Consider the following 222328-nt stretch of genomic DNA (forward strand, 5'->3'; position numbering starts at 1 on the left):
GGCACGCCATGCATACCAAATAACGTGGTGTGCAGTGACTGGTAGCCGTTGGCCTTGGGAATCGCGATGTAATCCTTGAAACGGCCTGGCAGGGGTTTGTACAAATTATGTACAGCGCCCAGCACGCGGTAGCAGGTGTCGACCTTGTCGACGATGATCCGGAACGCGTACACGTCCATGATCTCGTTGAAAGCCCGGCGCTTGCCGCGCATCTTTTTATAGATGCCGTAGATATGCTTTTGCCGACCGCTGACTTCGCCTTCAATCTCGTCGATCGCCAGGCAATGGCTCAGCGACTCTTCGATCTTGTTGACGATTTCCTTGCGGTTGCCCCGGGCACGCTTGACCGCCTGATAGATGCGCGCCGAACGCATCGGGTGCATGGCCTTGAAGCCAAGGTCTTCGAACTCGATACGAATGGCGTGCATGCCCAGCCGGTTGGCGATGGGCGCGTAGATTTCCAGGGTTTCCTTGGCGATGCGCCGGCGTTTTTCGCCGGACAGCACTTCCAGCGTGCGCATGTTGTGCAGCCGGTCGGCCAGCTTGACCAGGATCACCCGGATGTCGCGGGCCATGGCCATGGCCATCTTCTGGAAGTTTTCCGCCTGGGCTTCGGCCTTGGTTTCGAAGTTCATCTGGGTCAGTTTGCTGACCCCGTCGACCAGTTCGGCCACGGTTTCGCCAAATTGCGCGCTGAGCGCTTCCTTGGCGATGCCGGTGTCTTCGATCACGTCATGCAGCATCGCGGCCATCAGGCTCTGATGGTCCATGTGCATGTCGGCCAGAATGTTTGCCACGGCAAGAGGGTGCGTGACATACGCCTCGCCACTGCGGCGGCGTTGGCCGTCGTGGGCTTGTTCGGCGTAGAAATACGCTCGGCGGACCAGGTTGACCTGGTCTGGGCCGAGGTAGGCCGATAAGCGATCGGCGAGGGCGTCTATGCTCGGCAAAGTGTGAACTCCTGCCGTTGGCTGTGACCCCGCGCCGTGCTACGTCGACCAGGCATAGGCTTAGACGGCCTCGTTGGACTCGTCCTCGAACGCTGCAAACAGCGGTTCGTCTTCAACGATTTCGGCGTTGGCGATGAACTCGTAGCTCATCAGGCCTTCAGCGATTTCACGCAGGGCCACTACGGTAGGCTTGTCGTTTTCCCACTGGACCAGGGGCTCTTTGCCGCCAGTGGCCAGTTGACGGGCACGCTTGGTAGAGAGCATGACCAGCTCAAAGCGGTTATCCACGTGTTCTAGGCAGTCTTCAACGGTTACGCGGGCCATGGTATTCCTCGGAGCGAATGCAAGATGCGCGCTGCCCGGTTGGGCGAGCGGACTGAACAGTTTAAAAAATCACCAGCGTTTAGGGAAGCGCTGATTTTTCGCAAGCCTTCGTAAAACCGCTGCACGTGCCAATGTAAAGCCCTTGCAGCGGTTTTGGGAAGCGCCAATCAGCCGAGCAATTCAGCGAGCAATTTGCCGAAACGCTGCTGTTGACGCTTTTGCTGGAGCTGATTGGTGCGGAAAATCGCCTTCAAATCATCCAGTGCGTGGGCAAAATCGTCGTTGATGATCAGGTAGTCGTAGTCGACGTAGTGGCTCATTTCGCTGACGGCCTCACGCATGCGGCCTTCGATGATCTCGTCACTGTCCTGGCCACGGTTGGTCAGGCGCTGGTGCAAGGCTTGCAGCGACGGCGGCAGGATGAAGATCGAACGCGCCTTTGGCATCAACTGGCGCACTTGCTCGGCGCCCTGCCAGTCGATTTCCAGGATCAAGTCGTGGCCTTCGTCCAGGGTCTGCTGCAAGTGGCTCTGCGAGGTGCCGTAAAGGTTGCCGAACACTTCGGCGCGCTCCAGGAAGTCACCGTGCTCGATCATCTTGACGAACTCGGTGCGCTCGACGAAGTGATAGTGCACGCCGTTCACCTCGCCCGGGCGCATGGCGCGTGTGGTGTGGGAGACCGAGATGCGGATCTGCTCGTCAGCGTCGGTCAAGGCCTTGACCAGGCTGCTCTTGCCCGCGCCCGAGGGGGCGGAAATGATGTAAAGGGTGCCGGTGCTGTGGGTCATGGAGGTTGCCTTACTCAATATTCTGTACTTGTTCGCGCATCTGCTCAATCAACACTTTGAGGTTGACCGCAGCCTGGGTGCTGCGCGGGTCAAACGCCTTGGAGCCCAGTGTATTGGCTTCGCGGTTGAGTTCCTGCATCAGGAAGTCCAGGCGCCGACCGGCGGCACCGGCGGATTTGAGCACCCGGCGCACTTCAAGAATGTGGGTGCTCAGGCGGTCGAGCTCTTCGGCCACGTCGCTTTTCTGGGCGAGCAGGACCATTTCCTGCTCCAGGCGCGTCGGGTCGAGGTCGGCCTTCATGTCGGCGAAGCGGTCGAGGACCTTCTGGCGCTGGGTGGCGAGCATCTGGGGCACCAGTTCACGCAGGGTGACCACGTCCTCTTCAATCGAGGTCAGGCGCTCGCTGATCAGGCGGGCCAGCTCGGCGCCTTCACGTTCGCGGCCGGCCTTGAGCTCCTTCAAGCCCTGGTTGAACAGGGCAAGGGCTTCGGCGTTGAGGGCTTGCGGGTCAGTGGCGTCGGCGACCAGTACGCCGGGCCAGGCCAGCACTTCCAACGGGTTCAGCGCGGCGGGCTGCTTGATCAGGCCGGCGATGGTTTCGGCGGCTGCGACCAGTTGCGCGGCGCGGTCACGGTCAACCTGCAGCGGTTTGCCGGTGGTTTCTTCGGTAAAGCGCAGGGTGCATTCCAGCTTGCCTCGGGAAATGCCCTGGCGCAGCGCTTCACGCACGGCGCCTTCGAGGTCGCGAAAGGATTCCGGCAGGCGCAGGTGCGGCTCCAGGTAGCGGCTGTTGACCGAGCGCAGTTCCCAGCTCAGGGTGCCCTGGACGCCGGCTTTTTCGACGCGGGCGAAGGCGGTCATGCTGTGCACCATGGAAGTACCTCGCGATGCAGTCCCGCAAATACGGGTGGGTGGTTAAATTGAAGCCGACAGGCTGCGAAGGCGCAGGAGTGTAGCGCAGTGGGGCGGGCGCGCCCAAACAATGGGCGATGGGCAGGCCTTTCGTAACCGAATTTTTAGAAGTGCCCCGAAACGGTTCGCGGCTCTATAATGTCGGCAGTTTTTCGTCCTCCGTACAGGTACCCCCTATGAAACGTCCAAGTGGTCGCGCTGCCGATCAGCTCCGCTCGATCCGCATCACCCGCAACTACACCAAACACGCCGAGGGATCTGTACTGGTCGAGTTTGGCGATACCAAGGTGATCTGCACCGTCAGCGTCGAAAACGGCGTTCCGCGTTTCCTCAAAGGTCAGGGCCAGGGCTGGTTGACCGCCGAATACGGCATGCTGCCGCGCGCCACCGGCGAGCGTAACCAGCGTGAAGCCAGCCGTGGCAAGCAAGGCGGCCGCACCCTGGAAATCCAGCGTTTGATCGGTCGTTCCCTGCGCGCAGCCCTGGACATGTCCAAGCTGGGCGACGTGACGTTGTACGTCGACTGCGACGTGATCCAGGCCGACGGCGGCACCCGCACCGCGTCCATCACCGGTGCCATGGTGGCCCTGGTCGACGCACTGAAAGTGATCAAGAAGCGCGGCGGCCTGAAAGGCGGCGACCCGCTCAAGCAAATGATTGCTGCCGTGTCGGTGGGCATGTACCAGGGCGAGCCTGTACTGGACCTGGACTACCTGGAAGACTCGGCCGCCGAAACCGACCTGAACGTGGTGATGACCAGCACCGGCGGTTTCATTGAAGTACAGGGCACCGCCGAAGGCGCGCCGTTCCAGCCTGCTGACCTGAATGCCATGCTCGCGCTGGCTCAGAAAGGCATGACCGAGATCTTCGAACTGCAAAACGCCGCGCTCGCTGACTGAGCCGGTCGACCTCAAGGAGAAACGCCATGAATGACAGTCAACTGCCGGAACCCACGCTTTCCTACGAAGTGCGTCAAAGTGCAATGTTGTGTCATCTCGCGGCGTTTCTGGGGTTTGTGTTCCCCTTCGGCAGTGTCGTGGGGCCGCTGATCCTGTGGCAGATGAAGAAGGAAGTCAGCCCGTTCATCGATGATCAGGGCAAGGAAGCGCTGAATTTCCAGATCACCGTGGCCATCGCCTGGATCGTGTGCATCGTGCTGGCCTTTGCGGTCATCGGGTTCTTCCTGATGACGGCCCTGGCCATCGCCAGCGTGGTGCTGACGATTATTGGGTCGATCAAGGCCAATAAGGGGATCGCCTATCGCTACCCCTTGACCTGGCGACTGGTCAAATAATGAACGCCCACAAAAAAACCGACAGCGATGTCGGTTTTTTTGTGCCTGGAAAAAGACTTCAGATGGTCAGTGTCCAGTCGTAGTCCACGATCAGCGGCGCGTGCTGCGAGAAGCGTGGCTGGCGCGGCAAGCGTGCACTGCGCACGAAGCGGCGCAGGCCCGGAGTCAGCAACTGGTAGTCGAAACGCCAACCCAGGTTAAGCATCTCGGCCTGTTCGTTATCCGGCCACCAGCTGTACTGGTCGCCTTCACGGCTGACTTCGCGCAGGGCATCCACATAGCCCATGTTGCCGACAATCTCGTCCATCCAGGCACGTTCCGGTGCCAAGAAGCCCGGGGATTGCTGGCTGTCGCGCCAGTTCTTGATATCCAGCTTCTGTTGCGCCACGTACAGCGAGCCACAGTAAATGTACTCGCGACGTTTACGCCGCTGTTTATCCAGGTAACGGGCGAAATCGTCCATTAGCTTGAACTTCTGGTTCAAGTCTTCATCGCCGTTCTGCCCCGAAGGGAGCAGCAAGGTCGCGATGCTGACCTTGTCGAAATCGGCTTGCAGGTAGCGCCCGTAGCGGTCGGCTGTCTCGAAGCCGAGGCCGCTGATGACCGCCTTGGGTTGCAACCGCGAATACAAAGCCACGCCACCTTGGGTGGGCACTTCGGCATCGCAGGCATAAAGGAAGTAGCCATCCAGTTGGAAGGCTGGGTCGTCCAGTTCAAAGGCGGAGGCGCGGGTGTCCTGCAGGCAGATGACGTCGGCATTCTGTGCTTGCAGCCAACTGAGCAAACCACGCTCGACTGCAGCCTGAATACCATTGACGTTCACACTGATGATCCGCATAAATGGCCCCAAAAATCGCGTGCGTGTATGATACACGCCGTCTACCTAATTAGCTAAATCCGTGGTATCTGAGGCTTTTTTCATGCAGGCGTATCAACGCGATTTCATTCGTTTTGCCATCGATCGCGGCGTTTTGCGCTTCGGTGAGTTCACTTTGAAGTCCGGGCGCACCAGCCCGTACTTCTTCAATGCGGGCCTGTTCAACTCGGGTTCGGCCCTGGCTCAGCTGGGTCGTTTCTATGCGGCGGCCATCGTTGAAAGCGGTATTTCCTTCGACGTGCTGTTTGGTCCGGCCTACAAAGGTATTCCTTTGGCAGCGGCGACCGCCGTAGCGCTGGCTGAACATCACGGGCAGGACCTGCCATGGTGCTTCAACCGCAAAGAAGCCAAGGCGCATGGCGAAGGCGGCAGCCTGGTTGGGGCTCCGCTCAAAGGCGACGTGCTGATCATCGACGACGTAATCACCGCTGGCACCGCTATCCGCGAAGTGATGCAGATCATCGCTTCCCAGGACGGCGCCAAGGCGGCCGGCGTGCTGATCGCGCTGAACCGCCAGGAGCGCGGCAACGGTGAGTTGTCGGCGATCCAGGAAGTGGAGCGCGATTTCGGTATTCCGGTAGTGAGCATTGTGTCGTTGAACCAGGTGTTGCAGTTCCTGGAAGATGATGCGCAGCTCAAGCAGCACTTGCCGGCTGTTCGCGCATACCGCGAGCAATTTGGCGTCTGACGCAGTAAGTCCTGTGAAGTGGGTTTGTGTGGGAGCGGGCTTGCTCGCGAATACGGTGTTTCAGAAACATATCCGGTGACTGACACGCCGCTTTCGCGGGCAAGCCCGCTCCCACAGGGGATCTCCACTGTACTGCAGAATCAGATCGCAAATAAAAAAGCCCCCGCTCAATTCAATTGAGCGGGGGCTTTTTGGTTTTCAGCGATTAAGAGCGCTTGCGGTTACTGATCAGCGTGCCCATGCCGGTATCGGTAAAGATCTCCAGCAGCACCGCATTCGGTACGCGGCCGTCGATGATCAACGAACTGCCCACGCCGCCCTGCACTGCTTCCAGTGCGCAACGGATCTTCGGCAGCATGCCGCCGTAAATGGTGCCGTCAGCGATCAACTCGTCCACTTGTTGAGTGGTCAAGCCGGTCAGTACCTTGCCTTCCTTGTCCATCAGGCCGGCGATGTTGGTCAGCAACATCAGCTTTTCAGCCTTCAGCGCCTCGGCGACTTTGCCGGCCACCAGGTCGGCGTTGATGTTGTAGGACTCACCATTGGCGCCTACGCCGATTGGCGCGATTACCGGGATGAAATCACCTTTGACCAGCAGGTTCAGCAGGTCGGTGTTCACGCCGACTACTTCGCCCACCTGGCCGATGTCGATGATTTCCGGCTGAGTCATTTCCGGCGTCTGACGGGTTACGGTCAGTTTTTTCGCACGGATCAGCTCTGCGTCCTTGCCGGTCAGGCCGATGGCGCTGCCGCCATGACGGTTGATCAGGTTGACGATGTCCTTGTTGACCTGGCCGCCGAGGACCATTTCCACCACGTCCATGGTTTGCGCGTCAGTGACGCGCATGCCGTCGATGAAGTGACTCTCGATCGACAAGCGCTTGAGCAGATCACCGATTTGCGGGCCACCACCGTGCACTACCACCGGGTTGATCCCCACGGCTTTCATCAGCACGATGTCGCGGGCAAAGCCGGTTTTCAGCTCGTCGCTTTCCATGGCATTGCCACCGTACTTGATCACCAGCGTCTTGCCGACGTAGCGTCGGATGTACGGCAACGCTTCGGAAAGGACCTTGGCAGTGTTGGCAGCGGCTTCGCGTTCGAGGGTCATTCAGGGCTCCGGTAAAAAATCAGAACGGTAATTGGAGATCAGGGGCAACACGTTTCAACTGGGCGTGGAACACGTCCTTGATGCGCTGCAACTCAGCCTCGGTATCCGCCTCGAAACGCAGGACCAGCACCGGTGTGGTGTTGGACGCGCGAACCAGGCCCCAGCCTTTGGCGTAATCGACTCGCACACCATCAATGGAGGTCAGGTTGGCGCCTTCACCCCATTGCGCATCGTGCAGTGCGTCAATGATGCTGAATTTGCTCTCTTCGGTCACATGGATATTGATCTCTGGCGTAGAAATATCATTCGGGAACGTCTGAAACAGCTCCTGAGCGGTCGATTTTTCCTTGCTGAGGATCTCCAGCAGACGAGCGGCGCTGTAAATGCCGTCGTCAAAGCCGAACCAGCGTTCCTTGAAGAACACGTGGCCGCTCATTTCGCCGGCCAACAGTGCGCCGGTTTCCTTCATTTTCTTTTTGATCAACGAGTGGCCGGTCTTCCACATTAGCGGGCGGCCGCCGTATTCCTTGATCAGGGGGGTGAGGCGGCGGGTGCACTTCACGTCGAAGATGATTTCGGCATTGGGGTTGCGCGCCACCACGTCACGGGCGAAAAGCATCAGCAGGCGGTCAGCAAACACGTTTTCGCCGGTGTCTGTCACCACGCCGACGCGGTCACCATCACCATCGAAGGCCAGGCCGACGTCCGCCCCGGTTTCCTTGACCTTGGCGATCAGGTCCACCAGGTTTTCAGGCTTGCCCGGGTCCGGGTGGTGATTGGGGAAGTTGCCGTCGACGTCGCAGAACAACGGGATCACTTCGCAGTTCAGCGCTTCGAGCAATTGTGGGGCGATCACGCCGGCCGCACCGTTGCCACAGTCCACCACCACTTTCAGGCGGCGCGCGAGTTTGACGTCGCCGGTGATTTGATCCGAGTAGCGCTGAAGAATGTCGACCTTGGTGATGCTGCCTTCACCGCTGGTCAGGTCGTTGGTCTTCAGGCGTGTGTGCAGGGCCTGGATCTGTTCGTTGGCCAGCGTGTCACCGGCGATGACGATCTTGAAGCCGTTGTAGTCCGACGGGTTGTGGCTGCCGGTCAACATCACCCCGGATTTGCCAGCCAGCACGTTGGCGGCGTAGTAGAGCGCAGGCGTTGGCACCAGGCCAACATCACTGACATGGCAGCCGCTGTCGGCCAGGCCCTGGATCAGTTGCTCCACCAACTCCGGGCCGGACAGGCGACCGTCACGGCCTACCGATACGTTCGGCTCGCCCTGGGCCAGGCTTTGGGCGCCGATGGCGCGGCCAATCCAGTAGGCGGTTTCGGCGGTCAGGGTCTTGGGCACTACGCCGCGGATGTCGTAGGCGCGGAAGATGCTGTCGGGAAATGTCGGGGCGACTCGGGCTGCGGTACTCATCGCGGGGGGAAACTCCATCTGAAAGGGGCAAAGCTGGCCTGAATGTGGCTGACCGGCGGGCTCAAACTGAAGGGTATGACGGCGTTTTCGGCAGAGAGTTCGTGGTGCAAAAAGGCCATCGGCGTGGTGGCTTTGTCTTTGAGATTGCGTAATGCATTGATTTCAATGGGGAAATCTCGCTGATTAAGTCCGCGCATTCTTCATCCTGAAAAGCCATGCGGTGGCATCTGGCCGGACAAGGGCGCCCGGCCAATTTCAGCTTAGTCAGTGGCTGCCGGAATGGCCAAAACCGCCTGCGCCGCGTTGTGTTTCAACAAATTCCTCAACCAGCTCGAAGTGCGCCTGCACCACCGGTACCAGCACCAGCTGGGCGATGCGCTCGCCGACGACGATGTTGAACGCGGTCTGGCCACGGTTCCAGCACGACACCATCAGTTCGCCCTGGTAATCGGAGTCGATCAGGCCAACGAGGTTGCCCAGCACGATGCCGTGTTTGTGGCCCAGGCCGGAGCGCGGCAGGATCAGCGCCGCCAGGCCCGGGTCGCCCACGTAGATCGACAGGCCGGTCGGAATCAGAAGGGTCTGGCCCGGCTCAAGGACGGTGTCTTGCTTGAGCATGGCGCGCAGGTCCAGGCCTGCGGAGCCCGGAGTGGCGTAGGCCGGCAGCGGGAAATCGGTACCGATGCGGGGGTCGAGGATCTTGGCTTGCAAAGCGTGCATGGACATTAAACCTGGTTCAGCCGTTGGGCGATAAAAGAGATCAGTTGGCGGGCAATCTTGCCCTTGCTGGTCTGGGCGAAAAGGGTGGCGTGCAGGTCGCGGTCGATCACGCTGCAGGCGTTTTCCTCGCTGTTGAAGCCGATGCTCGGGTTGGCGACATCATTGGCAACGATCAAGTCGAGGTTTTTGTCTTTCAATTTGCGCGCGGCGTAGTCCAGCAAATGCTCGGTTTCGGCAGCAAAGCCGACACTGAACGGGCGGTCCGGACGGGTGGCGATGGTCGCCAGAATGTCCGGGTTGCGCACCATTTGCAGGAGCAGGCCGTCGCCGCTCGTAGGGTCTTTCTTCAGTTTTTGCGGGGCTACGACTTCCGGGCGGTAATCCGCAACCGCTGCCGAAGCGATAAACAGGTCGCAGGGAATGGCTGCCTCACAGGCCGCCAGCATGTCGCGGGCGCTGACTACGTCGATTCGGGTGACGCGATCAGGGGTCGGCAAGTGCACCGGCCCGGTGATCAGAGTGACACGTGCGCCTGCCTCGACCGCTGCTTCCGCCAAGGCAAAGCCCATTTTTCCTGAGCTATGGTTGGTGATGTAGCGCACCGGGTCGATGTTTTCCTGGGTTGGGCCGGCGGTAATCAGCACGTGTTTGCCGGTCAGGGCCAGGTGCTGGAAGCAATCTGCGGCGCATTGTGCGAGATCGGTGGCTTCGAGCATGCGGCCCATACCGACGTCGCCGCAGGCCTGGCTGCCGGATGCCGGGCCAAACACCTTGAGGCCACGGCTTTGCAGGAGTTGGGTGTTGGCCTGGGTGGCCGGGTCGCGCCACATGGCCTGGTTCATGGCCGGGGCGATGGCGACGGTGGCGTCGGTGGCCAGTACCAGGGTGGTCAGCAGGTCATCGGCAATGCCTTGGGCGAGGCGGGCGATCAGGTCGGCGGTGGCCGGGGCGATCAGTACCAGGTCGGCCCATTTGGCCAGCTCGATATGGCCCATGGCGGCTTCGGCCGCCGGGTCCAGCAGGTCCAGATGAACCGGGTGGCCGGACAAGGCCTGCATGGTCAGTGGTGTGATGAATTCACTGCCACCGCGGGTCATGACCACGCGCACTTCGGCGCCTTGGTCCAGGAGCCTGCGAACCAGCTCTGCGCTCTTGTAGGCGGCAATGCCGCCGCCGACGCCGAGAACGATGCGTTTCCGATACAGACGCTGCATTGGTTTGCCTTTCCAGTTCAGTGATGCCAGTTCAGTGACGCCTGCGATGCCCCCTCCCCAGGGGAAATCGCACGCAAAAAAGAGGGCTTACGATAACACAGCGACCGCAAGGCAACAGCGGCGTACGTGCGCATGGAGGTGGGATGAGTATTCGCGATTGGCCTGTGGCGGAGCGGCCACGAGAGAAGCTTTTGGAGTGGGGCGCGGCGAGTCTGTCTGACGCCGAGTTGTTGGCGATCTTCCTGCGCACAGGGGTTTCGGGCAGAAGTGCGGTCGATTTGGCACGCCATCTGTTGGCGCAATTTGGTGGCCTTCGCCCGCTGCTGGAGGCCAGCCAGACGCTATTCAGTCAGCATTTGGGCTTGGGCCCGGCGAAGTTTGCGCAGTTGCAGGCCGTGCTGGAAATGTCGCGGCGGCATATGGCTGAACGTTTGCGTGCGGACTCGGTGCTGGAGAGCCCGTTGGCGGTGCGCGAGTACCTCAAGGCGCTGTTGCGTCATGAGCCCCACGAGATTTTTGGCTGCCTGTTTCTTGACTCAAAGCACCGGGTGCTGGGCTTTGAGGCTTTGTTTCAGGGCACCGTCGACACGGCCATCGTTTACCCCCGGCAAGTGGTCAAGCGTGCCCTCGCTTACAACGCGGCGGCATTGATCCTGTGTCACAACCACCCTTCCGGAAGCGTTGAGCCGAGTGCGGCTGATCGAAAGTTAACCAAAATACTGCAAAAGGCTTTGGAGTCGGTGGATGTGCGGGTGCTGGATCACATCATCGTGGGTGATGGCGACCCGCTGTCGATGGCGGAATACGGGTGGATATAACCCCGCCCGGCAAGGGCGGGGTTAAGGCTCAGGGCTTGACGCTGACTTTCGAGAAATCCTGGCGCCCGAACGGGCTGACCTGATACCCCTCGACGCTCTTGCGTGCCAGGGCAAAGGCGGTCGGGTGTGCCAGCGGCAACCACAGGGCCTGTTGCTGGATTTGTGCCTGAGCCTGCTGATACAGCTTGCTGCGCACGCCTTGCTCGCTGGTGGTCTTGCCGGCGCTGATCAGCTTGTCCAGGGCCGGGTCGCAGTAGCGGGCGAAGTTAGTACCGGACTTGACGGCTGCGCAGGAGAACTGCGGCGTCAGGAAGTTATCCGGGTCGCCGTTGTCACCGGCCCAGCCCATGAACAGCAGGTCATGCTCACCGGCCTTGGCGCGGCGGATCAGCTCGCCCCACTCAATCACGCGGATCTCGGCCTGGATGCCCACTTTGGCCAGGTCAGCCTGCAACAATTGGGCGCCGAGGTTTGGGTTGGGGTTCAGCAAGCTGCCCGTCGGGCGGGTCCAGATTGTGGTTTTGAAGCCGTCCTTGAGCCCGGCGCGGTCCAGCAGGGTTTTGGCCTTGGCGAGGTCCTGTGGATAACCCGGCAAGTCCTTGGCGTAGCTCCAGGTATTGGGCGGGTAAATCCCGTTGGCGGCTTCGGCGGTGCCTTCAAACACGGCCTTGAGGTAGCTGGCCTTGTCGAACGCGAGGTTGATCGCCTGGCGCACTTCCGGCTTGTCCAGCGGCGGATGCTGGCTGTTAATGGCGACAAACGCGGTCATGAAGGCGGCCGTTTTTTCGACCTTGAGCGCTGGGTCTTTTTCGGCTTCGCCAACATCCAGGGGCTTGGGCGACAGAGCGATCTGGCATTCATCACGATGCAGTTTCTGCAGGCGCACATTGGCGTCCGGGGTGATGGCGAAGATCAGGTTATCCACAGCTGGTTTGCCGGCGAAGTAATCCGGGTTGGCTTTGTAGCGCACCACGGCATCTTTCTGGAAACGCACGAACACGAAGGGCCCGGTGCCGATTGGCTGGCTGTTGAGTTTCTCCGGGGTGCCGGCCTTGAGCAGTTTGTCGGCATATTCGGCCGGATAGATCGAGGCGAAGCCCATGCTCAGGGCGGCGAGGAAGGTTGAGTCGGCGTGGTCCAGGGTGAAGCGCACGGTCAACGGGTCGAGGGCGTCGATCTTCTTGACCAGCGTCGGCAATTGCAGGGATTGCGCGTGTGGGAAGCCGCTCTGGGCGATCTTGTGCCAAGGGTTCGCCGGGTCGAGCATGCGCTCGAAGCTGAAGCGCACGTCTTCGGCGGTCAGGGTGCGGCTTGGGGTGAAGTATTCGGTACGGTGGAATTTCACGTCCGGGTGCAGCTTGAAGGTGTAGGTCAGGCCGTCCGGCGAGACTTCCCAGCTGTCCGCCAGGCTCGGCACCAGCTTGCCGCTGTTGGCGTCGTAATCCACCAGGCGGTTCATCAGCACGTCGGCCGAGGCGTTGGTGGTGGTCAGCGAGTTGTATTGCACCACATCAAACCCTTCAGGGCTGGCCTCGGTGCAGACGCTCAAGTTGGTGGCGGCAAAGGCCGCCGGAGCGAAAAATAGAGGGGCAAGCAAGAGCGGTAGGGCAGCGAGGCGCATAGTCGGTTTCCTTTGCAGATCGAAGGCCCATCTGCGAGTGCAGTCTGGAAAAGTCCTACCGTAGTGGTCTGATTGATAAATGACTAGCCCATTTTTGCCTGTGCTTTTGCCGAAAATGCTGTTTTGATGGCGCCTCGGCGCGTTTCGTCGCGCACTTCCCAGTGCGTGCGGGCGCTGTAAATCATTCTGTGCGACGAGTGGTCGGCTGTAGCAGCGGCCCCTTACAGCAACGGTTCAGGCGTCTGGCGCCAGGATTTACTTCGGTAAAAACTCACGGGTTGTTGTTGCACCGGGGTCTTTCTGGTATAAAGCAGCGCTCTTTTCTAGGGGCCCGGTTCCTTCGCTTGTAGGTGTAGCCGGTAAGACCCTAAAGAAACGCGGCGCCTGGCGCCAAATGACTGAGAGATTAAGCGGCCAACCCATGCCGGGTTGGGCATGTGGTTTTAGAGGGCTGAGGCATGTCGAGAGTATGTCAAGTTACCGGTAAGGGTCCGGTGACTGGGAATAACATTTCCCACGCAAATAACAAAACCCGTCGTCGTTTCCTGCCAAACCTGCAGCATCACCGCTTCTGGGTTGAAGAAGAGAAACGTTTTGTTCGTCTGCGCGTATCTGCCAAAGGCATGCGCATCATCGACAAGCGTGGCATCACTGTCGTGCTGGCCGAAATCCGTGCCGCTGGCAAGATCTAAGGAGCTCTATCATGCGTGAATTGATTCGAATGATCTCTAGCGCCGGTACTGGTCACTTCTACACTACCGACAAGAACAAGCGTACTACCCCGGACAAGCTCGAAAAGAAAATGTTCGACCCGCGCGTTCGTAAGCACGTGATCTACAAAGAAGGCAAAATCAAGTAATTGATTTTCCTCCTTGTGAAAAAAAGCCCGTCTCTCACGAGTCGGGCTTTTTTTTGCCTGTGATTTGCTGATCAGGCTTTCTGCTCGAACACCACGTAGATCTTGCGGCACGCCTCCAGCACTTCCCAGGTGCCGCTGAAACCCGCCGGAATCACAAAGCGGTCGCCGGCGCGCAAGGTCTTGGCGTTGCCATCGGCATCACGCAGAACGGACACCCCCTGCACAATCTCGCAGTACTCGTGCTCGGTATAGCTGACCTTCCATTGCCCGACTTCACCTTCCCACACGCCGGCGCTCATCTGGCCGCACGGGCTGTTGTAGTGGTTGTAAAGGGTTTGCTCGGGGTCGCCCTTGAGGATTTTTTCGGCGGCGGGGCGGTAGCGGTCTGGGGCGGTGTTGGCTTGGCTGAAGTCGACGATGTCCTGGATGCTCATGTGCGTGTCCCGTCTGGCCTGCGGTTGGAGAGCCCAAAGTCTATGTTTATTAAAATGAACATCGCAAGGGCGTTTGCCGCTGTTATGTCAAATATATTGAAACACCCCCGGCGGCTGGTTTAGGGTGGCAGCTGCCTTGAGCCGAACAGCAGGCTGGCCGGGCAAGAATTCTTTGAGGCTGCCGGGGGACATCACCTGGCCCTTGTATTCAATAAGAGGAGGACACTCGCATGACCACCCTGACCCGTGCCGATTGGGAGCAACGCGCCAAGGATCTGAAGATCGAGGGCCGCGCTTACATCAATGGCGAATACACCGCCGCAGCTTCCGGCGACACCTTTGAATGCATCAGCCCGGTCGACGGGCGCTTGCTGGCCACGGTTGCCAGTTGTGACGTCGCCGACGCCCAGCGCGCTGTGGAAAACGCCCGCGCCACCTTCAACTCCGGTGTGTGGTCGCGCCTGGCGCCGGCCAAGCGCAAGTCCGCCATGCTCCGTTTCGCCGCGCTGCTCAACGCCAACGCCGAAGAGCTGGCCCTGCTTGAAACCCTGGACATGGGCAAGCCGATCACCGACTCCCTGGAAATTGACGTACCTGGCGCCGCGCAAGCCCTGAGCTGGAGCGGCGAGGCCATCGACAAGATTTACGACGAAGTGGCCGCCACCCCGCACAACCAGTTGGGTCTGGTGACCCGCGAGCCGGTCGGTGTCGTGGGCGCCATCGTGCCGTGGAACTTCCCGCTGATGATGGCCTGCTGGAAACTGGGTCCGGCGCTGTCCACCGGTAACTCGGTGATCCTCAAACCGTCTGAAAAATCCCCACTGACCGCCATCCGTATCGCTGCGCTGGCCGTTGAAGCCGGCATTCCAAAAGGCGTGCTGAACGTGCTGCCGGGCTATGGCCACACCGTGGGCAACGCGCTGGCGGTGCACATGGATGTCGACACGCTGGTGTTCACCGGCTCTACCAAAATCGCCAAGCAACTGTTGATCCGCTCCGGCGAGTCGAACATGAAGCGCGTGTGGCTGGAAGCGGGCGGCAAGAGCCCGAACATCGTGTTCGCCGATGCTCCGGACCTGCAGGCCGCGGCTGAATCCGCTGCGGGCGCCATCGCCTTTAACCAGGGCGAAGTGTGCACCGCCGGTTCGCGCCTGCTGGTCGAGCGTTCGATCAAAGACACATTCCTGCCACTGGTGATCGAGGCCCTCAAAGGCTGGAAGCCAGGCAATCCTCTGGACCCGGCGACCAATGTTGGCGCACTGGTGGACACTCAGCAGATGAACACTGTGCTGTCGTACATCGAAGCCGGTCACGCCGATGGCGCCAAGCTGGTCGCTGGCGGCAAGCGTACGCTGGAAGAAACTGGTGGCACTTATGTGGAACCGACGATTTTCGACGGCGTGACCAATGCCATGAAGATCGCCCAGGAAGAAATCTTTGGCCCGGTACTGTCGGTGATCACGTTCGACAGCGCCGAAGAAGCGGTCAAGATCGCCAACGACACTGTCTACGGCCTGGCCGCAGCCGTGTGGACAGCCGATATCTCCAAGGCGCACCTGACCGCCAAGGCCCTGCGTGCCGGCAGCGTGTGGGTCAACCAATACGATGGCGGCGACATGACCGCACCGTTTGGTGGCTTCAAGCAGTCGGGTAACGGCCGCGACAAGTCGCTGCACGCGTTCGACAAGTACACCGAGCTGAAGGCAACCTGGATCAAGTTGTAACTTCCAGGGTTCACCGCAGTTCAAAAAATGTGGGAGCGGGCTTGCTGTGGCGAGGGAGCTTGCTCCCGCTCGACTGCGCAGCAGTCGCCTGCCGTTAGGGGCGCTTCGCACCCCAGCGCAAGCAAGCTTGCTCGCCACAGCAAGCCCGCTCCCACACTGGTTTGTGTGTTCTCAAAAGATATCCACAGGAGCGTGGAAATGCGTTGGGCGACTTACTTCGCCGTCCTGGCCTCGGTACTCAGTGTCGGCCTGGCGCTGGGCGTCAGCATGCCATTGGTGTCCCTGCGCCTCGAGGGGTGGGGCTACGGCAGTTTCGCCATCGGCGTGATGGCGGCGATGCCGGCGTTTGGCGTGTTGCTGGGGGCCAAAGTGTCCAGCCGGTTGGCCTCTTGGCTGGGTACCGCCAACCTGATGCGCCTGTGCTTGTGGGCGGGTGCCGTCTCCATCGGCTTGCTCGCAATCCTGCCTAGCTATCCGGTATGGCTGGTGCTGCGGTTGATGATCGGCGTGATTCTGACCATCGTGTTTATCCTCGGCGAAAGCTGGATCAACCAGTTGGTGGTAGAGCAATGGCGCGGTCGGCTGGTGGCGCTGTATGGCTGCAGTTATGCCTTGAGCCAGTTGTCGGGGCCGCTGCTTTTGGGTGTGCTGGGCACTGATCACGACTATGGCTTCTGGGTCGGCGTGGGCTTGTTGATGGTCGCGCCGCTGCTGTTGCTGGGGCGCTCCGGTGCGCCAACGGCCGAATCCTTCAGTGTCACCTTCGGCGACCTGTGGCGCTTCTGCCTGAGCCTGCCGGCGATCGCCTGGGCCGTGGCGCTGTTCGCCGCCTTCGAAGCAATGATTCTGACGCTGCTGCCGGTGTATTGCCTGCAACAGGGCTTCACCGCCGAGATTGCTCTGGCGATGGTCAGCACGGTGGTAGTCGGCGATGCGTTGCTGCAACTGCCCATTGGCGCACTGGCGGACTACCTGCCACGGCGCACGCTGTTCATGGGGTGTGCGGTCTTGTTGCTGGCGTCGAGCCTGGCCATTCCGCTGTTGATGCACACGCTGTTGATCTGGCCGGTGTGGGTGTTGTTCGGGGCCAGCGCCGGCGGGTTGTTTACGCTGTCGTTGATTTTGATCGGTGAGCGCTATCGCGACGATGCGCTGGTGCGCGCCAATGCCCATGTGGCGCAACTGTGGGGCATCGGCTGCCTGATCGGGCCGTTGGTGGCGGGGGCGGGCAGCCAGTGGATCAGCGGGCATGCGTTGCCGTTGTTGATGGCAGCGGGTGCGCTGGGATTAGTGATGCTCCTGCTGCGCCAAGGCGCATTCGGCGCCGCGCAACCGGCCTGACCTTGAAATACATTCACCTGTGGGAGCTGGCTTGCCTGCGATAGCGTTGTATCAGTCACACATTTATTGACTGACACTCCGCTATCGCGGGCAAGCCCGGCTCCCACAGTTGATCTCCTCTAGTTTTAGAGCATGCGTTCCAGGCCGACTGAGGTAGCGAACCAGGCATTGATCCGCCGCCACCAACTGCCCGGCTCACGGGTCAGTGTGTGTATTTGGCCGTTGTCTTCAGTCACCCACACCACCTTACCGTCCTGCAATTTCGCCTCATAGCTCAACGCAGGCGCCATGCCCTGCAGCGCCAGGTTGCGTACGTGTTCGGCCAGCTCCGGGCTGTCCACCAGCACGCCGACTTCGGTGTTCCACAGCACCGAGCGCGGATCGAAGTTAAACGAGCCGATAAACGACTTTTCCCGGTCAAAGATCATTGCCTTGCTGTGCAGGCTGGAATCCGAGCCATGGAAGCTGCCCCGGCGAAACAGGTGCGGGCCACTGCCGCCACTCGGGTCGCCCGGTTGGCGGCGCAGCTCGTAGAGTTTCACGCCGTGCTCCAGCAGCGCCTTGCGATAGGGTGCGTAGCCACCGTGTACCGCGGGTACGTCAGTGGCCTCAAGCGAGTTGGTCAGCAGGCTCACCGTCACGCCCGCGTCGGCGCGGCCGGTCAGGTATACCAGCCCCGGCTGGCCCGGCACAAAGTACGCCGAGATCATCATCAGTTCGTGGTTGACGCCTTCCAGCTCCGGCGCCAGTTGCGTGGTCAGCAGCAGGCGAGGGTCGGGTTCGGCCGTGGCCAGTACTTTGCTCGGCGCATCCCATAGCGCCTGGTTCCAGGCCCAGATCAGTTCGCGGCGCCAGATGTCCATGCGCGGTTGGGTTTTATAGGTGCGCAAGCGGTTGTACAGCGCGTGGTTCTGCTGGCGCGACTCGGCCAGCGAGGCTTCCAGGCGGACTCGGGCGGCGGCCAGGTCGCCCTTGGACGGAGTGCTGGAGACGAAATCATCAATGGGTTTGCTCAGCGCGCTGTTCCAGTACTGGTCGAAACTGTGGCCCAGTTGCTCGGCCACCGGGCCGACACTGAGCATGTCGATATCGGTGAAATTCAGGTTGGGCTCGGCGTCGAAATACTCGTCGCCCAAATTGCGCCCGCCGACGATGGCCACGCTGTTATCCGCCAGCCACAGCTTGTTGTGCATGCGCCGGTGTTGCAGCGACAGGTTGAACAGGCGGCCCATGGCCCGCGTCACGCCCGTGCTGCGCCCCAGATGCAGCGGGTTGAACAGGCGAATCTCGATTTTCGGGTGGGCGGCGAGGGTCGCGATGACTTGGTCGAGGCCGTCGCTGGTGGTGTCGTCCAGCAGGATGCGGATGCGCACGCCACGGTCGGCGGCCTTGAGCAGCTCATCCACCAACATACGAGTGCTGATGCCATCGTGGACGATGTAGTACTGCAGGTCGAGGCTGGTCTGTGCGTTGCGGATCAGCTCGGCGCGAGCCATGAAGGCTTCGCTGCTGTTGGGCAGCAAGCGAAAGCCGGAGCGGCCTTGATGTGGCGCGGCCTGAGCCTGGATCGAGCGGCCGAAGGAAGATTGCGCGGCGGGCAGGGCATCGCTAGGAATGCGCGGCGTATCGACGGTCGCGCAGCCGCCCAGGGTCAGGGTGCCCAGCAGGAAAAACGGTAAAAGCCGTCGAATCATCAAAGGCGCTGCTTCCAGGTCAGGGCGGTTGTGGGCATATGACGACTATTTCCGGTGAAAGGTCAGTCCTGCGCTTCGGCCAGCATTTTGATGGCAGCGGCGCCGACTTTACGCACGGCTTCTTCAATCTGCGGGGTCGGCTTGGCAGCGTAGTTCATGCGCAGGCAATTCCGGTATTTGCCCGAAGCAGAAAAGATGCTGCCGACGGCGACTTGTACGCCTTGCTCCACCAACTGGCGATTGAGCTTGAGGGTGTCGAAGCCTTCCGGCAGCTCCACCCACAGCATAAAGCTGCCCTGCGGCCGGCTCGCGCGGGTGCCGGCCGGAAAATAGCGGCTGACCCAGTCGAGCATCAAGTCGCGATTACGCTGGTATTGGGTGCGCATCCGCCGCAAATGCGGTTCGAAGTGGCCGCCTTTGAGGAATTCGGCGATGGCAATCTGCGGCTGCGTCGCCGTGGAGCCGGTGCTGATGTATTTCATGTGCAGCACCCGCTCCAGATAGCGGCCCGGTGCAACCCAACCAATGCGCAGCCCCGGCGCCAGGGTTTTCGAGAAGGAGCTGCACAGCAGTACTCGGCCATCTTCGTCGAAGGATTTGATCGTGCGCGGGCGCGGGTAGCTGTAGGCCAATTCGCCATACACATCGTCTTCGATGATCGCCACGTCAAAGCGCTGGGCCAGGGTCAGCAGCGCCTTTTTGCGTGCCTCCGGCATGATGTAGCCCAACGGGTTGTTGCAGTTGGGGGTCAGCTGGATGACCTTGATCGGCCACTGTTCCAGCGCCAGTTCCAGGGCTTCCAGGCTGATGCCGGTGATGGGGTCGGTGGGGATTTCCAAGGCCTTCATGCCCAGGCCTTTAAGGGTTTGCATGGCGCCGTGGAAGCTCGGCGAGTCGACCGCGACGATATCCCCAGGCTCACAAATGGCGTGGATGCTGGCGGACAGCGCCTCATGGCAGCCGGTGGTGATCACAATGTCTTCGGCGGTGAGCTGGCAGCCGGAGTCCAGCGATAGTCGGGCGATTTGCTCACGCAATTCCATACAGCCGAGGATATTGTCGTAATACAGCCCGGGCAGGTCCTGGCGGCGGCTCACGCGCGCCAGGCTGCGCAGCAAGGGTTTCATGGTCGGCGACAATACATCCGGCATGCCGCGGCCCATCTGTATGACGCCTTTGCGCGGCACCGCGCGAATCAGCTCCAGCACCTGGTCCCACTGCGAAATTTCCACCGGGCGCTGAGCCGGGCGGCCCACTTCCGGCAGGGCCGGCAGCTCACGGCCCACGGGTACAAAATAGCCGGATTTGGGCTTGGGCATCGCCAAGCCATTGTCTTCCAGCAAGCGGTAGGCCTGTTGCACGGTACTCAGGCTGACCCCGTGTTCCACACTCAACGCCCGTACGGATGGCAAGCGATCACCGGGGCGGTAGAAGCCCTGCTCGATGCGCGTGCCGAGCAATTCGGCGAGGTTGACGTAGAGGGTCATGGCGGTCGCTCCTGCAGGACCAATACAGATAGGCGGAAAATACAGGATTCAGCCGTCTATAGGCAGTGTCTGTATGGATTTAATAAGTTCAGGTTGAATCTGTAATGGTTTTCCTCACGCGCGCACGCTAGTCACTCATGGCAACAAGCAAATGAGGGGCAACAAAATGAGCGGCATGAGCGATGTGCGGTTGGCGTTACACGGTCAGGAATTGGAAGCGGAGCAGGAGCGTGCGACAGCGCCACGTAATATCAACCGCTGGCGTCTTTTCTGGCAGCGCCGCCATACCCGCAAGGCCTTGCTGCATTTGACCGGCGAACAGTTGCGCGATGTCGGGCTGAGCGCTGAGCAGGCGCGCCAGGAAGGCCTGAAACCCTTCTGGCGCAGTTGATTCACACCAGCTCTTTAAGGCGGTGCCACAGCATGCCCAGGGCCAAGAGTGGCGAGCGCAGGTGCTTACCGCCGGGGAAGGTGATGTGTGGCACCTGGGCAAACAGATCGAAGCGCCCCTGTTGCTGGCCACTGATGGCTTCGGCCAACAGTTTGCCGGCCAGGTGCGTGGCGTTGAGGCCGTGGCCCGCATAGGCCTGGGCGTAATACACGTTGGGCTGGTCCGCCAGCCGTCCGATCTGCGGCAAGCGGTTGGCGCCGATGCCGATCATGCCGCCCCATTGGTAGTCGATTTTCACGTCGGCCAGCTGAGGAAACACCTTGAGCATTTTGGGGCGCATATAGGCGCCGATATCCTGGGGATCACGCCCCGAATAGTGGCAAGCCCCGCCAAACAGCAAGCGGCGGTCGGCTGACAGCCGGAAATAGTCCACCGCTACGCGCTGATCACACACGGCCATATTTTGCGGCAGCAGGTTGGCAGCCTGGGCTTCACTCAACGGCTCGGTGGCGATGATGTAGCTGCCCGCCGGCAGTACTTTGCCACTCAGTTGGGCATTGAGGCCGTTCAGGTAGGCATTGCAAGCCAGCACGAGGGTCTTGGCGCGCACATTGCCAAGGGCGGTGTGCACGTTGACTTCGGGGCCGTAGTCAATGCGCGTCACTTCAGACTGCTCGAACAGCTTCACGCCCAGTTGTTGGGCGACGGCAGCTTCGCCGAGTGCCAGGTTCAACGGGTGCAAGTGGCCGGAGCCCATGTCGATCATGCCACCCACGTAGCGCTCGGAGCCGATCACGCCGCTCATTTCATGGGCTTGCAGCAAACGCACTTCATGGCGATAGCCCAGACCACGCAACTCTTCGGCGTCTTCGGCCAGGCCTTCGAGGTCACGGGGCTTGTTGGCGAGGTCGCAGTAACCCCAAGTCAGGTCGCAGGGGATTTGGTAGCGCTCGACGCGCTCGCGCACGATTTCCACGGCCTCCAGCCCCATCAGTTTCATCTGGCGCACGCCGTCGGCGCCGATCACGTTGGTGAACTGATCAAGGCCGTGGCCGACCCCGCGAATCAACTGGCCGCCGTTGCGTCCGCTGGCGCCCCAGCCGATCTTGCGCGCTTCCAGCAACACCACGCTGAAACCGCGCTTGGCCAGTTCCAGCGCGGTGTTCAGCCCCGAATAACCGCCGCCAATCACGCACACGTCGGCCCGCACTTCGCCGGCCAGCGCGGGGTAATCAGGCTGTGGGACGCTGCTGGCGGCGTAGTAGGAAGCGGTGTGCCGGGCGCTGGCGGTCATGGGGAGCATCCCTGTTTGGAAAATTTGACGCAGGATACAGCGGTCGGACGAAGCTGTCTGCGCGAGGCTTTTTGCGGCAGAATTCACACCTATTCGCGGTTCGGTAAGTGTTTTGATGAGTTGTAACAGTCAGAAAATCAGCGCGCTGCGCCGTCAGATTCCTTCGTTCGAGTGCGTCCCCGGTTGCCACGATTGCTGTGGGCCGGTGACGACTTCGCCGGAGGAAATGTCGCGCCTGCCCCGCAAGACTGCTGCCGAGCAGGACGCTGCCATGGACGAGCTGAACTGCGTGCACCTTGGGCCCAACGGTTGCACGGTGTATGACGAGCGGCCGCTGATTTGTCGGCTGTTCGGCACCACCAAGACCCTGCCATGCCCGAATGGGCGGCGGCCGGTGGAGCTGATTCATCCGCGGGTGGAAAAGCAGATCCACGAATACATGGCGAGCACCCGGCAAGTGCTGGTCTAACTCGGTCAATGTGGGAGCTGGCTTGCCTGCGATAGCGGTGGATCAGTCAGTACATATTTCGCCTGACAGACCGCCATCGCAGGCAAGCCAGCTCCCACATTTTTTGACCGAGTTGGTCCGGTCAGTCGGGGATCGGCAGGTTCAGGCTCTCTTTCACCTCTTCCATCACGATATAGCTCTTGGACTCGCGAACATGCGGCAGCTTGAGCAAGATATCGCCGAGCAATTTGCGGTACGAGGCCATCTCGGAAATCCGCGCCTTCACCAGGTAGTCGAAGTCGCCTGAAACCAAGTGACACTCCAGCACGTGGGGCAGTTTGAGCACGGCGCGGCGGAACTCTTCAAAGGTGTCGCCGGACTTGTAATCCAGGCTGATCTCGACAAATACCAGCAAACTCCCTTTCAAATGCTGCGGGTTGAGCCGCGCGTTGTAGCCCATGATGATGCCTTCGCGCTCCAGTCGGCGTACCCGCTCAGTGCACGGTGTGGTCGACAACCCGACCTTTTCCCCAAGCTCGGTGAACGAAATTCGCCCGTCGGTTTGCAGGATGCGCAGGATATTGCGGTCGATCTTGTCCAGCTCCCGCTTGGTCTGGGTGTTGGTACGCATAGGGGATACGCCTCTGTGAAAAGGGTTTTTGCCGAGAATTGTCGCCAAATATAGGTGCTTATATAGTGAAATGCACTGGCAATAGTTTTTTACACTGCGCTCATCATTGCTCGAATAACACACGTCAGCGGCTAAGCCCGTGATGAGGATATAAAAATGCGCGTTCTGGTCTTGGGTAGCGGCGTCATTGGGGTGACCAGTGCCTACTATTTGGCGCGGGCCGGCTTTGAAGTCGTGGTTGTCGACCGCCAGCCTGCCGCTGCCATGGAAACCAGTTTCGCCAACGCCGGCCAGGTGTCTCCAGGCTATGCGTCGCCTTGGGCCGCGCCGGGCGTACCGCTCAAGGCCATCAAATGGCTGCTGCAACGCCATGCGCCGCTGGCGATCAAGGCCACCGCCGATATCGACCAATACCTGTGGATGGCGCAGATGCTGCGCAACTGCACCGCCAGCCGTTATGCGGTGAACAAGGAGCGCATGGTGCGTCTGTCCGAGTACAGCCGTGACTGCCTCGACGAACTGCGCGCCGAAACCGGCATCTCCTACGAAGGCCGTAGCCTGGGTACTACCCAACTGTTTCGCACCCAGGCCCAACTTGATGGCGCCGCCAAAGACATCGCCGTACTGAAAGAGTCCGGCGTGCCGTTTGAGCTGCTGGACCGCGCCGGTATTGCACGCGTTGAGCCTGCGCTGGCCAGCGTCACCGACATCCTCGCCGGCGCCTTGCGCCTGCCGAACGACCAGACCGGCGACTGCCAGATGTTCACTACGCGCCTGGTCGAGATGTGCAAACAGCTGGGCGTGGAGTTTCGTTTCGAACAAGACATTCAGCGCCTCGACTACGCCGGTGACCGCATCAACGGCGTGTTGATCGACGGCAAGCTGGAAACCGCCGACCGCTACGTGCTGGCCCTCGGCAGCTACTCGCCAAAACTGCTCAAGCCGCTGGGTATCAAGGCGCCGGTGTACCCGCTCAAGGGCTACTCGCTGACCGTGCCGATCACCAACCCGGCGATGGCCCCGACCTCGACCATTCTCGACGAGACCTACAAGGTCGCGATCACCCGTTTCGACAACCGCATTCGCGTCGGTGGCATGGCTGAAATAGCCGGTTTTGACCTGTCGCTTAACCCGCGTCGGCGTGAAACCCTGGAGATGATCGTCAACGACCTTTATCCTCAGGGCGGCGATTTGAGCGAGGCCAGTTTCTGGACCGGCCTGCGCCCGACCACACCCGACGGCACGCCGATTGTCGGTGCCACCCCGTTCAAGAACCTGTTCCTGAATACCGGCCACGGCACGCTCGGCTGGACCATGGCCTGTGGTTCCGGCCGTTTGCTGGCTGACCTGATGGCGAAGAAAACCCCACAGATCAGCGCCGCAGGCCTCGATATTTCCCGTTACGGTAACCACCAGGAGTCCGCACAACATGTCAATCCAGCGCCAGCTCACCAATGAGCGCATGAGCCAGATCGTTGTCCACAGCGGTACCGTGTATCTGGCAGGGCAAGTCGGCGACGACATGAGTGCCGGGATTGAAAAGCAGACCCGTGAAACCCTGGCCAATATCGAGCGATTGCTGGATCTGGCAGGCACCGACAAGAGCAAATTGCTCTCGGTGACGATCTACCTGAAGGACATCGACGCCGATTTCGCCGGCATGAACGCGGTGTGGGACAAGTGGCTGCCCAAAGGCGTCGCGCCGGCCCGTGCCACGGTTGAAGCCAAGCTGTGCGAGCCGGACATTCTGGTAGAGCTGTCCGTGGTGGCCGCGCTGCCTTAACGCAACATCCCTCTCCCGGTGCCGGCGTTATCGGTCGGTACCGGTTTTTTTACCGCTGCCTAGAAGCCTGCCGCCATGCGTCCTGCCCGTGCCCTGATCGATCTCCAAGCCCTGCGTCACAACTACCAATTGGCCCGCGAAGTCACGGGGGCCAAAGCGCTTGCCGTGGTCAAGGCGGATGCCTACGGCCACGGTGCCGTGCGTGTGGCCCAAGCGTTGGAGGCCGAGGCGGACGGGTTTGCGGTGGCGTGCATCGAGGAAGCCTTGGAGCTGCGCGCGGCGGGCATTCGTGCGCCAGTGTTGCTGCTGGAAGGTTTTTTTGAAGCCGACGAGCTGCCGCTGATCATCGAACATGATTTCTGGTGCGTGGTGCATTCGCTGTGGCAGCTGGAGGCGATCGAGCAAGCCAGGCTGAGCAAGCCGCTCACCGTGTGGCTCAAGCTGGACTCGGGCATGCACCGCGTGGGCCTGCACCCCAAGGATTACCACGAGGCGTATCAGCGCCTTTTGGCCAGTGGCAAGGTCGCGAAGATAGTCTTGATGAGCCACTTCGCCCGCGCTGATGAGCTGGATTGCGTGCGCAGCACTGAACAAGTGGCCGTTTTCGAGGCGGCGCGCCAGGGGTTGTCGGCTGAAGTGAGCCTGCGCAATTCGCCGTCGGTGATGGGCTGGCCGAGTGTGGCCAGCGACTGGGTGCGCCCGGGCATCATGCTCTACGGCGCCACGCCCTTCGGCGAGGACCAGGCCATCGCTGCGCGCTTGCAGCCGGTAATGACCCTCGAATCGAAAGTCATCAGCGTGCGCGAACTGCCGGCCGGAGAGCCGGTGGGCTACGGTGCCAAGTTCATTACGCCCAAGCCGATGCGTATCGGCGTGGTCGCCATGGGGTATGCCGATGGGTACCCGCGCCACGCGCCCACCGGCACGCCGGTGTTGGTGGCGGGGCAACGCAGCCAGTTGCTGGGGCGCGTATCGATGGACATGCTGTGCATCGACCTCACCGACGTGCCACAGGCTGGCCTTGGCTCCACCGTGGAGCTGTGGGGCAAAAACATCCTCGCCAGCGACGTTGCGGCGGCGGCCGAGACCATTCCCTACCAGATTTTCTGCAACCTGCGCCGCGTGCCAAGGCTCTATTCCGGCGCTTGAGGTAAGACGACGAGCCAGGTCGCCCGGGATTTAGGTCCAAGTGTTGTAAATACTGAACGCTGTCGCCATGATAACGCTCAATTACAACAACGCCTGAATCCTAGGAGGCTCCTGCATTGGACGTCGGCGAACGACTGCAATCCATCCGTAAACTCAAAGGTCTTTCCCAGCGTGAGCTCGCCAAGCGCGCGGGTGTCACCAACAGCACCATTTCGATGATCGAAAAAAACAGTGTCAGCCCCTCGATCAGCTCCTTGCGCAAGGTGCTGGGCGGCATCCCCATGTCCATGGTCGAGTTCTTTTCCGAGGAGATCCTCCAGGAAATACCGACGCAGATCGTCTATAAAGCCAATGAGCTGATCGACATCTCTGACGGCGCCGTCACCATGAAACTGGTGGGCCGGGCGCACCCGACACGGGCGATTGCGTTTCTTAACGAAATCTACCCACCGGGCGCCGACACGGGCGAAGAAATGCTCACCCACGAAGGCGAGGAAACCGGGATTCTGGTGGAAGGTCGTCTGGAATTGGTGGTCGGTCTTGAAACTTTTGTGCTCGAAGCCGGCGATAGCTACTACTTTGAAAGCACCAAGCCCCATCGTTTTCGTAACCCGTTCGACGTGCCGGCGCGACTAATCAGCGCAGCCACACCCGCGAACTTTTGACACAAGAGGCGTGCTGCCAGCGTTGCAGACACGCCCGTCGCTGTAACCGCTCGGCTGAATCTCCCTTTATTTAATAGGGTTGTTTCGGCCTGGCGGGCTAACCGTTATACTTTCGCCGCCTGCGAAACCGTGGCCGCAGGCGTGAATAGCCACCATTGAGGGTGAACGCGTGAACCTAATTATGAAAATGCTGGCTGCACCAGCAACCGTACTGGCCCTATGGGCTGTCAGCGCTCAAGCTGCGACCAATGATGAAATTGCCAAGCGCCTGGAGCCTGTCGGCCAAGTCTGTGTCCAGGGCCAGGAATGTAAAGGGATGGAAGTGGCGGTGGCAGCCGGTGGCGGCGGTGGTGCAAAGACACCGGATGACGTGATCGCCAAGCATTGCAACGCGTGCCACGGCACTGGCCTGCTGGGCGCGCCGAAAATCGGTGACGCTGCCGACTGGGGCAAGCGCGCGAAGGAGCAAGGCGGGGTAGACGGTCTGCTCGCCAAGGCGATTACGGGCATCAACGCCATGCCGCCCAAAGGCACCTGCAGCGATTGCTCGGATGACGAGCTCAAGGGTGCGATCGAGAAGATGTCGGGCTTGAAGTAAACCGATCTTCGCCAAAAAGCCGCTTTCGAGCGGCTTTTTTGTGCCTGCCATTTGTGTTTCGGTGCTGTTCATTGCAGCAAAGACCCGGCAAGCTCGGTCCAACCCCTAATCATGGAATGTTCAGGAGGGTCGGATGGTGCAGTTGTGTTCAATCGAGCAAGCAGTTGACGACGTACTGGCACGCTTGCCGGCGCATATCCACATGGGCATGCCCCTTGGGCTGGGCAAGCCCAACCTGTTCGTCAACGCGCTGTACCGGCGTATTGCCAAGTTGCCCGAGCGGGCGCTGACGATCTACACCGCGCTGAGCCTGGGCCGCCCGCCCTTCGGCGATGGGTTGCAGAAGCGCTTTCTCGAACCCTTCATCGAGCGCGTGTTTGGCGATTACCCCGAACTGGACTTCCTCGCCGACCTGCACAAGGACAAGCTGCCGGCCAACATCCGCGTGCAGCAGTTTTTCATGCAACCCGGCAGCCTGCTTCACAGCGCATCGGCCCAGCAGGACTACGTCAGCAGCAACTACAGCCATGCCGCCCGCGACATCAACGCCGCCGGCCTGAACCTGGTGGCGCAATTGGTGGCCAGCAGTAACGAACACCCCGACCGCCTGAGCCTGAGCTGCAACCCGGACATCACCCTCGACCTGCTGCCGATGATTGAAAAACGCCGTGACGCGGGCGAAACCATTCTGGTGGTCGGCCAGGTTCACAGCGATTTGCCCTACATGCCCGGCGACTCTGAGCTGGGCATGGACGCCTTCGACTACCTGATCGACGCCAAGGACAGCACCACGCTGTTCTCCACGCCGAACATGCCGGTGGGGTTTCAGGACCACTTTATCGGCCTGCATGCCAGCACCCTCGTGCGCGATGGCGGCACCCTGCAGATCGGGATTGGCTCCATGGGTGACGCGCTGACTGCCGCCCTGCTGGCGCGCCAGGCCGATAACGAGGCCTACCGGCTGTTGTTGACTGACTTGGACGTGTACCAGTGGGCGCCGTTGATCAGCCGCGAAGGCGGCGTTGATCCCTTCGCCCGTGGCCTCTATGGCTGTAGCGAAATGTTCGTCAACGGCCTGCTGGTGCTGGCAGATGCCGGGATTATCCGGCGCAAGGTCTACCCGGATGTGGCGACCCAGGAACAAGCCAACGCGGGCACACTGGATGATGCCGCCCAGCCTGACGGCGTGTCGGTCCACGGAGGTTTCTTCCTCGGACCACGCAGTTTTTACCAGCGCCTGCAGGAAATGACCCACGCCAAGCGCCTCGAATTCAACATGACCCGCATCAGCTACATCAACGAGCTGTACGGCGAGGAACAACTCAAACGCCTGCAGCGCCTGGATGCACGGTTTATCAACAGCGCGATCATGGTGACCTTGCTCGGCGCGGGTGTGGCCGACCAGTTGGAAGATGGCCGCGTGCTCAGCGGCGTCGGTGGGCAGTACAACTTTGTTGCGCAAGGCCATGCACTGGAAGGCGCGCGCTCGATCCTGATTTTGCGCAGCTGGCGCGAGTCGGCGGGGGAGGTCAGTTCCAATATCGTGTGGGAATACGGCCACTGCACGATTCCCCGGCATCTGCGCGATATCGTGATTACCGAGTACGGAATTGCGGACTTGCGAGGTCAGACGGATGCCAAGGTGATCGAGGCTTTGCTCAACATCACCGACTCACGCTTCCAGGATGAGCTGATCGAGCAGGCGCAGAAGGCTGGCAAGTTGGCAGAGGATTTCCAGCTGGATCCACGCTTTGCCGACAACACACCGGAGCGCTTGAAAGCCATTCAGGGCAAACATCGGCGGCTGTTCCCGGAGTATCCGTTGGGCAGTGATTTCACCGACGAAGAGCGGGATTTGTTGCGGGCGCTGAATTGGCTCAAGAGTAAATTCAAGCTGACGGAGATTCTGGAACTCGGCAAGGCAGCGCTGGATGCGCCGGAGCCGGAGGCGTTTCCCGAGCATTTGAAGCGGATGCGGTTGGATCAGCCCGAAGGACTGAAAGAAGACCTCTACCAGCGCCTGCTACTCGCCGGCCTACAGGCCACCGCGCACTAACAAACAATGCAAATCAAATGTGGGAGCGGGCTTGCTCGCGAAAGCGGAGTGTCAGCCTCTGAATTTATTGGCTGACCCACCGCATTCGCGAGCAAGCCCGCTCCCACATTTTGATCCGTGTTCACCGGACATTTGCTGTGTGGCAAATTACTCGATGAAGGTGACGACGCCACCCGCCAGCGACTTGACCCGCGCCAGTGATTCCACCCGGTAACCCTGCGCATCCAGCTCCGCACGGCCGCCCTGGAACGACTTCTCGATCACAATCCCCAAGCCCGCGACAGTCGCACCGGCTTGCTTGATGATGGAAATCAGCGCCTGGGACGCTTTGCCGTTGGCCAAAAAGTCATCGATCACCAGCACACGGTCGCTGCTGGTCAGGTGGCGCGGGGAAATCGCCACGGTGCTTTCGACTTTCTTGGTGAAGGAATACACCGTCGCCGACAGCAGGTTTTCGGTCAGGGTCAGGGACTGTTGCTTGCGGGCGAAGATCACTGGCACGCCGAGGTTCAGCCCGGTCATGATCGCCGGGGCGATGCCCGAGGCTTCGATGGTGACGATCTTGGTGATGCCCGAGTCCTTGAACAGCGCGGCGAATTCGTCGCCGATCAGTTTCATCAGCGCCGGGTCGATCTGGTGGTTCAGAAAGGCGTCGACCTTGAGTACCTGATCGGAAAGCACGATGCCTTCTTCGCGAATTTTCTTGTGCAGTGCTTCCACGGAAAGCTTCCTCTAATGGCGCGGTGTGCGCCGAAAGTAGATTGAAAAGTAGTCGATTCTAGCGCTTTAACATCGCGCGTATATCCGCCAGGGCGGTGTTGCCGCGAACGGCTTTCACTTCGGTCGGTGTGTCGTCGTTGCCTTCCCAGGCGAGGTCGTCCGGCGGCAGTTCATCCAGGAACCGACTGGGGGCACAATCGATGATTTCGCCGTATTGCTTGCGCTTGGCGGCAAAGGTGAAGGCCAACGTCTGACGCGCGCGGGTAATGCCCACGTAGGCCAGCCGGCGTTCTTCCTCGATGGTGTCGGCTTCGATGCTGGAGCGGTGCGGGAGGATTTCCTCTTCCATGCCCATGATGAACACGTAGGGAAACTCCAGGCCCTTGGAGGCGTGCAAGGTCATCATTTGCACACCTTCGGCGCCGTCTTCCTCTTCCTGCTGACGCTCGAGCATGTCGCGCAGCACCAGCTTGCCGATGGCGTCTTCGACGGTCATCTCGCCTTCTTCGTCCTTCTCCAGCGTGTTTTTCAACGCTTCGATCAGGAACCAGACGTTGCCCATGCGGTAGTCCGCGGCCTTGTCGCTGGAGCTGTTGGTGCGCAGCCAGTTTTCATAGTCGATGTCCATGACCATGCTGCGCAACGCGCTGATCGGGTCTTCGCCGGCGCACTGCTCGCGCACCTTGTCCATGAAGCGCTTGAAGCGCGCCAGGCGGTCGGTGAAACGGGTGTCCAGGTGCTCGCCCAGGCCGATTTCGTCGGTGGCGGCGTACATCGAGATCTTGCGTTCGGTGGCGTAGTTGCCGAGCTTTTCCAGGGTGGTGGAACCGATTTCCCGGCGCGGTACGTTGATCACGCGCAGGAAGGCGTTGTCGTCGTCTGGGTTCACGATCAGCCGGAAGTAGGCCATCAGGTCTTTCACTTCCTGGCGTCCGAAAAAGCTGTTGCCGCCCGACAGACGATACGGAATCTGGTGGTGCTGCAGCTTCAGCTCGATCAGCTTGGCCTGGTAGTTGCCGCGATAGAGGATTGCGAAATCGCTGTAAGGCCGGTCGGTGCGCAGGTGCAAGGTCAGCAGTTCGACGGCCACGCGCTCGGCTTCGGCGTCTTCGTTGCGGCAACGGATCACGCGGATTTCATCGCCGTGGCCCATCTCGCTCCACAGCTGTTTTTCGAACTCGTGGGGGTTGTTCGAGATCAGCACGTTGGCGCAACGCAGAATGCGGCTGGTGGAGCGGTAGTTCTGCTCCAGCATCACCACTTTCAGGGACGGGTAGTCGTCCTTGAGCAGCATCAGGTTTTCCGGGCGGGCGCCGCGCCAGGCGTAGATCGACTGGTCGTCGTCGCCCACCACGGTGAACTGGTTACGCTTGCCGATCAGCATCTTCACCAGCAAATACTGGCTGGCGTTGGTGTCCTGGTATTCGTCCACCAGCAGGTAGCGCACCTTGTTCTGCCATTTTTCGAGGACGTCGGCGTGTTCTTCGAACAGCTTCACGGGCTGCAGGATCAGGTCGTCGAAGTCCACCGCGTTGAACGCCTTGAGCGTGCGCTGGTAGTGGGTGTAAACGATGGCGGCGGTCTGTTCCTTGGGGTTGCGCGCGTTTTCCAGGGCCTGGGCGGGCAGGACCAGGTCGTTTTTCCAGGCGCCGATCATGTTCTTGATCTCATCCACGCCGTCGTCGCCTGCGTATTCCTTCTGCATGATGTCGGTCATCAGCGACTTCACGTCGGTCTCGTCAAAGATCGAGAAGCCCGGCTTGTAGCCCAGCCGCGCGTGCTCCTTGCGGATGATGTTCAGGCCCAGGTTGTGGAAGGTACACACCGTAAGGCCACGGCCTTCGCCACCCTTGAGCAAGGTGCCGACACGCTCCTTCATTTCCCGCGCGGCCTTGTTGGTAAAGGTCATGGCGACGATGTACTGAGCGCGGATGCCGCACTGCTGGATCAGGTGCGCGATCTTGCGGGTGATCACGCTGGTCTTGCCGGAACCGGCACCGGCGAGCACCAATAGAGGGCCGCCGACGTAGTTCACGGCTTCTTGCTGCCGGGGATTGAGTCGGGACATACAGAATTCAGGGAGTCGTTGAACAAAAGGGCGGGCATTTTAACAGGCTCGCAGGATTCTGCTCTCACAGAACGACAGTGTGACGTACCACTCGATCTAAATTTGCCGGTTTTGATACTTTGCCGCAGGATGTGGTGGGCTTTTTTCGGCTAAGGTTGCGATTAACGTCTGTAGTCTGCGTATTTGATAATTCCTATCATTGGTGATTGTCAGGCCGCACGTCATAATGCCCGCCGCCAACGAAATCTTGCAGAGTCTAGGGAGCTAGCTTGTCTACGCCTGTCGAACCCTTGCGTTTGCTGCTACTGGCCGATGAGCCAGCGTGGGCAGCGTTGTTGCGCGAGTGCCTGGTGCCGATGGGCGATGGGGCTGTGCTGATCAGTGCACCCAACTGGGACTCGGTGAGTCGTCTGTTCGATGACGACCACGGTGCTGTGCTATTGACTACGCCAGGCCTGCAACCCGGCCCGGGCCGATGCAGCTTGCCGTGTGTGTTGCTGCTGGAACAGGAGCCGCTGGTTTCGCCGCTGGGCGTCAGTGACTGGCTGATCCGTGATGTATTGGATGCTGATACATTGCGCCGCTGCCTGCGCCACGTCCGCGAGCGCGGCGTACTGGAAAATACCCTGCAACGCCTGGCCGAACAGGACCCGCTCACCGGCATCGCCAATCGCCAGGGTTTCCAGACCCTGCTGGCGGCGCGCCTGGCGGAAAACGAAGGCCGCGGCCTGGCCCTCGGCCATCTGGACCTCGACAATTTTCGCCATGCCAACGATGCCCTCGGTCATCAGGCCGGTGACCGGTTGATCCTGCAAGTGGTGTCGCGCCTCAAGAGCCAGCTCGAGGCCGGGGACCAGTTGGCTCGTTTGGGCAGTGACGAATTTGCGTTGCTGATTGACACCCGTCGCGCGCCCCAGCGCGCCGAGTGGATGGCCGAACGCATCACCGAAGTCATGGCCGAGCCCTACTGGGTGGATGGCGAAAGCCTGTTGATCGGCTGCAGCCTGGGTGTGGCCCACGCCCGTGCGCGTGCCGGCGCCGACCCCTTGATGTGGCACGCGCACATCGCCATGCAACAGGCCAAAAGCACCCAGGGCTGCACCTTTCATATCTTCAACGAACGTATCAACCGCAACGCGCGCAGCCTGGCCGACTTGGAAAGCGAACTGCGCCGCGCCCTGCGCCGCGACGAACTGGAGCTGCATTACCAGCCGCGCCTGGATCTGGACGACGGGCATATCGTCGGCCTGGAAGCGTTGGTGCGCTGGCGTCATGGCGAGCGCGGGCTGTTGCCGCCGAGCGAATTCGTGCCCTTGGCCGAGCAAAGCGGGCTGATCGTGCCGCTGGGCTACTGGGTGATTTCCCGTGCACTGCGTGACATGCAAGACCTGCGCGAGCGCGGCCTGCCGCCGCTGCACATGGCGGTGAACCTGTCGTTCCGCCAGTTTCAAGACAGCCAGTTGCTGTCGACCTTGAGCCGGTTGATTGCCGAGCGTGGTGTTGAAGCTCAGTGGCTGGAATTCGAACTGACTGAAACCGCCGTGATGCGCCGCAGCGATCTGGTCAAGCAGACCATGGACGCCCTCGGCCGCCTGGGTGTGCGGTTTTCCCTGGATGACTTCGGCACGGGCTTCTCGTCATTCGTGCACCTCAACAGCCTGCCGATTGCCCTGTTGAAGATCGACAAGAGCTTCGTCGGCGGCATGGAAGAGCGCGAAGAGAACCGCAAGCTGGTGCACGCGATGATCAACCTGGCTCACAACCTGAATCTGGAAGTGGTGGCGGAAGGTGTGGAAACGCCTGAGCAGTTGGCGTTGCTGCGTTTGTTTGGTTGCGACCAGGCTCAGGGTTACTTGATCAGCAAGCCACTGCCGTTGCAGGAACTGGTGGAGTATTTGACGTTCGGCAAGAGCCAGCAGGCGCTACTGGGCTAGGCGATTGCGCTTTGTGAACCCAATCAAAACTGTGGGAGCGGGCTTGCTCGCGAATGCGCAGTGTCAGTCGCCAAATTTGTTGGCTGATCCACCGCATTCGCGAGCAAGCCCGCTCCCACATTATTGACTGAGTACATCCCATCAGTCGGGTTGCATGGCCTGGAATTCAGCGCGAACTTCAGGCTCCCGCCGAATCATCCGCTTCATCTTCACCTCAAACGCCCAGGTCAAGCTCACTGCCGCGCACGCCAGGCCCAACGCCAGGCCCCACCACACGCCCGTCGGCCCCCAGCCCAGGGTGAATGCCATCAACCATGCGGACGGCGCGCCGATCAGCCAGTAACAACCCAAACCCACCAGAAACGTCGTCTTGGCGTCCTTCAGCCCGCGAATGCAGCCCATGGCAATGGTCTGCACGCCGTCGAACAGTTCAAACCAGGCCGCGACAGCCAGCAAGCTGACGGCCAATACGATGACGTCATGGAAGGCGGGGTCGTTATGGTCCAGGAACAGTCCTATTAACGGGTCGGAAAACAGCCACAGCACAGCGGCGAACCCCAACATCACCGCCGCACCAAAGCCGATGCCGACACGCCCGGCCAGACGTGCATGCACCAACTGCCCGGCGCCGTAATGCTGGCCGATGCGCATGGTGATCGCGTAGGACATCCCCGCCGGCACCATGAAGGCCACCGAGACGATCTGCAGGGCAATCTGATGCGCCGCCAACTGCGTGCTGCCCATGGTGCCCATGCACAGCGCCGCGAAGGCAAACAGCCCGACTTCCACCGCGTAGGTGCCGCCAATCGGCAGGCCCAGGCGCCACAGCTCGCGCAAATACTGGGTGTTGAGGTGCAGCAGACCCTTGCCGAGCGGGTAGGCTGCGTAAGCCCGGTGAATGCGGATGTACCACCACAGCGCCAGTGCCATGCAGTTGGCGACAATGGCGGTCACCAGGCCGATGCCCATCAGCCCCAGTTTCGGCAGGCCGAACATGCCCTCGATCAACGCATGGTTGAGCAGGTAGTTGAGCACCGTGCCGCACAGGCTGATCACCATCACCGGGGTCGCTTTGCCGATGGCGCTGGTAAAGCCGCGCAAGGCCATGAAGCTCAGGTAGCCGGGGAGGGCGAAGGGCAGGATTGTCAGAAATTGCCCCGCCGCGTGCACGTTGGTTTCGGTCTGGCCGAACATCAGCAGTACTGGCTTGAGGTTCCACATCAGCAACGCCGCCGCCAGCGCCATCAACCACGCCAGCCAAAGCCCGGCCTGGGTCAGGCGGGTTGCGCCTTCGATATCGCCCGCGCCGTGGCGGATGGCCACAAGGGTGCCCACCGCCGCAATCACCCCGATGCAGAAAATCGCCACAAACGAATAGCTCGCTGCGCCCAGCCCGCCGCCGGCCAAGGCCTCGGGGCTCAGACGAGCCATCATCAGGGTGTCAGTCAGCACCATCAGCATGTGCGCCAACTGTGAGGCAATCAACGGCCCCGACAGCCGCAGAATGGCCCAGAGTTCGGTACGTGCCGGATGTTGCATGATCATCACGCTCGGAAAGTCAGAGGGTTGAGGGAGGGTTGATTCTCGGCGCTTCGGGCGCCTTCCACAAAAGGATAAAAGCGATCATCCGCATGACTAAAACTCATGTATAGCGATTCTGGTAGGGTGAGGCATTGCGCTGTAGGATCTTTCCTTATGACCCGTCGTCTTCCCCCGCTTTATGCCCTGCGCGCCTTTGAGGCAGCCTCCCGCCACAACTCATTCACTCGGGCGGCGGACGAGTTGTCGATCACTCAAAGTGCCGTCAGCCGGCATATCCGCACCCTTGAAGAACATTTTGCCTGCCGCCTGTTCCAGCGCAGCGGGCGCAGCCTGCAACTCACTGAAGCGGCGCGTCTGCTATTGCCCGGCGTGCGCGAAGGTTTCGCGGCGTTGGAACGCGCCTGTCATACCCTGAATGCCGAAGACGACATCTTGCGCATGAAGGCACCGTCCACCCTGACCATGCGCTGGCTGCTGGCGCGGATCAGCCGCTTCCGCGCCTTGCAGCCGGGTAATGAGGTGCAACTGACCAGCGCGTGGATGAGCGTGGATGAAGTCGACTTCAACCAGGAACCTTTCGACTGCGCGGTGCTGTTGAGCTACGGGCATTTTCCGGCAGATTGGGAGGCGTGCTACCTATTCCCCGAGCTGCTGATTCCGGTGGGCGCGCCGAACCTGCTCAATGATGGCCCGTGGGACGTGAACCGTCTGGCGGCTGCCGAGCTGCTGCACCCCACGCCCGACCGCCGCGACTGGCGCAACTGGCTGGAGCGCATGGGGCTGTCGTCCCAGGTTTCCCTCAAGGGCGGGCAGGTGTTCGACACGCTGGAGTTGGGCATGATCGCCGCCGCGCGGGGGTATGGTGTGTCGATGGGGGACCTGCTGATGGTGGCCGAAGACGTCGCCCAGGGGCGGTTGAGCCTGCCTTGGCCGACGGCAGTGGCGAGCCGGGAAAACTACTACCTGGTGTGGCCGAAAACCCGCCCCGGCGGCGAGCGCTTGCGCCGCCTGGCGGAGTTTCTTCAGGGTGAAGTCAACGCCATGGAACTGCCTCGGGTTGAACGCCTGGATTGATCGCTCGTGCAATCGTTTGCGCGATACCCCTGTGAATCGCTCAAGTATTGGCCGTGCCCGCCGAAGAAGGTGTGTTGGAACCCCCCGCGTTTCAACGTTTCCAACCCGATAATTTGCCGAGCAACGCTAAGAGATCAGGATGATCCTGGCCTCGGCCAGGAGCTTCTATGTCTCAACCTCGCGCTCGGATCGCGTCCCAGTTAGGCCTTGCCTTGGCCGTGATTCTGGCTGTCGTCATCAGCGGCAGCACTGTCTTCGCCCTGCGTTCTCTCGACTCCGCCAACCTCGACACCCGCGAGGAGCACCTGGCCAGCGAAGCACGCCTGCTCGCCGACCAACTCAACACCTTCCACAGCACCTTGCGCGAAAGTACCCAGCGTTTGAGCGGGCTGTTTGAAAAGCGCTTCGGCGCCGGCTTGAGCGTGCACGCGGACCAGCCAGTGACCGTGGCCGGTGTACAGACCCCGAGCCTTTACCTGGGCGAGCAGGTGCTGAACAACAACTTCGATGAAGTGGACGAGTTCAAGCAAATGTCCGGCGGCGTGGCCACGGTGTTCGTGCGCAGCGGCGAAGATTTCATCCGCATCAGCACCTCGCTGACCAAGCAAGACGGCAACCGCGCTATCGGCACCGTGCTCGACCACCAGCACCCGGCCTACCAGCGCTTGCTGGCCGGCCAGAGTTATGTGGGCCGCGCGGTATTGTTCGACCGTTCCTACATGACCCAATACAGCCCGGTGCGCGATGCCGGCGGCAAAGTCATTGCCGTGTTGTTTATCGGTTTTGATTACACCGACGAGCAGAAGGCCCAGTTCGATAACCTCAAGCGCTTCCGTATCGGCCAGACCGGCTCCCTGGCGTTGCTGGATGAACAGAAGCACTGGCTGGTGCCACCGGCGGGCGTGCAGGCGCTGGATCAGGCGGTTCCGGTGATGCTCGACCTCGCGAAAAAGCCGGGCGAAGGCCGCTTCTGGAGCGACAAGAACGAAGATTTCTACAGCGTCTCGGTGCCGTTTGAAGGTGGCCCGTGGGCAGTGGTGGCGAGCATGCCGAAATCGGAAATCCGCGCCGTGACCTGGGCCGTCGGTATTCGCCTGGTGATTGGCAGCGTGCTGGCGATGTTATTGGCAGTGGGCGCAGCGGTCTGGCTACTGCGCAGTAAATTGCAGCCCCTGAGTGATCTGGTGCGTCAGGCCGAAGCCTTGGGCGCGGGGGATTTGAGCGCGCGCTTGAACGTGTCCAGCCACGACGAAATCGGCCAGTTGGCGGGCAGCTTCAACCAGATGGGCGAAGCGCTGTCGACCATGGTTTCGCACATTCGCAAGGCGGCCGAAGAGGTCAACAGCCGCGCGCAGGCGCTGTCCGGTTTATCCGGGGGCGCCTATGAAGGCATGGAGCAGCAGTCCGGCGAGATCACCAGCATGGCGGGCGCAGTGGAAGAGTTCAGCGCCACGTCGCTGAACATCGCCGACAACATGGGCAACACCGAACGGCTTGCACAGGAAAATGCGCAGCAGACGCGCATCGGCCGCACCTCGATGCAAGAGGCGTCGTCGTCCCTGGAGCATATCGCCACTGCGCTGAACAGCACGGCTACAGTGATCAACACCCTGGGTCAGCGTTCCCAGGAAATCGGCGGGATTGTCGGGGTGATCACCTCGATTGCCGAGCAGACCAACCTGTTGGCGCTCAACGCCGCCATCGAGGCTGCCCGCGCCGGTGAGCAGGGGCGTGGGTTTGCCGTGGTGGCCGACGAAGTGCGCAACCTGGCATCACGCACCCGTCAGGCCACCGATGAAATTTCAGTGATGATCCAGAGCATCCAGCAGGAAACCGGCAACGCCATCAGCACCATGGAACACGGTAACGTGCTGATGCAGGAAGGCCTGTCGCGCAACGCCGACGTGGCCTCGGCCCTGGCGCGCATCGACGAGCAAAGCCGCTCCGCCGGCCAGCAGTTTGCCGCGATTACCACCGCCACGCAGGAGCAGAGCAGCACGGCGAACGTACTCAGCAGCAACCTGCAAAGCATTGCGCTGGCCAACAGCGAGCAGCGCGAAGTGGTCTCGAACCTGGCGATCACCGCCAAGGAACTGGAAACCCTGGCGGCGGGCCTGCGCCATGAAGTGGACCGCTTCCGCTAAGGCTTGGCGTCGCCCAGGCCGGGGTCCACGCGCTTGCCGATATCTTTGAGACGCGCCAGTTGATCCACCATGCCTGGCGCTTCGTCGAGGCTGCTGACGAAGGTCCACAGGTACGTCATGACCGCGTAAACGTGGCCGGCTTTCACGGCGGGCGACAGTGCCAACTGGCTGATCGCGACCACAAACAGCAGGGCTGCCAGCGTACCGATAAACAGGAACGCGGCGGCCTCGCGGTCTGACAGCCAGATGCGCAGGCGTGACAGCACCTGGTAATGACGCTGCAAGGTCTGGGCGCCGACCTTTTCCACTAGGCCGATTTCTTTTTCCAGGCGGTCGTTCAAGCGCTCGTGCAACTGCTGGTTGCGCCGCGCAAAGCGTGGCAGCAACGTGGTGCACAGCAGCAAGGCGCTCAGGCAGGCGAGGCCGATCCACGGCTCGATCACCAGCAGCATCACGGCCGCGCCGACGATGGACACCAGTGCCGTGGCGATGATCGGCACATGTTTTTCGAAGAAATCCACAAAGTCCCGCGCCAGCACCACCCGCGCCGCCGCGCGCGAAGTGCTGTGGTTTTGCAGGCGTTGATTGAGGATTACCGGCACCGCGAGGTCGGCGTAGATGCGCGTAAAGGTGCGCGTGTCCAGCGCACGGCGTGCCGCCCCGACGACCCAGAACGCCAGAACCACGGCGGCGTAAAACAGTGCGCTACCCGCGTCGCCCCGGATAATCGAGTCCACCGCGAACCCGGCAAACAGCGGGTATGCCAGTAGAAGCGCGTTCTCCAGCGCAACCAGCGACAGCGTGCAAAACAACTTGCCGGGGTAGGCCCTGGCGATCGCCTTGAGGGTTTGGCTGGCGGACTGTTGGCCGATTTTCTTGCTTTCTTCGATAAGAATTTGCGGTGTGACGGATGACATGGGTGCACCAAAGGAGTGTTAGACGCTATTATTGAGCGACTGCTCAAGTATCCTTGAGCGACCGCTCAAAAAGCAAGCGCCGCTCATCTACCGGTGCCTGAAGGAATTGCCCATGTCGCGTACCGACCGTAAAGACCAGATCATCGCCGCTGCCCTGGAGCTGTTTCGCAGCAAGGGGTTCGCCGATGTGTCCACCCGTGATCTGGCCGAACATGCCGGGCTGTCTCGCAGCCATGTCTATCACTACTTCAGCGACTGGAATGAGCTGCGCCGCGAAGCCTTTGTGCGGTTTGCCAATGAGCAACTGGACGAAGTCCGCGCGCCGCTGGTCGGCTTGCCGCCGCAGGAGGCGTTGATGAGGTTCCTGCGTGATTGCCTGCCGTGTACAGCTGACGCCGGCTGGGCGCTGTGGCTGGATGCCTGGGATGAGGCGATGCATGACCCGCAAATGGCCGAGGCCTATCTGGTGATCAACGCCCAGTGGCAAGGCATGCTCGCCGAGGTGATTGAGCAAGGCGTGGTTGCCGAAGTATTTCGCTGTGATTCGCCAACGCGCGCCGCCCGGCAGATTTTTGCCGTGGCCATGGGGTATGCCGATGACCTGATGCTCAAGCCCTCCAGCGAATCTGCCGAGGCGGCGCTGGATGAGGTGATGGAAGTGGCGCGGTTGCTGCTGGGGTTCACCGCGAAGGGCTGCCGCACAGAGGGCTAGTTCAATGCCGCTGGGCGATATTGCAGCGCCTCGGCCAAATGATGCCGGGCAATGTTCTCCACCTGTTCAAGGTCAGCCAGGGTGCGCGCGACCTTGAGCAGTCGATGGGCCGCGCGCAGCGATAACGTCAGCCGCTCGCAGGCGCTTTCCAGCCAGCCCTCGTCGGCTTTCGCCAGCTGGCAGTGCGCGCGTAATCCCGGCAGATCAAGAAACGCATTGGCACAGCCCTGGCGCTTTTGTTGGCGCTCCCGGGCTTCGGCGACTTCTGCTGAGGCTTTTGCCGTGCTGTCGCCGGGCTGTTGGGTCGGATTGAGCGCGGTGGTTTCCCGGGCGACGGTGAGGTGCAAGTCGATCCGGTCCAGCAACGGCCCGGAGAGCTTGTTGCGGTAGCGCTGAATTTGCTCCGGCGTGCAACGGCAACGCCCGCTGGGTTCGCTCATATAGCCGCAGGGGCAGGGGTTCATGGCCGCCACCAGTTGGAAACGGGCCGGGAAACTCACGCGGTCACGGGCGCGGGAAATCACGATATGCCCCGACTCCAATGGCTCGCGCAGTACTTCCAGCACCTTGCGATCAAACTCGGGCAGTTCATCCAGAAACAGCACGCCGTGATGGGCGAGGGTGATTTCTCCAGGCTGCGGCTTCGACCCACCGCCTACCAATGCGGGCCCTGACGCAGAATGGTGCGGCTGGCGAAAAGGCCTGTGCGGCCAGTGGCTCAAGGGTGCGAGGCTGACAACTGACTGAATCGCAGCGACCTCCAGGGCTTCCTGCTCACTCAGTGGTGGCAGCAGGCCGGGAAGGCGGCTGGCGAGTAATGTCTTGCCTGTGCCGGGTGGCCCGCTGAACAGCAGGTTATGCGCGCCTGCTGCGGCAATCAGCAAAGCGCGTTTGGCCGCCAATTGGCCTTGCACCTCACTCAAGTCCGGGTAGGGTTTGTTCAAGTACAGCAAGCCGTCGGACTTGTAGGGCTCAATCGGCACCTGCCCATTCAGGTGCGCGACCACCTGCAGCAGGTGGTCCACAGCAATCACTTTCAACCCTGACGCCAGGCACGCTTCCTCGGCATTCGCCCGCGGCACTATCACGGTGCGCCCGGCCTTGCGTGCCGCCAGTGCTGCCGGCAACACGCCTTTCACCGCACGCACCTCGCCGGACAACGCCAATTCCCCCAAGCATTCCACGTCGTCGAGCATCAATGACGGCACTTGCACACTGGCTGCCAGAATCCCCAGGGCAATCGCCAAATCAAAACGCCCGCCGTCCTTGGGCAGGTCGGCGGGCGCGAGGTTGAGGGTAATGCGCCGCGCAGGGTATTGCAGCGCGCAGTTGAGGATGGCGCTGCGCACGCGGTCCTTGCTTTCCTTCACGGCGGTTTCCGGCAGGCCGACCAGCGTCAGGGATGGCAGCCCATTGGCCATGTGCACTTCGACGGTGACGGCGGGGGCTTCGACGCCGATTTGGGCGCGGCTGTGGACGATGGCGAGGGACATGCTCGTTCCTTGAAAGGGAGGCCGCTTCCTGCGGGTTTTTCAAGGGTAGACGAGGTGGGGAAGGGGGAGGCGGGGGAGGTTTTACAGAACGTATCCAAAGCAGCCCGCAGCGCTTTAGGTGGGAGCTGGCTTGCCTGCGATGGCGGTCTATCAGTTAGCCCTGAGATACCTGGCCCACCGCTATTGCAGGCAAGCCAGCTCCCACAGAGTCCGAGTTTATTCAGCGGAGGGCGGCGTTAACTTGGCTTCCAGCTCGGCCACCTTCGCTTCCAGGCTCTCCAGCCGCGCCCGCGTGCGCGCCAGCACCACCATCTGGCTATCAAATTCCTCCCGGCTCACCAGGTCGAGTTTGCTGAAGCCACTTTGCAGCAATGCCTTGAATTGGCTTTCGATTTCGTTGCGGGGCAGCGGGGTGTCGCCGCTGAACAAGCGAGAGGCGTGGCCGCTCAGGGCGTCGAGGAGGTCTTTGGGCGCGAGCATGGGAAATATTCCGGAAAACTGTTGGCCGGCAGTGTATCACGCAGCGTCTATAGTCTTTTTCGCAGGCCTGGGCGCACGCTTTTCGCGCAGTGGGCCGGGCGCTCGCGCACCGTTTAAGTGCGCAATGGCGCCTCCAAAAAGCCCCGCAGGTGGGCATAAGTGGGCAAAGGACTGATTTCAGTGATTTTTACGGAGCTGGCAAGGTTTCTGCTTAGACGATCATGACCCATGCACTGATGCAGTCGCTGTGACGAATGCAGTGCGCCGACGGATCAGGGGTACAGGTTTCGTCACCAGTGGTTCGCTGGCGTCGCAACGGTAAATGCCGAGGCGACGACGCGTTACAAAGCCAGGCACTGCGCTTAGACTTGAGACGGGTTTGTTTTCCTGGGGCAAGTCCACCAATTCGGGAGAGAGTTTTCATGAAGCTAGTCACTGCCATCATCAAGCCGTTCAAGTTGGACGATGTACGCGAGTCGTTGTCCGAGATCGGCGTGCAGGGCATTACCGTTACTGAGGTCAAAGGCTTCGGTCGGCAGAAGGGTCACACCGAGCTGTATCGCGGCGCGGAATACGTGGTCGATTTCCTGCCAAAGGTGAAGATTGATGTCGCCATTGACGACAAGGATCTTGACCGGGTTATCGAGGCGATAACCAAGGCGGCCAACACCGGCAAGATCGGTGACGGCAAGATCTTCGTGGTCAATCTGGAACAGGCTATTCGCATCCGTACCGGCGAAACCGATACCGACGCAATCTAAGCCGCCAAACCCCCAACGCCCCAGGAGAAAACAATATGACTCTGCGTAAATTCGCAGGGCTAGGAGCCCTGTTGTCCCTCGTAATGCCGGCCCTGGCATTGGCGGCGGACCCAGCCCCCGCTCCAGTCCTCAATTCCGGCGACACGGCGTGGATGCTCACATCCACCGCGCTGGTACTGTTCATGACCATTCCGGGCCTGGCGCTGTTCTACGGCGGCATGGTTCGCTCCAAAAACATTCTGTCGGTGATGATGCAGTGCTTCGCCATCACTGGCCTGATCTCCATCTTGTGGTTCGTGTACGGCTACAGCCTGGCGTTCGACACCACGGGTATGGAAGCAGGCGTGGTCAACCTCAACTCGTTTGTGGGTGGCCTGTCCAAACTGTTTCTCTCGGGCGTGACCCCGGCCAGCATCACCGGCCCGGCGGCGTTGTTCCCTGAGTCGGTGTTCGTCACCTTCCAGATGACGTTTGCCATCATTACGCCTGCGCTGATCGTGGGTGCTTTCGCCGAGCGTATGAAGTTCTCTGCGATGCTGATCTTCATGGGCATCTGGTTCACCCTGGTTTACGCGCCGATTGCTCACATGGTGTGGGGCGGTCCGGGTTCTTTGCTGGGCGACTGGGGCGTGCTGGATTTCGCAGGCGGCACCGTGGTGCACATCAACGCCGGTGTGGCTGGCCTGGTGGCGTGCCTGGTACTCGGCAAGCGCAAAGGCTTCCCGACCACCCCGATGGCCCCGCACAACCTGGGTTACACCCTGGTCGGCGCGGCGATGCTGTGGGTTGGCTGGTTTGGCTTCAACGCCGGCTCCGCCGCTGCGGCCAACGGCACTGCCGGCATGGCAATGCTGGTTACCCAGATCGCTACCGCTGCTGCGGCGCTGGGCTGGATGTTCGCCGAGTGGGTCACCCACGGTAAGCCAAGCGCTCTGGGCATCGCCTCGGGTGTGGTTGCGGGCCTGGTGGCAATCACCCCGGCTGCCGGCACAGTGGGCCCGATGGGCGCCCTGGTCATCGGCCTGGCGGCTGGCGTGGTGTGCTTCTTCTGTGCGACCACTCTGAAACGCAAACTGGGCTACGACGACTCCCTGGACGCCTTCGGCGTACACGGTATCGGCGGTATCCTCGGCGCGATCCTGACCGGCGTGTTTGCTGCACCGGCGATGGGCGGCTTCAACGCCACCACTACTGACATCGCGGCGCAAGTCTGGGTCCAGTGCAAAGGCGTCGGCTTCACCGTGATCTACACGGCCATCGTGACCTTCATCATCCTCAAGGTGCTGGATGCGGTCATGGGCCTGCGGGTTACCGACGAAGAAGAGGCCGTGGGCCTCGACCTGGCGCAACACAACGAACGCGGCTACAACTTGTAAGTACGTGTAAAAAAGATGCCCGGCTTGCCGGGCATTTTTTTGTCTGGCGTTTGTCTTTGGCTAAAGGTGTATGGGTTTTTTATCGACTTTGTGATGGGATCCACACGGCACTTTTGAGGGTGCGGATGTCTTACAGGCATGTAGGCGTATTCGACACTTTGTTTTTTCCCAGAGCGCGCTAGAATGCGCGCCGATGGGCGGAGAACTGTATGTGGCAACAGACCCTGATAACCCTGCGGGCCAAGCCCCGGGGCTTTCATTTGGTGACGGATGAGTTGCTCGCCGGCCTGCCTGAACTGAAGGCGTGTCGCGTGGGCCTGTTGCATCTGTGGCTGCAGCACACTTCGGCCTCGTTGACGGTCAACGAGAATGCCGACCCGGCGGTTCGCCGTGACTTCGAGCGTTTTTTCAACTCGCTGGTGCCGCAAGGGCGTGCAGGGTTCGAACATGACGACGAAGGTCCGGATGATCTGCCGGCGCACTTCAAGGCCAGTCTCCTGGGCTGCCAGCTGAGTTTGCCGGTCAAGGCCGGCCGCTTGGCGATAGGAACCTGGCAAGGTGTTTATCTGGGCGAGCACCGTGATCATGGCGGTGCTCGTAAAGTCCTCGCCACGTTGCATGGTGATGAGGCATAAGCCACTGGTTAACCAGTGGATGTTGATTTTTTTCCGGCGCCCTCGACAGGGGGTGAAGCTGGGCTATAACTAATCTGCTTTTCGCAAGTCATGAGGTAGAACATGAGCGACGATGATCTGGAAAACGACGAACTCGAAGTAGGTGACGACGACGAGACCGAGGAAGGTCTTGAAGCGGCCGTCGAAGACGTTGCTGACGAGGGCGATGACGGCGGCGATGACGCACCTGCCAAAGCAGCCAAAGGCAAAGCCAAGGCCGCTGTTTCGGTAGACGAGTTGCCGAGTGTTGAAGCCAAGAACAAAGAGCGCGATGCGCTGGCCCGCGCGATGGAAGAGTTCCTCGCTAAAGGCGGCAAAGTGCAGGAAGTCGAGGCCAACGTGGTGGCTGATCCACCGAAGAAGCCTGATAACAAGTACGGCAGCCGACCTATCTGAGGTCAGTTATCGCTTGTAAGAAAAAGCCCGCCGTCGCTGCGGGCTTTTTCATGCCTGGGGAAAATTGCAGGTCTGCTGAAATACCCTGTGGGAGCTGGCTTGCCTGCGATAGCGGTGGGCCAGGCATCACAGGGTTAACTGATAGACCGCCATCGCAGGCAAGCCGGCTCCCACAGGGTTTAGTGCTGATTCCAGCTGCGCAGCAACGGCGGCAACTCGGTCAGGCTGCGAATCTGCGCATCCGGCTTCTTGTCCGCTTCCCAGGCCTTGCCCGTCGGGTTGAACCACACCGCTCGCAGCCCCGCCTGCTGCGCCCCGGCAATGTCATCGCCCGGATGATCACCAATATGCACCGTTTGGCTCGCATCCACGCCACCGCGCTGCAACGCTTCCTGAAACAACCGCGCATCCGGCTTGGCGATGCCGATGTCTTCGGCGCGCAAGGCGAAGTGGAAATAGTCCGCCAGGCCCACGCGTTGCACGTCAGCGTTGCCATTGGTGATCACGCCCAGCAGGAAGTGCTGGCGCAGGGCTTGCAGCATCGGCTCGGCTTCCGGGAACGGCGTGAGCTGGTGCCGCGCGTGAATGAACGCCTCGTAGCACACATCTGCCATTTCCGTGGCCTGCGGCTGTGGATAACCGGCTTCTTCAAAGGCGTGCATCAACACGCGGTGGCGCAGGATGCTGATGCGGTATTTCAGCTCGGGATGGCGCTCCAGCACGGTCTGGCGCAGCTTGGCAAAATGCTCCAGCGGCAAGTCGCCCACTTTGGAGGCGTTCACCGCCAGCCATTCACGCATTGAAGCTTCGGCGCTGATGATGACGGGTACGTTATCCCAGAGCGTGTCGTCCAGGTCGAAGGTGATCAGCTTGATACTCATGAGTCGCTGCCCTTGATGCGTTTGGCCCGTGGGTGGGCGCTGTCGTACACCGTTGCCAGGTGTTGGAAGTCGAGGTGGGTGTAAATCTGTGTGGTCTTGATGTCGGAATGGCCGAGTAACTCTTGAACCGCGCGCAGGTCCTGTGACGATTCCAGCATATGGCTGGCAAACGAGTGCCGCAGCATGTGTGGATGCAGGTTCTGCCCCAGCTCGCGCTCACCGGCGGCTTTTACCCGCACTTGAATCGCCCGCGGCCCGAGGCGTCGGCCTTGTTGGCTGACAAATACCGCGTCATCTGCCGGGTTGGTCAGCAGGCGCAGTGGCAGCCACAGCTGCAAGGCTTCCCGGGCCTTGCGGCCCACTGGCAGCACGCGGGTCTTGCTGCCCTTGCCGAGCACCTGCACCAGGCCGTCCGCCAGGTCCAGTTGATCCAGGTTCAGGCCGGTCAGCTCTGACAGGCGCAGGCCTGAGGAATAAAACAGTTCAAGAATCGCTTGATCACGATGGGCGAGGAAGTCGTCCTCGACCGCGCCGTCGAGCAGTTGCAAGGCGCGGTCTGTATCCAGCGTCTTGGGCAGGCGCCGTTCGCCCTTGGGCGGGGACAGGCCGTTGGCCGGGTCGTGGTCGCACAAACCTTCACGATTGAGATAGTGGTAGAGCCCGCGCACCGCCGAGAGCAGGCGTGACAGGCTGCGGGACGACTGACCGGCCTGGTGCAAGCGCGCGATCAGGCTGCGCAGGCTTTGGATATCCAGGGCCTTCCAGCTGCTGATCTGTTGTTTCTCGCAGTACGCCAGGACTTTGTTCAAGTCGCGCCGGTAGGCTTCCAGCGTGTGGGGCGACACCTGGCGCTCGTTGCGCAGGTGAGCGCAGTAAGCGTCCAGTTGCCGTTCCATGGCTAGCGCACCGCGCGCAGGGCGGTGGTAAAGCGCGGCAGCACGCGGCCCAGCACTTGCGCGATATAGGTCAAAAACAGCGTGCCCACCGAGCTTTTATAGTGCGCTGGATCGCGGCTGGCGATGGCCAGTACCCCGTGCAGCCCTTGATGGCTGAGGGCGACCACGGCGGTGGAGCCGATCTGCACGCGCTGCTCGGCGCCAAACAGGAAGTCCAGCTCGTGCTCGCGCAAGGTGCCGCTGATGGTCTTGCCTTCGGATAGCAGCCCGCCAATCGCGGTTTGCGCTTCGCCACCGCTGACCCAGCGACCCACCGGCATCGGGTTGTCGCTGAACAGGATCAGGCTGACAAAGGGCACCTGGAAGTCCTGGCGCAGGCTGTCTTCCACGGCGATCACCGTTTCTTCCAGGCTGGTGGCGTCCATCAGGGTAAGGATCAGGCGGCGGGTTTTCTCGAACAGACGGTCGTTGTCGCGGGCGACGTCCATCAAGTGCGAGAGCTTGTGGCGCATTTCGATATTGCGCTCGCGCAGGATCTTCATCTGCCGCTCCACCAGCGACACGGTGTCACCGCGCTGGTGGGGAATGCGCAAGGCCGGCAGCAGCTCTTCGTGTTCGACGAAGAAATCCGGATTAGCCTCAAGGTACGCCGCGACTGCTGCGGCCTCCAGACTGTCGCTTGGGGTTGCTTGGGCGGGTACTTGAGGCTTATCGGTCATTGGCTTGGCTCACTCATAGACGGACCTGTCCTTCGTATACACGCGAGGCCGGCCCGGTCATCAACACCGGGTGGCCAGGGCCTGCCCATTCGATGGACAAGCGCCCACCAGGCAGGTCGATCAACAGGGGCGAATCCATCCACCCCTGGCTGATCGCGGCCACGGCAGCGGCGCAAGCACCGGTGCCGCAGGCCTGGGTTTCGCCGGCGCCGCGTTCCCACACACGCAATTGTGCACGGGAACGGTCGATCACCTGCAGGAAGCCCACGTTCACCCGTGCCGGAAAGCGCGGGTGATGCTCGATCTTCGGCCCCAGTTCATGCACCGGGGCGTTGTTGATGTCGTTGACCCGCAGTACTGCATGGGGGTTGCCCATCGAGACGGCCGCGATGTCGACGGTCTTGCCATCAACCTCCAGCGGATAGCTCACAGCCTGCTCGGTGGCCTGAAACGGAATGTCCGCCGGCACCAGGCGTGGCGCGCCCATATTGACGCTGATCTGGCCGTCGCTGCGGATGTCCAGCTCGATCACACCGCTCTTGGTCTCGACGCGAATCTGCCGCTTGGCGGTCAGGCGCTTGTCCAGCACAAAGCGGGCGAAGCAGCGCGCGCCGTTGCCGCACTGTTCCACTTCGGAGCCGTCGGAATTGAAGATCCGGTAACGGAAATCCACCTCCGGGTTGCTCGGCGCCTCGACGATCAGCAGTTGGTCAAAACCAATACCGGTATGGCGGTCGCCCCATTGTTTAGCGTGTTTGGGCAGGATATGCGCGTGCTGGCTGACAAGGTCCAGGACCATAAAGTCATTGCCCAGCCCGTGCATCTTGGTAAAACGCAGCAGCATGGCTTACTCCGGCAGCAGGCTTTCGCCAGCATACAACTCGGCTACCGTCTCGCGGCGACGCACTTCAAATGCTTTATCACCGTCCACCAACACCTCGGCGGCACGGCCGCGGGTGTTGTAGTTGGAACTCATGACAAACCCGTAGGCACCGGCCGAGTGAATGGCCAGCAGGTCGCCTTCTTCCAGGGCCAACTGACGGTCCTTGGCCAGGAAGTCGCCGGTCTCGCAGATCGGGCCGACGATGTCATAAGCGCGCGCTTCGCTGTTGCGAGGCGTCACGGCGGTGACATTCATCCAGGCTTGGTACAGCGCCGGGCGGATCAGGTCGTTCATCGCCGCGTCGACGATGGCGAAATCCTTGTGCTCGGTGTGCTTGAGGTACTCGACCTGGGTCAGCAGCACGCCGCCGTTGGCAACGATGTAACGGCCTGGCTCGAACATCAGGGTCAGGTCGCGGCCTTCAATGCGCTCGCGTACGGCCTTGATGTAGTCGGCGATCAGCGGCGGCTCTTCGTCGCGATAGCGCACGCCCACACCGCCACCGAGGTCGATGTGGTGCAGGTAGATGCCGCATTCGCCGAGGCGATCGATCAACGCCAACAGGCGGTCGAGGGCGTCGAGGAACGGTGGCAACGTCGTCAGTTGCGAGCCGATATGGCAGTCCACGCCCAGCACTTCCAGGTTCGGCAGTTGGGCGGCGCGGATGTACACGTCCTCGGCGTCGGCAATGGCGATGCCGAACTTGTTCTCTTTGAGACCGGTGGAGATGTAGGGGTGCGTACCGGCATCGACGTCCGGGTTGACGCGCAGGGAAATCGGCGCGCGAACGCCCATCTCGGCGGCCACAACCTGCAGGCGCTCCAGCTCGTCGGTGGATTCGATGTTGAAGCAATGCACGCCGACTTCCAGGGCACGGCGCATGTCTTCGCGGGTCTTGCCGACGCCGGAGAACACGATCTTGTCAGCCTTGCCGCCAGCAGCCAGTACACGCTCCAGCTCGCCACGGGAGACGATGTCGAAACCGGCGCCCAGGCGCGCCAGGACACTCAGTACACCCAGGTTGGAGTTGGCCTTGACCGCATAGCACACCAAGTGCGGCACGCCGTCCAGCGAGTCGGTGAAAGAACGGTATTGGGCTTCGATATGCGCACGGGAGTACACATAGGTCGGGGTGCCAAAGCGCTCGGCAATCGCGGACAACGCCACGCCTTCCGCGAACAGCTCGCCGTCCCGGTAGTTAAAAGCGTCCATGGTTTTCCCTTAGTAGGTGTCGTGCTTATGCGCTTTGGATGGCTTTTGCGACGATTGCGCCTGGTCATTCGGATCTTTGCTGTCATCTGGCAGGTACAGCGGGCCTTTTTGACCACAGGCACTAACGAGGCAAGCGACCGCGACGAGCGCAGCAAGGGAAGAGATCAGGCGCTTCATGGCGAAATCCTTGAATATGCATTAATTGCGCCCGAGTATACCGACCACCCGCCAGCTTGCCTATGCGCTGGAATACCCGTCCGGCGGGGGTTTGCCGAGATAGTAGGGAAGCAGGCTACGATGGCTGAGGAATTTTCATGCAGCCCGTGCAGATGAAATCGGTATCCTTTGCAATCGGCGAAGCGCGTCCGTATCGTGCGGCGCTTGAGCAAAACCAGACACTTTTGAGGTTGCCACAATGAGTTTGACCGAAGCCCGTTTTCACGACCTGGTGGATTCGACCCAGCAGGCACTGGAAGATATTTTCGATGACAGCGGCCTGGACGTGGACCTGGAAAACTCGGCCGGCGTACTGACCGTCAAGTTCGACAACGGCACCCAATTGATCTTCAGTCGCCAGGAGCCTTTGCGTCAGCTGTGGCTGGCTGCACGTTCCGGTGGCATTCACTTCGATTTCGACGAAGAAAGCAGCAAATGGCAATGCGACAAGAGCGAAGAGTTGTTGGGTGAAATCCTTGCGCGCCTCGTCAAGGAACAAGCCGACGCCGAGCTGGACTTCGACGAGATTTGACCGTGACCCAGCCCGCCCCGGTACGCCCGCCCAAGCCGTTGTTCAGCAATGTCAGCCCGGCGGTGCCGTCACCTTGTATCAGTTTGTGTCGCCTGGACGAGCAAAAAGTCTGCCTCGGCTGTTTCCGTCACGTGGAAGACATCCGTGAGTGGCGCTCTGCCGACGATGCCCGGCGCCGGGTGATCTGTGCCGAGGCCGAGCAGCGCAGGGAGCGCGCCTGAGGTCGTCTTGTTTATTTGTGACGCTGTGGTAGTGTCCGGTGACGCCTCAACTCATCGAGGCCCGTGAGAACCCCGCCTTTTTCTGGCGGGGTTTTGCTTTTTTGTGCAGAAAAAAGGAGTCTGCCTGGATCATGAGCACCGCACCTTCCATCATCCTCACCCGTCTTGACGTGCAACGCCTGGAGCAACTGATCGACCGTTTGGGCGACGAGTTTCCTGGCGTCGAAGCGTTGCAAGCCGAACTCGACCGTGCTGAAGACGTGGTCGGCCACGATGAAGTGCCCGGGGGTGTCGTGACCATGAACTCCAGCGTGCACTGCCGTGAACAAGGCAGTGGCAAGGACTACCACCTGACCCTGGTCTACCCGAAAGACGCGAACGCCGACGAAGGCAGGATTTCAATTCTGGCACCGGTAGGCAGCGCCTTGCTTGGCCTGCAAGTGGGCCAGCACATTGACTGGCCGGCACCGGGCGGCAAGACGCTCAAGCTGGAATTGCTCAGTGTTGAAGGGCAGCCCAAAGACGGTGGTGCATTTTTCTTGTAAAAAGCGCCGCTCTAAATCTGGCTCAGCGCTTCATTGAGCGAAAGTTCCAGTTCAGCCTTGTAGCGCAAATACAGATTGCTCGGGCTTTGCACATCACCGAGCAGGCCGGACAGGTCCAGGTCGGTGATGTAGCAGCGGTAGCGCTCGGTTTCCCGGCGTTGCCCGACGATTTCCCGGGCGACCACGGCAAACAGCTGGTCGCCAAACTCCAGCTCGGAAAACTCTCGCTGATTGCAGTACAGGGTAATGCCCACCTGGCCCGGTGCGGCCTTGCCGATAATCGCCTGCACATCATAAAACGCCTTGTTGGCGGGGTTCTGCGGTGCTGGCCGCGGTTCGATGCCGCGCGCGCGCAAGCTGCCTGACGGCAACAGTTGGTAATACAGAATTTGCACTTCGCCCAAAGGTTGCTGTGAATCCAGAGGCGACAACGCTTCCCGGCGGTAGAGGATCGACTGCAGGAAGCGCTGCAGGGGGGCAAGCAGGCTCTGCTCATCATGGAAAGGCAAGCGCTGTTGCCAGAGTGCGTTGAACTCATCCAGCACGTAGAGTTCGGCGACGCCTTCGTTGACCCGATAGAACACCTGCACACAGTCGGCCAGGCCCATGGGCAACAGCAGCGCCAGGTCGTGGTCTTCCAGCGCCCTGGCATCCAGGTGCAGCGGGCTATAGGCCGCCAATTCCTCGCTGAGGTAGGCGATCAGCGCGTCCTGGGTCGGCAATGACACGTGGTTGGCCTGGCCCGGTATCAGTTCCATCACGTGGTAATGCTGCTGAACCTGGAGCAGATAGCGATGATTACTCTGGCCGATGAGCAGGTTTTGCGCGGTATCGAAAACTTCCTCCACGCGTTGTGCAATGAACTGCGCACGGTTGTGACAGAAGCAGCGCACTCGCAGCCGGGGCAAATGATCCGACGGCAGTTGGTTGAGGTAGTCGCGCAGGCAATCGAGCAGCGCGTGGGGGCCGTCGTAGCGGCTGACCATCACCTCGTTCCAGCTGTTGAGCGTGACCTGATCCAGCGTCAGCACCAGGTTATCGCGCACCCCGGCATAACTCAGGGAGTCGGTGCGCTCGGTGGTCATCAGGATATTCAGATCGCGATGATGCTTGAGCGGGTCGACGCCGACGTTGATCAGCAACAACACCTCTTCCGGTACCGCCGAGCGCAGCAGGCGGTCTTCATCGACACTGGCCAGGGGCAGGGTGATGGTCTGTTGCAAGCTGCCCAGCAGGTTGAACAGCTCGAATTCGGTCATGTCGCTGACGCCCGGGTGCAGCGCCAGGCGCGTGCTGCTGTCGATCACGCCGTTGCGGTGGCACCAGGTGAGCATTTCCAGCAGGTCGCGGCTGCGTTTTATTGGCGCGAAGTGCTCCCACTCCAACGCCGTTAGGCTGCCGTTGTACAGGCCCCAGTGGTGCTGGCCTGGCTCCTTGCGGTTGGGCGATTGCACCAGGGTCAGGGTGTCTTCGGCCAAATCAGGCGCGATGCCGGGGTTGATGAACTCGACCTTGCCGGCCTTGCGTTCGAAGGCTGCATACAGGCGACGGCCCAATACATTCAGGTCGCGCTTGTTGATCAGGCTGACGGTCTGCTCGGTGCGGGCGAACTGGGTCAAAAACCGATAGCTGTAGTTCAGCTCATTGACCAGCGCGCGGCGCTCGGAGGCGACCTGGCGCACTTTCCACTGGCTGCGACTGTCCAGCAAGGCCAGTTGGCGCTGGTCCCAGCCCCACTCATGGGCCAGGCGTTCGAGCAGCAACCGCTGCCAACTGGTGGTGCGCTGGCCTGCACTGAGCTTGCGGTTGACCTTCAAATACAGGCTGCGGCGCACCAGTTCCAGGCGTTCCGGCTCGTTGCGTGCCTTGAGGTATTCCTCGATTCGGCGGTAGACCACGATGTACGGGTCCAACTCATCCAGGTCCATCTGATTGGCGAACACCGCGCGCTTGAAGCGCAGGCTCAGGCAATGCACGTTCGGGTGCTCGCTGGCGTAGACCTCGGTCAGCAGCAGCTTGAGCACGGATTTGTAGGGCGATTCAATGCCTTTGAACAACTGCCACAGCCCGGCGCCTATGAATTCCCCCGGCGGGATATGGGCCAAGTGGCCAAGGTCGAGGGTTTCATCGGCGCGGATAAAACGCTTGGAGATCAGCGCGTGGGTGAACTCGGCGTAGCGGGTCTCTTCATAGACCGGCACCAGCCACCAGATCGGCGTGCGCCCGGCCAGCCAGATGGCGGTGCGGTAGAACTCGTCCAGCAACAGGTAGTGCTGAGTGGTGCCGCAATCGTCGGAGCTTAGTTGTGTGTCGCGTTCGCCCAACACAAAGCGCGTTGGCTCGATCAGGAAAAAGTGCGCCTCGGCGCCCATGGTCTGGGCCCAGACTTCCAGCAACTGGCATTTCTTGCGCAGCTCGGCCAGTTCTGTCTCGCTCAGGTCCGGCGCGTGGCACACCCATACGTCCATGTCGCTTTGGTCCGCCTGGGCGAGGGTGCCGAGGCTACCCATCAAAAACAGGCCATGGATCGGCCGGGGCGGGTTGCCATGACGCGGCTTGTAGGAAAACGAACGGGTCAGGCGCTGAGCTTCGGTCAGGGCTTGGACGTCGGGTTCGAAATTCGATAGCCCGGCCGGTGTGCTGCCCGATACATAGCCAGGCAACAGCGGATGGTTGACGTGAAAAAACAGCGGCAACAGGGTCAACACGCTTTGCTGGCGCGGCGTAAGCCCCTCGACAGCCCGAGCCATGCGCCCCTCGTTGAGGGCCATGAAGCGCGCGCGCAGCTGGGCCAGCACCTTGCGGTCGATGCCTTCGTCCAGGTCGGGGCGGATTTCATGGGTGCGGGTCATGTCGAACTCGGTGGCTCGCAGGGCCCGACGTGGGCGGCCGTGTAGGAGTTTACAGACACTAGCGTAGGAGGTTTAGAGGGAAATGGTTTTTGGCGTCAGAATTTTGGGCAATGCACAGCAACGCCCTCGGAATCCGCAAGAGGCGGACTCCATGGGCGGTATCAGATCTCAGGCAGCTTCTTTGGTGGTGGCAGTGGTCAAGATGGTCAGCAGGGTTTGGGCCTGCTCTGCAGCGTCACGACCGAGGCTGGTCAGATAGCCTCCGTCCGGCTGGTCGATAAGTCCTTTCGCGTGGAGGCGTTTGGCGGCGGCGATGGCAGTAGGAGCGGCGGTCTGGTGGACTTTCAGACCTTCTTTGGTGCTGTCCAAGGGGAAGAGTACAAGGATTTCCAGTTCGGCAACCAACTCAGGGGTATACGACATAAGGACTCCAGACTTTCTAAGAATTTATTAGAGGCTAGCAGGGCATAAGGTGAACGCACTTTGCCGAACTGTCCAGCCGGTTGTGGGCGCTGACTTGCCTGCGATGCTGGCGACTCGGTTTAACGGATGCACAAAGGTGATGCCATCGCAGGCAAGCCAGCTCCCACAGGGATCAGCACCCGCCTGGAATTTTGGGTGTTATTGATTCTCTGGTGGCAATTCGGGCAGGGCCCGCAGCGCTGTTTCGTACCATTGGGTATCGAATGCGCGGTCTTCTTCGAGCATTTTGTCGATTTCGACGGCTAATACATGCGCCATGAGGTTCAGGATGTCTTCGCGCTCGTAGCCCACCAGGGTCAGCTTGTTGAACGTGGCCTTGGCCGCTGGCGGATTGTCGCTTTCGATCTGGTTTTCGATAGCTTGGGTCAGCGTGCTTTCGGTGAATTCTTCTTCGTCGTTGTCGATATCGGTTGGCTCGCTCATGGCAGGCTCCTCAAGGAAAGGGCGCCAGTCTACGCCCATTCAGGCGGGTGATGCTGCTGGTCAGGCAGGGCCTTCGGGTCTATAACCCTTGCAGCCAACCCCACACCCGGCCTGGAGGCATTTGCCATGCTCAAGCTTTACGGATTTTCGGTCAGCAACTACTACAACATGGTCAAACTGGCGCTGCTGGAGAAAGGGCTGCCGTTTGAAGAAGTGCCGTTTTATGCAGGCCAAACCCCTGAAGCGCTTGCCGTGAGCCCTCGGGGCAAGGTGCCGGTGTTGGGTGTGAAACAGGGGTTTATCAACGAAACCAGCGTGATCCTCGAATACCTTGAGCAAACCCAGGAAGGTCCTGCGTTGCTGCCGGCCGAGCCGTTCCAGCGCGCCCAGGTGCTGGCGTTGTGCAGGGAAATTGAGCTGTACATCGAACTGCCTGCCCGCGCGTGTTTCGCCGAGGCGTTTTTCGGCATGCCGGTGCCGGAGGCGATCAAGGAGAAATCCAGAGCGGAGTTGCTGCTGGGGGTCGGTTCTTTAGGCAGGCACGGCAAGTTCGCGCCCTATGTGGCGGGAGAGAGCTTCACGATTGCGGATGTGTACTTTATGTACAGCGTGAACCTGGCCTGTGCGGTGGGCGAGAAGCTGTTTGGGCTGGATTTGCTGGCAGAGCTGCCGGCGGCGAAGGCCTTGCTGGAAAAATTGCAGGCCATGCCCAACGCGCAGAAGGTAGCGGCAGACAGGGAGGTGGCGATGCCGGCGTTTATGGCGATGATAGCGGCGAAGAAGTAGTCAGTCGTACACAAATCAAATGTGGGAGCGGGCTTGCTCGCGAAGGCGTTGAATCAGTCGACACATTGGTGACTGATAGACCGCTTTCGCGAGCAAGCCCGCTCCCACATTTTTGACCGAGTTGTGACGGGGAGCTCGGGTTAACGGCTGGCGAGCAATGCCTGGCCGCGTACAACGGCTGCCTTCACCTGCGCCGGCGCAGTCCCGCCGATGTGGTTACGGGCATTCACCGAACCTTCCAGGGTCAGCACGGCAAACACGTCCTGCTCGATCTGGTCGCTGAACTGGCGCAGTTCTTCCAAGCTCATTTCCGCCAGGTCTTTGCCGGTGTCCACGCCGTATTTCACCGCGTGGCCAACGATCTCGTGGCAGTCACGGAACGGCAAGCCACGGCGCACCAGGTAGTCCGCCAGGTCAGTCGCGGTGGAGAACCCGCGCAGCGCCGCTTCACGCATGATCGCGTGCTTGGGCTTGATCGCCGGGATCATGTCGGCAAACGCGCGCAGCGAGTCGCGCAGGGTGTCGGCGGCGTCGAACAGCGGCTCCTTGTCTTCCTGGTTGTCCTTGTTGTAGGCCAGAGGCTGGCCTTTCATCAGGGTCAGCAGGCCCATCAGCGCGCCGAATACACGGCCGCTTTTGCCACGAACCAGTTCCGGTACGTCGGGATTTTTCTTTTGCGGCATGATTGAGCTGCCGGTGCAGAAGCGGTCCGGCAGGTCGATGAACTGGAATTGCGCGCTGGTCCACAGCACCAGCTCTTCGGAGAAGCGCGACAGGTGCATCATCGCGATGCTGGCGGCGGCGCAGAATTCGATGGCGAAGTCACGGTCCGACACGCCGTCCAGGGAGTTGCCGCCCACGGCGTCAAAGCCCAGCAATTGCGCGGTGTATTCGCGGTCGATCGGGTAGGTGGTGCCGGCCAGCGCGGCACTGCCCAGCGGCATGCGGTTGGCGCGCTTGCGGCAATCCACCAGGCGCTCGTAGTCACGGCTGAGCATTTCGAACCAGGCCAGCAGGTGGTGGCCAAACGTCACAGGCTGCGCGGTTTGCAGGTGGGTGAAGCCGGGCATGATCGTGCCGGACTCACGCTCTGCCTGTTCCAGCAGGCCTTTTTGCAGGCGGGTGATTTCGCCCAGGATCAGGTCGATTTCATCGCGCAGCCACAGGCGGATATCGGTGGCCACCTGGTCGTTACGGCTGCGGCCGGTGTGCAGCTTCTTACCGGTCACGCCGATACGGTCGGTGAGACGAGCCTCGATATTCATGTGCACGTCTTCCAGATCGACGCGCCAGTCGAAGGTGCCGGCTTCGATCTCGCCACGGATGGTGGTCAGACCGTCGATGATGCTGTCGCGCTCGGCGTCAGTCAGTACGCCGACTTTCGCCAGCATCGTGGCGTGGGCGATGGAGCCCATGATGTCGTGGCGGTACAGGCGCTGGTCGAAGGTGACGGAGGCGGTGAAGCGGGCGACGAAGGCGTCGACGGGTTCACTGAAGCGGCCGCCCCAGGACTGGTTGGTCTTGTCGGTGCTCATGGATTCGCTCGTGATCTGCTTAAAAGAGGCGTGGAGGTGTGCCGCCGATAATAACAGGGTTGCCCGTGGAGGCGGTGCTGCGGGTGGTCGGCATTTTTATTTGCGCAAAGGATGGCTAAGTGCCTTGCCGCCGACCGCGTCCGGGACGAGACTGCAATCAGAGGCTTATTGATGCGATATTTTACGAATGAGCAATATCGTCTCGCCGAGCGTCTACAGTTGGACTGATAGTGTGTGAATGCACCAAAGTCGGGTGATGCGGTCATAGCCCAGACTATCCATTAAAAAAGGGGGGTATTCGGATTGTGTATCAGCAAACCCTACGACGATGCGCGAAGGCTGCAGGTCTTGGGCGTTATTGAACAGGTCCGGGTAAATTTGGGTGCCGCTCTCGGGGCACTTTTTGCCGCTCGCGCTAGTCTTAGCGTGGATCGCTGTGACGTAAGTCACCGCACCTGTCTACGCTATCCTTGTGCGAGACTCACGCAGGAATCCAGCGCAATATGAATGTCCTGATCGTTGATGACGAACCCCAAGCCCGCGAGCGACTGAGCCGTTTGGTCAGTGAGCTTGAGGGCTACAAAGTCCTTGAACCGAGCGCCACCACGGGCGAAGAGGCGTTGACGCTGATCGACAGCCTCAAGCCGGATGTGGTGTTGCTTGATATTCGCCTGCCGGGCCTGGATGGCCTGCAAGTTGCTGCCCGCCTGAGCGAGCGCGAATCACCACCTGCCGTGGTGTTATGCGCCGCAACGGATGAGTTTCCCGAGCAGACGCTGCAAGACAGCGGCGTTGCCTACCTGCTCAAGCCCGCGACGGGTGAGGCATTGCTCAAGGCCCTGAAAAAGGCCGAACGCCCCAACCGCGTCCAACTCGCCGCCCTGACCCAGCCCGCCGCCCAAAGTGGCAACGGGCCGCGCAGCCATATCAGCGCGCGAACCCGCAAAGGCATTGAGCTGATCCCGCTGAGCCAGGTGGTCTACTTTATTGCCGACCACAAATACGTGACCCTGCGCCACGAGGCCGGCGAAGTGCTGCTCGATGAGCCGCTCAAGGCTCTGGAAGATGAGTTTGGTGACCGTTTCGTGCGGATCCACCGCAACGCGCTGGTGGCCCGTGAGCGAATAGAACGCCTGCAACGCACGCCCCTGGGGCACTTTCAGCTATTTTTGAAAGGGCTTAACGGCGACGCATTGATCGTCAGCCGGCGTCATGTCGCCGGCGTGCGCAAGATGATGCAGCAGCTTTAGCCCGAGGGCTGTGGCGTGGCGTGTATCCCAATCCCGGTGCGACGTGGCCAGGGAGGCCCCGCACTTGCTGATTCAAATCAAAGCGTGTTTGCCTGAGCTGTTATTATCTGCCGTATCTATTCAGTACGGATTGATCCATGTCCTCTCGCGAAATCCGCATCGCCACCCGTAAAAGCGCCCTGGCCTTGTGGCAGGCCGAATACGTCAAAGCACGCCTCGAGCAGGCCCATCCGGGCCTCAAGGTTTCCCTGGTGCCCATGGTCAGTCGCGGCGACAAGCTGCTCGACTCGCCACTGTCGAAGATCGGCGGCAAGGGTTTGTTCGTCAAGGAACTGGAAACCGCGCTGCTGGAAAACGAAGCCGACATCGCCGTGCATTCGATGAAAGACGTGCCAATGGACTTCCCGCAGGGCCTGGGCCTGTATTGCATCTGTGAGCGCGAAGACCCGCGCGACGCCTTTGTTTCCAACACCTTTGCATCCCTGGATGAATTGCCTCTGGGCAGCATCGTCGGCACGTCCAGCCTGCGCCGCCAGGCGCAGCTGCTGACTCGACGCCCGGACCTGCAGATTCGTTTTCTGCGCGGCAACGTCAATACCCGTCTGGCCAAGCTGGATGCCGGCGAATATGACGCGATCATTCTCGCGGCGGCTGGCTTGATTCGCCTGGGCTTTGAAGGCCGTATCACCTCGGCGATCAGCGTCGAAGATAGCTTGCCCGCAGGCGGGCAGGGCGCAGTCGGCATTGAATGCCGCACCGCCGACAGCGAAATCCACGCCTTGCTCAAGCCTCTGGACCATGCCGACACCGAAGTCCGCGTCACGGCCGAGCGTGCCCTGAACAAACACCTCAACGGTGGCTGCCAGGTGCCGATTGCCTGCTATGCCGTGCTCGAAGGCGAAAACCTTTGGCTGCGTGGCCTGGTGGGTGATCCTGAAGGCGGCACGTTGCTCACTGCCGAGGTTCGCGGGCCACAGCGTGACGCCACGGCCCTGGGCATACAGGTAGCGGAAGAACTGCTGGAAAAAGGCGCCGGTGCCATCCTGCAGAAAGTCTATGGCGAGACGGGGCCGCAGTGACCCCATGGCGCGTGCTGCTGACGCGGCCTGCCGAGGAGTCGATGGCCCTGGCGGCGTCGTTGGCCGAGGCGGGGATCTTCAGCAGCAGCCTGCCTTTGCTGGACATCGAGCCGCTTCCCGTTACGCCTGAACAGCAGGCCATCTTTCATGACCTGGGCCGTTACTGTGCGGTGATCGTCGTCAGCAAACCTGCGGCGCGCCTTGCCGTGGCGCAGCTCGAGCGAGCATGGCCGCAGTTGTCGTGGTTCAGTGTCGGCGCAGCCACTGCGCAGGTGCTGGCCGAACATGGCCTGAAGGTTAAGAATCCCCCTACTGGCGACGACAGCGAGGCCTTGCTTCAATTGCCTGCGTTGCGCGAGGCTATCGCCCGCCCGGATGCCCGGGTATTGATCCTGCGTGGCGAGGGCGGTCGGGAACTGCTGGCGGAGCGCTTGCGTGAACAAGGTGCTAGTGTCGACTATCTGGAGTTGTATCGCCGTTTCCTGCCGGCTTACGCCGCCGGGGTGCTGATGGCGCGCATCCAGTTGGAACGCTTGAATGGCCTGGTGGTCAGCAGTGGGCAGGGTTTTTTAAACCTGCAGGCCCTGGCGGGTGCCGATTGGCCGCAAGTGGCGCAGCTGCCGTTGTTCGTGCCCAGCCCGCGCGTGTATGAAATGGCACGCGCTGCTGGCGCAGAAAAAGTTGTGGATTGTCGCGGCGCGAGTGCCGCGGCTTTGTTAGTGGCGTTGCGCAGTTCTGCCGTGTAAGGCAGGCCGCCCCCACTCTCTGATACGCAAAGGACGGATACGTGAGCGAAACAGCCTTGCCTAAAGATGAAACCCAACCCGCACTTGATGCGCCGGTTGAGTCACAGGTAGCAGCGCCACGTCGTGGCAATGGCCTGGCAATCGTCGCCCTGTTGCTCGGCGCCGCAGGCGTTGCTGCCGGCGGCTGGGGGATTTGGCAGGTCCGCGCCCTGCAAGCCAGCAGCCAGCAGCAGCTGGGGCAGGTGCAGACCCTCGATGACCAATCTCAAGCCCTCAAGCAGAGCCAGCAACAGTTGGCGGCGCGCCTGGCGCAGTTGCCCGCAGCTGATGAGCTGGAGGAGCGTCGCCGTTTGGTTGCCCAGTTGCAGGGCGATCAGCAACGCCTGAGCCAGCGCCTGGAAACGGTGTTGGGCGCCAGCCGCCAGGATTGGCGCCTGGCTGAGGCTGAACATTTGATCCGCCTGGCCAGCTTGCGGTTGTCTGCCTTGCAGGACATCAACAGCGCGCAGTCACTGGTCCAGGGCGCCGATGAAATTCTTCGCGAGCAAAGTGATCCAGGTGCCTACGCCGCCCGCGAACAATTGGCCAAGAGCCTCGCCGCGCTGCGTAGCACCGAGCAACCGGACCGTACCGGGCTGTATCTGCAATTGGCGGCCTTGCGTGACCAGGTCGTGCAGCTTGCCGCCATTGCGCCGGAATACCAGCTCACCGAGCCGGGTTCCCAAGGGCGCCCGACCACCGACACGGAAAGCCGCTGGAGCCAGTGGTGGGAGCAGATTTCCCGCTACTTCCGCATCGACTTCAACCCTGACGACAACATTCGTCCGTTGCTCGCCGGGCAAGGCCTGAACCAGGTGCGCCTGGCCCTCAGCCTGGCCCTGGAGCAGGCACAATGGGCGGCGCTCAATGGTGAAACGGCGGTATACAGCCGCTCACTGGGTGAAGCGCGCAGCGTGTTGCAAGACAACTTCAACGGGGACAACCCGCAGAGCAAGGCCATGCTGGCGCGTATCGCCGAGCTTGAGCCCAAGGCGGTTTCTGTGGTCACGCCAGACCTCGCCGCCAGCCTGGCGGCGGTGCAGGCCTACCTTGAGCGCCGTCATCTGTCTGCCGATGAAGCCAAGGCGTCGGCGAGCAAGCCGGCAGCCCAGGAGTAGAGCTGATGAAGCGTTTCTATGTGATCCTGGTGCTGGCAATTGCAATCGCCCTGGCGCTGGCCGTGGGTGTTTCCAAACATACCGGCTACGTGCTGATTACTTATCCTCACCTGCTGCATTACGAGTCGAGCCTGTGGGCCACGCTGGTGGCGATATTTGCCGTTGGCCTGTCGGTCTACCTGATTCGTGTGCTGCTGAGCCTGGTCACCACGTCCGGTGGCGTGGTCAACCCGTGGTCGCGACGCAACCGCAGCCGTCGTGTGCAAATTGCTATTGAGCAGGGCCAGATGGACCTCGCCGAAGGTCGCTGGGCCAGTGCCGAGCGCCACTTGCATCGCGCCGCTGAGGCGGAGCGCCAGCCCTTGCTGTACTACCTTGGCGCGGCCCGCGCAGCCAACGAGCAAGGCCGCTATGAAGAGTCGGACGGTCTGTTGGAGCGCGCTTTGGAGCGCCAGCCCCAGGCGGAACTTGCCGTCGCTTTGAGTCACGCGCAACTGCAGACGGACCGGGGCGACACAGAAGGTGCCCTGGTTACCTTGCAGGCCATGCACGAGCGTCATCCGCATAATCCGCAGGTCTTGCGCCAGTTGCAGCGCCTGCACCAGCAGCGCGGTGATTGGCCGTCGGTGATTCGCCTGTTGCCTGAGTTGCGTAAAGACAAGGTGCTTCCTGCTACGGAGCTTGCCGAGCTGGAGCGCCGTGCATGGGGCGAAAACCTGGGCCTGGCCGCTCAACGCGAAGAGCAGGGCGAAGCGGGGTTGCAGTCTCTTGAGCGAGCGTGGGAGCAACTGACTTCCGCGCAGCGTCAGGAGCCACAACTGGTGTTGGCGTATGCGGAGCAGTTGCGCCGGTTGGGCGCGGATGCCAAGGCAGAGGAAGTGCTGCGTGGCGCTATCAAACGTGGCTACGACAGCCATCTGATCCGGCTTTATGGTTTGTTGCGCGGTAGCGACCCAGCCCGGCAGTTGAAATTTGCCGAAGGCTGGCTCAAGGAGCATTCGGCTGACGCCAGCCTGCTGCTGACCCTTGGCCGCCTTTGCCTGCAAAACAGTTTGTGGGGTAAAGCGCGGGATTACCTGGAAAGCAGCCTGCAGGTACAGCGCAACCCTGAGGCCTGTGCCGAGTTGGCGCGCCTGCTGGCCCAGTTGGGTGACACCGAGCGCAGCAATCAGTTGTTCCAGGAAGGTCTGGGCCTGCTGGACAGCCGCTTGCTGGCTTCGCCGTTACCCGTGCCTGCGCGGGTTTGATGTAGGAAAAAGAAGCAAGTTGGCCCGGGCATTTCTGAGGGCCAACCCTTCATCACGCACTGAATGCCGGGGTCTAAAGCGCCAGGCAGCAAATTCCTACCCTTGGATGCTCTAAGTCATCCAGGTTCTGACGGTATATCTCTATGCTCTCGCGGAATTGTCCGCGTCGGTGCGTATTGAAAGGGGTCGGCCCTTTCCTCTACCGTAACGGCCTGTCTCTTGCGGTACGGATAAAAATGTCTTTGGCCCCTTCACGTTCCCTGTTTCTCCTGGCGTTCATGGCTGGTGCGCTGACGTTGGGTGCCTCTTTTTATCTTGAATATGCGGCGCTGCTGCGCCCCTGTTTTCTGTGCCAGGTACAACGCGTCTATTTGACGGTGTTCTCGTTGATCAACCTGATCGCGGCGATTCATGGCACGAAGCGCGCCGTGGCCTACGTCTACGGGTTGGCGAGCATGGGGTGTGCATTGCTCGGCGCCATCACTGCAGTGCGCCAGGTGCTGCTACAAAATGCCACGCCGGAACAGGCCACGAACTGCTGGCCAAGCCTGCAGTACATGGTTGAAAACCTGTCGCTTTGGCAAGCGCTGCAATCGACCGTCAAAGGCACCGTCGATTGCGTTGAAATCAACTGGACCCTATTTGATTTGAGCCTTCCAGAGTGGAGCCTGCTGTTCTTTCTGGGGATGTTGATCCTGGGCATCATGCAGTTTTCACAGTCATTATCGCGCCACCGATTCCAGCTCGTGGAGCGCTGAAAACACGTCATGGTTTGTAGGACGGGATTAAACACTTGTATGAACTTTCTCTCCTGCGTACCTTGAAGCCATAGTCATGCGGGCATAATCTGGCCCGCACGCGTTATTGAAACCGTTTGCCAGATGCGGCTTTGTCCGCCTGCCGTTTTACCCCTGAAGTATCAAGCGGGCACAGGGCGGCAGCGCCCCTATAGGGAAGAGAGATCATCATGCTGGAAAGTTGTCAGAATGCTCAGGAACGCTGGGGTGGGGTGCACAAGCTGATAGACAGCTGGCTCAAAGCACGTCACGAACTGGTTCGGGCCTTTGATGCTCTCGGCGCCAAGCCCGAGGCATTGGCTCAGAATCGCGAACCGTTGCAGGACTTCTGTGGCGTGTTGGTGGACTACCTGTCTGCCGGCCATTTCGGTGTCTACGAGCAGTTGACCAAAGAGGCGCAAGCCTTTGACGATCAGCGTGGTCTGGACTTGGCCGAAACCATTTACCCGCGCATTGATGTCATCACTGAAAAGCTGCTGGCGTTCACTGACCTGTGTGATGCCGGAAACTGTGTTGCAGAAAAATTCAAGGAATTGGGTGCACTGCTTCACGAACGCTTCGAACTGGAAGACTGCTTGATCGAAGTGCTGCACAACGCCCACAAGGAAGAGTCCGCCACCCAGGCGTGACGCTTGCCTGTGAGATAAAAAAACGGTGCGCATGGCGCACCGTTTTTTATTGGCTTATTGGCGAACACCGAGCAATTCGATCTCGAAGACCAGCGGCGTATACGGCGGGATCAGTTCGCCCGCGCCGTCAGCGCCATAGGCTTGGGCCGATGGAATCACCAAGCGCCATTTCGCGCCTGTCGGCATTTGTTGCAGTGCGCTGCTCCAGCCACTGATCACGCTGTCGAGGCGAAACCACTGCGGTTGGGTGCTTTTGTCGAAGACGGTCCCGTCGGGCAAGCGCCCCACGTATTTGACCTGCACTTCGTCACTGGCCAACGGCTTGCTGCCAGTGCCGGGCGACAGCTCGGTGAGCAGGATGCCATCGGCTAATTCGCGCACGCCGCTCGTGGCTTTTTCCTTGTTCAAGAACTGCTGTTCGGCAGCCAATGCTTTTTCGCTTCGCGGGGCTTGGGCGTCCGACGCGCTCTGTGCTTCATGCTGTGCAAGAATTTGCTCGATGCGCGCGTTGTCCAGTGCCAGTGGCTTGCCTTGATAGGCTTGCTTGAGGCCGTCGAGCAGCGCCTGGATCTGCAGGTCGGGGACTTCCTGATGCAAGCGTTCACCCAGGCTTGCCCCCAGGCTGTAGGCGAGGTCGTGCTGCTCTTGCTCAGTGGTTTTGGAGGGCGCTTGCTCGTCCGCATTGGCCACTGAAATTGCCAGGCCAAGCACAAAAAAAAGATAACGCGACATGGACATTCTCCCGGCGAAAGTGCGACGGATTATGCCAGCGTGAGTGCTGAAAAAGTGGCATGGTTTTTCGTTATATCGATAAGAATTTTCTCACGGTGCAACGCAAGGCAAACGATACTGTCAACATGCCCTAGCGGCGGTAAGAGCAGAGGGCTAGTATGAGCCGCACCCACGTCAGCCAGGAGGTAAACCATGTCGGCCAAACAGAAGCCTGTTAATACCCCGTTGCATTTACTCCAACAACTTTCGGGCAGCTTGCTCGAACATCTGGAAAGCGCTTGTTCCCAAGCCCTGGCCGATGCAGAAAAGCTGCTCGCCAAGCTGGAAAAACAGCGCGGTAAAGCGCAAGAAAAGCTGCACAAATCCCGCACCAAACTGCAAGACGCCGCCACTGCCGGCAAGGCCAAGGCTCAAGCCAAAGCCAAAGACGCAGTCAAAGAACTTGAGGACCTGCTGGACGCCCTCAAGGATCGCCAAGCTGAAACTCGCACCTACATTTCCCAACTCAAAAAAGATGCTCAAGAAAGCCTGAAACTGGCCCAGGGCGTTGGTCGTGTGAAGGAAGCCGTCGCTAAAGTGCTGGGCACTCGTGCTCCGGCAAAAGCGGCTGCAGCGAGCGCGGCGAAAAAGCCGGCGAGCAAAGCTGTTGCTGCCAAGGCACCTGCTAAAGCTGCTGCCAAGCCAGCCGCTAAAACCGCTGCTGCAAAACCAGCCGCGAAGCCAGCTGCCAAAACTGCTGCTGCAAAACCGGCTGCGAAGCCAGCCGCTAAAACCGCTGCTGCAAAACCAGCTGCCAAACCAGCCGCTAAAACTGCTGCTGTGAAACCAGCCGCAAAGCCAGCCGCTAAAACCGCTGCTGCAAAACCAGCCGCCAAGCCAGCCGCCAAGCCAGCCGCTAAAACTGCTGCTGCGAAACCAGCTGCCAAGCCAGCCGCTAAAGCTGTTGCTGCGAAACCAGCCGCGAAGCCAGCTGCCAAACCTGCTGCTGCGAAACCAGCTGCCAAGCCAGCCGCTAAAACCGCTGCTGCAAAACCTGCCGCGAAGCCAGCTGCCAAAACTGCTGCTGCGAAACCAGCTGCCAAGCCAGCTGCCAAACCTGCTGCTGCGAAACCCGCTGCCAAGCCAGCCGCCAAACCTGCTGCTGCGAAACCCGCTGCCAAGCCAGCCGCTAAACCTGCTGCTGCGAAACCCGCTGCCAAGCCGGCCGCTAAACCTGCTGCTGCGAAGCCAGCTGCCAAGCCGGCCGCTAAACCTGCTGCTGCGAAGCCAGCTGCCAAGCCAGCCGCTAAACCAGCTGCTGCCAAGCCAGCCACCCCGGCAGCACCGGCCGCTACCCCGGCAGCGTCCACCGCTCCAACCGCATCGGCAAGCAGCACGCCTGCACCGGTAGCGCCAAGCACCACCCCAACCAGCGCTTCCTAAGTGCCGGTGGCCACGACGCGCAGCAGTTGCAGCGTGTCGTGGTCGAGGTTGGCGGCTCCGGCCGCCAAGCCTTCAAGCCATCTGTGTTGACCCGCCTGCGTCGGCCAGGCCTGTGCCAGCGTCTCCAGACGCTTCAGCAAGGCTCGCTCGGCTTCCAGCTCCAGGGCTTTGACGCGCTCGCGTAACCCTGCCAATTGCTCATCCTGTTTCGCCATGCCCCGCCATTGCACGCGCACTTGCCGCAAGGGTTCGATCACCTGTGCTTGCCACGGCTCGGCAATTTGCTTGAGCGCCTGCACTCGCTCGTCTGTCAGCGCCACGCCACGCTGTTCCAGCCAGGCCCCGCAGAGCAACAGGCACACATCCGCGCCTTGTTCCTGCAAGTGCAAGCAAGCGGCTTCAACGCCCGGGCGGGCGTAAGTCGAAAGGGCAAAGCTCCACAGGTCAGCGCACATATTCACACCCAAGCCAGCGGCCAACGAAGCTGGTAGACTCCGCCGCCATTATGATCCGACTTCAAAGCCTAACATTACAGCGTGGCCCGCAACGTCTTCTTGAAGACGCCGAGCTGACCCTGCACGCCGGTCACAAAGCCGGCCTGATCGGTGCCAATGGCGCCGGCAAATCCACGTTGTTCGCCTTGTTGCTGGGTGAGCTGACTCCGGATTCCGGGGACTGCTTGCTGCCGGCCGACTGGCGCATCGCCCATATGCGCCAGGAGATCGACACCCTGGACCGCATTGCGATCGACTACGTGCTCGATGGCGACCTGCGCCTGCGCCAGGTGCAACACGACCTTGCCGAGGCCGAGAAAGCCCAGGATGGCGCCGCCCAGGCCCGCCTGCACTCGGAACTCGACAGTGCCGACGGCTACACCGCCGACGCCCGCGCCCGCAAGATGCTCGCCGGCCTTGGCTTCACCAACGAGCAGATGGACCGCCCGGTCGCCGACTTCTCCGGCGGCTGGCGCATGCGCCTGAACCTGGCCCAGGCGCTGATGTGCCCGTCGGACCTGTTGCTGCTCGACGAACCGACCAACCACCTGGACCTCGATGCGATCCTGTGGCTGGAAGATTTCCTCAAGAGCTACCCGGGCACTTTGCTGCTGATCTCCCACGACCGGGATTTCCTCGACGCCGTGGTCGACAACATTGCCCACGTCGAACAGAAAAAAATCACGCTCTACCGTGGCGGCTACACCGCGTTCGAACGCGCCCGCGCCGAGCGGTTGGCCCAACAGCAACAGGCGTTCGAGAAGCAGCAGGCGCAGCGTGCGCACATGGAAAGCTACATCGCCCGCTTCAAGGCCCAGGCCACCAAGGCCCGCCAGGCCCAGAGCCGGATCAAGGCGCTGGAGCGCATGGAAGAGTTGTCGGCGGCCCACGTCGATTCGCCGTTCGATTTTGTGTTCCGCGAGTCGGTGAAGATTTCCAGCCCGTTGCTCGACCTCTCGGATGCCCGCCTGGGTTATGGCGAGAAAACCATCCTGGAGAAGGTCAAGCTGCAACTCACGCCGGGCGCGCGTATCGGTTTGCTCGGCCCCAATGGTGCGGGCAAGTCGACGCTGATCAAGAACCTGTCGGGTGAATTGCAACCATTGGCCGGCCGCCTGACCCGTGGCGAGAACCTGGTGGTGGGCTACTTTGCCCAGCATCAGTTGGACTCGCTCGACGCCAAGGCCAGCCCGTTGCTGCACCTGCAACGCCTTGCGCCGACCGAGCGCGAGCAGACCTTGCGCGATTTCCTGGGTGGTTTTGACTTCCGTGGTGCGCGCATTGATGAGCCGGTGTTGAACTTCTCCGGTGGCGAAAAAGCCCGCCTGGCCCTGGCGTTGATCGCCTGGGACCGCCCGAACCTGTTGCTGCTCGACGAACCGACCAACCACCTGGACCTGGAAATGCGCCTGGCGCTGACCATGGCGCTGCAGGAGTTCAGCGGCGCGGTGTTGGTGGTGTCTCACGATCGCCACTTGCTCAAAAGCACCACCGACAACTTCCTGCTGGTGGCCGACGGCAAAGTCGAAGAGTTCGACGGCGACCTCGACGACTACGCGCGCTGGCTGACCGAATACCGCCTGCGCAATGCGCCGGCCAGCAACACGCCGCTCAACCCGGACAAGACCGACAAGAAGGCCCAGCGTCAGGCCGCTGCCGCGCTGCGCCAACAGTTGGCGCCGCATAAACGCGAAGCCGACAAGCTGGAAGCCGAGCTGGGCAAGGTGCACGAGCGCCTGGCCAAGATCGAAGCCAGCCTGGGTGACAGCGCGGTGTATGAGGCGGCGCGCAAGGATGAGCTACGCGACCTGCTGGCCGAACAGGCCAAACTCAAGGTGCGTGAAGGGCAGTTGGAGGAAACCTGGATGGAGGCCCTCGAACTGCTCGAAACCCTGCAAGCGGAGCTGGAGGCGCTGTCCTGATGGAAGCGCTGCAACTGCCGCTGCCGGCGCAATGGATTGAGCCTGTGTGGATCGGCGTGCAAATCCTGCTGATCCTGCTGGCCGGCTACCTCGCCCAGCGCTTCGTCGCCAAAGGGCTGACCCGCCTGGGCGAACGCTACCCGTTTCCGCCGCAACTGCTGATGCCGCTGCGCGGTGGCCTGCGCTGGCTGATCATGGGCAGTGCATTGATCTTCGTGCTTGGCCGCCTGGGCGTGTCCGCCACCGTGTTGTGGACGGCGCTGTCGGGGTTTGTCGCCGTGGCCGCCGTGGCGTTCTTTGCCATGTGGTCAGTGCTGTCGAACCTGCTGTGTGCGATTTTGATCTTTACGGTCGGGCCGTTTCGCCTGGGTGACATCGTTGAATTGGTGGATACCGTCGACAAACCGGGTGTGAAAGGGCGGGTTGTTGCGATCAACTTGCTGTACACCACGCTGATCGAAGTGGCAGAAGCCGGCACTGACAGCGCCATGGTGCAGGTGCCCAACAGTCTGTTCTTCCAGCGCTCGGTGCGGCGTTGGCCGGGTACTCACGTCTTCCCGGGCGACCGCTAGCATCCACCTCGCGTAAAAATCTGTAGCCAGCCTTTAGCCGGCGGAGTTAGCTTTAGCCACAACCGCTAACTTTCCCCTGAGGTGTGTAATGGCACTCGATACGTGGCTGGCCTTTTTCGTGGCCAGTTGGATCATCTCCCTTTCCCCCGGCGCCGGCGCCATCGCTTCGATGTCCAGCGGCCTGCAATACGGTTTCCTGCGCGGTTACTGGAACGCCATTGGCCTGCAACTAGGCCTGGCGATGCAGATTGCCGTGGTGGCGGGCGGGCTGGGTGCCATTCTGGCGGCGTCGTCTACCGCGTTTTATGCGATCAAATGGTTCGGCGTGGCCTACCTGGTGTACCTGGCCATCAAGCAATGGCGGGCCTTGCCGATGGACATGGCCGATGACGCGGCGGTGCGCCCGATCGGCAAACCGCTGGCGATGATGTTCCGCGGCTTTCTGGTCAACGCCAGCAACCCCAAGGCGTTGGTGTTCATGCTCGCGGTGTTGCCGCAGTTCGTGGACCCGCACGCGCCGTTGCTGGCTCAGTATCTGATTCTGGGTGCGACAATGATCAGTGTGGATATGATCGTGATGGCGGGGTATACGGGGCTGGCGTCGAAGGTGTTGCGTTTGTTGCGTACGCCGAAACAGCAGAAACGTATGAACCGCACGTTTGCCGGGTTGTTCGTCGGGGCCGCCGGCTTCCTTGCCAGCCTGCACCGCGCGACGGCGTAACTGGATAAACCGGGCTAAAAATGTGGGAGCTGGCTTGCCTGCGATAGCGGTGTATCAGGTACACCGCTATCGCAGGCAAGCCAGCTCCCACATTGGTTTTGTGTTGTGTGTGAGAAGTAAGCTCAGCGCAAGATCTTCGGCGCTTCATCTCTTGGCAAGTTATTGCGCAACGCAGGCTTGCCTGGGTCTTGATACCCGCCACCCAACTGTTCCGCCAACTGCCGGGCCACATCTTCACCCAAGGCTTTCGACACTTCCTTCACCACACGCGGCCGGTTCAGGCTCACGCGTACATCGCGGTTGTTCACCAGTTTGGTGTCCTGGCCTTCACCCATCGCGGTAAATGCCGAGGTGATTTCGAAGGTGCGGGTGTTGATCAGGCTGAAATCCGCCACCAGCGTCAGGCCCAGCACGGCCGAGTAGCTGTTGGTGTGGTCCAGGGCGTTGACGTCCTGGGTGAAGTCGATGTCCGACAGCGTGCCGAACAGCACATAGTCCGCACCCTTGAAGTTACCGGCCTTGATGCGTTTGATCACGTCGTAGACGTCACCCTTGGCGTCGGCGGTGTAAGGCGTGCCCTGCACCAACTGGAACTGGTGCGACTTGAGGATCTCGCCTTTGATATCACCGCTGAATTTACGCAGCTCGGTCTGTTCGATGTAGCTGGTGCGGCTCTCGTACTCGCTGTAGCTCGACGCACCGCTGGCCTGATAAGCACTGGCCTGGAAGCTATTGCTGGCCGACACCGCGTGGATGTATTCCTCGACCCGCGCCTCATAGGCGAGGTCGGTCACCGCGATTTTCGGGGCGGCCGAGGCGCCAAAGGCGCACAGCAGGCCGATCATGCCGATCCATGCACGCATTGTTCAGCGCTCCGTGGTCTTGCGGATTTCTTTTTCGTCCATCCATTCGGCCACGCCGCTTTCGACGTCGATCAGTTGCAGGCTGAATTTGTAGAACACGTCCTTGTAGTCCGAGCTGCGCTTGACGATGGAGCTGATGGAGCCTTCCAGGCGGTACTTGGCGGCGACCATGTTGCCGGTCTTGCTCACGGTGGATTTCTTGTACAGGCCGCTCTGGTTCTGCAGTTTGAGCTGGTCGACCTGGCTTTGCATGTCGGTGTTGTCGCTGGCAAAGCGCGCGGTACCGGTCTTCATCAGCTGAGTCTTGATCGACGTGGTGATCTCACGGGTGTCGATGTACTCGCTGGTCTTGTTCTTCACGTCATACACCTGCACCACCGGGCGGCCCTGCAAGATGCCGGACTGGGCCAGGGAGCGGGTCATGCTTTCGGCAATCATCTGCAGGTCGGTGGAACCGAACTCGTTGGTCACCGTTTCCACGGCCTTGGTATCGCCGTAGCTGATGTTCTTGCTGCCCAGTACGGGCGAGGTGTTGGAGCAGCCGCTGGCCAGCAGGGCCACGACGGCGAGAATCGAGAAGCGTGCAAACATGGGGAAATCTCTCAGCAGCAAAAAGGGTGAACGGCTTAAGGGGTCTTAACTTCAAGGCGGAAGTCGGCAGCCTGGGGCAGGTTGGCGATGGCAGGCAGGAACGTCGCCTGGTTGGCATACAGGTTCAGCACTTTCCAGGTGTCTTCATCGCCCACTGGGAAGCCATCGGCGCCCAGCCAGGCGAAGCGGTAGTACATCGTCTGGTTGCTGCTGGTGATGTTGCTCAATTGCACCTTGGCGGTGAGGAAGCCATTCTCCCGGGCAACGCGAATGGCGCCGACGGCAATGCCCTTGAACTTGCCCATCACCACGATTTTGCTGGCCGCGCTGCCAGGCTCCGGCGGTGGCGGGGTGGCGCAACCGGCGAGCAGGACGAGCGCCAGGGCGCCGAAGATGAAATGACGCATAGCGTGCTCCTTAAGGTTGTTTGAGGGCGATGGCCTGGCTCGCGGCGCTCGGCGCCACATGGGCGGCAAGGCCGCCGGCGAAGACCTGGTTGCCGACCACGCGCAGCGTGATCACTTGGTAGCGCTGGTCGGCCTTGACCGTCACCAGCGTGCCGCCCAGTGCGTTGGGCAGGCTGACCTGATGGTCCCCATGCTTGAGGCGCAGACGAGTCACTTGGGTCATGTCCGGCAGGGTGCGCCAGGTGCGAGTGTCGGCGCCTTCAGTCACGGCCGAAGCGATGCCCAGCACTAGGCCGGCCATGGGGTTGGTCTTGTTCAGGTTGTTTTGCGTGATGCCACGGCTGACGGCACGTACGGTAGTGCGCAGGATGATCCCTGGCATGTCGTCACGCAGGGCGCGCCGGGACATGGCGGTGGTGCTGTTGAGCGCGGTGAGGTTCTGCTGCTTCCCGTCGACGCCGATCTGCGCGAAAGGCGCGGTAGAGTTGTCGGCTTTAATCACCGGGAACGACAGCGGGGTGATCACCAGGTGCCCGTCGATCGGAATCGGCAGCGGCAGGCGAATCGAATCGCGCGCCGGCGCCAGGCCACTTTGCACCACGATCAGCACGTCGGTTTCATCGGCGCCGACCCGGGATTTGTCCAGGTCCAGCAGGGCTTGTTCCAGCAGCGGCGTGTTGGGGCGTAACTCGGCAGCCTTGCGGTAGCCAGGTGCTGCCAGGTCTTTTTCACCCAGGGCCTCGTAGACGAAGCCTGCCAGGTAATGGCTGAACGCACTCTGGTAGCTGTTTTTCAGGCCGACCACTTCCGGCGCATCCAACGCTTCTATCGGATAGCCGCGCAGGTCTTTGATCTGGGTGGTGACGCCTTGGCGCTCGGCTTCGTTCTCGCGCTTGAGGTATTCCTTGTCGCGCAGGTCGGCGATCACCGCTTCGCGTTCGTGGGTCTTTTTGATCTCGGTGCGCGCGCCGTCGAAGTCATTCAGGGCCAGCAGGTTCAAGGCCATTTGGGTGGTCAGCATGACTTTTTCGTAGTCATAGCCTTCGTAGCGACGCACTTTGTCGTTGACCAGGAAGCTGCCGAATTGGGAGAGGTACTTTTCGCTGTCGAACTTGACCGATTCCTCCCACTTGAACACTTGCAGGTCGGCGCTGCGCCACGCGGTCTGGCTGCCGGTGAGGTCACCTTTGGCGCGCAGCAATTCACCTTTTTCGAAGAAATACAGCAGGTCTTTGTCTTCGCCGGTGTTGTTCTTTTCCAGCAGCGTCAGGGCGCCGTCGACATTGCCGGTTGCCAGCTGCTGGTTGGTGGCCTGCAACTCGGTGTCGTAGCTGCGAAACATCGAGCAACCGGAAAGCAAGGTAACCGCCACGAGCGCGAGCGGAGGTAAGGCGTTAAATGCCATGCAGACTTCTTCCCTGAAAGTATCCAACTGATGTGTTTAATCCTCATAAAAACGAGGATTTAAATTCCCTTTCGCACTAACAGGGCGCGGCATTATAAGCGCCATTGCTGGCAAAACAATGGCTTTGTGCCTCGACGTAGTCGACAAAAGCGCCATCACCCCGCTTGTAAAAATGCCCTCATCTGCTGAACACCAAATCACTAACGCCTTGAGTCAAACCCTTTAAGGTTTGACAATGTGTTACTTCGTATTTCCCTTTGAGATTCATTCATGATTGCGCCTTTCCGTTTTCTCGCTTGGCTGATGTTGCCGGCGCTGATGTCGTGCAGTTTCAATCTGCTGGCCGCGACGGCCGAGGGCGCCCCCCAGGCCCTGCATTTGCTGGACTACATTGGTGCTGACTACCCTTCCACAGTGGAAGCGGGCGCGGTTGTCGACGAGTCCGAATACCGCGAACAAGTGGAGTTTCTCGGGGTATTGCGCGGCTTGGTGGCAGACCTGCCGCAAAGGGCGGAGCACGCCGAGTTGGTCAAGGGCGTCGACGAATTGTCAGCCGCCGTAAACGCGCGTCAGGACGGCACCGCCGTCGCCCGTCAGGCGCGGCAGTTGGGCGCCAAGCTGGCGGTGGCGTATGAGGTCAGCCAAGCCCCGACGATCACGCCTGACCCCACCCGCGGCGCGCCGCTTTACGTCCAGCAGTGCTCGGTGTGCCACGGCGCCACCGGTGCCGGCGATGGCCCGGCGAGTGTGGGCATGACGCCGCCGCCGGCCAACCTGCGCGACGCCACGCGGCTTGACCGCCTGAGCCTCTACGCGATCTACAACACCCTCGGTCTGGGCGTTGAAGGCACCGACATGCCGTCCTTTGCCGACCAACTGGACGACCGCCAGCGCTGGGACCTGGCGACCTACATTGCCGGTTTCACTGCCGACCCCGCTGCCGCCAAAAGCGAGCAGCCGTTCAACCTCGCCGATCTGGCGCGCCAAACCCCGAATGAAGTACTGGCCGCCAGCGGCCCGGCGGCGGCTGCCACGTTCCGCGCTCAACGCGCGCAGCCGCCGCAGGTCAAGCGCGGCCCGGCGCAGTTGCTCGACTACACCGCCACCACGCTGGACAAGAGCTTGGCCGCCTTCCGCAACGGCGACCACGAACAGGCCTATGACCTGTCGGTGGCCGCGTACCTGGAAGGCTTCGAGTTGGTGGAAAGCTCCCTGGATAACGTCGACGCCAACGTGCGCAAAGACACCGAAAAAGCCCTGATGGCGTACCGGCAGTCGTTGCAGGATGGTTTGCCGATCGAGCAGGTACAGCAACGCCTGGACGTGGCCAAGGGCAAGCTCACCGAATCCGCCGGCTTGCTGGGCAGCGACGGCTTGAGCTGGTCGCTGAGCTATATCTCGGGTTTGCTGATTCTGCTGCGCGAAGGCCTGGAAGCCATTCTGGTACTGGCGGCGATCCTCGCTTTCCTGCGTAACACCGGCCAACAATCGGCGGTGCGCAGCGTGAACGTCGGCTGGGGCCTGGCACTGCTGGCCGGCTTGGGTACGTGGGCCTTGGCGGCCTATGTGATTGACGTCAGCGGCGCCCAGCGTGAATTGCTGGAAGGCTGCACGGCGCTGTTCGCCAGCGTGATGGTGCTGTGGCTGGGCGTGTGGATGCATGACCGCCGCCACGCGGCAGCCTGGCAGGATTACATCAAGAGCAGCCTGGTGGGCGGCGGCGGGCGGTTCGGTTTTGCGATGCTGGCGTTCTTCTCGGTCTACCGCGAGCTGTTCGAGGTAATCCTGTTTTACGAAACCCTGTGGCTGCAAGCCGGCCCGGCCGGGCACAACGCGGTGCTGGCAGGGGGCGCCACGGCGCTGGTGCTGCTGGTGGGGTTGGCCTGGGTGATTCTGCGCGGTTCGGCGAAACTGCCGCTGGCGTTGTTCTTCGGTATCAACGCGGCGCTGCTGTGCGCGCTGTCGGTGGTGTTCGCCGGGCATGGTGTGAAAGCACTGCAGGAAGCCGGTATTTTCGGCACACGGCCGGTGGCGTTCTTTGACTTTGACTGGCTGGGCATCCACGCCGATGCCTACTCGCTGAGTGCGCAGGCCGTGGCGATCCTGGCGATTGTGGTGCTGTATGGCCGCAGCCGGCTGGCCGAGAAGCGCCGCATTGCCGCTTGAACGAACGCGGTCAGAAAGTGTGGGAGCGGGCTTGCTCGCGAATACGGAGTGTCAGTCGATGCATTCATCAACTGATAGACCGCTTTCGCGAGCAAGCCCGCTCCCACATTGGATCTATGTTGTTGATGAGAGGGTGGATGTATGCGCGTGTGGATTGATGCCGACGCCTGCCCGCGGGCGGCCAAGGATCAGGTGGTGAAGTTCGCGCTCAAGCGCCAGTTCGAGGTGGTGCTGGTAGCCGGCCAAAGCCAGATCAAGCCGAGCTTCGCCTGCGTAAAGCTGATCGTGGTACCCAGCGGCCCGGACGCGGCCGATGATTATCTGGTCGAGCATGCCGTACCCGGTGAGTTGGTGATCTGCAGCGACGTACCCTTGGCCGACCGGCTGGTGAAGAAGGGCGTGACGGCCCTGGACCCGCGCGGCAAAGAGTTCAGCCCGGCGAACATGAGCGAGCGGCTGGCGGTGCGTAACCTGTTCACGGATCTGCGCGAGCAAGGCCAGATGGGCGGCGGCCCGCCGCCCCATGGGGAAAAGGACAAGCAGGCGTTTGCCAATGCCCTGGACCGGATCCTCACCCGGTTGATGCGCCAAGCCTGACCCGTGCCCGCTCACTACAGGTCGTTTTCGTGGGTCAGCTCCAGCACACGATCCACCAGCTTGTTGATGCCTGACGCCACCTCGCTGATGCGCTTGCCCACCATGTAGGCAGGTGTGCTCACCAGCTTGCGTGCCTTGTCCTCGACGATCTCTTCCACCGTGCATTCATGGTGGGTGGCGCCCATCTTGTCCAGGGCTGCCGCCGTGTCGGGGCAGTTGCCGATGGTGCAGGTCACGCCCGGGCCATAGATCTTCGCGGCCAGCGCCGGCGAGATGCAGATCAGCCCGACTGGCTTGCCCGCTTCGGCAAAGGCTTCGGCCAGTTCCAGAACCTGCGGGTTAACCGTACAGCCGGCGCCTTTCACGGCAAAGTTCGACAGGTTCTTCGCCGCGCCAAACCCGCCGGGCACGATCAGCGCGTCGAACTCGTCGGCATTGGCTTCACGAATGTCTTTGACCTCACCCCGGGCGATACGCGCCGATTCCACCAGTACATTGCGTGACTCGGGCATTTCTTCGCCGGTGAGGTGGTTGATCACATGCAGTTGCCCAATGTCGGGGGCAAAACACTGGACCTGAGCGCCGCGCTGGTCCAGGCGCAGCAAGGTGATCACGCTTTCGTGGATTTCTGCGCCGTCGTACACGCCACAGCCGGAAAGGATCACTGCAATTTTTTTGCTCATGGGCATTTCTCCTGGGGTCTTGGCGTTAAATGTCTACTAATTTGTCACCTGTTGCCAATGGGCTCCGGCGCCGCTACACCTAATCTTGATGTAACAAAAACAAGCCGGACTAGCCCATGGACTTCGTGCCTTACGCGGTACCGTTTTTCATCGCCCTCATCGTGGTGGAGCTGCTCGCCGACCGCTGGCGTGGCGCGAGCAACTACCGGGTGGCGGATGCCATCAACAGCCTCAGCACGGGCGTGTTGTCGACGACAACCGGCTTGCTGACCAAAGGCGTAGGGTTGCTGACCTACGCGTTCGCCCTCAAACACCTGGCGTTGATCGAGCTGTCCGCCCAAAGCCTGTGGACCTGGGTGTTCGCTTTCGTGTTCTACGACTTCTGCTATTACTGGCTGCATCGCATGGGCCATGAGCGCAACATCCTCTGGGCCGCGCACTCAGTGCACCACCAAAGCGAGGACTACAACCTCACCACCGCCCTGCGCCAGACCAGCACCGGCTTTCTGCTGAGCTGGGTTTTCTACCTGCCCCTGGCCGTGCTCGGCGTGCCGCTGGTGGTGTTTATCAGTGTGGCCTCGCTCAACCTGCTGTACCAATTCTGGGTGCACACGCGCCATGTGCCCAAGCTCGGCTGGTTCGAGTGGTTTTTCGTCACGCCGTCCAATCATCGGGCGCACCACGCACAGAACGCTCTCTACATGGATCGCAACTACGGCGGTGTGTTCATTATTTGGGACCGGCTGTTCGGTTCCTTCCAGGAAGAAGACGAAAACGAACCGGTGATCTTTGGCGTGACCACGCCGTTAGCCAGTTGGAACCCGCTGTGGGCCAACCTGCAGTTTTATGCACAGCTGTGGAGTGATGCGCGACGCACCGAGCGCTGGTGGGACAAGCTGCGCATCTGGTTCATGCGCACCGGCTGGCGCCCGGCGGACGTGAAGGCAAAGTACCCGCTGGCCAAACACGACCTGAGCCAGTTCCGCAAATTCGAAGTGCCATTGGACGCGCGCCAGCAACTCTACATCGCCCTGCAATTTGCGGCGTACGTGGGGTTTGGCAGTTATTTGATGAATTTCGGCGAAGGGCTGCCCACGGCGGCGCTGGTGCTGGGCTGGGGCGCGATGGCGCTGGGGCTGTTTACGCTGGGCGTGGCCCTGGAGAATCGCCCCTGGGCGCTCAAGGCCGAACTGACACGGCTGGGGCTGAATGTGCCGCTGGTATGGCTGGCGCCGCTAGCGGGGTTGTGGCCTGCCAGCAACCTGGGCTGGCTGGGCCTGGTGAGTTACAGCCTGCTCAGTGTGATTGGTCTCTACTGTTGCAGAGGCCGGCTTACTCGACTGGCGTCTTAGGCGTCTGCACCGGCGCCGGCTCGGCGGCGAGCCGGGCCTTGGCGTCTGCACAGGCCTGGCGGGCGATGCGGGCGTTCTTGAAGCGCCGGCGCAGCCACAAGCCGAAGCCCAACAACAGCAAGGCCCCCAATACCCACAGTTCGTATTTCTTGACGCTGCCCAGCATGCCTTCCAGCACCGCGCCGAAGTGGTAGGCCGCAGCACCCAGCGCCGCTGCCCATATGGCCGCGCCGATCCCGTTGAGAATCAGGTAGCGCACCGGCGGGTAGCCCGACAAACCGATCGCCACCGGCATGACCGTGCGCAAGCCGTACACGAAGCGAAAGCTCAGCACCCAGATGTCCGGATGTTTGCGGATATGTTCCAGCGCCTTGTCACCCATCAATTGCCAGCGCGGCTTGCGTGCCAACAGCTTGCGGCCGTGCTTGCGCCCCAGGAAGTACCACAACTGGTCGCCGGCGTAGCTGCCACAGAAGGCAACGATGACCACCAGGTTGATATCCATGTAACCACGGAACGCCAGGAAGCCTGCGAGCACCAAGATGGTCTCGCCTTCGAAGAAGGTGCCGAGGAAGAGGGCAAAGTAGCCGAAGTCATGCAGAAATTGTTGAAGCATGGTCTAGGGTGCTGGCGAAATGAACGCGCAGCCTACGCCTTCGTGAAGATTCATGAAAGTATCGAGATGTGTCATGAAGTGAACAATTCCTACGTAAATAGCGAATGCGACTACAGGTCGCATCGTTAAGCACAACTGTCATTCCTTCGTCATAATGGCCGCTTATAACTGCAACGCTCGCCCGTAAACGCGGGCTCAGGAGTCTGTCGTGAGCTTTACCCCTGCCAATCGCCTGTTCCCCGCCACCCGTCTGCGCCGTAATCGCCGTGATGATTTTTCTCGCCGTCTGGTTCGTGAAAACGTACTGACAACGAATGATCTGATCCTGCCGGTGTTTGTGCTGGACGGCGAAAATCGTCGGGAAGCCGTGGCGTCGATGCCGGGTGTGGAGCGTCTGACCATTGATCAGTTGCTGATCGAGGCGGCGAATTGGGTTGAGCTGGGGATTCCAGCGTTGGCGCTGTTCCCTGTCACGCCAACTGAACTCAAAACCCTGGATGCCGCCGAAGCCTGGAACCCTGAAGGTATCGCCCAGCGCGCCACCCGTGCCCTGCGCGAGCGTTTCCCGGAGTTGGGCGTGATCACTGACGTGGCGCTGGACCCGTTCACCACCCACGGCCAGGATGGCATTCTCGATGAAGACGGCTATGTTGAAAACGACATCACCGTCGATGCGCTGGTCAAGCAAGCCTTGTCCCACGCAGCGGCTGGCGCCCAGGTGGTCGCGCCGTCGGACATGATGGACGGCCGCATCCAGGCGATTCGCGAAGCCCTGGAACTGGCCGGCCACGTCAATGTGCGGATCATGGCCTACTCGGCCAAATACGCCAGCGCCTATTACGGCCCGTTCCGCGATGCGGTGGGCTCGGCCCTGAACCTGGGCAAGGCCAACAAGGCCTCGTACCAGATGGACCCGGCCAACAGCCAGGAAGCCCTGCACGAAGTGGCGGCCGACCTGGCCGAAGGCGCCGACATGGTGATGGTCAAGCCCGGGATGCCGTACCTGGACATCCTTTACCGGGTCAAAGAGGAATTCAAGGTGCCGACCTTTGTCTATCAGGTCAGCGGTGAATACGCCATGCACATGGCCGCGATCCAGAACGGATGGTTGAGTGAAGGGGTGATCCTCGAATCCCTGACTGCCTTTAAACGTGCGGGGGCTGATGGCATTCTGACCTACTTTGCCGCCCGCGCTGCCCAATTGCTTAGAGAGCAACAATAGCCCTCACAGGAACACTCGATGAATACCGAAGGACTCTCCGAAGTTGCCGTAAAAGACGCTCACCCGGTGGTGGAACAAGTCACCGAGACCCCGCCGGAGCTGGAGCCAGCCGCGCCTGCCGTGGTGGCCGAACCGCCCGTGCAGGCCCCGGTGGCGGCGGTGACCAACCTGGATGACAGCAGCCTGTACATCCACCGCGAGCTGTCACAACTGCAATTCAACATCCGCGTGCTGGAGCAGGCGCTGGATGAGTCTTACCCGTTGCTTGAGCGGCTGAAATTCCTGCTGATTTTCTCCAGCAACCTGGACGAGTTCTTCGAAATCCGCGTCGCCGGCCTCAAGAAGCAAATCACCTTCGCCCGCGAGCAAGCCGGTGCCGACGGTTTGCAACCGCATCAGGCCCTGGCACGCATCAGTGAGTTGGTGCACGGCCATGTGGACCGCCAATACGCGATCCTCAACGACATCCTGTTGCCGGAACTGGAAAAACACCAAGTCCGCTTCATCCGTCGCCGTCACTGGACCACCAAGATCAAAACCTGGGTGCGCCGTTATTTTCGTGACGAGATTTCGCCGATCATCACCCCGATCGGCCTCGACCCGACGCACCCGTTCCCGTTGCTGGTGAACAAGAGCCTCAACTTCATCGTTGAGCTGGAAGGTATCGACGCCTTTGGCCGCGACTCGGGCCTGGCGATCATTCCGGCACCGCGCCTGTTGCCACGCATCATCAAGGTACCGGAAGAGGTGGGGGGGGCTGGCGATAACTATGTATTCCTCTCGTCGATGATCCACGCGCACGCCGATGACCTGTTCCAGGGCATGAAGGTCAAGGGCTGCTACCAGTTCCGCCTGACCCGTAACGCCGACTTGGCGCTGGACTCCGAAGACGTCGAAGACTTGGCCCGTGCCCTGCGCGGCGAGCTGTTCTCGCGGCGCTACGGCGATGCGGTGCGCCTGGAGGTAGCCGACACCTGCCCGAAACACCTGTCGGACTACCTGCTCAAGCAGTTCAACCTGGCGGAGTCCGAGTTGTACCAGGTCAACGGCCCGGTGAACCTGACGCGCCTGTTCAGCATCACCGGCCTGGACAGCCACCCGGAGCTGCAATACAAGCCGTTCACCCCGCAAATTCCAAAGCTGCTGCAAAACAGCGAGAACATTTTCAGCGTGATCAGCAAGCAGGACATCCTGCTGCTGCACCCGTTCGAGTCGTTCACGCCGGTGGTCGACCTGCTGCGTCAAGCGGCAAAGGACCCGCATGTGTTGGCCGTACGCCAGACCCTGTACCGTTCCGGCGCCAACTCGGAAATCGTCGATGCCCTGGTAGACGCCGCGCGCAACGGCAAGGAAGTCACCGCCGTCATCGAATTGCGTGCGCGCTTCGATGAAGAGTCGAACCTGCAACTGGCCAGCCGCCTGCAAGCGGCGGGCGCGGTGGTGATCTACGGCGTGGTCGGCTTCAAGACCCACGCCAAGATGATGCTGATCCTGCGCCGTGAAGCCGGTGAGATCGTGCGTTACGCCCACTTGGGTACCGGTAACTACCACGCCGGCAACGCCAAGCTTTACACCGACTACAGCCTGCTGACCTCTGACGACGCCTTGTGTGAAGACGTCGGCAAGTTGTTCAGCCAGTTGATCGGCATGGGCAAGACCTTGCGCATGAAGAAGCTGCTGCACGCGCCGTTCACGCTCAAGAAGGGCATGCTCGACATGATTGCCCGCGAAACCCAGTTCGCTCTCGACGGCAAGCCGGCGCACATCATCGCCAAGTTCAACTCGCTGACCGATCCGAAGATCATCCGCGCGCTGTACAAGGCCAGCCAGTCCGGCGTGCGCATCGACCTGGTGGTGCGTGGCATGTGTTGCCTGCGCCCGGGCATTGTCGGGGTTTCGCACAACATTCACGTGCGCTCGATCATCGGCCGCTTCCTGGAACACACCCGAGTGTTCTACTTCCTCAACGGCGGCGAAGAGCAGATGTTCCTCTCCAGCGCCGACTGGATGGAGCGCAACCTCGACAAGCGTGTGGAGACCTGCTTCCCGGTGGAAGGCAAGAAACTGATCATGCGGGTCAAGAAGGAGCTGGAAAGCTACCTCACCGACAACACCCACAGCTGGAGCCTGCAGTCGGATGGCCGCTACGTGCGCAACACGCCAACCGGCAACCAGAACCCGCGCAGCGCACAGGCGACGTTGCTGGAGAAGCTGGGTAGCCCGATTCTTGCGGTGAATTAAAACCCGACACAAACCTAATGTGGGAGCGGCGGTGCGACGATTCGACTTGCCCGCGATAGCGGTAGCTCAGTCAGCGATGCATTGACTGATACTCCGCCATCGCGGGCAAGTCGAATCGTCGCACCGCCGCTCCCACATTTGTTTGTCTGTGTGCTCTAGAACCGGTCAGCGCAGGTTCAGGCTGAACCCCACCCGCGTCAGCCACTCCGCTTCCTGGGCGAAGTCGGCCTGGGTCAGCTGGTTTTCATCCAGCCAGCCTTTGGGGAAGACCACGTCGAGGCTGTCGCCATTGGCGCGCAGGGTGACCTGGGGCATTTCCTGGGTGCCACGGATGTGGTGGAACAGGATCGCGAAGCGCAGCAGCACGCACAGGCGAATCAGCTTGATGCCTTCGTCGCCGAATTCGGCAAATTTGTCTTTGGGAATGTTGCGGCGATGGCCGCGCACCAGCAATGCCAGCATCTGTTGGTCTTCGCGGGAGAAACCGGCGAGGTCGGAGTGCTCGATCAGGTAGGCGCCGTGCTTGTGGTAATGGTAGTGGGCGATGTCCAGGCCCACTTCATGCACCTTGGCCGCCCAACCCAGCAGTTCGCGCCAGACACCATCTTCCAGGTCCCAATCCTCGGCCACTTGGTCGAAGGCGTGCAGGGCTTTGCGCTCCACGCGGGCGGCTTGTTCCAGGTCGACGTGGTAACGCTCCATCAACGAGGTGAGGGTACGCTCACGCACGTCTTCGTGATGATGGCGACCCAGCAGGTCGTAGAGCACGCCTTCGCGCAGGGCGCCGTCGCAGTGGTCCATGCGTTGCAGCTCAAGGGCGTCGAAAATCGCTTCGAGAATCGCCAGGCCTGCCGGGAAAATGGTGCGACGGTCGGGCTTGATGCCGTCGAAGTCGATTTTCTCTGCATCGCCCAGCTTGAACAGCTTGCGCTTGAGCCACGCCAGGCCTTCGGCGTTGACCTCGCCAGTGCCATGGCCGCCAGCTTTGAGCGCCAGGCCGATGGCGCGAATGGTGCCGGACGAGCCGATGGCTTCATCCCAGGTGAGGCGGTGCAGGGCGTGTTCGATGCTCATGATTTCCAGGCGCGCTGCCGTGTAGGCCTGGGCGTAGCGCGCCGGGGTGATCTTGCCGTCCTTGAAATAACGCTGGGTGTAGCTGACGCAGCCCATTTGCAGGCTTTCGCGCAGCAGCGGTTCAAAGCGTTGGCCGATGATGAATTCGGTACTGCCGCCACCGATGTCGGCCACCAGGCGTTTGCCGGGTGTATCGGCCAGGGTGTGGGATACGCCTAGATAAATAAGACGGGCTTCTTCACGACCGGAGATGACTTCCACCGGGTGCCCGAGGATCTCCTCGGCGCGGCGGATGAATTCGCCACGGTTGCGCGCTTCACGCAGGGCGTTGGTGCCGACGATTCGCACGGCGCCCAGGGGCATGCCGTTGATCAGTTGGGCAAAGCGCTTGAGGCAATCGAGCCCGCGCTGCATGGATTCTTCATTGAGCTGGCGCTCATCGTCGATCCCGGCAGCCAACTGTACTTTTTCGCCGAGCCGCTCAAGGATGCGGATTTCGCCGTTCTGGGCCTTGGCCACGACCATGTGAAAGCTGTTGGAGCCCAGGTCGATGGCGGCGATCAGGGACAGATTCTTGGCTTGGGATTGCGGCATGGTTTGGGGGTCTCGGTCGATAACCCAGCCATCGTGCCACGATCGACCGCTGACGCCAACGCGTTGTGCTTCAGTAATTTTTTTGATGCTGTCTGTGGGAGATTCTTGCGGGAAATGTAGGGCGAGTTGCACGCACGCATTGAAAAAGTTGGTTGATGTTGTAGGGCGTCTCAACCGCCCAGCCCTTCAGGCGCGCGACCAAGCGCACCTGAAGGGCTGGGCGGTTCCGAGCGGATCAGTCCGGTTGTTCCACCGAGCCAATGAAGTTGGCGAATTCCGGCGTTCTGGGGTTGGCGAACAAGGTTTTGGGGTCGCCCACTTCATGCACTTTGCCTTGGTGCATGAACACCAGCTTGTCGCCGACCTCCCGGGCGAAGCGCATTTCGTGGGTCACCATGATCAACGTCATGCCGTCTTTGGCGAGTTGGCGCACCACGCTGAGCACTTCATTGACCAGTTCCGGGTCCAGGGCCGAGGTGATTTCGTCGCACAGCAACACTTTGGGCGACATGGCCAGGGCGCGGGCAATGGCCACGCGCTGTTGCTGGCCGCCAGACAAGCGATCAGGGAAGGCATCGAATTTCTCACCCAGCCCGACCCGTTCCAGCATTTGCTTTGCCAACTGAGCAGCCTTGGCCTTGGGCACTTTTTGCACCACCTGCGGCGCGAGCATCACGTTCTCGCCCACCGTCAGGTGCGGGAACAGGTTGAATTGCTGGAACACCATGCCGACTTTCTGCCGCAGGGTGCGCAGGTCGGCGCGGGCGGCGTCGAGGTATTCGCCATCGACTTCGATCACGCCGTCGTTGATCGATTCCAGGCCGTTGAGGGTACGCAGCAAGGTGGATTTTCCCGAGCCGCTACGGCCGATAATCGCCACCACCTGGCCTTCTTCCACCGTCAGGTCGATGCCTTTGAGTACGTGGTGATCGCCGTAATACTTATGCAGGGCGGAAATTCTAAGCAGAGGCATGCAGTCTCCTTTCCAGGTAGCGCGCACTGAGGGACAAGGGGTAGCAGAGTAAAAAGTAACCAAGCGCCACCAGGCCGTAGACCATGAAGGGCTCGAAGGTGGCGTTGGCGAGCATGCCGCCGGTTTTGGTCAGTTCGGTAAAGCCGATGATCGAGGTGACCGCGGTGCCTTTGACCACTTGCACCGAGAAGCCCACGGTGGGCGCCACGGCAATGCGCAGCGCTTGGGGCAGGATTACGTAGCGCAGTTGTTCAAGCGGGTTGAGCGCCAGGCTGGCCGAGGCTTCCCACTGCCCATGGGCGATGGACTCGACGCAGCCACGCCAGATTTCGGCGAGGTAGGCGCTGGTAAACAAGGTCAGGGCAATCGCCGCCGCCAGCCAAGGCGAAATGTCGATGCCGAGCAGGGCAATGCCGAAAAACACCAGGAACAACTGCATCAGCAGCGGCGTGCCTTGAAACAGTTCGATATAGGTGCGGGCAATGTTGCGCGGGAAGGCCTTGCGGCTGATGCGCATCGTCATCACCAGCAAGCCGATCACACCGCCGCCGACAAACGCCACCAGCGACAGCAAAAGCGTCCACTGCAGGCCGGTGGCCAGGTTGCGCACGATGTCCCAGAAGGAAAAATCACTCATCGGCTGTTCCTCATCACGTAACGACGGCCGATCCAGTTGAGCAGCTGGCGAATCATCAATGCCATGCACAGGTACACCAGGGTGGTCAGTGCGTAGGTTTCAAAGGCGCGGAAGTTGCGCGACTGGATAAAGTTGGCGGCAAAGCTCAGTTCTTCGGTGGCGATCTGTGAACAGACCGCCGAGCCGAGCATCACGATGATGATTTGGCTGCTCAGGGCCGGCCACACCTTGCCCAGCGCGGGCAGCAGCACCACGTGGCGGAACGCTTCGAAACGCGTCATCGCCAGCGCGGCTGCGGCCTCCAGCTGACCTCGAGGGATGGCCTGGATGCCGGCGCGGATGATTTCGGTGGAGTAGGCGCCCAGGTTGATCACCATCGCCAGTACGGCGGCTTGCCATTCGGTGATCTTCAGCCCCAGGGACGGCAGGCCGAAGAATATGAAAAACAACTGCACCAGAAACGGCGTGTTGCGGATCAACTCGACATACACACCGAAGAACCAGGCGAATGGCTGGATCTTCCAAGCCCGGACCACGGCGCCGACGGTACCCAAGGCCACGCCGAGGATCGCGCCGATAGCCGTCAGCTCAAGCGTGAACAAGGCGCCGCGCAACAGCAGGTCGGTATTGGCCAGCACCGGCATAAAGTCAAATTGATACGCCATCAATCAGCTCCGTCGCTTCACAGGTCAGCGGGCAACGGCTCTTTGAGCCATTGCATTGCATTCTTTTCCAGGCTGCCGTCGGCCTTGGCCGCGACCAGGATCTGGTTGACCTTCTCCAGCAGTGCCGGCTCGTTCTTGTTCACGCCCACGTACACCGGCGAGTCCTTGAGTTTTACTTTCAGCGCCGGTACGCGCTTGGGGTTGCGCTCGCTGATCGCCACCATCACCACGTTGCCGCTGGCAATCAGGTCAACCTGGCCGGCCAGGTAGGCGGCAATGGTCGAGTTGTTGTCTTCGAAGCGCTTGATGGTGGCTTCCTTCGGCGCCACGGCGGTCAGCTCGATGTCTTCGATGGCGCCACGGGTCACGCTGATGGTTTTGCCCTTGAGGTCGTCGGTGGTGCTGATCGGCGCGTCAGGCGGGCCGAACACGGCCAGGTAGAAGGGGGCGTAGGCCTTGGAGAAGTCGATGACCTTTTCGCGCTCGGCGTTTTTGCCCAGGCTGGAGATCACCAGATCAACCTTGCCGGTGGTGAGGAACGGAATACGGTTGGTGCTGTTGACCGGTGTCAGCTCCAGCTTGACCTTGAGCTGGTCGGCCAACAGCTTGGCGGTGTCGATGTCCAGGCCACGGGGTTTCATGTCCGGGCCGACCGAGCCGAACGGCGGGAAGTCCTGGGGCACGGCGACCTTGAGGGTGCCACGGGCAACGATATCGTCCAGACCGTTGGCCTGGGCGGGTGCGTGGCTCAGCATCAGGCTGGCGAACACGGCAGTGAGCAGGGCGCTGTAGCGCTTGGTCATGGCAACTCTCCGGGAAGGGCGAAGGGATTTTCTGTGTTGGGGCAGTGCACAGCCCATGCCATCACCGTGCGGATCGCCTGTAACGCCGGTGTTTGTTGAGGTCAGGTGGTCTTACTGGTCTGAACAGTGCTCGGGCTTTTCGCACCTTTTTCGAGCGCCGCCAAAACCCCGCGAGCCCCTTTGGGGCGCGGCTTGCCGCCAGCCGAGAATAGCTTTACAACTAGCCGCTCAGTTGACTGGAACCCTGAGTTTTCTATGAATTCCATCGCCCAAGCCGTACCGGAAGCGGCCCTGCAAGCCATCCGCAAACTGATCAAGGAACAGGGGTTTTGCGCGGGTGATGCGTTGCCGTCCCAGCGCGACCTGGCGGTGCAATTGGGCGTCAGCCGTGCGTCGTTGCGCGAAGCGTTGTCGTCCCTGAGTGCCCTGGGAGTGGTCAGTGTGCAGCCGGGCAAGGGCGTATTCGTGCAGGCGGTCGAGGAGTCGCCGGGGTTCGCCTGGCCCTTTGCGGCGCAGGCTACGCCGCTGGATATCTTCCAGTTACGCTATGCCCTTGAAGGTTTTGCGGCGGGGCTGGCGGCGGTGACGTTGACGATCGATGAGCTGGACAGCCTGGAGGATAACGTCGAGGCAATGCGCAAAGTGCTCAAGGCCGGCGACTTCGAAGCCGCCGCCCGGCTGGACTTCGAATTCCACCAGCGCATCCTGCTGGCCAGTGGTAATCAGGCCATGGTGAGTATTCTGAGCGCGAGTGCCGAGGTCTTTCTGGAGAGCCAGAAACTACCGTTCATCAGGCCGGAGCGGGCGATGGAGACCTGGCAGGAGCACCGCAAGATCCTGCGTGCCCTGGCCCGGCGCGCCAGTGCGCCCGCGCAGAAAACCATGCAGGAACACGTGCGCAACGCGGCATTGCGCACCGGCATTGCCTTCGTGACCCCCGTGACGCCGTGAGCCGGGCGATACCCAAACTCATGCGGCACCATAGCAAGACTCAATCAGAGGCGGCTTCCTGAACGGGGGAAGGGCGGCTATGATGGGCCACGTTTTTTTTGCTTACAATCCGGAGACATCCATGAGCAACGATCTTATCAAGCACGTCACCGACGCGACCTTTGAGGCCGAAGTACTCAAGGCTGCTGGCCCGGTACTGGTTGACTACTGGGCTGAATGGTGTGGCCCTTGCAAAATGATCGCCCCTGTTCTGGACGATATTGCGACCACCTACGAAGGCAAACTGACCATTGCCAAGCTGAACATCGACGACAACCAGGAAACCCCGGCCAAGCATGGCGTGCGTGGTATCCCGACGCTGATGCTGTTCAAGAACGGCAACGTCGAAGCCACTAAAGTGGGCGCGCTGTCGAAGTCTCAGCTGCAAGCTTTCCTCGACGCGAACATCTAAGCGTCGTCAAAAAAGCCCCGCAAATCGCGGGGCTTTTTCGTGAAACAGGGCTAGACGCTCCGAAATTCAGGTGTTACATTCGGCCCCGCACTGGTTTCTCCACTGCCCCCTGCAAGCCGTCGCCGACGCATTCCTTTTCGATTAGTACGCGATCCTGTCGCCTTCTCTGCGGCGCGGCCTCATTAAGCCAAAAGCTTAATTTCCCCCCTCCATAAATGATTACGTCATTCCTATATGAATCTGACTGAACTCAAGCAAAAGCCGATTACCGACCTGCTTCAATTGGCCGAAGAAATGGGCATAGAAAATATGGCCCGTTCGCGCAAGCAGGACGTGATTTTCTCCCTGCTCAAAAAGCACGCGAAAAGCGGCGAGGAAATCTCCGGTGATGGCGTGCTGGAGATTCTCCAGGACGGCTTCGGCTTCCTCCGCTCTGCAGACGCTTCCTATCTTGCCGGCCCAGACGATATCTACGTCTCGCCGAGCCAGATCCGTCGCTTCAACTTGCGCACCGGTGACACCATCGTTGGCAAGATCCGCCCTCCGAAGGAAGGCGAGCGTTATTTCGCCCTGCTCAAGGTCGATACGATCAACTTCGATCGTCCCGAGAACGCGAAAAACAAGATTCTCTTCGAGAACCTGACCCCGCTGTTCCCGACCGTGCGCATGAAGATGGAAGCCGGTAACGGTTCCACTGAAGACTTGACCGGTCGTGTGATCGACCTGTGCGCTCCGATCGGCAAAGGCCAGCGCGGCCTGATCGTTGCACCGCCGAAAGCCGGTAAAACCATCATGCTGCAGAACATTGCAGCGAACATCGCACGTAACAATCCTGAAGTTCATCTGATCGTTCTGCTGATCGATGAGCGCCCGGAAGAAGTGACCGAAATGCAGCGCACCGTGCGCGGCGAAGTGGTTGCCTCGACGTTCGATGAACCGCCAACCCGCCACGTGCAGGTTGCCGAAATGGTGATCGAGAAGGCCAAGCGCCTGGTCGAACACAAAAAGGACGTGGTGATCCTGCTTGACTCCATCACCCGTCTGGCCCGTGCCTACAACACCGTGATCCCGAGCTCCGGCAAGGTGCTGACCGGTGGTGTCGATGCCCACGCCCTGGAGAAGCCGAAACGTTTCTTCGGCGCCGCGCGAAACATCGAAGAAGGCGGCTCGCTGACCATTATCGCCACCGCGCTGGTTGAAACCGGCTCGAAAATGGACGAAGTGATCTACGAAGAGTTCAAGGGTACCGGCAACATGGAGCTGCCTCTGGACCGTCGTATCGCGGAAAAACGCGTGTTCCCGGCCATCAACATCAACCGTTCCGGCACTCGCCGCGAAGAGTTGCTGACGGCTGACGACGAACTGCAGCGCATGTGGATTCTGCGCAAGCTGCTGCACCCGATGGACGAAGTTGCCGCCATCGAGTTCCTGATAGACAAGCTGAAAACCACCAAGACCAACGACGAGTTCTTCCTGTCGATGAAGCGTAAATAATACGACGTTTCAAATCTGAGAAAATGGTGCCCTTGTGGGTGCCATTTTTTTTGCGCAAAACAGGGAGGTTTGTGTGCAGAGAGTGTCAGTACAGAAACAAAAAAGGCGAGTACGCCTACGCTCTCTTCCATTTGTATCAGGCTGATTAAGATTTATGACAGCACTTGCTTACCGAAGAGACATTGATGGCTTGCGTGCCATTGCTGTCCTCGCTGTGGTTTTGTTCCATTTTGGGGTTCCCGGGCTCACTGGGGGCTTTGTTGGCGTAGACGTATTCTTCGTTATCTCGGGTTTCCTGATCACCTCGATCATCTGGCGCGAGCGTGAGGCAGGGCACTTCAGCTTTCTGAATTTCTGGGCGCGACGTGCCAGGCGGATCCTTCCGGCATTGCTCGTGATGATGTTTGTGTCGTTGGTGGCCGGCTGGTTTTTGATGGCGCCCAAGGACTATTCGGAGCTGGGCCGCTCGATTCACAACCAGGTTATCTTCATCTCCAACCTGTTCTTCATGCGTCAGGACGGCTATTTCGAGACAGCCTCCGACATGAAGCCCATGCTGCATACCTGGTCGCTGTCGGTTGAAGAGCAGTTCTATATCGCGTTTCCGCTGGTATTGGTGGTGTTGTCGAGCCGCCTGAAGCAGTGGCGGGGCGCTTTGTTTATATTGATGCTGGCGTCATTTGCCGCCAGCGTGTGGGCGGTGTCCAGTGCGCCCGAAAAAGCCTTTTTCCTGTTACCGATGCGCGCATGGGAGCTGCTGGCAGGCTCCATGCTGGCCGTCATGCCGGCAAGGGCTCAACGTATAAGCCCGTTGTGGGCGCAACTCGTCAGCGCTGCCAGCCTCGGTTTGATCCTGGTGGCGGTGGTCGGCTATGACGCCAGTACCGCTTTCCCGGGGGCTGCGGCGCTGTTGCCGGTGTTGGGCGTGGTGGGACTGATCTGGGCCAACGGCCAGCAAACCACGCTGGTGGGGCGGTTGCTCGGCAGCCGGCTGCTGGTGGGCATCGGGCTGATTTCCTATTCGTGGTACCTGTGGCACTGGCCGGTACTGGTGTTTGGCAAGTACGCGAGTATTTTTGGCCTGGCGCCATGGGAAGTGGCCGCGCTGTTCCTGTTGAGCCTTTTGCTGGGCTATGTGTCTTGGCGGTTTGTCGAGGGGCCCTTCCGCGAGCGCCGCTTGTTGGCGGGCAACCGTGCCGTTCTGGCGGCAGGTTTGATTGGGCTCGCCGGTCTGGGGTTGATCGGCAAAGGTCTGGTTTGGTCGGATGGCTTTACCTGGCGCTTGTCGCCCCAGGCGCTGCAATTTGCCAAAGCCTACACTTGGGCGCCTGACCTGATGAACTGTCTGTCGGATGACAAGAAAAACAATCACCGTGAGCTCTGCCATTTTGGCCCGCAAGCCGGAGCGTCGCGCGCGCTGGTTTGGGGCGACAGTCACGCTTCGGCGTTGATCCCGGCGATGAAAGATGCTGCCGGCAAGTATGGTTTCAGTATTACGCAGGCCGGTTATTCCGGTTGTGTACCCTTTTCCCGAAAAGAAAATACGCCCGGCTGCAACGCATACAACGAACGTGTCACACAGCTGCTGAACCGCGATTCATTCAGTGACGTGATGCTGGTCGCGCGCTGGAGCCTGTATGTCTACGGCGAGCGAAACGGTGACACTGGCGCCGCCATTCATGACCCGGTAACGGGGAAATATGACCGTGGCACCGCTGAGCACCTGTTTGCCGAGGGCGTGGCTGCGCTCGTACAGCAACTGCGCGCCAGCGGCCATCGGGTATGGCTGGTCAAGGAAGTGCCGTTGCAGGCGTTCAACGTACCTTATCGGCTAAGCCGCCTGGCAATGCAGGGGCGCCCTACTGACCAGGAAGGCCTGCCGCTGGCTGAACACCTTGAACGCCAGGCGTATATAAGCGCCGTTTTTGCCCGGATTACGGCGGCTGACCCGGGGGTTCAAATGTTGGATCCGGCGCCGAAGCTGTGTGATGCAAACGGTTGGTGCCGCGCCGAGCTTGGCGGGCAGTCGCTGTATACCGATGACAACCATCTTTCCAAGGTCGGCACGCGCTACGTGGAAGGCTTCCTTGATCCCTTCTTCAACACCTTGCGCCAGGTAACCCTTGAGTCGGGTGTGAGTCGTAATGACGCGCAATAAGCTGCCAGCGATCTGAAGAGCAGGTAGGATGTACGCCTATTTTACGGGTGGCATGGTTAATGAAATTCAAGGATCTTCGGGATTTCGTGCAGCAACTTGAGCAGCGCGGAGAGTTGAAACGTATCCAGATGCCGATTTCCCCGGTGCTGGAAATGACTGAGATTTGCGACCGCACCCTGCGTAACAAGGGGCCGGCGCTGCTGTTCGAGAACCCGACCGGCTTTGACATTCCGGTGCTCGGCAACCTGTTCGGTACGCCCGAGCGCGTGGCCTTCGGTATGGGCGCCGAGTCGGTCAGCGAGCTGCGCGAGATCGGCAAGCTGCTGGCGTTCCTCAAGGAGCCTGAGCCGCCGAAGGGGTTGAAGGACGCGTGGTCGAAGCTGCCGATCTTCCGCAAGATCATTGCCATGGCCCCCAAAGTGGTCAAGGACGCGGTGTGCCAGGAAGTGGTCATCGAGGGTGATGACGTCGACCTGGGTATGCTCCCGGTGCAAACCTGCTGGCCCGGCGACGTCGGCCCCTTGATCACCTGGGGGCTGACCGTCACCAAAGGCCCGAACAAGGACCGCCAGAACCTCGGCATTTATCGCCAGCAAGTGATCGGCCGTAACAAAGTGATCATGCGTTGGCTGAGCCACCGTGGTGGCGCACTGGACTTCCGTGAGTGGTGCGAAAAACATCCGGGCAAGCCGTTCCCGGTTTCGGTGGCCCTGGGCGCTGACCCGGCGACCATTCTCGGCGCTGTCACCCCTGTGCCTGACAGCCTCTCCGAATACGCTTTCGCCGGCCTGCTGCGTGGCAACCGCACCGAGCTGGTGAAGTGCCGCGGCAACGACCTGCAAGTGCCGGCCACCGCCGAAATCATTCTCGAAGGCGTCATTCATCCAGGCGAAATGGCCGATGAAGGCCCCTACGGCGACCACACCGGCTACTACAACGAAGTCGACAGTTTCCCGGTGTTCACCGTGGAGCGCATCACCCACCGCATCAAGCCGATCTACCACAGCACCTACACCGGCCGGCCGCCGGATGAACCGGCCATTCTCGGCGTGGCGCTGAACGAAGTGTTCGTGCCGATCCTGCAGAAGCAGTTCCCGGAGATCACCGACTTCTACCTGCCGCCCGAAGGCTGCTCGTACCGCATGGCCATCGTGACCATGAAGAAGTCGTACCCGGGCCACGCCAAGCGGGTAATGCTTGGTGTGTGGTCGTTTTTGCGACAGTTCATGTACACCAAGTTCGTTATTGTCACCGACGACGACATCAATGCTCGCGACTGGAACGACGTGATCTGGGCCATCACCACGCGCATGGACCCCAAGCGCGATACGGTGATGATCGACAACACGCCGATCGACTACCTCGATTTCGCTTCGCCGGTATCGGGCCTGGGCTCGAAAATGGGCCTGGATGCCACCCACAAGTGGCCGGGTGAAACCACCCGCGAGTGGGGCCGGGTGATCGTCAAGGATGAAGCGGTGACTGCGCGCGTCGATGCAATGTGGAAAGAATTGGGAATAGATTGATGCGTGTAACCCTGCAACCTTCCGGCGCCATATTGGAGCTGGTCCCCGGCGAGCGAATCCTTGAGGGCGCGCGCCGCCTGGGCTACGACTGCCCGCAAGCGTGTCGCAACGGCGTATGCCATGTGTGCGCCGCACTGCTGGTGGAAGGCCGGGTGCAGCAGGCCAGCGAGGTGCGTGATCATGGTGAGTTCTACACCTGCATTGCCGAGCCGCTGGAAGATTGCATTGTGTTGTGGGATGGCGTGCTGGCGCCGGGAGAGTTGCCGTTGCGCAAGTTGTCGTGCCAATTGAGTGAGTGCGTGGAAGTCGGTGGCGATGTATGGCGCGTGCGCCTGCGTGCACCGGCGGGTAAAGCGGTGCGCTACCACGCCGGGCAATACCTGATGATTGAGCGGGAAAATGGCGAGAAATCCGCGTTTTCCCTGGCTTCAGCGCCCCATGCCGGGCGGGAGCTGGAGTTGCACGTGCTCGTCCGTGAGGACAGCGCCCGTTCCCTGCTCGAACAGTTGCAGCGTAATCAGATAGCGCGGGTTGAGCTGCCCTTTGGCGACACGCACCTGGCTGAATTGCCTGACGGGCCGCTGGTGTTGATCGCCGCCGGCACCGGCATGGCGCAGATGCACAGCTTGATCGAGCATTGCCGCGCTTCAGGCTTCAAGCACCCGGTGCACCTGTACTGGGGCGTGCGCCGCCCGGAAGATTTCTACGAAATCGAACACTGGGACCAATGGCTGCAACTGCCCAACCTTCACCTGCACAAAGTCGTCAGCGACCTGTGCGGTTGGGAAGGGCGCTGCGGGCTGCTGCATGAGGCGGTGTGTGAAGACATCAGCGACCTCAAGGCCGTGCACGTTTATGCCAGTGGTTCGCCGGCGATGATTTACGGCACGCTGGATGCGCTGGTCGAAGCCGGCATGGATGCGCACCAGATGCGCGCGGATGTGTTTGCTTACGCTCCACGGCCGTGACTTGATCACACCCTTAACGGCATACGCCGATCAAAAATGTGGGAGCGGGCTTGCTCGCGAAGACGGTCTGTCAGTAGACATATTTGCAAACTGACACACCGCTTTCGCGAGCAAGCCCGCTCCCACATTTTTGATCAGTGTTTGCCAGTGTCAGAACCGCACGCCCGTCGTGATCATCGCCGCATTGAACCCCAGTAACACCACTTCCGCCGCCACCGGCCCGAAATGCGTGCCCACCGACGGAATGATCACCGGCGCAACGCCGAATCGATTCAACGGAATCTTGTCGCGGTATTTGCCGCGATAGCCCTGGATCACCCCGCCCGTCAGTTTCAAATACACCGGATAGTCGGTGATGTCGTAGCGTTTTCCCGCGTAGGCGTAGTACGAGCGTTGGCTGAACGAATTGCGAAACGTCGCCCCGCCATACACAAAGCCTGAAGCTTCATTGCGCTCCAGGTTGATCAAATCCTGGTTGTTGTTGTGCTTGGGGTCGGGTGAAAAGTGCCGGGTGTACACACTGGTTTGCGCGTACCAGAAGCCTTTGTCGTCATCGGCCGGCGGCACTTCAGCGGCCAGTGCCGTGGTGGCCTGGGCCAGGAACAGCAGACCCGGCAGTCGAAATTTCTTCATGGGTGCGACCTCGGTAGTCGGTTTGATGGGCGGCTAGGTGGGTCGTGATGTGCGCGCTATTTTGACGGCTCTGCACGCGCCCAGGCTGAACCGGGGCTGAAAGTACCGGGATTGCGGGGCCTAATCCTGATGAAAGGGCCGCAGGGCTTATGCATTCGCATATTCCTTAAAGGTATTTAATTTGTTACAGAAATATCTTTAAGCTATATCCCAACGGACTACCGAATTCTTCCAATAACAGATAACTGACCGCCACCGCCCGCCAGCCGGATCGATCGTACGAACTCAGAGCATTGACGTTCTGATTTTTGATTCAAAGGGGAGCGGTATGGGGAGTTACAAGAAACACGCGCTGTACTCAGCAGTTTTGTCGGCCAATTTGCTGACCGCTGTGGGCTTCAACCCGGTATCGGCTGCAGAAACAGCCACCGCCGATGCACCCAAACTCGACACCGTTATCGTCACCGGTACCCGCGCCCAAGAGCGCACCGCCAGTGCTTCGCTGTCGCCTATCGATGTGATTTCCGGCGACACGCTGCGCAGCACCGGCTCCGATGAGCTGGGGGCCGTGTTGGCACGCCTGATTCCGTCGATCAACTTCCCGCGCCCAAGCCTGGTGGACGGCGCCGAGCTGGTGCGGCCTGCGCAGCTGCGCGGCCTGTCGCCGGACCAAGTGCTGGTGCTGGTCAACGGCAAGCGCCGCCACACCAGTGCTTTCGTCAATCTGGGGGGCGCCGTGGGCCGGGGTTCGGCACCTGCGGATTTGAATGCGATCCCGCTGTCGGCGGTGGACCATATCGAAGTGCTGCGTGATGGCGCGTCTGCCCGTTACGGCTCCGACGCGATTGCCGGGGTGATCAACGTGATCCTCAAGCACGACGATCACGGCGGCTCGGTATCCAGCAAGTTCGGCGAGTATAAAAAGGGCGACGGCATTCAGCGCAATGTCAGCGGGAATACCGGCTTTGCGTTGGGCGATAACGGTTTCATCAACGTTTCCGGCGAAGGCGCCGACAACGATTACACCAACCGCGCCGGGGACGATTTCCGGCCGGGCAGCGTAGGGTCTACCACCTACGGCCAGCGTGTTTTCCGCCAGGGCGAGCCGGCCACCAATGAAGGCAAGTTCCAGTTCAACTCTGAATATTCCTTCAATGATGCGGCCGAGTTCTACTCTTTCGGCGGCTACAGCAAGCGGCGCGGCGAGACGGCAGCGTTTTACCGGGCGAGCAATGCGTCCAACAACATTCCCGCACTCAACCCCAACGGTTACTTGCCGCTGATCAAGGGCAACCTCGAAGACACCTCGCTGGTGGTAGGGCTGCGCGGCTTGCTGGCCTACGACTGGCACTACGACCTGTCGGCCAACTACGGCAAGAACCAGTACGAGTTGAGCACCGAAACCATCAACACATCCCTGGGTCTGGCGACACCGCGCAAATTCAACAACGGTACGCTGAGCAATGACCAGAAACAGGTCAGCCTGGATCTGTCCCGCGAATTCGATGTGGGCTTCCTTCCGTATCCGGTGTCGGTGGCCTTCGGCGGCGAATACCTGCATCAGGGCTATGAAATCGAGGCGGGTGACCCGGCGTCCTACTACCAGACCGGCAGCTCGGGCCTTGGCGGCTTCCGGGATGCCGACGCCGGCAGCAGCTCGCGGCACAATTGGGCTCAGTACCTGGACCTGGAAACCAACTTCACTGAAAAACTCAGTGCCTCGGCTGCCGTGCGCCACGAGGACTACAGTGACTTCGGCTCCAACGTCAGCGGTTCGCTGTCGGCCCGTTATGACTTCACCCCGCAAGTGGCCTTGCGTGGCAGTATTTCCAACGGTTTCCGCGCGCCGTCCCTGGCTCAGCAGAACTTTGCCTACACCTCCTCGCAGTTGATCGGCAGCACCATCCAGGAAGCCGGTACCTTCCCAGCCAACAGCCAGGTGGCGCGCCTGCTGGGCGCCGAAGACCTGAAAGCCGAGAAGTCGCGCAACTACAGCCTCGGCCTGGTGCTGGAACCGGCGGATGACCTGACCGTGACCCTCGATGTCTACCGCATCGACATTCGCGACCGCATCAGCCTGTCGTCCAACCTCAATCTCAACCCGGCGACCATTGCCTACCTGCAAGCCAACGGCGTCGGCAATATCAACTACACCACGGCCCGCTACTTCACCAACGCCACGGACACCAGCACCGACGGCGTCGATCTGGTGGCCAACTACCGCTACCAGTTCGATAACGGCATTCGCTGGAACAGCACCGTGGGTTACAACTACAACCACACCAAAGTGACCGACGTGAAGCCCAACCCGGCCGTCCTCGGCAGCCTGGGCGCCAACCTGCTACGGGTAGACCGCCGCGAGCAGATCGGTTTGTTGGGCGACACCACACCCCAGCACAAACTGACCCTGGGCAACGATTTCACCTACGGCAACTGGGCGCTGCACAGCAACCTGGTGCGCTATGGTGAGTTCACCAGTTACCAGACGGACAAGGTCAACGATCAGACTTTCAACGCGACCTGGATACTTGATCTGTCGGCCGACTATAAGCTGAAGAACTGGACCTTCACCCTGGGCGGCGACAACATCACCGACAAATACCCGGAGAAGGTCAATGCGTTCGCCAGCAGCGGCGGCAACCTCGCCTACAGCACTTTTTCGCCGTACGGTTACAGCGGCGCGTTCTATTACGGTAAAGTTGCCTATAACTGGTAATACGCAGGAGACCTAAGCGATTCGCCATGACCGTTATTGAATCCGATCTTATGCAATTGGCTTACCCTCCGCGGCTCGATCTGGGGCCGCAACTCACTCACGAACAGTTGATGAGCTCAATGCAGGCCACCATGGCCCGGCATAAGGGTGGGCCGGTCTGGTTATTCGCTTACGGTTCGCTGATCTGGCGTCCTGAATGCTCATCAACCGAGCGCGTGCGGGCACGGGTCCACGGTTATCACCGGGGCCTGTATTTGTGGTCGCATGAGCATCGGGGCACGCCGGAGTTGCCGGGGCTGGTGTTCGGGCTGGATCGTGGTGGCTCTTGCAGCGGGTTTGCCTACCGCTTGCCGGAAGATCAGTTGGAAGCCTCGCTTTACGCCTTGTGGCAGCGCGAGATGCCTTACCCCTCCTACCGGCCGCACTGGCTCAACTGCCGTCTTGAGGATGGCAGCCAGGTACAGGCGCTGGGGTTTGTATTGGAGCGGCACTTGCCAAGCTATGCCGGCAACTTGCCTGACATCGTGCTCAACCACGTGCTGCAAAGCGCTTGCGGGCGTTACGGCACGACTCGCGATTATGTCGAGCAGACCGTCAACGCCCTGCGTAGCCACGCCATGCCGGATAAAAACCTGGAGGCGCGGCTCAAGCGTTGTGCAAAGGGTTGCTCAGGCGATTAACGCGTAGAGCTGACGCTGTTGGTGTGCCACAGCGTTGGAATCAGGAACGCAATCGCCAACAGGCACGCGCCCACCAGCAGGACAAAACCACCGTCCCAGCCGAAATGGTCAACCGTGTAGCCCATGGCCGCACTGGCCGCGACTGAACCGCCCAGGTAACCGAACAAGCCAGTGAAGCCCGCAGCAGTGCCGGCGGCTTTCTTCGGTGCCAGTTCCAGCGCCTGCAGGCCGATCAGCATCACCGGGCCGTAGATCAGGAAGCCGATGGAGAACAGCGCAATCATGTCGACCATCGGGTTGCCCGGCGGGTTGAGCCAGTAAACCAGGGTCGCCACGGTCACCAGGGCCATGAATACCACGCCGGTCAGGCCGCGGTTGCCACGGAAGATCTTGTCCGACATCCAGCCACACAGCAGCGTGCCGGGAATGCCCGCCCACTCGTAGAAGAAGTACGCCCACGAGGTTTTATCCACGTCGAAGTGCTTGGCTTCCTTGAGGTAGGTCGGCGCCCAGTCCAGTACGCCGTAGCGCAGCAGGTAGACGAAGACGTTGGCGAAGGCGATGTACCAGAGCATTTTGTTGCGCAGCACGTATTTGACGAAGATTTCCTTGGCGCTGAATTCTTCTTCGTGGCTGGCGTTATAGCCTTCCGGGTAATCGTTCTTGTATTCCTCAATCGGCGGCAGGCCCACCGATTGCGGGGTGTCGCGCATGGTGATGAAGGCAAACGCCGCCACCAGCAGCGCCACGGTCGCCGGCACGTAGAACGCCGCGTGCCAGTCGTTGAACCAGGCCATGCCAAGCAGGAACAGCGGGCCGATCAGGCCGCCGCCGACGTTATGCGCCACGTTCCACACCGACACCACACCGCCGCGTTCTTTCTGCGACCACCAGTGCACCATCGTCCGCCCACTTGGCGGCCAGCCCATGCCTTGGGCCCAACCGTTGATGAACAGCAAAATGAACATCATGGTTACGCTGGACGTCGCCCAAGGTGCGAAACCGAAAATGAACATCACCCCAGCCGATACCAGCAGGCCGAAGGTCAGGAAGTAACGCGGGTTGGAGCGGTCGGACACCAGGCCCATCAAAAACTTGGACAAGCCGTAGGCAATCGCGATCGCCGACATCGCCAGGCCCAGTTCACCACGGGTATAACCCTCGTCGATCAGGTAGGGCATGGCCAGGGAGAAGTTTTTGCGCAGCAGGTAGTACCCGGCGTAACCGAAGAAAATACCGGCGAAGATCTGCCAGCGCAGCCGTCGGTAGGTACTGTCTATTTTTTCTTCAGGCAGGCGTGCCTGGTGTGCGGCAGGTCGAAAGAAAGCAAACATTCAAGAGCTCCAAATTTCTTGTTTTGACTGCGGATGCGAATGTTACAGTTTCGTTACCGAAAATAGCATCGCCACTTATCTGCAAACACAGGAAATGGGAGCAATTGCATGTTCTTTTATGAACATGTCGCAAATGGATAAGTGTGGGTCGTGATGGGTACTCAAGGACACTGAAGGCCCCATGTGGGAGCTGGCTTGCCTGCGATAGCGGTCTGTCAGTTAACACATCTGTAACTGAAAGAGCGCTATCGCAGGCAAGCCAGCTCCCACATGGGTTGTATTTCAAATCAATTAGCGGGTCTGGACCACGACCTTGCCCACAGCCTTGCGCTGCCCCAAGTCATTGATCGCCTGAGCGGCCTGCTCCAGTGGATACACTTGCGACACCAGCGGCTTCAACTTGCCCTCGGCGTACCAGGCAAACAGTTGCTGGAAGTTCGCCGCATTATCCTGCGGCTGGCGCTGGGCAAATGAGCCCCAGAACACGCCGACCACGGACGCGCCCTTGAGCAGCGCCAGGTTCACCGGCAGTTCGGGAATGCGCCCACTGGCAAAACCCACCACCAACAGGCGGCCATTCCAGGCGATGGAGCGCACGGCCAGGTCAAACAGGTCACCGCCCACCGGGTCGTAGATCACATCTACACCGTTGCCGTCGGTGAGGCGTTTGATTTCGTCCTTGAGGCTGGTCTCGCTGTAATTGATCAGCTCATCGGCGCCCGCCGCCTTGGCCACGGCGAGTTTGTCGGCACTGCTGGCGGCGGCAATCACCCGGGCGCCCATGGCTTTGCCGATTTCCACCGCGGCCAGCCCCACGCCACCGGAGGCGCCGAGCACCAGCAGGGTTTCGCCGGGTTGCAGGTTGGCGCGTTGTTTCAGCGCGTGCATCGACGTGCCGTAGGTCATGCTGAAGGCGGCGGCGGTGTTGAAGTCCATGCTCGGCGGGATCGGCAGCACGTTGTAGCCCGGTACCGCGACCTGCTCGGCAAAACTGCCCCAGCCGGTCAGCGCCATGACGCGGTCGCCGACTTTCAGGTGGCTGACCTTTTCGCCCACTTCACTGACCACACCCGCCGCTTCGCCGCCCGGTGAAAACGGGAAGGGCGGCTTGAACTGGTATTTGCCCTCGATGATCAAGGTGTCCGGGAAGTTGACCCCGGCCGCGTGCACGTCCAGCAGGATTTCGTTCTTTTTGATCGCAGGGCTTTCGATCTCTTCCAGCACCAGGGTTTCGGCGGGGCCGAAGGCTTTGCACAGCACAGCTTTCATCGGACTATTCCTTTTGGCATCGTGGCCGATAAGTGTAGGAGGGTACGCCCGTGGGTCAACGAGCATGCCCTGGCCTGATAAGCCGCCATAAGCTTGTGCTCAGCCTTGCTAGCGTTATGCTACCCGGCAACCGAATTCGAGGAATGAACTGTGAAAGCGTGGATCCTGTTGATGCTGGCCCTGACCTTGCCGATGGCAGCCCAGGCCGAAGAAGCCAAAGAGGGCGAGGCGCCGAAGGTCAGCTATATCAGCCTGACCCCACCGTTCGTGGGCAACTATGGCCTGGACGGTACGGCCAAGCTCAAGGTGTTCAAGGCCGACATCGCCCTGCGTGTCACCGGCCCTGAAGCCGCCGCCGCCGTCAAAGCCAACGACCCGCTGATCCGCAACCAGTTGGTGGCGCTGTTCACCCAGCAAACCAACGAAGCGATGAGCACGGTGGAGGGCAAGGAAAAGCTGCGCCAGGAAGCGCTGAAGCAGACCCAGCAGGTGATGAACGACGAGACCGGCAAGCCGGTGGTGGAAGACCTGTTGTTTAACAACCTGATCATCCAGTAACCGTTCAGCGCAACGCGATAATGGCCGCCCATTGCTCGGCGGTCACCGGCATCACGGAAAGCCGGCTGCCTTTCTGTACCAGCGGCAGTTCGGCGAGGGCGGTTTGCTGTTTCAGGTAGCCAAGGCCCAGCACCTTTGGAAAAGTTTTGACGTGGGCCACATTGATGGCACTCCACGGGTTTTTCTCGGGCGTGGCTTTGGCGTCGAAGTAGTGGCTTTGCGGCTCCAGCGCAGTCGGGTCCGGGTACGCCGCCTCGACAATCTTGCCGATCCCGGCAATGCCCGGCTCGGGGCAACTGGAGTGGTAGAAGAAAAACTCGTCACCCACCGCCATGGCTCGCAGGAAGTTACGCGCCTGGTAGTTTCGAACCCCGTCCCAGCGGGCTTCGCCGAGCTTTTCCAGGCCTTTGATCGAGAGTTCGTCGGGCTCGGATTTCATCAGCCAGTAGGCCATTTTTGGGCTCCTGAAAAAGGCATTGGGCAAGTTGTCAGGCAATTCCATGACAAACCGACAGTCGGTTGGCGCCAAGGTTTGCGTGTTGGTTCACGTTACCGCAGAATGCCCGCTTTTAAGCTTGACGCAGCTGCAACGGACTACTTTGGAACGTTGTTGTCATCGTGTACGAGGTGCCTGCAGGGGGGCAATCGATGCAACGTAAACCGGATTTACTATGGATTTTGGTTATTTTGTTTGGTCTGGGCGTCGTGACCACCGGGTATGCGCAGAGCAAGTGGTCGAACAAGGCCGATGCGCCCGTTGAGCTGGCTCAGCAGCAGCCGCAACCGTTCAAGCGTTAACACCCTTCTTCAAGGCGCCGCTGTTTCCAGCGGCGTTTTTGCAACATACCAGCGTTTATCAGTGACAGTGCCCGCCAACGGTACGTCCCAGCTGGCCTGCGCCAATCGTTCAACCTTCTGACATTCATGGGCCAGGCCCAGCAGCGTCGGTTTACGCCAGCTTTTGCGTCGTGACAGATAAGCGAGGCTGCGATCATAAAAGCCGCCGCCCATGCCAAGGCGTCCGCCACCTTCATCGAACCCCACCAGTGGCAGCAGCACCAGGTCCAGTGCCCAGACGTGGCGCTGGCGACTGGCATTTACCTGTGGCTCGAGAATTCGAAAGCGGTTGGGCAACAACTTATCCCCAGGCCGCACGCGCTGAAATACCATTTTGGTTCGTGGCCAGGCACTGAGCACCGGCAGATAGGTGGCCTTGCCCCTGCGCTGAGCGGCACGCAGCAGCAAGCGCGGATCGATTTCACCGTCCGTCGGTAGATATAAAGAGAGGTGCCTGGCCCGGCGAAACAGCGGGTGCTGTGCCAGTTGCCGATACAGGCCTTGCGCGGCCTTGCGCTGCTCGCTCGGCGACAGTTCGCGGCGGGCTTTACGCAACATGCGTCGAAGTTGCGGACGGGAAAGCGGCGCAGGTTCGGTCATGGTGTTCGGCTCATAAAACAATGCCAGTCCGAGGACTGGCATTGAGTTTGGAAATTCAGGCTCCCCGACAGAGCCGCTGTCGACTTAGCCCTTGAACCCGAAAGTTCAAGGTGGAAGATGCAGTAGGCTTTAAGGCTTTCCGTCTAGCGGACATGCACACCAGCCCAACGTGCAACTTCCAGGGTAGTGCGAATCGGCTCAGGGACATCGCCGACTGGCAAACACGCCAGGGAGTGGGGCGAGTATACCTTAAACAGTCACGGCAATCAGCCCTTGGGTGGCTCTGGATCGGTAGAAAGTACCAGATCCACGCGCTCCAGCAGGTCACGCACTTGCTCGCGCGTCGAGCCGCTGGCCTGCACGTCAGGCCGTTCCTGCTTATGCAGCAAATCGTGGGTAATGTTCAGCGCGGCCATCACCGCGATACGGTCGGCGCCGATGACTTTGCCGCTGCTGCGGATTTCACGCATCTTGCCATCCAGGTAACGGGCGGCGCTCACCAGGTTGTTGCGCTCTTCCTGGGGGCAGATGATCGAATATTCTTTGTCGAGGATCTGCACGGTTACGCTATTGCTTGAACTCATGAGTCTTGCTCCAGGGCCTTCAGGCGCGAAATCATCGATTCGACCTTACGCCGGGCGATTTCGTTTTTTTCAATGAGGTGAGCGCGTTCCTCGCGCCAGGTCTTTTCCTGAGCTAATAGGAGTCCGTTTTGACTCTTAAGTTGCTCGACCCGATCAATTAGCAGTTCGAGTCTGGCCATCAGCGCTTGCAGGTCGGTGTCTTCCATTGGGTTCCACTGGATTTGTCTGATGAATGGCAACTTCAGGATAAACGATCTGACGCCCTTGATAGTCTTGGTACGTCTGCCGGTGCTAGGATACAGCGCTCCATTCTAGACATTGCGCCGTCTGGCGCCTAGCTCACCATGCCTATTCAGAACTCCCCGTACGACGCTTTTTCGAAACTGCTGAGCACCAGCGGTCACCCTTGCTCGCCCGCTGAACTGCACGGCGTGTTGCTGGGCCGCAGTTGCACCGGCGTTGGCTTTGATGCCGACAACTGGCTGGCCGACGTGGCCGAGCTGCTGGAAACCGAACCGACCGAAAATGTGCGAAATGCGCTGATCGGCCTGCAGGAAATGGTCAAGGGCGAGCTCACCGGTGATGACGTCACCGTGGTTCTGCTGCTGCCGACCGACGACGCACCGTTGACCGAACGCGCCGCCGCGTTGGGCCAATGGTGCCAGGGTTTCCTCCACGGGTTCGGCGTCAATGCCGGCGGCCTGGAGCTGAGCACTGACGCGAAGGAAGTGTTGCAGGATTTGGCAGCCATCTCTCAGGTGCAAGATGCCCTGGAAGAGTCCGAAGATGGCGAAGGCGATTACATGGAAGTGATGGAATACCTGCGCGTCGCGCCGCTGCTGCTGTTCACCGAGACCAAGAAGTCTGCTGAACCTGCTTCGCCCAAGCCGTCACTGCACTAAGAAGGGAAGCCCATCTGCCCATGATCCATATCCCCAAAGCGGAATACACGCGGCGCCGCAAGGCGCTCATGGCGCAGATGGAACCCAACAGCATCGCGATTTTGCCGGCCGCCGCCGTGGCGATCCGCAACCGTGATGTGGAACATGTCTACCGCCAGGACAGTGACTTCCAGTACCTCAGTGGCTTCCCCGAACCGGAAGCGGTGATCGTGCTGATGCCCGGTCGCCAGCATGGCGAGTACGTGCTGTTCTGCCGCGAACGCAACGCCGAACGCGAACTCTGGGACGGCCTGCGCGCCGGCACCGAAGGCGCCATTCGCGACTTTGGCGCGGATGACGCATTTCCCATCACCGATATCGACGACATCCTGCCCGGCCTGATCGAAGGCCGCGACCGGGTGTATTCGGCCATGGGCAGCAATGCGGAATTCGACCGCCACGTGATGGAGTGGATCAATGTGATCCGCTCCAAAGCACACCTCGGCGCCCAGCCCCCGAACGAATTTGTTGCCCTGGATCATCTGCTGCACGACATGCGCCTGTATAAATCGGCGGCAGAAGTGAAGGTGATGCGTGAGGCCGCGCGAATTTCCTGCGCCGCCCACGTCAAGGCGATGCAGGCCAGCCGCGCCGGGCTGCATGAATTCAGCCTGGAAGCCGAGCTGGATTACGAATTCCGCAAGGGCGGCGCGAAGATGCCGGCCTATGGTTCCATCGTCGCCGCCGGGCGCAACAGCTGCATCCTGCATTACCAGCAGAATGACGCCGTGCTGAAGGATGGCGATTTGGTGCTGATCGACGCCGGTTGCGAGATCGACTGCTACGCCAGCGACATCACCCGCACCTGGCCGGTCAACGGCAAGTTTTCGCCTGAACAAAAGGCGATCTACGAAATTGTGCTGGCCTCCCAGGAAGCCGCCTTTGCCCAGATCGCACCGGACAAGCATTGGAACCAGGCCCACGAGGCCACCGTGCAAGTCATCACCGCCGGGCTGGTCAAGCTGGGGCTGTTGCAAGGTGACGTCGACGAGTTGATTGCCAGCGAAGCCTACCGCGCCTTTTACATGCACCGCGCCGGCCACTGGCTGGGCATGGACGTGCACGATGTGGGCGAATACAAAGTCGGCGGTGAGTGGCGGGTGCTGGAGGTCGGCATGGCATTGACCGTGGAACCGGGCATCTACATTTCGCCCGACAACCAGAATGTGGCAAAGAAATGGCGTGGCATTGGCGTACGCATCGAGGACGACGTGGTAGTGACCAAGAAAGGCTGTGAAATCCTGACCGGCGGCGTGCCCAAGACCGTTGCCGACATCGAAGCGTTGATGGCGGCCGCCCGATGAGCCGGGTCAACCTGGCGATTATCGGCGGTGGCCTCGTGGGTGCCAGCCTTGCGCTGGCCTTGCAAGCCGGGGCCAAGGCCCGTGGCTGGAAAATCGTGCTGATCGAGCCGTTCGCGCCGGGTGACAGCTATCAGCCGAGTTATGACGCGCGCTCTTCGGCGCTGTCGTTTGGCGCACGCCAGATTTACCAGCGTTTGGGCCTGTGGCAGGAAATTTCCCGCCGCGCCGAACCGATCAAGCAGATTCACGTGTCGGACCGTGGGCGTTTCTCCACCGCGCGGTTGTCGGCGATGGAAGAGGGCGTGCCCGCGCTGGGTTATGTGGTGGAAAACGCCTGGCTTGGCCAGTGCCTGTGGAAAGGCCTGGATAAAGACGTGGTCAGTTGGCGCTGCCCGGCTGAAGTCACGCGCATGGAACCGCTGCCTGACGGTTACCGCCTGACGCTCAATGATGAAACCGTGCTGGAATGCGATCTGGCGGTATTGGCCGACGGCGGCCGCTCGGGTTTGCGCGAGCAGCTGGGCATCGGTGTGAAAACCCGGCCGTACAACCAGAGTGCGCTGATCGCCAACATCACCCCGAGTGAATCCCACAACGGCGAGGCGTTCGAGCGTTTCACCGATGAAGGCCCGATGGCTTTGTTGCCGCTGCCGGACAACCGCTGCGCGCTGGTCTGGACACGCATTGGCATGGACGCTCAGCGCCTGGCCAATCTTGATGAACGCAGCTTTCTCAGCGAATTGCAGGGCGTGTTCGGCTACCGCCTGGGCACCCTGAAACAAGTCGGCGCGCGCCACTTGTATCCGCTGACGCTGGTGGAAGCCGAAGAGCAAGTGCGCTCGCACCTGGCTGTCCTCGGCAACGCCGCCCACAGCCTGCACCCGATTGCCGGGCAGGGCTTCAACCTGTCTTTGCGTGACGCGAATGCTTTGGCCGAAGCCTTGCTGGCCGGGCCGCAAGTGCCGGGCGATTTGGCCACCTTGCAGAGCTATCGCGAGCGTCAGCGTCTGGATCAGAAACTCACCGTGGGTTTCTCCGACCAAGTGACGCGCCTGTTTGGCAGCGCTCAACCCTTGGTCGCGCTGGGCCGCAACATGGGCCTGCTGGGTCTGGACCTTTTGCCGCCAGCCAAACGCTGGTTCGCCCGTCAGGCCATGGGCCTGGGCACGCGCCCCGATGCGTAACTGGCTGACCCGGCGCCTGGGCAAGGCGCGATTGTTGCGCTGGTTTCTGAACCTCTACCCGCCCTATCTCGGCGCGGGTGTGCGCGTGCAGGCACTGAGCGCGGATTTTCGCCACGTCAAAGTGCGTATGGGCCTGGGCTGGTACAACCGCAACTACGTCGGCACCCAGTTTGGCGGCAGCCTTTATTCGATGGTCGACCCGTTCTACATGCTGCTGTTGATGGAAAACCTGGGGCGCGACTACATCGTGTGGGACAAGGCCGCGAGCATCGACTTCATCTCGCCGGGCAAAGGCCCGGTGTACGCCGAGTTTTCCATTGACGAGGCCTTGCTGGACGAGGTCCGCAGGCAAACCGCAGGCGGCGAGAAGTATCTGCCTCACCTCAAGGTTGAGATTCATGACGGCTCCGGCACTTTGGTGGCGCGCGTCGACAAAACCCTTTACGTGCGGCGCAAGCCGCCAGCAAAGCAGGCTTAAAGCATGGACATGCGCGCAGATGTGCTGATTGTCGGGGCCGGAATGGTCGGAAGCGCCCTGGCGCTGGCGTTGCAGGGCAGTGGCCTGCAAGTAGTGTTGCTGGACGGCAGCCCGTTGAGCGTCAAACCGTTCGACCGTGACTCGGCTTTCGAGCCCCGCGTGAGTGCCTTGTCGGCCGCCAGCCAGCGCATCCTTGAACGCCTTGGCGTGTGGGACGGCATCATCGAACGGCGCGCCAGCCCTTACGGCGAAATGCAGGTGTGGGACGGCAGCGGCACCGGGCAGATTCACTTCTCGGCCGCCAGCGTGCATGCCGAAGTGCTTGGGCATATCGTCGAGAACCGCGTGGTTCAGGACGCCTTGCTCGACCGCCTGCACGACTGTGATTTGGGCTTGTTGGCCAATGCGCGGCTGGAACAGATGCGCCGCTCCGGCGATGACTGGCTGCTGACGCTTGCGGATGGCCGCACATTGCGCGCGCCGTTGGTGGTGGCTGCCGATGGCGCCAACTCCGCCGTGCGCCGCCTGACCGGCACCGCGACCCGCGAATGGGATTACCTGCACAACGCCATCGTCACCAGCGTGCGCAGCAGCCAAGCGCACCAGCGCACAGCGTGGCAGCGCTTTACCGACACCGGCCCGCTGGCGTTTTTGCCGCTGGCGCGGGACGGGCAAGAGGATTGGTGTTCGATCGTATGGTCAACCACGCCGGCTGAATCTGAACGCTTGATGGCGCTGGACGATGAAAACTTCTGCCGTGAGCTGGAGCGCGCCTTTGAAGGGCGGCTGGGTAAGCTGGTGAGTGCTGACCCGCGCGTCTGCGTGCCTCTGCGCCAGCGCCACGCCAAACGCTACGTGGCCGAAGGCCTGGCGTTGATCGGCGATGCGGCGCATGTGATCCACCCGCTGGCGGGGCAGGGCGTGAACCTGGGTTTTCTCGACGCGGCGACATTGGCTGAAGTGCTGTTGGCGGCCACTGAACGCGGCGAACGCCTGGCGGATGTGAAAGTGCTGAGCCGCTACGAGCGTCGCCGCATGCCGCACAACCTCGCCTTGATGGCGGCCATGGAAGGGTTTGAGCGCTTGTTCCAGGCCGACCAACTGCCGCTGCGCTGGCTACGCAACGCCGGCTTGAAGATCGTCGACCAGATGCCCGAAGCCAAGGCTGTATTCGTACGCCAAGCCCTCGGCCTGACCGGCGACCTCCCGGACCTCGCCAAACCCTGAACTGTGGGAGCGGGCTTGCTCGCGAAGGCGGAGTGTCAGTCAATACATGAGTGACTGATAGATCGCTTTCGCGAGCAAGCCCGCTCCCACAGGGGAAATTTTTTGCCTGACACGCTGATGTGCAACATCTCGTAACGCCTCCACCAAGCGCCACCAAATGTGAGTCCTTATCATTTGCGCTCCTTCGTTCACGAGAGACCGCACCCATGTCGGCACCCAAGCGCCTTCTGACTGCCCTGGCACTCACCCTCATCGGCAGCACCACCGCACAGGCAGCCGACGAAGTGGTGGTCTACTCCTCGCGCATCGACGAACTGATCAAGCCGGTGTTCGACGCCTACACTCAAAAGACCGGCGTGCAGGTGAAGTTCATCACCGACAAGGAAGCCCCGCTGATGCAACGCATCAAGGCCGAGGGCGAAAATGCTACTGCCGACCTGTTGCTGACCGTCGACGCCGGCAACCTCTGGCAGGCTGAGCAGATGGGCATCCTGCAACCGTTCACCTCTGACGTGATCGACAAGAACATTCCCCTGCAATACCGCTCCTCAAAGCACGCCTGGACGGGCCTGAGCCTGCGCGCACGAACCATCGCCTATTCCACCGCGCGGGTAAAACCGGGCGACCTGACCACCTATGAAGCCCTGGCCGACAAGCAGTGGGAAGGCCGCCTGTGCCTGCGCACGGCGAAAAAGGTCTACAACCAGTCGTTGACCGCCACCCTGATCGAAACCCATGGCGCGGCCAAGACCGAAGAAATCGTCAAGGGTTGGGTCAACAACCTGTCCACTGACGTGTTCTCCGATGACGTGGCCGTGCTTGAAGCCATCAACGCCGGGCAGTGCGACGTGGGCATCGTCAACACGTACTACTACGGCCGCCTGCACAAGCAGAAGCCGGACCTGGCAGTGAAGCTGTTCTGGCCGAACCAGGGCGACCGTGGTGTGCACGTGAACCTTTCGGGCATCGGCCTGACCAAAAACGCGCCGCACCCGCAAGCCGCCAAGGCCCTGGTGGAGTGGATGACCACGCCTGAGGCGCAGAAGATCTTTGCCGATGTGAACCAGGAATTCCCGGCCAACCCGGCGGTTCCACCGTCGGCGGAAGTGGCGACTTGGGGCAAGTTCGTGGCCGATACCTTGCCGGTGGAAGTGGCGGGCAAGCGCCAGGCTGAGGCGATTCGGTTGATGGATCGCGCTGGCTGGAACTGAAAACGCCACAGTTCCAAATATGTGAACTGGCTTGTGTGGGAGCTGGCTTGCCTGCGATAGCATCACCTGAGTATCACTGATACTCCGAGGTGTCTGCATCGCAGCGGTGCGGCGACCCGACAAGCCAGCTCCCACATTGGTTTGTGGTGACTTCAAGATAACCTTTCACGAGAACACTCCCTTGGCCCACCCCGCCCAACGCCGCTGGTACCTGCCGGTGTTCACCGTCGCCGCCCTGGTGCTGCTGCCGCTGAGCGTGCTGTTGCTGTCGTGGCAAAGCATTGATGCACAAATCTGGTCCCACCTCTGGGAAACCCAGATGCCGCGCTTGCTGGGGAACACCCTGACCTTGGTGCTGGGCGTTGGCGTGGGTGTGACCGTGTTGGGCGTCAGCCTGGCCTGGCTTACCAGCCTCTGCGAATTCCCCGGCAGGCGCTGGCTCGATTGGGCACTGATGCTGCCCTTCGCCATCCCGGCCTACGTACTGGCCTTTGTATTTGTCGGCTTGCTGGACTTCTCCGGCCCCGCGCAAACCCTGCTGCGTGAATGGTTCGGCACGGGGTTGCGCTTGCCGCGTGTGCGCTCCACCAGCGGCGTGATCATCGTGTTGGTGTTGGTGTTCTATCCCTACGTTTACTTGCTGGCGCGCACTGCGTTTCTGGCCCAAGGCAAAGGCTTGATGGAGGCGGCTCGCGTGCTGGGTCAATCGCCCTGGCAAGCGTTCTGGCGCGTGGCGCTGCCGATGGCACGGCCTGCGATTGGCGCCGGGGTGGCCTTGGCCTTGATGGAGACGCTGGCAGATTTCGGCGCGGTCTCGGTGTTCAACTTCGACACCTTTACCACCGCGATCTACAAGACCTGGTACGGTTTTTTCAGCTTGTCGAGTGCGGCGCAGTTGGCCAGCCTGTTGCTGCTGGTGGTGATGCTGGTGCTGTACGGCGAACGACGCGCCCGGGGAGCCAGCCGGCCGAGCAACGAGCGTCCACGGGGCAAAGCGCTGTATCACTTACGTGGGTTTAAAGCAGCGGCAGCCAGTAGTTGGTGTGGCTTGGTGTTCGCCTGCGCCTTTGTCATTCCAATGTTGCAACTGGTCGCGTGGTTCTGGCAGCGAGGTCGTTTCGACTGGGATGAGCGTTATTCAGGCCTGATCGTCCATACCCTCTACCTGGGCGGCATTGCGGCGCTGATCACGGTCAGCGTGGCGCTGATATTGGCCTTTGCCAATCGCTTGGCCCCGACCCGGGTAATCCGCTCCGGTATCAGCCTGGCCAATGTGGGCTACGCGCTACCGGGCTCGGTGTTGGCGGTGTCGATCATGTTGGCGTTCAGCTATCTGGACCGTGAACTGGTGGTGCCTCTGTCGGGCTGGCTGGGAGGCGCGGGCAAGCCACTGTTGCTGGGCAGCTTGTCGGCGTTGGTGCTGGCCTATCTGGTGCGTTTTCTGGCGGTCGCCTACGGGCCGTTGGAAAACAGCCTGGCGCGAATCCGGCCTTCATTACCGGAAGCGGCGCGCAGCCTCGGGGTGAGCGGGCCGCGACTGTTTTGCAAAGTGTATCTGCCACTATTGTTGCCCGGAACGCTGAGCGCGGCGTTGCTGGTGTTCGTTGATGTGCTCAAGGAAATGCCCGCAACCCTGCTGATGCGCCCGTTTGGCTGGGACACCCTGGCGGTACGCATCTTCGAAATGACCAGTGAGGGTGAATGGGCGCGGGCCTCGTTGCCGGCTCTGACCCTCGTGCTGGTCGGCCTGCTGCCGGTGATCGGCCTGATCCGGCGCTCTGCACGGCAAATCGGTTAGGTGCCAGTCCTACGGCTTGCGGCTACAATGCGCGGCATTCGGTGCGCTTCGTCTTTCGGAGCGGGTCGCTAAACGTGGCTGCAAGCCTTGTAATTCAAGGCTTGAGCGCGAACAGCAGCTCCGCGCACCTTCGCCAAGCCCGGAAGGAGAAACCCATGGGACAGCGTACGCCTCTGTATGACCTGCATCTCGCCCTAGGCGCGAAAATGGTCGATTTTGGCGGTTGGGATATGCCTCTGCACTACGGCTCGCAAGTTGAAGAGCACCATCAGGTGCGACGCGACTGCGGGGTGTTTGATGTATCCCATATGACCGTGATCGATGTCACAGGCCTTCAGGCCAAGGAATGGCTCCAGCACCTGCTGGCCAATGATGTGGATCGTTTGCACGGCTGCGGCCGTGCGCTTTACAGCGCCATGCTCAACGAGCAGGGCGGCGTGGTGGACGACATGATCGTCTACCGCACAGAAAGCGGTTACCGGTTGGTGGTTAACGCCTCTACCCGTGACCAGGATATGGCTTGGATGCAGGCGCAACTCGGCAGTTACTCGGTGCAGCTGCATGAGCGGCCCGAGTTGGCCATGCTTGCCATTCAGGGCCCCCACGCCCGGCAAAAAATCGCCGAACTGGTCACGCAATCGCGCGGCACCCTGATCCATCAGCTCAAGCCCTTCGAGGGCCAGGCCGACGGCGACTGGTTTATCGCCCGCACGGGTTACACCGGTGAAGACGGCCTGGAAATCGTGCTGCCTGCCGATCAGGCGCCGGGCTTTTTCAACGACCTGGTGGGTGCCGGTATTTCACCTATCGGCCTCGGTGCCCGCGATACCTTGCGTCTCGAAGCCGGCATGAACCTCTATGGCCAGGACATCCATCAGGATGTTTCGCCGCTCGCGGCCAATATGGCCTGGAGCATTGCCTGGGAGCCCGCAGAGCGCAATTTCATCGGCCGCACCGCGCTGGAAGCGGAAAAAGCCGCGGGTGTGCAGTTCAAACTGGTCGGGCTGGTACTGGAGGAACGTGGGGTTTTACGCGCTCACCAGGTGGTTCGTATCGCCAATGTTGGCGAAGGGGAGATCACCAGTGGTAGTTTCTCTCCTACGCTGAGCAAATCCATTGCCCTGGCACGCGTACCGACGGCCACCGCCGATCGGGCCGAAGTGGAAATTCGCGGCAAGTGGTACCCGGTTCGAGTGGTCAAACCGACCTTCGTGCGCCATGGCAAAACGTTGATCTAACCTATTTCCGGCAGGCCAAAGGCCGCTGACATTTTTTCTTGAGGACACAGACTATGAGCGATATCCCTGCCGACCTGCGTTTTGCCGAGAGTCACGAATGGGCCCGTCTGGAAGCTGACGGCACCGTGACCGTCGGTATCTCCGACCATGCCCAGGAAGCCTTGGGTGATGTGGTGTTTGTTGAGTTGACTGAAGTCGGTAACGTGTTTGCTGCTGCCGATCAGGCGGGTGTGGTTGAGTCGGTGAAAGCTGCGTCGGATATCTACTCGCCGATTGCTGGCGAAGTGATCGCGGTGAACGAGGCCCTGAGCGGCGAGCCTGAGCTGTTGAACTCCGACCCGTACGGCGCCTGGATCTTCAAGCTCAAGCCAAGCAACCCGGCTGACCTGGAAAAACTGCTGGATGCCGCCGGCTACAAAGCCGCCATCGGCGAATAAGCGCAGATAGCTGAAACAGCACAAACCAATGTGGGAGCAGGCAAGCCAGCTCCCACAATTGATTGGGGTTTACTCCGGTTTCAGCACGGCTTTTACGGCTGCTACCGACCGCTCCACATCGGCCTCCGTCATCGCCGTGAACATCGGCAAAGACACGATCAAACGCCCAACTTTCTCCGCCACCGGGAACATGCCTTCCTTGAACCCTTGCGCCTTATACAGGCTCAGCAGGTGGATTGGGGGGTAGTGATAGCCAATGCCCACGCCGTGGGCTTGCATCTGCTCCATGAACGTGGCGCGAGCCTGCAGACCATCCTGACGCTCCGGCAGCACCAGCTGGAACAGGTGCCAGTTGCTGTTTTCGAAGTCCGCCGGTGGTAGTTGTGCACCGTATTGCTCTTCAAAGTCACTGCCGAAGCATTTGAAGTAGTGGCGTGCCAGGTTCTGACGGTGTGCGGTGATCTTCTCGATATGAGCGAACTGGCCCAAACCTATGGCTGCGGCGATATCGGTCATGTTGAACTTGCCGCCCAACACATCCACATCCAGCCCGTCGAAACCGGTGCGGGTAACGCCCTGCAGGCGATATTTTTCGGCCAGGCGTGCTTCTTCGGCGTTGTTCAACACCAGGCAACCGCCCTCGGACGATGTAATGTTCTTGTTGGCCTGGAAGCTGAACGACACGAAGTCACCGGTAGCGCCAATGCGCTCGCCGTCCCAGCTGGAGCCCAGTGCCTGGGCGGCGTCCTCGACGATGCGCAGGTTGTACTTGTTGGCCAGTGCGTACAGCATCGGCATATCCAGAGGCAGGCCTGCCAGGTAAACCGGGATGATCGCCTTGGTGCGTGGCGTGATGGCAGCTTCCACCTGGGCCAGGTCGATATTGCGGGTGACAGGGTCGATATCGGCAAACACCGGAGTGGCGCCCACTTCCAGAATTACGTTGGCCGTGGCGACCCAGGAAATCGGCGTGGTGATGACTTCATCGCCAGGCCCGATACCGGCGATGCGCAGTGCGATCTCCATGGTGCAGGTGCCGGAGTTGAAGGTACGCACCGGACGGCCGCCAAAGTACTCCGACAACTGTGCTTCAAATGCCTGCACTTTCGGCCCGCTGGTGATCCAGCCCGAGCGCAATACATCGCCGACCGCCGAGATGGTGGCCTCATCAATGGTAGGTTTGGAAAACGGCAGAAAGGGCAGTTGGCTCATGACGACGAAGGCATCCGTTTCAGATAGGCGATGAGTGTTAAATGTATCAGTACCGCATGGTTGCACGGTTCGACTGAATATAGCCTGTCATGCGTGAACGAATCGTCGTGTTGCTGGCAAAAAAATGCCGCTTTATCAGCGGCACTGTTTGCGGTGTGTCAGAAGGCAAGGCGTGCTTCAAGAAATACGTTCTGCTCCTTGAGTTTGCCTTTGAGCTGCTCGTCACGGGCGTTTATCCGGTTGGCGAAAGTGTTATAGCCGGTTTCGACTTTGCCCATGTCCACATAGCGCCAGCCGGTCCCCAGTGTGAGTTTCTCGCTGACTTTGGCATCCAGCCCCAAGCCAACGCTGTAGGCGAAGTTGTACTGGGTATTGCCGGCGAACTGGCGAGCAGGATTGCCCTGATAACCCTCGGCATCAATTTTCGCTACGCCCAGCCCGGCCATGCCGTAAAACGACAACCAATCGTTGATCGGGATATTTTTGTAACCGTTGAGCATCAAGCGCTGGCTGTCGACTTCAAGGCGATTGACGTTGGCATTGAAGGGTGCCCAGCGAGAGTCGAACGTCGAGCTGCTGCGCGTGGTGTATTCACCCTCCAGGCGCCAGCCATCGGTAAAGGCGTACCCCAAGGCAAATGAACCCGTGAAGGTTTTGCTGCTGTCAGGAGCCTCCACTTGCTGGGTGACACGAGGGCTGGTCAGCAAGGCGCTGGACAGATTTTGGCGAGCGCTGTTGAGTTTCGCCGACCCGTACCAGCCTTCTGCCTGGGCACTGGAAATGGTGAAGGCCGAGAGGAACAGCGTGTATGCAAGCTTTTGCATGAGGGCTGATTCGCTTTATGAAAAAGGAATCTTTAGCTTGTGGCCTGGTACTTGGGGTGCTCGACAGGACTTATCCGCAAACGGCTGGATAAAGCGGGAAATTGATCAAGCGAATGTCGACGAGGGTTGTAGGAAAGGCGTAAAAAAGCCGCTGTAAAAGCGGCTTTTCATGCTGTTGTTATTCAGCAACAGCATTTTTCGCGAGGATTGCGTTGGCCAGCTCCATGTCCGTGGCTTGCAGGCCAGGGTTGTCGGCGCGGACTTTCTGCATGGCAGCTTCCAGGTAAGGGCCGCGGATGCCGCCGTCGCTGGCAACAAAGCTGCCGGCGTCGTCTTGTGCGGCGACCACAAGCTTATGGTCCTTGAAAGTCAGGTACGTCGAGCCGGTAGTGGCGCCCGACGAGATGACATTGCGCCAGAAGCTGTCGGCCATGGCTGAACCGACAGGTAGGGAAAGCACAGCGAGGGTTGCGACAGCATATTTGAGACGCATGATGGGTGACTCCGGGTGGGTTATCTGTACTTTATGATTGTAGTTACCCCAATCGAGTTCAATCCTGACTAAACAGTTTCAACCTGCAAAATCACCCCGTTTTGCCCAATTACCCGCACTTGAGCGCCTACGGGGCTCTCCGGGCCGGTCACCATCCATACGCCATCACCGACCTTTATTTTCCCTCGACCTTCGACAATGGCCTGATGCACCACAAAGGTGCGCCCGATCAGCTCTGAGCCACGCATGTTCAGCCCGGGCTGGTCGCTGACCTTCGCGCTGCTGCGCTGGCGCTTCCACCAGTACACCGCCGTCAGGATCGACAACACCGCGAACAGCAGCAGTTGCCATTCCAGCCCGAGCGGGGGTACCAGAAACTTGATGACGCCCACGGCGGCTGCGGCGATCCCCATCCACAACAGATAACCACCGGCGCCAAATACCTCAAGAATCAGCAGCACCGTACCCAGTGCCAGCCAGTCCCAGAACGACAGATGCTGCAGGAATTCCCACATGGCGACTGCCTCAGCCTTTCTTGCTGTCGAAGGTTGCCTTGACGATCTCACCGATCCCGCCGACGGCACCAATCACCTGGCTGGCTTCCAGCGGCATCAGGATGACTTTGCTGTTGTTGGCCGACGCCAGCTTGCCCAGGGCATCAATGTATTTTTGTGCGACGAAGTAATTCACCGCCTGTACGTTACCCGACGCAATCGCCTCGGAAACCACCTGCGTGGCGCGCGCTTCTGCTTCAGCTTGACGCTCACGGGCTTCCGATTCGAGGAAAGCCGCCTGACGGCTGCCTTCGGCTTCAAGAATCTGTGCCTGCTTCTTGCCTTCGGCGGTCAGGATTGCCGACGCCCGCAGGCCTTCGGCTTCAAGGATTTGTGCACGCTTGATCCGCTCGGCCTTCATCTGGCCGGACATGGCCGCCATCAGGTCGGCGGGCGGGCTGATGTCCTTGATCTCGATACGGGTGATCTTGATGCCCCACGGCGCCGTGGCTTCATCCACGGTCTTCAACAGTTTTTCATTGATGCCGTCGCGCTGGCTCAACATGGCATCCAGCTCCATCGAGCCCAGCACGGTACGAATATTGGTTTGCAGCAGGTTGCGGATGGCGTGCTCGAGGTTGTTCACCTCATAGGCCGCCTGGGCCGTGTTGACCACCTGGAAAAAGCACACGGCGTCGATCTGCACGGTCGCGTTGTCGGCGGTGATCACTTCCTGGGGCGGAATATCCAGAACGCTTTCCATCACGTTGATCTTGCGACCGATGCGGTCCATGACCGGAATGATGATATTGAGGCCGGGCTTGAGGGTGTTGGTGTAGCGGCCGAAACGCTCGACAGTCCACTGGTAGCCCTGCGGCACCACCTTGAAGCCCATGAACAGGATGGCCACGGCCAAGCCCACGAAAAGAAGCAGTACGGTTCCGATCTGCATTGCGATTCCCTATCTGATGATGTCAGTGAAACGACGTTCGGCCGATTGTAGCGGCCTGGTCACCGATAAGAACGGTTTCATGGCCCAACAATCAAAGGATTTGTTTCTGAATCCCCGGGAGTCATCCGTAATACCTCTGTCAGGGTCGTCAGCCCGGCGTTCACTTTGTGCATACCGGCCATTCTCAGGCTGCACATGCCTTGATTCAGCGCAGCCCGACGCAGCGGCTGGATATCTGTGCCGGGAATGATCAGAGCCTTGAGCGCCTCGTCCATCACCATGATTTCGTAGAGCCCTGCGCGGCCTCGGTAGCCACTGTCGCGACATTCAATACAGCCAGCGGCTTCGTACACGTTCACGTGCTCACCCGTTGCACGTTTGCAGTGGGGGCACAACAGGCGTACCAAGCGCTGAGCCATCACCCCTATCAGCGTAGCTTTGATCAAATAATGAGCAATCCCAAACTCCTGCAAGCGGCTGATCGCCCCGGGGGCGTCGTTTGTGTGCAAGGTCGACAGCACCAGGTGCCCGGTCAGCGCGGCCTGGATCGCCATTTCTGCGGTTTGCTGGTCGCGGATCTCGCCGATCATGATGATGTCCGGGTCCTGGCGCAGCAATGCGCGGATGCCGCTTGCGAAGGTCAGGTCGATGTTGTGCTGCACTTGCATCTGGTTGAACGCAGGCTCGACCATTTCGATGGGGTCTTCGACTGTGCACAGGTTCACCTCCCGGGTCGCCAGTTGCTTGAGCGTGGTGTAAAGGGTGCTGGTTTTGCCGGAGCCGGTAGGGCCGGTGACAAGAATGATGCCGTTGGCCTGACGGGTCATGGCTTGCCAGCGTTGCTGGTCGTCGGGGGACAAACCAAGCTGCTCGAAATCCTTGAGCAGCACCTGCGGGTCGAAAATCCGCATCACCAGTTTCTCGCCAAACGCCGTCGGCAGGGTTGAAAGGCGTAGCTCCACTTCGGCGCCCGCAGGGCTTTTGGTCTTCACCCGGCCGTCCTGGGGTTTGCGTTTTTCCGCCACGTTCATGCGGCCGAGGCTTTTCAGGCGGCTGACCACTGCCAGCGTAACCTGAGGCGGAAACTGGTAGACATCGTGCAGCAGCCCGTCGATGCGAAAACGCACTCGGCCTTGATCGCGACAGGGTTCGATATGGATATCGCTGGCCCGTTGGTCGAAGGCGTACTGCAGCAACCAATCAACGATGTTGATGATGTGAGCGTCATCGGCATCCGGCTCCTTGTCGCCGGAGCCGAGGTTGAGCAGATCGGAATGGCCGGGCGCGGCACCCTTCTGGTCTGCGCCGCTGACTGACTTGGCCAGCCGGTAGAACTCATCGATACAGCGCCGGATGTCCAGTGGGTTGGCGACGACCCGTTTGATAGAGCGCTTGAGCACCTGCGCCAGGCCCGCCTCCCAGCCTGTGACGTAGGGCTGCGCACTGGCGATGGTGACGGTCTGTGAATCCACGGCGACCGCCAGGATGGCGTGGCGATGTGCGAACGCGTGGGACATAAGGGGCACAACCGTCGCCACGTCGATCTTCAAAGGGTCGATCCGCAAATAAGGTTGCCCCGCATGCCGGGCGAGCCATTGAGTCAGCGTTTCCAGGCAAACACCTTCAGCCGCAATGCATTCCAGAGGATGTTGAGTGGAGGGAGCCGCCGATAACCTTTGCGCCACACCTGCCGGAATCAGCCCTTGCGTGACGAGCGTGGGCAGCAATTGCTGCAGGTTCAATGGATGATCTTTCAAGGCGGCGGACATGACTGTTTTCCGGGAAAAAATAGGGCGTAACCCCAAGCTAGCCAGCCCTTCAGATTCTTCCTCCCGGCGTGTATTGCAGGCTTTTACCGAGAGGCCGCCATCACCGGCTCAGGCCGCGCAGATTCAGCCGGCCACAGGTCCAGCGAGCAGACGCTGATCAGGTTTCGAATCTTTTCACCGATCACTTGGGCGCGATGCCAGCTCAGGCCGGCCATCACGATTTCGATGGTCAGCAGGTCATCGTCGCGCATCACACTGACCTGCTGTGGCGTCAAAAACTGCAATGCGAAAAAGTTGAGCACCCGGCACAGCACGTCCGGCTCCGCTTCGGCGACGATCCGGTAATGCGCCTGGCAATGGGCGCTGGTGACGGCCCACGCATCGACGCGGGTGACGGGCAAGGTGGTTTCGACGGCGTGCATGCGGGCTCTCCAGATTTGACTGGAGAAATTTTTACATCTTGCATGGGAGATTTCTTTTCTGAATTGACGTTAACTGGCCAGTAATTTAGAAAATCAATTCAAGATAATCACTCTAAAAGGTAATTCTATGCACGGCGAGTTGGACACTTATGATCGCCGAATCCTGGCCTTGTTGCAGGAAGACGCTTCGCTCTCCAGCGCACAGATCGCAGAGCAGGTTGGCCTGTCACAGTCGCCCTGCTGGCGGCGTATCCAGCGGCTCAAGGAGGAGGGTGTGATCCGCGGGCAGGTCACCTTGCTGGATCGCAAAAAGATCGGCCTCAACACGCAGATTTTCGCCGAGGTGAAACTCAACGCCCACGGGCGTTCCAACTTCACCGAGTTCACCGACGCGATTCGCGGTTTTCCGGAAGTGCTGGAATGTTATGTGCTGATGGGCGCGGTGGACTTTTTGCTGCGTATCGTGACTTCGGATATCGAGGCGTACGAGCGGTTTTTCTTTGAGAAGTTGTCGATGGTGCCGGGGATTCAGGAAGTGAACTCGATTGTGGCCTTGTCGGAGATCAAGTCCACCACCAGCCTGCCGGTGTTGCGCTGACAGGGATGGCCTCATCGCGGCGGTGCGACGATTCGACAAGCCCGGCCCCCACATTTGACTGCATTCCAGAGTTGGAACTCGGTCAAAGTGGGAGCGGGCTTGTCGAATCGTCGCACCGCCGCGATAGCGTCCTTACAGACGCAGCAAAGTCTTCCACGCGCGGTTCTGGTACACCGCAATCGCCTGATGCATGCGCGCATCCAGCGACTCATCGGTGATCAGTTGGTTGGCCAATTGCGCCAACTTGTTCAGCTCGCCGTACAAACGGTCCATCTCCGCAATGTCCACGACGTGGCGGGCATGGTGCAGCCAAGCCTGAATGCGCTCAATGCGCGGCAGTTGCTCAGCCAGATCTTCCGGCTGTTGCTGGTAGCGCGGCAGTTGCAAGGCGACGGCATCGTCGGCCAGCAGGCGTGGCAGCCAGTTGGTGATCTGGGCGGCGCCCTGGCGGTTGCCGCGCACATTGCGCTCGGCAGTCCAGCTGCGGGCCAACAACCAACGCGAAGCGTTCAGTGAGAACAGGCCCCAACGCACGTCGTCCAATTCTTCGATGAACTGCTCCGGCGCCGCTTTGCGGATGTCTTCATCGTCATCACCGGCCTGCACCAGCGGGCGCCAGTCTTCCAGCAGGGCATCCAGAGCGCTGCGCAGTTCGCTGGTGGATTGACGCGGTGCGGCCTGGCCGAGGCTGCCGATCAGGGCGCGCAATTCGCCGAGGTTGTCGACCCAGTCCTGCAGCAGGCGCCAGTGGCCATTGAACCGGTACTGTTCGGCCAGGCGCTGGCTGCTGCCGAGCAGGTGCCACATGATCGCGGCGAAGGCGTCGTCCAGCGGCATTTCGGCGTGAATCTGCGGTGCCGGCAGGCTCAGCGAGTAGCTGCTGGCGTCATACAGGCGGTAGCCGCGCTCGGCCTTGCTGATATCGCACGGCATCAGCGCGAGGGTCGCGGCCAGTTCGGCAGCCAGTTCCAGCAGAGCCGCCGGTTCGCCTTCGCGCAGTTCCAGTTCCAGCTCGCAGATTTCTTCTTTCTGCTTGCCGACCACCACATGGCCCAGGTCCAGCGCGGCTTCGATGACCACTTTGGCTTTGCCACGGCCCCAGGCGATTTCGGCGCGTTCACGCACGAAGTCGGTGGTGAAAATCGGCTTCAGGGTCTTTTTGTCCAGTTCGGCCAGTTGCTCGGGCCAGCATTCGCCGTCGAGTTTCTTCACGTCGAGCTTGGCTTTGGGCAGGTCCCAGTTGTATTCGTTGCGTTCCGACAAGCCGGCGACGCTTTGGCCACGGGTCTTGAGGGTCTGGATGATGTCGTCACCGTCCTTGCGCAGGCGCAGGGCAACTTTGGCCTGGGCCAGGTCGCGCTCGGGGGTGTCGAAATACTGGTTCATCAACTCACGGCGTTCCCAGCCACTTTTGTTGCGTTTTTTCAGGAGCGGGTGCTCACGCAGCGCGGCGAGGGTCTCGCGGCTGACGCGGAGCTTGATTTCGGTTTCTTTTTGCATGGCCGGAACATCCAGGATCGGGAGTGCAGCCGGGGAAAAGAGTGGCTGCCAAGGTCGTGCAGTGTACAGGACTGAGCCCGGCAACGTGCCGCAACGGTTTATTGTGTCGTGCAGATGGCTCTATAGTGGGGCTCATCCGGGAAGTTGAGAGACCGCGCATGCCGTTACCGTCCATGAAAGAGCAGTTCGCCGCGCTGATTGCCGCGCCTTCGGTCAGTTGCACCCAAGCGTCTCTCGACCAGACCAACCGCCCGGTGATCGATCTGCTCGCCAGTTGGCTGGGTGATTTGGGTTTTGCCATCGACATTCAGCAAGTCAGCCCCGGCAAATTCAACTTGCTGGCGAGTTTCGGCAGCGGCCCCGGCGGGCTGGTGCTGGCGGGCCATAGCGATACCGTTCCGTATGACGCCGCGTTGTGGAAGACCGATCCGCTCAAGTTGACGGAAGTCGACGGCCGCTGGGTAGGATTGGGCAGCTGTGACATGAAAGGTTTTTTCGCCCTGGCGATTGAGGCGGTATTGCCGCTGCTGGATCAACCGTTCAAGCAGCCCTTGCTGATTCTTGCCACTTGCGATGAAGAAAGCTCGATGTCCGGCGCGCGCGCGCTCGCCGAGGCAGGTCGCCCATTGGGCCGCGCTGCGGTGATTGGTGAGCCGACCGGCCTGAAGCCGATTCGCCTGCACAAAGGCGTGATGATGGAGCGCATCGACATTCTCGGCCAAAGCGGCCATTCGTCGGATCCAAGCCTGGGGCACAGTGCCCTCGAAGCCATGCACGATGCTATCGGCGAGCTGCGCGGCCTGCGCCTGGCCTGGCAGCGCGAATACCGCAACCCGCAATTCAGCGTGCCGCAGCCGACCATGAACTTCGGCTGCATCCATGGCGGCGATAACCCCAACCGTATCTGCGGCCAGTGTTCCCTGGAGTTCGACCTGCGCCCGCTGCCGGGCATGGACCCGCAGGTACTGCGCGACGCCATTCGCCAGAAGCTCGAGCCCCTGGCCGAACGGCATAAAGTGAGGATTGATTACGCGCCGCTGTTCCCCGAAGTGCCGCCGTTCGAACAGCCCGAAGACGCCGAGCTGGTGCTAGTTGCGGAACGTTTGACCGGTCATCGTGCCGAAGCAGTGGCGTTTGGCACTGAAGCGCCTTATCTTCAGCGCCTTGGTTGCGAAACCCTGGTATTGGGCCCTGGCGACATCGCCTGCGCCCATCAGCCGGGCGAGTACCTTGAAATGTCACGCTTGGCGCCTACAGTGCGTCTATTGCGTGAACTGATCGAGCACTACTGCCTGAAACCTGCATAAATTAACCCCTGCCCATTCGTACATAGAAGGAGAGCGAGCGTGTCGCCAAGCCTGTTCCGACGATAACCATCAGCCCGTTGTGCGCTTTCACGATTCATCCTTTTTCGGCTGCTTTTTATTACAGGCCCAGGTTTTATGCCCGAATACGTTAATTGGCTTCGTCACGCTTCGCCCTACATCAATGCTCACCGGGACTGCACCTTTGTGGTCATGCTGCCCGGCGACGGTGTGGAACACCCGAACTTCGGCAATATCGTCCACGACCTGGTGCTGCTGCACAGCCTCGGCGTGCGGCTGGTGCTGGTTCACGGTTCGCGGCCACAGATCGAAACCCGCCTTGAAGCACGCGGCCTGACCCCGGCTTACCACGAAGGCTTGCGCATCACCGATGCCGCGACGCTGGAGTGTGTGATCGACGCGGTTGGCCACTTGCGTATCGCCATTGAAGCGCGCCTGTCGATGGACATGGCGTCCTCACCGATGCAGGGCTCGCGCCTGCGTGTGGCCAGCGGCAACCTGGTGACCGCGCGGCCGATCGGCGTGCTCGAAGGCGTGGACTATCACCACACCGGCGAGGTGCGCCGCGTTGACCGCAAGGGCATTAACCGCCTGCTCGACGAGCGCTCCATCGTGCTGCTGTCGCCGCTGGGCTATTCGCCGACCGGTGAAATCTTCAACCTGGCTTGCGAAGACGTCGCGACCCGCGCGGCCATCGACCTGGGTGCCGACAAACTGCTGTTGTTTGGTGCCGACCTCGGCCTGATCGATGAACACGGTCGTCTGGTGCGCGAATTGCGCCCGCAACAAGTACCCGCGCACTTGCAGCGCCTGGGCAGCAACTACCAGGCCGAACTGCTCGATGCTGCCGCCGAGGCTTGCCGTGGTGGGGTAGGGCGCAGCCATATCGTCAGCTACGCCGAAGACGGCGCCTTGCTCACCGAGCTGTTCACCCGGGACGGTGGCGGTACGCTGGTGGCCCAGGAGCAATTCGAACTGGTGCGCGAAGCGGCGATTGAAGACGTCGGCGGTTTGCTCGACCTGATCAGCCCGCTGGAAGAGCAGGGCATTCTGGTGCGGCGTTCGCGGGAGGTGCTGGAGCGTGAGATCGAGCAATTCAGCGTGGTCGAACGTGAAGGCATGATCATCGCCTGTGCGGCGTTGTATCAGATCGCCGACTCGGATGCGGGTGAGCTGGCGTGCCTGGCAGTGAACCCGGAATACCGCCATGGCGGGCGCGGTGATGAGTTGTTGGAGCGCATCGAAACCCGCGCTCGCGCGCAGGGGTTGAAGACGTTGTTCGTGCTGACGACCCGTACGGCTCACTGGTTCCGCGAGCGCGGTTTTGAACCGAGCAGCGTGGACCGCCTGCCGTCGGCGCGGGCGTCGCTGTACAACTATCAGCGTAATTCGAAGATTTTCGAGAAGGCGCTATAAGCCATATTTTGAAAACGAAGCAGGTCAAAATGTGGGAGCGAGCTTGCTCGCGAAAGCGGAGTGCCAGTCAATACATCTTTAACTGACCCACCGCATTCGCGGGCAAGTCGAATCGTCGCACCGCCGCTCCCACATTGGACTGTGTTCAATCCTTAATGAATCTGTCGGTCACGAAGGCCGAATAGTCCGGCAGCACCGTTTCAACCTTCCCTTGTTCCTTCAAGAACTTCGCCGTTTCCCCAATCGCCTTCGCCGTACCGCCTTTGAGCAGCGCCTCGGTTTGCTGTGCCTTGGCGTCGGGAAAAGTAGTGCCGGCCAATAGTTCAGGAATGTCGGTCGCATTTGATCCTGTCAATTTTGCGATTTTTTGCACCGGCTCGGAATCTACCGTCCAACCGTCTTTATGGGCGGCGTAGTCGGCGAAGGAGTCGAGGGTGACCTTGGCAAACCTGGCCACTACGTCAGGATGTTTTTCCGCAAAATCCTTGCGTGCTACCCACACCTCAAAGGTCGGCGCGCCCCACTGACCCACCTGGGCCGCGTCTGTCAGGGTTTTTCCGGTTTTACGGATCTCTCCGAGGGCTGGCGACCACACAAATGCACCGTCTATATCGCCACGTTTCCACGCGGCAGCAATTTCGGCGGGTTGCAGGTTCACCACTTTGACTTGTTTGGTGTCCAGCCCCCAGTGCTTGAGCGCGCCGAGCAGGCTGTAATGAGAGGTTGAGACGAAAGGCGTGGCGATGGTTTTGCCCACCAGGTCCTGCGGTTTGTCGATGCCGCTGCCGTTGCGCACCACCAGGGCTTCAGAAGCATTGATCTGCGCCGATACGATAAACGCCACAATGGGTAGGTTGCGTGAAGCCGCTGCTGCAAGGGGGCTGGAGCCCAGATTGCCGATTTGCACGTCGCCGGACGCGATGGCCGTGACGACTTCCGGCCCGCTGTTGAAGCGGCGCCAGGCGATCTTTTCGCCAATGGCTTTTTCGTAGAGGCCGTCGGCCTGGGGGACTTTGCTGGGATCGATACCGGTTTGGTAGCCGATGGTTAAGTCGGCCGCTTGGACACCAAAAGAAAGTATTAGTGACACAAAAACTGTAACAAATTGACGGGAGGATGTGCGTTTGGCCATGATGGCGTCGCCTTTTTGATCGTGGGTGACGTATGCAACAGTACGGCCACACTAATCGATCTAAAAAAGCGCTGGTAAATACCATTTTGGCATTAGCTTATGGAGCGGCTGGTCTACGCTGACGGGCTCGTTTTATAACAACCCTTATGCCTGAATCGTATGAAAAAGAATGAAAACATTCTTTTTGGGTGTATGAAAAACTCATTACCCTGCAGGGACCAAATCAACTGCGGTTAGACGAAGGTAGTAGACACACAAAGTTACGATTGACTTGGTAGTCACTATCCGGCGCTAATCGCGCATCTGTGGATCGAGGGCGTCAGACCCGAGACCTTAGAAATACAAAAATTAGAAATGAGAGGAGCGGTACATGAAGAAGTCAACATTGGCGTTGGCTGTGACCCTGGGCGCAATCGCTCAGCAAGCAGGCGCTGCCGGTTTCATCGATGACAGCAAAGTAACACTGGGTCTGCGTAACTTTTACATCAATACCGACAACCGTGACTCGGCCGCTGGCACTGCAGCCAACAAGCGCGCCGGTGTTCAGAGCAAGAACGAAGAATGGGGCCAAGGCTTCGATCTGCGCTTCATCTCCGGTTTCACCCAAGGCACCGTAGGCTTCGGTCTTGATGCTATCGGCCTGTTGGGCGTTCGCCTGGACTCCGGTGGCGGCACCAACGGCGCTACTGCTTCTTCCTACGGCGGCACCGTGTTTCCGAGCAAGTCCAATGGCGAAGCCGTTGATAACTTCTCGAGCCTGGGCCTGACGGCTAAAGCCAAGATCTCTCAGACCGAACTGAAGCTGGGTACGCTGATGCCTAAGCTGCCGGTTATCGTGTCCAACGATGGCCGCCTGCTGCCGCAAACCTTCCAGGGTGGCCAGATCACGTCCAACGATATCAAGGACTTGACACTGGTTGCCGGCCAGATTGAAAAGGCCAAGGGCCGTAACTCCAGCAACGTCGACAACCTGTCGATCGCGGGTGCCAACAGCCGTGGCGTCAACTGGCGTGACAGCAACAAGTTCTACTTCGCCGGTGGTGACTACAAGATCACCAAGGACCTGACTGCCCAGTACTACTACGGCAACCTGGAAGACTTCTACAAGCAGCACTTCCTGGGTCTGACCCACAACTGGGCTATTGGCCCGGGCGTTCTGAAATCCGATCTGCGTTACTTCAACAGCTCTGATGACGGTAAAAACAGCCACGAATCTGCTTACTACTCTTCGGGCAACTACAACGGTTTCGCTTCGGGTCGTGGCAAGGTCGACAACAACCTGTATAGCGGCCTGTTCCTGTACACCGTTGCCGGTCACACCTTTGGTGGTGGTTACCAGGTCAGCAATGGCAGCAGTGACTTCCCTTGGTTGAACCAGGGCGACGGTTCGTCTGCTTACATCACCACTGACATGCAGATCGCCAAGTTTGCCCGCGCTGGCGAACGTACCTGGCAAGCTCGCTACGCATTCGACTTCGCCAAAGTTGGCGTTCCTGGCCTGACTGCTGGTGTTGTGTACCTCAAGGGTACAAACATCGACACCGTCAACGCCGCTCGTGCCGAGTTCACCGGTCAGTCCGAGTGGGAACGTGACATCACCGTTGCTTACGTGATTCCAGAAGGCCCACTGAAAAATCTTGGTGTCGCCTGGAAAAACGCTATGTGGCGCAACGATGTTGCTTCCGCGCGCGATCAAGACGAAAACCGTGTAATCGTCAGCTACTCGTACGCATTCAAGTAACTGCTTAAAGCCTTGCCCGGCGCAACGCCGGGCAAGGTATGTTGCTTTCAAGTCGGGCTCAACCCCCGCAAGCCCTTCCTGAATCCCCTCTTTGTACAGCGTCTCAAGGCCTTCTCGAACCTTGGAATCAATGGTGCTCCTCGGCCGTTGCGGCGTCCAATGAACAGATTTTTAATATTCCTTTATGATCTAAATAAATCGATATTTATTCTTTTTAAATAATCCCTAACCCATGCACAGTGGGCTCCATAAGCACCCATCAGGAGCCACACCATGAGCCTAAGACTGGGCGACATCGCCCCCGACTTCGAGCAGGATTCCAGCGCCGGCAAGATTCGTTTCCACGAATGGCTGGGCGACAGCTGGGGCGTGTTGTTTTCCCATCCGGCTGACTTCACCCCGGTGTGCACCACCGAGCTGGGCTTCACCGCCAAGCTCAAAGATGAATTCGCCAAGCGTGGCGTCAAGGCCATCGCGCTGTCGGTCGACCCGGTGGACTCGCACCACAAGTGGATCGAAGACATCAACGAAACCCAGAACACCGTCGTCAACTTCCCGATCCTGGCGGATGCCGACCGCAAAGTGTCGGACCTCTACGACCTGATCCACCCGAACGCCAGTGACACCCTCACCGTGCGCTCCTTGTTCGTGATCGACCCGAACAAGAAGATTCGCCTGACCATCACCTACCCGGCCAGCACCGGCCGCAACTTCCACGAAATCCTGCGGGTCATTGATTCGTTGCAGCTGACCGACAACCACAAAGTCGCCACCCCCGCCAACTGGCAGGACGGTGATGAAGTGGTGATCGTGCCGTCGCTCAAGGATGAGGAGGAGATCAAGAAGCGCTTTCCGAAGGGGTATCGCGCGGTGAAGCCGTACCTGCGTCTTACCCCACAACCGAATCGCTGAAGCTGAAATCGTTATCGCGGGCAAGCCCGGCTCCCACAGGTGACCGCATTCCCCTGTGGGAGCCGGGCTTGCCCGCGATGGCGGCGGAACATGCAACACAAGTTCCGAATTGAAACCGAATCACATAGCAGGGGTTTTCAGGCCGTTTCGACGGCCTTTTTTTTCGCCCGAAGCTTTATAGGGCTCATATTCATTTTAAGAATAAACAAATGAAAAAATGAGATTTATAGATATATAAATATGCTGATAGGGTCTCTCCATCTTGGCGACATCGCCACACAGCGAACCGCCGACACTTGCTCAAGGAATACCTGCATGCTGGTCGTAACACTTGGAGGCAGCCCCAGCCAGCGTTCCCGCTCCGGGGTCTTGCTGGATAAAACCCGTCAGTGGCTGCAGCAAAAAGGCGTGGAAGTGGTGAGTTATCAGATACGGGACTTCCCGGCCGAAGACTTGCTGCACGCCCGCTTCGACAGCCCCAAGGTCATCGACCTGCTGCAACAAGTGGCCAACGCCGATGGTTTGGTCATCGCCACGCCGGTATACAAGGCTTCTTTTTCCGGCGCACTGAAAACCGTGCTCGACCTGCTGCCCGAACGCGCCCTGGCCCACAAGATCGTCTTGCCGATGGCCACCGGCGGCAGCATCGCCCACATGCTGGCGGTGGACTACGCCTTGAAGCCCGTGCTGTCGGCCTTGAAAGCTCAGGAATTGCTCCACGGCATTTTTGCCGAAGACAGCCAGATCGCTTACGGCGAAGGCAGTGCCCAGGCGCAACTGGTGCCGGTGCTCGAACACCGTTTGCACGAGGCCCTGGAGACCTTCTACAGCGCCATGGCCCGTCGCCCCAAACCGCTTGACCCCCATGTGTTGAATGAACGTTTGTTGAGTGCTCGCTGGAGCATTTAAGCCTCACCGGTTTTTTGTAGTACTCACCTTACTCAGCCGCCAACGGCCAAGCAGGTGCAGCCAACCCCCTCATCGCATTATTTGGAGAGAGCGCCATGCGCACTGTCATCTTGCGTCGTGGTCTGGTCGCACTGTTTGCTGCGGCTGTGTCCTTCGGCGCCATTGTTCAAGCCCAAGCCGCTGAAACCCTGTGGATCGGCTATCAGAAATACGGCACGCTGGTGCTGCTCAAGGCCAAGGGCTCGCTGGAAAAGCGCCTGGCCGCCCAAGGCGTGCAGGTGCAGTGGACTGAATTCCCTGGCGGCCCGCAATTGCTCGAAGGCCTGAACGTCGGCTCCATCGACTTCGGCGTCACCGGCGAGACCCCACCGGTCTTCGCTCAGGCTGCCGGCGCCGACCTGCTTTACGTTGCCTACGAACCGCCCGCGCCGACCAGTGAAGCGATCCTGGTGCCGAAAGATTCCACGATCAAATCCGTCGCCGAGCTCAAGGGCAAGAAAATCGTCCTGAACAAAGGCTCTAACGTGCACTACTTGCTGGTGCGCGCCCTGGAAGATGCCGGCCTCAAATACACCGACGTGCAAACCGTGTTCCTGCCGCCTGCCGACGCCCGTGCCGCCTTCGAGCGTGGCAGCGTGGACGCCTGGGTGATCTGGGACCCGTACCAGGCTGCCGCCGAGAAACAACTGCAAGCGCGCACCCTGCGTGACGGTACCGGCATCGCCGACAACCACCAGTTCTACCTGGCCACCAAGCCTTACGCCACGCAGCACCCTGAAGTGATCAAGGCGTTGGTGGAAGAAGTGCGCGCGGTGGGCGAATGGTCCAAGGCCAACCCGCAGGAGGTGACCGAACAAGTCGCACCGCTGCTCGGCCTGCCGGCTGATATCACCCTGACCTCGGTGAAACGCCAAGGCTACGGCGCGCTGTTCCTGACCCCGGAAGTGGTCGCCGCCCAACAGAAAATCGCTGACAGCTTTTACCAACTCAAATTGATCCCCAAGCCCTTGAACATCAAGGACGTGATCTGGACGCCACCCGCCGCCGTCGCCAAAGCGCCGTAATCCGACTTCTTCAGGAGACAACTCCATGAGCCTCAATATTTTCTGGTTCCTGCCTACCCACGGCGACGGCCATTACCTTGGCACCGCCGAAGGCGCTCGCGCCGTCGACCACGGTTATTTGCAGCAAGTGGCCCAGGCGGCTGACCGCCTGGGTTTCGGCGGGGTGCTGATCCCCACCGGCCGCTCCTGCGAAGACTCGTGGCTGGTGGCCGCCTCGCTGATCCCGGTGACCCAGCGTCTGAAATTCCTCGTCGCATTGCGCCCCGGGATCATTTCCCCGACGGTGGCCGCGCGTCAGGCCGCGACCCTCGACCGCTTGTCCGGTGGCCGCGCGCTGTTCAACCTGGTCACCGGCGGTGATCCGGATGAATTGGCCGGCGATGGCTTGTTCCTCACCCACGAGGAGCGCTATCAGGCCTCCGTGGAATTCACCCGTATCTGGCGCCGCGTGCTGGAAGGCGAAACTGTGGATTACGACGGCCAGCACATCAGCGTCAAAGGCGCCAAGCTGCTTTACCCGCCGATCCAGCAGCCGCGTCCGCCGCTGTACTTCGGCGGTTCTTCCGAAGCGGCCCAGGACCTGGCAGCCGAACAGGTGGAAATGGTGCTGACCTGGGGCGAGCCGCCAGCAGCCGTCGCGGAAAAAATCGCGCAGGTGCGTGCCAAGGCCGCGAAACTTGGGCGCACTGTGCGTTTCGGCATCCGCCTGCATGTGATCGTGCGTGAAACCAACGCCGAAGCCTGGCAGGCCGCCGACAAACTGATCTCCCACGTGGACGATGAAACCATCGCCCGCGCCCAGGCGTCGCTGTCGCGCTTTGACTCGGTGGGCCAGCAACGCATGGCCGCGTTGCATGGCGGCAGCCGCGACAACCTGGAAGTCAGCCCCAACCTGTGGGCCGGTGTCGGCCTGGTGCGCGGCGGTGCCGGTACTGCGCTGGTGGGCGATGGCCCAACCGTTGCGGCGCGGGTCAATGAATACGCGGCGCTGGGCATCGATACCTTTATCTTCTCCGGTTATCCACACCTGGAAGAGTCGTATCGGGTTGCCGAACTGTTGTTCCCGCACCTGGATATCGAACGTCCCGAGCTGCCCAAAGGCGCCGGCTACGTCAGCCCGTTCGGCGAAATGGTCGCCAACGACATCCTTCCCAAAGCTGCGTCACAGAGCTGAGGCGCCGCCATGAACCTTGAAAAACTGAGCCATCGCGTGGCGCCCTGGGTGCTGCCGATTCTATTGCTGGCGGTGTGGCAGTTGTCCGTGTCGGCGGGTTGGTTGTCGACGCGCATTCTGCCGGCGCCCAGCGCGGTGATCGAAGCCGGGGTCAACCTGGTGCGCACCGGCGAGATCTGGAAACACCTGGCCATCAGTGGCTGGCGTGCCGGGCTGGGCTTCGTAATCGGCGGCAGTATCGGCCTGATTCTGGGCTTTATCACTGGCCTGTCGAAGTGGGGCGAGCGCCTGCTGGACAGTTCGGTGCAGATGATCCGCAACGTGCCCCATCTGGCGCTGATTCCGCTGGTGATCCTGTGGTTCGGCATCGACGAGACCGCGAAGATTTTTCTGGTCGCCCTCGGCACGCTGTTCCCGATTTACCTGAACACCTACCACGGCATCCGCAACGTCGACCCGGCGCTGGTGGAAATGTCGCGCAGTTATGGCTTGTCCGGGTTCAGCCTGTTCCGTCAGGTGATCCTGCCGGGCGCGCTGCCATCGATTCTGGTCGGCGTGCGCTTTGCGCTGGGCTTTATGTGGCTGACGCTGATCGTGGCGGAAACCATCTCGGCCAGTTCCGGTATCGGCTACCTGGCGATGAACGCCCGCGAGTTTTTGCAAACCGACGTGGTGGTATTGGCCATCGTCATGTACGCGATCCTCGGCAAACTCGCCGACCTGGCCGCCCGTGGCCTGGAGCGTGTGTGGCTGCGCTGGCACCCGGCTTACCAAGTGAATAAAGGAGGTGCGGCATGACCGCTCAACAACCTCCGCGCCTGCTTAAAGGCATCCCGCTGGCGGTGCGCAAACTGCGCAAGGCCTTTGGTGCGCGGGAAGTGCTCAAAGAGATTGATCTGCATATTCCGGCGGGCCAGTTCGTGGCCGTGGTCGGTCGCAGTGGTTGCGGCAAAAGTACTTTGCTGCGCCTGCTCGCCGGTCTGGATAAAGCCAGCGGCGGCGAGCTGCTGGCCGGCTCTGCACCGCTGAGCGAGGCGATTGAAGACACGCGGTTGATGTTCCAGGAAGCGCGCTTGCTGCCGTGGAAAAAGATCATCGACAACGTGGGCCTTGGCCTCAAAGGCAACTGGCGCCCCAAGGCGCTGGAGGCCCTAGAAGCGGTCGGCCTGGCCGAGCGCGCCAATGAGTGGCCGGCGGCCTTGTCCGGTGGCCAGAAGCAACGCGTGGCCCTGGCACGTGCGTTGATTCACCAGCCACGCCTGCTGTTGCTCGACGAGCCGTTGGGCGCACTGGATGCCCTGACCCGCATCGAGATGCAGCAACTGATCGAAAACCTCTGGCAGAAGCACGGTTTCACCGTGTTGCTGGTCACCCACGACGTCAGCGAAGCCGTAGCAATTGCCGACCGGGTGATCCTGATCGAAGACGGTGAAATCGGCCTGGACCTGATCGTTGACCTGCCGCGCCCACGCGCCCGAGGCTCACATCGCCTGGCTGCGCTGGAAGCTGAAGTGCTCAACCGTGTGCTGTCGTTACCCGGCTCGCCGCCGGAACCCGAACCTGTTTCACCGCTGCCTACGCAATTGCGTTGGGCTCAATAACTCACTTGTCCCCTGAAGGAAGAAGACCATGACTATTAAAGCCATCAACGTGCGTAACCAGTTCAAAGGCACCATCAAGGAAATCGTCGAAGGCGACGTGTTGTCGGAAATCGACGTGCAGACGGCGTCCGGCATCGTGACTTCGGTGATCACCACCCGTTCGGTGAAAGAGCTGGAGCTGGTAATTGGCAGTGAAGTGATTGCGTTTGTGAAGTCCACTGAGGTGTCGATCGCCAAGTTGTGATCAAAGTCTGCGGTGGTTTTGATGCCGCCTTCGCGAGCAAGCCCGCTCCCACACTTGAATGCATTCCAACGTTGGAACTCGGTCGAATGTGGGAGCGGGCTTGCTCGCGAAGAGGCCTGCCCAGCCACCACAATACTCAACGCTTGGGCAAATACGCCGGCAAGTAGAGCCCCACATACGCATCAAACACCCGCATGCCTTCTTCAGCCATGCGCGCTGTGATCTGCCCGTGCTGGTGTATCGAGCGCGCATATACGCGGTCGCTCAGTTCCAGCGCCAGGGCAAACACATCCACATCACTTGGCAACGTCGGCACTTCAAAGTGGTGGCTGAACACCGCCAACATCAACTCGCCCAATTCCAAGTCATGCTGACGGTCCGCCTGGGTTACTTCGGTCAGGCCATGTTGCGCCAGGATCAACTGCCGCGCGGCCGCGTCGTGTTCGTAGATCGCGAGCATGCGCTGTTCGACGATGCACGACAGGTCACGCCAGTGCTTGAGTGAGTCATGGTCGATGGGCGCCTGAATCGCCGCGCGAAACGCTGCGTGCACATCCGCCGTCAACGCCTCCAGCAACGCCGGTACGCTGGCGAAAAAGTGATACACCGATGACGGTGGAATCTGCGCACGTTCGGCCACGCTGTAGATCGACAAACTCGCCACGCCTTCGGCGGCCAGCAAGGTGCGGGCAGCGTCGAGGATCGCGTCGATCCGGGCCTGGCTGCGGGCGCGGGGTTTGCGAGGGGCGGCGGGGCGGGTGGTCATGGAAGTCTCCTACAAGGCAGCGGGCATTGTATGAGCAGGAAGGTGTGTTGTCTGCCAGGCCGCCATCGCGGGCAAGCCCGCTCCCACATTTTGGTCTGTGGATGCAGTCAGATGTGGGAGCTGGCTTGCCTGCGATGAGGCCACTTCGGTCTCCCAGAAGAAACCCATAAAAAACGCCACAGACCAAAAGCCTGTGGCGTTTTTTATTGCAGCCGCCGCTTAGACGGTATGCAGGTACCAGTTGTACTCAAGGTCGGAGATGGAGTGTTCAAACTCTTCCAGCTCACTTTCCTTACAGGCAACGAAGATATCGATGTATTTAGGATCGATGTACTTGGCCATCACCTCGCTGTCGTCCAACTCGCGCAATGCATCACGCAGGTTGTTCGGCAGGCTCTGTTCGTTCTGCTCGTAGCTGTTGCCTTCCACCGGTGCGCCAGGCTCGATCTTGTTGGTCAGGCCGTGGTGCACGCCTGCCAGTACCGAAGCCATCAGCAGGTAAGGGTTGGCGTCGGCGCCGGCTACGCGGTGTTCGATACGTACGGCGTCGGACGAGCCGGTCGGTACGCGAATCGCCACGGTGCGGTTGTCCAGGCCCCAGCACGGCGAGTTCGGCACGTAGAACTGTGCGCCGAAACGACGGTAGGAGTTGACGTTGGGGCACAGGAACGCCATTTGGGCGGGCAGGGTCTCCAGCACACCGCCGATTGCGTGACGCAATGCGGCGTTCTGCTCGGGATCCTCGCTGGCAAAAATGTTTTTGCCGTCCTTGTCCAGAATGGAGATGTGTACGTGCAAACCATTGCCTGCCTGGCCTGGGTAAGGCTTGGCCATGAAGGTGGTGTCCATCTCATGGTCGTAGGCGATGTTCTTGATCAGGCGCTTGAGCAGTACCGCGTAGTCGCACGCCTTGATCGGGTCGGCCACGTGGTGCAGGTTCACTTCGAACTGCGCCGGGGCACTTTCCTTGACGATGGCGTCGGCCGGGATGCCTTGCTCTTTGGCACCTTCCAGAATGTCCTGGAGGCAGTCGACGTATTCGTCGAGGTCGTCGATCAGGTAGACCTGTGTCGAGTGCGGGCGTTTGCCGGAGATCGGCGAGCGGGGCGGTTGTGGGCGGCCGTTCACGTTCTCCTGGTCGATCAGGTAGAACTCAAGCTCGAAGGCGGCGCAGATGGTCAGACCGAGGTCGTCAAATTTGCTTACAACTTGGCGGAGCACTTCGCGAGGATCGGCGAAGAAAGGTTCACCTTCCAGTTCGTGCATGGTCATCAGCAGTTGCGCGGTAGGGCGCTTTTGCCAGGGTTCATTGCACAGGGTATCGGGGATCGGATAACAGATTCGGTCAGCATCACCGATGTCCAGACCCAGGCCGGTGCTTTCCACCGTCGAGCCGTTGATATCCAGGGCAAATAAAGAGGCAGGCAGGTTAATGCCCTTCTCGTAAACCTTGTGGAGGCTGGTGCGTTCGATGCGCTTGCCGCGCACCACACCATTCATATCCGCAATTAGAAGGTCTACGTACAGAACCTCAGGATGATCCTTAAGGAACGCGTTCGCTTCGTTAAGCTGAACGGCACGCGGGGGTACCGACATGATGCAACACCTTTGTTGTTAAAAATATCAATCATTGATCTTTTCTGGTTTCAGTCAACCCGAACGGCTTGCCGAAGTCAAGCGAGGCCTTTTTTGCCCTAAAAAAGCGCCTTGAAGGCTTTTTTGGGGCTTTTTGGGGCGGTTTTTTGGGTTTGGGCGGCTTGGGACTAGCAGGCTTGAGCGGGCCGTGTTGTATTTTTTACGGGGGTGTTGTGTAAAAAAATGAACAAGGCTAAGCTCGATTCAAACCCATAACAGCAATAATACCGGGGTGCTTCATGTCTCGCCTGCCGTTAATCGGCGTCACCGCCTGCTCCAAACAGGTCGGTCTGCATGCTTATCACATCAGTGGCGACAAATACGTCCGTGCAGTGGCTACCGCTGCCAAGGGCCTGCCATTGATCATTCCGTCCCTTGGCGATCTGCTCGACCCGGCCAATATTCTTGACGGCCTGGACGGCATCCTGTTTACCGGCTCTCCTTCCAATATCGAACCCTTTCACTACGACGGTCCGGCCAGCGCGCCCGGGACTGCTCATGATTCTGCACGCGACCAGACCACCCTGCCATTGCTGCGTGCCGCCATTGCGGCAGGCGTTCCGGTGCTGGGTATCTGCCGTGGCTTTCAGGAAATGAACGTGGCGTTTGGCGGCAGCCTGCACCAGAAGGTTCATGAAGTGCCGGGCATGATGGATCACCGCGAAGACGACACCCAGCCGCTGGACGTCCAGTACGGCCCGGCCCACGCCGTGGCGATCTCCCCGAATGGGGTATTGGCAAGCCTGGGGTTGCCGCAGACGATTCAGGTCAACTCGATCCACGGCCAGGGCGTTGACCGCCTCGCGCCGGGTTTGCAGGTTGAAGCGACCGCTACCGATGGGTTGATCGAAGCTTTTTCTTACACGTCGGGCAAGGCTTTTGCTTTAGGAGTGCAATGGCACCCCGAATGGCAGGTAAGCTCTAACCCGCACTACCTCGCGATCTTCCAGGCCTTTGGCACGGCTTGTCGAAAGCGGGCGATGCAACGCGACGCGGATGCTGCGTCAACTTACGCCTGACCTTTAATGGATGTCAGGAAACACAGCCCAGAGGCATTTATGAGTAACAACCTCGACCAGCTCACCGATTGGTTGAAAGACCACAAGATCACAGAAGTCGAATGCATGATTGGCGACCTAACGGGCATCACCCGGGGCAAGATCTCGCCGACCAACAAGTTCATCGCCGAAAAAGGCATGCGCCTGCCCGAGAGCGTTCTGTTGCAGACCGTGACCGGCGACTATGTCGAAGACGACATCTATTACGAACTGCTCGACCCGGCCGACATCGACATGATCTGCCGCCCCGACCAGAATGCCGTGTACCTGGTGCCCTGGGCCATCGAGCCGACCGCCCAGGTGATCCACGACACCTACGACAAGCAAGGCAACCCGATCGAGCTGTCGCCGCGTAACGTGCTCAAGAAAGTCCTCAAGCTCTACGCCGACAGAGGCTGGCAGCCGATCGTGGCGCCAGAGATGGAGTTCTACCTGACCAAGCGCTGCGAAGACCCGGACTTCCCGCTGCAACCGCCAATCGGCCGTTCCGGGCGCCCGGAGACCGGTCGTCAGTCCTTCTCTATAGAAGCGGCCAACGAATTCGACCCGTTGTTCGAAGACGTCTACGACTGGTGCGAGCTGCAGGAACTGGACCTCGACACGTTGATCCACGAGGACGGCACCGCGCAGATGGAAATCAACTTCCGTCACGGCGATGCCTTGTCCCTGGCTGACCAGATCCTGGTGTTCAAGCGCACCATGCGTGAGGCCGCGCTCAAGCACAACGTGGCCGCCACCTTCATGGCCAAGCCAATGACCGGCGAGCCTGGCAGCGCGATGCACCTGCACCAGAGCATCATCGACATCGCCACCGGCAAGAACGTCTTCTCCAATGAAGACGGGACCATGAGCCAGCTGTTCCTCAACCACATTGGCGGCCTGCAGAAATTCATCCCTGAATTGCTGCCGCTGTTTGCCCCCAACGTGAACTCGTTCCGCCGCTTCCTGCCAGACACCTCGGCGCCGGTGAACGTGGAGTGGGGCGAAGAAAACCGCACCGTCGGCCTGCGCGTACCGGATGCCGGCCCGCAGAACCGTCGCGTGGAAAACCGCCTGCCGGGCGCCGACGCCAACCCGTACCTGGCGATTGCCGCCAGCCTACTGTGCGGCTATATCGGCATGGTCGAAGGCCATAACCCGAGCGCGCCGGTGGTCGGCCGTGGCTACGAGCGCCGTAACCTGCGCCTGCCGTTGACCATCGAAGACGCCCTGGAGCGCATGGAAAACAGCAAGACCATCGAGAAGTACCTGGGTCAGAAATTCATCACCGGCTACGTCGCGGTCAAGCGGGCCGAGCATGAAAACTTCAAGCGTGTGATCAGTTCGTGGGAGCGGGAATTCCTGCTTTTCGCCGTCTGATGCGCCGGGCGCGCCGAGGAAAAGGCGCGCCCTCACCTGAAACATCTAGGAGATTGGTATGTCCAGCAACAACCCGCAAACCCGTGAATGGCAAGCCTTGAGCAGCGATCATCACTTGGCGCCGTTCAGCGATTTCAAGCAATTGAAAGAGAAGGGCCCACGGATCATCACCAAAGCCCACGGCGTTTACCTGTGGGACAGCGAAGGCAACAAGATCCTCGATGGCATGGCTGGCCTGTGGTGCGTGGCGATCGGTTACGGTCGCGATGAACTGGCTGATGCCGCCGCCAAGCAGATGAAAGAACTGCCGTACTACAACCTGTTCTTCCAGACCGCACACCCGCCGGTGCTGGAGTTGGCAAAAGTGATTTCCGACGTAGCGCCAGCGGGCATGAACCACGTGTTCTTCACCGGTTCCGGCTCCGAAGGCAACGACACCATGTTGCGTATGGTCCGCCACTACTGGGCGATCAAGGGCCAGCCAAACAAGAAAACCATCATCAGCCGCAAGAATGGCTACCACGGCTCCACCGTGGCCGGCGCCAGCCTCGGCGGCATGACCTATATGCATGAACAGGGCGACTTGCCGATCCCGGGCATCACCCACATCGCCCAGCCGTACTGGTACGGCGAAGGCGGCGACATGAGCCCGGAAGAGTTCGGGATTTGGGCCGCCAACCAGCTGGAAGAGAAAATTCTGGAAGTCGGCGTGGACAACGTCGGTGCCTTCATTGCCGAGCCGATCCAGGGCGCCGGTGGCGTGATCGTGCCGCCAGACACCTACTGGCCGCGCATCAAGGAAATCCTCGCCAAGTACGACATTCTGTTTGTCGCCGACGAAGTGATCTGCGGTTTCGGCCGTACCGGTGAGTGGTTCGGCAGCGACTTCTACGGCCTCAAGCCGCACATGATGACCATCGCCAAGGGCCTGACTTCCGGCTACATCCCGATGGGTGGCCTGATCGTGCACGACGACGTGGTGGCCGTGCTCAATGAAGGCGGTGATTTCAACCACGGCTTCACCTATTCCGGGCACCCGGTGGCGGCGGCGGTGGCGCTGGAAAACATCCGCATCATGCGCGATGAAAAAATCATCAGCCGGGTTCACGAAGAAACGGCACCGTATTTGCAGAAACGTCTGAGGGAACTGGCTGATCACCCGCTGGTGGGTGAAGTGCGCGGTGTGGGCATGCTCGGGGCGATTGAGCTGGTGCAGGACAAGGCCACGCGCAAACGTTACGAAGGCAAAGGTGTGGGCATGATCTGCCGCACGTTCTGCTTCGAGAACGGCCTGATCATGCGCGCCGTGGGCGACACCATGATCATTTCGCCGTCGCTGGTGATCAGCAAAGCTGAAATCGACGAGCTGGTGACCAAGGCTCGCCACTGCCTGGACCTGACTTTGGCGGCATTGCAGGGCTAAGTGCTAGGCTCAGTGCGCAGCGGCTTTCGGGTGCTGCGTGCTGAGCAGTTTTAAATGAGGCTTTGGTTGAAAGCCGGCCTCTGAACTTGCCAGACTGTCGCCCTGTTTTGTTGCCCTTAGACGGGCCGCTTAACGATGAAGAACGTGGCCCAAAAAAGAAAAATTGGAGCATCACCAAATGAAGGCATTAGGTTTGAAGAACGCTGGCAAGACCCTCCTCGCCTTGTCCCTGATGGGCGCAATGGCGGGCGCGGCCCAGGCAGACGATAAAGTGCTGCACGTCTACAACTGGTCCGACTACATTGCACCGGACACCATCGCCAACTTTGAAAAAGAGTCGGGCATCAAAGTGGTGTACGACGTTTTCGACAGCAACGAAACCCTGGAAGCCAAGTTGCTGGCAGGCAAGTCCGGTTACGACATCGTCGTACCGTCGAACAACTTCCTCGCCAAGCAGATCAAGGCCGGCGTTTACCAGGAGCTGGACAAGTCCAAGCTGTCCAACTACGACAACCTGAACAAATCCCTGCTTAAAGCCGTGTCGGTCAGCGACCCGGACAACAAGCACGCTTTCCCGTACATGTGGGGCTCGATCGGCATCGGCTACAACCCGGAGAAGGTCAAGGCTGCGCTGGGCGTGGACAAGATCGATTCGTGGGACGTGCTGCTCAAGCCTGAAAACATTGCCAAGCTGAAAAGCTGCGGCGTGAGCTTCCTGGACTCGCCGACCGAAATGCTGCCGGTGGCGCTGCATTACCTGGGCCTGCCCACCGATACCCAGAAAAAAGCCGACCTGAAACAGGCCGAAGACCTGTTCCTCAAACTGCGCCCTTCGATTGGCTACTTCCACTCGTCCAAGTACATCTCGGACCTGGCCAACGGCAACATCTGCGTAGCCGTGGGTTATTCGGGTGACATCCAGCAGGCCAAGTCCCGTGCGGCTGAGGCCGGCGGCAAGGTGAAAGTGGCCTACGACATTCCGAAAGAGGGCGCCGGCAGCTTCTTCGACATGGTCGCCATCCCTAAAGATGCCGAAAACGTCGACGCGGCCTACAAGTTCATGAACTACCTGCTCAAGCCGGAAGTCATGGCCTCGATCACCAACAGCGTGCGTTTCCCGAACGGTAACGAGAAAGCCACCGCACTGGTCGACAAAGACATCACCAGCGACCCGGGCATCTACCCGCCAGCGGACGTGCAAGCCAAGCTCTACGCGATTGCCGACTTGCCGGCTGCAACCCAGCGTGAAATGACACGCAGCTGGACCAAGATCAAATCGGGCAAGTAAGCCTTAAAACAGTAGGAGGGGCAGGTTGACTGCCCTTCTTACACATTAAATGACAGAAAGTTTTGCCGGATCGGTTTATCGAGGGTAAGTTGCGCGCCGGTTTTGTTGCCGGGCAACAACTTAAGGCCCAACTAGTTAAGAGGACCTCCACTTGCCAATTTCTTTTTTCCGCCAAGCCATGCTGGTGGGTGCTGGTATCACGCTGGCGTTGAGCGTGCAGGCTGCGCCGACTGTGCATATTTATAACTGGTCGGACTACATTGGCCCGGACACCCTGGCCAACTTCGAAAAGGCCACCGGCATCAAGCCTGTATATGACGTGTTTGACTCCAACGAAACCCTGGAAGGCAAGTTGCTGGCCGGGCGTACCGGTTATGACGTGGTCGTGCCGTCCAACCACTTCCTCGGCAAGCAGATCAAGGCCGGGGCGTTTCAAAAGCTCGACAAATCATTGCTGACTAACTATTCCAACCTCGACCCGGTGCTGCTCAAGCGCCTGGAAAAGAACGACCCGGGTAACCAGTATTCCGTGCCGTACCTGTGGGGCACCAATGGCATTGGTTACAACGTCGATAAAGTGAAGGAAGTGCTGGGCGTCGACCATATCGACTCCTGGGCCGTGCTGTTCGAGCCGGAGAACATGAAGAAGCTGGCCAGTTGCGGCGTGTCGTTCATGGACTCGGCGGATGAAATGCTGCCGGCGGTGCTCAACTACATGGGCCTGAACCCCAACAGCACCAACCCTGAGGATTACAAGAAGGCCGAAGAGAAGCTGCTCAAAGTGCGGCCCTACGTGACCTACTTCCATTCGTCCAAATACATCTCGGACCTGGCCAACGGCAACATCTGCGTGGCGGCAGGTTTCTCCGGCGATGTGTTCCAGGCCAAGGCCCGTGCGGCTGAAGCGGGCAAAGGCGTGAACATCGCCTACACGATTCCGAAAGAAGGCGGCAACCTGTGGTTTGACGTGCTGGCGATCCCGGCGGACGCCGCGAACGTCAAAGAGGCCCACGCCTTCATCAACTATTTGCTGAAGCCTGAGGTGATCGCTCAGGTCAGTGATCAAGTCGGTTACGCCAACCCTAACCCAGGGGCGGACAAACTGATGGAGCAATCGATACGCACCGACGCAGCGGTTTACCCACCGCAGGCGGTTCTCGACCGGACATTCGTCAACTTCGAGCTACCCCCGAAAGTGCAACGTTTAATGACCCGTAGCTGGACCAAAGTCAAGACGGGCAAGTAAGGCTCAACTTATCCAGGGTTCGCCCGTTTGGGGCGAACTGTACTGTTTTTTTCTGGGAGTTTCGTAAATGGCAGTTGCCTCCGGCGCCTATAAGAAAGCCCTCGAGGGCGACCAGACACCGAAAAAGGTGTTGGTCAAAATCGACCGGGTCACGAAGAAGTTCGACGAGACGATTGCCGTGGACGACGTGTCCCTGGAAATCAAGAAAGGCGAGATTTTCGCCTTGCTCGGCGGTTCGGGTTCGGGCAAATCCACCTTGCTGCGCATGCTCGCAGGCTTCGAGCGTCCGACCGAGGGCCGCATCTACCTCGACGGCGAAGACATCACCGACATGCCGCCCTACGAGCGGCCGATCAACATGATGTTCCAGTCCTACGCCTTGTTTCCGCACATGACCGTAGCGCAGAACATCGCCTTCGGCCTGCAACAGGACAAGATCCCCAAGGCCGAGATCGACGCCCGCGTGGCCGAAATGCTCAAGCTGGTGCAGATGAGCCAGTACGCCAAGCGCAAGCCGCACCAGTTGTCCGGCGGCCAGCGTCAGCGTGTGGCATTGGCTCGTTCCCTGGCCAAGCGCCCGAAACTGCTGCTGCTCGATGAGCCGATGGGCGCACTCGACAAGAAGCTGCGTTCGCAAATGCAGCTTGAACTTGTCGAGATCATCGAGCGCGTCGGCGTGACCTGCGTGATGGTGACCCACGACCAGGAAGAGGCCATGACCATGGCCGAGCGCATCGCGATCATGCACCTGGGCTGGATCGCCCAGATCGGCAGCCCGATCGACATCTACGAAACCCCGACCAGCCGCCTGGTGTGCGAGTTCATCGGCAACGTGAACATCTTCGACACCCAGGTGGTGGATGACGCCGAAGGCCACGCAGTGCTCAAGTGCGCCGACCTGGACCGCGACATCTACGTGGGCTACGGCATCGCCACCTCGGTGGAAGACAAGTCGGTGACCTACGCCATTCGCCCGGAAAAACTGTTGGTCACCACCGAAATGCCGACCTGCGAGCACAACTGGTCCAGCGGCAAGGTGCACGACATCGCCTACCTCGGCGGGCATTCGGTGTTCTACGTGGAACTGCCGAGCGGCAAGCTGGTGCAGTCCTTTGTGGCCAACGCCGAGCGCCGTGGCCAGCGGCCAACCTGGGGTGACCAGGTTTACGTGTGGTGGGAAGACGACAGCGGCGTGGTACTTCGCTCATGAACATGAAGAAGCTCAAACGTCGCCTGCAACGAATAACGCCCGGTGGCCGGCATGTGGTCATCGGAATCCCGTTTCTCTGGCTGTTCCTGTTTTTTGCCCTGCCGTTTTTCATCGTATTGAAAATCAGCTTTGCCGAAGCCGACGTGGCGATCCCGCCGTACACCGAGATCTACACCTTCGTTGAGCAGAAGCTGCAACTGGTGCTGAACCTGGGCAACTACGCGATGCTCGGCGACGATGAGCTCTACATCGCCGCGTACCTGGGCTCGCTGAAGATGGCGTTTTTCAGCACGCTGCTGTGCCTGCTGATCGGCTACCCGATGGCCTACGCCATCGCCAGCGCACGCAAAGAGATGCAGACCGTGCTGGTGCTGCTGATCATGATGCCGACCTGGACCGCGATCCTGATCCGTGTGTATGCGTGGATGGGCATTCTCAGCAACAACGGGTTGCTCAACGGCTTCCTGATGTCCATGGGGCTGATCAACGAACCGCTGCAGATCCTCAACACCAACATCGCGGTGTATATCGGCGTGGTCTATTCGTACCTGCCGTTCATGATCCTGCCGCTGTACGCCAACCTGGTCAAACACGACCAGAGCCTGCTGGAAGCTGCATCCGACCTGGGGTCGAGCACCTTCAACAGCTTCTGGAAAATCACCGTGCCGCTGTCCAAGAACGGCATCATCGCCGGCTGCATGCTGGTGTTTATCCCGGTGGTGGGCGAGTTCGTGATTCCGGAACTGCTCGGCGGCCCGGAAACCCTGATGATCGGTAAAGTGCTGTGGCAAGAATTCTTCAACAACCGTGACTGGCCTGTGGCGTCTGCCCTGGCAGTGGTGATGCTGGCGATCCTGATCGTGCCGATCATCCTGTTCAACCGCAGCCAAGCCAAAGAGATGGAGGGCAAGATATGAAGCGTTTCAGTTTCTCAAGCTTCATGCTGGTAGCGGGCTTGTTGTTCATCTACCTGCCGATGCTGATCCTGGTGATCTACTCGTTCAACGAATCCAAACTGGTGACGGTGTGGGGCGGTTGGTCGGTGAAGTGGTACGTGGGCCTGTTGGACAACACCCAGTTGATGGGCTCGGTGGCGCGCTCGCTGGAAATTGCCTGCTACACCGCCGTTGCGGCCGTGGCGCTAGGCACCCTGGCAGCCTTCGTGCTGACGCGCATCAGCCACTTCAAGGGCCGCACGCTGTTCGGCGGCCTGGTGACGGCGCCGTTGGTCATGCCCGAAGTGATCACCGGTCTGTCGCTGTTGCTGCTGTTCGTGGCCATGGCGCAGATGATCGGCTGGCCGCAGGAACGTGGCATCGTGACCATCTGGATTGCCCACACCACCTTCTGCGCGGCATACGTGGCGGTGGTGGTGTCGGCGCGCTTGCGTGAGCTGGACCTGTCGATCGAAGAAGCGGCAATGGACCTGGGCGCGCGGCCGTGGAAGGTGTTCTTCCTGATCACCATCCCGATGATCGCGCCATCGTTGGCGGCGGGCGGCATGATGTCGTTCGCGCTGTCGCTGGATGACCTGGTACTGGCCAGCTTCGTGTCGGGCCCGGGTTCAACCACTTTGCCGATGGAAGTGTTCTCGGCCGTGCGCCTTGGGGTTAAACCCGAGATCAACGCCGTGGCCAGTTTGATTCTGTTGGCGGTGTCGTTGGTGACCTTCCTGGTGTGGTTCTTCAGCCGGCGTGCCGAAGAGATGCGCAAGAAGGCCATCCAGCAAGCCATCGAAGAAGCGGCGGCGGATGGCTGGCAACAGCCCGACAAGCGCCGCGCGCCTGCACCGGCCTGATTGGGTTTATCTGAACAAACCGGCTCAAAATGTGGGAGCGGGCTTGCTCGCGAATGCGGTGGACCAGTCGAGACATCTGGTGACTGACACTCAGCATTCGCGAGCAAGCCCGCTCCCACATTGGATTGCATTTCAGGTCGATTACGCAGTCCACGGCGATTTGCGAATGACTTCCACAAAATTCATCGGCTTGAACCCTGGCTCCTGATCCACCAGCACATCCGTCTTCACGTTGCCAAACGTGGTCTGCGGACGATGGCGCAAGCCGTCGGCAAACGCGCAGATGATGCACTCCTTGAACCCTTCACCGCGTGGGTGCGCATGCACCACGGCTTCGCGCTGCACGGTGGAAAACGCCGCGTAGTCCATGCCCAAAACATCCATTTCCACACCCGCGGTGACCAAGGCCACGGTGGGGCGCAAATGCTGCGGCACGCCCGGCGTGGTGTGCAGGGCGATGGACAGCCATACTTGCTCGATATCGTCATCGCTCAGGCCGTAAGGCTTGAGGAAGGCCGCGGCTGCGTTGGCACCGTCGACTTCAAAGCGCTCGTCGTCACTGCGATGACCTTCCACCAGGCCCAGGTCATGGAACATCGCGCCGACGTACAGCAGCTCCGGGTTGTAGGCCAGTTGCTTGCGCTCGCCGCTCAACGCGCCGAACAGGAAAACACGGCGGGAGTGGTGGTACAGCAGGTCGGATTCGACGTCACGGATGTATTCGGTGGTGGCCTTGGCCAGGGCGCTGTCCGGGATCTGGATGCCGGCGATGGTGGTGCTCATGGTCGTTCTCCTCAACAAAGCGCCGGGGGTGGCGCCGATGAGTTCAGTCTGGTCGCGCGCCCGTGAAGGGGCTATCGGCACGAGGGCGCGATGTCGGCCAACCTGCCTTCATATCGCGCCATGGGTGTTTCTGGATGCACTCAATCAAATGTGGGAGCTGGCTTGCCTGCGATGCAGGCAACTCGGTCAGTCAGTTAGACTGAGGTGATGCAATCGCAGGCAAGCCAGCTCCCACAGGGGATTTGTGTTTATCCAGCTAGATAAGGTGTGTTGTTCATGGGCAAAACCGTTGCCATCCTGATCTTCCCCGGCGTCCAGTCACTGGACGTGACCGGCCCCATGGATGTGTTCTGCGAGGCCAACCGTTTCCTGCCGCCCGAAGATCATTACCAGCTTGAAGTGCTTGGCCTGGGCCACGGCAGCATGGCCGCCTCCAACGGCCTGTCATTGCAAGCCCACCGGCATTACCGCGAAGCCCTGCAAGCTTACGACCTGCTGCTGGTGGCCGGCGGCCCGCAATTGCCCTTCGAGGATTTCGGTGCCGAGTTCGATGACTGGCTGCGCGGTGCCACTCAAAGAGCGCAACGCTTCGGCTCCATCTGCAACGGCGCCTTCATGCTCGCGCGCGCCGGGTTGTTGGACGGCAAAACCGTCACCACCCACTGGAACGACGCCGCTGACCTGGCGCGCCTGTGCCCCACGGCCCAGGTCGAGGCCGACCGCCTTTATGTGCAGGACGGCAACCTCTACACCTCGGCGGGGGTCACGGCGGGTATCGATTTGTCGCTGTATTTGCTGGCCCAGGACCACGGGCCGGAAGTCGCGCTGAGCGTGGCCAAACGCCTGGTGGTGTTCACCCAGCGTTCGGGCGGGCAGTCGCAGTTCAGCCCGTTTCTCACGCCCCACGCCGAAACCACCTCGGCGGTGGCGCTGGTGCAACTCTATGTGCTGGCGAACCTGACCGGCGATCTGACCATTGCCGACCTGGCCAAGGCGGCCAATATGAGCGCGCGCAACTTCTCCCGGGTGTTCGCCCGGGAAGCGCGGATAACCCCGGCCGAGTTCGTCGAGCGGGCGAGGGTGGACGCGGCGCGGGTGATGCTCGAAAGCAGCCCCGCGCCCCTGAAAACCGTGGCCTACCAATGCGGTTTTCGCGACGCCCAGCACATGCGCGGTGTGTTCAACCGCCGGTTGGGCGTCACGCCGCAACAGTTCCGGCTTAACTTTGCGGCGCCGGTTTGAGCGTGTCGTAGGCTTCCAGCGCGCGCAGCGAGTAGATGTACGCAGCGCCGGCATTCAGCGAGATCGCGGTGGCCAGGGTCGCGGCGACTTCTTCGCGGGTGGCGCCGGCCTTGATCGCCGCGTCGGCATGCACGCCGATGCAACCGTCGCAACGGGTGGTGATGGCTACGGCGATGGAAATCAGTTCACGGGTCTTGGCATCCAGGACGTTGTTTTCCTCGGCAGCTTCGCCCAGCGCCATGTAGGCTTTGACCATTTTCGGGTTGCTCTTGCCCAGCGCGCCAAAGGCTTTCTTCACGGTAGGCAGCAAGTCGGACCAGTTATTGAACATTGCGGTAACTCCTGAACAGGTTGGGTGTGGAGCCAGTCTCTTCCGTTCGGGGGTGGCGGTATTGTTCAATCCGCTCATCTTTTTGACCGATGCTCGCAAATGAATTCGATCGACACGCTTATCGCGCTGGCCAACCTGCGCGGCAGTCTGGATCTACGTTGCCAGTTCCAGGGCGACTGGGCCCTTGATCATGCCCCCGAGAACCTCGGCGTGGCGCCGTATCACATCGTGCTCAGCGGCACCTGCCGCGCCGAACTCACGGGCGGGCAGCACGTGACGCTGAAGGAGGGCGACATTCTGCTGATGCCCGGCGGCGCCACTCATCTGCTGCGCAGCCAGGGCGCGCGCATCCGGCCGATGCAGCCGAAGGTGATCGACGGCGGCTTGCTCCCGGTGCATCGCCTGGGTGGCGACCAGCCGGAACTGGACATGCTCTGCGGCAGCTTTCACTACAACCGCCAGTCGTTGCTGTTCGGTGCGTTGCCGGAATTTCTGGTGGTGTCCAGCCGCCAGTGGCAGGCCGATGGGCAGTTGGCAGCGCTGATCGCCTTGCTGCGCAGCGAAGCGGATGGCCAACAGCTGGGCGCACGGACCTTTATCGACGCACTGTCCTCAGCGCTGTTCACCCTGATTTTGCGGGCCTGGTTGAGCCGCCAGGCGCCGGTGGCGGGCACCTTCGCGTTGCTCGCCGACAAGCGCCTGAGCAAAGCCTGGCAGGCGATGCTGGCCGAGCCGGGGCATGAATGGACCATCGACACGCTGGCGGGCGCCGCGAGCATGTCACGGGCGACCTTTATGCGGGCGTTTGTGAAGGTGGCGGGGGTGTCGCCGTGGGTGTTGCTGACCCAGTTGCGCATGGAGCTGGCGTTTAACCTGCTGCGCCAGTCGCGGTTGAGCTTGCTGGATATCGCCGCTCAGGTGGGTTACCAGTCCCAGGCGGCGTTCAGCAAGAAGTTCAAGGAGACCTATGGCGAGGCGCCGGGGCGATTCCGCGCACGATAGTCGCTACAACACAAATCAAATGTGGGAGCGGGCTTGCTGTGGCGAGGGAGCTTGCTCCCGCTGGGTCGCGCAGCGGCCCCAAAATCATGGGAGCGCTTCGCACTCCAGCGGGAGCAAGCTCCCTCGCCACAGCAAGCCAGCTCCCACATTAATCGGGTTTACAGTCGGCTACCGTGCTGGCAGCAGCTTCAGTGTTCCGCGCGTATTCGCCGTCACTTCCTCATCACTGAAATGCGCCTGCTCATAGCCGCCCTCAATGTAGGTTTCCGCCTGGTCGCCATAGTGCGAATCAAACGGCACACCGCTTTGCCCCACCGGGTTGATGGTCAGGGCGTGGGCCGGGTCGGCAAAGTCGATCAGGCGGCGTGTTGATGGGCCATAGGTCACCGGCCAGGGCGCGGGGCCAATCGCGGCGGATTGGTTGTTCGGCACCTCGTGGCTGCCGGGGGCGGGGAAGGGGCCGACGTTGAAGATCACGTCCAACGGCTTTTGCATGCCCAGCGGGTGGCCGTGGGTCAGGGTGTGGGCCTTACCCCACTGCCATTGGCTCGGGTCATCGCCGAAGGTGGCCTTGAGGTGGGCCAGGCTGTTGTCCCAGGCGAGCTTCACGGTCTCGGCGCGCTTGCCGTCCCACCAGGGTGAGTCCGGCGAAGCGGCCAGGCGCGGCAGCGCGGCGTCGATCACGCGGGTGCCGAGCAGGGTTTTGAACATATTGTCGCCCAGCTTGGGGTGGAAGGCCGCGTCGGTGAGGTTGAACAGGAACTGGTTGAACAGCGTGGCGGCTGTGGAATCCAGCGGGTAGTCACCTTTCCATGCCGCCAACTGATCGACCAGCTTCAACTGCGCCGGATCCTTGACCACTTCACGCAGCACCGGCAGTAACGGCGCGAGCAAGCGTGGGCCATAGGCGGTGGTGGTGCCCAGTTGCAAGGCCTGGCTGTTGTTCACGTCCCATTTCACGCTTTTGTCGCTCAACTGCGCATTCAGCTGCTGGCCACGGTCGGCGAGGTTGTAATAGCCCGGAATCTCCATGCCGGTGGGCGACACTGGCTGGGCATTGGCGGACACCACGTAACCCCGCGCCGGGTTTTCTTCCTGGGGGTTGGCGCTGAAAGGGTAGAAACCCAGCTTGTCGGCCTGGGCGGAGCTGCCGTCGAGGATAAAACCCGGGTTGACTCCGGCCGGGCGGATCGGCAACTGCGCCGCCGCCCACCAGCCGATATCGCCCTTGGCATTTGCCCACACGATGTTCAGCCCCGGCGCCGAGACCTTGGCCGCTGCCGCGCGGGCCTTGGCCAGGGTGTCGGCACGGTTGAGCTGGTAGAACCCTTCGAGAATCGGGTTTTGCGTGTCGAGAAATGCCCACCACATGGCAATCGGCGTCTGGCCGGCGTTTTCGCCGAGCACGTCATTGATGATCGGGCCGTGGGGTGACTGGCGCAGGGTGAGCGTCACCGGTGCCTGGCCCTTCACCGCAATCTGTTGCTCGCTGAGGGTCATGTCGACCCATTGATCGTGGTACCAGACCTGGTTGGGATTGTCCGGGTTGACCTTTTCGGCGATCAGGTCGAGGTCGTCGTTCTGGAACATGGTCAGGCTCCAGCCGAAATCCAGGTTGTGCCCCAGGAACGCCACGGGCACCAGCGCGTTGTGATAGCCATACAGCTCAAAGCCTGGCGCCGACAGCTGCGCCTCGTACCACACCGACGGCACCGAGAAACGGATATGCGGGTCACCCGCCAGTAACGGCTTGCCGCTCTTGGTGCGGCTGCCGCTGATCGCCCAGGCGTTGCTGCCTTCGAACTGCGGCAAGCCGTTGTCGGCCAGGGCCTGATCGCTCAAGGCGGCGAGGGCGCCGAGGCTGCTCCAGTCGCTGGCGGCCAGGTTCAGCGCGCCTTTGGGTTGCCAGTCGAGGTCGAAGACTTTCAGGTAGTCGCCACCCAACTGGTCGCGGATGTAGGTCAGCAAGGGTTCTGTACGAAACGCGGCGGCAAAGCTGTAGGCCAGGTAACCGGCGACGCTGATGGTGTCTTCGGCGGTAAAGCGGCGCTTGGGAATGCCCAGCACGTCGAATTCCATCGGGCTGGCGTGGCTGTCCTGATACTGGTTGATCCCGTCCAGGTAGGCTTGCAGCGCCTTCCACGCCGGCGAGTCGTGTTCCATGTGTTCCACGTAACTCAAGGCGCGCTCGCGAATGCGCAGGCTGCGAAACAGCTTGTCGGTCTCCAGCACCTTGGGCCCCAGCACTTCGGCGAGTTCGCCACGGGCCAGGCGGCGCATGATCTCCATCTGGAACAGCCGATCCTGGGCGTGCACGTAGCCGAGTGCGCGGTACAGGTCGGTCTCGTTCTCGGCACGGATGTGCGGCACGCCACGGTCGTCATAACGCACCGTGACCGCACCTTGCAGGCCTGCCAGGGTTTCAGTGCCCTGGCGGGTCGGTTGCTTGCTGTAGACATACCAGCCGGCACCGGCCATCAAGGCGGCAATCAGCAGGGCGAGCACGGTCAGGCTGCGTTTCATGGACGGTCCTTGAGTCAGTCACCTTGAAGGTCAACGGAGTCTAATGGGTTTGGCGAAGGCTTGGGGAATTGCTGCTGTGACAGCCGAGGTTCAAGTGGAGAACACCCCGAAGCGGCTATTATTCCACCTGTCATCTTTGAGCTTTTTGCCATGACCTGCGCCCAGCAACCCCCTTCAGACTCTAACCGCCCCGAGCCCGCCTATGCGTGCTGCCTGGAAGCGCCGTCGCTGATCGGCCGCTTTTTGCAGCACCCGCCGGTGGGTTTTGATGCGCGGCTGTCCGAACAGGGCCTGCCGTATTTCTTTACGCCGTTCGATTTGCTGACCACCGCCGACGATGAGTTCATCGCGCGGGTGCGCGGCTGGCCGGGGTATGGCCTGTGGAGTGCGTGGCTGCGTATCGACAGCTGTTTCGTCGGCACCACGGTCAGCGAATACGCGCCGTTCCCCCAGGCTGTCTCGCCCCAGGACCTCGCGCAGTGGCTGCAAGAGGCGTGCGCGCCGCAGCGCAAGCTCACCGTGATCAAGGACGTGCCGTGCGACTCGCCGCTGCTCAGCGATGCGGACAACCGCTACGCCCGAACCTTGATCGAAGAGTGCAGCCGGCGCGGCTTTATCAGCCTGGAAGGTCAGGCGCTGGCATATGTGCCGATAGACTTCACCACGATTGATGAGTATTTGGCGCGCTTGTCCCACAGCCGCCGTCGCAATATCCGACGCAAATTGCGCAGCCGCGAGGCCATGCGCGTGGAAATCCTCGAAACCGGCGACGCGCGTTTCAACGATGACGCGTGGCTGACGCAGTTGTATGGGCTCTACAAGGCGGTGTACGACCAGAGCGAAATTCACTTCGACCTGCTGACCCCGGCGTTTTTCAGCGGCTTGCTCAGGGACGCAGGCAGTAACGGCCGCGTGTTCTGTTACTGGCACTGCGACGAACTGATCGGTTTCAACCTGTGCTACGTGCAGGGCGACAAGCTGCTCGACAAGTACATCGGCCTGAATTACCCGCTGGCGCTGGAGTTCAACCTGTACTTCGTCAGCTGGTTTGTGAACCTTGAGTACGCAGTGGCCAGCGGCCTGAAGTTTTACGTGGCAGGCTGGACCGACCCGCAGGTCAAGGCCAGCCTGGGCGCCGACTTCACCTTTACGCGGCACCTGGTGTGGATCCGCAACCCGTTGCTGCGCAAGCTGGGCAACCGTTTTCGCCACCACTTTGAAAGCGACAACCAGTGGCACCAGGAGCAGACCGCATGAGCTTGACCCGCACGCCCCTGATCCTGGATTTCGACGGCGCCGTGACGGACATCCCCGGCGCGGTCACCTTGCCCCTGCAAGCCTGGCAGGAAAAAATCCGCTTCGGCTGCCGCTGGGCGCAGTTCAAAGAACTGGAAACGGCCCTGCATACGCAGATGCCCAGTGATTACGGCTGCGTGTTCACCGGCAGCGGCGACTACCACCACCTCAGCCAACTGTTGCTGAACCGCCTGCCTGCGCAACAGAAATACCAACTGATCATTTGCGACAACCACCCTGACAACATGCGTTACCCCTTCGGCATTCACTGCGGTTCGTGGGTTTACTGGGCCAGCCGGTTGCCGCAGGTCGAGCATGTACATGTGTTGGGCATCGGCTCCCAGGACATTGGCCTGGGCCACGCCTGGGAGAATCACTGGTCGCCGTTGCTCAAGGGCAAGCTGACCTACTGGAACGTCAACGTTGATACGCGCTGGATGAACTGGGTCGGCGCCGGGCGCGGCAACCGTGCTTTCAGCAACCCCGATGAGTTGATGCGCGCGTTTCTGGCGCAGTTTGATCGCTCGTTGCCGGTTTACCTGTCCATCGACAAAGACGTGCTGAGCCCGGAGGTGGTGAACACCAACTGGGACCAGGGCGAGTTCCTGGAGCAGCATTTGAATGACTTGATCAGCGCCTGCGAGGGCCAGATCATCGGCGCGGACATCACCGGTGATGTGTCGGCCTACAGCTATGAAAGCAAGTTCAAGCGCTGGCTGAGTGCGTCCGATGGCCAGGAGGAATTGCCGGCGGCGCAAGTGCAGATCTGGCAAGCGCAGCAGAATGCACTGAACAGCCGCTTGGTGGCGCGCATCAATCAGGGCTGGCGACAATCGCCTTGAGCTGGCTGAGGATCTGTTCGAAGTGGTCGTCGGTGAGCCAATGGCTGTTGCTGATCGACAGCGTGCGGCGGGCGAAGGCCTCGGCTTGGGCGATTTGGCCGCCGGGCTGCAACAGCGGGGCCACGGCCGGGTAGCCGGGCAAGGTGTGGATAAACAGGCGCGTCACGCCGAGCCCCGAGGTCCACAGCTGCGCCATCGCCGCATCGCGGGTGCGCGCTGACGGCATCACCACCATCAGAAAGGGCCAGGTGCCTTGCTGCCCCGGGCGGTCCATGACCACCGAGACGCCGGGCAAGGCATTCAGGCGTGCTGCGCGATGCAGGGCCCGATGGCGGCCTTGCTGCAAGTAGCCGGGCAAACGCACCAACGCGGCGGCGCCGACCTTGCGCCGATAACTGCCGAGGCGATGCAGCGGGATGTCGTCGACCGAGAAGTCGTCGCCCACCGCGGCCACTTCATCACCCTGTGCCAGCGCGGCGCGCAGGCCCTTGCCGTACGCGTAGTACAAACCACGCGGCTGATAAACCAGCGCATACCCCCACAGCTCTGCGCTGCGTTGCAGTTCCCAGCGCAGGCTGAAGGGCAGGTCGTTGCGGCATTGGCGGTGCAAAGCCTGGTGCAGCACAGGATCGCGGCTGAACAACACGCCGCCTTCTGCGGTCGTCAGGCCTTTGCCCAGCGCCATGCTGAAAAAGCCCACGTCGCCTTTGAGCCCGACAGATTGGCCATCGTCCAGCGCGCCCATGGCTTGGGCGGCGTCTTCGATGACCGCAGCGCCGACGCGGCTGGCAATACGTTTGGCGGCGTCCACATCGGCCACGCGCCCGGCCAAATGGGTGACCACCACCGCCAGCGTGCTTTCGTCGCACAACTGCGTCAGCTGCGCTTCGTCCAGGTCGATGCTGCCCGGTTGCAAATCACAGGGCACCACTTGCAGCGGCGGGCAGTGGTGGGCTGCCAACGCTACCAAGGGGCAGGTGTAGGCGGGCACGATAAGCCGGGTGCGGCCAGGCATGCGCCGCTGCAACACGCGCAGGGCGATGATCAGCGCGGCTGTGCCGGAGCAGGGCAGTGCGGGCAGTGGAATCGAGAGTTGGCGGGCCAGCGCGGGCGCCAGCTCGCCCGAGAGGCCGAGCAAATCCCGCCAACGCAGAGGCAGCCCTGCGGTGGGCGGAATTTCCCGGGGCATCATTACGCGAGCGCGTCCGAACGCTCGGTGTCGACGGCCTTTTCGGCTTCGTCTTCACTGCGCGCCAGGCACAGAATGCCCGCGATAATCAGCGCGCCGCCGATGATTTTGGGCCAGGTCAGGCTGTCATCGAACAACCAGACGGAAATCAGCGTGACGCTGATCAACTCCAGGTGCGAAGCCGCAAATGCAGGGCCCACAGGCGCGTACTTGAGCAAGGTCATCCAGGTGAAGAAGGCGCCGATGTAACCCACAAACGCGCCGTAGATCCAGGGCGCCCCAAACACGCGAATCAGCCAGGCGGCGTCCATCGCCAAGGGCTCGGCGTGCACCGAGGCGAACTTGAAGCTGACCTGCGCCAAGGTGTCGAAAATGATCAGCGCGAGAAAACCCAGGATATAGAAGCGTTTCATCATTCAAACCCTACAACGGTCACGCCACAGGCGATCAGCATGATGCCGATCAACCGCCACTTGCTCAGGCTCTCCTTGAACAGGAAACGCCCGGCAATCATGATCACCACGATATTGATCGAGCCGAGCATCACGCCCACCGACAGCGGCACCAGCGACAGGAACGCCAGCCACAATACGAATTCGAAGACATAGCAGATCACGCCGAGCCAGATCCACGGGCGCTTGAGCATGTGCTTCCAGTGGGCGAGGCCGTCGTGTTCGGCGCTGGCTGAGGCGGCGGCTTTGAATGCCAGTTGGCCGGATGTATCAACGATGACGTTGAGTATCCAGAGGATGATGGTTAACTGGCTCATGTATTTCCGTCGTCTGCTTACAATCGCGCTGAGACCGTACGATACAGCAGGCTGCCGGAGGGGGGATTGGAGTTTGCCGGTCAAACAGCTTGTGTTCAGTTTGACGCATTGCCCCATTGGCAATAGCAGCCCACCGCCAGGGTGTGAGTGGCATCGACTTCGCGCCCGGCGTCCAGGGCCTTGAGGATCGGCTCGATAAAACTGTTGCTGGAATTACACGTCAGCCCTTCGCTGTAGGGGCCGAAATACGCCAGTTTACCGGTGCGATCCCAAATGCCCACGGCAGGTGTGGCCGGTACCTGGTCAGCACCGGAGAGGGCCGTGAGGGTTTTCATTTTGCGCAGGTTGTCGGGCAGTTTGCCGTGGCTGCCGGCTTTTTGCAGGGCATAGAACTCAACGCCTTGAGGTGCGTAGTGCTCGATCAGCTCGCCCAAATGTTGCTGGTTGCCGACATTGCACGGGCACGCCGGGTCCCAGAAGTGCACGAGGCGGATCGGGCCGGGGCCTGACAGCTCGGCGGGCAGGCGCAAGGTGTCGCCGGAGAAGACCGCCGTGTGTTCGCTGAACGCGCGCAGGTAGCGCCCCTGAAACCAGTCATACGCCGCCCACAGCACTCCGGCGCAGATAACCAGGAGCAGGCTGGCGAACAAGGCGGAACGGTAGGGCTGTCGCATTCAGATCAATCCTCGAAGGTCGCGTAGCTTGCCATGCTTGCCCTGACAGATGAATATCGCAGCTCGATATTCATCTTCACCGCGAGTCTGGAACCCTTTATGCCTGTCAGCTTTGACCCCGATCATCTGCGCGAAAGCTTGCGACCCCTGGTGGATGCGCAACCGCTCAGCGCCGAAGCGCGGGTTTACCAGCGCTTCTACGGGCTGGACCTGCCGGCGCGCAAAGAGCCTGTGGTGAGCCGCCTGGGGCGCTTTGAGGTGGGTGGGTATCAAGTGGTGGCGCAGGTGTGGTGGCCGGCGGTGCCGGTGGCGACGATGTTCATGTTTCACGGTTTCTACGATCACATGGGGCTGTACCGCCATGTGGTGGACTGGGCGCTGGACCAGGGTTTTGTGGTGATTGCCTGTGATTTGCCGGGCCATGGGCTGTCCAGCGGCGCGCGTGCCAGCATTGATGACTTTTCGGTCTACCAGGACGTGGTGCAGGCGCTGTTCGCCCAAGCGCACATGCTGCAATTGCCGCAACCCTGGCACCTGTTCGGGCAAAGCACCGGCGGCGCGGTGGTGGTGGACCATTTGCTCAATCATGGCGCGGGCAGCCCGGCCCAGGGCAAGACGTTCCTGTTGTCACCCTTGGTGCGGCCGCGTGCCTGGGGCTGGTCGCAGGTCAGCTATTACTTGTTGCGGCCCTTCGTCAAAGGCATTGCACGGCGGTTCAGCGAGAACACCAACGACCCGAAATTCAAACCCTTCCTCGAAGCCGACCCCTTGCAGCCGCGCCAACTGCCGACCGCCTGGGTCGGCGCTTTGGCGCGCTGGATCAAACGCATCGAAGCCGCACCGCGCAGCCTGAGGCGGCCGGTGATTGTGCAAGGTGAGGAAGATATGACGGTGGACTGGCAGCACAACTTGCAGGTGCTGCAGGGCAAGTTCGACAGGCCCGAGGTGTTGATGATTGCCCGTGGTCGGCATCACCTGGCGAATGAGATTCCAGAGATTCGTGATGAGTACTTCAAGTACCTCACGAACCACCTGAAGTAACCCGGTCGACATGTGGGAGCTGGCTTGCCTGCGATGCAGACACCTCGGTGCATCAGGTACACCGGGTTGATCCCATCGCAGGCAAGCCAGCTCCCACACAAGCCTGTTTCCACATGGGTTACTGCGACAGGCTTGAGGTGCTTTGGCCGACCGCCAGGCCTGCACGAATCGCCGCCAGCGCCGCCTGGTAATACGCCTTGCCCTCCGGCGACTCCGCAAACGTCGCGAATTCTTCCAGCTCCGGGTCAGACAAATCCCGGTAAACGTAGAGCAACGTGTTGTTCAAATCATTGCCGATCTGCTGCATCAAGCGCTCACGCTGACCATTCAACATGCCTTGCGCCTGACCACCGCCCAACAGGCCGGGGATCATCTGGCTCAAACTGTCGGCGGCCACGCCGGCAATCGCCAGGCTGACTTCCGCCCCCGCCTCACGCGCCGGCAGGGCCTGAGCGAGGTGGCCGATGATCAGGCTGCGGGTGGCGTCGGCTTGCATATGCGGCAAGCCTTGGGCGTTTTTGGCCAATTGGTCGCGGCGGGTGGCGAGCAGCTCGGCGGCGACGATTTTGCGGCCCAGCGGCGACTGGAAAAACGCGAGGGCGGGTTTCGGGTCGGTGAGGTTTTTGCGCAGTTGCGCTTCGGCGCGCTGGTCCACCGCCTGGGCGGCAAAGCGTTTATTACTGTTGTCCACCAGCGCCTGGTACACCGCCGGCGGCAGGCTGTTGCGGTAGCGTTGCTGGGCCGCACTGAGGGCGTCGTTGAAATGCGCACGTTGTTCGGCCCAGCCGGCGACCTTGTACAACTGGTCGTGGCCGTCTGCCCAAGCGGGCAAAACGCAGAACATTAGAAGGGAAAAAAACAAACGACGCATAGGGACTCCTGTCAGTCGGCCACTATTGTCCGTGTCGGGCGTAGGATTTGTCGAGAAATCCTATCGGCTACATGACTAAAGTGTGTTCAGACGCTCGGCGGCTCTGTCGGATTCACAGGCGTATGGATACTATGCGCGCCATGCAAACACCCCTTGAACACCCACTGCTGCAACGCATCGTCGACGACCTGGCCGAGAAAGGCTGGTCGCAGCAGAACGGCTTCCTGCCCCAGGCTCTGACCCTGGAACTGGCGGCTGAGTGCCGTAAACGTGCGGCCGAGGGTGAGCTGGCCCCGGCGGCGGTGGGGCGTGGGCCGGCCCAGGAGATCCGCGAGGGCATTCGCGGTGATCGTATCCAGTGGCTGGAAGAGGGTGATGCGGCTGTCTGCGAGGCTTACATGGGCGTGATGGATGGCCTGCGCCAGGCGATGAATCGCGGGCTGTTCATGGGCCTGGAAGATTTCGAAAGCCATTTTGCGATGTACCCGCCCGGCGCGTTTTACCTCAAGCATGTGGACCGTTTTCGCGACGACGACCGGCGCATGGTCTCGGCGGTGGTTTACTTGAATGACGAATGGCTGCCCGCCCATGGCGGCCAGCTGCGCATGTACCTCAAGGACGGCCTCGAACACGATGTGGTGCCCACCGGCGGTTGCCTGGTGGTGTTCCTGTCGGGCGAGGTGCCCCACGAAGTCCTTCCCGCCACGCGTGAACGCCTGTCCCTCACCGGCTGGTTTCGCCGCCGCGGCAACGAGCCGTTTTAAGCATGGAAAAGATTCTGGTCAGCCGCTGCCTGCTCGGGCACAAGGTGCGCTACGACGGCGCAGGCAGCGGGCCGTTTGATCAATTGGCGGTGTGGCAGGCCGAAGGTCGCGTGGTGGCGATTTGCCCGGAAGTGTCGGGCGGTTTGCCGACGCCCAGGCCGCCTGCCGAGATTCCCGGCGGGCAGGGCATTGATGTGTGGGAAGGCCGTGCCCAAGTGCTGACGGCTGAGGGTGAAGACTTCACCGCCGCCTTCCTCGACGGCGCCCGCCAGGCGTTGGCGCTGGTGCAGCAGCACAACATCCGTATCGCCATTCTCAAGGCCAACAGCCCGTCGTGTGGCAACCTGCTGACCTATGACGGCACCTTCAGTGGTGTGAAGGTCAGCGGTGAGGGCGTGACGGCGGCGCTGCTCAAGCGTCATGGGGTGCTGGTGTTCAGTGAGCTCCAGTTGCCCGAAGCAGCTGCCGCCTTGGCCCAAATATCAAGTCTTGCCTAGATCCAAATGTGGGAGCGGGCTTGCTCGCGAAAGCGGTGGATCAGTCGATGTATAAGGTGGCTGACAGACCGGATTCGCGAGCAAGCCCGCTCCCTCATTTAATTTATTGCGCCTTTGCTATCGGCGTATCCCCATCGCCCTCAAACCACTTCTGCGTCATCGCCTTCAAGCGCCCATCGGCCTTGATGTGCTGCAACGCCTTGTCCAGGCTGCTTTTGAAGGCCGGATTACCTTTTTGGAATGGAATGGCCAGCTCAGGTGTTTCCTTGTAGACCTCGCTGAAATCGAACCGATCCTGCAGCTCGGCAGTCATAGCGATATGGTTGATGGCCACGTCGTATTTGCCGGTTTCAACGCCCGGCAGCAGGTCGGTGTCATCGGTGGTGATGAACGAGGGGCGTACGTCCATTTCCTTGGCCAGTTGTTCGCCCAGCTCTACTTCAAAGCCGGTGAGTTTATCGCCGTCCTTGAAGTTGAAAGGCGGGGTGTTGGCTTCGAGGGCGATACGCAGTTCGCCACGGTCGAACACATCGTCGATCAGTTCAGCGTGAGCCAAGGGGCTCAAGAGGGGCAGTAAAAGTACAAGGCCAGGCGAAAAGCGCATGGTCGCTCCTAAGGAATTCAGCTGTGCGAGGCGCCAGTCAGCATCGCTTTGCTATGGTGATGAGTGCCTTGGACAGCAATTTGTCGCGAAGTTGTCATAACCCAACAGATTTCATGCAGAAACTGGAGAAGTGAATGAACGCTCTATTTGCCCGTGCAACGATTGCCAGCCTGCTGCTGGGCGCCTCTATGTTGGCCACTGCCGCCGACGGCATCCCGCGCAGCGCGCCGCCTGAAGGCGCCAAAGTCTTCATCGTGTCGCCCAAAGACGGTGCCACCGTCGACAAGACCTTCACCGTCAAATTCGGCATGGAAGGCTTGAAACTGGCCCCGGCCACAGACCAGACCCCAGGCACCGGCCACCACCACCTGCTGGTCGACCAGAAAGAACTGCCGGACGCCAGCGTACCGATCCCGGCTACCGACACTGTGATTCACTACGGCAAGGCGCAAACCGAGACCGAGCTGACCCTTACCCCGGGCAAGCACACCTTGCAGCTGGTGGCCGGCGACAAGCTGCACATGCAGTTCAACCCGACTGTAGCGTCCAAAGTGATCACGGTTAACGTTAAGTAAGATTTGTTCAGATGAAAAAAAGGGAGCCCTTCGGGGCTCCCTTTTTTGTGGTGCAGGTGAAACCTTAGAACAACACGCGGCTACGAATCGTGCCGTTGATGTGCTGCAGCTTCTCTTGCGCCAGGTCCGAGTACTCGGCGTCGACGTCGATCACCACGTAGCCGACCTTCTCGTTGGTCTGCAGGAACTGGCCGGAGATGTTGATGCCGTTTTCCGCGAAGACCTTGTTGATCTCCATCATCACGCCAGGGATGTTCTGGTGGATGTGCAGCAGACGGTGCTTGCCAGGGTGAGCCGGCAGGGCCACTTCCGGGAAGTTCACGGACGATACCGAGGTACCGTTGTCGCTGTACTTGACCAGTTTTTCCGACACTTCCAGGCCGATGTTGGCTTGGGCTTCAGCGGTGGAGCCGCCGATGTGCGGGGTCAGGATCACGTTGTCCAGGCCACGCAGCGGGCTTTCGAAGATGTCGTCGTTGGAGCGTGGCTCCACCGGGAACACGTCGATCGCGGCGCCGATCAGGTGCTTGTCCTTGATTGCGTCGGCCAGGGCGTCCAGCTCGACCACGGTGCCACGGGCAGCGTTGATCAGGATGCCGCCTTTCTTGATGGCGCGGATTTCCTTCTCGCCGATCATCCACTGGGTCTCAGCGGTTTCCGGCACGTGCAGGGTCACGATATCGGACATGCCCAGCAGCTCGGTCAGGCTCGCCACTTGAGTGGCGTTGCCCAATGGCAGTTTGGTCAGGGTGTCATAGAAGAACACCTGCATGCCCAAGCCTTCAGCCAGTACCGACAACTGAGTGCCGATCGAGCCGTAACCGACGATACCCAGCTTCTTGCCACGGATTTCGAAGGAATTGGCCGCGCTCTTGATCCAGCCGCCACGGTGGCAGGAAGCGTTTTTCTCAGGGATGCCGCGCAGCAGCAGGATGGCCTCGGCCAGCACCAGCTCCGCAACGGAACGGGTGTTGGAGTACGGTGCGTTGAACACCGCGATGCCGCGCTCGCGCGCTGCGTTGAGGTCAACCTGGTTGGTGCCGATGCAGAAACAGCCGACCGCCACGAGTTTCTTGGCGTGATCGAAGATCTCTTCGGTCAACTGAGTGCGGGAGCGAATGCCGATAAAGTGCGCGTCGGCGATCTTTTCCTTTAGCTGGGCTTCCGGCAGAGAACTGGTGATGTACTCAATGCTGGTGTACCCGGCGGCCTTCAGGACGTCGACGGCCGATGGGTGGACGCCTTCCAGAAGAAGGAACTTGATCTTGCTCTTATCGAGAGAAGTCTTGCTCATCTGCGTAAACCTGTATCCCGGAGAAAAATGGCAGGGAATCGGATCACGTAAGCTGACCCGGACGGCAGGAAAGCCGTCACCGCAGAAACGCCCTTGGGCTCTGTCCTGCGGGGGCGGTATGCTAGCATACGCGCCCCGCTAAACACCTATTCCTGCGACGTGAAGCGTTCTCAGGATGACCATGAATTGTTCGAGAGTTCTGTCGATGACCCATCCTGCCCTGATTGATGAGCTAAAGACCCTGGTTGAGCCCGGTAAAGTGCTGACCGATGCAGACTCCCTGGAGGCTTACGGCAAGGATTGGACCAAGCACTTCGCACCCGCACCGGTCGCCATCGTGTTCCCCAAGACCACCGAGCAGGTGCAAGCCATTGTGCGTTGGGCCAATGAACACAAGGTGGCGCTGGTGCCATCGGGCGGGCGTACCGGCCTGTCGGCAGCGGCGGTCGCGGCGAATGGCGAAGTGGTGGTGTCGTTCGACTACATGAACCAGATTCTCGACGTGAACCTCACCGACCGCACCGCCGTGTGCCAGCCGGGTGTGGTCACCAAGCAATTGCAGAACGTCGCCGAAGAAAAAGGCCTGTACTACCCGGTGGACTTCGCCTCGTCGGGTTCGAGCCAGATTGGCGGCAACATCGGCACCAATGCCGGCGGGATCAAGGTGATTCGCTACGGCATGACCCGCAACTGGGTCGCCGGCATGAAAGTCGTCACCGGCAAAGGCGATGTGCTGGAACTGAACCGTGACCTGATCAAGAACGCCACCGGCTACGACATGCGTCAACTGTTCATCGGCGCCGAAGGCACCCTGGGCTTTGTGGTTGAAGCCACCATGCGCCTGGACCGTGCGCCGAAAAACCTCACCGCCATGGTGCTCGGCACCACCGACTTCGACTCGATCATGCCGGTATTGCACGCGTTCCAGAGCAAACTCGACCTGACTGCCTTCGAATTCTTCTCCGACAAGGCCCTGGCCAAGGTCATGGGCCGTGGTGACGTGCCGGCGCCGTTCGAAACCGAGTGCCCGTTCTACGCGCTGCTGGAATTCGAAGCCACCACCGAAGAAGTTGCCAACCACGCGCTGGAAACCTTCGAACACTGCGTGGAGCAGGGCTGGGTGCTGGACGGCGTGATGAGCCAGAGCGAAACCCAACTGCACAACCTGTGGAAACTGCGCGAGTACATCTCCGAGACCATTTCCCACTGGACCCCGTACAAGAACGATATTTCGGTGACTGTCTCCAAAGTGCCGGCGTTCTTGAAGGAAATCGACGCGATCGTCGGCGAACACTATCCTGACTTCGAAATCGTCTGGTTCGGCCACATCGGCGACGGCAACCTGCACCTGAACATCCTCAAGCCGGAAAACCTGAGCAAAGACGAGTTTTTCGCCAAGTGCGCCACCGTGAACAAGTGGGTATTTGAAACCGTCGAGAAGTACAACGGTTCGATCTCCGCCGAACACGGCGTGGGCATGACCAAGCGCGATTACCTGACCTACAGCCGTTCCCCGGTTGAAATCGAATACATGAAAGCAGTGAAAGCGGTGTTCGACCCGAACGGGATCATGAACCCTGGCAAGATCTTCGCTGTTTAACCGCCCCTGAAGGAGTCGTTCCATGAGCTACCAGCACAAGTATGTCGACGGCACCAACATCCACTTCCCTCTGGGCAAGGTGGTGTGCATCGGGCGTAACTACGCCGAACATGCCAAGGAACTGGACAACCCGGTCCCGACCGAGCCGCTGCTGTTCATCAAGCCTGGCAGCTGTGTGGTCGCGCTGGAAGGCGGTTTCGCCATTCCGACCGAGCGCGGTTCGGTGCATTACGAGGCGGAAATCGCCGTGTTGATCGGCAAACCCTTGTCGACCAAGCCCAGCCGCGAAGAAGTGCTGGACGCTATCTCCGGCTTCGCCCCGGCGCTGGACCTGACCTTGCGCGACAAGCAGGCCGAACTGAAGGCCAAGGGCCTGCCCTGGGAAATCGCCAAGTCCTTCGACGGCGCGGCCGTGATTGCGCCGTTCGTGGTTGGCAGCACCTTCCCGGACGTGACCGACATCGGCATTCGCCTGACCATCAATGGCCAAGTGCGCCAGGACGGCAACAGTTCGCAGATGCTCAACCCGATCATCCCTATGATCCAGCACATGGCCGGCTGCTTCTCGCTGCAGGCGGGCGATGTAATCCTCACCGGTACCCCGGTGGGCGTGGGCCCGCTGAATGTGGGCGATGAGCTGGTGCTGGAGCTGGTGGGCGCCAGCCGCTTCGAAAGCAGCGTTCGCTAAAGCCCTGGCAAAACGCGGTCAAAAATGTGGGAGCGGGCTTGCTCGCGAATGCGGTATGTCAGTCACAAATATGCTGACTGATCCACCGCATTCGCGAGCAAGCCCGCTCCCACATTTGATTTGTGTACTGCTTTGAAATCGAACATTTTGCATTTTTTTCACACCGCATCCGGATAATTCCCAGCTTCCTGCGCGCGGGCCGTTTGCTCCTGTGCTATCACCTAAAGCTGACTCCCCGGAAAAGCGCCCCATGGCCGTGCCCCTGCCCACGATTAGCTCCAAGCCCCGCTCCCGTTTTGCCCTGCGCTGGTATTCCTGGCTGTTCCTGGCCGGCGTGGTGGTGTACGGCGTTTCGTGGGCCATGCACTGGGATGATCGCGGCGCGTTATGGGTCGCTGAGCGCTTTGAAACGCCGGCTGAACAGCAGGCCAGTGTCTGGCTGCCGGACTATCACGCCGTCATCGACGGCAAGTTGCTGCCGGGTATGGAAAAGGACGAGGCTTCGGACGTTTCCTATAACCCGCAGACCAAAACCCTGTTTTCCGTCATGGGCAAAAACCCTTTCCTTGCGGAGTTGAGCCTGCAAGGCGACGTGCTGCGCAAAATGCCGCTCAATGGATGGAACAACCCGGAAGGCGTGACCGTGATGGAGAACGGCCTGATGGCCATCGTCGATGAACGCATGCACACCCTGACCGTGGTCAAGGTCGATGCCAGCACTCAGCAACTGAACATCGCCGACTTCAAGACCTACGACCTGGGCCCGTCCAAAGACCAGAACAAAGCCTTTGAGGGCATCACCTGGGACAAGCGCAACGGGCAGATCGTACTCGGCGAAGAGCGCCCGCCTGCATTGTTCACCTGGAAAAGCGACGGCGCCACGCTGACCGGCGACAAGCAAAAAGTTGCCAGCAAAGAGTTGGACATGCGCAACCTCTCGGCCCTGGCCGTTGACCCGCGCACCGGGCACTTGCTGGTACTGTCGGCCGACTCCCACCTGTTGCTGGAGCTGGATGAGAAGGGCAAGCAAGTCAGCTTCATGACCTTGCTCGGCGGTTTCAACGGCCTCAAGCACACCATTCCCCGGGCCGAAGGCGTGACCATGGACGAGAACGGCACGCTGTACATGGTCAGTGAGCCAAACCTGTTCTACCGTTTCGAAAAGCAAAAATAACCCACGATTACGTCGGATATTGCTCCAGGAACGGCATTCGCCAGACATCGGGCAGCGTTTAAGTTTAAATTCAGACGGGCGTGATATTCATTCGCCACTTTTGATCTTGAGCCCTGCCGATGCGCCGATTTGCACGCCCCAAACCCGCGTTTCTCATTCTGTTGTTGATCGCCCTGGCTACGGCCGGGGTGGTCGCGCAGCAGTTTCGTTTGTTCGAACGCGCGTGGTTCAACTGGCAGGCCTGGCACCAACCTGCGGATGAGCGCTCCATCGGCCTGGCCGATTACCGGGTGGTGGTCGAGGGCCAAGTGATTGAAGGCCTCAACGATGACGTCTCGGCACTGACCTACGACCCGGTACGCAAAAGCCTGTTTACCGTCACCAACAAAAACGCCGAGCTGATCGAGCTGTCCCTGGAGGGCAAGATCCTGCGGCGCATTCCCCTGGTGGGCTTTGGTGATGCCGAGGCCGTGGAATTCATCAGCGACAATATCTACGTGATCAGCGATGAAGCCCAGCAGCGGCTGATCAAGGTGCATGTGAACGACGACACCCAATTTCTCGACGCTGCCGACGCGGAGCAAATGACCCTCGGCGTGCACATCGGTGGCAACAAGGGCTTTGAAGGCCTGGCCTACGACTCGGTGGGCAAGCGCCTGTTCGTGGCCAAGGAGCGCGACCCGATGCTGATCTACGAGGTCCACGGGTTTCCCCACTTCAAACCGGAAAAAACCTACTCGGTGCACGTGATCAACAACCCCAAGCGCGATGCCGGGCTGTTTGTACGTGACCTGTCGAGTTTGCAATACGACGAGCGCAGCGGCCATTTGCTGGCGCTGTCGGATGAGTCGTTTCTGGTGTTGGAGCTGGATATCGACGGTCGGCCGTTGAGCAGTCTGTCTTTGCTCAACGGGCGCCATGGCCTGAAAAAACGGGTGCCCCAGGCCGAAGGGATCGCCATGGATGACGAAGGCAGCTTGTACCTGGTCAGCGAGCCGAACCTGTTCTACGTGTTCAAGAAACCCAGCCCCTGAAAACGCTGAATCACCCTGTGGGAGCGGGCCCGTTCCCACATTAGATTTTGTGTCAGGCCTTGAGGGTTTTCACGCCTTCAGGGGTGCCAAGCAGCAACACATCCGCCGGGCGCGCCGCAAACAAACCATTGGTCACCACGCCGACGATGGCGTTGATTTGCGTCTCAAGCTCCACCGGGTCTGTGATCTGCATATTGAATACGTCAAGGATGATGTTGCCGTTGTCAGTCAACACGCCTTCGCGGTACACCGGGTCGCCGCCCAGCTTCACCAGCTCACGGGCCACATGGCTGCGGGCCATCGGGATCACTTCCACCGGCAGCGGGAACGCGCCGAGTACCGGCACCAGCTTGCTGCCGTCAGCGATGCAGATGAAGGTCTTGGCCACGGCCGCGACGATCTTCTCGCGGGTCAGGGCTGCGCCGCCGCCCTTGATCAGGTTCAGGTGCGCGTCGCTTTCATCGGCGCCGTCGACGTAGAACTCCAAATCGCTCACGGTGTTGAGCTCGTACACCGGAATGCCGTAGCCTTTCAGGCGCGCGGCGGTGGCTTCGGAGCTGGCCACGGCGCCGTCGAATGCGCCCTTGTGCTGGGCCAGTGCATCAATAAAGCAGTTGGCGGTGGAGCCGGTGCCGACACCGACGACGCTCTTGTCGTCGAGTTTGGGAAGGATTAAATCGACGGCGGCCTGGGCCACTGCCTGTTTGAGTTGATCCTGGGTCATGCGGGCTCCGGAACGGGCGGGGACTAAAGAGGGGCGCGAGTATAACCCAACAAAACCTCGGGATTCGTGTGGTCGCCCGGCCAAAAGCCGGGTTAGACTCCTTGGCCCTGCCAAACCGTGAAAGTAGAAGCCCGCCGATGCTTGAACAGTACGTCAAAAAGATCCTCACCTCGCGCGTTTACGACGTTGCCGTAGAAACCCCGCTGCAGACCGCCCGCCAGCTCTCCGAGCGCCTGGGCAACACGGTCTGGCTCAAGCGTGAAGACTTGCAGCCGGTGTTCTCGTTCAAGATTCGCGGCGCCTATAACAAGCTGACTCAGCTGACCGCCGAAGAGCGTGCGCGCGGCGTGGTCACCGCGTCTGCCGGCAACCACGCCCAGGGCCTGGCCCTGGCGGCCAAGGTGCTGGGGGTCAAGGCCACTATCGTGATGCCCAAGACCACCCCCGAAATCAAGGTCGAAGGCGTGCGCTCCCGTGGTGGCAAAGTGGTGCTGCACGGCGATTCCTTCCCGGAGGCCCTGGCGTACTCGCTGAAACTGGTCGACGAAAAAGGCTACGTCTACATTCATCCCTACGATGATCCGCACACCATTGCCGGGCAGGGCACCGTGGCAATGGAGATTCTGCGTCAGCACCCTGGGCCGCTGGACGCGATTTTCGTACCGGTGGGCGGCGGCGGGCTGATCGCCGGTATTGCGGCCTACGTGAAATACCTGCGCCCCGACATCAAGATCATCGGCGTCGAGCCGGACGACTCCAACTGCCTGCAAGCCGCCATGGCTGCGGGTGAGCGCGTGGTGCTGCCGACCGTCGGGATCTTTGCCGACGGCGTGGCGGTGGCGCAGATCGGCCAGCATACCTTTGACATCTGCAAAGACTATGTGGATGAAGTGATCACCGTCAGCACCGACGAAATCTGTGCGGCCATCAAGGACATCTACGACGACACCCGTTCCATCACCGAGCCTGCGGGCGCTCTGGGTGTGGCGGGCATCAAGAAGTACGTGGAAACCCGCGGCGTCACCGGGCAAACCCTGGTCGCCATCGACTCCGGCGCCAACGTCAACTTCGACCGCCTGCGTCATGTGGCCGAGCGCGCCGAGCTGGGAGAAGGCCGCGAAGCCATCATCGCCGTGACCATTCCGGAAAAACCGGGCAGCTTCAAGGCATTCTGCGAGGCCGTGGGCAAGCGCCAGATCACCGAATTCAACTACCGTTACCACACCGGCCGCGAGGCGCACATCTTCGTTGGCGTGCAGACTCACCCCGAAAACGACCCGCGCAGCGCGCTGATCGCCAGCCTGACGAGCCAGGGTTTCCCGGTGCTGGACCTGACCGAGAACGAACTGGCCAAGTTGCACATCCGGCATATGGTGGGTGGGCACGCAGCGAAAGTCAGCGACGAGTTGGTGTTCCGCTTCGAATTCCCGGAGCGTCCGGGCGCACTGTTCAACTTTCTTAACAAATTAGGCGGGCGCTGGAACATCTCGATGTTCCACTATCGCAACCACGGCGCGGCCGACGGCCGTGTAGTCGCCGGCCTGCAAGTGCCGGCGGACGAGCGTCACCTGGTGCCGGCCGCCCTGGCGGAAATCGGCTACCCGTATTGGGATGAAAGCGAAAACCCGGCCTACCAACTGTTCCTCGGTTGAGCGACTACGCTGACTGAGCGGCCCTTAAGGAATAGAGACCATGGAAACGCTGACCACCCTCAAGGTTATCCACATCACTGCCACCGTGTTGCTGCTGCTCAGCGGCCTTGGCCTGGCGGTGCTGGCCTGGCGCAAACGCAGCGCCGGCCCGGCAGTGACCGTGCAACGCCCGTGGGCGTTTGTGTGGCTGCTGATGGGAGTTTGCGTGGTCAGCATGCCGTTTACCGGCTGGTGGCTGGCGCATCTGATCGGCTGGCCGCTGGGGCAAACCTGGATTTTGGGCTCCAGCATCCTCTACACCGTGGCGGCGCTGGCCTGGTTTTGGCTGGTGGCGCGGCTTAACCGCCTGCGCAAGGGGGAGGGCGGCAGCCTGAATTTCACGCTGGTGCTGGCGGTGGTCAGCCTGGTGGGGTTTGTGGCGATTGCGGGGTTGATGGGGGCCAAGCCGGTTTAGGGCTGTTGTGGCGAGCGGGCTTGCCCCGCGTTGGGCTGCGAAGCAGCCCTTAGACCGGCGAATCAGTTTTATCAGGATAAGCGCAGTGGCTGTATTGGGGCTGCTTCGCAACCCAACGCGGGGCAAGCCCGCTCGCCACTGGTCATCAGCCGCGCAGCGAAATCACCGGCCACCCACGCTTCTCAGCCTCAGCCCGTAAATTCGGGTCCGGATCCACCGCCACCGCATGCGTCACCTGCTCCAGCAGCGGCAAGTCATTCATCGAATCGCTATAGAAGTAGCTGTCTTGCAGGCTATAGCCGGTCTCTTCCAGCCAGCGATTCAAGCGCGTCACCTTGCCTTCACGGAAGCACGGCACGTCAGTGCTGCGCCCGGTGTAGCGGCCATTTTCCATCTCGCACTCGGTGGCGATCAGGGTTTCAACGCCCAAGCGTGCTGCGATTGGCGCGGTGACGAAACGGTTGGTGGCGGTGATGATCACCAGTTTGTCGCCGGCGGCGCGGTGTTTGGCCAGCAGTTCTACGGCCAGCGGCAGCATCAGCGGTTCAATGCAGTCGCGCATGAAGTCGTTGTGCCATTCGTCCAACTGGGCCATCTCGGTGCGGCCGAGGATTTCCAGGCTGAAGTTCAGGTAGGCGGCGTTGTCGAGCTTGCCGGCCAGGTAATCCTGGTAAAACTCATCGTTGCGGGCCTTGTAGGCGATAGGGTCGAGAATCCTGCGTTCACAGAGGTAATCGCCCCACGCGTGATCGCTGTCACCGCCGAGAAGGGTGTTGTCCAAGTCGAATAAAGCCAGGCGCATTGCAGTTACTCGCTGAAAAGTCTGTAAAAAGGCGTCCAGAATACGGTCTTTTCACAAGAGTGCACATAAGGTAAGAAGCCTCGTTGCCGCTTGATGAACCTTTGTGGAACAATGCGGCGACATGCGTTTGCGAGGTTGTTGCCGTGATCGACCCCGATGGTTTCCGTCCTAATGTCGGGATTATTCTTACGAATGATGCCGGACAGGTGCTATGGGCTCGCCGAATCAACCAAGATGCCTGGCAGTTTCCTCAAGGCGGAATCAACCCCGACGAAACCCCTGAAGACGCCTTGTACCGTGAGTTGAATGAAGAAGTCGGCCTTGAGCGCGAAGATGTGCAAATTCTGGCCTGTACCCGTGGCTGGTTGCGCTATCGTTTGCCGCAACGCCTGGTGCGTACCCACAGCCAACCGCTGTGCATCGGCCAGAAGCAGAAATGGTTTCTCCTGCGCCTGATCTCCAACGAGCAGCGGGTGCGGATGGATTTGACCGGTAAACCGGAGTTCGATGGCTGGCGCTGGGTCAGCTATTGGTACCCGTTGGGCCAGGTGGTGACATTCAAGCGCGAAGTTTATCGTCGCGCTCTCAAAGAGCTTGCCCCGCGCCTTTTAGCGCGCGACTGACGACGGAGTTCGACCCCGAGCCATGCTCAATACGCTGCGCAAGATCGTCCAGGAAGTTAACTCCGCCAAGGATCTCAAGGCGGCGTTGGGGATTATTGTGTTGCGCGTCAAGGAAGCCATGGGCAGCCAGGTCTGCTCGGTTTACCTGCTGGACCCCGAGACCAACCGTTTTGTGCTGATGGCCACCGAGGGCCTGAACAAGCGCTCCATCGGCAAGGTCAGCATGGCGCCCAATGAAGGTCTGGTGGGCCTGGTGGGGACGCGTGAAGAACCCCTGAACCTCGAAAACGCGGCCGATCACCCGCGTTACCGCTACTTTGCCGAAACCGGTGAAGAGCGCTACGCCTCGTTCCTCGGCGCACCGATCATTCACCACCGCCGCGTCGTCGGCGTGTTGGTCATCCAGCAAAAAGAGCGCCGCCAGTTCGACGAAGGTGAAGAAGCCTTCCTTGTGACCATGAGCGCGCAGCTCGCAGGCGTAATTGCCCACGCCGAAGCCACGGGCTCGATTCGCGGCCTGGGCCGTGAAGGCAAGGGCATCCAGGAAGCCAAGTTCGTCGGCGTGCCGGGTTCGCCGGGCGCGGCGGTCGGTACGGCGGTGGTCATGCTGCCGCCGGCGGATCTGGATGTAGTGCCGGACAAGACCGTCAAAGACATCGACGCCGAAATCAAACTGTTCAAGACCGCCCTGGAAGGCGTGCGCGCCGACATGCGCAACCTGTCGAACAAGCTGGCCACCCAGCTGCGCCCGGAAGAGCGCGCGCTGTTCGACGTGTACCAGATGATGCTCGACGACGCGTCCCTCGGGAACGAAGTCAAAACCGTGATCAAGACTGGCCAATGGGCCCAGGGCGCATTGCGCCAGGTGGTCACCGATCACGTCAACCGTTTTGAAATGATGGACGACGCTTACCTGCGCGAGCGGGCCTCGGATGTGCGCGACCTCGGTCGCCGTCTGCTGGCCTACCTGCAGGAAGACCGTAGCACCAACATGGTTTTCCCCGACAACACCATTCTGGTCAGTGAAGAGCTGACTGCCACCCAGCTCGGCGAAGTGCCGGAAGGCAAGCTGGTGGGGTTGGTGTCGGTACTCGGTTCGGGTAACTCCCACGTCGCGATCCTGGCCAGGGCCATGGGCATTCCGACGGTGATGGGCCTGGTGGACCTGCCGTATTCCAAGGTCGACGGCATCGACATGATCGTCGATGGCCATCGTGGTGAAGTGTTCACCAACCCCAGCGAAGTGCTGCGCAAGCAATACGCTGAAGTGGTTGAAGAAGAGAAACAACTGGCGCTGGGCCTCGATTCGTTGCGCGAGTTGCCGTGCGTGACCACCGACGGCCACCGCGTGCCGCTGCTGGTGAACACCGGCCTGCTCGCCGATGTGGCCCGTGCGCAACAGCGCGGCGCCGAAGGGGTAGGGCTGTACCGCACCGAAGTGCCGTTCATGATCAACCAGCGTTTCCCGAGCGAGAAGGAGCAGCTGGCGATTTATCGCGAGCAACTGCAAGCCTTCCACCCGTTGCCGGTGACCATGCGCAGCCTGGACATCGGCGGCGACAAGTCGCTGTCGTATTTCCCGATCAAGGAAGACAACCCCTTCCTCGGCTGGCGCGGTATCCGCGTGACCCTCGACCATCCGGAAATTTTCCTGGTGCAGACCCGCGCCATGCTCAAGGCCAGCGAAGGCCTGAACAACCTGCGCATCCTGCTGCCGATGATTTCCGGCACCCATGAGCTGGAAGAAGCGTTGCATTTGATCCACCGCGCCTGGGGCGAGGTGCGCGACGAAGGCGCCGACGTGCCGATGCCGCCGATTGGCGTGATGATTGAAATTCCGGCAGCGGTCTACCAGGCCAAAGAGCTGGCGCGGCAGGTGGACTTCCTGTCGGTGGGCTCCAACGACCTGACCCAATACCTGCTGGCCGTGGACCGTAATAACCCACGGGTCGCCGACCTCTACGACTACCTGCACCCGGCAGTGCTGCAAGCCCTGCAACACGTGGTGCGCGACGCCCATGCCGAAGGCAAACCGGTGAGCATCTGCGGTGAAATGGCTGGCGACCCGGCGGCGGCGGTGCTGTTGATGGCGATGGGCTTTGACAGCCTGTCGATGAACGCCACCAACTTGCCGAAGGTGAAGTGGATGCTGCGCCAGGTTGAGCTGAGCATGGCCAAGGAACTGCTGGCCGAGCTGATGACTATCGACAACCCGCAAGTTATCCACAGTTCGCTGCAGTTGGCGCTGAAGAACCTGGGGCTGACGCGGATGATCAACCCGGCTTCGGCCAAAACCTTGTAGCCGACAAAGATCAAAATGTGGGAGCGAGCAAGCCCGCTCCCACATTGGTTTTGTGGCGTGCTAGATATTGAGCTCGATCTCACCCAAGCGCCCACCGTGCGGCCCAAAACTGCGCTCCACCATCCGCCGCGACCCATCGGCATTCACAATCAACACGGTGCTCGCCCGCGTCCCGTAACTCGGGCTGGCAATAAACACGCTGGACAGCAGGCTCTCCGTCGCCAACCCCACGCCGGTATCCGGCAAATCCGCAAACGGCGCGGTCTGCGGGTCGCTCAAAATGTCCAGCAAGGCCTCGGGCTGTGGATTCTCCAGCAGCCCGCCCAGCGCCGCCCTGGCCTTGAGCAACTTCGGCCACGGCGTATTCAGCCCGGCATTGGATAATCCGTACACCCCGGCCTCTAACCGTGTCGGCTCGGTGTCATTGGCGTTGTAATGCCACAGCTCTTCCCGCGTGCCCACCAGCAGGTTAAACCCGGAATATTCAATCGAACGGCCGTTAACGTCGGCCAAATACTCTTCAATCGGCTGAGAACCCGCAAGAAACCGCGCCACCAATTCCCCACGGGACTTGCGTGCCGGCGGCTGGTGCGGGTCTCGAATATTGGTCAGCGCAGCAAAACGCCCGTCGGCGTTGACCCCAAGCCAAGTGCCGCCGGCTTCCTGATCGCGCCCGGCGTAGATATGCGGCGCATCGGGCCACTGGGCCAGCGCCAGGCTGGGGCGGGCGTAGAACTCATCACGGTTGGCCGCGACGATCAGCGGTTGGGCATGGCCCGGCCGCCAGGCGAAAACAATCAGGCACATCAGGTGATCCCTTTTGTGTTTTTCCTCACTCTACCGACACAACGGCAGGCGTTCCATCGTATCGAAGTTGGGCCGCACGCCTTCCATCCGTTAACATGCCAGCCTATTTGGCGTGTGCGAACTTCTTAATTTGATATAGCGGCTGTAACGCAGGCTTAATCGCACACCGGCATGGTCCGGTGCGCCATGACTAATGATTTAACGAGGAGTCGCAATGCTGCCTTACCCGCAGATCAACCCGGTGGCCGTGGCCATCGGTCCGCTGCAAATCCACTGGTACGGGTTGATGTACCTGATCGGCATCGGCGGTGCCTGGCTGCTGGCTTCCCGGCGCCTGAACCGCTTCGACCCGACCTGGACCAAGGAGAAGCTCTCCGACATGGTGTTCTGGATGTCGATGGGTGTCATCGTCGGCGGGCGCCTGGGGTATGTGCTGTTTTATGATCTGCCGGCCTACATCGCCAACCCGACGCTGATCTTTGAAGTGTGGAAGGGCGGCATGGCGTTCCACGGCGGTTTCGTCGGCGTGATGATCGCCGCTTGGTGGTTCGGCCGCCGTAACGGCAAGTCGTTCTTCCAGTTGATGGACTTTGTGGCACCGTTCGTGCCGATCGGGCTGGGCGCGGGGCGTATCGGTAACTTCATCAATGCCGAATTGTGGGGCAAACCGAGTGACGTGCCGTGGGCCATGGTGTTCCCGCCATTCAGTGACCCCGCGCAACTGTCGCGCCACCCGTCGCAGCTCTACCAGTTCGCGTTGGAAGGCGTGGCGCTGTTCCTGATCCTCTATATCTTCTCGCGCAAGCCGCGCCCGACCATGGCCGTGTCCGGCATGTTCGCGCTGTTCTACGGGATCTTCCGCTTTATCGTCGAGTTCGTCCGCGTGCCCGATGCACAGCTGGGCTACCTGGCGTGGGGCTGGGTGACCATGGGTCAGATTCTCAGCCTGCCGATGATCATCGCTGGCCTGGGCCTGCTGTGGTGGGCTTACAATCGTCCGCAGCCGATCAAGAACGCCGCGCTTTAAACTCGAACGCCGGGGCTTGCGAGCCCCGGCTTCTTTGATACAGGTACACACATGAAGCAATATCTCGAACTACTGAACGACGTCGTGACCAATGGATTGACCAAGGGCGATCGCACCGGCACCGGCACCAAAGCCGTGTTTGCCCGTCAGTATCGGCATAACCTGGCCGACGGCTTCCCGCTGCTGACCACGAAAAAGCTTCATTTCAAAAGCATCGCCAATGAATTGATCTGGATGTTGAGCGGCAATACCAACATCAAGTGGCTCAATGAAAACGGCGTGAAAATCTGGGACGAATGGGCCACCGAAGACGGCGACCTGGGCCCGGTCTACGGCGAGCAATGGACCGCCTGGCCGACCAAGGACGGCGGCACGATCAACCAGATCGACTACATGGTCGACACGTTGAAGAACAACCCCAACAGCCGCCGCATCCTGTTCCACGGCTGGAACGTCGAATACCTGCCGGACGAAACCAAGAGCCCGCAGCAAAACGCGCGCGACGGCAAGCAAGCCCTGCCGCCATGCCACCTGCTGTACCAGGCGTTCGTGCACGACGGCCACCTGTCGATGCAGCTGTATATCCGCAGCTCCGACGTGTTCCTCGGCCTGCCGTACAACACCGCCGCCCTGGCGCTGCTGACCCATATGCTGGCCCAACAGTGCGACCTGATCCCTCACGAGATCATCGTCACCACCGGCGACACCCACGCCTACAGCAACCACATGGAACAGATCCGCACCCAACTGGCGCGCACGCCGAAAAAGTTGCCGGAACTGGTGATCAAGCGCAAACCGGCGTCGATCTACGACTACAAGTTCGAAGACTTCGAAATCGTCGGCTACGACGCCGACCCCAGCATCAAGGCCGACGTCGCCATCTGACGCCTAGATGCAGGTGTAGCCCGCATCCGCATTGATGATCGAGCCTGTGAGCAGGCTCGACGCATCGGAAGCGAGAAACTGCACCAGCGACGCCACTTCATGGGGCTGGCCCATGCGCCCGGCGGGGGTCATGTCCAGCCAGCGCTGAATCAACCCCGGCTGGCTTTCCAGGCCATGCAGCAAGGGCGTTTCGATATAGGTCGGCGCCACTGCATTCACCCGCACCCCACGTTTTGCCCACTCCACCGCCAATGACTTGGTCAATTGGTGCACGCCCGCCTTTGACGCGTTGTAGTGGCATTGCGGCTGCGGCACATTCACCACCTGCCCCGACATCGACCCGATATTGATCACCGACCCGCGCCCGGCTTCCAGCATGCGCCGGCCAAACCCCCGGCAGGTGCGGAACACGCCGGTGAGGTTGACGGTGATGACCTTGTCCCATTCCTCGTCGGTCATTTCCTCAGCCGGGGTGTTGGTGACGATACCGGCGTTGCACACCAGAATATCCAGCGGCGGCAGCGACGTCGCCAGGGCGTTGATCGCGGCGCTGTTCGTCACATCCAAGGCTTCGGCGCGGGCGGCATAGCCTTTCTCGATCAACTGCTGTGCGGTAGTCATCGCCCGGGCGTGCAGGATATCGGTGCAGATCACCTCAGCCCCGGTCGCCGCCAGCGCTTCAGCAATCGCCGCCCCAATGCCCTGACCGGCGCCGGTCACCAGCGCCAGCTTGCCGTTCAGCGCCTGTTTTTCCGAATAATTCATTGATCGTCCCTCAACACACAAATGGAAAAGCAGTTGCGCGCACTGCCCTTGTGGCGAGCGGGCTTGCCCCGCGTTGGGTTGCGCAGCGACCCCAAAAATGGGACTGCTGCGCAGTCCAACGCGGGGCAAGCCCGCTCGCCACAGAGGCCTATGTTCAGGTCAGCGCACAGCGCAATGCCTCACCGCGCAGCCCGCGCAAGGCTTCCTCACTGGCCAACCGCTGCAACGCATCCACCGACGCATCGGAAAAAAACGCTGCATGGGGTGACACCAACAAATGCGGGGCCTTACGCAACGGCGAATCCGCCGGCAATGGCTCTTTCTCGAACACATCCAGCCCCGCCCCCGACAACTGCCCGCTGACCAGTGCCTGAGCCAGCGCCGTCTCGTCGATCAAACCACCCCGGGAACAGTTGATGAGAATAGCGCCCCTGGGCATCCGCGCGATGGCCTCGGCATCAATCACGTGGCGCGTTTCCGGCGTGAGCGGCACATGCAGCGACAGCACGTTGGCGCAGGCAATCACTTCGGCCCGCGACATTGGCTCAATTCCGGATTCTCGCGCCTGCTGGTTGGTGACGTAAGGGTCGTAACCCACAATCGTGCAACCAAATGCCGCCATGCGTGACGCAAACGCACGGGCAATACGGCCCAGGCCGATCAGGCCGACGGTGGTGTCGCGCAGGGAGCGCACGCCATCGACCATCTGCGCGATCTTCCACTCGCCATTGCGAATGCCGCTGCCGTAATGATCGAGCTTGCGCGCCAGCGCCAGGGTCATCGCGGCGGCGTGGTCGGCCACCTCTTCAACGCCATAATCCGGCACGTTGCACACCCGAATCCCCAGCTCTTTGGCCGCCGCGAGGTCGACGTTATCCACGCCGACGCCATAGCGCACCACCACCGCACCCGGAGCCATGGCCGCCATCACGCGATGGGTCATTGGCGCGAAGTTGTTGATCACCGCATGGGCGCCGCGCACGGCTTCCAGGGTCTCGTCTTCGCTGCGGCACTGGTGCTCGAAGAACTGTGCGCCGACGAGTGCAGCGGCGGCCTGTTCATGGCGCGTGTTGCCGAACGCCTGGTCGGTCACTACAAACTTCTGGCTCATAGCAGCCCCCGTTTTGCCAGGTTGCGCATCAACGCGCGGGTGCCGTAGGTCCAGGGCGCGGCTTCGTCGGAGTACACGACGGTATTGCGCAAGGTGCCCAGCAGTGGCGAGGAAATTTCCACCAGATCACCGGCCTTGTGGGTAAAGCCCGAACCCTTTTTCTCGCGGTCCTGGGTCGGCGCAAACATGGTGCCCAGAAACAGCATGAAACCGTCCGGGTATTGGTGGGATTTGTTGCGGGTCTGCTCGACCAGGTTCGCCGGCTTGCGGCTGATCTCGGCCATGTTCGAACCGCCGGACATTTCAAAGCCGTCGAGGCCGCTGACCGACAGGGTCAGGGTGGCGTTTTCAATGTCGGTCAGGGTGAAGTGCTCATCGAACAGGCGAATAAACGGTCCGATGGAGCACGAGGCATTGTTGTCCTTGGCCTTGCCCAGCAGCAGCGCGGAACGGCCTTCCACGTCCCGCAGGTTCACGTCATTGCCGAGGGTGGCGCCGCGAATGTTGCCTTGGCTGTCGACCGCCAGCACCACTTCGGGCTCGGGGTTGTTCCACTCGGAAATACGGTTGATGCCCACCTGCGCGCCGTAACCGACCGCCGCCATGGGCTGGGATTTGGTGAACACCTCGGCGTCCGGGCCGATACCCACTTCCAGATACTGCGACCACAAGCCTTCGGCAATCAGCGCGGCCTTGATCTCGGCCGCCTTGGCGGAACCGGCCTGCACATTCGACAGGCTGTCGCCGATCAACGAGCCGATCAGCGCGCGCAGTTCATTGGCGCGGCCAGGGTCGCCCGCCGTGCGTTCATCGATTACGCGTTCGACCATACTTCTGGCAAAGGTCACGCCGCAGGCCTTCAGCGCCTGGAAGTCGCAGGGCGCGAGCAGGCAAGGGCGGTCCGAGTGATAGCCCATCTCGGAGGGTTCAAGGATCAAGTCTGCGAGGTCGCCCACCGGCTCACCGGCCAGGGTGTCGAAGCGTTCGGCAGGGTTGTTGTCGAGGAAATCGGCCATGGACACCACCGACGGCGTGACGTCGATCAGCACGTTTTCGCGCAGGATCACCACACAAGGCCCCTTGCCGGGAAGCCAGACCCGACCGACCAATTTGGCGTGTTTAAGTGAGATGGGCAGCATGAGGGTGGTCCTTTATTGTTTGATATCTAGTAATGCTACGTTTCGATTTTGAGAGCGGTCAAGCGATCCTGCATGAAAGAAACTGCATTTTTCGCGATAAAAACCACGTTTTAAGACTAATTTGCTGAAAAATAAGGCGAATATTAAGTGTTTCAGGCGCTGGCGCACATTTATGGTGCAAAAGCTGTGTGGATGAATTTTCACCGGACTATTGCAAAAAGCTAGCAATACTATATTTTCGAATTAAGCGAGTGGTTCAACCGCCCAGACAGGTGACGGAGCAGTTCGATGCATAACAATAAGATTCACGGTGACACGATTGCCGCGCTGCAAGGCGCCTTGTTTATCGATGGTCAGCTGCGCAAAGGCGCTGGCGCCCAGTTGCCGGTCGAGAACCCCGCAACGGGTGAGGTGCTGGGGCATATCGCTGCTGCCACGCCGCAAGAGATCAACGAGACCGTGGCGGCTGCACGCCGTGCCTTTCTACTGTGGTCCCGCGAACTGCCCAAAACCCGCGCCAGTGCCTTGCATCGTTTGGGCGACCTGATCGCCGCCGATGCGCAGACCCTGGCACAGGTGATGACCGCCGAGCAGGGCAAGCCCGTCAATGAAGCCCGTGGCGAAGTGCTCAAGCTCGCCGAGGCTTGCCACTTCTATGCAGAAGAAGCCACCCGCGTGCACGGCGAGATCGTACCCAACGACCAACCGGGTTTCCAAAGCCTGGTGGTGCGCGAGCCGATTGGGGTAGTCGCTGCGATTACGCCATGGAACTACCCGGCAGAGCTGGTCGGCTGGAAGCTCTGCGCGAGCCTGGCCGCCGGTTGCACCATCGTCATCAAACCCGCCGAACTGACCCCGTTCACCGCGCTGGCCATTGCGCAAAAATGCATCGACGCCGGGATTCCCGCAGGCGTGGTCAATGTGCTGACCGGCAAGGGCTCGGTGGTCGGCCAGGCGCTGGTCGAACACCCGGATGTCAGCAAAGTCGCGTTCACCGGCTCCAGTGCCGTGGGCCTGCACATCCAGCGCAGTTGCCCGCAGGTCAAGCGCCTGTCCCTGGAACTGGGCGGCAACTGCCCGATGGTGGTCACCGCCAGCGCCGATGTCGCCGCCGCCGTCAAAGGTGCCACCCGCCGCAGCTTCCGCAATTGCGGGCAGATCTGCATCGCGATCAACCGCATTTATGTGCACCGTTCAATTTACGAAGATTTCGTCACCCAACTGGGCGCCGCCGCCGAGGCGCTGACCGTGCGCAACGGTCTGGAAAACCCCGGCGCCGATTTGGGCGCAATGGCCTCCGCTGAACCCTTGAACAAAACCCGCGCCCACCTCGAAGACGCGCTGGCCAAAGGCGCGCGCCTGGTCACTGGCGGCAAGGCACCTGAAGGTGAGGAGTTCGCCCACGGGCATTTCTTCCGTCCTACAGTCGTCGCCGATTGCACTCACGAGATGCTGGTGATGAGCGAAGAAACCTTCGGCCCGCTGGTGGGTGTCGCGCCGTTCGATGACCTCGCCGAAGCCGTGCACCTGGCCAACGACACGCCTTATGGGCTGGCCTCCTATGTGTACGCCCGTGACCTGGTGGACATCCACACCCTGTCGGCGCAGCTCGATTACGGCAACGTGGCGATCAATAACGTCGACGCCGGGATCATGAATGCGCCCTACGGTGGCCGCAAACAAAGTGGCGTGGGTTACGAACACGGGCGCGAAGGGCTGCTGGAGTACTTCAACTTCAAGCATGTTCGCCTGCACCACGGCGTCGGGAATTGAGCCATGCAGGCCCTTATTGGTATCGACATCGGCACCTCCGGGTGCAAGGCGTTGCTGCTGGACGCCCATGGCGCGGTGATTGCCGCTGACACGGCGACCTATCCGCTGTCCCAACCCCGGCCCGGCTGGACCGAGCAAGACCCTGAACTGTGGATCGACGGCGCCCGCCGTGCGATTGCCGGGGTACTGGCCAAGGCGCCCGGTGTGGAGTTGCTGGCGGTGGGTTTGTCCGGCCAGATGCACGGGCTGGTGCCGCTCGACGCCGCGCAACAAGTCCTGCGCCCGGCGATCCTGTGGAACGACCAGCGCAATGCCGCCGAATGCGAGTGGATCACCCAGACGGCCGGTGGCCTTGAAGGCCTGCTGGCCGCCACCGACAACCGCATGCTGGTGGGCTACACCGGCGGCAAGATTGTGTGGATGCAACGTCATGAACCCGAGTTGTTCGCGCGGCTGACCACGGTGCTCAACCCCAAGGATTATTTGCGCCTGCGCCTGACCGGTGAAATCGCCAGTGAAGTGTCGGATGCATCGGGCACCGGCCTGTTCAATGTACGTTCGCGGCAGTGGGCGACGGGGCTGGTGGAGACGTTGGGGATTGATCCCGCGTTGCTGCCACCGGTGTTTGAATCCCAAGTGATTTCCGGCCGGGTCAGCGCCCAAGGCGCCCAGCTGTTTGGCCTGCCGGTGGGCACGCCAGTGGCCGGTGGCGGCGGCGATTCAGTGATCCAGACCCTCGGCTCCGGTGTGATCGCGCCGGGCGAATTGCAAACCACCATCGGCACTGCCGGCATACTCGCCGCTGCGCTGGACACCCCCCAGGACAACCCCGACGGCCGCCTGCAGATCTTCTGCAACGTCGCCGCCGACAAGTGGCATTGCATGGGCGTGTCGCTGAACGCTGGCGGTTCGATGAACTGGTTTCGCGACACCTTCTGCGCTGGCGTGCCTTTCGAGCAGATCGCTGCCGAAGCTGCCGACAGCCCGCCCGGCGCCCATGGCCTGCTGTTTTTGCCTTACCTCAATGGCGAGCGCTGCCCCTATCCCGACCCGGTTCTGCGGGCCGCCTTTATCGGCCTCACTGGCCGCCATCAACGCGGTGATATGGCCCGCGCCGTGATGGAAGGCTCGGTCTACGCCCTTGCCGACATGTACGCGCTGATGCGCCCGCTGGGCATTGCCGGGCAGGTGATCAAGGCGTCCGGTGGCGGTGCGCGTTCGGTGCTGTGGCGCCAGTTGCAGGCGGACATTTTCGGCTGCGACGTGGTGACCACCGAGGGTGCGGCCGAGGGCGCTGCGTTCGGCGCGGCGCTGGTGGCCGGGCTGGCAGTGAATGTATGGCCCGACGCGGCAAGTGCCGCCGCCAGTTGCCGTGCGATGACCCGCCAGGCGCCCAATGGCGCCACGGCCGAGGTTCACGCTCAGGCCCACCGCATCTATCGCCATTTGTACCCGACGCTCAGGGAAACCTTTGTTGAGCTCGGCGCCCCTCTTTTCGATTAGGAGTCTTTTTCATGGCCGTCTATAACGCGCTGATTTTTGATCTCGACGGGACGCTGATCGACAGTGCCTGCGATATCGCGAAGGCCCTGAATGTCGGCTTCATGCTGAACGGCTGGCCGGAACTGGACCCGGATCACGTGGAAGCCTTCCTCGGCAACGGCCCGCGGCGCTTGATCGTCGACATCCTCGAAGACCTGGATATTCCCTACACCGAGGCCCAGGTGCAGCGCGCGTTTGAAGGCTACTTGCAGGCCTATATGGACGACCCGGCCGGGCGCACGCGGTTCTATCCCCATGTGCGCGAAGACCTGATGGCGCTGCGCGAAGCCGGGATTCGCCTGGGCATTTGCACCAACAAAAACCACGCCGTCACCGGCAAGGTCCTGCAGCAACTGGGCCTGGCGGATTTGTTCGACGCGGCGATCGGTGCCGACGCCGTGCCCGCCTGCAAACCCGACCCCGGCCACTTGCTCGCGGTCGCCGACGCCATGGCGCTGGCCGATGGCACGTGGGCTTATGTGGGTGACACCCGCGTCGACCAACAAACCGCGCGCGCTGCCGGTGTCGCCTTTTTTGTGGTGCCGTGGGGCGGTGGCCCGCTGGTGGAGATTTCTGCGGCGCAGCGCTTGAACCGTTTGGCTGATCTGTTACAACGCAGCCCACCCATCGCCAAGGAGCGCATATGAGCGACAGTTTGCTGCAACGCATCATTGATGAAAGCAAGAACATGCACCGCGCCGAGCGCCGGGTGGCCAATTTCGTCTCCACCTCGCCGTCCAAAGTGCTGCAGATGAGCATGGCCAAATTGTCGGAAACCTGTTCGGTCAGCGACCCGACCGTGATGCGGTTCTGCCGGCGTTTCGGTTTCGAGAGCTATCAGGCCTTGAAGCTGCACCTGGTGCAGAGCCTGGTGCCGTCGGCGCCGTTTGCCTACGAGCAGATCATCCCGGATGACAGCATCGACAACATTGTGCGCAAGACCTGCCGCAATTCGCTGAACGCGATCCAGCGTCTGGAAGAAGACCTGGAGCCGGAAAAGGTCGCCGAAGCCGCGCAGTTGTTGCAAGCCGCGAGCTGGGTAGGCATCTACGCCACCGGCATTTCGGTGGTCAACGCGCTGGACGCCGAGCACAAGTTCCAGCGCCTGGGCATGCGCTGCCAGGCCTTGCTGGGTGGCAAGCGCCAGGAAATGCACGCCGAAGGCGCGCGCAGCGGTGAAGTCGCGCTGATCTTTTCGCAATCGGGGCACACCCGGCAGATGGTCGACATGGCCATTGCCGCGCGCAAGGCCGGGGCCAAAGTGGTGTCGATTGCCGCCGATGACAGCCCGCTGGCGAAAGTCTCTGACGTGCTGATCGCCGTGAAACCCTACGAACACACCGAACTGATGACGCCCTTGGCATCACGGCTCAACCACCATTTGGTCACCAACATGTTGGTGGCGGCCATTGCCATCGCCAGCGGCAGTCAGTTCCCCGATCAACTGACCGCCCTCGATTCCTGGCGTACCGACAAAATTTAAACCCCGATCCGTGGAGCAGGTAATGAGCAATCAACAGAACGAAGCCAAGAAGGTCGCCGCCCGCCGGGTGATCGAGGAATTTGTGCGCGATGGCATGAAGCTGGGCCTGGGCTCCGGGACCACCTCGCATTTCTTCGTTCGCGAGCTGGGCAAGCACGTGGCCAACGGCTTGAAACTGACCTGCACCACCACCTCGCGATCCACTAATGACGTGGCGCGGGAAGTCGGCATCGAAATTACCGACCCCAACGACATCGGCGAGCTGGACCTGACCGTCGACGGCCCTGACGAAATCGACCGCCAGTTCAACATGATCAAGGGCGGCGGCGCCTGCCTGCTGTGGGAAAAGATCATCGCCCACGCCTCCAAACGCATGATCTGCGTGACCGACGAAACCAAGATCGTCGATAACCTGGGCGCCTTCCCGCTGCCGGTGGAAGTGGTGCAATTCGGCTGGAAGCAGACCGAGCGCCTGGTCCAGCGCGTGCTGGCCGAACACGGCATCCGCGACGTGCAGATCATCCGCCGCGAACGCAATGGCGAGACCGTGGTGACTGACAGCGGCAACTTCATCCTCGACTGCCATTGCGGCCCGGTGATCACCGACCCGGCGCCCCTGGAAATCGAGCTGAACCGAATCCCTGGCGTGGTGGAAAACGGCCTGTTCACCCGCGAGGCGGTGGGCATGGTAGTGGGCTGTTTTGACGGCACGTCCTACGTACAGATGCGCTGATTTCCCGATTTGTCTGGAGCTATACCGCACGACGCGTGAAGAAAGGAAAGACGTACTCAACCAACAATAATAAGTCGGAGTCACTTCCATGAAAAAAGTCGATTTTTCGAGCGTGAGCCGCCGCAGTGTCCTGGCAGGCGGTGTGGTACTGGGGTTGGGTTCGATGCTGGGGCGCACGGCCATGGCGCAGGCCCCGCTGTCGGTGGCCTATTCCAACAAGAGCCTGGATTACTACTTCTTCGTGATCCAGGAAGAGTCGGTCAAGCGCGCGGTGCAGGCGCAGGCCGGCAAGTTCCAGGCGACCAACGCCAGCTTCGACACCACCACCCAGCTCGGCCAATGGCAGAGCCTGATGCTGTCCCAGCCGTCGGCGATCATCTCCGACCCCATCGACAGCCAGGCCATCGTTTCGGCGATCAAGCGCTACAACCAACGCAAGATCCCGGTGGGCATCATCGACACCCCGGCCGACGGCGGCGACGTGGCGATCACCGTAAGCTTCGACAACTTCAAGGGCGGCGTGATGGCCGCTGAAGAAATCGTCAAACGCCTGGTGGCCAAATACGGCAGCCCCAAAGGCACCGTGCTCAACTGCTTCGGCGCCCTGGCGTCGGTGGCATGGCGCCTGCGCAAAGAGGGCATGGACTCGGTATTCGCCAAATACCCCGAGATCAAATACCTCGCACGGCCCACCGAAGGTCAGTTGGACAAGATGCAGTCGGTCACGCTCTCCACCCTCTCGGAATTCCCTGACCTGGACGCCGTGCACGCGCCGTCGGATTCGCCGTCACGCGGTATCGCCGCCGCGCTGAAGCAGAAAGACCGCTGGAAAAAAGTCGGCGAAAAAGGCCACGTCATCTTTATCAACATCGACGGCGAGCCGGTGGCGTTGGACTGGATCAAGGACGGCTACATGGACGGCTGCGTGTCCCAGGACCCGGTTGCCTACGGCCAGATCGCCGTGGAAATGATCACCAAGTACGCCCTCAACGGCCAGGCCGTGCCGCTGGGCACTTACCAGAACAAGGATTACTTCTGGGAAACCGGCGAGATCGTGCAGGGCAAAACCGGCCCGGCGCTGGTGATTCCGGCGTTCATGATCACCCCTGAAAACGCCGACGATAAACGCCACTGGGGCTACGTCGCGGAGAAGGTATGGGGCGTGGCTTCCAAGTGATGGGCCGTCGCGCGGCGTGAGCAACGGCTGGCGCGATGTTTATCCGACAAGGTGATGGTGAGAACAACAAAATGACCTTACACCCAACGCCCGACGACACGATCCTGAGCATCGAGAATGTCGCCAAAAGCTATGGCCCGGTCCGCGCCTTGCGCGGGGTGAGCACGCAAATCCGTCGCGGTTCGATCCACGGGCTGCTGGGGGAAAACGGCGCGGGCAAATCCACGCTGGTGGGGATTATTTCCGGGCAGGTCATTCCGACGTCCGGGCAGATCCTCATGAACGGGCAGCCGCTCAAGCAGGTGGACGTCAAGGTGATGGAGCAGGCCGGGGTATTCCTGGTGACCCAGGAGCCGATGATCATTGGCAACCTCACCGCCGCGGAAAACCTGATGCTCGGCATCTGGCCGACGCGCAATGGGCTGGTCGACTGGAAACAGTTGAACGCGGACGCGGCGCGCATGCTCGACGGTTCCGGCATCGACCCCAAAGCGCTCGCCGGGCAACTCGACGCCGTGGCGCGGCGCAAGCTGAACATCCTGCGGGCGATGTTTTCCGGGGGCAAGGTCATCATCCTCGATGAGCCGACCGCGTCACTGACTGTGGTCGACCGGCGCCAGTTGTTCGACTTCATGCTGCGCCTGAAAGGCGAGGGCGTGACCTTCATCTTCATTTCCCACTACAACGACGAAATCCTCGAAATCTGCGACGCGGTCACCGTGCTGCGCGACGGCGCCCTGGCGGGTACGCGTTCGGACATCACCGGGCTGACCTCCGAGCAGCTCACCGAGCTGGTGATCGGCCACGGCGTGCAGCTGTTCCAGCGCAAGCGCCGCGACCACAGCGGCAAGGCGCCGGCGATTTCCCTGCGCGGTGTGCGTGGCAAGTGGCTGGCGCTCGACAGCCTGGACATCGCGCCCGGCGAGGTGGTCGGTTTTACCGGGTTGCCCGGTGCAGGTGCGAAGGAAATGGCCCGGGCGATCTTCGGCCTGCACCCGGCCATCGGCACGCTGGCAATGAACGGCGAAGACGTGCGCCCACTGCCACGCTCCCCCAATGCGGCGTTCGAGGCGGGCATTGCCTACCTCTCCGACGACCGCCGCAAGGACGGCGCCGTGGGGCAGATGTCGATTGGCAGCAACATCGCCATGTCGTCCCTCGCCACGCGCAGCCGATTGGGCTTTATCGACGCCGATGCCGAGGCGTCGGTGATCAATCACTACTTTGCGGCGATGGGCGTCAAATCGCCCAATCCGGATTACTCGGTGAACACCCTCAGCGGCGGCAACCAGCAAAAGGTCTGCCTGGGCCGGGTGCTCGCGACCCAGCCACGCCTGTTGATGGTGGACGAGCCGACCCGTGGCATCGACATGGGCGTGAAGCAGGACGTGTTGCGCATCATCGACGAACTCAGTGATGCCGGCGTGGCGGTGATCATCGTGTCCAGCGACACCGATGAACTGGTGCGTGCGGTGGACCGGGTGTGCATCTTCGATCAGGGCACGATCAAGGAAACATTGACCGGAGAGGACATCTGCGTCGAGCGCATCCGCGCATCCGTACAAGGATCCAGCCGTTGAATAAGAAAAAGAGTGGAGACACGGGTATGAGTACTTTAGTGAAACCCGGCAACGGGGTAGCGCCTGCCGCAACCAAAATCAACGGCCCGGCCGTGCTGGGCTGGGTGCTGCACAACGTGGTGTGGATCTGGCTGATCGCGCTGGTGGCGGGCTTCGGCCTGTTCAACGAATTCTTCTTCACCCTGTTCAACCTGCAGAACGTGATGGTGCAAGCCACGGTGCTCGGCATGTTGGGGCTGGCGGTGGCGCTGCCGTTGCTCGTGGCGGAGATCGATTTGTCGATCCCGGCCAACGCCGGGTTCTCCTCGGCGGTGGGCGCACTGGCCTACTCCAGCTGGGGTTTGCCGTGGTACCTGGCGGTGATCATCGGCTTGCTGGTGGGCACCGCGATCGGCTTTTTCAACGGGCTGTGCATCACCCGGCTGAAAATGGTCTCGCTGATCGAAACCCTGGCGATGATGATCATCCTGCAAGGCGCGCTGCTGGCGCTGACCCAGGGCACCACGCTGACCAACATGGCGGACGGTTATATCTGGATCGGCCAGGTGACGATTGATGGCTGGCCGCTGATGCCCGTGGTGTTTCTGCTCGCGCTGGTGGTGATGGGCGTGGTGCTGCGCCGCACGGTGCTGGGCCGCTCGATCTATGCGGTGGGCGGCAACCCGATTGCGTCGAACTCGGCGGGCATCCGCGTGGACCGGGTGAAGATCATCACCTATACCATTTCGGGTTTTCTCGCGGCGGCGGCGGGCTTTCTGCTGGCGTCCTGGCAGATGGCGATTACCTCCAGCCAGGGTTCCAGCTACCTCTTGTATGCGATTGCGGCGCCGATCATCGGGGGCGTCAGTGTGTTCGGCGGGCGCGGTAACGTGAAAGGTGTACTGGGCGGCGTATTGTTGCTGACAGTGATCCAGGTCGGCCTGGCGATTGTGAATGTGCCGTCGTTTTATGTCGGCATGATCGGCGGCGTGATGATCTTTATCGCCGTGGCCATCGACGCCATTCGCGTGCGCTATTTCGGTTAAACCATTTCAACTTCGGGAAACGCCCATGTCTTTTACACCCCACGGCAAGCACCTGATCGCAGGCGTTTGGGTCGCCGGCGACAGCACCTTTTCCAATGCTCCGACTCAAGGCCCGGCCCAATCATTTTCGGCAGGCAGCATCGAGCTGGTGAACCGCGCCTGTGAGGCGGCGGAAGCGGCGTTCTGGAGCTTCGGTTATTCGAGCCGCGAGGCGCGTGCCGAATTGTTGAACGCCATCGCCGATGAGATCGAAGCGCGTGCGGCGATCATCACCACCGTTGGTTCGCTGGAAACCGGCCTGCCGGAAGGGCGCCTGCAGGGTGAACGGGGGCGCACTGTGGGGCAGTTGCGTTTGTTCGCCTCGCATATCCTCGCGGGGGACTACCTCGACCGTCGTCACGATGTGCCATTGCCGGATCGCCAGCCGCTGCCGCGCCCGGACATTCGCTTGATCCAGCGCCCGATCGGGCCAGTGGCGGTGTTTGGTGCGTCGAACTTTCCGCTGGCGTTTTCCACGGCCGGCGGTGACGTGGCGTCGGCACTGGCTGCGGGTTGCCCGGTGGTGGTGAAGGGGCATGAGGCGCATCCCGGCACCAGCGAAATCGTGGCTGAGGCGATTCATGCGGCGATCAAGAAATGCGATGTGCACCCCGGCGTCTTCAGCCTGGTGCACGGCGGCTCGCGGGCAGTGGGGCAACGGCTGGTGCAGCATCCGCTGATCAAGGCGGTGGGCTTTACCGGTTCGTTGGGCGCGGGCAGGGCGCTGTTTGATCTGTGCGCCAAGCGGTTTGAGCCGATTCCGTTTTTTGGCGAGCTGGGTTCGGTCAACCCCATGTTCCTGATGCCCCACGCGGTGGCCGCGCGCGGTTTGGACATTGCCAAGGGCTGGGCGGGTTCATTGACGATGGGCGCTGGCCAGTTCTGCACCAACCCCGGCGTGGCCGTGCTGGTTGAAGGCGAAGCGGCCAATGCGTTTATCGAGGCGGCGGTCAGCGCGCTGGCACCGGTTGGCGCCCAGGTGATGCTGACCGAAGGCATTGCCGCTGCTTATCGTGATGGCCGTGACCGCGTGGCGAATGCGGTAGGCGTGCGTGAAGTGTTATCCACAAGCTGTGAGTTGCGCCAGGCCATGCCGTATCTGTTCGCCACCACGGGCCGCGAATGGCTGGCCAATGCTTCGTTGGGCCATGAAGTGTTCGGGCCTTTGGGGTTGGTGGTGACAGTGAAGGATGGCGACGAATTGCTGGAGGTCGCGCGGTCGCTGGAAGGGCAACTGACATGCACGGTTCATATGGATAAGGAGGACAGCGCCGAGGTCAGCCGCCTGCTGCCGATTCTGGAGCGCAAGGCCGGGCGTATCCTCGCCAATGGCTTCCCGACCGGTGTGGAAGTGAGTGAGGCGATGGTGCACGGCGGGCCGTATCCGGCGTCGACCAACTTCGGCGCTACCTCGGTGGGCACCATGGCCATCCGCCGGTTCCTGCGGCCGGTGAGCTACCAGAACATCCCCGAGGCGTTGTTACCCGAGGACCTGCAACAACAGTAAATGACTGTGGGAGCTGGCTTGCCTGCGATGGCGGTGGGCCCAGGCAACCCTCTATCGACTGTGCTGCCGTCTTCGCAGGCAAGCCAGCTCCCACATTGGTTCTTCATCGCTGGCGATAAAGCGCCCGGCAAGCTGGCCCTGCTGATAGAGATCTTCCCAACACAGCAAGTCTCCTGTGGGAGCTGGCTTGCCTGCGATGGCAGTAGGGCAGGCAGCCCCTCTATCGCCTGTGCCGCCGTTTTCGCAGGCAAGCCAGCTCCCACATTGGTTCTTCATTGCTGGCGAGAAAGCGCCCGGCAAGCTGGCCCTGCTGATAGAGATCTTCCCAACACAGCAAGTCTCCTGTGGGAGCTGTCGAGCTTTAGCGAGGCTGCGAAGGCGGACTGCGGGGCGCCATCAATCTGGCTTAGTGCCCATGACTGCGGCCCACATGGGAGTGTTCGGCCTCGCTGGCCTGTACTCCACCACTGACTTCCAGCCGCTGCAAAATCCCGCACTGCTCCCCGCCGCCGCAACGCTGGCGCAGGTCGAGTAACTGTTCCTGCAAGGCCAGCAACCCGTCGATCCGCGCCTTGACATGGTGGATGTGCTCGTCGATCAACGCATTCACGCTTTCGCACTGGTCCTGCGGGCTGTCGCGCAGGCCCAGCAGGCTGCGAATTTCTTCGAGGGTCATGTCCAGGCTGCGGCAGTTGCGGATAAAGATCAGCCGCTCGGTGTGCGCCTGGGTGTACACGCGGTAGTTGGCGTCCGTGCGGGCCGGGGGTGGCAGCAGGCCTTCTTTCTCGTAATACCGGATGGTTTCCACCTGACAGTCGGTCAGTTTGGCCAATTCGCCGATCTTCATCGCAGCAATCTCCAAATGGGTGCTTGACCCTATAGTGGCTACAGGGTCTTTACTTGGCAACAGGCACCTTTACGGACGCGACAGAATGAGCGATTCCCTCCACACCCCGCATAAGCACGATCATGATCACGATCATGCCCCGAAGAAACTCACGCCTGTGCATGACCACGGTCACGGCGGTTCTTGCTGCTCCAGCAAGGTGGCACCTGCCGTAGTGACGCTGAGCGAGGCGCCCACCGCCGGCTCGCGCCTGAGCACCTTCCGCATCGAAGCCATGGACTGCCCCACCGAGCAGACGCTGATCCAGAACAAGCTGGGCAAGCTCGCTGGCGTGCAGCAGTTGGAATTCAACCTGATCAACCGCATCCTCGGCGTCACCCACGACCTGCCGAGCACCGCGCCGATCGTTGACGCGATCAAATCCCTCGGCATGCAAGCCGACCCCATCGAAGACGGCACGCCCGCCGCTGAACCACCGGCCAAGAAACACTGGTGGCCGCTGGCGGTGTCCGGCGTGGGCGCGTTGGGCGCCGAAGTGCTGCACTTCACCAGTGCCGCACCGACTTGGGTGATTGCATTGGTTGCGCTGGTCTCGATCCTCAGCGGCGGCCTCACCACCTACAAAAAGGGCTGGATTGCCCTGAAAAACCTCAACCTGAACATCAATGCCTTGATGAGCATCGCCGTCACTGGTGCGGTGTTGATCGGCCAGTGGCCGGAAGCAGCCATGGTGATGTTCCTGTTTACCGTGGCCGAGCTGATCGAAGCCAAGTCCCTGGACCGTGCGCGCAACGCCATCAGCGGCTTGATGCAGATGACGCCCGAACAGGCCACGGTGCAGCAAGCCGACGGTTCGTGGGCTGAACAGGAAGCCAAAAGCATCGATCTTGGCGCTATCGTGCGGGTAAAACCTGGCGAACGCATCGGCCTGGACGGTGAAGTCACCGCCGGCCAGTCCACCATCGACCAGGCGCCGATTACCGGCGAAAGCCTGCCGATTGAAAAGACCGTGGGCGATAAAGTCTTTGCGGGCACCATCAACCAGGCGGGTTCGCTGGAATATAAAGTCACCGCAGCGGCCAACAACTCGACACTGGCGCGGATCATCCACGCTGTGGAACAAGCCCAGGGCGCGCGGGCCCCGACCCAGCGCTTTGTCGACAGCTTTTCGAAGATCTATACCCCGGCGGTGTTCCTGTTTGCCCTCGGCGTGGCGGTGATTCCGCCGCTGTTCATGGCTGGCGCGTGGTTTGACTGGATCTACCGCGCGCTGGTGCTGCTGGTGGTCGCGTGCCCTTGCGCACTGGTGATTTCCACCCCGGTGACCATCGTCAGCGGCCTCGCGGCGGCGGCGCGCAAAGGCATCCTGATCAAGGGTGGCGTATACCTGGAGGGCGGTTACAAGCTCGACTACCTGGCCCTCGACAAGACCGGCACCATCACCCATGGCAAACCGGTGCAAACCGATTACCTGGCGCTGTTCCCGAACATCGAAGACAGCGCACCTGCCTTGGCTGCGAGTTTGGCCGGGCGTTCCGATCACCCGGTTTCTCTCGCCATCGCCAACGCGGCTGTGGATAAAAACCTGCCCGCCCACGTTGTGGATAACTTCGAGGCCCTGGCCGGTCGCGGTGTGCGCGGCGACATCAACGGCGAAACCTACCACTTGGGCAACCACCGGCTGGTGGAAGACCTCGGCCTGTGCTCGCCGGCCCTGGAAGAAAAACTCTTCGCCCTGGAAAAACAAGGCAAGTCCGTGGTGCTGTTGCTCGACAAGTCCGGCCCGCTGGCGCTGTTCGCCGTGGCCGACACCGTCAAGGACAGCAGCCGCGAAGCCATCCAGCAACTGCACGAGCTGGGCATCAAAACCCTGATGCTCACCGGCGACAATACCCACACCGCCCAGGCGATTGCGGCTCAGGTTGGCATCGACCAGGCCCAGGGCGACCTGCTGCCCACCGACAAACTGCAAGCCATCGAAAGCCTCTACGGCAAAGGCCGCCGCGTGGGCATGGTCGGCGACGGCATCAACGACGCCCCGGCCCTGGCCCGCGCTGAAATCGGTTTTGCCATGGCCGCAGCGGGCACCGACACCGCCATCGAGACCGCCGACGTGGCGTTGATGGACGATGATTTGCGCAAGATTCCGGCTTTCATTCGGCTCTCCAGGCAAACGTCGAGTATCCTCAAGCAGAACATCGCCCTGGCGCTGGTGATCAAGGCGATCTTCCTCGCGGTCACGTTCCTGGGCATGGCGACCATGTGGATGGCGGTGTTCGCCGACATGGGCGTGAGCCTGCTGGTGGTGTTCAATGGCCTGCGCCTGTTGCGCAAATAAACGATGAGAGGGTGGTGTGCTGAGTGCCGAGCTGAAGGCTTTTTTCATGGTCGCCCGCCTGGGCAGCATCACCCAGGCGGCGAAAAAACTCGGCCTGAGCCAGCCCACGGTCACCACCCAGATTCGCAATCTGGAAAGCCAATACGGCGTCGAGCTGTTCTATCGGGGCGGGCGCCGCCTCACCGTCAGTGACGACGGCGCGCGGCTGCTGCCGATGGTCAAGGCGTTGTTGCAGCAGGAAGCGGATATCGAATTTTTCCTGCGCAACACCGGTCAAGTCCAGGGCGCATTGCGGATTGCCGCGACGGCGCCTTATTACATCCTCGATCTGGTCAAAGCCTTTCGCGAGCGCTTGCCGCAGGTGGAAGTGTCGGTAGAAATCGGCAACTCCCAGCAAGTGCTTGAAGCGCTGGATGATTACCGCGTAGACGTCGCCGCGTCCTCGCAACTGCTTGAAGACCCGCGCTTGATCCGCCGCGTGCTCGGCACTGATCCGCTGGTGCTGGCGGTGCATCGTAATCACCCGCTGGCCAAGCTCGACCATGTGCCGTTAAGTGCCCTGGCCGGGCATACGTTATTGATGCGCGAAGCCGGCTCTACCACACGGCGGCTGACCGAAGACATGCTGCAGGGCGCGGGCGTCAGCTACGGCCCGCTGCTGGAAATCGGCAGCCGCGAATCGATCCGCGAGGCGGTGCTGCGCAATATCGGCATCAGCATCATTGCCCGGCAGGAAGTTCCCCATGACCCGCAGCTGCGGGTACTGACTATCGAGAATGCGCCGCAGATTCCGGAGTATTTGTACTGCCTGAAGGAGCGCAAAGGCGCACGGTTGCCGGCGGCGTTTCTGGGGTTGGCGCAGGAAATGTCGCCGATCTGAGGTTGATAGTGGCTTTGAGGGCCTCTTCGCGAGCAAGCCCGCTCCCACATTTTGACTGCACTCTCATGTTGGAGCTCGGTCAAGTGTGGGAGCGGGCTTGCTCGCGAATGCGGCAGACCAGGCAACCCATCTCCCTGATTCCTACACAAATCCACCAATACCACTATCGCCCCATTTTGCCTTCCTGCCACATCAGGGACGCATTGCCCGCCTAGCATGGCCTTCATCAGTTTGATGAGGTGCCTAGCATGAACACAGCCCTGACCCACCCCGGCGCGCCGATGACGGTGCGCGGTATCCAGAAGCGCTTCGGCGCCTTCTCCGCGTTGGACAACGTGTCCCTGGACGTCGCCGCCGGCGAACTGGTGTGCCTGCTTGGCCCGTCCGGCTGTGGCAAGACCACCTTGCTGCGTTGCATCGCTGGCCTGGAGCGCCAGGACAGCGGCGAGCTGCGCCTGGGCAACCGCGACGTGTCCCTGCTGCCGCCGCAGGCGCGGGACTACGGCATTTTGTTTCAGTCCTACGCGCTGTTTCCCAACCTCACCGTCGAAGCGAATATCGGCTACGGCCTCACCGGCAGCGGCCGCGATGAAGTGCGCAAGCGTGTCGGGCAGATGCTCGAGCTGGTGGGGCTGGTGGGCAGTGAAAAGAAATACCCCGGCCAGCTCTCGGGCGGTCAGCAACAGCGTGTCGCCCTGGCCCGAGCCTTGGCGCCGGCGCCTTCATTGTTGCTGCTGGACGAGCCGATGTCGGCCCTCGACGCCCGCGTGCGTGAGCATTTGTGTACCGAGCTGCGTCAATTGCAGCGCCGCCTGGGCATCACCACGCTGATGGTCACCCACAACCAGGACGAGGCCATGTTGATGGCCGACCGCATTGCCGTGATGAACAACGGCAAGGTTGAGCAGTACGCCACACCGCAGGAAATCTACGACCGCCCGGCCACGCCGTTTGTGGCGGAGTTTGTCGGCCAGGGCAACTGGCTGCCCTTCAGCCGTAACAGCGCCAGCCATGCCCAGGTCGGCGGGATGAATATGCGACTGGCCGAGGATGCTGGTGTGGCCAAGTCCGGGCGCCTGTTCTGCCGCCCGGAAGCCATCAGCGTCAACCCGCCGGTGCATGAAGAGAACCTGTTCCCGGCCAAGGTTCGCGAGATCACCTTCCTCGGCAACCGCTGCCGCATGAGCTTTGAGCTGGAACAACTGCCGGGCCATCCACTGCTGGCTGAACTGGCCCCGGAAGCCATGCCGCGCCTGGGTGCGCAGGACATCTGGGTGGCCTTGCCGCCGCGCAGCCTGCAGGTGTTTGCCTGAGATGGTCACTGTCATGACGCTGCCACGACAGGTGTCCCGTGCCGAAACCGGTGACCGTATTTTCGTGGTCGGCGGCAAGCTGCTGTGGCTGTTGTTGCTGGGCGTCGCCGTGTTGCTGCCGTTGCTGGCGATCTTCTGGCGCGGTTTCAGCAGTGAAGCCGGGCAGGGCGGTGGCCTGGTCGCCGCGCGGGAACTGGTCACCAGCGACAACTTCCACTGGTTGCTGGGCAATAGCCTGAAAGTCTCCCTCAGCGTAGCGGCGATTGTCGTACCGCTGGCCTACCTGTTTGCCTACGCCCTGCAACGCACGTTGATTCCCGGCAAGGCGATCTGGCGCGGTATGTCGCTGCTGCCGTTAATGGCGCCGTCGATGTTGCCGGGCATTGCGTTGGTGTACCTGTTCGGCAACCAGGGCCTGTTGCGCGGCCTGCTCTCGGACAATATCTACGGCTTCTGGGGGATAGTGCTGGGTGAGGTGATCTACACCTTCCCACACGCGCTGATGATTCTGCTGTCGGCGCTTTCTCTGGCGGATGCGCGACTGTTTGATGCGGCGTCGAGCATGGGCGCCAGCCCGGCCCGGGCGTTTCGCAGCATTACTTGGCCGGCCACGCGTCAGGCGGTGTTCGCGGCGTTCTGCCTGGTGTTCACCCTGACCATCACCGATTTCGGTGTGCCCGTTGTCGTCGGCGGGGACTATCAGGTACTGGCGCTGGAGGCCTACAAGGCGGTTGTTGGCCAGCAACAATTTGGTCGCGGCGCCTTGATCGGCATGGTGCTGTTGTTACCGGCGCTGTTCAGCTTCGGCGTGGATGCGTGGTTGCGCCGTCGTCATGGCGACTCCATGAGTGGCCGTGCCCAAGTGTTCCAGCCTGCGCCGTCGCGGCTGCGCGACGGTTGCTACCTGGCGATCGTGTTGCTGATCTGCGCCGTGTTGCTGCTGGTGTTCGGCATGGCGGTGTATTCGTCGCTGGTCAAATTTTGGCCGTACAACCTGTCGCTGTCCCTCAGCCATTACCAGTTCGAAGACACGGCGGGCGGCGGTTGGCTGGCCTACCGCAACAGCCTGACCATGGCCCTGTGCACGGCGCTGGTCGGCAGCGTGCTGATCTTCACCGGCGCGTACCTGATGGAAAAAACCAAGGGCCAGAAAGGCCTCAACCTGGCGCTGCGCATGCTCAGCTTTGTGCCGATGGCCGTTCCCGGCTTGGTGCTGGGTCTGGGCTACGTGTTCTTTTTCAACCTCAACGGCAACCCGCTGCATGTGTTCTACGGAACCATGACCCTGCTGGTGGTGTGCACCATTGCGCACTACCTGACCACCGCGCAGATGACCGCCACCACGGCGTTGCGCCAGCTGGACAGTGAATTTGAAGCCGCCGCGCTGTCCCTCAAGGCGCCGCTGTACCGCCATTACTTGAAGGTCACGGTGCCGATCTGCCTGCCGGCGTTGCTGGACATCGTGCGCTACCTGTTCGTCTCGGCGATGACCACCGTGTCCGCCGCGATCTTCCTCTACAGCCCCGACACCATCCTCGCCGCCGTCGCCGTGTTGAACATGGACGACGCCGGCAATGTGGGCGGCGCGGCGGCCATGTCCACCCTGATTCTGTTCACCTCGGCCGGCGTTTCGCTGCTGCTGGCGTGGGCCTCACGTGGCGCGTTGCGCCGCTCCCAAGCCTGGCGCCAGACCGCGCCCGGCCAATAATCGTCCCTGTAGGAGGTGTTCCATGTTCAAGCCCCTGGCGCTGGTCGCTGCGGTACTCACTGCATTCAGCCTGAATGCCTTCGCCAAGACCGAGCTGACCGTGTACACGGCCCTCGAAGCCGAGCAGTTGAAAACCTACAAACAGGCTTTCGAAAAGGCCAACCCTGACGTCGAGATCAAGTGGGTGCGCGACTCCACCGGCATCATCACTGCCAAGCTGTTGGCCGAAAAAGATCGCCCGCAAGCCGACGTGGTCTGGGGCCTCGCCGCCTCGAGCCTGGCGATCCTCGACCAGCAAGGCATGCTCGACAACTACGCACCAAAGGACCTGGACAAGATCGGCAAGAACTACCGCGACGCCGCCAACCCGCCAGCCTGGGTTGGCATGGACGTGTGGGCCGCGACCATCTGCTTCAACACCGTCGAGGCAGAGAAACAAGGCCTGACCAAGCCGGTGAGCTGGCAAGACCTGACCAAGCCTGAATACAAGGGCAAGATCGTAATGCCGAACCCGGCCTCGTCCGGCACCGGTTTCCTTGATGTGAGCGCCTGGCTGCAAACCTTCGGCGAGAAGCAGGGCTGGCAGTACATGGACGACCTGCACCAGAACATCGGCCAGTACGTTCACTCCGGCTCCAAGCCGTGCAAGCTGGCGGCGTCGGGTGAATTCCCGATCGGCATTTCCTTCGAATACCCGGCCGTGCAGTTGAAGCGCCAGGGCGCGCCGCTGGACATCATCCTGCCGAAAGAAGGCCTGGGTTGGGACATCGAAGCGACCGCTGTGATCAAGGGCACCGCCCACGCTGACGCGGCGAAAAAGCTCGCTGACTTCTCCGCCAGCCCCGCTGCAATGGAGCTGTACAAAGACAACTTCGCCGTCCTCGCCCAGCCGGGTATTGCCAAGCCGCAGACCGAATTGCCGGCTGACTACGAGCAGCGCCTGATCAAGAACGACTTTGCCTGGGCGTCGAAGAACCGCGACAGCATCCTGACCGAGTGGCGCAAGCGCTATGACGGCAAGTCGGAGAAGGTGGCCGGTCAGTAAGGTTTTTATCAGGGTTGATGGCCTCATCGCAGGCAAGCCAGCTCCCACAAGGGAATGCATTCCAAGCATGTAAGCCAGTTTCCAAAGGGGAATGCATTCCAAATGTGGGAGCTGGCTTGCCTGCGATAGCGGCCTCGAATTCAGGACATCACGACATGACACACCACAGCGATCTGCTGATCGTAGGCGCCGGCATCCTCGGCCTCTCGCACGCTTTTGCGGCCGCCAAACGCGGCCTCAAGGTCAAGGTCTTCGAACGCAGCGCCACGCCGCTCGGCGCTTCGGTGCGCAACTTCGGCCAGGCGCTGGTCACCGGCCAACCGCCGGGGCCGATGCTCGATCTGGCCCGGGAAAGCCGCGAGATCTGGGGTCATTGGGGCCACGCCGCGGGTCTGCAACTCAAGCGCAATGGCTCGTATCTGTTTGCCCGCACCGAAGCTGAAGAACACTTGCTGGAAGCCTTCTGCGCTGGTCGCGCGCAGGAACACGGCTACAACGTCGAACTGCTGCAAGGCGCGGCCATGAAGGATCTGTATGGCGGCCAGTTCCGTCATCACCGTGCGGCGCTGCATGGCAAGGACGATCAGCAGCTGTATTCGCGCGAGGCGATCCCGGCGTTGATCAACTACCTGGCGCAAACATTGAACGTGGAGTTTTACTTCTCCACGCTGGTGCGCGACGTCGAACCGGGCCAATTGCACAGCACGGCCGGCAGCTTTCGCGGCGAGCAGATCATCGTCTGCTCCGGCCACGACTACCAAACCTTGCTGGCGGGCGCGATGGCCGAGCTCAACCCGAGCATCTGCCGCCTGCAAATGTTGCGTGCGCGGCCAGCGGTGAATCTGAACCTGCAACACGCGTTGCTCACGGGCCTCAGTTGCGTGCATTACGGCGCCTTCGCCGACCTGCCGGAAGCCGCGCCGGTGCAGGCGCAGATCCTGCGCGAAGCGCCGCACCTGCACGAACACGGCATTCATTTGCTGATCAGCCCCACGCCCCATGGCGAACTGATCATCGGCGATTCCCACGACTACGGCAGCGATGCCTCGCCCTTCAATGCCGAGCAGGTTGATGACTGGATGATCGAACTGGCCGAGCAGACCTTGGGCTGCAAAATTCAAGTAGTGGAACGCTGGCAGGGCATTTACGGCTCGCGCGGGCCGGGGTCGTTTTCGTTCCTGCGCGCTGCGCCCGGCGTGAGTGCGGCGTTGATGCACACCGGCGTCGGCATGAGCGTGGGGCCGGCGATGGCCGAGCGAAATATCACAACACTGTGGGGAGAGGCGCGATGAACCCGGAACAGGCAGTCGCCGACGTCTTCGGCTTGTATGAACAGCACGGCAAGGCCGACTACATTGGCGAGCCGGTGTCGCAGATCGAGCACATGTCCCAGGCCGCGCAGTTGGCAATGGCTGAAGGCTTTGATGATGAAGTGGTGTTGGCAGCGTTTTTCCACGACATCGGGCACATCTGCGGCCAGGGCGGCGAGAACATGGGCGGTTATGGCGTGGTCAGCCACGAGCGGCTGGGCGCCGATTACCTGCGCCGCGCAGGCTTCAGCGAGCGCATGGCCAAGCTGGTGGAATATCACGTGCAAGCCAAACGCTATCTGACCTTCAGCCAACCCGACTACTACGCGCGCCTGAGCGAAGCCAGCCGCCGTACCTTGGGTTATCAGGGCGGCGTGATGAGTGCCGAGGAGGCCCGCGCGTTTGAACAGGACCCGCTGTGCGCCGTGAGTTTGCGCATGCGCCACTGGGACGAGCAGGCCAAGGAAATGCACGTGCCGGTGCTGGATTTGCAAATGCTCAAGGCCAAGGCTGCACGGCTACTGGCGGCGTAGACAGGCCTTACGCGAAACGCAGACGCGCCGCCTAGAGCCAAGATTGCGGCGCGACTAAGGTGCTTGCTTCTTCAATCAAAGGAGCAACACGGATGCGCTATTTGAAAGCGACCGCCCAAGGCAGGAGTTGCCATGGGCGCGCAGATACGGTGACTCTGCAGTTTTTTCAGCATCACGCCGACTGCCCGGATGAAATGATTCATGCGTTCATCAGTGAGGACACGACAGCGGACGGAGAGGTTGATTTTCTGCGGCCGGGAGACCTGGATCCCGATGCCCACCTTGAAGCCCCGGATCTGGATAAGCGCCAGCTTGGGGCTTTCGCCAACAGCTTCCTTAAACTCAACTGGTTTAACTCAGCGGTGCATTCGCAGCGTTCATTGGTCCTCTATGTCGATCATTTCGGAAAAACCGGGCGACCGAACGCGGTCAAACTCGACTTTTTTGAAAGCAGTGCGCCGGGGGGCAAAGCGTCACTGATTTACAAGGCCGCCGCCTACGACGGTGACCGCGATGGCGTATTGGAGTCGTTCACCAACAGCGATGTCGACCGCAACGGGGTGGCCAACTCGACTGATAAGGAATTGATTCGTTCGCTCTGTACGGCCTTTCTGGCCCTGGCGTGGTATGAGCAATAACGGCGTTATGTGTCGTCCAGGCGGGCAGCCAGGGCTTCGACCTGTTCCTGACGTTCGGCTTGACTCAGCTTGGCGTGAGGATTGAGAGACGACCACTGCGGATGGGCGCGGGCTTTGTGCAGCGCGTCCGGCAATTTGCCTTCGCGCCAGGTTTTGTCCTGAGGCGTGTCGACCTTGATGCTGTGCAGCGCCGCGTGGCCACGCAGGTTCAAGGCCTTGAGCAGTTGGCGCTGGCGCAGTGCGAGCAGGCGCAGCACGCTGTCGTCCACCGTCAGCTCGCGCTGGCCCTTGATCTTGCCCAGCAGGCGGCTGCCGTAACTGCGGGCGGTTTGCAGTGCGCCGCCGGCGATTGCACCAGCGATGGCAGCCGCGCCCAAGGTCAGGCCTCCGACCAGCAGGTCCACACCGGCCCCGGCGGCCGCACCTGCGGCGATCCCGCCACCGACGCGCACGCCAAGTTGTTTGAGGGTTTCGGGGTTGAACAGGTCATCGCCCCAGCGCCCGTCGAGCAACGGCAAGTCGCTGGCGGCGGCGTCCTGTGGGCGGAAGCCGAAGAGTTTGAGCAACGCCTCCACGCATTTCTGCTCGCGCTGGCGTACGGCTTTGCGCAGGTCGCCGATGGCTTGTTGCTCGTCTTCGGTGACCACGCTGCGGCGACAGGCGGCGCAGTCGAGCAGCAGTTCGGCGATCAACCGCGCGGCGCTTTGCTGGCGGGCCTGGCGCTGGGCTTCCTGATCGAGGATCAACCGTTCCAACTGCGGGCGCGCGTTTTCCAGCAGCAGGGCGAGGCTTTCATATAGGCGCCGTTCGCCGTCTTCCGGCGGGGCGACGCTGTCGAAGCGCACCAGCGCGTGCAGGCCGAGGCGTGCCAGGGCTTCACGCCAGTCCGGTTCGCGGTGGTCGTTGCTGCTGACGAAATTGAGCACTGGCAGCAACGGCTTGCCGCAACTGGCGAGGACTTGCAGTTCGTCGCGGTACTTGGCCAGTACCGGCTCGCGGGCGTCGATGACATACAGGCCGGCATCGGAGGCCAGCAGTTGGCGCAGGACTTTGGCTTCTTGCTCGAAACGCTGACGCGCTTCGCTGCCTTCCAGAAAACGTGCGAGCCGTGCGGGGCCGTCGAGGCGTTCGCCGGGGCGATCCAGACGCTCAAGGTAGTCGAGCAGGGCGATGGCATCTTCCAGGCCGGGCGTGTCGTACAGCTCCAGCAAGGCTTCGCCGTCCACCGATAACCGCGCGCCTTCCACGTGCCGCGTGGTGCTGGGGCGATGGGAAACTTCGCCGAAGCCCACGTCGCGGGTGAGCGTGCGCAACAGCGAGGTTTTGCCGACGTTGGTGTGGCCGACCACGGCGAGTTTCAGCGGTTTAGTCATGACCGGTCTCCAGCCAGTTCAGCGGCGCGCAGTCGGCGAACGGCAGCTCCAGCTGTTGCAGTGCAGTGTGCCAGTCGCCCAGGCGTTCGGCATCGAGCGCCTGGCCGGGCGGCGCTTGCAGCAGCCACACGCGGGTGGCGGTGGCGCTGCGCGCCAGCTCGGCGATCAGCGCCAGGCTGCCACGGTCCGGCGAGCGGCGTGGGTCGCAGGCGATGGCCAGGCGTGCGGGTGGAAAGCGCGTGAGTTGTTCCAGCAGTTTGTTGCGCGATTCGCGGCTGTCGAGGACGCCGGCGTTTTTGACGCTGGCCGGCAGTTTGGGCGGCCATGGGTGCTGGTCGTCCAGTTCGATGGCGACCAGCAGGGCGCCGTCACTTTCCAGTTCGCTGACGCCGCCGGTCACGGGGTGCAGCTGTTCGGGCGCGGCATCGTTGACGCCAAGGCGCTCGCTGCTTGGCATCAAACGCTCGCGCAGTTGACTGTAGCCGGGCAAGTTCAGGTCCAGATGCAGCGCCGCGCGCCCGCGTTTCCAGCGCCACAGGCACAGCAGGGCGAGGATCAACCGTGGCAGCAGGCCGTAGACCAGCAGCACGCCCACCAGCCAGGCGGCCCAGGCCTGGCGGGCGCTTTCGATATTCAGGGCGGAATCGCCGCTGGCGCGGATCATGTCGACCGTCGGCACATTGAAGCCCAGCAAGGCGGGCAGCGTGCCCAGCGCCTGAGTCACAGCGACGAACGTGTCGGCGCCGAGGATGGTGGTTTCCCACACAAAACCGTAGCGGCGGGTGGCGAGCAGCGTAAGCAAAATCACCATGGCGCTGAGCAAGGCCAGCAGCCACAGGCTGTTGACCAGCACGCCGACGGCCCAGCGGTTGAGTTTCTGACGCTGCAACAACAGCAACAGCGCGGGCGCCAACTGCGCGGCCTTGGCGTCACGGGCGAACTTTTCGCTGAGCCACAGCCACAGTCGCCCGAGGCTGGCGCTGTGTTCCCCGGCAAACAGTAGGCCCAGCGCCCAACTGATCAGCAGGATCAGGTTCAAGCCCAGCAGGCTGCCCAGCGCCCAGAACACGTTGACTGGCGCCAGGCCGTTGCCCAAGGCGGCAAACGCCAGCCCGGCGCCGCTGATGACGGCGACTATCGCCAGCAACACCAGTGCCAGGCGCGCGCCTTGCAGCCAGCGGGTGAGGGCGGCGCTCAGGCCGTCGCGCTCGGCCAGGTGCAGGGCGCGGTGCTGGATGCGCGTCGGCAAGTCGCCACCGGCCGTGCGGGCCAGGCGGTTGGCTTCCAGGTCTTCCAAGTTGCCAGCGTGCTCTTCACGCAGGCGCACGGTTTCGGTCAGCCAAAGCTTTTGCAGCGGGTTCAGTGCAGTCACGCGCCATCCTGTTGAGCAAGTGAGGTCTGAGCATAACCGCTGACTCGCGGCTCTGGTATTCTCGTCGCCATGAAAAAAACTCTCCCTTTAAGCCTGATCGCAGCCCTCGGTGAAAACCGTGTGATCGGCGTCGACAACAGCATGCCCTGGCATTTGCCGGGGGATTTCAAATATTTCAAGGCCACCACGCTCGGCAAGCCGATCATCATGGGGCGCAAGACCTGGGACTCCCTGGGCCGACCGTTGCCGGGGCGCTTGAACCTGGTGGTTAGCCGTCAGACCGGTTTGGCGCTTGAAGGTGCTGAAGTTTTTCCGTCGCTGGAGGCTGCCGTTGAGCGCGCCGAAGAGTGGGCGCTGGCGCAAGGCGTGGATGAACTGATGCTGATCGGCGGCGCGCAGTTGTATGCGCAGGGGCTGGAACAGGCGGATCGCCTGTATTTGACGCGGGTGGCGTTGAGCCCGGAAGGGGATGCGTGGTTTCCGGAGTTTGATTTGGGCCAGTGGAAGCTGGTGTCGAACCTGGAGAATGCGGCGGAAGGCGACAAGCCAGCGTACAACTTTGAGGTTTGGGAAAAGGCCTAAGAGCATCGCAGGCAAGCCAGCTCCCACACTTGAATGTATTCACACATCAAAATGTGGGAGCGGGCTTGCCCGCGATAGCGGTCTATCAGGCCTGCGCCAACTCGGCATGCTCATCGGCATTCAACAGCTCTTTGTCTGTCTGCCCCATCACCTGGCTGGTAATCGCCCCCGCCGTCATCGAACCATTCACGTTCAACGCCGTACGGCCCATGTCGATCAGCGGCTCCACGGAAATCAGCAGTGCCACCAGTGACACCGGCAAGCCCATGGCCGGCAGCACGATCAGCGCGGCGAACGTTGCGCCGCCGCCCACGCCGGCCACACCCGCCGAACTCAAGGTCACAATCGCCACCAGCGTCGCGATCCACAGCGGGTCCAGCGGGTTGATGCCCACCGTCGGCGCAACCATCACCGCCAACATCGCCGGGTAGAGACCGGCGCAACCGTTCTGGCCAATCGTCGCGCCAAACGAGGCGGCGAAACCGGCGATGGATTGCGGGATGCCCAGGCGGCGGGTCTGCGCCTCTATGCTCAGCGGGATCGCCGCCGCGCTGGAGCGGCTGGTGAAGGCAAAGGTCAGCACCGGCCACACTTTGCGGAAAAAACGCAGCGGGTTGATCCCGGCCAGTGACAGCAGCAGGCCATGCACCACAAACATCAGGCCCAGCGCCAGGTACGACACCACCACAAAACTGCCGAGCTTGATGATGTCTTGCAGGTTGGAGCCGGCGACTACCTTGGTCATCAGCGCCAAAACGCCGTAAGGGGTCAGCTTCATCACCAGGCGCACCAGGCACATCACCCAGGCTTGCAGGGTGTCGATGGCGTTGAGCACTTTCTGGCCTTTTTCCACGTCGTCCTTGAGCAGTTGCAGCGCGGCAACCCCGAGGAAGGCGGCGAAAATCACCACGCTGATGATCGACGTTGGCTTGGCACGCGCCAGGTCGGCAAACGGGTTGGCCGGCACGAACGACAACAGCAATTGCGGGATATTCAGGTCGGCGACCTTGCCCGCGTAATCACTCTGGATCACTTGCAGGCGCGCCATTTCCTGGGTGCCGGCGACCAGGCCTTCGGCAGTCAGGCCGAACAGGTTGGTCAGGCCGATGCCGATCAACGCCGCAATCGCGGTGGTGAACAGCAGCGTACCGATGGTCAGGAAGCTGATCTTGCCCAGGGACGAAGCGTTGTGCAGACGCGCCACGGCGCTGAGGATCGAGGCGAACACCAGCGGGATCACGATCATTTGCAGCAGTTGCACATAGCCGTTGCCCACCAGATCAAACCAGCCGATGGAGGCCTTGAGCACCGGGTTGCCGTCGCCGTAGATCGTGTGCAGCACGGTGCCGAACACCACGCCGAGGACGAGAGCGAACAGGACCTTCTTGGCGAGGCTCCAGTTTGTGCGGCGGGTTTGTGCCAGGCCCAGCAACAGGGCCACGAATACCAGTACGTTGAGAATCAGAGGCAGATTCATTGAAGCTCCGTTGAGAGTGCAGCCAACCGCGTGAGCCTGCGATTGCGAACCGGAAAGCCTAACAGCTTGAAATATATTGATTTAATACCGATATGGAATGGTGACTGTCGTTTTTGGAATAAGCCGTTGACGCTCACGCGCATGGCGTTGGCGCAATCACGACGCAGGCGGTCGCGCTCGGGTGATAACTGTCATACGGATTTGTTAGCGTCGATGTCTTTCACTCAGGGAGAAATCGCTTATGAAGCTCGCGCCGAAATTGCTTGCCGCCGCCTTCTGCCTTGGCCTCGTCAGCCAAGCCTTTGCCGCCACCGAGTTGAAGCACTGGCCGGCGCCTGCCGCCAAGCAACTGAACGAAATGATCGCCGCCAATGCCAACAAGGGTAACTTCGCGGTCTTCGACATGGACAACACCAGCTACCGCTACGACCTTGAAGAGTCCTTGCTGCCCTACCTGGAAAACAAGGGCCTGATCACCCGCGACACCATGGACCCTTCGCTCAAGCTGATCCCGTTCAAAGACACGGCCGACCACAAGGAAAGCCTGTTCAGCTATTACTACCGCCTTTGCGAAGTCGACGACATGGTTTGCTACCCATGGGTGGCGCAGATTTTTTCCGGCTTCACCCTCAAGGAACTCAAGGGTTACGTGGATGAGCTGATGGCGTCCGGCAAGCCGGTGCCCGTGACCTATTACGAAGGCGACGTGGTGAAAACCTCTGAGGTGCAGCCACCGAAAGTCTTCACCGGCCAGGCCGAGCTGTACAACAAGCTGATGGAAAACGGTATCGAGGTGTACGTGATGACCGCCGCATCCGAGGAACTGGTGCGCATGGTCGCGGCGGATCCGAAGTACGGTTACAACGTCAAACCCGAGAATGTCATCGGCGTAAGCACGCTGCTCAAGGATCGCAAGACCGGCGAGTTGACCACCGCGCGTAAACAGATCGCGGCCGGCAAATATGACGAGAAGGCCAACCTCGGCCTGGAACTGACCCCTTACCTGTGGACCCCGGCGACCTGGATGGCCGGCAAACACGCGGCGATCCTGACCTACATCGACGAATGGAAAAAACCGGTGATCGTGGGTGGTGACACCCCAAGCAGCGACGGCTACATGCTGTTCCACGATGTGGACGTGGCCAAGGGCGGCATTCACTTGTGGGTCAACCGCAAAGACAAATACATGACCCAGCTGAACGGCATGATGGCCAAGCATGCTGCGGCGCAGGCCAAGGAAGGGTTGCCGGTGACGGCGGACAAGAACTGGGTGATCGTCAAGCCTGACGAGATTCAGTAAAGAGTTTTAAGTCGCACCGCAGCTCCCACAGTTGATCTTCAGTGTCTTGGGGATTTTCTCCAGGCATAAAAAAGCCCCGCACTTGGCGGGGCATTTTTATGGGCGAGGCTTACAGGCCGTCGAGCATCGCCTTGTTACGCACAGCGCCCTTGTCGGCACTGGTGGCCAGCAGGGCGTAGGCTTTCAGCGCGGTGGTGACTTTGCGTGGACGCTTCTCCACCGGTTTCCAGCCTTTCTTGTCCTGCTCGACCCGGCGTGCCGCCAGTTCTTCGTCGCTGATCAACAGGTTGATCGAGCGGTTCGGAATGTCGATCAGTACCTTGTCGCCATCCTGCACCAGGCCAATCGCGCCGCCGGCAGCGGCTTCTGGCGAAGCGTGGCCAATGGATAGGCCCGAGGTACCGCCGGAGAAACGGCCATCAGTCAGCAAGGCGCAGGCTTTGCCCAGGCCTTTGGACTTCAGGTAGGACGTGGGGTAGAGCATCTCCTGCATACCCGGGCCGCCTTTCGGGCCTTCGTAGCGGATGATCACGATGTCGCCTTCTTTCACTTCGTCGGCGAGGATGCCGCGTACGGCGCTGTCCTGGCTTTCGAAGATCTTGGCGTTGCCTTCGAACACATGGATGGACTCATCCACGCCAGCAGTTTTCACCACGCAGCCGTCGAGGGCGATGTTGCCGTACAGCACGGCCAGGCCGCCTTCTTGGGAGTAGGCGTGTTCGACGCTGCGGATGCAGCCGTTTTCACGGTCGTCATCCAGTGTTGGATAGCGGGTCGACTGGCTGAACGCGGTTTGCGTCGGAATGCCCGCCGGGCCGGCCTTGAAGAAAGTGTGCACGGCTTCGTCGTCAGTCTGGGTGATGTCCCACTTGGCGATGCCTTCGGCGACGGTCTTGCTGTGCACGGTCGGCAGGTCGGTGTGCAACAGGCCGCCACGGGCCAAAGAACCCAGGATCGAGAAGATCCCGCCGGCGCGGTGCACGTCTTCCATGTGGTACTTCTGGATGTTCGGCGCAACTTTGCACAGTTGCGGCACGTGACGGGACAGGCGGTCGATGTCGCGCAGGTCGAAGTCGATCTCGGCTTCTTGCGCTGCGGCCAGCAAGTGCAGGATGGTGTTGGTGGAACCGCCCATGGCGATGTCCAGGGTCATGGCGTTTTCGAACGCCTTGAAGTTGGCGATGTTGCGCGGCAGCACCGACTCATCGTTGTCGTGGTAGTAGCGTTTGCACAGCTCGACGATGGCGCGGCCGGCCTGCAGGAACAGCTGCTCGCGGTCGCTGTGGGTGGCCAGGGTGGAACCGTTGCCCGGCAAGGCCAGGCCCAGGGCTTCGACCAGGCAGTTCATCGAGTTGGCGGTGAACATGCCGGAGCACGAACCGCAGGTCGGGCAGGCGCTGCGCTCGTATTCCGCAACCTTCTCGTCAGAAGCGCTGGAATCGGCGGCGATGACCATGGCGTCGACCAGGTCGAGGCCGTGGGAGGCGAGCTTGGTCTTGCCGGCTTCCATCGGGCCGCCGGAGACGAAGATCACCGGGACGTTCAGGCGCAGGGCGGCCATCAGCATGCCGGGGGTGATCTTGTCGCAGTTGGAAATGCACACGATGGCGTCGGCGCAGTGGGCGTTGACCATGTACTCCACGGAGTCGGCGATGATCTCGCGGCTCGGCAGGGAATACAGCATGCCGTCATGGCCCATGGCGATGCCGTCATCCACGGCAATGGTGTTGAATTCTTTGGCGACGCCGCCGGCGCGTTCGATCTCGCGGGCGACCAACTGGCCCAGGTCCTTGAGGTGGACGTGGCCCGGTACGAACTGGGTGAACGAGTTGGCAATCGCGATGATCGGCTTTTTGAAGTCGTCATCTTTCATCCCCGTGGCACGCCACAGTGCGCGCGCGCCGGCCATGTTGCGGCCGTGGGTGGATGTTTTCGAGCGGTAATCTGGCATGGAGCACTCCGGGCGGCTAATCAGGTACTAAAGGTGAGTGAGCTTCTATTGACGTCTGGAACACTCAGAAATGGCCGTGTGTCCGGAAGTTGCCACTCGCGTCGCGGGATCGCCGCTTGCTTGGGCCTCGAGCTCATAAACCCGCCGGGGGATGACTGGCGATGAATAGGCCGATTCTACACCGCTGGCGGCGGGAGGGAATGGCCGAAACCGTGAAGATAACGGCTACGGGACGTGCGGGTGGTGCCGCGCCCATGCGTTCAGTGCCAGGGCGGCAATGCTCAGGATCAGAAAGCACAGACCCAGCGCACTGCTCAGGTGGTGGGTAAAGGTGCTGATAAAGGCACTGATAAGCCCACCGGCAATGAATAACACCGCTGCAACGGCTGATGCCGCCGTACCTGCATTGTCTGGAAACAAGCTCATGGCCTTGGAGTTGGAAATGGGCCGGGTGATGGTGGTGCCTGCGGTGCAGAGCAACATGGGCACCAGCACGGTCGGGATTGATAAGCCGAACTGATAGGCCAGGAACAACATGACCACGCCCGAGGTTGCGATCAGCACCAGCCCGATGGCCATCTGGGTCGCAGCCGGTAGCCGTTTGTGCAGGAAGCCGGCACAGATCCCGCCCAATACGTAAGCAGCGCCGTAGAGAAGCAAGGTCAAGGAGTATTCATTGGGAGACAGCTGCAACTGGTCCATGAAAATCAGCGGTGACACCACGATGAACGAGAAGTGGCAGGCGAAGGTTATCGCGGAGATCGTGGCATAGCTGACGAAGTGGCGGTTGGCGAACACCTTGGCATAGGCCTTGATCATGCTCTGGTGGCTCGGTGCTGCTTGAGGCAAGCCGCCGTGGAGCAGCCGATGCGCCATGATCAAGGTTGCGGCACAAAGCGCGATAAACACATAGAAGCTGGCTTGCCATCCCCAGTGCAGTTGTAGCCACGCGCCCAGCAGCGGGGAAATTGAAATGAAAATCCCCCCGGCCGTGACCATTGCGATCCGCAACCGCTCCTGTTCTCTGCCGAAGAACAGGTCCTGCACCAACGCTTGGGACAATATGAAACCGCCGCAGCCCATGGCCTGGACAACACGGAAGAACAGGAATTGCGGCGTGTTGCTGGCCGCCAGGCACCCGGCCGCGCCAATGATTGCAACGAACATGCTCGCCAGTAGCAGCTTCTTGCGGCCGATCCGGTCGGACAGCGGGCCGATCAACAGCATGGAGCAGGAAAAGCCAATAGCGAACAGGCTGACTGAGCGGGCGATCTGGGTGGTCGAGGTGGAGAAGTGTTCCGCCAGGGCGGGAAAGGAAGGCAGCACGACGTCAAGCGGAAAGACGCCCAGCAGCGTCATGGTCATCAGCCAGAAAACAATGAAGGGTTTTTCAGCGTGCGTGATTGCCGTCGACATGAGCGAGCCTCTATTCCGTGAGGCGGTCGAGGATCAAGTTTATGTAAGGGAAAGTCAAAGACTGGAGAGGTACGAAGCTTCTTAAAAGCCTGTAGGAGCCCTAAAGCGCCTACAGGCCAACGGCATCAGCTATTGGGCAACAACCGGCACGTAATGCTCTTGATGTAACGCGTCTCGGCAATCGCTGGGTGCACCGGGTGGTCCGGGCCCTGGCCGCCGCGTTCGAGCATCTGGATATTGCGGTCCAGGTGGCGGGCACTGGTCAGCAGGATGTTTTGCAGGTCGTCTTCCGGCAAGTGCATGGAGCACGAGGCGCTGACGAGGATGCCGTCTTTGCTGAGCAGGCGCATGGCTTGCTCGTTCAGGCGGCGGTAGGCGCCTTCGCCGTTTTTCATGTCTTTTTTGCGTTTGATGAAGGCCGGTGGGTCGGCGACGATCACGTCGAAACGTTCTTCGCTGGCTTTCAGTTCTTTCAGGGCTTCGAAGACGTCGCCTTCGATGCAGGTCATCTTCTCGGCAACGCCGTTCAGCGCCGCGTTGCGCTCCACGCCGTCAAGGGCGAAGGCGGAGGCGTCGACGCAGAACACTTCACTGGCGCCGAAGGCCGCTGCTTGCACGCCCCAGCCGCCGATGTAGCTGTACAGGTCGAGCACGCGTTTGCCTTTGGCATACGGGGCCAGGCGGGCGCGGTTCATGCGGTGGTCGTAGAACCAGCCGGTCTTCTGGCCCTGGATCACCGGGGCTTCGAATTTCACGCCGTTTTCTTCCAGCGCGACCCACTCCGGCACCAGGCCGAACACGGTTTCGACGTAGCGGTTGAGGCCTTCGGCGTCACGCGCGGCGGAGTCGTTCTTGAACAGAATGCCGCTCGGCTTGAGCACTTGGGTCAGTGCAGCAATCACGTCTTCTTTGTGCGCTTCCATGGTCGCCGAGGCGATCTGCACCACGAGGATGTCGCCGAAACGGTCGACCACCAGGCCTGGAAGCAGGTCGGAGTCGCCGTAGACCAGGCGGTAGAACGGCTTGTCGAACAGGCGATCGCGCAGGGACAGGGCCACATTGATGCGGTGCACCAGCAGCGACTTGTCCAGCGGCAATTTGATGTCGCGCGACAGCAGGCGGGCGCAGATCAGGTTGTTCGGGCTCATGGCCACGATGCCCAGGGTCTTGCCGCCGGCCGCTTCCAGAATGGCTTGGTCGCCTGCCTGAAAGCCGTGAAGTGGGGTGGCGGCCACGTCGATTTCGTTGCTGTAGACCCACAGGTGGCCGTTGCGCAAACGACGATCGGCGTTGGCTTTGAGACGCAGGCTTGGCAGGGACATGACGTCGCTCCGGAAAAAAGAGCGGGAGTATACCTTTTTGTATAGGTCTCTGTGACGCCGCCGGACATGTGGGAGCGGGCTTGCTCGCGAAGGTGGTGGATCAGTCAATATATCTGGTGCCTGACACAGCGCCTTCGCGAGCAAGCCCGCTCCCACATTTGATCCAGTTTCAGTTCCGTTTTTTGAGGTGTCAGTCCGCTTCCCATAGCGGTTAGAATCGCCGCCTAGCCCAGAGTGTGTACTTATGTCCCAAGAGCTTTCTCCCGAACAGATCCAGCAGGCCCTGCAAGGCATCAGCGTGCCGCCCCAACCGCAAATCATGGTGGATTTGCAGATGGAGCAATACATGCCCGACCCGGACCTGGAAGTGATCGCGCGGTTGATCGCCCAAGACCCGGGCCTGTCGGGTGCCTTGCTGAAGATCGTCAACTCGTCGTATTTCGGCCTGAGCAACAAGATTGCCTCGATCCAGCGCGCAGTGAACCTGCTGGGCAGCCGTTCGATCATCAACCTGATCAACGCGCTGTCGATCAAGGGCGAGATGAGCGATGACACCATTGTCACCCTCAACCGTTTCTGGGACACCGCCCAGGACGTGGCCATGACGTGCCTGACCCTGGCCAAGCGTACCGGTTCGCAAGCCGTGGACGAGGCCTATGCCCTGGGCCTGTTCCACGATTGCGGCGTGCCGCTGATGCTCAAGCGGTTCCCCAATTACATGGCCGTGCTGGAACAGGCCTACGCCAACGCCGGCCCGGATTGCCGCGTGGTCGACACTGAGAACAATGCGTTCAACACCAATCATGCCGTGGTCGGCTACTACACCGCCAAATCCTGGCGCCTGCCGGAGCACGTGACCGACGCCATCGCCAACCACCACAATGCCCTGGCGATATTCAGCGATGAGTCGTCGCGCAACCCGCAGCTTAAAAACCTGCTGGCGATCCTGAAGATGGCCGAGCATATCTGCTCCTCGTACCGCGTGCTGGGCAACCAGTCGGTGGACCATGAGTGGAATGCCATCGGCCATCTGGTGCTGGATTACGTGGGCCTGTCGGACTACGACTTTGAAAGCATGAAGCTGTCGATCCGCGAGCTGGGCGCCCACTAAACCTGTTTTCACGAGGTATGCATGCCCGAGTTACCAGAAGTCGAAACCACAAGACGCGGGATTGCGCCGCACCTGGAAGGCCAACGTGTCAGCCGCGTGGTGGTGCGTGAGCGCCGGCTGCGCTGGCCGATTCCGGAAGACCTGGATGTGCGCCTGTCGGGGCAGCGCATCGTGCGGGTGGAGCGGCGGGCCAAGTACCTGTTGATCAATGCCGAAGTGGGAACCTTGATCAGCCATTTGGGCATGTCGGGGAATTTGCGGCTGGTGGAGGTCGGTTTGCCGGCGCTCAAGCATGAGCATGTGGATATCGAACTCGAATCCGGCTTGGCCCTGCGCTACACCGACCCACGGCGTTTTGGCGCGATGCTCTGGAGCCAGGACCCGCACAACCACGAGCTGCTGATTCGCCTCGGGCCGGAACCGTTGACCGACCTGTTTGACGGTGATCGGTTGTTCCAACTGTCCCGTGGGCGGTCGATGGCGGTGAAGCCGTTCATCATGGACAACGCGGTGGTGGTGGGCGTGGGCAATATTTACGCGACGGAAGCGTTGTTTGCGGCGGGGATCGATCCACGTCGCGAGGCGGGCGGTATTTCCCGGGCGCGTTATTTGAAATTGGCGATCGAGATCAAGCGCGTGCTGGCTGCTGCCATCGAGCGTGGCGGTACGACGTTGCGGGACTTTATCGGTGGCGACGGGCAGCCGGGGTATTTCCAGCAGGAGCTGTTCGTCTACGGCCGGGGTGGCGAGGCGTGCAAGGTGTGCGGGACTGAACTGCGCAATGTGGTGCTGGGGCAGCGGGCGAGTGTGTTTTGCCCAAGGTGCCAGCGCTGATTGCTGTGTGAAGGCTGAGGCCGACATCGCGGGCAAGCCCGCTCCCACACTTGATCGGGTTCACACGGTCAAAATGTGGGAGCTGGCTTGCCTGCGATGAGGCCCGCCCAGCCACCACAAGGCCTCAGGCTTTACCGGTAATCAACCGGTACTTGGCCATCAACTGCTCTTCCGTCTCCGGATGAGCCTCATCCAGCGGAATGCAATCCACCGGGCAAACCTGCTGGCACTGCGGCTCGTCGTAGTGGCCAACGCACTGGGTGCACAGGTTGGGGTCGATCACGTAGATCTCTTCGCCTTGGGAAATCGCGGCGTTCGGGCACTCGGGTTCGCAGACGTCGCAATTGATGCAATCGTCGGTGATGATCAGGGACATGGAAACTCCTGCCAGGGCCGTCAGCCAAGGCATCTGAAAACTAATGCGCGCAATTGTGCCGCATTGGCGCCCGCAGTGCGAGTGTGTGGCAAACCCTGGCGACGATCGCAGTCTCTGTGGCGAGGGAGCTTGCTCCCGCTGGGCCGGGCTGGCGCTCCAGCGCGAAGCGGCCCAAGATTGGGACTGCTGCGCAGTCCAGCGGGAGCAAGCTCCCTCGCCACAGTGAGCCTTACTTCTTGAAGCGCAGCGTCAGGGCATCCGCGACAGCCGGGTGCACGAACTTGGTGATATCCCCGCCCAAGGCGGCGATTTCACGGACCAACGTCGAGGAAATAAACGAATAGCGTTCCGACGGCGTAAGAAACAGGCTTTCCACGTCCGGCGCCAGTTGGCGGTTCATGTTGGCCAGCTGGAATTCGTATTCGAAGTCCGACACCGCGCGCAGGCCGCGCAGGAACACGTTGGCGTTCTGCTCTTTGGCGAAATGTGCCAGCAGCGTCGAAAAGCCGACCACTTCCACATTGGGCAGGTGCTTGGTGACCTCACGCGCCAGCTCCACGCGCTGTTCCAGGGGAAACAGCGGGTTTTTCTTGGGGCTGGCGGCGACCGCGATGATCACATGGTCGAACAGGCGAGAGGCACGTTCGACCAGATCGCCATGGCCTTTGGTAATCGGGTCGAAGGTACCTGGGTACAACACTCGGTTCATCGCGTCGTCCTGGCGGAGTCCGTTGGGGAACCGGATGGTATCGCAGCCTTCCCGGTCGGCCAAGTCAACTTATGCATAAGAAAGCCGTATAGACACTGCGAATCCCGTGTTTTTTCACGCTGTTTTCAGACGTTCGGCCAATGCCGTGGCGAGTTGGGCGGTTAAGCCGTACACCGACAATTGCGGGTTAGCCCCAATGCTGGTGGGGAATAACGAGCCATCGTGGATCGACAAATTGCGCAGTTGGTGGTGGCGACCCAGGCTGTCAGTGACGGCATTTTTCGGGTCTTCGCCCATGGCGCAACCGCCCATCACATGGGCGCTGCCCAGGGTGGTCCGGTGCAATTCCAGGCTCAGGCCGTCAATCAGGCTTTTGGCCTCGGCCAAGGTGGTGACGTAGCGCGCATCGTGGTGCAGCGGCTTGACCGACTTGGCGCCCGCCGCGAACTGAATCTCGGCCATGGTGTGGAACGCCCGGCGCAGGCCGTCCCAGGCGTAATCCGAAACCTGATAATCGAGCACGGGCGTGCCGTCACCGCGCAACTCCACGGTGCCGCCGGGGCTGTCGGGGTGAAACCCGTCACGCAGCAAGGCGAGCATGGCGTGGGTGTGGGGCAGTTGGCTCATCTCCAGGGCGTTTTGCGTGCCGTAGCCGCCGAACAGAGTGCTGGCCAAACCCGGATGCAAAGGCGGAGCCTCCAGCTTGTAGGACATTTTGCCGGTGGTGCCGTCCTGCCATTGGAAATGGTCGGAATAGATCGACTGCGGCGCGCCGTAGAACGGGTTGATCACTTCGTCGAACAGCCCGGCAGAGAAATTCACCAAGTGCAAAAAGGTGCGCTTGCCCAGCCGTGAATGCGGGTCGGGTGCGTCGGAGCGCATCAGCAGCGCCGGGCTGTTGATGCCGCCGCCCGACAGCACGTAATGCTTGGCCTTCACCGTGATCTTGTGCTCGGTCGGTGCCACGCAGCGTTCATCCATCGCCACGCATTCGAGGCTGCTGATCGTATCGCCGCTGTATTTAAGGTGTTCGGCGCGTGCGAGATAGAGCAGTTCGCCGCCTTTTTCCAGAGTGGACGGGATGGTGGTCACCAACATCGACTGCTTGGCATTGACCGGGCACCCCATGCCGCAATACCCCAGGTTGAAGCAGCCGCGCACATTGCGCGGGATCACATGCCAGCTGTAGCCAAGCTTTTCGCAGCCTTTGCGGATCACATCATTGTTGGCGTTCGGCGGTATGGCCCACGGCGCGATGCCCAGGCGTTGTTCCATCTTTTCGAACCACGGCGCCATCTCTGCGCTGCTGTGGCCCTTCACCGCGTACTCGCTGGCCCAGTGGGCGAGGGTGGCGTCGGGTGTGCGAAAGCTCGATGTCCAGTTGATCAGCGTGGTGCCGCCCACCGCCCGGCCCTGCAGGATGGTGATCGCGCCGTCCTTGCTCATGCGGCCGATGCCTTCCTGATACAGGCTGGCGTAGGCCTCGTCCTCGAGTAGTTTGAAGTCGCTGCTGGTCTTGAGCGGGCCTTCTTCGATCAGCAAAACCTTGTAGCCGGCAGCGCTGAGGATTTCGGCCGTGGTGCCGCCCCCGGCACCGCTGCCGATGATTGCCACGTCGGCTTCCAGCGTCAGGTCGCTGCTCAAGGCGGCGCCATTGTGGGTTTTCCAGCCACGGGCCAGGCCGTCGCGGAACAGATCGGGTACGGGCATGGGGTTGCTCTCTTGTTGTTCTGTACTGAAGTTGCAATCAATGTGGGAGCTGGGTTGTCAGGGTCAGATTTTGGGTGGGCCGGGATAGCCGCAGTGCGCCCACGACGCAGGCCGGAAGTACCAGGCCATGATCACCAGCTTGAGCAGCGAGCCCTGGCCCATGCGCAGCAGGTTGAGGTAACTGTTTTCCCAGCGGTGCAGGAAGTTGCGGATTTGCTCGGCGCTGGCGTGTTCCCAACTGCCCCAGATGCTGGTCAACGGGCCTCGGGTAATGCCCATGCCCAACACATCAAACAATTGTTGGGTGAGCTTGAACATCTCCGGCGACAGGTGCTGCAGGCTGTAGTCGAGTTTTTTCAGGGTGTCTTCGATGCCTGCAACCACCTCCTGGGCACTGGCCGCGCCTTCGAGCAGCACCGGGATGACGGCGCGTAGAAACGGCAGGTCGCTGCTGCGCAGCATGGCAAAGCCGCTGGCCGGGGTGCTGCTGGAGCAACCGCTGAGGCTGGCGCCCAGCCCGGCGGTGGCCAGGAAAGCGCTGGCGCACAGGCCGATTTTCAAGACGCCACGCCGCGACAGCGCAGGTGAATCAGTCAGGCTTGGGTTCATTGTTTTTATTGTCCCGTGAATAGCGCTATCAGCGGATAAACAGCTTCTGGATCAACTTCTGGATGGATTTGCCGTAAGGCGGGTAAATCAACTTCGCCGCGTTCAGGCGCTGCTTGATCAGTACACCCTTGGCTTTGCTGAAGGTGAGGAACCCCTCGTGCCCGTGGTAATGGCCCATGCCCGACGGCCCGATGCCGCCGAAGGGCATGTCGTCTTGAGCCACGTGCAGCAGCGTGTCGTTCAGGCACACGCCGCCGGAATGGGTTTCGTGGAGTACGCGGTTTTGCTCGCCCTTGTTGTAGCCGAAGTAGTACAGGGCCAGTGGGCGCGGGCGCTGGTTGATGTAGGCAAACGCTTGGTCCAGGCCGCGATACGGCACGATCGGCAGCAGCGGGCCAAAGATTTCGTCCTGCATCACGGTCATCTCGTCACTGACGTTCAGCACCAGCGTGTGGGCCATGCGCCGGTCCTGGCCCTTGTCGTAAAGAGGGAGCAGGGTTGCGCCTTTGTCGACGGCGTCCTTGGCGTAGCTATTGAGCCGCGCCAGTTGCCGTTCGTTGATGATGGCGGTGTAGTCCGGGTTGTCCGCCAGCGTCGGATAAAAGCCTCGAACCGCTTGGGTGTAGGCTTCGACGAAGCCTTCAACGCGGTCTTCCGGCACCAGCACGTAGTCCGGGGCGACGCAGGTTTGCCCGGCGTTCAAGGCTTTACCGAAGGCGATACGCTCGGCGGCATCCTTGAGCGGCACGTCGGCGGACACAATGGCGGGCGATTTACCGCCCAGTTCCAATGTCACCGGCGTGAGGTGTTCTGCGGCGGCGCGCATCACGTGCTTGCCGATGCTGGTAGCGCCGGTAAACAGCAGGTGGTCGAAGCGCAATTTGGAAAACGCCATGCCCACTTCGGCTTCGCCCAGCACCACGCACACCAGGTCTTCAGGAAAGATCTTCGCCAGCAGCACCTTGAGCAGCTCACCGGTTGCAGGCGTGGATTCGCTGAGTTTGAGCATCACCCGGTTACCGGCAGCGAGCGCGCCGACCAGTGGGCCAATGGCCAGATAGAGCGGGTAGTTCCAGGGCACAATCACGCCGACCACGCCCAGCGGTTGGTAGATGACTTTGGCCGACGCGGGCTGGAAGGCAATACCGACAGCGCGGCGGGAAGGTTTCATCCAGCCTTTGAGGTGTTTGCTGGCATAGTGAATGCCATGCAAACTGGGCATAAGTTCGGCGAACAGGGTTTCATCTGCACTGCGATGGCTGAAATCCTGGCTGATCGCGCTTATCAATGCCTGGCGTTCGTCGCTGAGCAGGTCGCGCAAGGCCTTGAGCCATTGCTGGCGTTGCGCGGCCGGCGGCATCGGGTTGGCGGCGTAGGCGCGGCGTTGGGCGTCGAACAGGTCCTGGAGCTGATCCAGCGCCTGGGAATCTTGCAGGTAAGCAATGTTGGCAGACATGGCGCAGTTCCCGATTGTTATAGGTCTGCCTGGATTTTTAGAGTCATTGCTCTAAATTGTCAAATGTCATTGCAGTAACAAGCGGATTTATCCCGTTGAGGATAGCCCGTAAGATGCCCCATCACGTGTATAGAAGCTGATCCCCTATGGCACCACGAGTAAAGACCAGCGAACGCATTGTGCAAATCAGCCTGGAGCTGTTTAACCAGCAGGGCGAGCGCAGTGTCAGCACCAACCATATTGCCGCCCACATGGAAATATCCCCGGGCAACCTGTACTACCACTTCCCTAACAAGCAGGCGATCATCGCCGTGCTGTTTCGTGAGTACGAAGCCCTGGTCGACAGTTTCCTGCGCCCACCCCAAGGCCGCGCCGTTACCGTCGAAGACAAGCGTTTCTACCTGCAAGCCGTGCTGGCCGGGATGTGGCGCTACCGCTTCCTGCATCGCGACCTTGAGCATTTGCTGGAAAGTGATCCGGAATTGGCCACCGGCTACCGGCGCTTTTCCCAGCGCTGCCTGACTCAGGGCGGCGCCATTTACCAAGGGTTTGTCGACGCTGGCATCCTCAACATGGACCCGGTGCAAACCGAGGCCCTGACCCTCAATGCCTGGATCATCCTCACCTCGTGGGTGCGCTTTTTGTGCACCACCAATGAAAACTCCGCCCACCTGAGCGCCGAAGCGATCAAGCGCGGGGTGTATCAGGTGCTGGTGCTGGAGGCGGGGTTTGTCACGCCCCAGGCGAAAGAGGCGGTGGATGCGTTGTTCAAAGAGTTTTATGTGCCGCTGAATCAGGCACTGGAAGAAGTGAAGTAGGGCCTTTCCCGAATCTGTTCACAGGAGTCCGTCATGCCGCTTGCCCAACTGATCAGCCCCCAGCAACTGGCCGAGCGCCAGAAGGCCGGAGGGCTGGTGATCCTGGATTGCCGTTTTGCCCTGGAAGACCCGGATTACGGGCGTTGCAGCTACGAAGAGGGGCATGTGGAAGGTGCACAATACGCCGATTTGGAGCGCCACCTCAGTGGCCCGGTGACCAAGGGCGTGACGGGCCGTCACCCGTTGCCGACGGCAGACACGTTGGTTCGACAGTTGCGTGCATGGGGCGTTAATGCCGACACCGATATCGTGCTGTATGACGACGGCCCCGGCGCCTATGCTGCCCGGGCGTGGTGGCTGCTGGCCTGGCTGGGCAAGCGTGATGGTGTGTTTATCCTCGACGGTGGTCTCAAGGCGTGGCACGCCGCAGGTTTCCCGTTGAGCCTGGACGCGCCGGTGATCGAGCCGGGTACCTTCACGGGGACCCCCGACAATCACCTGCTGCTGGACGCCGAACACCTGCAAAAACGCCTCGGCCAACCGGGCCTCACGCTGATCGATGCTCGTGCCCAAGCGCGCTTTCGCGGCGACGTGGAGCCTATCGACCCGATCGCCGGGCATATTCCCGGCGCGCAGTGTGCGGCGTTTAACGAAAACCTCGGCAGCGACGGGCGGTTCCTGCCGGCCGAGCAGCTCAAGCAGCGCTTTGCCGCGCAATTGCAGGGCCGGTCGCCGGACGAACTGGTGGCGTATTGCGGCTCCGGCGTGACGGCGTGTCATAACCTGTTCGCGTTGAGCCTGGCGGGTTACCCGTTGGGCAAGTTGTATGCGGGGTCGTGGAGTGAGTGGATTACCGACCCCGGTCGGCAGATTGCGACGGGTGACTGAGTTGTCGGCTATGTAAACCCTATCAAATGTGGGAGCTGGCTTGCCTGCGATAGCGGTGTGTCAGCTAGAAAATCGACTAACTGGCACGGCCTCATCGCAGGCAAGCCAGCTCCCACATTTTTACCTGTGTTGTGCCAATAGCCACTGGGGGATGCGCCGCTCAAGGTAGTAACCCGGCCGCTTCAGCGAACCGTCCACAAACCCCACATGCCCACCTTTTGCCAGCAACTCAAACTCGGTGCCAGCCGACAGCTCGCAGGCCTCAGGCAAGCTGTGCGCAAACACAAACGGGTCATCGGCCGCCTGGATAATCAGGGTGGGCGTGCGAATGTCGCCCAGGTAATAACGGCTCGACGCGCGGCGGTAATAGTCTTCGGCGCTGAGAAAACCATGCAGCGGCGCGGTCACCCTGCCGTCAAAATCCCAAAACGTGCGCATCTTTTCCAGCGAGCCCAAGTCCTCCAGGGTTTTCAGCCCCTCAGCCTTGCCATCCTGTAGAAAACGGCTTTGTTTGACACGGATATACGCGAGCATCTCGCGCATGAAGTGCTTTTGATAAACCCGCGAGAAACCCAGCCCGATGCGGTCCGCACACTGGTCCAGACGAAACGGCACCGACACCGCCGCCGCGCCGTGCAGCCCGGACGCCTCGCCGGTTTCTCCCAAGTGCTTGAGCAGTACATTGCCGCCCAGCGAATAACCCACCGCATACAGCGGCGCCAGTGGGCGCTTGGCCCGCAGATGAGCGATTGCCGCGGCGAGGTCTTCGCTGGCGCCCGAGTGGTAGCTGCGCGCCAAGAGGTTGGGTTCGCCGGAGCAACCCCGCCAATTCAGCGCAGCGCTGGCCCAGCCGTGACTGGCGAGGGCTTTTTGCAGGCCGGCCACGTAGGGCGAGTTGGAAGAGCCGGTCAGCCCGTGCAGCACCAGCACCAACGGCGCTTGCGCGTCGTGGGGGCCGTGCCAGTCGAGATCGAGAAAGTCGCCATCATCCAGCCACAGGCGCTCGCGTTGGCGCTCGATGTGAGTGGTGGGGCGCCACAGCGGCCCCCACAGTGTTTGCAGGTGGGGGTTGCCGAGGCCGAAGGCGGGGGTGAACAGCTCGGTGGAAGGCTTCATGGACATCTCTGTAACGAGCAAGGCTTCATGTGGCGAGCAGGCTTGCCCTGCGTTGGGCTGCGCAGCAGCCCCATCAAAAGCACCGCGTTGGGTCATTCAGAACACGGTCGCAGGTTTTGGGGCTGCTTCGCAGCCCAACGCAGGGCAAGCCTGCTCGCCACAATAAGCCCGCTTGCCACAGAAAACCTGCTTTGCACAACGAGCCCAAAGTTAAGCGGCGCTTTCAACAAAGCGGTGCCACAACGCGTAATACACCCGTCCGGACTTCTGCTCCCGGTGCAGGCGCCACGCGCCCGGCAAGCCGAGGGTAGACGGTGCAGTCTCGCTTTCAGTGTAGATCCACGCATCCGGCGCCAGCCATTGGCGTTCTTCCAGCAGCGTACACACGGTGGGTAGCAGGTTCTGGTTGAACGGCGGGTCGAGGAACACCACGTCGTATTCGCTGGCCGGCTGGGTTTCCAGGTAGCGCAACGCGTCGGCGGTTTGTACCTGGCCGGTGGTGCAGCGCAAGGTGCCCAAGTGTTCCTTCAGGCTTGAAACCGCGATATTGCTCGCATCCAGCGCCTGGCCCTGGGCCGCGCCACGGGACAGCGCCTCCAGGAACAGCGCGCCGCTGCCCGCGAACGGGTCCAGCACCTTGGCGCCGCCGATGTACGGCGCAAGCCAGTTGAACAGGGTTTCACGTACGCGGTCGGGTGTCGGGCGCAGGCCCACCACGTCGGGGAAGCTCAGCTTGCGGCTGCCCCATTCGCCGCCAATGATGCGCAGCTGGCCCACACCGTTATGGACGTTGTGGACAGGTTTTTTCGGGCGAGATGAACTGGCCATTAATGCTCCGGAACCCCGAGCGGCTGCTCGGCGGGTTTATCAGTGGGGGGCGGTAGTGGCTTTTGCGCAATCGTCGGGCCGGCGGTCACGATGACCATCTTGTCGGCGCTCAAGTGTTTATTCATTGCAGCCTTGACCTGATCTACGGTCAGGGCCTGGGATTGTTTCATGAAATCCTCAAGATAGCTCAGCGGCAGGTTATAGAAACCCATGGCGCCCAGTTGCCCGACGATATCGGCATTGCTGGCGGTGGACAGCGGGAAGCTGCCGGCCAGCTCGCGCTTGGCGTCATCCAGCTCCTTTTGCGTCGGGCCGGTCTTGAGGTAGTCGGCCAGCACGTCCTCGACCAGGCGCAGGGTGCCGCCGCTCATTTCGGCGCGGGTCTGAAGCTGGATCATGAACGGGCCGCGCACCTGCATCGGTGAGAAACCGGAGTACACGCCATAGGTCAGGCCGCGTTTCTCGCGCACTTCACTCATCAGGCGCGTGCCGAAACCACCGCCACCCAGAATCTGGTTACCCAGAGACAACGCTGCGTAGTCCGGGTCGGCACGGTCGATGCCCAATTGCGCGAACAGCAAGTGCGTCTGTTTGGACGGGAACTCGATATGGCTCAAGCCGGCCTTCGGCTCGGTCGGTTGGGCGATCTTCGCCAGCGCCGGGCCTTTGGGCAGCGATGCGGACACCTTGGCAGTCATGGCTTCGGCTTCGGCGCGGGTCAGGTCGCCCACCACTGCAATCACCGCATTGCCTGCCGCATAGGCCTTGGCATGGAACGCCTGCAGCTGTGCCAGGGTAATCGCCGGAACACTTTCAGGTGTGCCCTCACTCGAGTGAGCGTAGGGGTGGTTGCCATACAGGCGCTTGAACAGTTCAAGGCTGGCCAGCTTGGCCGGGTTCTGTTTCTGGTACTCAAAACCGGCGAGGATCTGGTTCTTGATGCGCGCCAGTGAGTCAGCGGG

The 222328-nt window shown here is 61.0% G+C and carries 216 protein-coding genes, 1 other RNA gene and 1 pseudogene (2 of these 218 only partly in view); 123 read left to right on the forward strand and 95 right to left on the reverse strand.

Annotated elements, in window-relative coordinates:
- The 4 genes from spoT to AB4P94_RS07195 form a co-directional block, all read right to left on the reverse strand.
- Window positions 1-950: the beginning of a bifunctional GTP diphosphokinase/guanosine-3',5'-bis pyrophosphate 3'-pyrophosphohydrolase gene (gene spoT / locus AB4P94_RS07180; RefSeq protein ID WP_056860838.1), read on the reverse strand. 1156 nt of this gene lie to the left of the window's left edge; 950 of the gene's 2106 nt are visible here — the first part of the coding sequence; it begins with the start codon at window positions 948-950; its stop codon lies beyond the left edge, outside the window.
- Window positions 951-1010: 60 nt separating this feature from the next.
- A complete protein-coding gene (gene rpoZ / locus AB4P94_RS07185) occupies window positions 1011-1274 on the reverse strand; it encodes a DNA-directed RNA polymerase subunit omega (RefSeq protein ID WP_003176920.1) in 264 nt (87 codons plus the stop codon).
- A 167-nt stretch (window positions 1275-1441) separates the two neighbouring features.
- On the reverse strand, window positions 1442-2062 hold the full coding sequence (gmk, locus tag AB4P94_RS07190; protein WP_017253726.1) for a guanylate kinase: 621 nt from the start codon (window positions 2060-2062) through the stop codon (window positions 1442-1444).
- 10 nt (window positions 2063-2072) lie between these two features.
- A complete protein-coding gene (locus AB4P94_RS07195) occupies window positions 2073-2936 on the reverse strand; it encodes a YicC/YloC family endoribonuclease (protein ID WP_395609984.1) in 864 nt (287 codons plus the stop codon).
- Between the two features lie 215 nt (window positions 2937-3151).
- Between AB4P94_RS07195 and rph the strand changes: the two genes are divergently transcribed.
- Both rph and AB4P94_RS07205 read left to right on the forward strand, forming a co-directional pair.
- Window positions 3152-3874 carry a ribonuclease PH gene (gene rph, locus AB4P94_RS07200; RefSeq protein WP_003213280.1) on the forward strand — a complete coding sequence of 241 codons (723 nt, stop codon included), beginning with the start codon at window positions 3152-3154 and terminating at the stop codon, window positions 3872-3874.
- 26 nt (window positions 3875-3900) lie between these two features.
- A complete protein-coding gene (locus tag AB4P94_RS07205) occupies window positions 3901-4269 on the forward strand; it encodes a DUF4870 domain-containing protein (RefSeq protein WP_016969929.1) in 369 nt (122 codons plus the stop codon).
- 58 nt (window positions 4270-4327) lie between these two features.
- On the opposite strand, the gene AB4P94_RS07210 is transcribed toward AB4P94_RS07205, so the two are convergent.
- On the reverse strand, window positions 4328-5107 hold the full coding sequence (locus AB4P94_RS07210) for an exodeoxyribonuclease III (protein ID WP_003195493.1): 780 nt from the start codon (window positions 5105-5107) through the stop codon (window positions 4328-4330).
- 82 nt (window positions 5108-5189) lie between these two features.
- Here AB4P94_RS07210 and pyrE point away from each other — a divergent pair, with 82 nt between their 5' ends.
- Window positions 5190-5834: an orotate phosphoribosyltransferase gene (pyrE, locus tag AB4P94_RS07215; RefSeq protein WP_395609985.1), complete on the forward strand. Its 645-nt coding sequence runs from the start codon at window positions 5190-5192 to the stop codon at window positions 5832-5834.
- Window positions 5835-6039: 205 nt separating this feature from the next.
- Here the strand turns inward: pyrE and argB are convergent, their stop codons facing one another.
- The 5 genes and pseudogenes from argB to coaBC all read right to left on the reverse strand — a co-directional run bounded on the left by argB (window position 6040) and on the right by coaBC (window position 10296).
- Window positions 6040-6945: an acetylglutamate kinase gene (argB, locus tag AB4P94_RS07220; protein WP_016970588.1), complete on the reverse strand. Its 906-nt coding sequence runs from the start codon at window positions 6943-6945 to the stop codon at window positions 6040-6042.
- A 19-nt stretch (window positions 6946-6964) separates the two neighbouring features.
- Window positions 6965-8380: pseudogene (locus AB4P94_RS07225) on the reverse strand (phosphomannomutase/phosphoglucomutase); the annotation flags it as partial.
- Window positions 8359-8559 (reverse strand): hypothetical protein, encoded by a 201-nt coding sequence (locus AB4P94_RS07230; protein WP_395609986.1) that lies wholly within the window; start codon window positions 8557-8559, stop codon window positions 8359-8361. The gene AB4P94_RS07230 and the pseudogene AB4P94_RS07225, both read right to left, overlap by 22 nt.
- A 67-nt stretch (window positions 8560-8626) precedes the next feature.
- The gene (gene dut / locus AB4P94_RS07235; RefSeq protein WP_395609987.1) at window positions 8627-9082 is read right to left on the reverse strand and encodes a dUTP diphosphatase; all 456 of its coding nucleotides are present in this window, start codon (window positions 9080-9082) and stop codon (window positions 8627-8629) included.
- A gap of 5 nt (window positions 9083-9087) precedes the next feature.
- Window positions 9088-10296 carry a bifunctional phosphopantothenoylcysteine decarboxylase/phosphopantothenate--cysteine ligase CoaBC gene (coaBC, locus tag AB4P94_RS07240; protein ID WP_395609988.1) on the reverse strand — a complete coding sequence of 403 codons (1209 nt, stop codon included), beginning with the start codon at window positions 10294-10296 and terminating at the stop codon, window positions 9088-9090.
- Between the two features lie 143 nt (window positions 10297-10439).
- On the opposite strand from coaBC, the gene radC reads away from it, so the two are divergent.
- Window positions 10440-11114 carry a DNA repair protein RadC gene (radC, locus tag AB4P94_RS07245; protein WP_395609989.1) on the forward strand — a complete coding sequence of 225 codons (675 nt, stop codon included), beginning with the start codon at window positions 10440-10442 and terminating at the stop codon, window positions 11112-11114.
- 28 nt (window positions 11115-11142) lie between these two features.
- Here the strand turns inward: radC and AB4P94_RS07250 are convergent, their stop codons facing one another.
- Window positions 11143-12735 carry an ABC transporter substrate-binding protein gene (locus tag AB4P94_RS07250; RefSeq protein WP_395609990.1) on the reverse strand — a complete coding sequence of 531 codons (1593 nt, stop codon included), beginning with the start codon at window positions 12733-12735 and terminating at the stop codon, window positions 11143-11145.
- Between the two features lie 458 nt (window positions 12736-13193).
- On the opposite strand from AB4P94_RS07250, the gene rpmB reads away from it, so the two are divergent.
- On the forward strand, window positions 13194-13427 hold the full coding sequence (gene rpmB / locus AB4P94_RS07255; RefSeq protein WP_003176907.1) for a 50S ribosomal protein L28: 234 nt from the start codon (window positions 13194-13196) through the stop codon (window positions 13425-13427).
- A gap of 11 nt (window positions 13428-13438) precedes the next feature.
- A complete protein-coding gene (rpmG, locus tag AB4P94_RS07260; RefSeq protein ID WP_003176906.1) occupies window positions 13439-13594 on the forward strand; it encodes a 50S ribosomal protein L33 in 156 nt (51 codons plus the stop codon).
- Window positions 13595-13665: 71 nt separating this feature from the next.
- Here rpmG and AB4P94_RS07265 read toward each other — a convergent pair whose 3' ends face one another.
- Window positions 13666-14028 carry a cupin domain-containing protein gene (locus tag AB4P94_RS07265; RefSeq protein ID WP_395609991.1) on the reverse strand — a complete coding sequence of 121 codons (363 nt, stop codon included), beginning with the start codon at window positions 14026-14028 and terminating at the stop codon, window positions 13666-13668.
- A gap of 230 nt (window positions 14029-14258) precedes the next feature.
- Between AB4P94_RS07265 and AB4P94_RS07270 the strand changes: the two genes are divergently transcribed.
- Both AB4P94_RS07270 and AB4P94_RS07275 read left to right on the forward strand, forming a co-directional pair.
- Window positions 14259-15752: an aldehyde dehydrogenase gene (locus AB4P94_RS07270; protein WP_395609992.1), complete on the forward strand. Its 1494-nt coding sequence runs from the start codon at window positions 14259-14261 to the stop codon at window positions 15750-15752.
- 198 nt (window positions 15753-15950) lie between these two features.
- Window positions 15951-17093: an MFS transporter gene (locus tag AB4P94_RS07275; RefSeq protein WP_395609993.1), complete on the forward strand. Its 1143-nt coding sequence runs from the start codon at window positions 15951-15953 to the stop codon at window positions 17091-17093.
- A gap of 125 nt (window positions 17094-17218) precedes the next feature.
- Here AB4P94_RS07275 and AB4P94_RS07280 read toward each other — a convergent pair whose 3' ends face one another.
- Entirely contained in the window at window positions 17219-18787 is a 1569-nt protein-coding gene (locus tag AB4P94_RS07280; protein ID WP_395609994.1) for a phospholipase D family protein, read from the reverse strand.
- A 62-nt stretch (window positions 18788-18849) separates the two neighbouring features.
- A complete protein-coding gene (locus AB4P94_RS07285) occupies window positions 18850-20274 on the reverse strand; it encodes a PLP-dependent aminotransferase family protein (protein WP_395609995.1) in 1425 nt (474 codons plus the stop codon).
- A gap of 166 nt (window positions 20275-20440) precedes the next feature.
- On the opposite strand from AB4P94_RS07285, the gene AB4P94_RS07290 reads away from it, so the two are divergent.
- A complete protein-coding gene (locus AB4P94_RS07290) occupies window positions 20441-20665 on the forward strand; it encodes a DUF1127 domain-containing protein (protein ID WP_395611306.1) in 225 nt (74 codons plus the stop codon).
- Window position 20666: 1 nt separating this feature from the next.
- Here AB4P94_RS07290 and AB4P94_RS07295 read toward each other — a convergent pair whose 3' ends face one another.
- Window positions 20667-21959, reverse strand: a complete 1293-nt coding sequence (locus tag AB4P94_RS07295) for an NAD(P)/FAD-dependent oxidoreductase (protein ID WP_395609996.1) — start codon at window positions 21957-21959, stop codon at window positions 20667-20669.
- Between the two features lie 115 nt (window positions 21960-22074).
- Here AB4P94_RS07295 and AB4P94_RS07300 point away from each other — a divergent pair, with 115 nt between their 5' ends.
- Window positions 22075-22428 carry a YkgJ family cysteine cluster protein gene (locus AB4P94_RS07300; RefSeq protein ID WP_016975913.1) on the forward strand — a complete coding sequence of 118 codons (354 nt, stop codon included), beginning with the start codon at window positions 22075-22077 and terminating at the stop codon, window positions 22426-22428.
- 121 nt (window positions 22429-22549) lie between these two features.
- Here the strand turns inward: AB4P94_RS07300 and AB4P94_RS07305 are convergent, their stop codons facing one another.
- On the reverse strand, window positions 22550-23038 hold the full coding sequence (locus AB4P94_RS07305) for an Lrp/AsnC ligand binding domain-containing protein (protein WP_003176896.1): 489 nt from the start codon (window positions 23036-23038) through the stop codon (window positions 22550-22552).
- 156 nt (window positions 23039-23194) lie between these two features.
- On the opposite strand from AB4P94_RS07305, the gene dadA reads away from it, so the two are divergent.
- The 6 genes from dadA (at window position 23195) to AB4P94_RS07335 (ending at window position 29289) form a co-directional block, all read left to right on the forward strand.
- The gene (dadA, locus tag AB4P94_RS07310; protein ID WP_016970574.1) at window positions 23195-24496 is read left to right on the forward strand and encodes a D-amino acid dehydrogenase; all 1302 of its coding nucleotides are present in this window, start codon (window positions 23195-23197) and stop codon (window positions 24494-24496) included.
- Window positions 24468-24821, forward strand: a complete 354-nt coding sequence (locus AB4P94_RS07315) for a RidA family protein (protein ID WP_395609997.1) — start codon at window positions 24468-24470, stop codon at window positions 24819-24821. Before dadA ends, AB4P94_RS07315 begins: the two co-directional genes overlap by 29 nt.
- Window positions 24822-24896: 75 nt before the next feature.
- Window positions 24897-25970: an alanine racemase gene (gene alr, locus AB4P94_RS07320; RefSeq protein ID WP_395609998.1), complete on the forward strand. Its 1074-nt coding sequence runs from the start codon at window positions 24897-24899 to the stop codon at window positions 25968-25970.
- 116 nt (window positions 25971-26086) lie between these two features.
- A complete protein-coding gene (locus AB4P94_RS07325; RefSeq protein ID WP_049710945.1) occupies window positions 26087-26635 on the forward strand; it encodes a cupin domain-containing protein in 549 nt (182 codons plus the stop codon).
- Between the two features lie 181 nt (window positions 26636-26816).
- Window positions 26817-27233 (forward strand): cytochrome c5 family protein, encoded by a 417-nt coding sequence (locus tag AB4P94_RS07330; RefSeq protein ID WP_078739753.1) that lies wholly within the window; start codon window positions 26817-26819, stop codon window positions 27231-27233.
- A gap of 133 nt (window positions 27234-27366) precedes the next feature.
- A complete protein-coding gene (locus AB4P94_RS07335) occupies window positions 27367-29289 on the forward strand; it encodes an acetyl-CoA hydrolase/transferase C-terminal domain-containing protein (RefSeq protein ID WP_395609999.1) in 1923 nt (640 codons plus the stop codon).
- A 147-nt stretch (window positions 29290-29436) separates the two neighbouring features.
- Here AB4P94_RS07335 and AB4P94_RS07340 read toward each other — a convergent pair whose 3' ends face one another.
- Together AB4P94_RS07340 and rep are read right to left on the reverse strand one after the other, a co-directional pair.
- On the reverse strand, window positions 29437-30009 hold the full coding sequence (locus AB4P94_RS07340) for a xanthine phosphoribosyltransferase (protein WP_010207474.1): 573 nt from the start codon (window positions 30007-30009) through the stop codon (window positions 29437-29439).
- 58 nt (window positions 30010-30067) lie between these two features.
- Complete coding sequence (gene rep / locus AB4P94_RS07345) at window positions 30068-32077, reverse strand: DNA helicase Rep (protein ID WP_395610000.1); 2010 nt, start codon at window positions 32075-32077, stop codon at window positions 30068-30070.
- Window positions 32078-32346: 269 nt separating this feature from the next.
- Between rep and AB4P94_RS07350 the strand changes: the two genes are divergently transcribed.
- Complete coding sequence (locus tag AB4P94_RS07350; protein WP_395610001.1) at window positions 32347-34011, forward strand: putative bifunctional diguanylate cyclase/phosphodiesterase; 1665 nt, start codon at window positions 32347-32349, stop codon at window positions 34009-34011.
- 141 nt (window positions 34012-34152) lie between these two features.
- Here AB4P94_RS07350 and AB4P94_RS07355 read toward each other — a convergent pair whose 3' ends face one another.
- Complete coding sequence (locus AB4P94_RS07355) at window positions 34153-35556, reverse strand: NorM family multidrug efflux MATE transporter (protein ID WP_395610002.1); 1404 nt, start codon at window positions 35554-35556, stop codon at window positions 34153-34155.
- A gap of 150 nt (window positions 35557-35706) precedes the next feature.
- On the opposite strand from AB4P94_RS07355, the gene AB4P94_RS07360 reads away from it, so the two are divergent.
- Together AB4P94_RS07360 and AB4P94_RS07365 are read left to right on the forward strand one after the other, a co-directional pair.
- Window positions 35707-36627, forward strand: coding sequence for a LysR substrate-binding domain-containing protein (locus AB4P94_RS07360; RefSeq protein ID WP_395610003.1), 921 nt, complete (start codon window positions 35707-35709; stop codon window positions 36625-36627).
- A gap of 167 nt (window positions 36628-36794) precedes the next feature.
- Window positions 36795-38771: a methyl-accepting chemotaxis protein gene (locus AB4P94_RS07365; RefSeq protein WP_395610004.1), complete on the forward strand. Its 1977-nt coding sequence runs from the start codon at window positions 36795-36797 to the stop codon at window positions 38769-38771.
- On the opposite strand, the gene AB4P94_RS07370 is transcribed toward AB4P94_RS07365, so the two are convergent.
- On the reverse strand, window positions 38768-39688 hold the full coding sequence (locus tag AB4P94_RS07370) for an ABC transporter six-transmembrane domain-containing protein (protein ID WP_395610005.1): 921 nt from the start codon (window positions 39686-39688) through the stop codon (window positions 38768-38770). The genes AB4P94_RS07365 and AB4P94_RS07370 overlap by 4 nt on opposite strands.
- A 112-nt stretch (window positions 39689-39800) precedes the next feature.
- On the opposite strand from AB4P94_RS07370, the gene AB4P94_RS07375 reads away from it, so the two are divergent.
- Entirely contained in the window at window positions 39801-40400 is a 600-nt protein-coding gene (locus AB4P94_RS07375; RefSeq protein WP_395610006.1) for a TetR/AcrR family transcriptional regulator, read from the forward strand.
- On the opposite strand, the gene AB4P94_RS07380 is transcribed toward AB4P94_RS07375, so the two are convergent.
- Entirely contained in the window at window positions 40397-41893 is a 1497-nt protein-coding gene (locus AB4P94_RS07380; protein WP_395610007.1) for a YifB family Mg chelatase-like AAA ATPase, read from the reverse strand. The two genes, AB4P94_RS07375 and AB4P94_RS07380, sit on opposite strands and share 4 nt — an antisense overlap.
- Window positions 41894-42109: 216 nt before the next feature.
- Window positions 42110-42373, reverse strand: a complete 264-nt coding sequence (locus AB4P94_RS07385) for an accessory factor UbiK family protein (RefSeq protein WP_094948733.1) — start codon at window positions 42371-42373, stop codon at window positions 42110-42112.
- 422 nt (window positions 42374-42795) lie between these two features.
- Here AB4P94_RS07385 and glnK point away from each other — a divergent pair, with 422 nt between their 5' ends.
- The 4 genes from glnK to sutA all read left to right on the forward strand — a co-directional run bounded on the left by glnK (window position 42796) and on the right by sutA (window position 45580).
- On the forward strand, window positions 42796-43134 hold the full coding sequence (gene glnK, locus AB4P94_RS07390) for a P-II family nitrogen regulator (RefSeq protein WP_002555808.1): 339 nt from the start codon (window positions 42796-42798) through the stop codon (window positions 43132-43134).
- 35 nt (window positions 43135-43169) lie between these two features.
- Entirely contained in the window at window positions 43170-44510 is a 1341-nt protein-coding gene (locus AB4P94_RS07395; protein WP_395610008.1) for an ammonium transporter, read from the forward strand.
- A gap of 209 nt (window positions 44511-44719) precedes the next feature.
- Complete coding sequence (locus AB4P94_RS07400) at window positions 44720-45145, forward strand: secondary thiamine-phosphate synthase enzyme YjbQ (RefSeq protein ID WP_395610009.1); 426 nt, start codon at window positions 44720-44722, stop codon at window positions 45143-45145.
- A 102-nt stretch (window positions 45146-45247) separates the two neighbouring features.
- A complete protein-coding gene (gene sutA, locus AB4P94_RS07405) occupies window positions 45248-45580 on the forward strand; it encodes a transcriptional regulator SutA (RefSeq protein WP_395610010.1) in 333 nt (110 codons plus the stop codon).
- A 179-nt stretch (window positions 45581-45759) separates the two neighbouring features.
- On the opposite strand, the gene AB4P94_RS07410 is transcribed toward sutA, so the two are convergent.
- Genes AB4P94_RS07410 through AB4P94_RS07435 form a run of 6 tightly spaced genes read right to left on the reverse strand, consistent with a single transcriptional unit; the run spans window position 45760 to window position 50348 of the window.
- Window positions 45760-46461 carry an HAD family hydrolase gene (locus AB4P94_RS07410; RefSeq protein WP_395610011.1) on the reverse strand — a complete coding sequence of 234 codons (702 nt, stop codon included), beginning with the start codon at window positions 46459-46461 and terminating at the stop codon, window positions 45760-45762.
- Window positions 46458-47357: a tyrosine recombinase XerC gene (xerC, locus tag AB4P94_RS07415; RefSeq protein WP_395610012.1), complete on the reverse strand. Its 900-nt coding sequence runs from the start codon at window positions 47355-47357 to the stop codon at window positions 46458-46460. The genes AB4P94_RS07410 and xerC overlap by 4 nt, the downstream gene beginning before the upstream one ends.
- A 2-nt stretch (window positions 47358-47359) precedes the next feature.
- Entirely contained in the window at window positions 47360-48076 is a 717-nt protein-coding gene (locus AB4P94_RS07420) for a DUF484 family protein (protein WP_395610013.1), read from the reverse strand.
- 13 nt (window positions 48077-48089) lie between these two features.
- Entirely contained in the window at window positions 48090-48920 is an 831-nt protein-coding gene (gene dapF, locus AB4P94_RS07425) for a diaminopimelate epimerase (protein ID WP_395610014.1), read from the reverse strand.
- Window positions 48921-48923: 3 nt separating this feature from the next.
- The gene (gene lysA, locus AB4P94_RS07430; protein ID WP_395610015.1) at window positions 48924-50171 is read right to left on the reverse strand and encodes a diaminopimelate decarboxylase; all 1248 of its coding nucleotides are present in this window, start codon (window positions 50169-50171) and stop codon (window positions 48924-48926) included.
- 9 nt (window positions 50172-50180) lie between these two features.
- Window positions 50181-50348 (reverse strand): lipoprotein, encoded by a 168-nt coding sequence (locus tag AB4P94_RS07435; protein WP_395610016.1) that lies wholly within the window; start codon window positions 50346-50348, stop codon window positions 50181-50183.
- Between the two features lie 238 nt (window positions 50349-50586).
- On the opposite strand from AB4P94_RS07435, the gene cyaY reads away from it, so the two are divergent.
- From cyaY to rnk, 3 genes are all read left to right on the forward strand, one after another.
- Window positions 50587-50919, forward strand: coding sequence for an iron donor protein CyaY (cyaY, locus tag AB4P94_RS07440; RefSeq protein ID WP_395610017.1), 333 nt, complete (start codon window positions 50587-50589; stop codon window positions 50917-50919).
- A gap of 2 nt (window positions 50920-50921) precedes the next feature.
- Complete coding sequence (locus tag AB4P94_RS07445; RefSeq protein WP_064455025.1) at window positions 50922-51140, forward strand: DUF1289 domain-containing protein; 219 nt, start codon at window positions 50922-50924, stop codon at window positions 51138-51140.
- Between the two features lie 131 nt (window positions 51141-51271).
- Entirely contained in the window at window positions 51272-51685 is a 414-nt protein-coding gene (gene rnk, locus AB4P94_RS07450; protein WP_395610018.1) for a nucleoside diphosphate kinase regulator, read from the forward strand.
- A gap of 11 nt (window positions 51686-51696) precedes the next feature.
- Here rnk and AB4P94_RS07455 read toward each other — a convergent pair whose 3' ends face one another.
- The 3 genes from AB4P94_RS07455 to AB4P94_RS07465 all read right to left on the reverse strand — a co-directional run bounded on the left by AB4P94_RS07455 (window position 51697) and on the right by AB4P94_RS07465 (window position 55443).
- Window positions 51697-54537, reverse strand: a complete 2841-nt coding sequence (locus AB4P94_RS07455) for a class I adenylate cyclase (protein ID WP_395610019.1) — start codon at window positions 54535-54537, stop codon at window positions 51697-51699.
- Window positions 54538-54705: 168 nt separating this feature from the next.
- The gene (locus AB4P94_RS07460; protein WP_010207442.1) at window positions 54706-54960 is read right to left on the reverse strand and encodes a TIGR02647 family protein; all 255 of its coding nucleotides are present in this window, start codon (window positions 54958-54960) and stop codon (window positions 54706-54708) included.
- Window positions 54961-55158: 198 nt separating this feature from the next.
- Window positions 55159-55443, reverse strand: a complete 285-nt coding sequence (locus tag AB4P94_RS07465) for a hypothetical protein (protein WP_395610020.1) — start codon at window positions 55441-55443, stop codon at window positions 55159-55161.
- A 126-nt stretch (window positions 55444-55569) separates the two neighbouring features.
- Here AB4P94_RS07465 and AB4P94_RS07470 point away from each other — a divergent pair, with 126 nt between their 5' ends.
- The gene (locus tag AB4P94_RS07470; protein WP_395610021.1) at window positions 55570-56229 is read left to right on the forward strand and encodes a glutathione S-transferase family protein; all 660 of its coding nucleotides are present in this window, start codon (window positions 55570-55572) and stop codon (window positions 56227-56229) included.
- Between the two features lie 140 nt (window positions 56230-56369).
- Here the strand turns inward: AB4P94_RS07470 and argH are convergent, their stop codons facing one another.
- Window positions 56370-57764, reverse strand: a complete 1395-nt coding sequence (gene argH, locus AB4P94_RS07475) for an argininosuccinate lyase (RefSeq protein WP_395610022.1) — start codon at window positions 57762-57764, stop codon at window positions 56370-56372.
- 503 nt (window positions 57765-58267) lie between these two features.
- Here argH and AB4P94_RS07480 point away from each other — a divergent pair.
- The 7 genes from AB4P94_RS07480 to rsd all read left to right on the forward strand — a co-directional run bounded on the left by AB4P94_RS07480 (window position 58268) and on the right by rsd (window position 64669).
- A complete protein-coding gene (locus tag AB4P94_RS07480) occupies window positions 58268-59014 on the forward strand; it encodes a LytR/AlgR family response regulator transcription factor (protein WP_395610023.1) in 747 nt (248 codons plus the stop codon).
- A 137-nt stretch (window positions 59015-59151) separates the two neighbouring features.
- Window positions 59152-60093: a hydroxymethylbilane synthase gene (gene hemC, locus AB4P94_RS07485; protein WP_395610024.1), complete on the forward strand. Its 942-nt coding sequence runs from the start codon at window positions 59152-59154 to the stop codon at window positions 60091-60093.
- Window positions 60090-60839, forward strand: coding sequence for a uroporphyrinogen-III synthase (locus tag AB4P94_RS07490; protein ID WP_395610025.1), 750 nt, complete (start codon window positions 60090-60092; stop codon window positions 60837-60839). Before hemC ends, AB4P94_RS07490 begins: the two co-directional genes overlap by 4 nt.
- A gap of 41 nt (window positions 60840-60880) precedes the next feature.
- Window positions 60881-61996: a uroporphyrinogen-III C-methyltransferase gene (locus AB4P94_RS07495; RefSeq protein ID WP_395610026.1), complete on the forward strand. Its 1116-nt coding sequence runs from the start codon at window positions 60881-60883 to the stop codon at window positions 61994-61996.
- A 5-nt stretch (window positions 61997-62001) separates the two neighbouring features.
- Window positions 62002-63243 (forward strand): heme biosynthesis protein HemY, encoded by a 1242-nt coding sequence (locus AB4P94_RS07500; RefSeq protein ID WP_395610027.1) that lies wholly within the window; start codon window positions 62002-62004, stop codon window positions 63241-63243.
- A 236-nt stretch (window positions 63244-63479) separates the two neighbouring features.
- On the forward strand, window positions 63480-64001 hold the full coding sequence (locus AB4P94_RS07505; RefSeq protein WP_395611307.1) for a disulfide bond formation protein B: 522 nt from the start codon (window positions 63480-63482) through the stop codon (window positions 63999-64001).
- Window positions 64002-64210: 209 nt separating this feature from the next.
- Complete coding sequence (gene rsd, locus AB4P94_RS07510; RefSeq protein ID WP_395610028.1) at window positions 64211-64669, forward strand: sigma D regulator; 459 nt, start codon at window positions 64211-64213, stop codon at window positions 64667-64669.
- Window positions 64670-64723: 54 nt separating this feature from the next.
- Here the strand turns inward: rsd and AB4P94_RS07515 are convergent, their stop codons facing one another.
- Window positions 64724-65401, reverse strand: coding sequence for an FKBP-type peptidyl-prolyl cis-trans isomerase (locus AB4P94_RS07515; protein ID WP_395610029.1), 678 nt, complete (start codon window positions 65399-65401; stop codon window positions 64724-64726).
- 192 nt (window positions 65402-65593) lie between these two features.
- Between AB4P94_RS07515 and AB4P94_RS07520 the strand changes: the two genes are divergently transcribed.
- The gene (locus AB4P94_RS07520; RefSeq protein ID WP_395610030.1) at window positions 65594-66823 is read left to right on the forward strand and encodes an AlgP family protein; all 1230 of its coding nucleotides are present in this window, start codon (window positions 65594-65596) and stop codon (window positions 66821-66823) included.
- Here the strand turns inward: AB4P94_RS07520 and AB4P94_RS07525 are convergent.
- A complete protein-coding gene (locus AB4P94_RS07525) occupies window positions 66820-67278 on the reverse strand; it encodes a TIGR02444 family protein (protein WP_395610031.1) in 459 nt (152 codons plus the stop codon). The genes AB4P94_RS07520 and AB4P94_RS07525 overlap by 4 nt on opposite strands.
- A gap of 50 nt (window positions 67279-67328) precedes the next feature.
- On the opposite strand from AB4P94_RS07525, the gene abc-f reads away from it, so the two are divergent.
- The 3 genes from abc-f (at window position 67329) to AB4P94_RS07540 (ending at window position 70532) form a co-directional block, all read left to right on the forward strand.
- Window positions 67329-69239: a ribosomal protection-like ABC-F family protein gene (gene abc-f / locus AB4P94_RS07530; RefSeq protein WP_395610032.1), complete on the forward strand. Its 1911-nt coding sequence runs from the start codon at window positions 67329-67331 to the stop codon at window positions 69237-69239.
- Window positions 69239-69811 (forward strand): mechanosensitive ion channel domain-containing protein, encoded by a 573-nt coding sequence (locus AB4P94_RS07535; RefSeq protein WP_395610033.1) that lies wholly within the window; start codon window positions 69239-69241, stop codon window positions 69809-69811. Before abc-f ends, AB4P94_RS07535 begins: the two co-directional genes overlap by 1 nt.
- Before the next feature lie 88 nt (window positions 69812-69899).
- Window positions 69900-70532: a LysE family transporter gene (locus AB4P94_RS07540; protein WP_395610034.1), complete on the forward strand. Its 633-nt coding sequence runs from the start codon at window positions 69900-69902 to the stop codon at window positions 70530-70532.
- Between the two features lie 122 nt (window positions 70533-70654).
- Here AB4P94_RS07540 and AB4P94_RS07545 read toward each other — a convergent pair whose 3' ends face one another.
- From AB4P94_RS07545 to AB4P94_RS07560, 4 genes are read right to left on the reverse strand one after another with little or no spacing between them, the layout of a single operon-like run.
- Window positions 70655-71395, reverse strand: a complete 741-nt coding sequence (locus AB4P94_RS07545; RefSeq protein ID WP_395610035.1) for a penicillin-binding protein activator LpoB — start codon at window positions 71393-71395, stop codon at window positions 70655-70657.
- Window positions 71396-71398: 3 nt separating this feature from the next.
- Window positions 71399-71986, reverse strand: coding sequence for a penicillin-binding protein activator LpoB (gene lpoB / locus AB4P94_RS07550; protein ID WP_395610036.1), 588 nt, complete (start codon window positions 71984-71986; stop codon window positions 71399-71401).
- A gap of 35 nt (window positions 71987-72021) precedes the next feature.
- Entirely contained in the window at window positions 72022-72393 is a 372-nt protein-coding gene (locus AB4P94_RS07555; RefSeq protein ID WP_395610037.1) for a DUF1425 domain-containing protein, read from the reverse strand.
- Window positions 72394-72403: 10 nt separating this feature from the next.
- A complete protein-coding gene (locus tag AB4P94_RS07560; protein ID WP_395610038.1) occupies window positions 72404-73798 on the reverse strand; it encodes a COG3014 family protein in 1395 nt (464 codons plus the stop codon).
- A 270-nt stretch (window positions 73799-74068) separates the two neighbouring features.
- Between AB4P94_RS07560 and AB4P94_RS07565 the strand changes: the two genes are divergently transcribed.
- Both AB4P94_RS07565 and AB4P94_RS07570 read left to right on the forward strand, forming a co-directional pair.
- Entirely contained in the window at window positions 74069-75964 is a 1896-nt protein-coding gene (locus tag AB4P94_RS07565; protein WP_395610039.1) for an FTR1 family protein, read from the forward strand.
- Window positions 75965-76105: 141 nt separating this feature from the next.
- A complete protein-coding gene (locus tag AB4P94_RS07570) occupies window positions 76106-76561 on the forward strand; it encodes a YaiI/YqxD family protein (protein ID WP_017135238.1) in 456 nt (151 codons plus the stop codon).
- Between the two features lie 14 nt (window positions 76562-76575).
- Here AB4P94_RS07570 and elbB read toward each other — a convergent pair whose 3' ends face one another.
- Window positions 76576-77244, reverse strand: coding sequence for an isoprenoid biosynthesis glyoxalase ElbB (gene elbB, locus AB4P94_RS07575; protein ID WP_395610040.1), 669 nt, complete (start codon window positions 77242-77244; stop codon window positions 76576-76578).
- 116 nt (window positions 77245-77360) lie between these two features.
- On the opposite strand from elbB, the gene AB4P94_RS07580 reads away from it, so the two are divergent.
- A complete protein-coding gene (locus tag AB4P94_RS07580; protein ID WP_395610041.1) occupies window positions 77361-78596 on the forward strand; it encodes a sterol desaturase family protein in 1236 nt (411 codons plus the stop codon).
- Here AB4P94_RS07580 and AB4P94_RS07585 read toward each other — a convergent pair.
- Entirely contained in the window at window positions 78577-79212 is a 636-nt protein-coding gene (locus AB4P94_RS07585; protein WP_395610042.1) for a DedA family protein, read from the reverse strand. The genes AB4P94_RS07580 and AB4P94_RS07585 overlap by 20 nt on opposite strands.
- Window positions 79213-79420: 208 nt before the next feature.
- Here AB4P94_RS07585 and hemB point away from each other — a divergent pair, with 208 nt between their 5' ends.
- The gene (gene hemB, locus AB4P94_RS07590; RefSeq protein ID WP_395610043.1) at window positions 79421-80434 is read left to right on the forward strand and encodes a porphobilinogen synthase; all 1014 of its coding nucleotides are present in this window, start codon (window positions 79421-79423) and stop codon (window positions 80432-80434) included.
- Window positions 80435-80452: 18 nt separating this feature from the next.
- The gene (ppk1, locus tag AB4P94_RS07595) at window positions 80453-82675 is read left to right on the forward strand and encodes a polyphosphate kinase 1 (protein WP_395610044.1); all 2223 of its coding nucleotides are present in this window, start codon (window positions 80453-80455) and stop codon (window positions 82673-82675) included.
- Between the two features lie 165 nt (window positions 82676-82840).
- Here the strand turns inward: ppk1 and ppx are convergent, their stop codons facing one another.
- The 5 genes from ppx to AB4P94_RS07620 all read right to left on the reverse strand — a co-directional run bounded on the left by ppx (window position 82841) and on the right by AB4P94_RS07620 (window position 87421).
- Window positions 82841-84343 (reverse strand): exopolyphosphatase, encoded by a 1503-nt coding sequence (gene ppx / locus AB4P94_RS07600; protein ID WP_033897523.1) that lies wholly within the window; start codon window positions 84341-84343, stop codon window positions 82841-82843.
- 235 nt (window positions 84344-84578) lie between these two features.
- Window positions 84579-85316 (reverse strand): amino acid ABC transporter ATP-binding protein, encoded by a 738-nt coding sequence (locus AB4P94_RS07605; protein WP_395610045.1) that lies wholly within the window; start codon window positions 85314-85316, stop codon window positions 84579-84581.
- Window positions 85303-85953, reverse strand: coding sequence for an amino acid ABC transporter permease (locus AB4P94_RS07610; RefSeq protein WP_395610046.1), 651 nt, complete (start codon window positions 85951-85953; stop codon window positions 85303-85305). The genes AB4P94_RS07605 and AB4P94_RS07610 overlap by 14 nt, the downstream gene beginning before the upstream one ends.
- On the reverse strand, window positions 85950-86618 hold the full coding sequence (locus tag AB4P94_RS07615) for an amino acid ABC transporter permease (protein WP_348058762.1): 669 nt from the start codon (window positions 86616-86618) through the stop codon (window positions 85950-85952). Before AB4P94_RS07615 ends, AB4P94_RS07610 begins: the two co-directional genes overlap by 4 nt.
- Before the next feature lie 17 nt (window positions 86619-86635).
- Window positions 86636-87421, reverse strand: coding sequence for a transporter substrate-binding domain-containing protein (locus AB4P94_RS07620; RefSeq protein WP_016973084.1), 786 nt, complete (start codon window positions 87419-87421; stop codon window positions 86636-86638).
- A gap of 255 nt (window positions 87422-87676) precedes the next feature.
- On the opposite strand from AB4P94_RS07620, the gene AB4P94_RS07625 reads away from it, so the two are divergent.
- From AB4P94_RS07625 to AB4P94_RS07650, 6 genes are all read left to right on the forward strand, one after another.
- Window positions 87677-88372 carry a FadR/GntR family transcriptional regulator gene (locus AB4P94_RS07625; RefSeq protein WP_395610047.1) on the forward strand — a complete coding sequence of 232 codons (696 nt, stop codon included), beginning with the start codon at window positions 87677-87679 and terminating at the stop codon, window positions 88370-88372.
- A 121-nt stretch (window positions 88373-88493) separates the two neighbouring features.
- Window positions 88494-88823 carry a thioredoxin TrxA gene (gene trxA, locus AB4P94_RS07630; protein ID WP_015886460.1) on the forward strand — a complete coding sequence of 110 codons (330 nt, stop codon included), beginning with the start codon at window positions 88494-88496 and terminating at the stop codon, window positions 88821-88823.
- A 234-nt stretch (window positions 88824-89057) separates the two neighbouring features.
- Window positions 89058-90317 carry a transcription termination factor Rho gene (gene rho / locus AB4P94_RS07635; RefSeq protein ID WP_003176825.1) on the forward strand — a complete coding sequence of 420 codons (1260 nt, stop codon included), beginning with the start codon at window positions 89058-89060 and terminating at the stop codon, window positions 90315-90317.
- Between the two features lie 154 nt (window positions 90318-90471).
- A complete protein-coding gene (locus AB4P94_RS07640) occupies window positions 90472-92475 on the forward strand; it encodes an acyltransferase family protein (RefSeq protein WP_395610048.1) in 2004 nt (667 codons plus the stop codon).
- Window positions 92476-92534: 59 nt separating this feature from the next.
- On the forward strand, window positions 92535-94001 hold the full coding sequence (gene ubiD, locus AB4P94_RS07645) for a 4-hydroxy-3-polyprenylbenzoate decarboxylase (protein WP_395610049.1): 1467 nt from the start codon (window positions 92535-92537) through the stop codon (window positions 93999-94001).
- The gene (locus AB4P94_RS07650; protein ID WP_395610050.1) at window positions 94001-94969 is read left to right on the forward strand and encodes a CDP-6-deoxy-delta-3,4-glucoseen reductase; all 969 of its coding nucleotides are present in this window, start codon (window positions 94001-94003) and stop codon (window positions 94967-94969) included. Before ubiD ends, AB4P94_RS07650 begins: the two co-directional genes overlap by 1 nt.
- A 150-nt stretch (window positions 94970-95119) precedes the next feature.
- Here AB4P94_RS07650 and AB4P94_RS07655 read toward each other — a convergent pair whose 3' ends face one another.
- Entirely contained in the window at window positions 95120-95602 is a 483-nt protein-coding gene (locus tag AB4P94_RS07655; RefSeq protein ID WP_395610051.1) for a sn-glycerol-3-phosphate transporter, read from the reverse strand.
- 328 nt (window positions 95603-95930) lie between these two features.
- On the opposite strand from AB4P94_RS07655, the gene AB4P94_RS07660 reads away from it, so the two are divergent.
- Window positions 95931-98318, forward strand: coding sequence for a TonB-dependent receptor plug domain-containing protein (locus AB4P94_RS07660; RefSeq protein WP_395610052.1), 2388 nt, complete (start codon window positions 95931-95933; stop codon window positions 98316-98318).
- Between the two features lie 26 nt (window positions 98319-98344).
- On the forward strand, window positions 98345-98998 hold the full coding sequence (locus AB4P94_RS07665) for a gamma-glutamylcyclotransferase (protein WP_395610053.1): 654 nt from the start codon (window positions 98345-98347) through the stop codon (window positions 98996-98998).
- Here the strand turns inward: AB4P94_RS07665 and glpT are convergent.
- Window positions 98995-100332 carry a glycerol-3-phosphate transporter gene (glpT, locus tag AB4P94_RS07670; protein ID WP_395610054.1) on the reverse strand — a complete coding sequence of 446 codons (1338 nt, stop codon included), beginning with the start codon at window positions 100330-100332 and terminating at the stop codon, window positions 98995-98997. The two genes, AB4P94_RS07665 and glpT, sit on opposite strands and share 4 nt — an antisense overlap.
- A gap of 291 nt (window positions 100333-100623) precedes the next feature.
- The gene (locus tag AB4P94_RS07675; protein ID WP_395610055.1) at window positions 100624-101601 is read right to left on the reverse strand and encodes an NADPH:quinone oxidoreductase family protein; all 978 of its coding nucleotides are present in this window, start codon (window positions 101599-101601) and stop codon (window positions 100624-100626) included.
- Between the two features lie 150 nt (window positions 101602-101751).
- Between AB4P94_RS07675 and AB4P94_RS07680 the strand changes: the two genes are divergently transcribed.
- The gene (locus tag AB4P94_RS07680) at window positions 101752-102159 is read left to right on the forward strand and encodes a flagellar basal body-associated protein FliL (RefSeq protein WP_016973073.1); all 408 of its coding nucleotides are present in this window, start codon (window positions 101752-101754) and stop codon (window positions 102157-102159) included.
- A gap of 4 nt (window positions 102160-102163) precedes the next feature.
- On the opposite strand, the gene AB4P94_RS07685 is transcribed toward AB4P94_RS07680, so the two are convergent.
- Entirely contained in the window at window positions 102164-102613 is a 450-nt protein-coding gene (locus AB4P94_RS07685) for an EVE domain-containing protein (protein WP_395610056.1), read from the reverse strand.
- Window positions 102614-102807: 194 nt separating this feature from the next.
- Here AB4P94_RS07685 and AB4P94_RS07690 point away from each other — a divergent pair, with 194 nt between their 5' ends.
- Window positions 102808-102957 carry a hypothetical protein gene (locus tag AB4P94_RS07690; RefSeq protein ID WP_395610057.1) on the forward strand — a complete coding sequence of 50 codons (150 nt, stop codon included), beginning with the start codon at window positions 102808-102810 and terminating at the stop codon, window positions 102955-102957.
- A gap of 9 nt (window positions 102958-102966) precedes the next feature.
- Here the strand turns inward: AB4P94_RS07690 and AB4P94_RS07695 are convergent, their stop codons facing one another.
- The 4 genes from AB4P94_RS07695 to AB4P94_RS07710 all read right to left on the reverse strand — a co-directional run bounded on the left by AB4P94_RS07695 (window position 102967) and on the right by AB4P94_RS07710 (window position 104386).
- The gene (locus AB4P94_RS07695; RefSeq protein WP_395610058.1) at window positions 102967-103596 is read right to left on the reverse strand and encodes a 5-formyltetrahydrofolate cyclo-ligase; all 630 of its coding nucleotides are present in this window, start codon (window positions 103594-103596) and stop codon (window positions 102967-102969) included.
- A gap of 57 nt (window positions 103597-103653) precedes the next feature.
- Window positions 103654-103832: non-coding RNA, 6S RNA (gene ssrS, locus AB4P94_RS07700), on the reverse strand.
- A gap of 30 nt (window positions 103833-103862) precedes the next feature.
- A complete protein-coding gene (locus AB4P94_RS07705; RefSeq protein ID WP_016973069.1) occupies window positions 103863-104180 on the reverse strand; it encodes a cell division protein ZapA in 318 nt (105 codons plus the stop codon).
- Window positions 104177-104386 carry a TIGR02449 family protein gene (locus AB4P94_RS07710; RefSeq protein WP_003177365.1) on the reverse strand — a complete coding sequence of 70 codons (210 nt, stop codon included), beginning with the start codon at window positions 104384-104386 and terminating at the stop codon, window positions 104177-104179. The genes AB4P94_RS07705 and AB4P94_RS07710 overlap by 4 nt, the downstream gene beginning before the upstream one ends.
- 138 nt (window positions 104387-104524) lie before the next feature.
- On the opposite strand from AB4P94_RS07710, the gene AB4P94_RS07715 reads away from it, so the two are divergent.
- The 9 genes from AB4P94_RS07715 to gcvH all read left to right on the forward strand — a co-directional run bounded on the left by AB4P94_RS07715 (window position 104525) and on the right by gcvH (window position 113998).
- Window positions 104525-105082: a YecA family protein gene (locus AB4P94_RS07715; protein ID WP_395610059.1), complete on the forward strand. Its 558-nt coding sequence runs from the start codon at window positions 104525-104527 to the stop codon at window positions 105080-105082.
- Window positions 105083-105102: 20 nt separating this feature from the next.
- Window positions 105103-106425 (forward strand): Xaa-Pro aminopeptidase, encoded by a 1323-nt coding sequence (gene pepP, locus AB4P94_RS07720; protein WP_395610060.1) that lies wholly within the window; start codon window positions 105103-105105, stop codon window positions 106423-106425.
- Window positions 106422-107609 carry a 2-octaprenyl-6-methoxyphenyl hydroxylase gene (gene ubiH / locus AB4P94_RS07725; protein WP_395610061.1) on the forward strand — a complete coding sequence of 396 codons (1188 nt, stop codon included), beginning with the start codon at window positions 106422-106424 and terminating at the stop codon, window positions 107607-107609. Before pepP ends, ubiH begins: the two co-directional genes overlap by 4 nt.
- Window positions 107602-108087, forward strand: a complete 486-nt coding sequence (locus tag AB4P94_RS07730; protein ID WP_395610062.1) for a DUF4442 domain-containing protein — start codon at window positions 107602-107604, stop codon at window positions 108085-108087. The genes ubiH and AB4P94_RS07730 overlap by 8 nt, the downstream gene beginning before the upstream one ends.
- Window positions 108088-108096: 9 nt before the next feature.
- The gene (locus AB4P94_RS07735) at window positions 108097-109314 is read left to right on the forward strand and encodes a 2-octaprenyl-3-methyl-6-methoxy-1,4-benzoquinol hydroxylase (RefSeq protein WP_395611308.1); all 1218 of its coding nucleotides are present in this window, start codon (window positions 108097-108099) and stop codon (window positions 109312-109314) included.
- A gap of 206 nt (window positions 109315-109520) precedes the next feature.
- The gene (locus tag AB4P94_RS07740) at window positions 109521-110525 is read left to right on the forward strand and encodes an extracellular solute-binding protein (RefSeq protein WP_395610063.1); all 1005 of its coding nucleotides are present in this window, start codon (window positions 109521-109523) and stop codon (window positions 110523-110525) included.
- A 181-nt stretch (window positions 110526-110706) separates the two neighbouring features.
- Entirely contained in the window at window positions 110707-112323 is a 1617-nt protein-coding gene (locus tag AB4P94_RS07745; RefSeq protein WP_395610064.1) for an ABC transporter permease, read from the forward strand.
- A gap of 155 nt (window positions 112324-112478) precedes the next feature.
- Window positions 112479-113561, forward strand: coding sequence for a glycine cleavage system aminomethyltransferase GcvT (gene gcvT / locus AB4P94_RS07750; protein ID WP_395610065.1), 1083 nt, complete (start codon window positions 112479-112481; stop codon window positions 113559-113561).
- 53 nt (window positions 113562-113614) lie between these two features.
- Window positions 113615-113998, forward strand: coding sequence for a glycine cleavage system protein GcvH (gene gcvH, locus AB4P94_RS07755; RefSeq protein WP_178919960.1), 384 nt, complete (start codon window positions 113615-113617; stop codon window positions 113996-113998).
- A gap of 69 nt (window positions 113999-114067) precedes the next feature.
- Here the strand turns inward: gcvH and AB4P94_RS07760 are convergent, their stop codons facing one another.
- The 7 genes from AB4P94_RS07760 to AB4P94_RS07790 form a co-directional block, all read right to left on the reverse strand.
- Window positions 114068-115210, reverse strand: a complete 1143-nt coding sequence (locus AB4P94_RS07760; RefSeq protein ID WP_395610066.1) for a DegT/DnrJ/EryC1/StrS family aminotransferase — start codon at window positions 115208-115210, stop codon at window positions 114068-114070.
- Window positions 115211-115368: 158 nt separating this feature from the next.
- Complete coding sequence (locus tag AB4P94_RS07765; RefSeq protein ID WP_395610067.1) at window positions 115369-116034, reverse strand: outer membrane protein; 666 nt, start codon at window positions 116032-116034, stop codon at window positions 115369-115371.
- A 178-nt stretch (window positions 116035-116212) separates the two neighbouring features.
- Window positions 116213-116527: a DUF2388 domain-containing protein gene (locus AB4P94_RS07770; RefSeq protein WP_021492636.1), complete on the reverse strand. Its 315-nt coding sequence runs from the start codon at window positions 116525-116527 to the stop codon at window positions 116213-116215.
- Between the two features lie 68 nt (window positions 116528-116595).
- Window positions 116596-117042: an NfeD family protein gene (locus tag AB4P94_RS07775; protein WP_395610068.1), complete on the reverse strand. Its 447-nt coding sequence runs from the start codon at window positions 117040-117042 to the stop codon at window positions 116596-116598.
- A 10-nt stretch (window positions 117043-117052) separates the two neighbouring features.
- Window positions 117053-117973: an SPFH domain-containing protein gene (locus AB4P94_RS07780; RefSeq protein ID WP_065902324.1), complete on the reverse strand. Its 921-nt coding sequence runs from the start codon at window positions 117971-117973 to the stop codon at window positions 117053-117055.
- Window positions 117974-118050: 77 nt separating this feature from the next.
- Entirely contained in the window at window positions 118051-119742 is a 1692-nt protein-coding gene (locus AB4P94_RS07785) for a GspE/PulE family protein (protein WP_395610069.1), read from the reverse strand.
- An 83-nt stretch (window positions 119743-119825) separates the two neighbouring features.
- Window positions 119826-120164, reverse strand: coding sequence for a hypothetical protein (locus AB4P94_RS07790; protein ID WP_395610070.1), 339 nt, complete (start codon window positions 120162-120164; stop codon window positions 119826-119828).
- A gap of 127 nt (window positions 120165-120291) precedes the next feature.
- Here AB4P94_RS07790 and AB4P94_RS07795 point away from each other — a divergent pair, with 127 nt between their 5' ends.
- The gene (locus tag AB4P94_RS07795; RefSeq protein WP_395610071.1) at window positions 120292-120762 is read left to right on the forward strand and encodes an Lrp/AsnC family transcriptional regulator; all 471 of its coding nucleotides are present in this window, start codon (window positions 120292-120294) and stop codon (window positions 120760-120762) included.
- Between the two features lie 132 nt (window positions 120763-120894).
- On the opposite strand, the gene AB4P94_RS07800 is transcribed toward AB4P94_RS07795, so the two are convergent.
- Entirely contained in the window at window positions 120895-122262 is a 1368-nt protein-coding gene (locus AB4P94_RS07800) for an inorganic triphosphatase (RefSeq protein WP_395610072.1), read from the reverse strand.
- A gap of 158 nt (window positions 122263-122420) precedes the next feature.
- Between AB4P94_RS07800 and argE the strand changes: the two genes are divergently transcribed.
- A complete protein-coding gene (gene argE / locus AB4P94_RS07805; protein ID WP_395610073.1) occupies window positions 122421-123569 on the forward strand; it encodes an acetylornithine deacetylase in 1149 nt (382 codons plus the stop codon).
- 135 nt (window positions 123570-123704) lie between these two features.
- Window positions 123705-125003 carry an amino-acid N-acetyltransferase gene (gene argA / locus AB4P94_RS07810; RefSeq protein WP_395610074.1) on the forward strand — a complete coding sequence of 433 codons (1299 nt, stop codon included), beginning with the start codon at window positions 123705-123707 and terminating at the stop codon, window positions 125001-125003.
- Window positions 125004-125148: 145 nt separating this feature from the next.
- Here the strand turns inward: argA and tauA are convergent, their stop codons facing one another.
- Window positions 125149-126135, reverse strand: coding sequence for a taurine ABC transporter substrate-binding protein (gene tauA / locus AB4P94_RS07815; protein ID WP_395610075.1), 987 nt, complete (start codon window positions 126133-126135; stop codon window positions 125149-125151).
- A gap of 370 nt (window positions 126136-126505) precedes the next feature.
- Between tauA and AB4P94_RS07820 the strand changes: the two genes are divergently transcribed.
- From AB4P94_RS07820 to AB4P94_RS07855, 8 genes are all read left to right on the forward strand, one after another.
- On the forward strand, window positions 126506-127876 hold the full coding sequence (locus AB4P94_RS07820; protein WP_395610076.1) for an OprD family porin: 1371 nt from the start codon (window positions 126506-126508) through the stop codon (window positions 127874-127876).
- Between the two features lie 273 nt (window positions 127877-128149).
- Window positions 128150-128788 carry a peroxiredoxin gene (locus AB4P94_RS07825; RefSeq protein ID WP_003195267.1) on the forward strand — a complete coding sequence of 213 codons (639 nt, stop codon included), beginning with the start codon at window positions 128150-128152 and terminating at the stop codon, window positions 128786-128788.
- Between the two features lie 315 nt (window positions 128789-129103).
- Window positions 129104-129697, forward strand: a complete 594-nt coding sequence (gene ssuE, locus AB4P94_RS07830; RefSeq protein WP_176996843.1) for an NADPH-dependent FMN reductase — start codon at window positions 129104-129106, stop codon at window positions 129695-129697.
- Between the two features lie 95 nt (window positions 129698-129792).
- Window positions 129793-130761 (forward strand): sulfonate ABC transporter substrate-binding protein, encoded by a 969-nt coding sequence (locus AB4P94_RS07835; RefSeq protein ID WP_395610077.1) that lies wholly within the window; start codon window positions 129793-129795, stop codon window positions 130759-130761.
- A 25-nt stretch (window positions 130762-130786) separates the two neighbouring features.
- Window positions 130787-131935, forward strand: coding sequence for an FMNH2-dependent alkanesulfonate monooxygenase (gene ssuD, locus AB4P94_RS07840; RefSeq protein ID WP_395610078.1), 1149 nt, complete (start codon window positions 130787-130789; stop codon window positions 131933-131935).
- A 9-nt stretch (window positions 131936-131944) separates the two neighbouring features.
- Entirely contained in the window at window positions 131945-132733 is a 789-nt protein-coding gene (gene ssuC, locus AB4P94_RS07845; RefSeq protein ID WP_395610079.1) for an aliphatic sulfonate ABC transporter permease SsuC, read from the forward strand.
- Window positions 132730-133536, forward strand: a complete 807-nt coding sequence (gene ssuB, locus AB4P94_RS07850) for an aliphatic sulfonates ABC transporter ATP-binding protein (protein ID WP_017139537.1) — start codon at window positions 132730-132732, stop codon at window positions 133534-133536. The genes ssuC and ssuB overlap by 4 nt, the downstream gene beginning before the upstream one ends.
- A gap of 28 nt (window positions 133537-133564) precedes the next feature.
- Window positions 133565-133780 (forward strand): molybdopterin-binding protein, encoded by a 216-nt coding sequence (locus AB4P94_RS07855; protein WP_003213899.1) that lies wholly within the window; start codon window positions 133565-133567, stop codon window positions 133778-133780.
- A 136-nt stretch (window positions 133781-133916) separates the two neighbouring features.
- Here the strand turns inward: AB4P94_RS07855 and AB4P94_RS07860 are convergent, their stop codons facing one another.
- Both AB4P94_RS07860 and AB4P94_RS07865 read right to left on the reverse strand, forming a co-directional pair.
- The gene (locus AB4P94_RS07860; protein WP_395610080.1) at window positions 133917-134546 is read right to left on the reverse strand and encodes a TetR/AcrR family transcriptional regulator; all 630 of its coding nucleotides are present in this window, start codon (window positions 134544-134546) and stop codon (window positions 133917-133919) included.
- Between the two features lie 219 nt (window positions 134547-134765).
- Window positions 134766-136142, reverse strand: coding sequence for a glutamine synthetase family protein (locus tag AB4P94_RS07865; RefSeq protein WP_003213894.1), 1377 nt, complete (start codon window positions 136140-136142; stop codon window positions 134766-134768).
- A 278-nt stretch (window positions 136143-136420) separates the two neighbouring features.
- Here AB4P94_RS07865 and AB4P94_RS07870 point away from each other — a divergent pair, with 278 nt between their 5' ends.
- The 8 genes from AB4P94_RS07870 to AB4P94_RS07905 all read left to right on the forward strand — a co-directional run bounded on the left by AB4P94_RS07870 (window position 136421) and on the right by AB4P94_RS07905 (window position 145563).
- Window positions 136421-137200, forward strand: a complete 780-nt coding sequence (locus AB4P94_RS07870) for a gamma-glutamyl-gamma-aminobutyrate hydrolase family protein (RefSeq protein ID WP_395610081.1) — start codon at window positions 136421-136423, stop codon at window positions 137198-137200.
- Between the two features lie 39 nt (window positions 137201-137239).
- Window positions 137240-138598, forward strand: a complete 1359-nt coding sequence (locus AB4P94_RS07875) for a glutamine synthetase family protein (RefSeq protein ID WP_028618371.1) — start codon at window positions 137240-137242, stop codon at window positions 138596-138598.
- Between the two features lie 58 nt (window positions 138599-138656).
- Window positions 138657-140021, forward strand: coding sequence for an aspartate aminotransferase family protein (locus tag AB4P94_RS07880; protein ID WP_395610082.1), 1365 nt, complete (start codon window positions 138657-138659; stop codon window positions 140019-140021).
- A gap of 193 nt (window positions 140022-140214) precedes the next feature.
- Window positions 140215-141309: a polyamine ABC transporter substrate-binding protein gene (locus AB4P94_RS07885; RefSeq protein ID WP_026083135.1), complete on the forward strand. Its 1095-nt coding sequence runs from the start codon at window positions 140215-140217 to the stop codon at window positions 141307-141309.
- A gap of 151 nt (window positions 141310-141460) precedes the next feature.
- On the forward strand, window positions 141461-142555 hold the full coding sequence (locus tag AB4P94_RS07890) for a polyamine ABC transporter substrate-binding protein (protein WP_395610083.1): 1095 nt from the start codon (window positions 141461-141463) through the stop codon (window positions 142553-142555).
- A 67-nt stretch (window positions 142556-142622) separates the two neighbouring features.
- Window positions 142623-143765, forward strand: a complete 1143-nt coding sequence (locus tag AB4P94_RS07895; RefSeq protein WP_016973037.1) for an ABC transporter ATP-binding protein — start codon at window positions 142623-142625, stop codon at window positions 143763-143765.
- Complete coding sequence (locus AB4P94_RS07900; protein WP_395610084.1) at window positions 143762-144682, forward strand: ABC transporter permease subunit; 921 nt, start codon at window positions 143762-143764, stop codon at window positions 144680-144682. Before AB4P94_RS07895 ends, AB4P94_RS07900 begins: the two co-directional genes overlap by 4 nt.
- A complete protein-coding gene (locus tag AB4P94_RS07905; RefSeq protein WP_395610085.1) occupies window positions 144679-145563 on the forward strand; it encodes an ABC transporter permease subunit in 885 nt (294 codons plus the stop codon). The genes AB4P94_RS07900 and AB4P94_RS07905 overlap by 4 nt, the downstream gene beginning before the upstream one ends.
- A gap of 141 nt (window positions 145564-145704) precedes the next feature.
- Here the strand turns inward: AB4P94_RS07905 and AB4P94_RS07910 are convergent, their stop codons facing one another.
- Window positions 145705-146346 (reverse strand): HD domain-containing protein, encoded by a 642-nt coding sequence (locus tag AB4P94_RS07910; protein ID WP_395610086.1) that lies wholly within the window; start codon window positions 146344-146346, stop codon window positions 145705-145707.
- A 276-nt stretch (window positions 146347-146622) separates the two neighbouring features.
- On the opposite strand from AB4P94_RS07910, the gene AB4P94_RS07915 reads away from it, so the two are divergent.
- Window positions 146623-147588 carry a GlxA family transcriptional regulator gene (locus AB4P94_RS07915; protein ID WP_395610087.1) on the forward strand — a complete coding sequence of 322 codons (966 nt, stop codon included), beginning with the start codon at window positions 146623-146625 and terminating at the stop codon, window positions 147586-147588.
- Here AB4P94_RS07915 and AB4P94_RS07920 read toward each other — a convergent pair.
- On the reverse strand, window positions 147566-147919 hold the full coding sequence (locus AB4P94_RS07920; RefSeq protein ID WP_016973032.1) for a carboxymuconolactone decarboxylase family protein: 354 nt from the start codon (window positions 147917-147919) through the stop codon (window positions 147566-147568). The genes AB4P94_RS07915 and AB4P94_RS07920 overlap by 23 nt on opposite strands.
- A 99-nt stretch (window positions 147920-148018) precedes the next feature.
- Here AB4P94_RS07920 and AB4P94_RS07925 point away from each other — a divergent pair, with 99 nt between their 5' ends.
- The gene (locus AB4P94_RS07925; RefSeq protein ID WP_395610088.1) at window positions 148019-148921 is read left to right on the forward strand and encodes an AraC family transcriptional regulator; all 903 of its coding nucleotides are present in this window, start codon (window positions 148019-148021) and stop codon (window positions 148919-148921) included.
- Between the two features lie 168 nt (window positions 148922-149089).
- Here AB4P94_RS07925 and AB4P94_RS07930 read toward each other — a convergent pair whose 3' ends face one another.
- Window positions 149090-151444: a penicillin acylase family protein gene (locus AB4P94_RS07930; RefSeq protein ID WP_395610089.1), complete on the reverse strand. Its 2355-nt coding sequence runs from the start codon at window positions 151442-151444 to the stop codon at window positions 149090-149092.
- A gap of 150 nt (window positions 151445-151594) precedes the next feature.
- Here AB4P94_RS07930 and AB4P94_RS07935 point away from each other — a divergent pair, with 150 nt between their 5' ends.
- Both AB4P94_RS07935 and AB4P94_RS07940 read left to right on the forward strand, forming a co-directional pair.
- Window positions 151595-152701 carry a GNAT family N-acetyltransferase gene (locus AB4P94_RS07935; protein ID WP_395610090.1) on the forward strand — a complete coding sequence of 369 codons (1107 nt, stop codon included), beginning with the start codon at window positions 151595-151597 and terminating at the stop codon, window positions 152699-152701.
- Entirely contained in the window at window positions 152698-153582 is an 885-nt protein-coding gene (locus tag AB4P94_RS07940) for a hypothetical protein (RefSeq protein ID WP_395610091.1), read from the forward strand. Before AB4P94_RS07935 ends, AB4P94_RS07940 begins: the two co-directional genes overlap by 4 nt.
- Here the strand turns inward: AB4P94_RS07940 and AB4P94_RS07945 are convergent.
- The 4 genes from AB4P94_RS07945 to AB4P94_RS07960 form a co-directional block, all read right to left on the reverse strand.
- On the reverse strand, window positions 153554-154774 hold the full coding sequence (locus AB4P94_RS07945; protein ID WP_395610092.1) for a DegT/DnrJ/EryC1/StrS family aminotransferase: 1221 nt from the start codon (window positions 154772-154774) through the stop codon (window positions 153554-153556). The two genes, AB4P94_RS07940 and AB4P94_RS07945, sit on opposite strands and share 29 nt — an antisense overlap.
- Window positions 154774-155184 carry a DMT family transporter gene (locus AB4P94_RS07950; RefSeq protein ID WP_395610093.1) on the reverse strand — a complete coding sequence of 137 codons (411 nt, stop codon included), beginning with the start codon at window positions 155182-155184 and terminating at the stop codon, window positions 154774-154776. The genes AB4P94_RS07945 and AB4P94_RS07950 overlap by 1 nt, the downstream gene beginning before the upstream one ends.
- On the reverse strand, window positions 155184-155540 hold the full coding sequence (locus tag AB4P94_RS07955) for an EamA family transporter (RefSeq protein ID WP_395610094.1): 357 nt from the start codon (window positions 155538-155540) through the stop codon (window positions 155184-155186). Before AB4P94_RS07955 ends, AB4P94_RS07950 begins: the two co-directional genes overlap by 1 nt.
- Window positions 155541-155635: 95 nt before the next feature.
- Window positions 155636-156214 carry a DUF6436 domain-containing protein gene (locus tag AB4P94_RS07960; RefSeq protein ID WP_395610095.1) on the reverse strand — a complete coding sequence of 193 codons (579 nt, stop codon included), beginning with the start codon at window positions 156212-156214 and terminating at the stop codon, window positions 155636-155638.
- Between the two features lie 99 nt (window positions 156215-156313).
- Between AB4P94_RS07960 and AB4P94_RS07965 the strand changes: the two genes are divergently transcribed.
- The gene (locus AB4P94_RS07965; RefSeq protein ID WP_395610096.1) at window positions 156314-157255 is read left to right on the forward strand and encodes an alpha/beta hydrolase; all 942 of its coding nucleotides are present in this window, start codon (window positions 156314-156316) and stop codon (window positions 157253-157255) included.
- A 118-nt stretch (window positions 157256-157373) separates the two neighbouring features.
- On the opposite strand, the gene AB4P94_RS07970 is transcribed toward AB4P94_RS07965, so the two are convergent.
- Window positions 157374-158126, reverse strand: a complete 753-nt coding sequence (locus AB4P94_RS07970; RefSeq protein WP_395610097.1) for a DUF2059 domain-containing protein — start codon at window positions 158124-158126, stop codon at window positions 157374-157376.
- A gap of 131 nt (window positions 158127-158257) precedes the next feature.
- Between AB4P94_RS07970 and AB4P94_RS07975 the strand changes: the two genes are divergently transcribed.
- Both AB4P94_RS07975 and AB4P94_RS07980 read left to right on the forward strand, forming a co-directional pair.
- Window positions 158258-158890, forward strand: coding sequence for a 2OG-Fe(II) oxygenase (locus AB4P94_RS07975; RefSeq protein WP_395611309.1), 633 nt, complete (start codon window positions 158258-158260; stop codon window positions 158888-158890).
- 2 nt (window positions 158891-158892) lie between these two features.
- Window positions 158893-159387, forward strand: a complete 495-nt coding sequence (locus tag AB4P94_RS07980) for a DUF523 domain-containing protein (protein WP_395610098.1) — start codon at window positions 158893-158895, stop codon at window positions 159385-159387.
- Window positions 159388-159490: 103 nt separating this feature from the next.
- Here AB4P94_RS07980 and AB4P94_RS07985 read toward each other — a convergent pair whose 3' ends face one another.
- Complete coding sequence (locus tag AB4P94_RS07985; protein WP_395610099.1) at window positions 159491-159991, reverse strand: transporter substrate-binding domain-containing protein; 501 nt, start codon at window positions 159989-159991, stop codon at window positions 159491-159493.
- A gap of 134 nt (window positions 159992-160125) precedes the next feature.
- On the opposite strand from AB4P94_RS07985, the gene AB4P94_RS07990 reads away from it, so the two are divergent.
- Window positions 160126-160566 carry a DUF4399 domain-containing protein gene (locus tag AB4P94_RS07990; RefSeq protein ID WP_395610100.1) on the forward strand — a complete coding sequence of 147 codons (441 nt, stop codon included), beginning with the start codon at window positions 160126-160128 and terminating at the stop codon, window positions 160564-160566.
- A gap of 64 nt (window positions 160567-160630) precedes the next feature.
- Here AB4P94_RS07990 and serA read toward each other — a convergent pair whose 3' ends face one another.
- Window positions 160631-161860 (reverse strand): phosphoglycerate dehydrogenase, encoded by a 1230-nt coding sequence (gene serA / locus AB4P94_RS07995; protein ID WP_003195214.1) that lies wholly within the window; start codon window positions 161858-161860, stop codon window positions 160631-160633.
- A 205-nt stretch (window positions 161861-162065) separates the two neighbouring features.
- Between serA and AB4P94_RS08000 the strand changes: the two genes are divergently transcribed.
- The 4 genes from AB4P94_RS08000 to AB4P94_RS08015 all read left to right on the forward strand — a co-directional run bounded on the left by AB4P94_RS08000 (window position 162066) and on the right by AB4P94_RS08015 (window position 166356).
- Window positions 162066-163460 carry an FAD-binding oxidoreductase gene (locus AB4P94_RS08000; RefSeq protein WP_395610101.1) on the forward strand — a complete coding sequence of 465 codons (1395 nt, stop codon included), beginning with the start codon at window positions 162066-162068 and terminating at the stop codon, window positions 163458-163460.
- 22 nt (window positions 163461-163482) lie between these two features.
- On the forward strand, window positions 163483-164148 hold the full coding sequence (locus tag AB4P94_RS08005; RefSeq protein ID WP_016973016.1) for a fumarylacetoacetate hydrolase family protein: 666 nt from the start codon (window positions 163483-163485) through the stop codon (window positions 164146-164148).
- Between the two features lie 250 nt (window positions 164149-164398).
- Entirely contained in the window at window positions 164399-165322 is a 924-nt protein-coding gene (locus tag AB4P94_RS08010) for an SdiA-regulated domain-containing protein (protein WP_395610102.1), read from the forward strand.
- Between the two features lie 119 nt (window positions 165323-165441).
- Window positions 165442-166356 carry an SdiA-regulated domain-containing protein gene (locus AB4P94_RS08015; protein WP_395610103.1) on the forward strand — a complete coding sequence of 305 codons (915 nt, stop codon included), beginning with the start codon at window positions 165442-165444 and terminating at the stop codon, window positions 166354-166356.
- 52 nt (window positions 166357-166408) lie between these two features.
- Here AB4P94_RS08015 and rpiA (AB4P94_RS08020) read toward each other — a convergent pair whose 3' ends face one another.
- Window positions 166409-167080, reverse strand: coding sequence for a ribose-5-phosphate isomerase RpiA (rpiA, locus tag AB4P94_RS08020; protein ID WP_395610104.1), 672 nt, complete (start codon window positions 167078-167080; stop codon window positions 166409-166411).
- Window positions 167081-167217: 137 nt separating this feature from the next.
- On the opposite strand from rpiA (AB4P94_RS08020), the gene ilvA reads away from it, so the two are divergent.
- Window positions 167218-168732, forward strand: a complete 1515-nt coding sequence (ilvA, locus tag AB4P94_RS08025) for a threonine ammonia-lyase, biosynthetic (RefSeq protein ID WP_016973012.1) — start codon at window positions 167218-167220, stop codon at window positions 168730-168732.
- A 40-nt stretch (window positions 168733-168772) separates the two neighbouring features.
- Window positions 168773-169186, forward strand: a complete 414-nt coding sequence (locus tag AB4P94_RS08030) for a DUF2269 family protein (RefSeq protein WP_395610105.1) — start codon at window positions 168773-168775, stop codon at window positions 169184-169186.
- Between the two features lie 145 nt (window positions 169187-169331).
- Here AB4P94_RS08030 and AB4P94_RS08035 read toward each other — a convergent pair whose 3' ends face one another.
- Complete coding sequence (locus AB4P94_RS08035) at window positions 169332-169988, reverse strand: HAD family hydrolase (RefSeq protein ID WP_395610106.1); 657 nt, start codon at window positions 169986-169988, stop codon at window positions 169332-169334.
- Between the two features lie 143 nt (window positions 169989-170131).
- Between AB4P94_RS08035 and AB4P94_RS08040 the strand changes: the two genes are divergently transcribed.
- Window positions 170132-170611: an RNA pyrophosphohydrolase gene (locus AB4P94_RS08040; RefSeq protein WP_003176750.1), complete on the forward strand. Its 480-nt coding sequence runs from the start codon at window positions 170132-170134 to the stop codon at window positions 170609-170611.
- A 22-nt stretch (window positions 170612-170633) separates the two neighbouring features.
- On the forward strand, window positions 170634-172913 hold the full coding sequence (gene ptsP, locus AB4P94_RS08045) for a phosphoenolpyruvate--protein phosphotransferase (protein WP_395610107.1): 2280 nt from the start codon (window positions 170634-170636) through the stop codon (window positions 172911-172913).
- A gap of 60 nt (window positions 172914-172973) precedes the next feature.
- On the opposite strand, the gene AB4P94_RS08050 is transcribed toward ptsP, so the two are convergent.
- Window positions 172974-173720 (reverse strand): NRDE family protein, encoded by a 747-nt coding sequence (locus AB4P94_RS08050; protein ID WP_395610108.1) that lies wholly within the window; start codon window positions 173718-173720, stop codon window positions 172974-172976.
- A gap of 214 nt (window positions 173721-173934) precedes the next feature.
- On the opposite strand from AB4P94_RS08050, the gene lgt reads away from it, so the two are divergent.
- Window positions 173935-174747 carry a prolipoprotein diacylglyceryl transferase gene (lgt, locus tag AB4P94_RS08055; protein ID WP_395610109.1) on the forward strand — a complete coding sequence of 271 codons (813 nt, stop codon included), beginning with the start codon at window positions 173935-173937 and terminating at the stop codon, window positions 174745-174747.
- Between the two features lie 51 nt (window positions 174748-174798).
- Window positions 174799-175632 (forward strand): thymidylate synthase, encoded by an 834-nt coding sequence (locus AB4P94_RS08060; protein ID WP_078739624.1) that lies wholly within the window; start codon window positions 174799-174801, stop codon window positions 175630-175632.
- A 3-nt stretch (window positions 175633-175635) separates the two neighbouring features.
- Here AB4P94_RS08060 and AB4P94_RS08065 read toward each other — a convergent pair whose 3' ends face one another.
- The 3 genes from AB4P94_RS08065 to AB4P94_RS08075 all read right to left on the reverse strand — a co-directional run bounded on the left by AB4P94_RS08065 (window position 175636) and on the right by AB4P94_RS08075 (window position 178647).
- Window positions 175636-176397: an SDR family NAD(P)-dependent oxidoreductase gene (locus AB4P94_RS08065; RefSeq protein WP_395610110.1), complete on the reverse strand. Its 762-nt coding sequence runs from the start codon at window positions 176395-176397 to the stop codon at window positions 175636-175638.
- A gap of 154 nt (window positions 176398-176551) precedes the next feature.
- On the reverse strand, window positions 176552-177508 hold the full coding sequence (locus AB4P94_RS08070; RefSeq protein ID WP_395610111.1) for a C-terminal binding protein: 957 nt from the start codon (window positions 177506-177508) through the stop codon (window positions 176552-176554).
- A complete protein-coding gene (locus tag AB4P94_RS08075) occupies window positions 177505-178647 on the reverse strand; it encodes a fumarylacetoacetate hydrolase family protein (protein WP_395610112.1) in 1143 nt (380 codons plus the stop codon). The genes AB4P94_RS08070 and AB4P94_RS08075 overlap by 4 nt, the downstream gene beginning before the upstream one ends.
- A 288-nt stretch (window positions 178648-178935) precedes the next feature.
- On the opposite strand from AB4P94_RS08075, the gene AB4P94_RS08080 reads away from it, so the two are divergent.
- The 9 genes from AB4P94_RS08080 to AB4P94_RS08120 all read left to right on the forward strand — a co-directional run bounded on the left by AB4P94_RS08080 (window position 178936) and on the right by AB4P94_RS08120 (window position 189506).
- Window positions 178936-180420, forward strand: a complete 1485-nt coding sequence (locus AB4P94_RS08080) for an aldehyde dehydrogenase family protein (protein ID WP_395610113.1) — start codon at window positions 178936-178938, stop codon at window positions 180418-180420.
- A gap of 3 nt (window positions 180421-180423) precedes the next feature.
- The gene (gene xylB / locus AB4P94_RS08085) at window positions 180424-181923 is read left to right on the forward strand and encodes a xylulokinase (RefSeq protein WP_395610114.1); all 1500 of its coding nucleotides are present in this window, start codon (window positions 180424-180426) and stop codon (window positions 181921-181923) included.
- An 11-nt stretch (window positions 181924-181934) separates the two neighbouring features.
- Entirely contained in the window at window positions 181935-182609 is a 675-nt protein-coding gene (locus tag AB4P94_RS08090) for an HAD family hydrolase (protein ID WP_395610115.1), read from the forward strand.
- On the forward strand, window positions 182606-183445 hold the full coding sequence (locus tag AB4P94_RS08095; protein ID WP_395610116.1) for a MurR/RpiR family transcriptional regulator: 840 nt from the start codon (window positions 182606-182608) through the stop codon (window positions 183443-183445). Before AB4P94_RS08090 ends, AB4P94_RS08095 begins: the two co-directional genes overlap by 4 nt.
- 22 nt (window positions 183446-183467) lie before the next feature.
- The gene (gene rpiA / locus AB4P94_RS08100; protein WP_395610117.1) at window positions 183468-184178 is read left to right on the forward strand and encodes a ribose 5-phosphate isomerase A; all 711 of its coding nucleotides are present in this window, start codon (window positions 183468-183470) and stop codon (window positions 184176-184178) included.
- An 88-nt stretch (window positions 184179-184266) separates the two neighbouring features.
- Window positions 184267-185355 (forward strand): sugar ABC transporter substrate-binding protein, encoded by a 1089-nt coding sequence (locus AB4P94_RS08105; RefSeq protein ID WP_395610118.1) that lies wholly within the window; start codon window positions 184267-184269, stop codon window positions 185353-185355.
- 71 nt (window positions 185356-185426) lie between these two features.
- Window positions 185427-186935, forward strand: coding sequence for a sugar ABC transporter ATP-binding protein (locus AB4P94_RS08110; protein ID WP_395610119.1), 1509 nt, complete (start codon window positions 185427-185429; stop codon window positions 186933-186935).
- 26 nt (window positions 186936-186961) lie between these two features.
- Window positions 186962-187960: an ABC transporter permease gene (locus AB4P94_RS08115; protein ID WP_395610120.1), complete on the forward strand. Its 999-nt coding sequence runs from the start codon at window positions 186962-186964 to the stop codon at window positions 187958-187960.
- A gap of 25 nt (window positions 187961-187985) precedes the next feature.
- Window positions 187986-189506, forward strand: coding sequence for an aldehyde dehydrogenase (NADP(+)) (locus AB4P94_RS08120; protein WP_395610121.1), 1521 nt, complete (start codon window positions 187986-187988; stop codon window positions 189504-189506).
- 406 nt (window positions 189507-189912) lie between these two features.
- Here AB4P94_RS08120 and cadR read toward each other — a convergent pair whose 3' ends face one another.
- Complete coding sequence (gene cadR / locus AB4P94_RS08125) at window positions 189913-190353, reverse strand: Cd(II)/Pb(II)-responsive transcriptional regulator (protein WP_395610122.1); 441 nt, start codon at window positions 190351-190353, stop codon at window positions 189913-189915.
- 85 nt (window positions 190354-190438) lie between these two features.
- Here cadR and AB4P94_RS08130 point away from each other — a divergent pair, with 85 nt between their 5' ends.
- The 8 genes from AB4P94_RS08130 to AB4P94_RS08165 all read left to right on the forward strand — a co-directional run bounded on the left by AB4P94_RS08130 (window position 190439) and on the right by AB4P94_RS08165 (window position 200118).
- Window positions 190439-192691 carry a heavy metal translocating P-type ATPase gene (locus AB4P94_RS08130; protein WP_395610123.1) on the forward strand — a complete coding sequence of 751 codons (2253 nt, stop codon included), beginning with the start codon at window positions 190439-190441 and terminating at the stop codon, window positions 192689-192691.
- A gap of 16 nt (window positions 192692-192707) precedes the next feature.
- The gene (locus AB4P94_RS08135) at window positions 192708-193571 is read left to right on the forward strand and encodes a LysR family transcriptional regulator (RefSeq protein WP_395610124.1); all 864 of its coding nucleotides are present in this window, start codon (window positions 192708-192710) and stop codon (window positions 193569-193571) included.
- 248 nt (window positions 193572-193819) lie between these two features.
- The gene (locus tag AB4P94_RS08140) at window positions 193820-194884 is read left to right on the forward strand and encodes a putative 2-aminoethylphosphonate ABC transporter ATP-binding protein (RefSeq protein ID WP_395610125.1); all 1065 of its coding nucleotides are present in this window, start codon (window positions 193820-193822) and stop codon (window positions 194882-194884) included.
- A gap of 1 nt (window position 194885) precedes the next feature.
- Complete coding sequence (locus AB4P94_RS08145; RefSeq protein ID WP_395610126.1) at window positions 194886-196592, forward strand: putative 2-aminoethylphosphonate ABC transporter permease subunit; 1707 nt, start codon at window positions 194886-194888, stop codon at window positions 196590-196592.
- Between the two features lie 22 nt (window positions 196593-196614).
- The gene (locus tag AB4P94_RS08150; protein ID WP_395610127.1) at window positions 196615-197637 is read left to right on the forward strand and encodes a putative 2-aminoethylphosphonate ABC transporter substrate-binding protein; all 1023 of its coding nucleotides are present in this window, start codon (window positions 196615-196617) and stop codon (window positions 197635-197637) included.
- 155 nt (window positions 197638-197792) lie between these two features.
- Window positions 197793-198929: a TIGR03364 family FAD-dependent oxidoreductase gene (locus AB4P94_RS08155; RefSeq protein ID WP_395610128.1), complete on the forward strand. Its 1137-nt coding sequence runs from the start codon at window positions 197793-197795 to the stop codon at window positions 198927-198929.
- Window positions 198926-199480: a phosphonate degradation HD-domain oxygenase gene (locus tag AB4P94_RS08160; protein ID WP_395610129.1), complete on the forward strand. Its 555-nt coding sequence runs from the start codon at window positions 198926-198928 to the stop codon at window positions 199478-199480. Before AB4P94_RS08155 ends, AB4P94_RS08160 begins: the two co-directional genes overlap by 4 nt.
- A 92-nt stretch (window positions 199481-199572) precedes the next feature.
- A complete protein-coding gene (locus AB4P94_RS08165; protein ID WP_395610130.1) occupies window positions 199573-200118 on the forward strand; it encodes a hypothetical protein in 546 nt (181 codons plus the stop codon).
- Between the two features lie 5 nt (window positions 200119-200123).
- Here the strand turns inward: AB4P94_RS08165 and AB4P94_RS08170 are convergent, their stop codons facing one another.
- Window positions 200124-201491, reverse strand: coding sequence for a DUF3482 domain-containing protein (locus AB4P94_RS08170; RefSeq protein ID WP_395610131.1), 1368 nt, complete (start codon window positions 201489-201491; stop codon window positions 200124-200126).
- Window positions 201484-202863 (reverse strand): DUF2868 domain-containing protein, encoded by a 1380-nt coding sequence (locus tag AB4P94_RS08175; protein ID WP_395610132.1) that lies wholly within the window; start codon window positions 202861-202863, stop codon window positions 201484-201486. The genes AB4P94_RS08170 and AB4P94_RS08175 overlap by 8 nt, the downstream gene beginning before the upstream one ends.
- A 69-nt stretch (window positions 202864-202932) precedes the next feature.
- Here AB4P94_RS08175 and AB4P94_RS08180 point away from each other — a divergent pair, with 69 nt between their 5' ends.
- On the forward strand, window positions 202933-203445 hold the full coding sequence (locus AB4P94_RS08180; RefSeq protein WP_395610133.1) for a dihydrofolate reductase: 513 nt from the start codon (window positions 202933-202935) through the stop codon (window positions 203443-203445).
- 85 nt (window positions 203446-203530) lie between these two features.
- Here the strand turns inward: AB4P94_RS08180 and AB4P94_RS08185 are convergent, their stop codons facing one another.
- Window positions 203531-204922, reverse strand: a complete 1392-nt coding sequence (locus AB4P94_RS08185; RefSeq protein ID WP_395610134.1) for an L-cystine transporter — start codon at window positions 204920-204922, stop codon at window positions 203531-203533.
- Window positions 204923-205163: 241 nt separating this feature from the next.
- Here AB4P94_RS08185 and AB4P94_RS08190 point away from each other — a divergent pair, with 241 nt between their 5' ends.
- Complete coding sequence (locus tag AB4P94_RS08190; protein ID WP_395610135.1) at window positions 205164-206222, forward strand: haloacid dehalogenase-like hydrolase; 1059 nt, start codon at window positions 205164-205166, stop codon at window positions 206220-206222.
- Window positions 206223-206331: 109 nt separating this feature from the next.
- Here AB4P94_RS08190 and ilvD read toward each other — a convergent pair whose 3' ends face one another.
- The 3 genes from ilvD to AB4P94_RS08205 form a co-directional block, all read right to left on the reverse strand.
- Complete coding sequence (ilvD, locus tag AB4P94_RS08195; protein WP_395610136.1) at window positions 206332-208173, reverse strand: dihydroxy-acid dehydratase; 1842 nt, start codon at window positions 208171-208173, stop codon at window positions 206332-206334.
- A 225-nt stretch (window positions 208174-208398) separates the two neighbouring features.
- Window positions 208399-209589, reverse strand: coding sequence for an MFS transporter (locus AB4P94_RS08200; RefSeq protein WP_395610137.1), 1191 nt, complete (start codon window positions 209587-209589; stop codon window positions 208399-208401).
- Between the two features lie 125 nt (window positions 209590-209714).
- Entirely contained in the window at window positions 209715-210911 is a 1197-nt protein-coding gene (locus tag AB4P94_RS08205; RefSeq protein ID WP_003213799.1) for a class I SAM-dependent rRNA methyltransferase, read from the reverse strand.
- Window positions 210912-211209: 298 nt separating this feature from the next.
- Between AB4P94_RS08205 and AB4P94_RS08210 the strand changes: the two genes are divergently transcribed.
- Together AB4P94_RS08210 and mutM are read left to right on the forward strand one after the other, a co-directional pair.
- On the forward strand, window positions 211210-212022 hold the full coding sequence (locus AB4P94_RS08210; RefSeq protein WP_395611310.1) for an HDOD domain-containing protein: 813 nt from the start codon (window positions 211210-211212) through the stop codon (window positions 212020-212022).
- Between the two features lie 21 nt (window positions 212023-212043).
- Window positions 212044-212856, forward strand: a complete 813-nt coding sequence (gene mutM, locus AB4P94_RS08215) for a bifunctional DNA-formamidopyrimidine glycosylase/DNA-(apurinic or apyrimidinic site) lyase (RefSeq protein ID WP_395610138.1) — start codon at window positions 212044-212046, stop codon at window positions 212854-212856.
- Window positions 212857-212980: 124 nt separating this feature from the next.
- Here the strand turns inward: mutM and AB4P94_RS08220 are convergent, their stop codons facing one another.
- From AB4P94_RS08220 to AB4P94_RS08240, 5 genes are all read right to left on the reverse strand, one after another.
- The gene (locus AB4P94_RS08220; protein WP_017139475.1) at window positions 212981-213232 is read right to left on the reverse strand and encodes a YfhL family 4Fe-4S dicluster ferredoxin; all 252 of its coding nucleotides are present in this window, start codon (window positions 213230-213232) and stop codon (window positions 212981-212983) included.
- A 229-nt stretch (window positions 213233-213461) separates the two neighbouring features.
- A complete protein-coding gene (gene coaD / locus AB4P94_RS08225; RefSeq protein WP_003176711.1) occupies window positions 213462-213941 on the reverse strand; it encodes a pantetheine-phosphate adenylyltransferase in 480 nt (159 codons plus the stop codon).
- A gap of 114 nt (window positions 213942-214055) precedes the next feature.
- Window positions 214056-215651: a GMC family oxidoreductase N-terminal domain-containing protein gene (locus tag AB4P94_RS08230; protein ID WP_395610139.1), complete on the reverse strand. Its 1596-nt coding sequence runs from the start codon at window positions 215649-215651 to the stop codon at window positions 214056-214058.
- Window positions 215652-215714: 63 nt separating this feature from the next.
- Window positions 215715-216260, reverse strand: coding sequence for a twin-arginine translocation pathway signal protein (locus AB4P94_RS08235; RefSeq protein ID WP_395610140.1), 546 nt, complete (start codon window positions 216258-216260; stop codon window positions 215715-215717).
- A gap of 28 nt (window positions 216261-216288) precedes the next feature.
- Window positions 216289-217716, reverse strand: a complete 1428-nt coding sequence (locus AB4P94_RS08240; protein WP_395610141.1) for a coniferyl aldehyde dehydrogenase — start codon at window positions 217714-217716, stop codon at window positions 216289-216291.
- A 146-nt stretch (window positions 217717-217862) separates the two neighbouring features.
- Here AB4P94_RS08240 and AB4P94_RS08245 point away from each other — a divergent pair, with 146 nt between their 5' ends.
- Window positions 217863-218534 (forward strand): TetR/AcrR family transcriptional regulator, encoded by a 672-nt coding sequence (locus AB4P94_RS08245; protein ID WP_395610142.1) that lies wholly within the window; start codon window positions 217863-217865, stop codon window positions 218532-218534.
- Between the two features lie 33 nt (window positions 218535-218567).
- Window positions 218568-219422 carry a sulfurtransferase gene (locus AB4P94_RS08250; RefSeq protein WP_395610143.1) on the forward strand — a complete coding sequence of 285 codons (855 nt, stop codon included), beginning with the start codon at window positions 218568-218570 and terminating at the stop codon, window positions 219420-219422.
- Between the two features lie 120 nt (window positions 219423-219542).
- Here the strand turns inward: AB4P94_RS08250 and AB4P94_RS08255 are convergent, their stop codons facing one another.
- The 3 genes from AB4P94_RS08255 to AB4P94_RS08265 form a co-directional block, all read right to left on the reverse strand.
- Window positions 219543-220538: a hydrolase gene (locus AB4P94_RS08255; RefSeq protein ID WP_395610144.1), complete on the reverse strand. Its 996-nt coding sequence runs from the start codon at window positions 220536-220538 to the stop codon at window positions 219543-219545.
- A 210-nt stretch (window positions 220539-220748) separates the two neighbouring features.
- Complete coding sequence (rsmD, locus tag AB4P94_RS08260; protein WP_395610145.1) at window positions 220749-221366, reverse strand: 16S rRNA (guanine(966)-N(2))-methyltransferase RsmD; 618 nt, start codon at window positions 221364-221366, stop codon at window positions 220749-220751.
- Window positions 221366-222328, reverse strand: the 3' portion of a protein-coding gene (locus AB4P94_RS08265; protein WP_395610146.1) for a M16 family metallopeptidase. 528 nt of this gene lie beyond the right edge of the window; only the last 963 of its 1491 coding nucleotides appear in the window; the start codon falls outside the window, past its right edge — the gene reads right to left on this strand; the stop codon is at window positions 221366-221368. Before AB4P94_RS08265 ends, rsmD begins: the two co-directional genes overlap by 1 nt.

The organism is Pseudomonas sp. B22129 (assembly GCF_044218875.1).
Lineage (GTDB): Bacteria > Pseudomonadota > Gammaproteobacteria > Pseudomonadales > Pseudomonadaceae > Aquipseudomonas.

Excerpts from the sequence above, each read along its gene's own strand:
- rpoZ (WP_003176920.1), bottom strand. The coding sequence starts at position 1,274 with ATGGCCCGCGTAACCGTTGAAGACTGCCTAGAACACGTGGATAACCGC.
- gmk (WP_017253726.1), bottom strand. The coding sequence starts at position 2,062 with ATGACCCACAGCACCGGCACCCTTTACATCATTTCCGCCCCCTCGGGC.
- AB4P94_RS07195 (WP_395609984.1), bottom strand. The coding sequence starts at position 2,936 with ATGGTGCACAGCATGACCGCCTTCGCCCGCGTCGAAAAAGCCGGCGTC.
- rph (WP_003213280.1), top strand. The coding sequence starts at position 3,152 with ATGAAACGTCCAAGTGGTCGCGCTGCCGATCAGCTCCGCTCGATCCGC.
- AB4P94_RS07205 (WP_016969929.1), top strand. The coding sequence starts at position 3,901 with ATGAATGACAGTCAACTGCCGGAACCCACGCTTTCCTACGAAGTGCGT.
- AB4P94_RS07210 (WP_003195493.1), bottom strand. The coding sequence starts at position 5,107 with ATGCGGATCATCAGTGTGAACGTCAATGGTATTCAGGCTGCAGTCGAG.
- pyrE (WP_395609985.1), top strand. The coding sequence starts at position 5,190 with ATGCAGGCGTATCAACGCGATTTCATTCGTTTTGCCATCGATCGCGGC.
- argB (WP_016970588.1), bottom strand. The coding sequence starts at position 6,945 with ATGACCCTCGAACGCGAAGCCGCTGCCAACACTGCCAAGGTCCTTTCC.
- AB4P94_RS07230 (WP_395609986.1), bottom strand. The coding sequence starts at position 8,559 with ATGCGCGGACTTAATCAGCGAGATTTCCCCATTGAAATCAATGCATTA.
- dut (WP_395609987.1), bottom strand. The coding sequence starts at position 9,082 with ATGCACGCTTTGCAAGCCAAGATCCTCGACCCCCGCATCGGTACCGAT.
- coaBC (WP_395609988.1), bottom strand. The coding sequence starts at position 10,296 with ATGCAGCGTCTGTATCGGAAACGCATCGTTCTCGGCGTCGGCGGCGGC.
- radC (WP_395609989.1), top strand. The coding sequence starts at position 10,440 with ATGAGTATTCGCGATTGGCCTGTGGCGGAGCGGCCACGAGAGAAGCTT.
- AB4P94_RS07250 (WP_395609990.1), bottom strand. The coding sequence starts at position 12,735 with ATGCGCCTCGCTGCCCTACCGCTCTTGCTTGCCCCTCTATTTTTCGCT.
- rpmB (WP_003176907.1), top strand. The coding sequence starts at position 13,194 with ATGTCGAGAGTATGTCAAGTTACCGGTAAGGGTCCGGTGACTGGGAAT.
- rpmG (WP_003176906.1), top strand. The coding sequence starts at position 13,439 with ATGCGTGAATTGATTCGAATGATCTCTAGCGCCGGTACTGGTCACTTC.
- AB4P94_RS07265 (WP_395609991.1), bottom strand. The coding sequence starts at position 14,028 with ATGAGCATCCAGGACATCGTCGACTTCAGCCAAGCCAACACCGCCCCA.
- AB4P94_RS07270 (WP_395609992.1), top strand. The coding sequence starts at position 14,259 with ATGACCACCCTGACCCGTGCCGATTGGGAGCAACGCGCCAAGGATCTG.
- AB4P94_RS07275 (WP_395609993.1), top strand. The coding sequence starts at position 15,951 with ATGCGTTGGGCGACTTACTTCGCCGTCCTGGCCTCGGTACTCAGTGTC.
- AB4P94_RS07280 (WP_395609994.1), bottom strand. The coding sequence starts at position 18,787 with ATGATTCGACGGCTTTTACCGTTTTTCCTGCTGGGCACCCTGACCCTG.
- AB4P94_RS07285 (WP_395609995.1), bottom strand. The coding sequence starts at position 20,274 with ATGACCCTCTACGTCAACCTCGCCGAATTGCTCGGCACGCGCATCGAG.
- AB4P94_RS07290 (WP_395611306.1), top strand. The coding sequence starts at position 20,441 with ATGAGCGGCATGAGCGATGTGCGGTTGGCGTTACACGGTCAGGAATTG.
- AB4P94_RS07295 (WP_395609996.1), bottom strand. The coding sequence starts at position 21,959 with ATGACCGCCAGCGCCCGGCACACCGCTTCCTACTACGCCGCCAGCAGC.
- AB4P94_RS07300 (WP_016975913.1), top strand. The coding sequence starts at position 22,075 with ATGAGTTGTAACAGTCAGAAAATCAGCGCGCTGCGCCGTCAGATTCCT.
- AB4P94_RS07305 (WP_003176896.1), bottom strand. The coding sequence starts at position 23,038 with ATGCGTACCAACACCCAGACCAAGCGGGAGCTGGACAAGATCGACCGC.
- dadA (WP_016970574.1), top strand. The coding sequence starts at position 23,195 with ATGCGCGTTCTGGTCTTGGGTAGCGGCGTCATTGGGGTGACCAGTGCC.
- AB4P94_RS07315 (WP_395609997.1), top strand. The coding sequence starts at position 24,468 with ATGTCAATCCAGCGCCAGCTCACCAATGAGCGCATGAGCCAGATCGTT.
- alr (WP_395609998.1), top strand. The coding sequence starts at position 24,897 with ATGCGTCCTGCCCGTGCCCTGATCGATCTCCAAGCCCTGCGTCACAAC.
- AB4P94_RS07330 (WP_078739753.1), top strand. The coding sequence starts at position 26,817 with ATGAAAATGCTGGCTGCACCAGCAACCGTACTGGCCCTATGGGCTGTC.
- AB4P94_RS07335 (WP_395609999.1), top strand. The coding sequence starts at position 27,367 with ATGGTGCAGTTGTGTTCAATCGAGCAAGCAGTTGACGACGTACTGGCA.
- rep (WP_395610000.1), bottom strand. The coding sequence starts at position 32,077 with ATGTCCCGACTCAATCCCCGGCAGCAAGAAGCCGTGAACTACGTCGGC.
- AB4P94_RS07355 (WP_395610002.1), bottom strand. The coding sequence starts at position 35,556 with ATGATCATGCAACATCCGGCACGTACCGAACTCTGGGCCATTCTGCGG.
- AB4P94_RS07360 (WP_395610003.1), top strand. The coding sequence starts at position 35,707 with ATGACCCGTCGTCTTCCCCCGCTTTATGCCCTGCGCGCCTTTGAGGCA.
- AB4P94_RS07365 (WP_395610004.1), top strand. The coding sequence starts at position 36,795 with ATGTCTCAACCTCGCGCTCGGATCGCGTCCCAGTTAGGCCTTGCCTTG.
- AB4P94_RS07370 (WP_395610005.1), bottom strand. The coding sequence starts at position 39,688 with ATGTCATCCGTCACACCGCAAATTCTTATCGAAGAAAGCAAGAAAATC.
- AB4P94_RS07375 (WP_395610006.1), top strand. The coding sequence starts at position 39,801 with ATGTCGCGTACCGACCGTAAAGACCAGATCATCGCCGCTGCCCTGGAG.
- AB4P94_RS07380 (WP_395610007.1), bottom strand. The coding sequence starts at position 41,893 with ATGTCCCTCGCCATCGTCCACAGCCGCGCCCAAATCGGCGTCGAAGCC.
- AB4P94_RS07385 (WP_094948733.1), bottom strand. The coding sequence starts at position 42,373 with ATGCTCGCGCCCAAAGACCTCCTCGACGCCCTGAGCGGCCACGCCTCT.
- glnK (WP_002555808.1), top strand. The coding sequence starts at position 42,796 with ATGAAGCTAGTCACTGCCATCATCAAGCCGTTCAAGTTGGACGATGTA.
- AB4P94_RS07395 (WP_395610008.1), top strand. The coding sequence starts at position 43,170 with ATGACTCTGCGTAAATTCGCAGGGCTAGGAGCCCTGTTGTCCCTCGTA.
- AB4P94_RS07400 (WP_395610009.1), top strand. The coding sequence starts at position 44,720 with ATGTGGCAACAGACCCTGATAACCCTGCGGGCCAAGCCCCGGGGCTTT.
- sutA (WP_395610010.1), top strand. The coding sequence starts at position 45,248 with ATGAGCGACGATGATCTGGAAAACGACGAACTCGAAGTAGGTGACGAC.
- AB4P94_RS07410 (WP_395610011.1), bottom strand. The coding sequence starts at position 46,461 with ATGAGTATCAAGCTGATCACCTTCGACCTGGACGACACGCTCTGGGAT.
- xerC (WP_395610012.1), bottom strand. The coding sequence starts at position 47,357 with ATGGAACGGCAACTGGACGCTTACTGCGCTCACCTGCGCAACGAGCGC.
- AB4P94_RS07420 (WP_395610013.1), bottom strand. The coding sequence starts at position 48,076 with ATGACCGATAAGCCTCAAGTACCCGCCCAAGCAACCCCAAGCGACAGT.
- dapF (WP_395610014.1), bottom strand. The coding sequence starts at position 48,920 with ATGCTGCTGCGTTTTACCAAGATGCACGGGCTGGGCAATGACTTTATG.
- lysA (WP_395610015.1), bottom strand. The coding sequence starts at position 50,171 with ATGGACGCTTTTAACTACCGGGACGGCGAGCTGTTCGCGGAAGGCGTG.
- AB4P94_RS07435 (WP_395610016.1), bottom strand. The coding sequence starts at position 50,348 with ATGAAGCGCCTGATCTCTTCCCTTGCTGCGCTCGTCGCGGTCGCTTGC.
- cyaY (WP_395610017.1), top strand. The coding sequence starts at position 50,587 with ATGAGTTTGACCGAAGCCCGTTTTCACGACCTGGTGGATTCGACCCAG.
- rnk (WP_395610018.1), top strand. The coding sequence starts at position 51,272 with ATGAGCACCGCACCTTCCATCATCCTCACCCGTCTTGACGTGCAACGC.
- AB4P94_RS07455 (WP_395610019.1), bottom strand. The coding sequence starts at position 54,537 with ATGACCCGCACCCATGAAATCCGCCCCGACCTGGACGAAGGCATCGAC.
- AB4P94_RS07460 (WP_010207442.1), bottom strand. The coding sequence starts at position 54,960 with ATGTCGTATACCCCTGAGTTGGTTGCCGAACTGGAAATCCTTGTACTC.
- AB4P94_RS07465 (WP_395610020.1), bottom strand. The coding sequence starts at position 55,443 with ATGAGCGAGCCAACCGATATCGACAACGACGAAGAAGAATTCACCGAA.
- AB4P94_RS07470 (WP_395610021.1), top strand. The coding sequence starts at position 55,570 with ATGCTCAAGCTTTACGGATTTTCGGTCAGCAACTACTACAACATGGTC.
- argH (WP_395610022.1), bottom strand. The coding sequence starts at position 57,764 with ATGAGCACCGACAAGACCAACCAGTCCTGGGGCGGCCGCTTCAGTGAA.
- AB4P94_RS07480 (WP_395610023.1), top strand. The coding sequence starts at position 58,268 with ATGAATGTCCTGATCGTTGATGACGAACCCCAAGCCCGCGAGCGACTG.
- hemC (WP_395610024.1), top strand. The coding sequence starts at position 59,152 with ATGTCCTCTCGCGAAATCCGCATCGCCACCCGTAAAAGCGCCCTGGCC.
- AB4P94_RS07500 (WP_395610027.1), top strand. The coding sequence starts at position 62,002 with ATGAAGCGTTTCTATGTGATCCTGGTGCTGGCAATTGCAATCGCCCTG.
- AB4P94_RS07505 (WP_395611307.1), top strand. The coding sequence starts at position 63,480 with ATGTCTTTGGCCCCTTCACGTTCCCTGTTTCTCCTGGCGTTCATGGCT.
- rsd (WP_395610028.1), top strand. The coding sequence starts at position 64,211 with ATGCTGGAAAGTTGTCAGAATGCTCAGGAACGCTGGGGTGGGGTGCAC.
- AB4P94_RS07515 (WP_395610029.1), bottom strand. The coding sequence starts at position 65,401 with ATGTCGCGTTATCTTTTTTTTGTGCTTGGCCTGGCAATTTCAGTGGCC.
- AB4P94_RS07520 (WP_395610030.1), top strand. The coding sequence starts at position 65,594 with ATGTCGGCCAAACAGAAGCCTGTTAATACCCCGTTGCATTTACTCCAA.
- AB4P94_RS07525 (WP_395610031.1), bottom strand. The coding sequence starts at position 67,278 with ATGTGCGCTGACCTGTGGAGCTTTGCCCTTTCGACTTACGCCCGCCCG.
- abc-f (WP_395610032.1), top strand. The coding sequence starts at position 67,329 with ATGATCCGACTTCAAAGCCTAACATTACAGCGTGGCCCGCAACGTCTT.
- AB4P94_RS07535 (WP_395610033.1), top strand. The coding sequence starts at position 69,239 with ATGGAAGCGCTGCAACTGCCGCTGCCGGCGCAATGGATTGAGCCTGTG.
- AB4P94_RS07540 (WP_395610034.1), top strand. The coding sequence starts at position 69,900 with ATGGCACTCGATACGTGGCTGGCCTTTTTCGTGGCCAGTTGGATCATC.
- AB4P94_RS07545 (WP_395610035.1), bottom strand. The coding sequence starts at position 71,395 with ATGCGTGCATGGATCGGCATGATCGGCCTGCTGTGCGCCTTTGGCGCC.
- lpoB (WP_395610036.1), bottom strand. The coding sequence starts at position 71,986 with ATGTTTGCACGCTTCTCGATTCTCGCCGTCGTGGCCCTGCTGGCCAGC.
- AB4P94_RS07555 (WP_395610037.1), bottom strand. The coding sequence starts at position 72,393 with ATGCGTCATTTCATCTTCGGCGCCCTGGCGCTCGTCCTGCTCGCCGGT.
- AB4P94_RS07560 (WP_395610038.1), bottom strand. The coding sequence starts at position 73,798 with ATGGCATTTAACGCCTTACCTCCGCTCGCGCTCGTGGCGGTTACCTTG.
- AB4P94_RS07565 (WP_395610039.1), top strand. The coding sequence starts at position 74,069 with ATGATTGCGCCTTTCCGTTTTCTCGCTTGGCTGATGTTGCCGGCGCTG.
- AB4P94_RS07570 (WP_017135238.1), top strand. The coding sequence starts at position 76,106 with ATGCGCGTGTGGATTGATGCCGACGCCTGCCCGCGGGCGGCCAAGGAT.
- elbB (WP_395610040.1), bottom strand. The coding sequence starts at position 77,244 with ATGAGCAAAAAAATTGCAGTGATCCTTTCCGGCTGTGGCGTGTACGAC.
- AB4P94_RS07580 (WP_395610041.1), top strand. The coding sequence starts at position 77,361 with ATGGACTTCGTGCCTTACGCGGTACCGTTTTTCATCGCCCTCATCGTG.
- AB4P94_RS07585 (WP_395610042.1), bottom strand. The coding sequence starts at position 79,212 with ATGCTTCAACAATTTCTGCATGACTTCGGCTACTTTGCCCTCTTCCTC.
- ppk1 (WP_395610044.1), top strand. The coding sequence starts at position 80,453 with ATGAATACCGAAGGACTCTCCGAAGTTGCCGTAAAAGACGCTCACCCG.
- ppx (WP_033897523.1), bottom strand. The coding sequence starts at position 84,343 with ATGCCGCAATCCCAAGCCAAGAATCTGTCCCTGATCGCCGCCATCGAC.
- AB4P94_RS07605 (WP_395610045.1), bottom strand. The coding sequence starts at position 85,316 with ATGCCTCTGCTTAGAATTTCCGCCCTGCATAAGTATTACGGCGATCAC.
- AB4P94_RS07610 (WP_395610046.1), bottom strand. The coding sequence starts at position 85,953 with ATGAGTGATTTTTCCTTCTGGGACATCGTGCGCAACCTGGCCACCGGC.
- AB4P94_RS07615 (WP_348058762.1), bottom strand. The coding sequence starts at position 86,618 with ATGGCGTATCAATTTGACTTTATGCCGGTGCTGGCCAATACCGACCTG.
- AB4P94_RS07620 (WP_016973084.1), bottom strand. The coding sequence starts at position 87,421 with ATGACCAAGCGCTACAGCGCCCTGCTCACTGCCGTGTTCGCCAGCCTG.
- AB4P94_RS07625 (WP_395610047.1), top strand. The coding sequence starts at position 87,677 with ATGAATTCCATCGCCCAAGCCGTACCGGAAGCGGCCCTGCAAGCCATC.
- trxA (WP_015886460.1), top strand. The coding sequence starts at position 88,494 with ATGAGCAACGATCTTATCAAGCACGTCACCGACGCGACCTTTGAGGCC.
- rho (WP_003176825.1), top strand. The coding sequence starts at position 89,058 with ATGAATCTGACTGAACTCAAGCAAAAGCCGATTACCGACCTGCTTCAA.
- AB4P94_RS07640 (WP_395610048.1), top strand. The coding sequence starts at position 90,472 with ATGACAGCACTTGCTTACCGAAGAGACATTGATGGCTTGCGTGCCATT.
- ubiD (WP_395610049.1), top strand. The coding sequence starts at position 92,535 with ATGAAATTCAAGGATCTTCGGGATTTCGTGCAGCAACTTGAGCAGCGC.
- AB4P94_RS07650 (WP_395610050.1), top strand. The coding sequence starts at position 94,001 with ATGCGTGTAACCCTGCAACCTTCCGGCGCCATATTGGAGCTGGTCCCC.
- AB4P94_RS07655 (WP_395610051.1), bottom strand. The coding sequence starts at position 95,602 with ATGAAGAAATTTCGACTGCCGGGTCTGCTGTTCCTGGCCCAGGCCACC.
- AB4P94_RS07660 (WP_395610052.1), top strand. The coding sequence starts at position 95,931 with ATGGGGAGTTACAAGAAACACGCGCTGTACTCAGCAGTTTTGTCGGCC.
- AB4P94_RS07665 (WP_395610053.1), top strand. The coding sequence starts at position 98,345 with ATGACCGTTATTGAATCCGATCTTATGCAATTGGCTTACCCTCCGCGG.
- glpT (WP_395610054.1), bottom strand. The coding sequence starts at position 100,332 with ATGTTTGCTTTCTTTCGACCTGCCGCACACCAGGCACGCCTGCCTGAA.
- AB4P94_RS07675 (WP_395610055.1), bottom strand. The coding sequence starts at position 101,601 with ATGAAAGCTGTGCTGTGCAAAGCCTTCGGCCCCGCCGAAACCCTGGTG.
- AB4P94_RS07685 (WP_395610056.1), bottom strand. The coding sequence starts at position 102,613 with ATGGCCTACTGGCTGATGAAATCCGAGCCCGACGAACTCTCGATCAAA.
- AB4P94_RS07690 (WP_395610057.1), top strand. The coding sequence starts at position 102,808 with ATGCAACGTAAACCGGATTTACTATGGATTTTGGTTATTTTGTTTGGT.
- AB4P94_RS07695 (WP_395610058.1), bottom strand. The coding sequence starts at position 103,596 with ATGACCGAACCTGCGCCGCTTTCCCGTCCGCAACTTCGACGCATGTTG.
- AB4P94_RS07705 (WP_016973069.1), bottom strand. The coding sequence starts at position 104,180 with ATGAGTTCAAGCAATAGCGTAACCGTGCAGATCCTCGACAAAGAATAT.
- AB4P94_RS07710 (WP_003177365.1), bottom strand. The coding sequence starts at position 104,386 with ATGGAAGACACCGACCTGCAAGCGCTGATGGCCAGACTCGAACTGCTA.
- AB4P94_RS07715 (WP_395610059.1), top strand. The coding sequence starts at position 104,525 with ATGCCTATTCAGAACTCCCCGTACGACGCTTTTTCGAAACTGCTGAGC.
- pepP (WP_395610060.1), top strand. The coding sequence starts at position 105,103 with ATGATCCATATCCCCAAAGCGGAATACACGCGGCGCCGCAAGGCGCTC.
- ubiH (WP_395610061.1), top strand. The coding sequence starts at position 106,422 with ATGAGCCGGGTCAACCTGGCGATTATCGGCGGTGGCCTCGTGGGTGCC.
- AB4P94_RS07730 (WP_395610062.1), top strand. The coding sequence starts at position 107,602 with ATGCGTAACTGGCTGACCCGGCGCCTGGGCAAGGCGCGATTGTTGCGC.
- AB4P94_RS07735 (WP_395611308.1), top strand. The coding sequence starts at position 108,097 with ATGCGCGCAGATGTGCTGATTGTCGGGGCCGGAATGGTCGGAAGCGCC.
- AB4P94_RS07740 (WP_395610063.1), top strand. The coding sequence starts at position 109,521 with ATGTCGGCACCCAAGCGCCTTCTGACTGCCCTGGCACTCACCCTCATC.
- gcvT (WP_395610065.1), top strand. The coding sequence starts at position 112,479 with ATGGGACAGCGTACGCCTCTGTATGACCTGCATCTCGCCCTAGGCGCG.
- gcvH (WP_178919960.1), top strand. The coding sequence starts at position 113,615 with ATGAGCGATATCCCTGCCGACCTGCGTTTTGCCGAGAGTCACGAATGG.
- AB4P94_RS07760 (WP_395610066.1), bottom strand. The coding sequence starts at position 115,210 with ATGAGCCAACTGCCCTTTCTGCCGTTTTCCAAACCTACCATTGATGAG.
- AB4P94_RS07765 (WP_395610067.1), bottom strand. The coding sequence starts at position 116,034 with ATGCAAAAGCTTGCATACACGCTGTTCCTCTCGGCCTTCACCATTTCC.
- AB4P94_RS07770 (WP_021492636.1), bottom strand. The coding sequence starts at position 116,527 with ATGCGTCTCAAATATGCTGTCGCAACCCTCGCTGTGCTTTCCCTACCT.
- AB4P94_RS07775 (WP_395610068.1), bottom strand. The coding sequence starts at position 117,042 with ATGTGGGAATTCCTGCAGCATCTGTCGTTCTGGGACTGGCTGGCACTG.
- AB4P94_RS07780 (WP_065902324.1), bottom strand. The coding sequence starts at position 117,973 with ATGCAGATCGGAACCGTACTGCTTCTTTTCGTGGGCTTGGCCGTGGCC.
- AB4P94_RS07785 (WP_395610069.1), bottom strand. The coding sequence starts at position 119,742 with ATGTCCGCCGCCTTGAAAGATCATCCATTGAACCTGCAGCAATTGCTG.
- AB4P94_RS07790 (WP_395610070.1), bottom strand. The coding sequence starts at position 120,164 with ATGCACGCCGTCGAAACCACCTTGCCCGTCACCCGCGTCGATGCGTGG.
- AB4P94_RS07795 (WP_395610071.1), top strand. The coding sequence starts at position 120,292 with ATGCACGGCGAGTTGGACACTTATGATCGCCGAATCCTGGCCTTGTTG.
- AB4P94_RS07800 (WP_395610072.1), bottom strand. The coding sequence starts at position 122,262 with ATGCAAAAAGAAACCGAAATCAAGCTCCGCGTCAGCCGCGAGACCCTC.
- argE (WP_395610073.1), top strand. The coding sequence starts at position 122,421 with ATGCCGTTACCGTCCATGAAAGAGCAGTTCGCCGCGCTGATTGCCGCG.
- argA (WP_395610074.1), top strand. The coding sequence starts at position 123,705 with ATGCCCGAATACGTTAATTGGCTTCGTCACGCTTCGCCCTACATCAAT.
- tauA (WP_395610075.1), bottom strand. The coding sequence starts at position 126,135 with ATGGCCAAACGCACATCCTCCCGTCAATTTGTTACAGTTTTTGTGTCA.
- AB4P94_RS07820 (WP_395610076.1), top strand. The coding sequence starts at position 126,506 with ATGAAGAAGTCAACATTGGCGTTGGCTGTGACCCTGGGCGCAATCGCT.
- AB4P94_RS07825 (WP_003195267.1), top strand. The coding sequence starts at position 128,150 with ATGAGCCTAAGACTGGGCGACATCGCCCCCGACTTCGAGCAGGATTCC.
- ssuE (WP_176996843.1), top strand. The coding sequence starts at position 129,104 with ATGCTGGTCGTAACACTTGGAGGCAGCCCCAGCCAGCGTTCCCGCTCC.
- AB4P94_RS07835 (WP_395610077.1), top strand. The coding sequence starts at position 129,793 with ATGCGCACTGTCATCTTGCGTCGTGGTCTGGTCGCACTGTTTGCTGCG.
- ssuD (WP_395610078.1), top strand. The coding sequence starts at position 130,787 with ATGAGCCTCAATATTTTCTGGTTCCTGCCTACCCACGGCGACGGCCAT.
- ssuC (WP_395610079.1), top strand. The coding sequence starts at position 131,945 with ATGAACCTTGAAAAACTGAGCCATCGCGTGGCGCCCTGGGTGCTGCCG.
- ssuB (WP_017139537.1), top strand. The coding sequence starts at position 132,730 with ATGACCGCTCAACAACCTCCGCGCCTGCTTAAAGGCATCCCGCTGGCG.
- AB4P94_RS07855 (WP_003213899.1), top strand. The coding sequence starts at position 133,565 with ATGACTATTAAAGCCATCAACGTGCGTAACCAGTTCAAAGGCACCATC.
- AB4P94_RS07860 (WP_395610080.1), bottom strand. The coding sequence starts at position 134,546 with ATGACCACCCGCCCCGCCGCCCCTCGCAAACCCCGCGCCCGCAGCCAG.
- AB4P94_RS07865 (WP_003213894.1), bottom strand. The coding sequence starts at position 136,142 with ATGTCGGTACCCCCGCGTGCCGTTCAGCTTAACGAAGCGAACGCGTTC.
- AB4P94_RS07870 (WP_395610081.1), top strand. The coding sequence starts at position 136,421 with ATGTCTCGCCTGCCGTTAATCGGCGTCACCGCCTGCTCCAAACAGGTC.
- AB4P94_RS07875 (WP_028618371.1), top strand. The coding sequence starts at position 137,240 with ATGAGTAACAACCTCGACCAGCTCACCGATTGGTTGAAAGACCACAAG.
- AB4P94_RS07880 (WP_395610082.1), top strand. The coding sequence starts at position 138,657 with ATGTCCAGCAACAACCCGCAAACCCGTGAATGGCAAGCCTTGAGCAGC.
- AB4P94_RS07895 (WP_016973037.1), top strand. The coding sequence starts at position 142,623 with ATGGCAGTTGCCTCCGGCGCCTATAAGAAAGCCCTCGAGGGCGACCAG.
- AB4P94_RS07900 (WP_395610084.1), top strand. The coding sequence starts at position 143,762 with ATGAACATGAAGAAGCTCAAACGTCGCCTGCAACGAATAACGCCCGGT.
- AB4P94_RS07905 (WP_395610085.1), top strand. The coding sequence starts at position 144,679 with ATGAAGCGTTTCAGTTTCTCAAGCTTCATGCTGGTAGCGGGCTTGTTG.
- AB4P94_RS07910 (WP_395610086.1), bottom strand. The coding sequence starts at position 146,346 with ATGAGCACCACCATCGCCGGCATCCAGATCCCGGACAGCGCCCTGGCC.
- AB4P94_RS07915 (WP_395610087.1), top strand. The coding sequence starts at position 146,623 with ATGGGCAAAACCGTTGCCATCCTGATCTTCCCCGGCGTCCAGTCACTG.
- AB4P94_RS07920 (WP_016973032.1), bottom strand. The coding sequence starts at position 147,919 with ATGTTCAATAACTGGTCCGACTTGCTGCCTACCGTGAAGAAAGCCTTT.
- AB4P94_RS07925 (WP_395610088.1), top strand. The coding sequence starts at position 148,019 with ATGAATTCGATCGACACGCTTATCGCGCTGGCCAACCTGCGCGGCAGT.
- AB4P94_RS07930 (WP_395610089.1), bottom strand. The coding sequence starts at position 151,444 with ATGAAACGCAGCCTGACCGTGCTCGCCCTGCTGATTGCCGCCTTGATG.
- AB4P94_RS07935 (WP_395610090.1), top strand. The coding sequence starts at position 151,595 with ATGACCTGCGCCCAGCAACCCCCTTCAGACTCTAACCGCCCCGAGCCC.
- AB4P94_RS07940 (WP_395610091.1), top strand. The coding sequence starts at position 152,698 with ATGAGCTTGACCCGCACGCCCCTGATCCTGGATTTCGACGGCGCCGTG.
- AB4P94_RS07945 (WP_395610092.1), bottom strand. The coding sequence starts at position 154,774 with ATGATGCCCCGGGAAATTCCGCCCACCGCAGGGCTGCCTCTGCGTTGG.
- AB4P94_RS07950 (WP_395610093.1), bottom strand. The coding sequence starts at position 155,184 with ATGAAACGCTTCTATATCCTGGGTTTTCTCGCGCTGATCATTTTCGAC.
- AB4P94_RS07955 (WP_395610094.1), bottom strand. The coding sequence starts at position 155,540 with ATGAGCCAGTTAACCATCATCCTCTGGATACTCAACGTCATCGTTGAT.
- AB4P94_RS07960 (WP_395610095.1), bottom strand. The coding sequence starts at position 156,214 with ATGCGACAGCCCTACCGTTCCGCCTTGTTCGCCAGCCTGCTCCTGGTT.
- AB4P94_RS07965 (WP_395610096.1), top strand. The coding sequence starts at position 156,314 with ATGCCTGTCAGCTTTGACCCCGATCATCTGCGCGAAAGCTTGCGACCC.
- AB4P94_RS07970 (WP_395610097.1), bottom strand. The coding sequence starts at position 158,126 with ATGCGTCGTTTGTTTTTTTCCCTTCTAATGTTCTGCGTTTTGCCCGCT.
- AB4P94_RS07975 (WP_395611309.1), top strand. The coding sequence starts at position 158,258 with ATGCGCGCCATGCAAACACCCCTTGAACACCCACTGCTGCAACGCATC.
- AB4P94_RS07980 (WP_395610098.1), top strand. The coding sequence starts at position 158,893 with ATGGAAAAGATTCTGGTCAGCCGCTGCCTGCTCGGGCACAAGGTGCGC.
- AB4P94_RS07985 (WP_395610099.1), bottom strand. The coding sequence starts at position 159,991 with ATGCGCTTTTCGCCTGGCCTTGTACTTTTACTGCCCCTCTTGAGCCCC.
- AB4P94_RS07990 (WP_395610100.1), top strand. The coding sequence starts at position 160,126 with ATGAACGCTCTATTTGCCCGTGCAACGATTGCCAGCCTGCTGCTGGGC.
- serA (WP_003195214.1), bottom strand. The coding sequence starts at position 161,860 with ATGAGCAAGACTTCTCTCGATAAGAGCAAGATCAAGTTCCTTCTTCTG.
- AB4P94_RS08000 (WP_395610101.1), top strand. The coding sequence starts at position 162,066 with ATGACCCATCCTGCCCTGATTGATGAGCTAAAGACCCTGGTTGAGCCC.
- AB4P94_RS08005 (WP_016973016.1), top strand. The coding sequence starts at position 163,483 with ATGAGCTACCAGCACAAGTATGTCGACGGCACCAACATCCACTTCCCT.
- AB4P94_RS08010 (WP_395610102.1), top strand. The coding sequence starts at position 164,399 with ATGGCCGTGCCCCTGCCCACGATTAGCTCCAAGCCCCGCTCCCGTTTT.
- AB4P94_RS08015 (WP_395610103.1), top strand. The coding sequence starts at position 165,442 with ATGCGCCGATTTGCACGCCCCAAACCCGCGTTTCTCATTCTGTTGTTG.
- rpiA (WP_395610104.1), bottom strand. The coding sequence starts at position 167,080 with ATGACCCAGGATCAACTCAAACAGGCAGTGGCCCAGGCCGCCGTCGAT.
- ilvA (WP_016973012.1), top strand. The coding sequence starts at position 167,218 with ATGCTTGAACAGTACGTCAAAAAGATCCTCACCTCGCGCGTTTACGAC.
- AB4P94_RS08030 (WP_395610105.1), top strand. The coding sequence starts at position 168,773 with ATGGAAACGCTGACCACCCTCAAGGTTATCCACATCACTGCCACCGTG.
- AB4P94_RS08035 (WP_395610106.1), bottom strand. The coding sequence starts at position 169,988 with ATGCGCCTGGCTTTATTCGACTTGGACAACACCCTTCTCGGCGGTGAC.
- ptsP (WP_395610107.1), top strand. The coding sequence starts at position 170,634 with ATGCTCAATACGCTGCGCAAGATCGTCCAGGAAGTTAACTCCGCCAAG.
- AB4P94_RS08050 (WP_395610108.1), bottom strand. The coding sequence starts at position 173,720 with ATGTGCCTGATTGTTTTCGCCTGGCGGCCGGGCCATGCCCAACCGCTG.
- lgt (WP_395610109.1), top strand. The coding sequence starts at position 173,935 with ATGCTGCCTTACCCGCAGATCAACCCGGTGGCCGTGGCCATCGGTCCG.
- AB4P94_RS08060 (WP_078739624.1), top strand. The coding sequence starts at position 174,799 with ATGAAGCAATATCTCGAACTACTGAACGACGTCGTGACCAATGGATTG.
- AB4P94_RS08065 (WP_395610110.1), bottom strand. The coding sequence starts at position 176,397 with ATGAATTATTCGGAAAAACAGGCGCTGAACGGCAAGCTGGCGCTGGTG.
- AB4P94_RS08070 (WP_395610111.1), bottom strand. The coding sequence starts at position 177,508 with ATGAGCCAGAAGTTTGTAGTGACCGACCAGGCGTTCGGCAACACGCGC.
- AB4P94_RS08075 (WP_395610112.1), bottom strand. The coding sequence starts at position 178,647 with ATGCTGCCCATCTCACTTAAACACGCCAAATTGGTCGGTCGGGTCTGG.
- AB4P94_RS08080 (WP_395610113.1), top strand. The coding sequence starts at position 178,936 with ATGCATAACAATAAGATTCACGGTGACACGATTGCCGCGCTGCAAGGC.
- xylB (WP_395610114.1), top strand. The coding sequence starts at position 180,424 with ATGCAGGCCCTTATTGGTATCGACATCGGCACCTCCGGGTGCAAGGCG.
- AB4P94_RS08090 (WP_395610115.1), top strand. The coding sequence starts at position 181,935 with ATGGCCGTCTATAACGCGCTGATTTTTGATCTCGACGGGACGCTGATC.
- AB4P94_RS08095 (WP_395610116.1), top strand. The coding sequence starts at position 182,606 with ATGAGCGACAGTTTGCTGCAACGCATCATTGATGAAAGCAAGAACATG.
- rpiA (WP_395610117.1), top strand. The coding sequence starts at position 183,468 with ATGAGCAATCAACAGAACGAAGCCAAGAAGGTCGCCGCCCGCCGGGTG.
- AB4P94_RS08105 (WP_395610118.1), top strand. The coding sequence starts at position 184,267 with ATGAAAAAAGTCGATTTTTCGAGCGTGAGCCGCCGCAGTGTCCTGGCA.
- AB4P94_RS08110 (WP_395610119.1), top strand. The coding sequence starts at position 185,427 with ATGACCTTACACCCAACGCCCGACGACACGATCCTGAGCATCGAGAAT.
- AB4P94_RS08115 (WP_395610120.1), top strand. The coding sequence starts at position 186,962 with ATGAGTACTTTAGTGAAACCCGGCAACGGGGTAGCGCCTGCCGCAACC.
- AB4P94_RS08120 (WP_395610121.1), top strand. The coding sequence starts at position 187,986 with ATGTCTTTTACACCCCACGGCAAGCACCTGATCGCAGGCGTTTGGGTC.
- cadR (WP_395610122.1), bottom strand. The coding sequence starts at position 190,353 with ATGAAGATCGGCGAATTGGCCAAACTGACCGACTGTCAGGTGGAAACC.
- AB4P94_RS08130 (WP_395610123.1), top strand. The coding sequence starts at position 190,439 with ATGAGCGATTCCCTCCACACCCCGCATAAGCACGATCATGATCACGAT.
- AB4P94_RS08140 (WP_395610125.1), top strand. The coding sequence starts at position 193,820 with ATGAACACAGCCCTGACCCACCCCGGCGCGCCGATGACGGTGCGCGGT.
- AB4P94_RS08145 (WP_395610126.1), top strand. The coding sequence starts at position 194,886 with ATGGTCACTGTCATGACGCTGCCACGACAGGTGTCCCGTGCCGAAACC.
- AB4P94_RS08150 (WP_395610127.1), top strand. The coding sequence starts at position 196,615 with ATGTTCAAGCCCCTGGCGCTGGTCGCTGCGGTACTCACTGCATTCAGC.
- AB4P94_RS08155 (WP_395610128.1), top strand. The coding sequence starts at position 197,793 with ATGACACACCACAGCGATCTGCTGATCGTAGGCGCCGGCATCCTCGGC.
- AB4P94_RS08160 (WP_395610129.1), top strand. The coding sequence starts at position 198,926 with ATGAACCCGGAACAGGCAGTCGCCGACGTCTTCGGCTTGTATGAACAG.
- AB4P94_RS08165 (WP_395610130.1), top strand. The coding sequence starts at position 199,573 with ATGCGCTATTTGAAAGCGACCGCCCAAGGCAGGAGTTGCCATGGGCGC.
- AB4P94_RS08170 (WP_395610131.1), bottom strand. The coding sequence starts at position 201,491 with ATGACTAAACCGCTGAAACTCGCCGTGGTCGGCCACACCAACGTCGGC.
- AB4P94_RS08180 (WP_395610133.1), top strand. The coding sequence starts at position 202,933 with ATGAAAAAAACTCTCCCTTTAAGCCTGATCGCAGCCCTCGGTGAAAAC.
- AB4P94_RS08185 (WP_395610134.1), bottom strand. The coding sequence starts at position 204,922 with ATGAATCTGCCTCTGATTCTCAACGTACTGGTATTCGTGGCCCTGTTG.
- AB4P94_RS08190 (WP_395610135.1), top strand. The coding sequence starts at position 205,164 with ATGAAGCTCGCGCCGAAATTGCTTGCCGCCGCCTTCTGCCTTGGCCTC.
- ilvD (WP_395610136.1), bottom strand. The coding sequence starts at position 208,173 with ATGCCAGATTACCGCTCGAAAACATCCACCCACGGCCGCAACATGGCC.
- AB4P94_RS08200 (WP_395610137.1), bottom strand. The coding sequence starts at position 209,589 with ATGTCGACGGCAATCACGCACGCTGAAAAACCCTTCATTGTTTTCTGG.
- AB4P94_RS08205 (WP_003213799.1), bottom strand. The coding sequence starts at position 210,911 with ATGTCCCTGCCAAGCCTGCGTCTCAAAGCCAACGCCGATCGTCGTTTG.
- mutM (WP_395610138.1), top strand. The coding sequence starts at position 212,044 with ATGCCCGAGTTACCAGAAGTCGAAACCACAAGACGCGGGATTGCGCCG.
- AB4P94_RS08220 (WP_017139475.1), bottom strand. The coding sequence starts at position 213,232 with ATGTCCCTGATCATCACCGACGATTGCATCAATTGCGACGTCTGCGAA.
- coaD (WP_003176711.1), bottom strand. The coding sequence starts at position 213,941 with ATGAACCGAGTGTTGTACCCAGGTACCTTCGACCCGATTACCAAAGGC.
- AB4P94_RS08230 (WP_395610139.1), bottom strand. The coding sequence starts at position 215,651 with ATGCCCGTACCCGATCTGTTCCGCGACGGCCTGGCCCGTGGCTGGAAA.
- AB4P94_RS08235 (WP_395610140.1), bottom strand. The coding sequence starts at position 216,260 with ATGAACCCAAGCCTGACTGATTCACCTGCGCTGTCGCGGCGTGGCGTC.
- AB4P94_RS08240 (WP_395610141.1), bottom strand. The coding sequence starts at position 217,716 with ATGTCTGCCAACATTGCTTACCTGCAAGATTCCCAGGCGCTGGATCAG.
- AB4P94_RS08245 (WP_395610142.1), top strand. The coding sequence starts at position 217,863 with ATGGCACCACGAGTAAAGACCAGCGAACGCATTGTGCAAATCAGCCTG.
- AB4P94_RS08250 (WP_395610143.1), top strand. The coding sequence starts at position 218,568 with ATGCCGCTTGCCCAACTGATCAGCCCCCAGCAACTGGCCGAGCGCCAG.
- AB4P94_RS08255 (WP_395610144.1), bottom strand. The coding sequence starts at position 220,538 with ATGAAGCCTTCCACCGAGCTGTTCACCCCCGCCTTCGGCCTCGGCAAC.
- rsmD (WP_395610145.1), bottom strand. The coding sequence starts at position 221,366 with ATGGCCAGTTCATCTCGCCCGAAAAAACCTGTCCACAACGTCCATAAC.